This is a genomic window from Pseudomonas lyxosi, from assembly GCF_047758685.1.
GTDB classification, from domain to species: domain Bacteria; phylum Pseudomonadota; class Gammaproteobacteria; order Pseudomonadales; family Pseudomonadaceae; genus Aquipseudomonas; species Aquipseudomonas lyxosi.
Genome location: NZ_CP180481.1, coordinates 1,590,003 through 1,820,688 on the forward strand (window position 1 = coordinate 1,590,003; position 230,686 = coordinate 1,820,688).

Below are 230,686 nucleotides of genomic sequence, written 5' to 3' on the forward strand. Positions count from 1 at the left end.
AACGGTGTATTCACTCAGCGCCCGGACGCGAAGATGCCTGACGGTTACGATCCGCGTCAGCGTCCCTGGTACAAACAGGCCGTGGCTGCCGACAAGACCATGCTGACCCCGCCTTACATGGCCGCCGTCGGTGGCTTGGTGGTGACCATCGCCCTGCCGGTGAAAAAGAACGGCGAGTTGCTCGGCGTCGTCGGTGGTGACCTGAGCCTGGAAACCCTGGTGAAGATCATCAACTCGGTGGACTTCGGTGGCATCGGTCACGCATTCCTGGTCAGCGCCGACGGTCAGGTGATCGTCAGCCCGGACAAGGACCAGGTGATGAAAAACCTGAAGGACATCTACCCGAACGCCGGCGTGCGCATCGAGAAGGGCAATCAGGAAGTCACCCTGAACAAGCAGGACCGTATCCTTTCGTTCACGCCGGTCAGTGGTTTGCCGAATGCCGAGTGGTACATCGGTCTGTCGATCGACAAGGACAAGGCCTACGCACCACTCAGCCAGTTCCGCACTTCTGCGCTGATCGCGATGTTCATCGCAGTGACGGCCATTGCAGTGCTGCTGAGCCTGCTGATCAATGTGCTGATGCGTCCGCTGACCACCATGGGCCGTGCGATGCAGGACATCGCTCAAGGTGAGGGCGATCTGACTCGACGTCTGGCCGTGGAAAGCAAAGATGAATTCGGCGAACTGGGCGGCTCTTTCAATCAGTTCGTGGAGCGAATTCACGCGTCGATTTCCGAAGTGTCGTCGGCAACCCGCCAGGTTCACGACCTTTCGCAACGGGTGATGGCTTCGTCCAACGCTTCGATCGTCGGTTCCGACGAGCAAAGCGCCCGCACCAACAGTGTGGCCGCGGCGATCAACCAGTTGGGCGCCGCCACCCAGGAAATCGCCCGCAACGCCGCTGATGCTTCCCAGCACGCCAGCGGCGCGAGCGAGCAGGCTGATGATGGTCGTCAGGTGGTGGAAAAAACCATTCTGGCGATGACCGAGTTGTCGCAGAAAATCAGCCTGTCCTGCACGCAGATCGAAACCCTGAACGCCAGCACCGACAACATCGGGCACATTCTGGATGTGATCAAAGGCATCTCCCAGCAGACCAACTTGCTCGCGCTCAACGCGGCCATCGAAGCGGCCCGTGCCGGTGAAGCCGGTCGTGGTTTTGCGGTGGTGGCGGACGAAGTGCGTAACCTCGCTCACCGTACTCAGGAATCGGCGGAGGAGATCCACAAGATGATCACCTCGCTGCAGATCGGTTCTCGCGAAGCGGTAGCCACGATGAACACCAGTCAGGTCTCCAGCGAACAGAGCGTCGAAGTGGCGAACCAGGCCGGTCTGCGACTGGTCAGCGTGACCCAGCGCATCGGCGAAATCGACGGCATGAACCAGTCGGTGGCCGCGGCTACCGAAGAGCAGACGGCGGTCGTGGAAACCCTCAACGTCGACGTTAACCAGATCAACCTGCTGAACCAGCAGAGCGTGGCCAACCTCAATGAAACGTTGAAGGATTGCGATGCGTTGTCCCTGCAGGCGAACCGGTTGAAGCAGTTGGTCGACAGCTTCAAAATCTGATCAAACGATGTAAAAGAAGCCCGCTGTGGAGTGATCCACAGTGGGCTTTTTCATGCCTTACGCAAACAGCTTCAACACATTGTTCATCGAGTCATCGGCAAAGCCCTGCACGAAATCCGTGAACCCCGGCAACGCCTCGGCGCCGCCCTGTGCGGGTTCGGCGATGATGGTCCAGGTCGCTCGGGATTTGCCCGCGCCCAACGGTTCGACACTCATCGCCGCCCACAAATTGGCCACGCCCAAGGTGTTGTAAATCGTGGTCCAGGTCATGTTCAGCGCCTGGTCATCCCGGGAGTTGAGTTGCTCGACCACCAGGTTGCCGTCCTTGAAGAATTTCTTGCGCAGGGACGACACGCCTTCACCGGTCATCTCGATGTGCGACAACGCCGGAATGAATTGATCGAAGCCGGCAAAGTTGCCGACCACCGCCCAGACCTTCTTGGCATCGGCCGGCACTTCCACCGAGGACACCACGTGGCAGCCTTGAGGGTTTTTGATCAGGGTATCGGGTTGTAGGGTTTTCATGGTTTTGCTCCGGTTGAGTGAGTCAGATGAAGTTGATTTCTTTGAGGTAGTCGCAGCCACGACGCAGCAGCGCCGGGGATTTTTCCGGGTAATGCGCGCCCATCTGCCGCACGCCCGCCTGGGCGTTGGCGTGGCCGATCATTGAGATGTCGCCGATGTCTTCCTCGAAGCCGTTGAGGTAGAAACCGAGCACGCCGAACAACGCGTTGTCGCTGTCGACCCGATCCAATTGCTGCTGCCAGTCGGCGACGCTGACCATGGAAAACTCCCGACCCGCCTCACGGAATGACGCGACGTAGGCGTCCCAGCTCAGAGGCTCGGGGTTGTGCAGGTTGAACACGGCTTTTTCGGATGAATAACGGCTGGCATGGAAGGCGATGAACCGTGCGAGAAAATCCACAGGCATCAGGTCGAAATTCAGCGCGAACTCCGGCACCTGACCTAGCTGGATCGAGCCTTTGAGCATCAGCATCAAGCGGTTCTTGTGCGGCTGGCAGACACCGGTGAGGCTGTTGAAACTGATGTTGCCGGGGCGATAAAGATTGACCCGTACGCCGCGTTCGCGAGCGCGTTCGAGGATCCGCTCACCGACCCATTTGGACAGGTTGTAGCCGTTCTTGATGTAGATCGGCGGGGTTTGCGCGGCGGGCAATTCCAGCACCCGGCCATCGGCGGCAATCGTGCTGGAGGCCGAGAGCGTCGAGACGAAATTGAAGATCTTTTTGCTGCGCCCTTCGCACAACCGAAGGCACTCGAAAATCGGCTCGACGTTGTCCCGAGCCAGCGACTCGTAATCGAGTACGTGATTGACGTTGGCGGCGTTATGCACCAACGCGCCGAACTGCCGATCCAGCCGCTCGTAAACATCCGCTTCGAGCCCCAATGACGGACGCGTGATGTCCGCTGCATAAACCCGCACCCGACTCAGGTCCAGATGCTCCAGACGGTTTTCTCGCAGCGCATGGGCAAACCGCTCGGCCGCCGATTGCCCACCGCCATCGCGCACCAGGCAGGCGACTTCGCTGGCACCCCAGGCGAGCAACGCTTCGACGATGTGCACGCCGACAAAGCTGTTGGCGCCGGTAACGATCACCTTGTGCACATCGCCCATGCGGTTGATTGGCAACGGTTGGATATCCAGTTCGCGGAAGGCATCGGCCAAGGCTTTTTCACTCAACACTTCTTCGGTACCGGAGCCGCGCACCAAGGTCGCCAACTTGGCGATGGTCGGCAATTCGATGAAGCGGTTGATCGAGATGCTACGACCGAATTCCTCACGCAGACGCAACAGCATGCGTGACAGCAGGATCGAGTGGCCGCCCAGATTGAAGAAGCTTTCATCGGTGGAAATATCGCTGGCCGGCAGCTCCAGCAGCTCGGCCCAGATCTCCAACAACAGCGCCTCATCGGCACTGGCGGGCAAGCGCCGCAGCGTGTTTTCGGAGACATTCACGGGCATTGCCAGCAGCGCCTTGCGGTCGACCTTGCCGTTGCTGGCGAACGGCATGCTCGGCAGTTCGGTCCACGCTGTGGGCTGCATGTAATCCGGCAGAAACTGTGTCGCGTGGGCTTTCAGTGCTTCGCGAGCGGTGCCGGGTTGATCCTCCTGAGGCTGCGCGAGGAACGCCAGAATCCGTCGCTGGCTGTCGATGACCACCGCCACCTGACGGTACAACTGACTGTCACGCAGGCAGCGTTCGATCTCTTCCGGCTCGACCCGAAAGCCGCGAATCTTCACCTGATTGTCCCTCCGTCCGCACAGCTCGATGCCGTCGCGGGTCCACTTCGCCATGTCGCCGGTGCGGTAGGCGCGCAGGCTCTGGCCATTCGGCAGGCTCAGGTTCAGATAGCGTTCGGCGGTCTGCTGCGGGTTGTTCAGATACCCCAGGCATACACCCGGCCCGACGATGTACAACTCACCGACAGTCTGCTCGGCCACCGGTTGAAAATCCTCATCGAGAATCAGCACCTGACTGTTAGCGATAGGCGCGCCGAGGGTGCGATTGCTGTCGCCGGTGCGCAGTTGCCGCGCGGTAATCAACACCGTCGCTTCGGTAGGGCCATAGAGGTTGTAGAGGTTGCCCTGACGGGTGAGCTGTTCGATGACGTAGGGTTCGCAGACATCGCCGCCGGTCATCACATGATCCAGGCATTGCAATTGATCCAGCGGCAGGATGCTCAACAACGCCGGCGGCAAAAAGGCGTGGCTCAGATGCTTATGGCGGATCAGCTCGACCAATTGCAACGGATCGCGGCGCTGATCGTCGCCGGGCACAATCAGTTCGGCGCCCTGGAGCAGTGTCGGGAAGATATCGATCAGCGACGAGTCGAAACTCAACGACGAAAACTGCAGCACCCGACTCCGCTCGCTCAGTTGCACGTACTCGGCGTACCACGCGGTGAAGTGCGCGAGGTTGGCCTGGCTGAGCAACACGCCTTTGGGATGGCCGGTGGTGCCCGAGGTGTAGAGCGCCATGCACGGCGCGCCTGGATCGGGTCGCTGGAGCATCAAGGGTTGATCGAGATCCACGTCATCGATGTCGATGCGGCTGATGTCGAGCCCCTGCATTTGCGCCGCAAGCGGATGCTCACCGTCATGCAGCAGCAAGACTGCCCCGGCGTTTTCCAGAATGTACTGCTGACGTTGCAGGGGATGGCTCGGCTCCAGCGGCAGGTACACCGCGCCACTGCCAAGAATCGCGAGAATCCCCGCATACAACGCGCTGCATTTTGGCAGGCAGATCCCGATCACCAACGGCCCGTGATGCTGCGCGAGCAACGGCTGCAGACGCTGCTGGATGGCGCGGCTGTGAGCGTGCAAATGCCAATAGCTCAGGGACGTGCCGGCAATGTTCAGCGCGGGTCGTTCGGCACACTGGATGAAGCGTTGCTCAAGGCGCTCGATCATCGGGATTTGGCTGAGCGCCAGCAGCGCGGGTGCCGCCGTGAGGTTGAGTCGATGGAAAAACGCCAGATTCTCCAAATAGAGCAGGTTTTCCACGTGCTCGAAGTGAGCGGGAGCAACAGGCTCAGCCAGCAGAAAATAGTCGGCATCGCGAGAGAAGCGGCTGACCAGCAGCGCCACGTGATCGACCAGTTCTGCCACCGCCCGCAGGCGCAATGCCTGGCCATTGCCCGAAGGTTCGTCGGTGATCGGCACGCGAGTGAACAGCGTCGAACCGTAGGTGCACAGCACATCCAGCGGCGGCAGGCCAGAAACCCCAGGCACACCGATACCCAGTTGCAGCGTCAGTCGCGGCACATCGCCGACGTCTTGAACAGGCAGGCTGGCGTCGTCGATCAGCAAATCAACGTTACCCAACGGCTGCTCGTCGACGGCTGTCAGGCGCACCAGAGAATGACCGTGTTGTTCAAGTTCCAGCGCCAGGTCGGTCAGGGCCTGGCTGTGTCCAATGAGCAGAATGTCGAGACGTCTCATGATGGGCTCCTCGTTAAACCAGGTAATCGCTGAGGGCGTCTTGCACGCACGGCGAATCGAGCAGCGAACTGCTGCGGAAAAACCGCACGATGTTGGCCACCAGCGGGTGATGGCGATTGATCGGGAAGGCCAGCCCCGACACTTCGCTCTTCAGTGCGTGGCGTGCGCCATCGCTGATCTGCAAGGATTCGATCAGCCGAAAGTCGAATGACTTCTGGATGTCGTTGGTCAGGTAATGGCCGATGAACACCGGCAGGATGTGCGCGATGCAGCGGCGGTCGTCTTCGCCCGCGGTGTGCCAGTAGATGCGCACCAGCCGCGCCCAGAACCCGGAGTGGCGACCTTCATCGAGCAAGTGGTCGGCCATCAGGCCCTTGATCGACTGCTTGACCGTGTCGTCCTTGGCGAACGCGGCGACATCGCCGGTCACGGTGTTCTCGGCGATGGCCACGCAGATCAATTCCACGGCGCTGCGCAAGTGTTCCGGCGCAAGCGCCACGGCCGCTGGAATGGCTCGGCTGAGTTCGATTTCATCCGGCAGGTCGATGGGTGTGATGCCGGTCATGGCGACGGTTTGTTGCATGAAATCCATTGCCACCAGCGCGTGGTAATCCTCGTCCACCACCACGGTCATGGCGTCGTAACGGCAGGCGAACGGGAAGGCCACGGCGAAGCGATTCTTGGCGATGCTGCGGGCGGTCTTGTCGACGATTTCGGTTTCGAAAATCACCACGTCGTTGATGAATTTGTAGAGCGTCTGCACCAGCGCAAAGTCGCGCTGCTCCGGGCATTCGCGCAGGAAGGTTTCGCTCAGCACCAACGGTTGGCGGCTCAACGGGTAGATCAGCTTGTCGTCGTTCTCCAGCACACGCCGGGGGCGGGTACGGATGGTCGCGCGGCTTTCCCAGGCGTCGGCGAAGGATTGGTAGTCGGCGGCGTTCATGCGTTCACCTCGGCAACCGGTTCGCTCATGCTCAGGCGCAGGCCGTCCCACAGGGCGATGCGGCTTTCCACGGCGGCGATGGCGCTGGCGTAGACGTCTTCTTCGCGTTGTGGATCGCCATCGACCAGCCGGGCGAGGAGCCTTTCCGCTGCCGGGCCGTGGTCTTCGGAATCGACTTCGATGTGGCGCTCAAGGTAGTAGCGAAAGGTCGGCGCTTGATCCAGACCAATGCCCCAGTCATCGAGGATCCGCTGGAACATCTGCGGGATGACACTTTCCCGGCCATGCAGGAACACCGCCGCGACGCTATGGCCAGGCGCATGCAGCGCGGTGTGCAAGGTATGGCGCACAAACTGTGCGGCGGCCGGGTCGACGTCCACGCTTTGCAGCGCCACGTCATAGCTCACCCCCTCCTTTTGCAGCGTCACGAAGCGCTCGACCGCGACCGTGCTGGCACCGACCTCGCGCATCGCATCCAGGTACAACTCGAAATGGCTGTAGTGACCATGAGCCGGACGATCATCGGACTCTTCACCCAGCACGATCTCGTTGATCAAACGCGCCGCCTGCGGATCTCGCGGTGGCAGCCAGGGCAGCTGGACGCAGGTCAGTTCCTGTTGCAGGCGTTTGGTCAGTGACATGAAATCCCATACCGCAAACACATGGGACTCCATGAAACGTTGCAATACCGACAGTGAGTTGATTTCAGAAAAGATCGGATGAGCGCTAAGTTCTGCTTTCTTCTGGGTGAGACGGTCTTTAGTCGATTTCATGGGCGAGCCTATAAGTGAGCTGAAAATACCGTTGAGGTGTTTGATAAGTAAGTGATCGTTAGTTAAGACTTTCTGTTGGCGAACGGAGGCCTCAAACGAATTGATATGGGTAAGTTGAAATGCGTCGTTAAGTGACGGCCTGGCGCCAGTATTCAAGGCGGCGGAGAAAAACTAATACATGAATAAAGTGTCGAGCAAGTTATTTTTATATTAATTGAAAGTTTAACTTTCTCGTGCGCGACAAGTTCCAATAAAACTTTTCATTTGAGTTTTATTTGGATGTAGTTACTCCTTCCGGCTTATATAAGTCAGAATTAAAATGAAGAGTGAATGCCTCACTCGAAGCAACTTTCTAACTGAGTCGTTGGAATGAAATAGGGGGGCGGAAGTTGACTGGGATCAACGCCGGTTCTTCCTTTCCCGTGGCAAGACTCCTTCCGTAGGTTCTTGGTGCGGGGACTGCTCCGCTTGTGCAGTGCGTCGCCCGTTCATTATTTGTTGGCAGCCCAAGAGTGAGCGTAAATCACGACAGCCGCTATCACCGGCGCGTCATCGACTCGGAGTCATTGTGGGTCTTGAGAGGGGTAAATCGAGGGCAGGGCTTTGGAGAGGGGCGTAGCGCAGCGCGGCAAGCGAGAGCGTGCAGTTCGATCTGCTCGCTCAGGCTTGCCGGCGCGGTTTACTTGGAGGTTTTCTTGTTCAGCGCGTCAGGGCTGTTGAGGTAGCGCGTGATGACCTCGACGCCCCGGTTGAGGTGTTGTGCGAGCAACTTCACCGCGCGCTCGACGTCCCGGTCTTCGACGGCCAGCAACAGCGCCCGGTGATCTTCCTGGGACAGTTTACCCAGGCCCATGGCTTCCAGGTTGAAGCGCAGGAAGCGCTCCTCTTCGTTCAATCCGTCTTCCACCAGCCTCAACAGCCGTTGGTTCGGCGCCTTGCAGTACAGCGCCATGTGGAAGAGCCGATTGAGCCTGCCGATTTCGGTGTAGTTGTTTTCCGTTTCCATGTCGTCGATATGACGGGCGGCCTGCTCGAGATCCTCCTTCTCGAGCAACGGGATCGACAGGCGCAGGGCTTCGGATTCCAGCAGGATCCGCAGCGCATAGGTTTCCACGGCATCGCCCTGAACCAGTGGCGCGACGACCGCGCCTTTATGAGCGATCACGTTGAGCAGCGCCTGGGCTTCGAGCTGGCGCAAGGCTTCGCGCACCGGCATGCGGCTGACACCGAAAAGATCGGCCAAATCTTGCTGACGCAGGGCGGTGCCGCAGGGAATGCGACCGTCGAGAATGGCCGAACGCAGGGTTTCTTCGATGACCGAGCGCGCCAGGTGAGCGGGAATCGGCCCGTTGACCTTGATGCTGTTCAGAGGATTGGGCTTCTGTGTCACAACTACGCACCCTGTTTGACTGAAGTAAATTTGGATCCAAGGGGACACTAGTGACTGCCTGACAGGTTGTCAAACGGACAAAAGGTCGCCCTGACGTGGCCGCGATGTCTTTTATGGCACCTGCCATACAAAGTTTAGCGCGCCAGCAGTGATCTCACCGTGCCATTGTCTTTTACCGGGCTAACCTGCACCATCGACCGATTTCCACCTGCCTGACCTGGATGCCTCGCATTGGCGGTACGTTTCGCGATCCCTCGGACTTTGCGCTGGCTGTGCTGCGCGTTGCTGCTGGCCGGCGTTATGCTGGGCGGGCTGCATGCCGATTGGGATTTTTCGCTGATCAGCCGTCGCGCGCAGGCATTGTACGGGCCATTGGGCGAAGGGCAGCCACGCATTGATGCCTGGCAGCACTTATTGGTCACGCAAAAGCAGGTCGGCGAGCTCGAACAGCTTAAAGTGGTCAACCAGTTCTTCAACAAACAGATGCGTTACGAGGAAGACATCGACCTGTGGCACGAAGTCGATTATTGGGAAACACCCATCGAGGCCCTTTGGAAGGGCGCCGGCGATTGCGAGGATTACGCGATCGCCAAGTATTTCAGCCTGCGCCATCTCGGCGTTGCCAGTGACAAGCTGCGCATCACTTACGTCAAGGCCTTGCGCCTGAATCGGGCGCACATGGTGTTGACCTACTACTCAAGCCCCGAGGCCATGCCGCTGGTACTCGACAGCCTGATCGATGCGATCAAGCCGGCCAGCCAACGAACCGATTTGCTGCCGGTCTACTCTTTTAATGCCGAAGGGTTGTGGTTGCCGGGCGCCAAGGGCAACAAGAAAGTCGGTGACACCAAACGCCTGTCTCGTTGGCAGGATGTGTTGAAGAAAATGCAGGCCGAAGGTTTCCCGGTCGAGACGACTAACTAGGAGCACGCGCTCAGATGTCCTTGTTCAAACAGCTGTTGATCGCTATCTGTCTGTTCCTGGTGATCGCCTTCACCGGTAGCTTCGTGGTCAGCCTGGAAAGCTCGCGCACCCAATACGTCAACCAGTTGCGCTCCCACGCTCAGGACGCCGCGACGGCATTGGCACTGTCCCTTACACCGAACATCGACGATCCGGCGATGGTCGAGTTGCTGGTCAGTTCGATCTTCGACAGCGGTTATTACGCGAGCATCCGCGTGGTCGACCTCAAGACCGATCAGACCATCGTCGAGCGCAACGGCATTCCAGCGGTGAACAACGTGCCGGACTGGTTCGTCAAAATGATCGGGCTGGAAGCGGCCGGTGGTGATGCCCTCGTCAGCCGTGGCTGGGAGCAGGCGGCGCGGGTCGAGGTGGTCAGCCATCCGATGTTCGCGTTGGCCAAACTCTGGCAGAGCGCGCTGGGCAGTCTTGGCTGGTTGCTGATCTGCGGTGCGGTGAGCGCGGTGCTGGGCGCGCTGTTGTTGCGCCGGCAACTGAAGCCGCTGGATTACATGGTCAAGCAATCCCACGCCATCGCTCGCCGCGAATTCCTCAGCCTGCCGCAACTGCCGCGCACGCCGGAACTGCGGCGAGTCGTGCAGGCCATGAACCAGATGGTCGAGAAGCTTAAAGCGCTGTTCCAGGAACAGGCCGAGCGCAGTGAAAAGCTGCGGGCCGAGTCCTATCAGGACAACCTGACGGGGCTGGCAAACCGTCGTTATTTCGAGATGCAATTGAACGCCCGAGTGAGCAATCCGGAGCAGGCGAGTTCCGGTTATTTGCTGCTATTACGGGTCAGGGACCTGGCCGGGTTGAACCAGCGGTTGGGCGGTCAACGCACTGACCAGTTGTTGAAAGCGGTGGGCGAGCAGTTGTCCCGAGAGTGCGCCAAATACCCGGAAACCCTGAACCTCGTGACGCGGATTCGCGGCGGTGAGTTCGCCGTGCTGGCGCCGGGGCTGGTGCGTGAAGAAGCGCTGCAACTGGCGCAGAACCTCGACAGTGCCTTGGCGAGCCTGCACGCGACGGGCGCCACCGACGTGGCCTCGGTGGCCTCGATCGGGCTGGCACCGTTTGTTTTTGGCGACTCCCCGCAAGCGGTGCTCGGGCTGGGCGATCAGGCGTTGGCTCAGGCGGAAGGCCGGGGCGATTCGAGCTGGGTTTGCCTGGATCACAGTGCGTCGGCCAGCGTCGGCGACGACCATCATGCCTGGCACAACTTATTGGAAAAGGCGTTGAACCAGCAGCGTTTCGAGCTGTATTTCCAGCCGGTGGTGGCCGCCCAGGACACGCAGTTGGTGCTGCACTACAAGGTGCTGTCGCGTTTGATCGACGACGAGGGCCAGACCATTCCCGCCGGGCGCTTCCTGCCGTGGCTCGAGCGCTTTGGCTGGACCGCGCGGCTTGATCGGCTGATGTTGGAGCTGGTACTTGAGCAGATGGCCGAACATAAAGAGTCGCTGGCGCTGAACCTGTCTTCAGCGACGCTGGCTGATCCGCAGGCATTGAATAAAGTCTTCGAGACCCTGCGTCAGCATTCGGATCTCGGGGAGCGATTGACCCTGGAAATCGGTGAGGAGCAGTTGCCGGAGCAAGCCATGCTGGAAGAGCTGACGCGACGTCTGCGCGAACTCGGGTTCTCCCTGAGCCTGCAACGCTTTGGCGGGCGCTTCAGCATGATCGGCAACCTGGCGCGGCTTGGGTTGGCGTATCTGAAGATCGACGGCAGTTACATCCGGGCGATTGATCAGGAGAGCGACAAGCGCCTGTTCATCGAGGCGATTCAGCGGGCGGCGCACAGCATCGATTTGCCGTTGATTGCCGAGCGGGTCGAGACGGAAGGGGAGTTGATGGTGATTCGTGAGATGGGGTTGTATGGGGTTCAGGGGCAGTTGTTTGGTGAGCCGAAGCCTTGGCAGTAACCCACTGATCGGTGCCGGACGCAACGTCGGCGGCGAGGCTGGAACGCGGAGCGTCCCTTGAGGCATTCCCACGCAGAGCGTGGGAACGATCAGCGTCAGGAGCTAGATCAACCCCGTCTCATCATCATCGATCAATTGACTCAACCCACCCAACGCCTCACGGGCCTGGGTCCGGTCCATGAGTTTGGCCTGGGCGGCGGCCGGCAGGTCGGTGACGCGGATCACCCCCTTGCTGGTCAACACCTGGATCAAGTCGTCGAGAACCCGGATCATTTCCAGGTCGCTCTGCTTAAGCTGTTTGAGGCTGGTTTCCACTACTTCATTGGCATACCAGGCCTGGATTTCATGGTGGTCGGCCGGCAGTGTCTCCGTGGCCTCGGCGTAGGCCGCGGCTTCCACGCGCACTAACTGACCTTGCGCATCGCGTTGCACGTAGAACATTGAACATCCCTCGGAAATGGACCAGCGTCATGCTGTCTGCAGCATAGGCCAACTGGACGCGAGTATGCGGTGCGGCGACGAAATCGTCACCGGGGTGTTGTGCGCAAACGTGACGGCCGCCCCTTAAGGGCGGCCGTTTTTCGTTGGATCAGGTGTTGTTGTGATCGATTTTGATGGTCGGGTCACTGCCGGCAATCAACGAGTTGATGCTGGCGCTGGACCAGTTGTTGCCTTCCAGCTTGATCGTCACATCCGGTGCTGCCGCTGCGGCATCGGCGCCGTTGAACTTGCCGGCGGAGCTGACTTGCAGGGACGAAACGCCATCCACGGTGGTGATCTTCAGGAAGTTGTCGATGGTGCTGCCGGTTTCACCCTGCAGCAGATCGCGCAAGTCGATGCGATCACCCTCGCTGGCCTTGAAGTCCTTGATCACGTCGTTGCCAGTGTCGCCAGCCTTCCAGGCGAAGGTGTCGGCACCTGAACCACCGATCAGAATATCGTTACCCTGACCGCCCATCAGCGAGTCGTTACCGCTGCCACCGAGCAGGATGTCATTGCCCTTGCCGGCGTCGAGCAGGTCGTTGCCACCCTGGCCGAAGAGAATGTCATTGCCGGCACCGCCCAACAGCGAGTCATTACCGTCATGCGCCCCGGACACATCGAACGCAGTGTAGTGCTCGGTGATGAACTGGTGCACGTTGCTGGTGGTGACTTTGCTGACGTCCACGCCGGTTTGCTGGGCGACGAATGCCTGCATCGCCTGATAACCCTCACCGGCAACGCCGTTGAAGCTCACCAGGTCGCCGAACAGGATGTCATTGCCTTCGCCGCCATTGACCGTGTCGGCGCCAGGCATCGTCGCTTCGGTGTGACCGATGATCGAGTTGGCCAAGTTACTCGGATCAATGTTGGTTTGCGGCGTATGGTCCGAGTCGTACGGTCTCAGGTCGGCAAGGGTGACGCCCTTGTTCAGACCAATGGCTTCAACGTTGGACACATTGCTCAGCAGCGCGAAGCTGGAGGTGGAGTTGTCGACGATGGTCTGTGTACTGCCGCTGTCCGTCAGGGACAACTCGTAAGTACCATCGCCCTGCGCGTGAACGGTACCCACGTCACTGGCTTTCCAGCTCTTGGAGCCGTTTAAGGTGTACAGCGTCGCATTCCCGTCACTGTCGATGGTCAGTTTGTGAGTACTGTCGATTGTCGTGGAGAAGGTATCTCCCGGCTTGTAATTGCTGGTTTTCACCACGTCATCGAGCTTCACGTTGCCGTACAGCGTCGGGTTGGTCTGTTCGCCACTCTGGTAGTAGTTCGGCTGGCCGTCGGTGATGAAGTACGTGAGGTTCTTCGCCCCGGTGTTGGCCACGGCGTCAGCGCTCTGGAACCAATTGGCCGTGGTTTTGAATACATCTTCGTAGTTGGTCACACCGCCGGACGACATCGAGTCCAGTACCGATTTGAGCGCGGTCAGGGCGTTCGGATCGTTCAGGTTGACCGATACCGACTTGTTGACCTGGGTATCGAAGTCCACCAGGAAGATGTTCACGGTGCCCGAGTTGCCGCCCATGCTCTGCTTGAGGGTGTTGAACACCGAGGTCAGCGAGTCCTTGGCTGAGTTGATCGACGACGCGCTCATACTGCCCGAACTGTCGACCATGAACGCAATGTTGTAGTTGGTGCCCGGCACCACGGTTAGTCCGCCAATGTCGGCGACCATGATGTCGTTGCCGTCGGTGCCGGTGATGGTGTCGTTGGCCGCTGTGGCGGTGACAGCGTTGTAGACCGCCGGGTAAACCGTGACCGGGATCGTCGCGGTGCTTTGCGCCGAACCGCCGAGCGATTCGGTGGAGGTCGAGGTCACGGTCAGGTTGAACTGGCCGTTGTAGTACGGCGGCGGAGTGACGGTCAGGGAGCCGAGGTTCCAGCCCGTGACGTTAGCTTCGCCGGACGTCGCGCTGGCGGTGAACGTGTGGCCGGCGCCATCGGTCAGTACCGAGCCCGCCGGAATCCCGCTGATCTTCACGCTCAGGCTTTCGGAGCCGTCGATATCAGTCAGGGCCGTCTTGATCGCGGACAGATGAACGCTGGTCCCTTCCGCGGCTTCATTGAGTTTGTAGCCTTCGTAGTAGCCTTCGCCGCTGGTGCCGTGCAAATCGGACACTGTCACGCCGGAAGCGGCGAGATCCGCCACGCCGGTGTACAGCGGCACGCCGGCGCTGCTCAGGTCGATCGCGGCACTGCCGTTGACCGACAGGTTGACGTCATAGCTACCCGGGCCGCTCTGGTTGTGGTGGTAGATGTCCAGCGTGTAGTAACCGCTGGTGGTCGGGGTGAACGAACCGTTCAGTTTGCCGCCCGCGCCCCACGTCGTGGCCGCCACGTTTTTACCGCCGATGGTCACCAACAGGCTGTCATCGCCGGTGCCGCTGAAGGTGTAAGTCTTGCCGGCTTCGAGGTAGATCAGCCCGGAGGTTTTCGAAGCCGTACCAGCCGCTACGCTGCCGTCGGACTGCACGTTGGTCACCGTACCACTGGAGTTCGGTTTGCCCGCGCCGTCGATGACACTTTTCAGGGTGCCGGTAGCTGCGCCGCTGCCATCGGTGCCGAGCGGCAGGCCGGTCCAGACTTCCTTGATCAGACCGGTGGATTTGACGCTGTTGTCGGCAACGCTCAGGGACGGAGCGTCGGCCACTGGCGTGATGTCGATTTTGATCGTGCCGGTGTTGCCCAGCAGCGAGCCGTCGGTTGGCTGGAATTGGATCTGTGCATAGTCGGCCTTGATGTTGCCCAGGCCGGGGTTGTAGCCGTCGCTGCCGGACTCATTGGTATCCGGCAGGAAGCGCAACTTGCCAGCGTCGATGTCAGCCTTGGTGAACGTCTGGTTGTTCGCGACATCGGTCCAGGTCTTGCCGTCAGTGGCCAGGAATTGCAATTTGCCTTCGCCCGGCAGCTGGGTGATTTTCACGCCCAGGTTAGCGGCGGCGCTGTCGACATCACTGACGCCGAAGGTCGACCAGCCGAGGATCAGCGGCGTGTCTTCGGTGCCGGTGACGTTAACCGGTGCGGCGGTCGGTGCATCGTTCACGCCAACCACGTTGACGGTGGTGGTCGCGGTGTTGGAGTAGTTGCTGCCATCAGTGACCGTCACGGTGATGATCCGCGGCACGCTGCTCGGGTCCTCACTGTTGTTGGTGAAGCTGATGTTCTTGATCTGTTGCATGTAGTCGGCCAGCGTCGCGCTGCCGGACAGTGTCAGCGTGACCGTGCCATTCGTGCTGTTGGCATTGATGGTGATGCCGTTGACGCTGTTGCCCAGGTTCAGCGCGTCGCCCGGTTGACGGTTGGTCAGCACGATGGTCGCGCCGGTCAGCAAGGTGCTGTCCGGGTCGGTGATTTTCAGATCGGTGTCGCCGATCGATACGCCCTGGCCGGTGGTGCCTTCGGTGAAGGTCACGTTGTAGTTGGCACCCGTGGCGCCGCTGGAGTTGTTGGTGTCCAGGTCGAGGGCCGGTGGCGCATCGTTGTCGATGATCGTGGTGCTGACGCTGCCGTTGGACGCGCTGATCGCCAGGTTCTCGAAGTTGCCTCCGGTAGCCGAGTCGATCTTGACCACGAAGTTTTCAGTGCCTTCGGTGAACCTGTCGTCCTGGGTCGCGACGTTGAAGCTCGCAGTGCTGCCGCCCGCCGGGATCGTCACGGTGTACACACCGGTGAAGTCAGAACCGTCGGCGGCGGTGCCGCTGTAGACGATTTTCAGGGTGACATCCGTCTGCGCCGGGTTAGTCAGGCTGACGGTGTAGCTGGCGGTCTGGCCTTCGGTTACCGAGGTGCTGCCGGTGATGCTGACTTCGGTCTTGTCGAAGGTGTCGGTGACGTTGGTCTCTGCTGGAGCCGTGCTCGGGACCAGGTTCTCGAAGTTGCCGCCAGTGGCGCTGGTGATCGTGGCGCTGACTTTGCCGGCGTCGATGTAGGCGTCGTCTTTCGGCGCATCGACGGTGACAGAACCGCTGGTAGCGTTGGCGGCGATGGTGATCACCTTGCCGTTGCTCAACGTGACGGTTACTGGCGTGTCGGCAGCGTGGGTCAGGGTGGCGGTGTAGACGATCGAGCCGCCTTCAGCGACCGAGTTGCTGGCGCTCAGCGTCAGGTTGGTCGTGTCGGCGGTGTCAGTCACGGTGGTGCTGACCGGCGTTTTGTCGGCCACCAGGTTTTCGTAGTTGCCGCCGCTGACGTTGGTGATCGAGTTGGTCAGTGGTGCGTGACCGGTCAACGCATCGTTGGGTGCGAGGGTGCTCACGGTACCGGTGGTTTGCCCGACGGCGATAGTGATGGACTGGCCGTTGGCCAAAGACACAGTCACTGGCGAACCGGTTACCGGCGCGCCGACGGTCGCGGTGTAAGTGACGGTGCCACCTTCAGCGGCCGACTCGGTGGCTTTCAGGGTCACGGTCGAAGTGTCGATGGTGTCGGTGACGTTGGTCTCTGCCGGAACAGTGCTCGGGACCAGGTTCTCGAAGTTGCCACCGGTGGCGGTGGTGATCGTGGCACTGACCTTGCCGGCGTCGATGTAGGCATCGTCTTTCGGTGCGTCAACGCTGACCTGGCCGGACACCGCATCCTTGAGGATGGTGATGGTCGCGCCGTTGCTCAGTTTTACCGTCATGTCGCTACCAGCGGCCTGGGACAGGGTCGCGGTGTAGACGATCTGCCCACCTTCCTGAACTGAACCGGTAGCGCTCAAGGTCAGGCTGGTGGTGTCAGCGGTGTCGGTCACTTGGGTGACGACGGCCGAGCGATCGGTATCCAGTTTTTCGAAGTTGCCGCCAACACTGTCCGCGATCGCTGCCCTGACGGGCGAGGCGCCGGTGTAGACATCATTTGGCACTGTGTACGGCGCCGAACCGCTGGACTCGCCGGCCTTGATGTTGATTACCAGGCCGTTGTTCAGGGTCACGGTCATCGCCGTATCGGCCGGGTGGCTAAGCGTGGCGGTGTAGACGATCTGGCCACCTTCGTCGACGGTGTTCACATCGGCACTGAGCTTCAGCGTAGTGGTGTCGGTGGTGTCATTGACGGTGGTGGTGTGGGTGGTATTGCTGACGTCGAGTTTCTCGAAGTTGCCACCGTCGGTGCTGGCGATGCCAACGGTGATCTTGCTGCCGTCCTTGTAGACGTCATCGGCCGGTGCGGGAACGATAATGGAGCCCGACTTGTCGCCGGCCTTGATCACCACGCTCTCGCCATTGCTCAGCTTGACCGTCATGTCAGTACCGGCGGCGTTGCTGAGGTTGACGGTGTAAGTGATCGTGCCGCCCTCGACCACGTAATCGCTGGCGGTCATGGTCACTTTGGTGGTGTCCACGGTATCGCTGACAGCGGTGTCCGCCGGTTTGCTGTCGATGCTCAGTTTTTCGAAGTTACCGCCCTTCGCATCGTCAATCTTGACGCTCAAGGCGCCGCCGCCAGCCAGGGCATCGTTTGGCGCGGTGAAGTTCACGCTCGCGCTGCTCGAACCGACCGGAATGGTGATGGTCTGGCCGTTGGACAAGGTCACGACTACCGGCGAACCGGTGACCTCAGCAGACACCGAGGCGGTGTAAACCACGGTGCCGCCTTCGGCCACAGTGCCGTTGGCGGTCAGGCTGACCGTCGAAATGTTGATTGTGTCGGTCACTTCGGTCACTGCCGGGACAGTGCTCGGGACCAGGTTCTCGAAGTTACCGCCGGTGGCGGTGCTGATCGTGGTGCTGACCTTGCCGGCGTCGATGTAGGCATCGTCCTCCGGCGCATCGACGGTGACGGAACCGCTGGTGGCATTGGCGGCGATGGTGATCACCGCGCCGTTGCTCAACGTCACGGTTACCGGTGTGCCGGCCGTATGGGTCAGGTTCGCGGTGTAGACAATCGAACCACCTTCAGCCACCGACTCAGTCGCGCTGAGGCTGACCGTCGTGGTGTCAGTCGTATCGGTAATTGAGGTATCTGCGGGTTTGCCGTTAACTTCCAGCTTCTCGTAGTTACCGCCCTTCGCATCATCAATCTTGACGCTCAGCGAACCGCCGCCAGCCAATGCATCGTTTGGCGCGATGAAGTTCACGCTCGCGCTGCTCGATCCAACCGGAATGGTGATGGTCTGGCCGTTAGACAAGGTCACGACGACCGGCGAACCGGTGACTTCAGCAGACACAGACGCGGTGTAAACCACGGTACCGCCTTCGGCCACAGTGCCGTTGGCGGTCAGACTGACCGTCGAGGTGTTGATGGTGTCAGTCACCTCGGTCACTGCCGGGACAGTGCTCGGGACCAGGTTCTCGAAGTTGCCGCCGGTGGCGGTGCTGATCGTGGCGCTGACCTTGCCGGCGTCGATGTAGGCATCGTCTTTCGGTGCGTCAACGCTGACCTGGCCGGACACCGCATCCTTGAGGATAGTGATGGTCGCGCCGTTGCTCAGCTTCACGGTCATGTTGCTGCCGGCGGCCTGGGACAGGGTCGCGGTGTAGACGACCTGGCCGCCTTCCTGCACCGAGCCGCTAGCGCTCAAGGTCAGGTTGGTGGTGTCAGCAGTGTCGGTGACTTTGGTGACGACGGCCGAGTGATCTGTGTCCAGTTTTTCGAAGTTGCCGCCGGTGGTTTCCTTGATCGAGGCAAGGACATCCGCTGCGCCGGTGTAGACGTTGTTCGGTACGGTGAAAGACGCAGAGCCGCTGGACTCGCCAGCCTTGATGTTGATCACCAGACCATTGTTCAGGGTCACGCTCATCGCCGTGTCCGCTGGGTGGTTCAGGGTCGCGGTGTAGTTGATCTGACCACCTTCGCCGACGGTGCCCACATCGGCGCTGAGTTTCAGCGTGGTGGTGTCGATCGTATCTTTGACGGTCGTGATGTGCGCGGCTTTGTTGACGTCGAGCTTCTCGAAGTCGCCGCCGCTGGTGCTGTCGATGCGGACAGTGATTTTGCTGCCGTCCTTGTAGACGTCATCGGCCGGTGCAGGAACGGTAATGGAGCCCGACTTGTCGCCGGCCTTGATCACGATGCTTTCGCCGTTGCTCAACTTGACCGTCATGTCGCTGCCGGCCGCATTCGTCAGGTTGGCGGTATAGGTGATGTTGCCGCCTTCAAGCACCTGACCGGTGGCGGTCATGGTCACTTTGGTGGTGTCCAGAGTGTCGCTGATGGCGGTCGAGGTCGGAGTCTTGTCGGCGACCAGATTCTCGTAATTGCCGCCGGTTACATCCTTGATGGCATTGGTCAGCGGCTCGTGGCCAACCAATGCGTCATTCGGGGCTTTAACGGTGATCGAGGCCGTGCTTTCACCGACCGGGATGGTGATTTTTTCACCGTTGGCCAGGGTGACGACCACGTCCTTGCCGGTGACCTTCGAGGTCACGGAAGCGGTGTACACCACATTGCCGCCTTCGGCTGCGGTGGGCGTTGCCTTCAGGCTGACCGTCGACGTATTGAGGGTGTCAGTCACTTCCGTGACCGCAGCTGCGGGGCTGGTGACCAGGTTTTCGAAGTTGCCGCCGCTGGCGCCTTTGATGGTCGCTTCGACTTTGCCCGCGTCTTTATAGACGTCATCGGCAGGTGCCTTGACGATAACGGAGCCGCTGGTAGCGTTGGCCGCAATGGTGATCACCGCGCCGTTGCTCAGGGTGACGGTCACTGGTGTGCCGGCAGCGTGGGTCAGGTTCGCGGTATAAACGATGGAGCCGCCTTCAGCCACCGACTCAGTCGCGCTGAGGCTAACCGTCGTGGTGTCAGTCGTATCGGTAATCGAGGTGTTCGCCGGCTTGCCGTTAACTTCCAGCTTCTCGTAATTACCACCCTTGGCGTCGTCGATCTTGACGCTCAGCGAACCACCACCGGCGAGGGCATCGTTCGGCGCAGTGAAGTTCACGCTGGCACTGCTGGCGCCAACCGGAATGGTGATGGTCTGACCGTTCGACAGGGTCACTACAACGGGCGAATCAGTCACCGGCGCGGTGACGGACGCGGTGTAAACCACGGTTCCGCCTTCAGCCACAGTGCCGTTGGCCGTCAGGCTGACCGTCGACGTATTGATGGTGTCAGTCACCGCAGTGACTGCCGCCGCCGGGCTGGTCACCAGGTTTTCGAAGTTGCCGCCACTGGCGCCTTTGATGGTCGCTTCGACTTTGCCCGCGTCTTTATAGACGTCATCGGCAGGTGCCTTGACGATTACGGAGCCGCTGGTAGCGTTGGCCGCAATGGTGATCACCGCGCCGTTGCTCAGGGTGACGGTCACTGGTGTGCCGGCAGCGTGGGTCAGGTTCGCGGTATAAACGATGGAGCCGCCTTCAGCCACCGACTCAGTCGCGCTGAGGCTAACCGTCGTGGTGTCAGTCGTATCGGTAATCGAGGTGTTCGCCGGCTTGCCGTTAACTTCCAGCTTCTCGTAATTACCACCCTTGGCGTCGTCGATCTTGACGCTCAGCGAGCCACCACCGGCGAGGGCATCGTTCGGCGCAGTGAAGTTCACGCTGGCACTGCTGGCGCCAACCGGAATGGTGATGGTCTGACCGTTCGACAGGGTCACTACAACGGGCGAATCAGTCACCGGCGCGGTGACGGACGCGGTGTAAACCACGGTGCCGCCTTCGACCACAGTGCCGTTGGCCGTCAGACTGACCGTCGACGTATTGATGGTGTCAGTCACCGCAGTGACTGCCGCCGCCGGGCTGGTCACCAGGTTTTCGAAGTTGCCGCCACTGGCGTCCTTGATGGTCGCTTCAACTTTGCCGGCATCTTTGTAGACGTCATCGTCAGGAGCCTTGACGGTCACGGAACCGACAGTCGCGCCAGCCGCGATGGTGATCACTGCGCCGTTCGACAGGTTCACGGTGACCGGCGTGCCGGCAGCGTGAGTCAGCGTCGCGGTGTAGATGATAGAACCGCCTTCCGCCACCGAATCCGTAGCGCCCAGACTCAGGGTGGTGGTGTCTTTAACATCGGTCACCGACGTGACTGCCGGGGTTTGATTCGCCACCAGGTTTTCGTAGTTGCCACCGGTGGTGCCGTCGATTTTCACGCTCAGCGAACCGCCACCAGCCAGTGCGTCGTTCGGTGCGGTGTATTTCACGCTGGCGCTGCTGGCGCCGACAGGAATGGTAATGCTCTGGCCGTTGGACAAGGTCACGACAACCGGCGAACCGGTCACTGGCGCGTTGACCGACGCGGTGTACACCACGGTGCCGCCTTCAGCCACAGTGCTGTTGGCCGTCAGACTGACTGTCGACGTATTGAGGGTGTCGGTCACGTCGGTAACCGCTGGCGTCTTGTCGGCCACCAGGTTCTCGAAGTTGCCGCCGGCGGTCTTGGTGATGCTGGCTTCGACTTTGCCGGCGTCTTTGTAGACGTCATCCTTCGGCGCGGCGAAATTCACCGAACCGGTGGTGGCGCCCTTGGCGATGTGGATCACCGCGCCGTTGTTCAACGTCACGGTCATCGCGGAGCCAGCGGCATTGGTCAGGGTCGCGGTGTAGACGATCGAACCGCCCTCGGCGACCGAACCGGTGGCGCTCAGGCTCAGGCCGGTGGTATCTGCAGAATCGGTGACGGTGGTAACCGCCGGCGAATGGTCGGTGACGACTTTTTCGAAATTACCGCCGCTCTGGCTGGCAATCGTAGTCTGGACTTTGCCGCCATCGATGTACGGGGTGTTGGCCGGCGCGGCGAAATTCACCGAACCGGTGGTGGCGCCGGCGGCGATGTTGATCACGGCGCCGTTGCTCAACTTCACGGTCATGGCCGTGTCTGTCGGGTTGCTCAGGGTCGCGGTGTAGGTGATCTGGCCACCTTCGCTGACGGTATTGCTGGCCGACAGCGACAGGGACGTGGTGTCGACCGTGTCTTTGACGGTGGTGGTCACTGACGCTTTGCTGATGTCGAGGTTTTCGAAGTTGCCGCCGCTGGCATCCGTCATGGTCACGGTGAGCTTGCCGGCATCCTTGTAGACGTCGTCGCTTGGCGCCGCGATGGTGACCGAACCGGTGGTTTTGCCGGCTTCGATGGTGATGGTCTCGCCGTTGCTCAGCTTGACGGTTACAGGCGTTTGCGCGGCGTTGGTGAGGGTCGCGGTGTAGGTGATGTGCGAGCCTTCGAGTACCGACTTTTCAGCGCTGAGGGTCAGGTGTGTGATGTTGGTGGTGTCCGCCACGTTGGTCACGGCCGGGGTCGGGCTGGTGACCAGGTTTTCAAAGTTGCCGCCAGCGGCGTCCTTGATGGTGACTTCCAGTTTGCCGGCGTCCTTGTAGACGTCGTCTTTCGGCGCATCGACTTTCACGGTGCCGGTGGTTTTACCGGCATCGATGGTGATGGTCGCGCCGTTGCTCAACGTCACGGTCACCGGGCTGCCGGCGGCATGGGTCAGGGTGGCGGTATAGGTGATCTGGCCGCCTTCTTTGACGTTGCCGGTGGCGCTCAGCGACAGGGTGGTGGTGTCGATGGTGTCGGTCACGCTGGTGCTGACCGGGGTTTTATCGGCGACCAGGTTTTCGTAGTTGCCACCGCTGACTTTGGTGATCGAGTTGGTCAATGGCGCGTGGCCGCTGAGCACATCGTTCGAGACCACGGCATTGACTGTGCCGCTGCTTTGGCCAATGCCAATGGTGATGGTCTGACCGTTGGACAAGGTCACCACCACCGGAGAACCGGTGACCGGTGCGCCGACCGAGGCGGTGTAAACCACGGTGCCGCCCTCGGCCACGCTGCTGGTGGCGGTCAGGGTGACGGTCGAGGTGTCGAGGGTGTCGGTGACGGTGGTGACGGCTGCAGCCGGGCTTTTGACCAGGTCTTCAAAGTTGCCGCCGGTAGCATCCGTCATGGTCACGGTGAGCTTGCCGGCATCTTTGTAGACGTCGTCGCTTGGCGCCTCGATGGTGACCGAGCCGGTGGTTTTGCCGGCTTCGATGGTGATGGTCTCGCCGTTGCTCAGCTTGACGGTCACTGGCGTTTGCGCGGCGTTGGTGAGGGTCGCGGTGTAGGTGATGTGCGAGCCTTCGAGTACCGACTTTTCAGCGCTGAGGGTCAGGTGTGTGGTGTTGATGGTGTCCGCCACGTTGGTCACGGCCGGGGTCGGGCTGGTGACCAGGTTTTCAAAGTTGCCGCCAGCGGCGTCCTTGATGGTGACTTCCAGTTTGCCGGCGTCCTTGTAGACGTCGTCTTTCGGTGCATCGACTTTCACGGTGCCGGTGGTTTTACCGGCATCGATGGTGATGGTCGCGCCGTTGCTCAACGTCACGGTCACTGGGCTGCCGGCGGCATGGGTCAGGGTGGCGGTGTAGGTGATCTGGCCACCTTCTTTGACGTTGCCGGTGGCGCTCAGCGACAGGGTGGTGGTGTCGATGGTGTCGGTCACGCTGGTGCTGACCGGGGTTTTATCGGCGACCAGGTTTTCGTAGTTGCCACCGCTGACTTTGGTGATCGAGTTGGTCAATGGCGCGTGGCCGCTGAGCACATCGTTCGAGACCACGGCATTGACTGTGCCGCTGCTTTGGCCAATGCCAATGGTGATGGTCTGACCGTTGGACAAGGTCACCACCACCGGAGAACCGGTGACCGGTGCGCCGACCGAGGCGGTGTAAACCACGGTGCCGCCCTCGGCCACGCTGCTGGTGGCGGTCAGGGTGACGGTCGAGGTGTCGAGGGTGTCGGTGACGGTGGTGACGGCTGCAGCCGGGCTTTTGACCAGGTCTTCAAAGTTGCCGCCGGTAGCGGTGGTGATCGTGGCGCTGACTTTGCCGGCGTCGATGTAAGCATCGTCTTTTGGCGCATCGACGGTGACGGAACCGCTGGTGGCATTGGCGGCGATGGTGATGACTGCGCCGTTACTCAACGTCACGGTCACTGGCGTGCCGGCCGCATGGGTCAGGTTCGCGGTGTAAACGATGGAGCCGCCTTCGGCAACCGAGTCGGTCGCGCTGAGGCTGATCGTTGTGGTGTCAGCCTTATCAGTAACCGAGGTGTCCGCAGGCTTGCCGTCGACTTCCAGCTTTTCGAAGTTGCCGCCCTTGGCGTCATCAATCTTGACGCTTAGCGAGCCACCACCGGCGAGGGCATCGTTTGGTGCCGTGAAGTTCACGCTGGCACTGCTCGAACCGACCGGAATGGTGATGGTCTGGCCGTTGGACAAGGTCACAACCACCGGTGTATCGGTCACTGGCGCGGTGACGGATGCGGTGTAAACCACGGTCCCGCCTTCGGTCACAGAGCCGTTGGCCGTCAGACTGACCGTCGAGGTATTGATCGTGTCGGTCACTTCGGTCACTGCCGGAACCGTGCTCGGCACCAGGTTCTCGAAGTTACCGCCGGTGGCAGTGCTGATCGTGGCGCTGACCTTGCCGGCGTCAATGTAGGCATCGTCTTTCGGCGCGTCGACGGTGACGGAACCGCTGGTGGCGTTGGCGGCGATGGTGATCACCGCGCCGTTGCTCAGGGTGACAGTGACCGGAGTACCGGCCGCGTTAGTCAGGGTGGCGGTGTAAACGATCGAACCACCCTCGGCCACTACGGTGGACGCCGACAGGCTCAGGCCGGTGTCATCCTTGGAATCAGTGATAGTGGTCAGCGCCGGCTCGGTGCTCGGGGTCAGTTGCTCGAAATTACCGCCGGTGGTCCCGGTGATGGTGGTGCTGACGGTGCTGCCATTGTTGTAGACGTCATTGGCTGCGGTATCGACGGTCACGCTGCCGGTGGTCTTGCCCGCTTCGATGGTGATGACCGAGCCATTGCTCAAAGTCACGGTCATCGGCGTGCCGGCCGGGTTGGTCAAAGTGGCGGTGTAAGTGATCTGACCGCCTTCGACGACGGTGCCGGTGGCGGTGAGGCTCAGGCCGGTGTTGTCTTTCGAGTCGGTAATGGTGGTCAGCGCCGGCTCGGTGCTCGGGGTCAGCTGCTCGAAATTGCCGCCGGTGGTTCCCGTGATGGTGGTGCTGACGGTGCTGCCATTGTTGTAGACGTCATTGGCTGCGGTATCGACAGTCACGCTGCCAGTGGTCTTGCCCGCTTCGATGGTGATGACCGAGCCATTGCTCAAGGTCACGGTCATCGGCGTGCCGGCCGGGTTGGTCAGGGTGGCGGTGTAGGTGATCTGCCCGCCTTCGACGACGGTTCCAGTGGCGGTGAGGCTCAGGCCGGTATTGTCGGCCGAGTCGATAATGGTGGTGACCGCTGGTGTGGTGCTCGGCACCAGGTTCTCGAAGTTGCCACCGGTAACGCCAGTGATCGTGGTGCTGACGGTGCTGCCGTTCTGATAAACGTCATTGGCCGGGGTGTCGACGTTCACGGAACCTGTGGTTTTGCCGGCGTCGATGGTGATGGTCGAGCCGTTGGACAGGGTGACAGTGACCGGCGTTTGAGCAGGATTGGTCAGGGTCGCGGTGTAGGTGATCTGGCCGCCTTCGGTGACTGTAGATCCCGCCGTCAGTGTGACGGTGGTGGTGTCCGGTGAGTCGGTAATGGTGGTCACGGCCGGAGCCGGGTTTGGCACCAGGTTCTCGAAGTTGCCGCCGGTGGCGCCAGTGATCGTGGTGCTGACGGTGCTGCCGTTCTGATAAACGTCATTGACCGGGGTGTCGACGTTCACGCTACCGGTCGTGTTGCCGGCATCGATGGTGATGATCGAGCCGTTGGACAGTGTGATGGTGACCGGCGTCTGCGCCGGGTTGGTCAATGTCGCGGTGTAGGTGATCTGACCGCCTTCGGTAACGTTGGCACCAGCGGTCAAGGTGACCGTGGTGGTATCGACGGTGTCAGTGACCTGGGTCACGGCCGGGGTTGTCGGCGGAGTGACGATGATGCCGCTACCGCCCGTAGTGCCGGTGACGGTTACGTTGATCTGGGTCGGGTCGTTATAGACAGTGTCGTTCGGCGCGAGCGGGACGTTGAGGGTACCGGTCAACTGGCCTGCCTGGATCACGATCACCGAGCCATTGGACAGGGTAATGCTCAGGTCGGTCAGCGGAGCCTGGGTCAACGTAGCGGTGTAAACCAATACGCCGCCGGCCTCGGTGATGGTCGGCGTGGCGCTCAAGGTCAGGGTCGATTCGCGCTGCACGTTGGCGCTGGTATCGGCAGTCTGGCCGCCGATGGTGTTCTGTGCAGCCAACGCGGCAGTGCCGATGCCCGCAGTCGGGAAACCAATGGTCGGGTCCACCCGGCCAGCAGTTGCATCCAGCATCACGAAGCTGTGGCCGCCACCGGCCGCGCCGCCTGTGCCGGCAGCTGTCGGGCCGGCCGCGGTGGCTTCAAGATCGGTGGTCGGGTCGGCGCCGGCAACGATGGCTTGTTGCAGTTCTTCAACCGATGGCGCGGCTTGTGCAGTGGCTTGTGCCAGGTCAGTGCTGGAATCCGGGTCGCTGCCGCTCCACTGAGTGTCGCGGCCCAGGTCCAGGGTCCGGCCGTCAGCCAGTTCAAGCGTGACGGCGCCTGCCGCGCCGGTGTCTACCTGATCGCCGACAAACAACCGATCGCCTTCAACGAGTACGCGGCGCACGCCCTCTGGGGACACAGCGAAAACCTGACCGACAATGCTTTTGACGATGGCCACAACACTGCTCATTGAAGACTCTCCGGGTGTCGCATTCAATTGACTTCCATGAACCTGGCGGCGTGTTTGCCAACAGTCTGGACGTTCTTTCAAGGTATTAGAGGCACAACTTTGACGCGGTTATTCGTCAACAAATTGGCTATATTTTTTCGCTATAAACTTTATGCCAAACTATTGACCTTCTGCCTGTCATCCTAAACACTCGCCTCTGTAATGTCACATTGATATTTCGGTGCCGACCTGCCCCGTCGAGTGTGACGCAGTTCCAAAATCAAACTTTCCGACAAACGGTCACTTCGGTTGTCATCATCCAATGCAGCGGCACGCTCTGCAGTGATTCAAGACAAGCAATCCCGGGAAATTCCAATAATGCGTTTGCACCTGCTTACGGCTTTACCCTTCGCCCTTGCCGCCAGTTTTGTTCAGGCGCAGTCCCTTCCGGAAGCCATGCAACAGGCACTGGATGTCCATCCGGAAATTCAGGCAGGCGTTAACAGTCGATTGGCCGCGGATTATCAGTTAAAGGCAGCAAAAGGTGGATACCTCCCACGGGTCGATCTGCTGGGCGGTTATGGTCGCGAAGGCACTGACAACGTCACCACGCGTGCCGCCGGCAACAACAATCACTGGGAAAACCTGAATCGCAGCGAGTCCAGCGTGCGGTTGTCGCAAATGGTTTTTGACGGGTTTGCGACGTCGAGTGAAGTGGGGCGTCAACAAGCCACTGTTAATTCCCGCGCCTACTCTTTGCTGGGCACGTCCGAACGCACCGCGCTCACCGTCGCTCAGGTGTATCTCGACGTACTGACCCGCCGCGAATTCGTACGCCTGGCAACCGAGAACCTGAAGAGCCACGAACGGATTTTCGACCAGATCAAACTGCGCACCCAGCGTGGCGTGGGCAGCGGTGCCGACCTCGATCAGGCCGAAGCGCGTATGGCTCAAGCCCGCAACAACCTGATCACCGAGCAGACCAACCTGGCTGACGCCGAGACCAACTTCCTCAGCGCCGTCGGCCAGATGCCCGATCAGTTGGAGCGTCCTTCCGATTTCATGGCGCTGTTGCCGGCCAACCTGAATGAAGCCAGGGCGCAGATGCTGGAAAACAGCCCGATCCTGCGTTCCGCCGAATCCGATATCGCCGCTGCCGAGAAACAGTACGAAGCCGCCAAGTCGTCCTTCTACCCGCGCTTCGATGCCGAATTGGGTCGCACCGCCGACAACGACCTCGACGGCCAGAACGGTCACAGCAATGAATGGCAGGCCATGTTGCGCATGCGCTTCAATCTGTATGCCGGCGGCAGCAACAAGGCTGATCTGGAATCCAAGTCCTACCAGTCCAACCAGGCACTGGATATTCGCAACAACGCCTTGCGCGTGTTGAACGAAGAGCTGGGCCTGGCCTGGAATGCCTTGAACAACGCCAATGCCCAAGTTCCGATCGCCCAGCAATATGTCGATCACAGCACCAGCGTGCGCACCGCTTATCAGAAGCAGTTCGGTCTCGGCGAGCGCACCTTGCTCGACCTGCTCGACAGTGAAAACGAGCTGTTCTCGGCTTCTCGTCGCCTGGCGGAGATCAAGAACATTCAGTTATTTACTCAGTACCGAATCAAGGCGACCATGGGCGAGTTGCTCAAGAGCCAGGGAGTGGTCGCACCGTTGGCATCCGTTGTGCAAAACGACGTGAAGCCCAAGGTTCAACTGCCCGGTATGAATTGAGCAGAACCTTCATTGTTCAATTGTTAGCCAAGAGTGTGCCGAGCGTGGAATCAGAAGTCAGTCGAGTTCAACTCATTCATGATCCACGCGCGCTGCACGACGATCCGCTACTGGACGGCTTGCTGGCTCTTTGCACCCTGCATCAGAAACCGGCCAGCGCCGCGATGTTGACCACCGGCCTGCCGTTGCCCAAGCAGCGCCTGAGCGTTGAATTGCTGCCCCGCGCGGCCGCTCGCGCCGGCCTGCAAGGGCGGGTGCTGGTACGCAAACTGGAGCAGATCCCGGCGATTGCCATGCCGGCGCTGTTGCTGCTCAAGGATGGTCGCAGTGCCGTTCTGCTCGGCTGGCTCGGTGAAGACCAGGCACGGCTGCTGATCAGTGAAAGCGATGGCGGCGAAAGTGTTGTCAGCCGCGAATTGCTGGCCGATGACTACATCGGCAAAGTGTTCTTCGCTCAACCCCAGCACAAATTCGACGTCAATCACGGCACGCTGATCCCGCGCGCGCGCTCGTGGTTCCGCGACACCCTCAAGCGTTCGCGCTGGCTGTACGCCGACGCCATCGCCGCCAGTTTCCTGATCAACATCATTGCCATGGCCGCGCCGCTGTTCGTGATGAACGTCTACGACCGCGTCGTGCCGAACCAGGCTGAATCGACCTTGTGGGTATTGGCCATCGGCATCACCGGGGCGTACCTGTTCGACCTGATCCTCAAGAGCCTGCGCAGCCTCTGTCTGGACCTGGCCGGGAAGAAAACCGACCTGATCATCTCGGCCACCTTGTTCGAGCGCATCGTCGGCATGGCCATGAAGTACCGCCCGGCACGGGTTGGCAGCTTCGCCCAGAACATCCATGAGTTTCAGAGCCTGCGGGACTTCCTTGCCTCGCTGACCCTCACCAGTTTGATTGACCTGCCGTTTACGCTGCTGATCTTCATGGTCATCGCGATTCTCGGCGGGCATCTGGTGTGGATTCCGGTGCTGGCGTTCCCGATTGCCCTGCTGATCGGCTATGCGCTGCAGAAGCCACTGGTGGCGACCATGGAACGAACCATGGCGCTGGGTGCCGAGCGTCAGTCGAGCCTGATCGAAACCCTCGCCGGCCTCGATGCAGTGAAGGTCAACAACGCCGAAAGCGAGCGCCAATATCAGTGGGAGCAGACCATCGGCACCCTCAGCCGCCTCGAGCTGCGAGTGAAAATGCTCTCCGGTCTGGCGATGAACATCACCTTGCTGATCCAGCAATTGGCCGGGGTGATCATGATCGTCTTCGGCGTGTACCAGATCATCGACGGTCACCTGAGCATGGGCGGTTTGATCGCCTGCTACATGCTCAGCGGCCGCGCGCTCAGCCCGCTGGCTTCGCTGTCCGGCCTGCTGACGCGTTACCAGCAAGCGCGGGTGACCATGACCTCGGTCGATCAGATGATGGAGCTGCCGCAAGAGCGCAACTTCGAGGAACGCCCACTGAGCCGCAAGGTGCTGCAAGGCGCCATCGAATGCCGGCAGATGAACTTCACCTACCCGAACCAACAGAACGCGGCGCTGAAGAACATCAACCTGATCATCAAGCCTGGCGAGAAGATCGGCATCATCGGGCGCAGCGGCTCGGGGAAAAGCTCCCTGGCCAAACTGCTCGTAGGCCTCTACCAGCCGGACGACGGCGCCCTGCTGGTGGATGGCGTCGATATCCGTCAGATCGACGTCAGCGAATTGCGCCACAACATTGGCTACGTGGCTCAGGACATCCAATTGCTCGCCGGGACCCTGCGCGACAACCTGGTGTCGGGCGCGCGCTACGTAGAAGACGAAATGGTGCTGCAAGCTGCCGAACTGGCCGGCGTCCACGAATTCGCGCGTCTTCATCCGCAAGGTTATGAGCTGCAAGTTGGCGAGCGTGGACAGAACCTGTCTGGCGGTCAGCGCCAGAACGTCGCCCTGGCCCGTGCGTTGCTGCTCAATCCGCCGATCCTGCTGCTCGACGAACCGACCAGCGCCATGGACAACACCGGTGAAGAACGCCTCAAGCAACGCCTCGCGGCGGTGGTTGAAAACAAAACCGTGGTGCTGGTGACGCACCGGGCTTCGTTGTTGTCGCTGGTGGATCGTCTGATCGTCATCGACCGCGGGCAGATTCTCGCCGACGGCCCGAAAGCCGCGGTGATGGAAGCGTTGAAGAAGGGGCAGATCAGTGTTGCTTAAGTCGGGTTTCAAGAATTCGATCGGCCGTTATTTCAAAGGCTCCGATTCGCTGCATGGCCAGCCACTTCCCGAGGTCAACAAAGCGCTGATCGAGGACGCCCCACGCGTGGTGCGGCTGACCATCTGGGCGATCATCGGCTTCTTCGTGTTCCTGATGCTCTGGGCCAACTTCGCCGTGATCGACGAAGTCACAAAGGGCGACGGCAAGGCGATTCCCTCGTCCAAGATCCAGAAAATCCAGAACCTTGAGGGCGGTATCGTCTCCGAGTTGTTCGTGACCGAGGGGCAGATCGTCGAAGCTGGCGCGCCGCTGATTCGCCTGGACGACACGCGGTTTGCGTCCAACGTCGGCGAAACCGAAGCCGATCGGCTATCGATGCTGCTGCGAGTCGAACGCTTGAGCGCGGAAGTCGATGACCGTCCGCTGAACTTCCCCGCTGATGTGCTGAAGGCCGTACCCGGTCAGGCGGCCAGCGAAGAGTCTCTGTACATCAGCCGCCGTCAGCAGTTGCACGATGAAATTGGCGGCTTGGAGGAGCAGTTGATCCAGCGTCAGCAAGAGCTGCGCGAGTTCACCTCCAAGCAGTCGCAGTACCGCAACGGTCTCGCGTTGCAACGCCAGGAAATCAACATGTCCGAGCCGTTGGTGGCCCAGGGCGCGGTATCGCCGGTTGAAGTGCTGCGACTCAAGCGCGCCGAGGTTGAAACCCGCGGGCAACTGGACGCGACCACCCTGGCCATTCCTCGCGCCCAATCGGCGATCAAGGAAGTGCAGCGCAAGATCGACGAGACTCGCGGCAAATTCCGCAGCGAAGCACTGACTCAACTCAATGAGGCGCGCACTGACCTGAACAAGGCGCAGGCCACCGGCAAGGCGCTGGAAGACCGGGTCAGCCGGACGCTGGTGACATCGCCGGTGCGCGGCATCGTCAACAAGTTGCTGGTGAACACCATTGGCGGCGTGATCCAGCCGGGCAGCGACCTGGTGGAAATCGTGCCGCTGGACGACACCTTGCTGGTTGAGGCGAAAGTTCGCCCGCAAGACATTGCGTTCCTGCATCCGGGGCAGGAAGCGACGGTGAAGTTCACGGCGTACGACTACACCATTTATGGTGGGCTGAAGGCCAAGCTTGAACAGATCGGTGCTGACACCATCACCGACGAAGACAAGAAAACCACTTACTACATCATCAAGCTGCGCACTGACCGCAGCCACTTGGGGACAGATGAAAAGCCATTGCTGATCATCCCGGGGATGGTGGCTTCGGTGGATATCATTACGGGCAAGAAGACCGTTCTCAGCTACCTGCTCAAGCCGATTATTCGCGCGCGTGCCGAGGCGTTGCACGAGCGTTAGGTCTCTGCCTGGGCTGAGGGCCTCATCGCGAGCAAGCTCGGCTCCTACAGGAGATCGTGTGGCCGACTACATCCCTGTAGGAGCCGAGCTTGCTCGCGATGGCGGCCTCAAAGGCGTCCACCTCAAAAGCCATATCGTTATTCGCTAACGGTATTTAAATTTCAGTTCTTATATCTATAAAGTCATTCTCCTGCGTGCCTGCCGACCAATCGGCGCGCCGCACGACACGAACCAACACGGGACCTCCGTGAGTTTCTTGATCGACGCGCGCGCCCTTGAGCGTGCCGTGCGTGGGAGTGATTTATGTCTGCAGCAACGGCTTCCCCAAGCGCCGCGAACATCGCGTCGCAAACCTTCGACATCCGCCCGTTCAGTGGCGCTGTCGGTGCCGAAATCATCGGCCTCGACCTGTCCCGCCCGATCAATGATCAGGACTTCGCCCGTATCCACCGCGCGCACCTGGATCATCACGTCGTGGTGTTCCGCGACCAGCGTATTACCCCCGAGCAGCACATCGCCTTCAGCCGCCGTTTCGGCGTGTTGCAGATCCACGTGCTCAAGCAATTCCTGCTGGCCGGGCATCCGGAAATTCTCATCGTTTCCAACATCATCGAAAACCGCCAATCCATCGGCCTCGGTGACGCTGGCAAGTTTTGGCATTCCGATCTTTCCTATAAAGAACTGCCAAGCCTGGGCTCGATGCTGCACGCCCAGGAGCTGCCGTCCGAGGGCGGCGACACGCTGTTCGCCGACATGCACAAAGCCTGGGACAACCTGCCCGAAGCGCTGCGAAAAGCCGTCGAAGGCCGCTCGGCCGCGCACTCCTACACCGCGCGTTACAGCGAGACCAAATTCGAAGGCAACTGGCGCCCGACGTTGACGCCCGAGCAACTCGCTCAGGTCGCCGAAGTGGTTCATCCAATCGTCCGCACTCACCCGGAAAACGGCCGCAAGGCATTGTTCGTCAGTGAGGGTTTCACCACCCGCATCGTTGGTTTGCCGGAAGACGAAAGCAAGCAACTGCTCGATGAGCTCTACGCCCATAGCGTGCTGCCGCAAAACATCTACCGCCATCAATGGCAGAGCCACGACCTGGTGTTCTGGGACAACCGTTCGCTGATTCATCTCGCCGCCGGATGCCCAAGCTACCTGCGCCGCAAGTTGTATCGCACCACCATCCAGGGCGACGCGCCTTTCTGATTTGTCGGAGAAACTCTCATGTCCAAACGTCTTCCATTTGCACCGCTGGCCGCGGCCATTGGCCTGGGTTTCAGCCTGATCGCCGGCAGCCTGGTGGCGCCGACCGTGGCCCACGCCGAAGGTGAAATTCGCATCGCCGAGCAGTTCGGCATTGTTTATCTATTGCTCAATGTGGTGCGCGATCAAAACCTGATCGAGAAATACGGCAAGCAGGAAGGCATCGACATCAAGGTCGACTGGACTCAGCTCTCCGGTGGTGCGGCGGTCAACGATGCGTTGCTCTCCGGTTCCATCGACATTGCCGGTGCGGGCGTCGGTCCGCTGCTGACCATCTGGGACCGCACTCACGGCAAGCAGAACGTCAAAGCCGTCGCCTCCCTCGGCAACTTCCCGTACTACCTGGTGAGCAATAATCCCAAGGTCAAAACCATCGCCGACTTCACTGAGAAGGACCGCATCGCGGTGCCGGCGGTCGGGGTGTCGGTGCAGTCGCGCATCCTGCAATACGCGGCCGCGAAGCAGTGGGGCGACAAGGAGTTCAATCGCCTCGACAAGTACACCATCGCCGTTCCGCACCCCGACGCCACGGCGGCGCTGATTGCCGGCGGCACCGAGTTGACCGGGCACTTTTCCAACCCGCCGTTCCAGGACCAGGAGCTGGCCAACCCTAACGTCCACGTTGTGCTGAATTCCAATGACGTGCTCGGCCCGAACTCGCCGACGGTGCTGTTCGCCACCGAAAAATTCCGCGACGAGAACCCTAAAACTTACAAGGCGTTCGTCCAGGCGCTGACTGAGGCAGCCGAGTTTGCCCAGAACGATAAAGGCGCGGCGGCTGACACTTACATCCGCGTCACCAAGGCAAAAATCGACCGCGCTGCGCTGCTGAAAATCATCGATAACCCGCAGTTCGAATTCAGCGTCACGCCGAAAAACACTTACCCGCTGGCCGAATTCCTCTACCGCGTCGGCGCGATCAAAAACAAACCGGATTCGTGGAAGGACTACTTCTTCCAGGACGCCAAACCGCTGCAAGGGAGCTGACCGAGATGAACGCCCCTTTGCAAGGCCACACGGTCAGCAAACCGATCGTGGTAGCCCAAGCGCTGCTGTCGGTCGACAACGTCAGCCTGGAATACCGCACGCCTCAGCGGGTGGTTCGTGCGACGCATCAGGTCAGTTTTGAAATCGATCCGGCGGACCGCTTTGTGCTGCTCGGTCCGTCCGGTTGCGGCAAATCAACGTTGCTCAAGGCGGTCGCCGGGTTCATCCAGCCGTGTGAAGGCGAGATTCGTCTTCAGGGGCAAACCGTTCATGCCCCGGGGCCGGACCGGATCGTGGTGTTCCAGGAATTCGATCAACTGCCGCCGTGGAAAACCGTCAAACAGAACGTGATGTTTCCGCTGCTTGCCTCGAAAACCCTCAAGCGCAAAGAGGCCGAGGAACGAGCACTGCACTACCTGGACAAGGTCGGTTTGGCGGCGTTTGCCGATGCCTACCCGCATACCTTGTCCGGCGGCATGAAAGCGCGTGTGGCGATTGCTCGTGCACTGGCCATGCAGCCGAAAATCCTCTTGATGGACGAACCCTTCGCAGCCCTCGACGCACTGACTCGCCGCAAGATGCAGGAAGAATTGCTGCTGCTCTGGGAAGAGGTGCGCTTCACGCTGCTGTTCGTCACGCACTCCATTGAAGAAGCGTTGGTGGTGGGCAATCGAATCCTGCTGCTGTCGCCGCATCCGGGGCGGGTGCGGGCGGAAGTCCACAGTCATCAATACGACTTGCACAGCCTCGGCGGCGTGGCCTTTCAGGAGTCGGCGCGGCGCATTCATCGGTTGTTGTTCGATGAAGGTCAATCCCCGGAAACCGAGCGTGAGCTGGACTTCTCCGACATCCGCATCGCTTATTGAGCCATTGAGAGGAGTGCCCGATGAGCCTTTTATCATCCCCGCGTGAAGAATTTGAAACGGTGTTGCAGCCGCTGACGAGCGTGCCGCTGGAACGTGAATTACCGCTCGGTCAGCGCCTGTGGCAACAAGGCTGGTTACGTAAAAGTCTGATCCTGATTTTGCTCGCGGTCCTGTGGGAGGTGGTTGCCCGCGTACAGAACAACGACCTGCTGCTGCCGAGTTTTCTGCAAACCGGGAGCGCGCTGTACGACGGTTTGCTCAGTGGCGAGTTGCTGGGCAAGGTGTGGATTTCCCTGGTGGTGTTGCTCAAGGGTTACCTGATCGGCATCGTGCTGGCGTTTGCCCTGACCACCCTGGCGGTCTCGACGCAGTTCGGTCGCGATCTATTGAGTACGTTGACCTCGATGTTCAACCCGCTGCCGGCGATTGCGCTGTTGCCGTTGGCGCTGCTGTGGTTTGGCCTGGGGCAGAACAGTCTGATTTTCGTGTTGGTGCATTCGGTGCTCTGGGCGCTGGCGTTGAACACTTATGCCGGGTTCCTCGGTGTCTCGGAAACACTGCGCATGGCCGGGCGCAATTACGGCCTCAAAGGCATGCGCTTCGTGCTGTTCATTCTGATCCCGGCAGCACTGCCATCGATTCTCGCCGGGCTGAAAATCGGCTGGGCCTTTGCCTGGCGCACACTGATCGCTGCCGAATTGGTGTTCGGCGCCACCAGTGGCAAGGGCGGTTTGGGGTGGTACATCTTCCAGAACCGCAATGAGCTGTACACCGACAAGGTGTTTGCCGGGTTGGCAGTCGTGATCCTGATCGGCTTGCTGGTGGAAAACCTGGTGTTCAGCACGCTGGAGCGGGTTACGGTGAAGCGTTGGGGGATGCAGCGTTGATCGATCTTTGATCTGCTAGCATTGCGTCTGAATCATTCAAGATCAGACATGAGTGCTCAGCATGCAACTCCCGGATATGAACTTGTTGGTCGCCCTCGACGCCTTGCTCGACGAGGGCAGTGTGGTGGGCGCCGCGCGGCGGATGAATCTCAGCCCGGCGGCGATGAGTCGGACGCTGACGCGCATTCGCGAGGCCATCGGCGATCCGATCCTGGTGCGCGCCGGTCGTGGTTTGGTGCCGACGCCCAAGGCGCTGGCGTTACGCGAGCAGGTGCGTGACGTGGTGGAGCAGGCCGCGCTGTTGTTTCGCTCGGCCGATGCGGTGGAGCTGGGCACGTTGCGCCGTCGGTTCAGCATTCGCGCCAATGACTTTTTCGTTGGCGTTTACGGCGGGAAACTGTTCGACACCCTGGATCGTCAGGCGCCGCACTGCGAACTGCGTTTTGTGCCGGAAGGCGATGGCGATGATGAGGCGCTACGCGAAGGGCGGATCGACCTGAGCATCAGCAATACCCGGCCGTTGACTCCGGAAGTGAAGATTCAGAACCTGTTCTCTACTCATTTCGTCGGCCTGGTTCGCGAAGACCATCCGCTGTTCGACGAAGAGATCACGCCCGAACGGTTCGCCGGGTTCTCCCATATCAGCATGTCCCGTCGCGGCATCGCCCGTGGCCCGATCGATAACGCGCTCAACGCCTTGGGGCTGGAGCGGCGGGTGGCGGTGATTGCGCCGAGTTTCCATGCGGCGATGTTTGCCTTGCCTGATTCCGATTTGATTTTGCCGGTGCCCAAGGAAGCACTGCTGAGTGTCCAGCGCCTGGGCCTGAAGCTGCGTTCCTTCACGCTGCCGATCCCGCTGCCGACCATTATGCTGACCCAGTCCTGGCACCCACGTTTCGACAAAGACCCAGCGCACCGCTGGCTGCGCGAGACCCTCAAAACCTGCTGCGACGATACGTGGCTGGCCGCACAGCCGACCTCAAGTTGATCACTCACTGATCGTTCCCACGCTCCGCGTGGGAATGCCTCTAGGGACGCTCCGCGTTCCAGCTCGCGAAAGGGACGCGGAGCGTCCCGGGCTGCATTCCCACGCAAAGCGTGAGGAACGATCGAATTGCTGCATCAGACGCACTTATAAGCTTCCGATAAGTCAATTTTCGTAAGGTCCCGCGCTTCTTAAAATGCTTCGGTATTCAAACCCCGGAGCTTGCAGTCATGACTTCCCTCACGGTCACGGCACCTCTCGCCGCGGCCAGCCCGGCTGCCGTCACGCCACCGGTCTTTGGTCCGCGAATCATCATCGGCCTGGTGGGCGTGTTGTTGGCGGTGCTGGTGTCGGGCCTGAACGAGATGGTGACCAAGGTCGCCCTCGCCGACATCCGCGGCGCATTGGCCATCGGCTACGACGAAGGCACCTGGCTGGTCGCCAGTTACACCGCAACCTCGGTGGCGGCCATGGCTTTTGCGCCGTGGTGCTCGGTGACGTTCTCACTGCGACGTTTCACCCTCTGCGCCATTAGCGCATTCACCCTGTTGGGCGTGTTGTGCCCGTTCGCTCCAAACTATGAAAGCCTGCTGGTCATGCGCACCTTGCAAGGCCTGGCCGGCGGCGCGTTACCGCCGATGCTGATGACCGTCGCGCTGCGTTTTTTGCCGGCCAACGTGAAGCTTTATGGTCTGGCCGGTTATGCCCTGACCGCGACGTTCGGCCCGGGGCTCGGCACTCCGCTGGCCGGGTTGTGGACCGAACACGTCGGATGGCAGTGGACCTTCTGGCAAATCATCGCACCGTGTCTCATCGCTATGGCGGCGGTGGCTTATGGTTTGCCTCAGGACCCGTTGCGCCTGGAACGCTTCAAACAATTCAACTGGCGCGGTTTGCTGCTGGGATTTCCGGCGATCTGCATGCTGGTGATCGGCATTTTGCAGGGCAATCGGCTGGACTGGTTTGAGTCGAGCCTGATCTGTGGATTGCTTGGGGGCGGGTTGTTGTTGCTGGTGCTGTTCCTGATCAACGAATGGTCGCAGCCGACGCCGTTTTTCAAGATGCAGATGCTCGGCATCCGCAACCTGTCGTTCGCCTTGCTGACCCTGGCCGGGGTGCTGGTGGTGTTGCTGGCGGTGATCATCATTCCGTCCAGCTACCTGGCTCAGGTCCAGGGTTATCGCCCGGTTCAGACCGCGCCGATCATGTTGCTGGCAGCGTTGCCGCAGTTGATCGCGCTGCCGTTGGTGGCGGCGTTGTGCAACCTGCGCTGGGTCGATTGCCGCTGGGTGCTGGGGATCGGCCTGAGCATGCTGACGCTGTCCTGCATCGGTGGGTCGCAGCTGACGTCGGTGTGGATTCGCGACGACTTCTATGGGCTGCAACTGCTGCAAATCTTCGGTCAGCCAATGGCGGTGCTTCCGCTGTTGATGCTCTCGACCGGCAGCATCAGCCCGATGGAAGGGCCCTTCGCTTCGGCCTGGTTCAACACCGTAAAAGGCCTGGCGGCGGTGATCGCCACCGGCGTACTGGAGGCGTTGACCACCTCAAGGCTGCATTTCCACTCGGTGATGCTGGTGGACAACCTTGGTAACTCACCCCTGGTCGACAGCGACAGCGCGGGCCTTGCCCACCGGCTGCATGAGCAGGCCGTGGTGCTGACGGCATCGGATCTTTATCTGTGCATGGCCGGCGTCGCACTGGCGCTGATCCTGCTGAATTTCTGGCTGCCGACGCGGATCTATCCGCCGCGCGCGCCGACTTGAATGCTTCACTGAAACAGAAGGTTTTTATGACGACTCAATCAAAGCAAAAAGTGGCCGTCGGCGTCGCCGCGGTGGTGGCGCTCGGTGTGCTGGTTTATTTGCTGGCGCCCGGCCTCTTCGGCAAGCGCACGCAACAAAACACCAATGATGCCTTTGTCTCGGCGGACTTTACGCTGGTGGTGCCGCGCGTGGCCGGGTTCATCAAGGAAGTGCTGGTGGAGGACAACCAGCAGGTCAAGGCCGGGCAATTGCTGGCGCTGATTGATGACCGGGATTTGCGTGCCGCCGCTCAAGCGGCAGACGCCGAAACGCTGGTGGCGAGGGCGCAACTGCAAAATGCCCGTGCGACCCTTGAGCGTCAGGCTTCGGTGATCGCTCAGGCCCAGGCCACAGTCGTGTCGGCCAAGGCTGAAATGGCCTTCGCCGAGCATGAATTGAATCGCTACAACCATCTCGCCGGAGTGGGCGCTGGCACGGTGCAGAACGCCCAACAAGCGCGGACTCGCATCGATCAGGCCACCGCGCGGCTGGCTAACGTGACGGCGGTGCTGGCGGCGGAGCGCAAGCAGGTGGAAATCCTCACCGCCCAGCGTGACGCGGCGGAAGGAGGATTGAAACGGGCGCAAGCGGCGCTGGAAATGGCCAGCTACGAGCTGTCCTACACACGCATCGTTGCACCTCAGGACGGCATGGTCGGCGAGCGCGCCGTTCGGGTCGGCGCCTATGTCACGCCGGGGAGCAAAATCCTCGCGGTGGTGCCGCTTGCGCAGGCCTATGTGGTCGCCAATTTTCAGGAGACCCAACTGACCGACGTGCAACCGGGGCAGGACGTGCAAGTGCGTGTGGACAGCCTCGGCGGCCAGGCCTTGAACGGTCGCGTCGAGAGCATCGCACCGGCCACGGGTGTGACGTTCGCCTCGGTCAAACCGGACAACGCCACCGGTAACTTCACCAAGGTGGTGCAGCGGATTCCGGTGAAAATCGTCCTCGATCCAGGTCAGCCATTGGCGGAGCGATTGCGCGTGGGGATGTCGGTTGAGGCGAGTATTGATACTGCCAGTGCCAGCGAGCATGAGGTTGCTCAACGATGAAGACTTTCGTTGCCGGGGCTGACGTCATCGCGAGCAAGCTCGCTCCCACAAGGGACCGCATTTCAATGTGGGAGCGAGCTTGCTCGCGAAGAGGCCGTCAGCCTCAACTCAGCTTTTGCGCCTTGCTGATCATGAGCCTCTCAGCCTGCACTGTCGGTCCGGACTTTCAAAAGCCTCAGGCACCGCAAATCGCCGAGTGGTCGAAACCATCCAGGTCCGCCGCCAGCCAAGCCATCGCAGAAACCATGGACGAACGCTGGTGGGAGGTGTTCCACGACCCGAAACTCTCGGCCCTGACTCAACGTGCCTTGACCGATAACCTCGACCTGAAACTCGCCAGCAGCCGCTTGCAACAAAGCCGCGCTGTGCGTCAGGTGATCACTGCCGACCGTTACCCGAATACCGCCGCCACTGGCAGCTACGGGCGTAAACGCAACAGCGGCGAAGGCTTGAACGATCCGTCGGGACACAACGGTGACTCGGCTTACAACCTGTGGGACGCAGGCTTCTCCGCGTCCTGGGAACTGGATTTCTGGGGCCGTGTGCGTCGCGAAACCGAAGCCGCCGATGCCACCCTGGAAGTCGCGGAAAACGACCGACGCGGCGTGCTGCTGTCAGTGCTCGCCGAAACCGCTCAGGATTACATTCAGCTGCGCGGTGTGCAAAGTACGCGAGCCGTCACCGAGGAGAACCTCGACGTCGCCCGCCACAGCCTGAAACTCTCGCAGCTGCGCCTGGCCGACGGTGTCGCCACCGACCTGGATGTCGCCGAAGCCGCCGCCCAGGTAGCGGCTATCGAATCGCGTCTTCCCGCGCTGGAGCAGCGCCAGTCGCAACTGATCAACGCCTTGAGTCTGTTGATGGGCGAGCCGCCGCAAGCGCTGTCTGCCGAGTTATCCACAGACGCCCCGGTGCCGCAAACCCCGCGTCAGGTTGCTATCGGCCTGCCGTCGCAACTGGCCGAACGCCGTCCGGACATCCGCCAGGCCGAAGCCCGCCTGCATGCCGCGACCGCGAGCATCGGTGTGGCCAAGGGCGATTTCTATCCGCGGATCACCCTGTCGGGCAATATCGGATGGCAAGCCATGCAGCTCAGCGATTTCGGCTCTTGGGGCTCGCGCTCCTTCGGTATCGGCCCGCAATTCAGCCTGCCGCTGTTTGACGGCGGTCGCCTGCGCGGCGTGCTGCACTTGCGCGAAGCCCAACAACAGGAAGCCGCCATCGCCTACCAGCAAACCGTGCTGCGCGCCTGGCATGAAATCGACGATCAACTGACGGCCTACAACGCCAGCCAACTGCGTCGCGACAGCCTCGCCGAAGCCGTGCGCCAGAACCAAATCGCCCTGCGGACTGCGCAACAGCAATACGTGGAAGGGGTGGTGGATTTCGTCAACGTGCTGACGGTGCAGGGCGCGCTGTTGGCGACTCAGGAGCAGTTTGTGGAGAGCTCGACCGGGGTGTCGCTGGCGATGGTCGGGTTGTACAAAGCGTTGGGTGGGGGATGGGAGTCGGTGTATCCGGTGGCAAATGTCGTTACCAATAATCCGGTTTGATGGCCGGCGTCTTACGGGTAGGCACGCGTTCCGGGAACTGGTGTGACTGCAACTCTTCTGCAGAGATGACTCGACGCATCCAATGGGAATGTTCCTTTAGCGAACCTGGTGAAGGACTGTTCAATTCAGCTCGATGAGGAAGAATGACCCCGATAGTTATGTCAGGAAAATCTTCGCGAATAGCTTTAAGGGCTGGAGTCATGTCTGTGTCGCTGGAAACCAGTACGAGTTGTTCAATACGGTCATGCACTTCAAGAGCGGCTTGCTTGGTAGCAGTGCGGTACATGCTGATCGCGATGTGAACATCCGTTTCTTTTTCTTCAAGCTTCCAAATGTCGACCTTGTCTTGACGTGAAGCACCTGTTTTCCTGTCTATGAAGCGCGGAGCTTTCGCCGGTTCGAGCGAGTGCCGGCCATAGTGCACTGCTACTTTGGTCGCTTTCAGTGCTCGCACATAGGAGTCTTGAGCCTCTTTCGAGATTCTGCCCCGAGTGGCGAGTATCGGTTTGACGGAAGAAGTGAAGTAATCAACGGAGATGATTGAGCTTTGCGGGTTTTCGATATGTGCGACATGGGCCAGCAGGCCTTTGAGGTTGAGCCACTTATAGGGAGTGCCCGCGAGCAACCCGTAAAACAGATTGTAGCCATCAACAAAAAAAGCGGTGCGCACTAACTTAATCCTCAAAAACGAAAAAACCGGCCTAGGCCGGTTTCTTCACCCCAACTGCCAGAGAACTGAATCTCTGCGTACGGGGTTGAGTTGGAGCAATCCTAAGTCGTGCTCGCCACGCACGTCAACCACCGATTGACCAGGAGCTACACGACGGCATGCACTCCAGCGCCGGCGAGTCAGTTTTGATCACCGGCCTAGGTGATGGTCAAGGCGTTGTTGGCCTGATCTATTAGTGATTGCTACAGGAAGAGTGTCGAGGTGCTGCATTTCGATAAAAGTTTGAAGTGTCCACCGCTGCTCTCCGTATCGATTGAATGTATGTTCCCAATTTGATGTGGGATTTATTTCAGAGAGGTACTGAAGGAAAGCCCAGGTCTGTGCTGAGAAATTTGTCTATTTTGAAACAGCACATTTCTACCCAATGACGCCCATCCGCTTGACGCCCACCCACGCTGTCATAGACTCCGCTCATCCGTCAGGGAGATACGGTTATGCGACTTGTTCGTGTGTGGGTTATTGGATTGACCTTTGTAACATGCGTTGTACAGGCGCAAACGCCTGCGCCAGATGATCCGCTGCTGGACAGCAGCGGCAGTGCAAATGCTAGCAGTGAGGCCCGTGGTGTGTTGCGTGCCCGGGATCAGGCGGTGCTCGCCAGTGAGTTGTCCGGGCGTATTGTCGAGTTGCCGTTCAGTGAGGGCGAGTCGTTCAAGAAGGGCGACACCCTGGCGCGTTTTGACTGTTCGGCTTATCAGGCCCAGCTCAATGCGGCCCAGGCTGCCAGCCGTGGTGCCGGTGAAGAGCTGTCCCACAACAAGCAGCTGGCGGCGTTGAATTCGGTCGGGCGTTTTGAAGTGGCGCGGGCCGAGGCCAAGGTCAGCGAAACTCAGGCGCAATCCCAGGTCTATCAGGTTCAGGTCAAACGCTGCAGCGTGCTGGCGCCGTTCGATGGCCAGGTCGTCGAGCGAAAGGTCAAACGTTATGAAAGCGTCGCCGCCGGCACGCCGTTACTGGACGTGGTCGACAACCGCACCCTGGAAATTCATCTGCTGGTGCCGTCACGCTGGATGGCCCGGCTCAAGCCTGGCCAGACCTTCAGTTTTGTTCCCGATGAAACCGGTCAGCCACTGGATGCCACGGTCAAACGCCTCGGCGCACGGATTGACGAAGGCAGTCAGACCTTGCTGCTGGTGGCGACGCTTCCCAACGCCAATGGTTTGCTGGCCGGCATGAGTGGCACCGCACGTTTCGCGGAGCTTAAATGAACGCGCCCGTTGCGGGTGGCGCCGAACAGGTGTTCGCAAGGTTTCTGGATCTCGAACGCCAGACCCGCGCCGCTCGCACGCCTGCGCAATTGGCCTACAGCCTGGTCAATGACGGTCAGGCGCTGTTCGGTTTTCGCCACGCGGCGCTGTTGATTGCCGGCAAAGTGCAGGCCGTGACGGGCGTCAGTGCGGTGGAGCCGAATGCGCCGTTTGTGGCGTTTGTCGAGGAGGCCGTGGCGCAGTTGTTCAAGCTCGAGGTGCTGAAACAGGCGCGGGTGATCCCGGCGAATGTTCTCGGCGAATCGATTCAGGTGGACTGGCAAAGTCTTTCCGCTGCTCAGGTGTTCTGGCTGCCACTGATCGATCACCAAGGTGAAGTGTTTGGCGGTCTGTGGCTGGCGCGGGATCTGCCGTGGAATCCTTCCGAGCAAGTGTTGCTGTCGCAATTGGGTGACACCTACAGCCATGCCTGGTTGGCGCTGCAGCCGCGCAAACCGTGGCGACTGCGCTGGACGCGAAAACGTCAGCTGGTGTTGGTCGCGGTGGTGTTGCTCGGGCTGCTCATTCCGGTGCGTCAATCGGTGCTGGCTCCGGCCGAGGTTGTTCCGCTGGGCGGCCGAGTCGTTGCGGCGCCGCTGGACGGGGTGATTGCCGAGTTCCTGGTCAAACCCAATCAGACGGTGAAAGCCGGCGACCTGTTGTTGCGCTTTGAAAGCACCACGCTCAAGGCCCAGGCCGACGTGGCCGAGCGCGCCTTGGGCGTTGCTGAAGCTGAGTTGAAGGCCAACTCCCAACGCTCGTTCGCCGACGCCGAATCGAGCTCGAAAATCGATCTGCTCGCCGCGCGAGTCGAGCAAAAACGTGCTGAACGGGATTACGCCCGCGAACTGCTCAAGCGCAGTGAAGTGCGCGCCGAGCGGGACGGTATTGCGGTGTTCGCCGACGCGGAGCGCTGGACCGGTAAACCGGTGCAGACCGGCGAGCGGCTGATGGAAATCGCCGACCCGACCCAGGCTGAGTTGCGCATCGAACTGGCGGTGGGCGATGCGATTGCGCTGGAGCCGGGCGCGCAGGTCGCGCTGTTTCTCGACAGCGATCCATTGCAACGGCATCTGGCCCGGCTCGAACGCGCGGCTTACGAAGCACAACCCACGGCTGGCGGACAGCTGGCGTATCGGCTCGACGCCAGTTTCCAGCAAGCGCCACCGCGTATCGGGTTGCGGGGGACGGCGAAAGTCTTCGGTGACCGTGCGCCGCTGGCGCTGTACCTGTTACGCAAACCCCTGGCCGGTTTGCGCCAGAGCGTGGGGCTTTAGATGAGCCTGCCGAACCTGCGGGCAGATTTGCAGCTGACGCCTGCATCACCGGCGCTTGATGGCTCGCCGCGCTGGACCCTGGCCGATCCGGTGCGCGGTCGCTATTTCAAACTCGGCGTGGCGGCGATGCGCCTGCTGCGTCACTGGTCCTTGGGTGATCCTGAACAGGTGCTGCGTGCAGCCAACCGCGAGCCAGGTTTGCCACTGGATGGCGCGGAGCTTGAGCAATTGCTGGGATTTTTGCGCAGCCACGACCTGATCACCGCCCTTGATCCGCAACAGCGCGCCAGTTACAGCCTCAAAGCGGCCGCTCAACGGCAATCGATATGGCAGATCTTGCTGCACCAATACCTGTTTTTCCGCATTCCGCTGTGGCGTCCGGACGCTTTTCTCAATCGCGCCTGGCCATGGCTGGAGCGCTTCGGCCCGCGCGCGTTGCGCTACGGATTGCCGGCAACCCTGGGGCTCGGCGTGTTTCTGGTGTCCCGGGACTGGCAACGCTTCATCGCGACCTTCCCGCATTTGTTCAGCCTCGGCGGCGCGCTGGCGTTTGGCGTGGCGCTGTTCTTCGCCAAGCTCTGCCACGAGTTCGGTCACGCCTTCATGGCCAAGCGCGCCGGTTGTCGGGTGCAGAGCATGGGCGTGGCGTTCATGGTGTTGCTGCCGATGTTTTACACCGATGTCAGCGACGCCTGGCGGGTCAATGATCGCCGCGCGCGGTTGCTGATTGGCGCCGGCGGCGTGCTGGCGGAATTGCTTTTGGCGAGCATCGCGCTGCTCGCCTGGTCGCTGTTGCCAGACGGTCCCGGACGCGCGGCGGCCTTCCTGCTCGCCAGCGCCACCTGGATGACCACGCTGGTGATCAACCTCAACCCGTTCATGCGCTTTGATGGTTATTTTTTGCTCAGCGACTATTGGCAAGTCGACAACCTTCAAGGGCGTGCGTTTGCCCTTTGTCGCTGGCGCTTGCGTGAGTTTTTATTCGGTTACGGTGCGCCGGCGCCGGAGCCATGGTCGCCGAAGATGCAACGGCGTTTGCTGATCTGGGGTTACGGCTCGTGGCTGTGGCGTGCGGCGTTGTTTTTCGGGATTGCGCTGGCGGTCTACCACCTGTTCTTCAAGGTGTTGGGGATTTTCCTGATGCTGGTGGAGCTGGCGTGGTTCATCTTCCTGCCGATCATGAGTGAGTGGCGGCAATGGTGGACTCGCCGCGAACAGGCGCATGCGCCTCGGGTGCTGCTCAGTGGCCTGGCCTTGTTTGGGCTGTTGCTGATGCTGGTCGTGCCGTGGCGCAGCGCCGTGGAGTTGCCGACCATGCTGGAGGCTGGCCGTGCCAGTGCCTTGCACGCACCAGTCGCGGCGCGGGTCAAAACGGTGAATGTTCACGATGGTGAAGCGGTTGCCCAAGGCCAGGTTTTGATTGAGCTGGAATCCCCGGACCTGGATTCGCGTCAGGCCATCGTCCGTCGCGAAATCCAGATCCAGCAGTTGCAGATGCGCCGCCAGGCCAGTCGCAGTGAAACCGCCGCAGATGCCGGTATCGTCGAACAGCGACTGGCCGAAGCGGTGGCGGAATACCGAGGCCTGGTCGCCCAGCGTGAGCGCTTGCTGCTGCGGGCGCCCCACGCCGGTAAGGTGCGCGATCTGTTGCCGCAGTTGGCGGTCGGTCGCTGGTTGTCGAGCAAAGATACGCTGGCGCGGGTGGTCGAAGACGGCGCGCGGGTGCGCGGTTATCTGGCCGAGGTTGAACTCTGGCGTGTTGCCACGGGTGCCAGCGGACGCTTCATCGCCGACGATCCGATGCACCCGGCGATCGCCGTGCAACTGAGCGAAATCGACACCAACGGCGCGGAATTTGTCGATCAGGAAGCGTTGACCTCTGATCACCATGGGCCCATTGCCGTGCGCCGGGATCAGCATCAAAGAGCGGAGCCGGTACAGGCTCAATATGGAGCGCGGTTGAGCGTCCTCGAGGAGGTACCGACGCCGGTGCAACCCTTGCGCGGCATTGTGGTGTTGCAGGGGCGCGGCGAGTCGTTGCTGGGTGTCGCCTGGCGGCGGTTGGCAGCGCTGGGCGTAAGGGAAAGCGGTTTTTAAGGAGCGTAGCGATGGCGAATACCGATTCAGTGGCGGCCGAAGGATTAGTGGTGCGGCCTTCACGGGCCAGTGATGGGGCTTTTTTGCACAGCCTCTATCAGTCGGCGCGGCCGGATCTGCAATGGATTGATGATGAGCAGGAGGTGGTTGAACAGGTGGTGGCCCAGCAATTTCAAGTGCAAGAGCAAGGTCTGGGGGAGCGTTTTCCCAACGCGATGCATTACGTGATCGAGAAGCTCGACACGGCCATCGGTGCGCTGACCACCGATTTTGGCCCGAATGAAATTCGTGTGCTGTACCTGGCGTTCATTCCCCAGGCTCGCGGCCAGGGCTATGGCCGCAAGGTGCTGCAAGGTGTACAGAAAGCCGCGCAACAGGTTCGTTGCCCGGTAGCGACGGTGGTCTGGGCTAATAATCCCCATGCGCGCCAGCATTACCTGGCGCTGGGGTTTCAGGTCGAAGAGCGCAACCCGGCGGCGGAGCGGTTGGTGTGGTATCCCGCTTAGGCCTTCGGCCTCCGTTCAATTGAACGCGATGTAGAAATACCCCACGCCCGGGTCACGCCCCATGGCCGGTACCCGGGAGACAAAGATGTTTTCCACCTGACCCAGTTCCGGCAACTCCAGCGTACATAACCCATCGACAAACTCTGTGGGCCGCAGGCTGTTGAACTCGACACTGAACGGCATGCGCTCGTTGTTGGGCATCCGCGCTCGGGGTGTTTCTTCAAGGCTGTCGATATGGATTGGTAATTCACTTCCATCCGGCAGTCGCAGAGTCCCCGTCTTGCCCAGCAGCGCCTGAAAGTGATGGCTTTGAACCTGTTGCAGCATGGCGTCACTCCAAATTGAAAGTGGCCGGGGGAGTTGAATCCCCCGGCGGCTCCTCAGTTGCGCGAAGGGAACAGCCCATTCAAGGCGATGCTGAAGTTGAGCACCAGGAACGGGTTCATCGTTTCCATGGGCAGGCCGTTACCGGCGGACGAGATTTCTCCCGTGACCGTGGTGGCTGCGCCTTTAAGTGGCACGGCAGCAGCGCCTTGCGCGTCGGAGTAGATGCTCGCCGAACCCGGACCGCCGCCCGAAGCACCGATGTACGAGTTGGTCGCGGTCGGGTTGGTGACCGGGTTGCTCGCCGGGCTGGCCAGTTGCAGCGTGGTGGTGGCCGTGAGCCCGGACAAGGCGTGCGTGTGGTTGGGCAGGTTGGTGATGGTCGCGGTGACGTTCTCGGTTCCGGAGAATTCGCCGATGACGCGTGGGGTCAGGCCCAGGCCGTTGCCCTGTGCCATCGGCAGACGGCCTTGCAGGTTGGGTAGCATGAAATTGGTGGTGCCATTGCCTCCATAGTAGGTTCCCAACAGTGAGAAAAGCGCCTGGTATTGCGAGATCCCCAGCGTCTGGCCGTTGCACAGGGCCCAGCCGTTGGGGGCAAAGTTAAAGGCGAAAGACTGAACAGTGCCCATGAATACTTCCATAGTTCCTCATCCCTCTGTTTAGTTGTCTGGCGCGCGACAAGGGTGGCCCGGGCATCCGGGCACATCGTTGCAATCAGCCGACTCCATTCATCTCCCTGGCTGGGTCACGCCACGCCAGAGCGTAGTTGATCCGCATAACGGCCGAATGTCGTTGGTCGCAAAGCCAGCATCGACGACGGCGCTGTCGCTGTCCTACAGTGATTACAAGCTTCAAGGTTTTTCACCGGCAGTCTCGAGGGGAGGCAATGGAGGCGCGCAGAGAAACGCCGCTTGACGGCACCCAAGGCCCCCACGCGGCACCCGGCGCCTGGGCGAGTGTTCAGCGCTTGCTTCGATGGGTGCGCGAACATTGGCTGCTGCCGATCCTGGCATTGGCCGCGCTGGTGCGTTTTTATGACCTGACCGCGGCGGCGGTCTGGGGTGATGAAGGGTCCAGTCTGTTGCTGAGCCAGTATTCGCTGGCCGGGATCTGGGTGCATGCCGCCCATGACGTGCATCCGCCGCTGTATTTCATGCTGCTGCATGGCTGGATCGAGCTGTTCGGCAATGGCATTTTTTCGATTCGAAGCCTGAGCGCGCTACCGGGGATTGCCACCGTGGCGCTTAGCGTCTGGCTGGTGGACTTGCTCGCCACTCGCCGCGCCGCGTTGTTGGCCGGCGTCCTGTTGGCGTTGCTACCGACCGCCGTGCGTTACAGCCAGGAAGTGCGCATGTATTCGTGGCTGGGGCTGTGGCTGATCGGTGCCACGATTGCCCTGGTTTACTGGATCAAACGCCCCGGACGTAAACGCTATCTGGTGATGTACGCACTGCTGATGAGCGCGGCGTTCTACACCCATTACTTCACCGCCCTGTGCGTGCTGTGTCACTGGCTGTATCTGGGGCTGATCCGCGTACAGCCTGGCTATCGATTGCGGCATATCCAGCAGCCCGGCTGGTGGGTGGCGAACATGGCGATCGTGTTGGTGTACTTGCCGTGGGTGCCCAACCTGATCGATCTGATTCAACACATGGATCAACTCAAAGCCAATGGCGATGTGGGGTGGGAGGCACCGGTCACGTTCGGCTCGTTGCCTTCGATGATCTGGTCGTTCCTGATCCAGGACGATGGCGAGACCCTGACTACACCGGTTTTCATCACGTTGCCCTTGGCATTGCTAGCCTTGGTGTGGGTGGCGTTGGCGCGGGATCGCAGTGTCATTCGTGGCAGTGCATTGGTGGTGATCTACACCGTTTTGCCGTTGCTGCTGGTGTTTTCGGTGTCGTTCATCTCGCCAGTGTTCATCGAGCGTTACCTCACCGCGTATGCCCTCGGCTTGCCGATGATTGCTGCTCTGGCCATTGATCGCTTGTACGCGGTCTTTCGGGTGCTGGCCGTGACGGTGCTGGTGTTGTTTGTCGGCGTTGAACTGGTGGGGTTGAACAACAACGCCACGGTGGATACCAACGATCAAATCAGCGTCATGGTCGACTACGTGAACCAGCACTTCGTTGCCGGTGACCGGATCGTCACCAGCGACATGCTCTGGTACCTCAGTTACGTCTATTACAACCGCACCGACGCCAAACCGCTGCTGTACACCCCGCCGTCGGCCAAGGGTGTTTCGAGCCGGCCGAATGCCTATGGTTTCGGCACGCTGGTCACCCAGGATATTTACCTCGATAGCCTCGGTGATTTGCCAAAAGGCACTGGCCGAGTGTGGTTGATCGGCACCGTCGATGTGCCGGACGAATTCGCGCCGTTGCCCGCAGGCTGGCAGCGCGTTGGTGAAACGCAGGCGGGAGGCGCCAACGCGCGCTTGTTCGTGTTGCATTGAGCCTGTAACCAAAATCGCGTTTTTCAGACGATTTAGTTTCGATTTGATATCAAAACACCATTACCCGTAAGGCGGTTCATGGTCTAGTCTCCGTCGTACATAAAGGATTTATGACCAGGGTGAAGGGATTGCCACAGTTCCATTTTATTTCCGGCTTGCCGCGTTCAGGCTCGACCCTGCTTTCTGCCATTCTTTTGCAGAACCCGCGCTTTCATGCCGGCATGACCAGCCCCGTTGGCGCCCTGTTTTCCGGTGTTCTGGAGCAGTGCAGCGCCGGCAGCGAGTTCGGTGCGGTGATCGATACCGATCTGCGCCGCCGTTTGCTTCGCGGACTATTCGACTCCTTCTACGCCGACAAGGCCGACAAACCGGTGGTGTTCGACACCAATCGGTTATGGAGTTCGCGCCTGCCGGCCATCAGCGATCTGTTCCCTCAAGCCAAGGTGATTGCCTGCGTGCGCAATGTCGCCTGGGTCATGGACAGCATCGAGCGTTTGTATCGCGTCAACCCCTTTGAAAACACCAAGCTGTTCGGCGACGCGGTCGAGCGCAATACGGTCTACAGCCGTTGCGAAACTCTGGCGCAGCGTAATCGTCTGGTGGGTTTTGCCTGGGCAGCACTCAAGGAAGCCTATTACGGCGAACACGCCGATTCGTTGCTGATTGTCGATTACGACTTGCTGACCCAGGCGCCTGATCGGGTGATGCGGCTGGTCTACGACTTCATCGGCGAACCCTGGTTCGAGCATGACTTTGACAACCTCGCCTACGACGCGCCGGAGTTCGATCTAGCCCTCGGTGTATCCGGTTTGCATAAAGTAAAACCCAAGGTCGAGCGGCAATCGCGGCGCACGATCCTGCCTCCGGATTTGTTCAAGCAATACGCAGAATTGTCCTTTTGGCTCGATGGCTCAGCCAGCGCTGCCAATGTCATTCGTATGAAGGCCGACGCCGCGATTAGTTGATCGCGGCGTTTTCATTGACGCGTCAAGCAAAAGTTCGAGTTCGGGTGAGCAGCATGTGGTGGAGCAACGGCAAGTCGCGAGTTACCAAAGGCGCACGGGCGCTGGCCTCTCCCATGATCATGTCCCTGGAGCCGCGCATGCTGTTCGACGGCGCGGTGGCGGCCACGGTGGTCGACGCGGCCCAGCCTGACAGTCATACCACGGCTGAAGCGGCCAAGGCGCAGACGACCGACCAATCGGTCGCCAGCAAGGACACCCATGGCCAGGCCGATGCCACACCAGCACCCGCTGCGGTGGTGGGGCAGAGCGTGATATTCGTCGATTCGCGGGTCAAGGATGCCGACAGCCTGCTCAAGGGCGTGGCGCCTGGTACTCAAGTGGTTCAGCTGGATGCGACCAGGGACGGATTGCAGCAGATTGCCGACTATCTGGACACCCATCAGGGCATCAGTTCAGTGCAGATCATCGCCCATGGCAACGCGGGCGATCTGTGGCTGGGCGATAGTTATCTGTCCGCCGACAACGTCGCGGCCCGCAGCGCCGTGCTGGCGGAAATCGGCAAGGACATGAACGTCGGCGGCGACATCATGATCTACGGCTGCTACACCGCCGAAGGCCAGCGCGGCTTGAGTTTCGTCGATTCCCTGGCGCAATTGACCGGCCGGGATGTGGCCGCGTCCAGCAATCGCACTGGTGTCGGTGGCGACTGGGATCTGGAAATCGCCACCGGCAACATCGAAAGCGCCAACGTCCTCTCGACCACGGCCATGAGCGACTATCAGTGGGGCCTGGCCACCTGGACCGCCACCAACAACGCCAACACGGGCGTCGGCTCGTTGCGTGCCGCCCTCGCCTCGGCGCAGAACGGCGATATCGTCACCTTCAGCAGCAGCATGACGGTGCAGCTGACCTCTGAACTGCTGATCAACAAGAACATCACCGTTGATGGCGACTTGAACAACGACGGCGCGGCTGACGTGATTCTCGATGGTCAGTACAGGACTCGAGTGATTGAAGTGAGCTCAGGCAGTATCGTGACGCTCGATGGCCTGGTGATCACCCGTGGCCTGGTGTCGGGCACGGGCGGTAACGGTGGCTACGGTGCCACGGGCGCGATGGCCGGGGGCATTTTCAACGCAGGGCTTCTGACCCTGAACAACGTTACCGTGACCTCCAACGGTGCTTCCGGTGGCGGTGGCGGCGGCGGGGTCACGGGTGCTTTTTACGGCGGTGGCGGTGGTGGCGGCGGCGGTCTGGGCGGCCAGGGCGGCGGGCATGGCGGTTCGGCAGGTCCGGGTACCGGCACATTGGGCGGCCAGGCGGGCAGCGGCGGTGTCGGCGGTTACGGCGGCGGTTATGACGCCACCCACATGGGCGGTCGCGGCGGTACCACCACTGGCGGGGCTGGCGGGCTGGGCGTTTCCTATTACAGCAACGGCGGTAACGGTGCGACGGCCACCAATGGCACGATTTCCATTGGTGGCGGTGGCGGCGGGGCCGGGTGGGACAAGGTCGGTGGCGCCGGCGGCAACGCGGTGGGCGGGATCTACAACGCCAGCAGCGGCACCCTCACCATCGTCGGCACGTCGACTATCAGCAACAACATCGGCGCCGGTGGCGGCGGTGGCGGTGGCGGTGGCCAGGGCAGCAATGCCAGCAATGGCGGCATCGGCGGTCGGGGCGTCGGCGCGATCTGGAACAAAGGCACGCTGCTGATGACGGCCGCCAACTTCGCCGCCCTGGCCGGTAATGCCGCGGCCAGTGGTGCAGGCGGTACCGCGCAGGGCGGAGGTACAACCGGCACCTCGCCGACCTCCGTCGCGACCATCTACAACGACGGCGGTGTACTCAACACCGCGTATGCGCCGCCACCGACCGCGACCATTGTGGTTGCTGACACCACACTGGGCATCGGCGAAACGTCCTTGGTGACGATCACTTTCTCCGAGGCCGTGACCGGTTTCACCAATGCCGACCTGACCATCGCCAACGGTACGTTGACGGCAGTGAGCAGCAGCGATGGCGGCATCACCTGGACGGCAACGTTCACCCCGACTGCCAGTATTTCCGATACGACCAACGTCATTACCCTGGACAACACCGGGGTGATAAACGGGCTGGGCACCGCCGGCGTCGGCACTACCAATTCCAATAACTACACGGTCGATACCGTACGCCCGACCGCGACCATCGTGGTGGCGGACAATGCGCTGAGAGTCGGCGAAACCTCGCTAGTGACCATCACCTTCAACGAAGCGGTCACCGGTTTCACCAATGCGGACCTGACGATTGCCAACGGCACCTTGAGCGCGGTGAGCAGCAGCGATGGCGGCATCACCTGGACGGGGACCTTCACCCCAACCGCCAGCATCACCGACGCAACCAACCTGATCACCCTGGACAACACCGGGGTCAGCGACTCGGCGGGCAACGCCGGCAGCGGCACCACCGACTCCAACAACTACGCCATCGATACCGTGCGGCCGACCGCGACCATTGTGGTGACGGACACCGCGCTGAAAATTGGCGAAACCTCTCTGGTGACCATCACCTTCTCCGAAGCAGTGAGCGGTTTCACCAACGCCGATCTGACGATTGCCAACGGCACGTTGACCTCGGTGAGCAGCAGCGACGGTGGCATCACCTGGACCGCCACGTTCACCCCGAACGCGAGCATCAATGACACGACCAACCTGATCACCCTGAACAACACTGGGATCAGCGACTTGGCGGGCAACGCCGGGAGCGGCACCACCGATTCCAACAACTACGCCATCGATACACTCCGCCCAACCGCAACCATCGTGGTGGCGGACAATGCGCTGAGAATCGGCGAAACCTCACTGGTGACCATCACCTTCTCCGAGGCTGTGAGTGGTTTTGCCAACGCAGACCTGACCATCGCCAACGGCACGTTGACCGCGGTGAGCAGTAGTGACGGCGGCATCACCTGGACGGCGACCTTCACCCCGACCGCGAGCATCAACGACACCACCAACCTGATCACCCTGGACAACACCGGGGTCAGTGATCTGTCGGGTAATGCCGGCAGCGGCACCACCGACTCCAACAACTATGCCATCGACACCGTGCGCCCGACGGCCACCATTGTGGTCGCGGACACGGCGCTGAGAATCGGCGAAACCTCTCTGGTGACGATCACCTTCAGTGAAGCGGTCAGCGGTTTTACCAACGCGGATTTGACCATCGCCAACGGCACCTTGACGGCGGTGAGCAGCAGCGACGGCGGCATTACCTGGACGGCGACGTTTACCCCAAGCGCCAGCATCAACGACACAACCAACTTGATCACTCTGAACAACACGGGCGTGGCCGATCTGTCGGGCAACGCCGGCAGCGGCACTACCGATTCCAACAACTACGCCATCGACACGCAACGCCCGACCGCCACGATTGTGCTGGCCGATACGGCGCTGACAGCGGGCGAAACTTCGCTGGTGACCATCACCTTCTCCGAGGCGGTGACCGGTTTCACCAACGCGGACCTGAGCATCGCCAACGGCACCTTGACGGCGGTGAGCAGCAGTGACGGCGGCATCACTTGGACTGCCACGTTTACCCCGACAGCAGGCATCGTCAGTGCGACCAACGTCATCAGCCTGGCTAACACCGGCGCGGCCGATCTGGCGGGCAATACCGGCAGCGGGATCAGTTCCTCAGGCAACTACGCCATCGACACAGCCCCACCGACCGCGACGATCGTGGTGGCCGACAACGCCCTGAAAATCGGTGAAACGTCACTGGTGACCATCACCTTCAACCAGGCAGTGACCGGTTTCACCAACGCCGACCTGACGATTGCCAACGGCACATTGACCGCGGTGAGCAGCAGTGACGGCGGCATCACCTGGACCGCAACCTTCACCCCGACTGCCAGCATCACCGATACGACCAACCTGATCACATTGGACAACACCGGCGTACAGGCTGCCGCCACCGGCAACGTGGGCAGCGGCACTACCAATTCCAATAACTACGCCATCGACACCGTGCGCCCGACGGCCACGGTCGTGGTGGCGGACACGGCACTGAGAATCGGCGAAACCTCGCTGGTGACCATCACCTTCAGTGAAGCAGTCAGCGGTTTCACCAACGCAGATTTGACGATCGCCAACGGCACGTTGACCTCGGTGAGCAGCAGCGACGGCGGGATCACCTGGACCGCCACGTTCACGCCTTCCGCGAGCATCAACGACACCACCAACCTGATCACCCTGGACAACACGGGCGTGGCCGACCTGTCAGGCAACGCCGGTAGCGGCACCACCGATTCCAACAACTATGCCATCGACACGCTGCGCCCGACCGCGACCATCGTTCTGGCCGACGCTACCCTGAGTGCCGGCGAAACCTCGCTGGTCACCATTACCTTCAGCGAAGCGGTGACCGGTTTCACCAATGCCGACCTGTCCATCGCCAATGGCACCTTGACCGCGGTGAGCAGCAGCGACGGTGGCATCATCTGGACCGCGACTTTCACACCAACCGTTGGCGTGAATGACTCGAGCAATGTCATTACCCTGGCCAATACCGGTGTCACCGATATGGCCGGAAACACCGGCAGCGGCACGACTAACTCTGGTAACTACACCATCGATACGGTGCTGCCGACGGCCACTATCGTCGTCGCCGATAACGCGCTGAAAGTCGGCGAAACCTCGCTGGTAACCATCACGTTCTCCGAAGCAGTGACCGGTTTCAGCAACGCCGACCTGACGATTGCCAATGGCACGTTGACGGCGGTGAGCAGCAGCGATGGCGGCATTACCTGGACAGCGACGTTCACGCCGACGGTCAGCATTACCGACGCGACCAACCTGATCAGCCTGGACAACAGCGGCGTGCAAAATGCCTCGGGCAACGCCGGCAGCGGCACTACCGATTCCAACAACTACGCCATCGACACCGTGCGTCCAACCGCAACCATCGTGGTGGCGGACACCACGCTGGCGCTTGGCCAAACCTCGGTAGTGACCATCACCTTCTCCGAGGCGGTGACCGGTTTCACCACCGCCGACCTCACGGTCGCCAACGGCACCCTGAGCAACCTGAGCACCAACGATAACATCACCTACACTGCGACTTTCACGCCGGCGGCGAGCATCAATGATGCGACCAATCTCATCACGCTGGACAACACCGGCATTGCGGACGCGGCCGGCAACACTGGCGTTGGCACCACCGATTCCAACAACTACGTGATCGACAGTCTGCGTCCGACCGCCACGATCGTGATCGCCGACAGCACGCTCAGCGCTGGCGAAACCTCGCTGGTAACCATCACCTTCAGCGAGGCAGTCAGCGGTTTCGACAACAGCGACTTGAGCATCCCTAACGGCACCTTGAGCGCGGTGAGCAGCAGCGATGGCGGCATCACCTGGACGGCGACCTTCACGCCGACAGTTGGCGTCAGGGACACCTCTAACCTGATCAGCCTGAACAACAGCGGCGTGGCCGACATTGCCGGCAACGCAGGCAGCGGCATCACCAATTCGGCCAACTTCACCATCGACACCGTGCTGCCGACGGCCACCATTGTGGTTGCCGACAACGCGCTGAACATCGGCGAAACCTCGCTGGTGACCATCACCTTCTCCGAGGCGGTGAGCGGTTTCAGCAACGCCGACCTGACCATCGCCAACGGCACGTTGACGGCGGTAACCAGCGGCGATGGCGGCATCACCTGGACGGCGACATTCACCCCGACCAGCGCAATCACCGACACCAGCAACCTGATCACCCTGGACAACACGGGTGTGCAAAACGCCTCGGGCAACACCGGTAGCGGCACCACCGATTCGAACAACTATGCCATCGACACCGAGCGTCCAACCGCGACCATCGTAGTGGCGGACTCGGCGTTGGGCGTTGGCCAAACCTCGTTGGTGACCATCACCTTCAGCGAGGCAGTAAGCGGTTTCGATAACAGCGACCTGACCATTGATAACGCAACCCTGAGCAATGTCAGCAGCAGCGACGGCGGACTTACCTGGACCGCCACATTGACGCCTGTGGCCGGCATCACCGACACCAGCAACATCGTCCGCCTGGATAACACCGGCGTTCAGGACCTGTCGGGCAACGCCGACAGCGGCACCACCGACTCCAACAATTACGCCATCGACAGCCAGCGCCCGACCGCGACCATTGTGTTGAGCGATACAACCCTGAAGCCGGGCGAAACCGCGCTGGTGACCATCACCTTCAGCGAAGCGGTGAGCGGTTTCGACAACAGCGATTTGAGCGTCGCCAACGGTACGTTGAGCAATGTCAGCAGCAGCGACGGCGGCATCACCTGGACTGGGACGTTCACTCCTGCCATCGGTGTGACCGACGCCACCAATCTCATCACCCTGAACAACACTGGCGTCTCGGACCTGGCCGGCAACTCGGGCTCGGGCACGACAAACTCCGCCAACTATGTGGTGGAGACCCAGGTGCCGACCGCAACCATCGTGGTCGCCGACAACACCCTCAAGGCCGGTGAAACCTCTGGGGTGACCATCACCTTCAGCGAAGCGGTCAGCGGTTTCACCAATGCGGACCTGACGATCGCCAACGGCACGCTGAGCAACGTGTCGTCCAGCGACGGCGGCATTACCTGGACCGCCACCTTCACGCCCACCATCAATGTGACCGATACCACCAACCTGATCAGCCTCGACAACAGCGGTGTGACCAACGCTTCGGGCAACAGTGGCGTGGGCGTGACCGATTCCAACAACTACGCCATCGACACGACGCGGCCGACGGCGACCATTGTGGTGGCGGATAACCGCTTGGGCATCGGCGAGACGACCACGGTCACCATCACCTTCACCGAGACGGTTTCAGGTTTCGACCTGTCGGACCTCAGCGTCGCCAATGGCACCTTGTCCAACCTGCTCAGCAGCGATGGCGGCAAGACCTGGACCGCCACACTGACCCCGACCGCCAACATCGACGACACCACCAACCTGATCCTGCTCGACAGCAGCAATGTGGCGGACGCCGCGGGCAACGCCGGTGCCGGGATCGCGATCTCCAACAACTACGCGCTCGATGCGACTCGGCCGACCGCCACAATCGTCGTTGCCAACCCGAACCTGAGCATCGGCCAAACCACGCTCGTGACCTTCACGTTTAGCGAAGCGGTGAGCAACTTCGACCTGTCGGATTTAAGCGTGACCAACGGCGAGCTGACCAACCTGACCAGCAGCGACGGCGGCAAGACCTGGACCGCGACCTTCACGCCGACCGCGAGCATCACCGACCCGAGCAATTTCATCGCGTTGGACACCAGCAACGTCAGCGACGGTTCCGGCAATACCGGCACTGATGTGGCGGTGTCCAATAACTACACCATCGACACCGTGCCGGTGCAGACGCCTGCCGTGGTGGTGACACCTGATCCGCTGGCCCGGATCCCACCACCGGTGACCGTATCCGATCAGCCCAACGTGCCACTGCAACCGATCATTTTCACTCCCCCGACCGGCGATCTCGGCTCACCGCTGACCTTTGCCCCGTTGTTCGAAAACCGCGTGATCGGCAATGGCATCCGGCCGCTGGGCGACATCTTCATGAACCACGGCGCGCTGGCGCCCAGCTTCATCGCCCAGGTGTTCAGCAGCAGTGACGCCGGTGGCGATGGCTCGGGCAACGGCTTCCTCGGCTTTGGCGGTGGCGATGGCGGGGTGTTCAGCACCAGCACGTTGTCGAGTCTGTTCAATCAGGACTCCGGCAACGAACGGGACTCGCTGAGTTCATTCGGCAGTCGTTCGATCAAGGCCGGGGATGTTTCACAGGGGCTGCGCGGCGTGTTTGGTGCGCCGAGTCTCGTCCAGCAATTGCAACAGCTCAAAGACACCGAGCAACGGCAGGTCGACAGCCTGGCCGCGGCTTTGCGACAGGTCGGCATCAGCGAAATGCAGGCCTGAAAATAATACTTAAAACGGTGCGTCACCCAGGGGCAGTCAAGGATGAAGAAAAGTCAGAAGTTGTTCGGCGCCAGCCTGCTGGCGCTTGCGATCAGCGGATGTGCAGTCACCAGTGAACCGATCGAACGCAGCGTCAGCCAGCAGCGTGCCAGGAGCGACCTGCAAAACATGTACAAGGATCAGGAGCCCCTCAGCGGTCCGCTGACCCTGCATCAAGCCATGGCCCGCGCGGTGAAGTACAACCTCGAAGGCCGGCTCAAGATCATGGAAGAGGCCCTGGCCAAGCGCCAACTCGACCTCGCCAGTTTCGACATGCTGCCGCGCATGGCGCTGGACGCCGGGTACGTCGGTCGCAACAACGTCAACGCCTCCAGCAGCCAGAGCGTACGGACCGGAACCCAGTCTTTGGAGCCATCGACCTCTCAGGACCGCGACCGTGAAGTCGCCGACCTGACCATGGTCTGGAACGTGCTCGATTTTGGTGTCAGCTACATCAGCGCCAAGCAACAGGGCGACCAGCGGATGATCGTTCAGGAGCGCCGGCGCAAGGTAATCAACACCATCGTTCAGGACGTGCGTTCGGCCTATTGGCGGGCCATGGCCGCCGAGCGTTTGCTCAAGCAGATCGACAGCCTCATGGCCCGGGTCGACACCGCGCGCGGCAACAGCCAAAGCATGAGCCAGCAGCGAATCGGCGATCCGATTCAGGCCTTGGGTTATCAGCGCTCGCTGATCGAAGCCACTCGCCAATTGGAAGAACAGCGTCGCGCGCTGTCGCTGGCGAAAACCGAACTGGCGACCCTGATCAATCTGCCGCTGGGCACCGAACTGACCCTGGCGACCCAGGACGACTATGTCATTCCGGAATTGAAAGTTGACCTCGCCAGCCTGGAACAGGAAGCCCTGACCAGTCGTCCCGAGCTGCGCGAACAGGATTACCAAAGCCGCATCAGCGCGGCCGAAACCCGCAAAGCCATGTTGCGGCTGCTGCCGGGCCTGGAGTTTTCGGCCGGCGGGCATTACGACAGCAACTCGTTCCTGGTGGAGCAGGGCTGGGCCGACTACGGCGTGAAAGTGACGTGGAACCTGTTCAACGTGATCTCCGCACCGGCGGCGATCAACGTCGCCAAGGCTGGCGAAGAAGTCGCCGCGGCGCGCCGCCAGGCCATGTCGATCGCGGTGTTGGCGCAGCTTTATGTGGCCAACGCCAACTACCGCGAGGCGTTGCGGCAGTTCAAGACCAATCAGCAACTGTCGGACATCGACGGACAGATCGTTGGCCAGCTGCGCAACCGTTATCAGGCGGCCAGTCTGGGTGAATTGGACTTGATCCAGGGCGAACTGAACACCTTGCAGGCCGATTTGCGTCGCGACCTGTCGTACGCCGATCTGCGTAACGCTTACGGCCAGATCTTCGCCAGTGCGGGGCTCGATCCGCTGCCGGATCAGGTGCAATCCACCGAAGTGCAATCCATTGCCACCGCGTTGGCCACCCGCGAAGCGGCGTGGGCGGACGGTAATATCACGATGCCGGTGGCCCATGCCCAGGCCCAATAACCTGCTGGCGCCGACGGCGAGCATCAGCCGCGCACAACGGGAGGTACGCAACGGCCATCGCGGCACGGCGATTCTGTTGACCGGTTTGCCGGCGGCGGGCAAATCGACCCTGGCCCAAGCGCTGCATGCAGAGCTTTTCGAGCGCGGCGTGCAGAGCATCGTGCTCGATGGCGACGGGCTGCGGGTCGGGCTCAATCGCGATCTCGGTTTTGCCGACAGTGATCGTCTGGAGAACATCCGTCGCGCCAGCGAAGTCGCGGCGCTGCTGGTGGAGAACGGGCAGATCGTCATCCTCGCGATGATTGCGCCGCTGGTGGAGTTGCGTGAGGTGTTTGCCCGGCGACTGGGCGAGGATTACCGCGAAGTCTGGTGCAGCGCTTCCCTGTCGGTGTGCGAGCAGCGCGACCCGAAAGGTCATTACGCCCGAGCCCGTCGCGGTGAACTGGCGGGCTTCACGGGAGTGTCTGCGCCTTACGAACCGCCGCCGTCTGCCTCGCTTGTGCTCGACACCGGCGTGCAGTCGATTGAGGCCTGTCTCGATCACTTGCTGACCTGGCTCGGCGAATGCGCGGTGTTGCCGAAACGATGAGCCGAGCGGCGTTTGCCGAGTAATGTATCGACGGCACTGACGCCTTCGCGAGCAAGCTCGCTCCCACAGTTGATCTTCGGTGAGCACAACCTCTGTGTACGACTGAGATCCAATGTGGGAGCGAGCTTGCTCGCGAAGGCGGTGGTCAATTCAACACAAACCTACCCGGCTAAACCTTGACCCGAGCCTGCATGATCTCCGACTCCTCCCAATGATCCAGCGCTCGCTCTACAAGCAACTGCACGCCATCGGCCATGCGGCTGAGCGCCAGGGCTACCGAGCGCCGTGTCCCGTCCACATCGTCCGCCAGATTGGCAGCGATGGCGCTGATGGACAGCAGGTCTTCGGAGGCGTTGGCCAGAAGGGTTTCGGTGTTGACCTCGGGGGCGACGGTGAAGAGGTTGCCTTTGCGGTGCCTGGGTGGTTTTTCGGCGGTCGGGGGGAAGTAGTGGGCGAAGGCGCGGTCGGCGGCTTCTTTGAGTTTTTCGTCTTCGAGTGATTCTTGGGAATCGGTTCCAGAGTTCTCTGGAGGATTCGGGGTAATTTTGTGCATATAAAACATCCTAAACAGTAAGTTGGAGCCGTCACCGTTCGCTTGCACGCGAATTGGGTGGCGGCCGTGCGCAGGTGTGCAAGACCGGGACTGTTTAGGACACCCAGCAGATCCGAGGATCTCCTGCGCGCAGCCGCCATAAAGCAATGAGCCATGGCAATTGCGACCTAAACAGTTTCGTCGGACTTGCACGTCCGTGTCACCGTTTTTTCAGTGACAAGGCCAGACTAGACCTGGGTTCGGACCGGAACAAGTTCACCAACACCGCTACAACTTGAAGGAAATCTCCGATGGGATTACCGGACGTTGGTGTCTGTAGGAAAGGTCAGGGTTTGGACGACAAATCCGCCATCCCCTTGAGCAACTCGATCGGCAGCGGAAAGACAATGGTCGAACTCTTGTCCCCGGCAATCGAACTCAATGTCTGCATATACCGCAGCTGCATGGCCCCAGGCTGGCGCCCGAGCATTTCGGCGGCCTGCATGAGTTTTTCCGAAGCCTGTAATTCGCCTTCGGCGTGGATCACCTTGGCCCGGCGTTCTCGTTCGGCTTCGGCCTGTTTGGCGATGGCGCGGATCATCGATTCGTTGAGGTCCACGTGCTTGATCTCGACATTGGCGACCTTGATGCCCCAGGCGTCGGTCTGGGCGTCGAGCACTTGCTGGATGTCGACGTTCAACCGTTCACGCTCGGCGAGCAGTTCATCGAGCTCATGTTTCCCGAGCACCGCCCGCAAAGTGGTCTGAGCCAATTGGCTGGTGGCCATGAGAAAGTCTTCAACCTGAATAATCGCCTTCTGCGGATCGAGGACGCGGAAATACAGCACCGCGTTGACCTTGACCGAAACGTTGTCGCGGGTGATCACGTCTTGTGGCGGTACGTCGAGGACCACGGTACGTAGGTCGACACGAACCATTTGCTGCACCACCGGAATCAGCAGGATCAGGCCAGGGCCTTTGACCTGCCAGAAGCGCCCGAGCTGGAAGACCACCCCGCGCTCGTATTCGCGCAGGATGCGGAAGGTCGACCCCGCCAGTGCAATCACCAGTAACAGCAGCGCGGCAAAACCCAGTTGCAAGCCCATGGTTATTCTCCACCCGGCGCCGCGTCAGCCGCGGCCACTTCCAGCAATAATCCCTTGCGTGCCACCACCCGGACCCGTTGCCCGGGTTGCAGCGGAGTGGCACTGAGTACTTGCCACTTTTCTCCTTGCAGGTGCACCCAACCGTTGTAGGCATTGCCGGCCAGCGACATCACCGGGGTCACGCTGCCAACCAGTCCTGCATCGCCACTGACGTTTTCGCGCGGTCGGGTTTTCAACGCGTGGATCAGCAGGAAAATCAGCAACAGGGCACTGATCAGTCCCAGGCCGATCATCAACGGAACCGGCACCTCGGTGTTGGTCAGAATCACCGCACCGATCACGAACATCACAATGCCGCCCAGACCGATCACGCCGTAATTGGGCAGGGCCGCCTCGGCGATCAAAAACGCGATGCCGAACGTGATCAGCCAAATCCCGATAGGGTTGGGCACCAGAAGGACGACGGTGTCCGCTGCGAAAACCGATCCGCTCAAGGCCAACAGCAGCGCAACTGCACAACAACGAGTGTTCACGTGACCCTCCGGGAGAGTCATTGATGGTTCTTTATACAGTCTAGCTGAGCTCTGAATTGTACGAATTTTGATCAGTTGTTGACGTTATTCCGGCGGGCAGATTTCCCGCGCGATTGCGCCAGCGGGCCTAGACTTTTAGTGGAGAGAAAAGGTTTAACCATCGTCCGCGAAACGTTGTTGCGGACTCCGAGGTGCATCATGCGTATGGCAAGAACTGTGCAGGACAGCCTTAACAAGGCTCACTGCGAATTTGACATCGTCACCCATCCGCACTCGGCCAGCAGCCTTGAAACGGCGCGGGTCGCGGGCATTCCTGCCGAACGGGTGGCCAAATCGGTGATCCTCGACGACAACCACGGTCATTTCCTGATGGCTGTGCTGCCGGCGAGTCGTCACCTGGACCTGAGCAAGGTACGCGGCAGTGGCGAATGGCAGATCACCCGGGAAAGCACCCTGGCGCATCTGTTCCAGGATTGCGAACGCGGCGCGGTGCCTGCGTTGGGCGAATCCTATGGCATGGACATGGTCATCGACCCACTGCTGACCCGGCAAAAAGACATCTATCTGGAGGCTGGTAACCACAACAACCTGGTGCACATGAGCGTGCCGGAATTCCTGAAAATGGTGCCGCATGCTGAAGTGTGCGAGTTGAGTCAGTAGTTTTTTGCGGCGTCAGTTATGACGCCTTCGCGAGCAAGCCCGCTCCCACATGGAAACGCGGTCAACTGTGGGAGCGGGCTTGCTCGCGAATGGCCGCGCCGCGGTCACCTATCCAATACGCGATTACAAAGGAGCCCACCATGGAATCCCCAACCCACAGCCTCCCCTCCCTGTTCAAACAACTCGGCCTGCCTGATGACGCCGAAAGCATCGACAAATTCATCGCCACTCATTCACCGCTCAAACCCGAATTGCACCTGGCGGATGCGTTCTTCTGGAGCGAGAGCCAAGCGCAGTTTTTGCGTGACGATATTCTGGATGACGCGGATTGGGCGGAAGTGGTGGATCAATTGGATGTGCTGTTGCGGAAGGGGCGGGGGGTGTGAAAATCACCTTTCTGGTGGCCACTGTCGGGATGTATGGACTAGCGCGAGTATCCAAATTGCATCCGATCCTGGCTGATAAACCACGCGATAACTTTGATGGGGGATCATCTCGCGAGTACCTGCAATGATTCCGACAGGGCCGCTTTCAGGAAACTGGGAAATACGAGATATCGCATCAATGAAGCGGTTGTCCATTTCCAGGGCGGCTATCGGGTTGACGGAATGCAGGTAATCCCAGATGTCTGCACGATCCTGTGCTGCTGCGGGCGTCCAGATTATCTTCATCCTTTCTTGGTTACCTGCGCACGCCTGGCAGCGAATTGTGCTTCAACTTCCTCATTGGTCAAGCCTTCACCAGCTCGCATGGAAACACGCGCACTGTCGACTTTGCGTTGCAAGAACGCTTCGTACTCGCGCGACTCTCGTTGTGTTTGAACGAACTGACGCATCATTTCCCTGACGATTTGAGATGCGGGGCGATGAGAAGCTTCAGCTTCGGCCATGAACTCTTCTCGCAGTTCTGGTTCAAGTTTCATCGTGAAAACAGCTTGTTTAGACATTTTCATATCCTCGATTCGAATACTGACGAAGTATATACGTCTTCAGTACCGGCGTTCATTCAGGCCGCCGCCTCGCGACGGATGGCAGCCAATTTGTTTCAAAACTTGACCAACTTTCCCCTCAAATGCCATATTGATAGTTAGCAAACTAACAGTGTGTGTTTCCCCTCGTGCCGAAGAACCTCGACGCTCTCCAGATGAACATCAGCAGCTCCATGGTGGTGGCCGCCAGGCATTGGCGCAGGATCTGCCAGACCACGCTGGCCAACTATGGAATCTCCGAAGCCTGCGCCGTTCCGTTGTTGATGATCGGGCGTTTGGGCGAGGGTGTGCGGCAGGTGACAGTGGCGCAGGCGGCCGGGATGGAGAGCCCATCCCTGGTGCGCCTGCTGGATCAGCTGTGTCATGCCGGCTACGTCTGCCGTACCGAAGACGCCCATGACCGGCGCGCCAAATGCCTGAGCCTGACCGAGACGGGGCGTGAGTTGGTGCAAGCCGTCGAAATCGAGCTGGTGCGCTTGCGCCATGAAGTGCTCGAAGGAATCGATCAGCGTGATCTGGAAGCGGCGTTGCGGGTGCTGAGGGCTTTTGAATCGGCCAATCATCTGCCGGTGATTAACCCTTGAGCGGATTTTTTACCGGCATGCCCCCGGCGCGGGACTGGTTCTACGGTGTGCGAACGTTCGCAGCATCGATGATCGCGTTGTACATCGCCATGCTCATGCAAATGCCCCGGCCTTATTGGGCGATGGCCACGGTCTACATCGTTTCCAGTCCGTTTGTCGGCCCTACCAGTTCCAAGGCGTTGTACCGCGCAGTCGGCACCCTTCTCGGTGCCGCCGCCGCGGTTGTTTTCGTGCCGATGTTTGTCCAGAGCCCCTATGTGCTGGTGGTGGTCGTCGCGCTGTGGACCGGGATTCTGCTGTTTCTGTCGCTGCACCTGCGCACCGCCAACAATTACGCGCTGATGCTCGCCGGGTACACCTTGCCGCTGATTGCCCTGCCGGTGGTGAATAACCCCTTGGCGGTGTGGGACATCGCCGAAGCACGGACCGAAGAAATCTTCCTCGGCATCGCCGTGGCAGCGGTGGTCGGCGCCATGTTCTGGCCCCGGCGGCTGGCGCCGGTGTTCAACGATTCGGTGAACAAATGGTTTGCCGATGCTTCGACTTATAGCCTGCGTTTCCTCAGCCGCAACGTGCAGCCGGACGAAGTCAGCGCGCTGCGTTCCTCGATGGTCGCGACATTCAACACGCTGGAATTGATGATCGGCCAGCTCCCCCACGAAGGCGCGCGGCCGCAAACGGTGCGCAACACCAAGGAACTGCGCGGTCGCATGATTCACCTGCTGCCAGTGATCGACGCCCTCGACGATGCGTTGTACGCCCTCGAACGTCGCACCCCCGAGCTTGTGGATAAGTTCGCGCCGCTGCTGGCCGCGACCACCGAATGGCTCGACCACAAAGACGCCGACCTCGAGCGCTGGCAAGCGCTGAAAGATCAACTCGAAGCGCTGCAACCGTCCGCCGAGGCGCTGGATGATCGCAAGCAGCTGCTGTTCTCCAACGCCCTGTATCGCCTCGGCGAGTGGATCGATGTGTGGCAAGACTGTCGCAGCCTGCAGTACGCCATCCAGTGCGAAAGCCAGGACAGCTGGCGCGCGGTGTATCGGCACTGGCGGCTTGGTCGGCTGTCGCCATTTCTCGACCGTGGGCTGATGCTCTATTCGGCGGCGTCCACGGTCACCGCCATCATTGTCGCTTCGGTGCTGTGGATTCTGCTTGGCTGGACCGACGGTGGCGCCGCGGTGATTCTGGCGGCGGTGGCGTGCAGCTTTTTCGCTTCGATGGACGACCCGGCGCCGCAGATCTTCCGATTCTTTTTCTGGACGGCGATGTCGGTGTTATTCGCCAGTCTCTATCTGTTTCTGGTCCTGCCCAACCTGCATGACTTCCCGATGCTGGTGCTGGCGTTTGCCGTGCCGTTCATTTGCATCGGCACCCTGACGGTCAAGCCGCAGTTCTATCTGGGCATGCTGCTGACCCTCGTCAACACCTCGTCTTTCATCAGTATTCAGGGCGCCTACGACGCGGATTTCCTCAGTTTCGCCAACTCCAACCTGGCCGGCCCCGTGGGCTTGTTGTTCGCCTTCGTCTGGACCCTGATCGCCCGGCCGTTCGGCGCCGAACTGGCGGCCAAGCGCCTGACCCGTTTCAGCTGGCACGACATTGTCAGCCTCACCGAACCGGCGACGTTGTCTGAACATAGGCACTTGGGTGTGCAGATGCTCGATCGCCTGATGCAACATTTGCCGCGCCTGGCCATGACCGGTCAGGACACCGGCATCGCCCTGCGGGAAGTGCGCGTGGCGCTGAACCTGCTGGATTTGCTCGCCTATACACCGCGAGTACTCGGCGCACCGCAAGCGCTGCTGCACCAAGTGGTGGCCGAGGTCGGTGAGTATTTCAAAGCCTGCCTCAAGGCTGGCGAACGTTTGCCGGCACCAAGTCCGTTGCTGATGACCCTGGATCGCACCCGCCGCGCCCTCAGCACGGAATGCGATGAAGGCGCCCGTTTGCATTTGCTGCACGCCTTGAGCGGTCTGCGTCTGTCGCTGCTGCCAGGGGTGGAATTCGTCGGCGCCGGCGAGCTCGAAGAACCACTTCCCCATGGTATCGATGGAGCGCCTTTATGATCGGTGACCTGGATATCAGCGGGGTGTTTCTGCCCACGCTGCTGGTGCTGATGGGCATTACGTACGTGTTGTTCCTGTTGGTGCACGGGTTGCTCACGCGACTGCACTTTTACCGTCTGGTCTGGCACCGGGCATTGTTTAACGTGGCTCTCTACGCTGTGCTGCTCGGCGCCGTGGACTCACTCAGTCGATACCTGATGACATGAAAAAACCTTTTTTGACCATCGGTCGCGTGGTGCTGACCCTGCTGATCGTGAGCTTTGCCGTTGTCGTGGTCTGGCGCATGGTGATGTATTACATGTTCGCGCCCTGGACCCGGGACGGCCACATCCGTGCCGACATCGTGCAGATCGCGCCGGACGTGTCCGGATTGATCCAGCGAGTCGACGTGCGCGACAACCAATTAGTGAAACGTGGCCAAGTACTGTTCAGCATTGATCAGGACCGTTTCAAATTGGCCCTGCGTCAGGCCAAGGCGGCGGTCGCCGATCGTCAGGAAACCCTGGCTCAGGCGCAACGCGAAGCCAAGCGTAACCGTGGCCTCGGCAACCTGGTGCCGGGTGAGCAACTGGAAGAGAGCCAGTCCCGGGTGGCCCGCGCCGAAGTGGCGCTGATGGAAGCCCAGGTGGCGGTGGACAGCGCCCAGCTCAACCTCGACCGCTCGACCATCCGCAGCCCGGTGGACGGCTACGTCAACGACCGTGCGCCGCGCAACCAGGAATTCGTCACCGCCGGGCGTCCGGTGTTGTCAGTGGTGGACAGCAATTCGTTCCACATCGACGGCTATTTCGAAGAGACCAAGCTGGACGGCATTCATGTCGGCCAGAGCGTCGATATTCGGGTGATCGGCGACCGGGCTCGCCTGCGCGGACACGTGGAAAGCATCGTCGCCGGCATCGAAGACCGCGACCGCAGCAGCGGCAGCAACTTGCTGCCCAACGTCAACCCGGCGTTCAGTTGGGTGCGGCTGGCCCAGCGGATTCCGGTGCGGATCGCCTTTGACGACGTGCCGGAAGATTTCCGCATGATCGCCGGTCGCACGGCGACGGTTTCTATTATGGATGACCACCAGCAGGAGCCCGCGAAATGAGCAGGGCCTCGGGTTTGGCTATCGCCGGATTAGGCCTGTTGTTGTCGGCCTGCCAAGTGGTCGGGCCGGACTATCACTTGCCGGACGAGGCCGCCGTACACCGTGAAGACTTGCAGGGCGACTTGGCGGTGAACGGCAAAAATGTCGTCTCGGCACCGGTGCCCAGCGATTGGTGGCGCTTGTATCAGGATCCGCGCCTCGATCAATTGGTCCAGCAGGCCATGGCCTCCAACACTGATTTACGCGTGGCGGCGGCCAACCTTTCCCGAGCGCGCGCGCAGGTCGATGAAGCTCAAGCGGCAGGTGGCTGGAGCGGCGGGGTGAAGATGGGCGCCCAGCGTTTGCAGGAGTCCGGCGAAGCGTTTTTGCTGCCGGAGAAAGTGCCGGTGGCCAACGTCGGCGACATTGGCATTACCACCTCGTATCAGTTCGATTTGTTCGGCACTTTGCAGCGCGGCATTGAGGCGGCCAAGGCCAATGCTGATGCGACTCAAGCTGCGGCCGATACCGCACGAATCACTCTGGTGGCCGACGTCGTTCGGGCCTACACCCAAGTCTGCGCAGCCAACGAAGAGCAGGAAATCGCCCAGCATTCCCTCGACCTGCAATCCCAGAGCACCACGTTGATCCAGCGCTTGCGCGACGCCGGGCGTGGCGATGAAACCCAGGTCACCCGCTCGCAAACCCAATTCAAATCCCTGCGCGCCGACATGCCGCGTTATGAGGAGGCGCGTCAGGCCGGGTTGTTCCGCTTGTCGATGCTGCTGGCTAAACCGCTGGACCAACTGCCCGCCGGCACCGACCGCTGCGCCGAACTGCCGAAGATTGCACAATTGTTGCCGGTCGGTGACGGCGCCACCTTGCTCAAGCGCCGTCCCGATGTGCGGCAGGCCGAGCGTCGATTGGCTGCGTCGACCGCCGGCATCGGCATCGCCACCGGCGAGTTGTACCCGGACATCAGCATCGGCGCGACCGTGGGTACCGTCGGCCTCCTGGAAAACCTCGGCAAACCGGCGACCAATCGCTGGGGGTTCGGGCCGTTGCTGACCTGGACCGTGCCGTCCAACGGCTCCCGGGCGCGAATCCGCGAGGCCGAAGCAACGACCCAAGGCGCGCTGGCACATTTCGATGGCGTGGTGCTCAACGCCATTCGCGAAACCCAAACCGGCCTGGCCCAGTACTCCGCGTTGCTGCAGCGTCGCGACGCGCTGGCCGACGCCGAGCAATCGGCCCAGCTGGCGGCAGACCAGACTCACCGCTTCTTCCAGGCCGGCCGCGCGTCGTTCCTGGCGGACTTGCAAGCGACCCGCACCTACACCGACGTGCGGGCGCAACTGGCTTCCGCCAGCACGCAGGTTGCCATGAGCCAGATCGATTTGTTCCTGGCCTTGGGTGGCGGCTGGGAAAGCGGACGAACGCAAGGCACTAACTCCGGCAAACCCTGAGGCCGTTGCTATGCTTTGATTTGATGAGGTCGCGCGTCGAACTCATCAATCAAGGCTCGCGTTGGTCATGGGGATTCCAATAATGAAAAACCCTTATGCTCCCGGCTTCTGGTGCGCTATAGCGGCATTGGTGTTGCTGTCGGCCACTTATTTCTACGGCATCATGCTGGCCCACCAGATCGACAAGGCGCTGGTGTTCCTCGACAGCGCCGCGGCATTGATTGCCGTGATGGCAATCGTGGTGGTGGCCTGGGCTTCGGTCCAGGGTCAGCGCATCAAAAAAAGACAGCTCGAACAAGGCAAGACCCTGGTGCTGATCTGGGACACCAAGGTCGCGCTGCGCCGTGTCGAAACGGTGTTCGATCGGTATTTCTGGGGCAGTTACTGGCAACCGGGGCGTACGTTCCAGGAAGTCATGGGTGAACTCACCGGTACGCCGCTGGAAAAAAGCCTCGAAACCCTGAAAAAACAATGCCAGGCACTGGACAAGCAAGTGTCCGAGGAAGGCTGGCACTGGCTCAATAACGCCCGTGAACTCTCCGATGTCGCCACCGCCATGGCGCGCGAACGTTATCAACTGGACTTCTGCGACCCACGCTCGGAATCCCCAAGCGGCACGGCGGTGATCAATCGCGACTTCGAAGTGCTGGTCTATACATGGACCGCACGGCTCAAGAGCTTTGATCATCAGCTTGATGAGATCGAAACGCAGTATTCGTGATTTTGTGTTTGCAGGACTGACGCCATCGCGAGCAAGCTCGCTCCCACAGGTTTAGCGCAATTCCTGTGGGAGCCGAGCTTGCTCGCGATGGCGATTTCATATCCGCCGAAACTCTCAACCCTTGCGTACGGTCCATAGACACTCTTTAACCTTTAATCATTGGGTCGCCCCGTGCGCCTAATGCTAATCTCCATCGCACTTTTAGCGCAGTCGTGACCGTAACCCGTCATGGGTTCAGGGAAGACGACCACACCTTCAACAACGGACATTGATCGGGTAATTCATGAATAAATCAGCAGGCGTGCTTCTTGGAATCGTCGTTGCCATCGGTGCAATCAGCGCCGGCGGTGCCTGGTACACCGGCACCAAACTCGACGGTGTGCTGAACACCTCGATCGCCGACGCCAACAAAGAGCTGCAAGCCGCGCTGGTCGGTTCCAACGGCACCGCGTCGCTGGAGCTGGTATCGCTGGAGCGCCATGTGTTCAGCAGCACCGCGCACTACCGCCTCAAGGGCGAAGGCGAGATGTTCGGTGAAGCTCCGGTGGAGTTGCTGTTCGTCGATCGCATCGAACACGGTCCGCTGCCGTTTTCGCGCCTGATGTCGTTGAAGTGGCTGCCGGTCCTGGCCACCAGTCACTACGAACTGAAAAGAACGCCGACCACCGAGAAGTGGTTCGCTGCCGCCAAGGACAAATCGCCACTCACGGGCGTGGTCAACATCGGTTACGACAATGCCACCAACGGCACCCTGCAATTGCTGCCGCTGGACGTGGCGCTGGACGACAAGTCCAACCTGAAATTTTCTGGGCTGAACCTCGATGTCGCCGCCAGCGCTCAAGCGCAGAAGGTCAAGGCCGACGGCTACATGGACAGCCTGACACTGAACACCGTGGCTGAAGATCAGACGCCGGTGAAGGTCGAACTGAACGGCCTGACCCTGGCCAGCAACCTGACAAAGAGTACCTACGGCTACTACACCGGCGAGAACACCGTCGAGCTGACCGACAGCAAAACCACCTTCGGCGCCAAGCAGTCGGTCTTGGGTTTCAAGAAGTTTGAAATGAAGAACCAGACCGAGGAATCGGGCACCAGCGCTTCGGGGCGTGCCGATTACAAGGTGGGTGAAGTGTCTTTGAACGGCAAGGCTGTCGGTTCTGCGCAGATGGCCATGAGCCTGAAGAACCTCGACATCCCGGCAACAATGTCGTTGATGCAGATTTACCAGACCAAACTGCAACCGTACGAGAGGGCCGCCGCTGAGGCCGTGGCGGCGGGCGAACCGGCGCCAGAGCTGGTCCTGACCCCGGCCGAAGAGGCGCAGGTCAAAACCGGCCTGGAGAAACTGCTGGCCGCCGGCCCGCAGGTCGCCCTGGAGAATCTGTCGTTCAATACCCCGAATGGCGAAAGCCGCGCCAACCTGGTGCTTGACCTGACCAAACCACAATCCATGGACCTGCCGCCGGATCAGCTGACCCAACAACTGATCGCGCTGCTGGACGTCAACGTGAAAGTGTCCAAGCCAATGCTCGTTGACCTGCTGAGCGTGCAGTCGCAAATCGACGGTCAGACCGACGCCAAACTCATCGCCGATCAGGCCACCGCCACCGCTGACATGTTTGGCAGCATGGCCGTCGGTACGCAGTTGGCAAAACTGGAAGACAACAACATCGTCGCCAAACTGCACTACGCCAATAATCAGGTGGATTTCAACGGCCAGAAGATGACCGTCGAAGAGTTTGTCGGGTTTGTCATGAGCAAATTCGGCGGTAATGTCGCCGTCGAGTAAAACCAGGGTTTACAGACCGACGCCCGGCCTCTGCGCAAAGCAGACGCCGGGCGTTTTGCTGTCTGGCGTTTGAAGCGGGGGAACAGCTGTTAATTCAGGTCCCGAATCAACCGCCACGCCTCATCCACCGGCAGCGGCTGTTTCATCCGTTCGGCGAGCATCGCTATCGCACGTTCTTCATCGCATGCCACCGCGGCGACCACCAATCCCTCCTTGCCGAACAGGCCGATAAAGGGTGGATGGTCAGGGTCGCCTTTGAACTCGACCTCATCCCAGGTCGAGGCGTGTCCAAGGTAGTCGTAGTTTTTGCCGAAGTGCCAGGTCCAGAAATAAGGCACGTCGAGGTAGTGCTCGTCGCCGCCGAGCATGTTCATCGCCGCGATCCGTGCCTGTTGCTGTGCCAGGCGCCAATGTTCGATTCGTTGGGGCTGGCCGTTGAGCGGGAAGGTCGCGATATCGCCGGCGGCCCAAAGCCCATCGGTCACGCGCATCCCGCCGTCGACCTTCAGTGACTGGTCTTTTTCCAGGGGAAGGCCGGTAAATGCACCGGTTGCCGGGCTGACGCCAATACCGACCAACACCAAGTCCGCCGGCAAACGTTGACCATTGTCCAAGCGCACCGCTTCGACTTTGGCGGTTCCTTCGATGTGCGTTGCGTTGCCATCCGTATGAAACACCACGCCGTTGGCCTCGTGCAGGGCACGAATCGATTTGCCGACGGCATCGCCAAACTGTTTGGCAAAAGGCACTGCGTGGCGGGCCAGAAGGGTGACGTCCAGGCCGTATTGGCGCAGGGAGGACGCGGATTCCATGGCAATAAAACTGTCACCGATGATCACCGCTCGTTGGCCTGGTTTTGCCGAGCCCAGAATCCGCTGCGCCTGATCCTTCGAACGCAACACGAATACCTGCGGCAGATCGGCGCCAGGCAGCGTAAGCGGATTGGGTGTGCCACCGGTGGCGAGCAGGGCAGCGTCGTAACTCAGCGATTGACCATCAGCCAGGCGCAACGTCTTGTTCGCGGCGTCCAGGCTTGTCACTTCAGCGTTTATTCGCTCAATGCGCTGCTCTTGGTAAAAGTGTTCATCACGCAGCGGCGGGACTTCTTCCGGCGGCATCTCCCCGGCAATCACGAATTTGCTTAATACCGTGCGGTCGTACCCGGCGTCGGTTTCACGGTCGATCAATAGCACCCGTCCACCGAAGCCCTTTTCGCGCAACGCCGCCGCGCACGCTGTGCCTGCCGCACCGGCACCGATGATCACAAACGTTCGCTCGTCGTCCGCCGGAGGGGTGTGAGCGTCGGACATCGGCTGATCGTCGACCCAGACCTCGTCATCGCGCACTTCCAGTGGATAGCGCTTGAGGCTGTCCAGGGCCGGCGGTTCGCACAGCGCACCGTCTTCGATCCGATACGCAGCCTTGTGCCACGGGCAGATCAAACGTCCGTGGCACAGAGCGCCGTCGGCCAGCGGCGCCCCGGCATGGGGGCATTCGCCCTGAAAGGCGCGTAGTTGATCGCCCACCCGCAGCAGGACAATTTTCGTGTCCGCGATCTGGACTTCAAGGCCCCGGTTTTCGGACACATCGGCGAAACGGGCGACGCGATGCAGTGCCATGATCACTCTCCAGGCAAACGTTTCACTTAAGAGTTTGGCGCTTATCTGGAGGTTCAGCCAATTCCCGCTGCCACCGAATGAACGGTCCGGCTATAGTTTGCACGCCGACGACGGCCCCACCCGCACAAGGTGCTCCGGTATGACCCGATTGACCTCTCTGAACCCTTGGCTGGCGGCCGTTGCAGTCGCCCTTTGCGTGCAATTTCCGGCGCAGGCCCAGGAGCGTTTCACCCTGAACATCCCAGGTGTCACCGACGATCGACTGTTCACCTCGGCTGCCGCCAGCGATGCGCCCAATTGTGGTGGGCACAACCAGTCACCGGCCTTGAATTGGAACGCCGGCCCGGCGGGCACCCTCAGTTATGCCATTGTCATGCACGATCCTGACGGCCAAAAAGGCCAAGGCGTCGATCACTGGGTGCATTACGGCATCAAAGCCACGACTCATCAGATTGCCGCCGGCGTCGGCGCAAAATCCGCCCTTGAAGGTGTCGGCGGCACCAACAGCAAAGGCACCACCGGTTATGTCGGTCCTTGCCCGCCGGTTGGCGACAGCGCGCACCACTACATCATCCAGCTCTATGCCCTGGACCTGGCGCCGGAAGCTTTGCCCGCCGGCCTGACGCGCGCGCAGCTATTGGAAAAAATCAAAGGCCATGTGCTGAAAAACAGCAGTGTGGTGCGGCGTTATCACCGCTGAAATTAATTTCGGCCGGTTTAACCCGAACCTGAAGAGGGGCTCGTCTCAGAGGATGAATGGATCAATTTCCTCCTGAGGTCAGCCCCCATGTCCCTCCCTCTGCATTTCCTCCGCCCGGCCGCCCAGGGTTTCGCCGCCGGGTTGCTGCTGGCCATTGCCGGTTGCGGCGTTTCATCCAAGCCTGATTCCGCCTCGGTTGCGCCACCGGCTCAAGGTGCGCTGCCGGCTGAAGTCGTGGTGCGCAGCGAGGCTGTCATGGCGGACACCTCGATGGCCAAGCGCAGCGTGCGTCCGGCACCGAGCTATGCGCCGATGCCGGCGGGTGAGGCATCTGCGCAGGGCTATCGGGATGAGCAGCGGGAGCAGTATCAAGCGCTGGCGGATAATCCGATTCACAGCGTGGCCGAAGCGCCCGTCTCGACCTTCAGCGCCGACGTCGACACCGGTGCTTACGCCAACGTCCGCCGCTTGCTCAATCAAGGGCGCCTGCCACCGGAAGGTGCAGTACGACTGGAGGAGATGGTCAATTACTTCCCCTACGATTACGCATTGCCCACCGATGGCTCGCCCTTCGGCGTGACCACAGAGTTGGCGCCGTCGCCGTGGAACCCGCATACCCAATTGTTGCGCATCGGCATCAAGGCCTCGGACCGCGCGGTCGCGGAACTGGCCCCGGCGAACCTGGTGTTTCTGGTGGACGTGTCCGGCTCGATGGACCGACGCGAGGGTTTGCCGCTGGTCAAAAGCACCCTTAAATTGCTGGTCGATCAATTGCGCGAGCAGGACCGGGTTTCATTGGTCGTCTATGCCGGCGAATCGCGGGTGGTGCTGGAGCCAACGTCCGGACGCGACAAAGCGAAAATTCGTACAGCCATCGATCAATTAACCGCCGGCGGCTCCACCGCGGGGGCGTCAGGCATTGAACTGGCTTATCAGATGGCGCAGCAGGCATTTATCCCCAAGGGCATCAACCGCATCCTGCTGGCCACCGACGGCGACTTCAACGTCGGCATCAGCGACTTCGACAGCCTCAAGCAAATGGCTGTGGATAAACGCAAGACCGGCGTTTCCCTGACCACATTGGGTTTTGGTGTGGATAACTACAATGAACACCTGATGGAACAGTTGGCCGATGCCGGCGACGGCAACTATGCCTACATCGACAACCTGCGCGAGGCGCGCAAGGTGCTGGTGGATCAGCTCGGTTCGACCCTCGCGGTCGTGGCGAAAAACGTGAAGCTGCAAGTGGAGTTCAACCCGGCGCAGGTCAGCGAATATCGGCTGTTGGGGTATGAAAATCGTGCGTTGAAGCGTGAGGATTTCAGTAACGACAAAGTTGATGCCGGTGAAGTGGGTGCAGGGCATACGGTGACGGCGTTGTACGAAATTGTGCCCAAGGGCGAGAAGGGCTGGCTGGAGCCGCTGCGGTATGGCAACTCCGGGGCAGGTGCTTCCGGGAAATCTGGTGAAATGGCCATACTGCGCGTGCGATATCAGTTGCCCGAAGGTGGGAACAGTCGCTTGATCGAGCGGCCGATCACTGACAGTGCTGCGCCAGCCAGTGAAGACCTGCGATTTGCAGCGGCCGTCGCGGCGTTTTCCCAGCAGCTCAAGGATGGGCGCTATACCGGGGATTTCAGCCTGAAGGATACCGAGGCTTTGGCTCGCGGTGCGCGGGGCGAGGATCGATTTGGTCTGCGGGCAGAGTTCGTGCAGTTAGTGGAGTTGACGCAAAGTCTGCGAACCACGACCGCATCGAACAGTGAGCCGCTTAAAGGAGGCTACAACTGAAATGTCTGCTCCTGAATCGAGCGACGAATCGCTGCTGGCCCGTTATCGCGCAGGCGACGGGCCGGCGTTCGAGATTCTGTACGCCCGTCATCGCCAAGGGCTCTACCGATTCCTGCTCGGCCTGAGCGGCAAGTCCGAGCTGGCCGAAGAGGTTTACCAGGACACCTGGTTGAGCCTGATCCGCAGCACCAGTCAGCCACAAGGCCGGGCGAATTTTCGTACCTGGCTCTACCAGATTGCCCGCAACCGCCTGATCGATCACTGGCGCAAACACGGAATCCACAACCCCTTGCACGACAGCTATGACGAACAAATCCACGCGCTCAGCGATGACGCTGCTGATCCCGAACAACTGCTGAGCCTGAGCCGCGACAACCAGCGCCTCGAAGCGGCCCTGCAAAACCTGCCCGCTGACCAGCGCGAAGTGTTCCTGCTGCGCGCCCACGGCGATCTCGACCTGCCGCAGATCGCCACCCTCACCGAAACACCGCTGGAAACCGTCAAAAGCCGCTTGCGCTACGCCCAGCAAAAACTGCGTCGGCTGCTGGCCGAGGAGGTACTGACATGACTGACGCCCGTCCTACGCCAGAAGACGAAGTGTTGAAGCACTATCGTGACCACGCGATCGACGAACCACCGGCCCATCTCGACGCGTTCCTCCTGGCTGCCGCACACCGCGAAGTCCCGGTGCAGAAGCCAGGTCTGTGGAAACGCTGGGTTCAGGCCTGCCAGAAACCCCGTTGGCAGGTCGCATTTGCCAGCCTCGTCGGTGTGGCCCTGATGCTGGCGCTGGTGCAACGCACGGAGGAGCAACCGCCGAGTTACGACTTCGCGCCTGCACCCAAAGCGTCTGCACCGGTCGCCAAAAAAGAAGCACCGTCATCGGTTGCGCGTTCACTGGCTGCCCCAGCCGGCGCCATGTCCGCGCCAGAGCTTGCAGCCCCAATGGCCGATCTTGCTGCCCCAGCGCAGAGCGAATCGATCAACGCTGAAATGGCTGACGAAGCGAAGGCCAGCAAACGCCCGGCGATAGCTCCGGCAAAGTTTATCGACGATCAATTAAGGGAAGTGATCCGCCTGCAAAAGGCTGGTCAGGCTCAAGCAGCCGCTGACCTGATGGCAACATTGCACAAACGCTTTCCCAAGGAAAATCTCACGGCCAGACTCAAGGAATTGCAGAAAAACTGAGAGGCAGAGCGGTCAGTCATTTGGCATCGACACCCGAAAGCGCGCACTATCGACCCATAGCCGATGCGTTGGAGGTAGCCATGGCGAAAAAAATCGACCGCATCGCCCAAATGCTCAACTGCCCGGAGAAGGGTCAGGAATTACGGCGAGCAGTGACTGAGAGTCGTAAGGAGTTTCTGCTGGCGAAGCAGGCGGAAGAAGCGTTTGAGGAAGACGTTCTTGATGAAGAAGAGGTTGAGGACGAAGAGGATGATGAATACGACGAGTTCGATTGGACGACTGAGTGAAAAAACCGCTTCGGCGGTTTTTTTATCAGCAGTGCCCGTATTTCTGGACTCGATGACTTCCGATCACATTGCTGATGGTTATATGAAGAGCCACACATTCAATAATGCAGTCGAAACCTATTCTCATGCGTAAGTAGCAACCCGTCTTCAACGGTGTCGACGACGCACTTATCGGGCCATCAAATTTACTACCGCGCACTTCTATTTCACTGATACCCGTGACCGAGATATCAAGTTCACAGTAGGTAAAAGCCGTGCTAGGTGGCCAATGGGAAGGGCGAAAAATCAGACTGTTTAAATAGCCTTCGGCGCTTAACGCCAGGTGTTCGTCTAGTCGAACGGGGCCCTTGGTTTTAAGGTCGAAGGGGGTAACCGCGAGATTGAAAACGTCTTTCCAGGCCTGAGAGTTGTCCACTCTGAACAGCCAATCTGAGGATCCAAGGTCACGCTCAGGTATTTCTCTACAACTCTGTAGAGTAGGCAGACTGGAACGCTGCAGATCTACATGCCACACCTCTTTGGCAATATCCCTAATGGCCTGAAATAAACCTCGAGCGTCGTCGATTTCTGGCCAGTCAGATGGCCACTCCCACGAGTAGAAATCATCTTCATCTTCTTCCCAGATGGAAGCGAAATCGAAATTCGGATCGGCGAGTGCTTCCTCGAGCAAATCAAATTGAGCCCTGCGATGTCGAAAATTCTCATCGGGATACGACTTCAGACAATACTTCCGGATAAACAAGTCACGATCCACTGGATCATTGGGGTCGTACTTACCTAGCTCCTCATTCATTACTTCCGATCTATGACACACATCGAAGCAGCCGATGAAGTAGGCAAGGCTAGGTTGGTAAGGTTGAAGGTGAAATCGGTCAAGCAACATGGGACCTCCCGTCCAATTGAAGGCATGCATCAAAGCTTTAATTGGAGCGGAAGTGGTAGGTCAAAAATGTATCGACATTTTTTTGCCGCTTGAAATGACATCCACAAAAAAGCCCCAGACCCTAAGATCTGAGGCTTTCTCGTTTCTACGTTTGGTGCACCAGGCGGGATTCGAACCCACGACCACTGCCTTCGGAGGGCAGTACTCTATCCAGCTGAGCTACTGGTGCAATGCGGGCGCCATGATACTCATATGCACTGCGGGCGTCCATGCTGCTGAATCGCCTGCGGTTTTCCAAAGCGTAACCTGTGTTTGCTACGTTGATCAGAAAAATTAGGCAAATGCGGCGTTTTCGTTCTTTTTTTCGAACAGGCTATTGTCCTTTACCCCCTTTGATCCTAGGATTCGTTTGAGATTTCAAACGCTCTTGTCTGGGTGCTGAACCGCACGAGTTTCAATCAGTGCGCTATTTATGTGCTTCAGCCCGGTGAATGATTTCCCTGACGGCAGCCTATAAGGCGCCTTTCTACAATCATAATTCGCTCCGCGCTTGCCGCGGTGCTGTTAAGGAAAGCCGACATGCAGCTTAAAGACACCCAGTTGTTCCGCCAGCAAGCCTTTATCGATGGCGCTTGGGTTGATGCGGACAATGGTCAGACGATCAACGTCAACAACCCGGCAACGGGCGAAATTCTGGGCACCGTGCCGAAAATGGGCGCTGCCGAAACCCGCCGTGCAATCGAAGCCGCTGACAAAGCGCTGCCGGCCTGGCGTGCACTGACCGCCAAGGACCGTGCGAACAAGCTGCGTCGCTGGTTCGAACTGATCATCGAGAACCAGGACGACTTGGCTCGCCTGATGACCCTCGAACAAGGCAAGCCATTGGCCGAAGCCAAGGGCGAAATCGTTTACGCCGCTTCCTTTATCGAGTGGTTCGCTGAAGAAGCCAAGCGCGTCTACGGTGACGTGATTCCGGGTCACCAGCCAGACAAGCGCCTGATCGTGATCAAGCAGCCAATCGGCGTGACCGCTGCAATCACTCCGTGGAACTTCCCGGCCGCGATGATCACCCGTAAAGCCGGCCCGGCCCTGGCCGCCGGTTGCACCATGGTGCTCAAGCCTGCTTCGCAAACTCCGTTCTCGGCATTCGCTTTGGCTGAACTGGCCCAGCGTGCCGGCATTCCAAACGGTGTGTTCAGTGTGGTTTCCGGCAGCGCCGGCGACATCGGCAGCGAGCTGACCAGCAACCCGATCGTGCGCAAACTGTCCTTCACCGGCTCGACCGAAATCGGTCGTCAGCTGATGGCTGAATGCGCCAAGGACATCAAGAAAGTCTCCCTTGAATTAGGCGGCAACGCGCCGTTCATCGTGTTCGACGACGCGGACCTGGATAAGGCCGTCGAAGGCGCGATCATTTCCAAGTACCGCAACAACGGCCAGACCTGCGTCTGCGCCAACCGTCTGTACATTCAGGATTCGGTCTACGACGCGTTCGCCGAGAAGCTGAAAGTGGCCGTGGCCAAACTCAAGATCGGTAACGGTCTGGAAGAAGGCACCACCACTGGGCCGCTGATCGACGAAAAAGCCGTGGCCAAGGTTCAAGAGCACATTGCTGATGCGATCAGCAAAGGCGCAACCGTTCTCGCCGGTGGCAAGGTCATGGAAGGCAACTTCTTCGAGCCGACCATTCTGACCAACGTGCCGAAAAACGCTGCCGTGGCCAAGGAAGAAACCTTCGGCCCATTGGCGCCGCTGTTCCGCTTCAAAGACGAAGCCGAAGTGATCGCGATGTCCAACGACACCGAGTTCGGTCTGGCTTCGTACTTCTATGCTCGCGACCTGGGTCGTGTGTTCCGTGTGGCTGAAGCCCTGGAATACGGCATGGTCGGCGTCAACACCGGGTTGATCTCCAACGAAGTCGCGCCGTTCGGCGGCATCAAGGCGTCGGGCCTGGGCCGTGAAGGCTCCAAGTACGGCATCGAAGATTACCTGGAAATCAAATACCTCTGCCTGGGCATCTAAGCTCGAAGGGAAAAGCCCGGCAAGGCATTGCTTCAAACGCAAAGGGCACGAGAGCGCTGTCCCTTTGCGTGCAACAAACGGAATTTTCTCTGTGGCCGGGAACGCTGTGGCAGTCGATCATCGCATGCTGCCGTAGTTGCCTCCCCGCCGCATTTTCCTTGAACCACGCCGCCCGATGAGCGGTGAATGAGGACTTTATGAGCAAGACTAACGCATCCCTGATGAAACGCCGCGAAGCCGCTGTACCACGCGGTGTTGGCCAGATTCACCCGATCTTCGCCGAGTCCGCGAAGAACGCCACCGTGACTGACGTTGAAGGTCGCGAGTTCATCGACTTCGCCGGCGGTATCGCCGTGCTGAACACCGGCCACGTGCACCCGAAAATCATCGCCGCCGTGACCGAACAGCTGAATAAGCTGACCCACACGTGCTTCCAGGTACTGGCTTACGAACCGTACGTAGAAGTGTGCGAAAAAATCAACGCCAAGGTGCCAGGTGATTTCGCCAAGAAAACCCTGCTGGTGACCACCGGCTCCGAAGCCGTGGAAAACTCCATCAAGATCGCGCGTGCCGCCACTGGCCGTGCCGGCGTGATCGCGTTCACCGGCGCTTACCACGGCCGCACCATGATGACCCTGGGCCTGACCGGTAAAGTCGTGCCTTACTCGGCCGGCATGGGCCTGATGCCAGGCGGCATCTTCCGCGCGCTGTACCCGAACGAACTGCACGGTGTGAGCATCGACGATTCGATCGCCAGCATCGAACGCATCTTCAAGAACGACGCCGAGCCGCGTGACATCGCTGCAATCATCATTGAGCCGGTTCAGGGCGAAGGTGGTTTCTACGTTGCACCTAAAGAGTTCATGAAGCGTCTGCGCGCCCTGTGCGACCAGCACGGCATCCTGCTGATCGCTGACGAAGTACAAACTGGCGCTGGTCGTACCGGCACCTTCTTCGCCATGGAACAGATGGGCGTTGCTGCCGACCTGACCACCTTCGCCAAATCCATCGCTGGCGGCTTCCCGTTGGCCGGTGTGTGCGGCAAGGCCGAATACATGGACGCCATTGCTCCAGGCGGCCTGGGCGGTACTTACGCCGGTAGCCCGATCGCTTGCGCCGCGGCTCTGGCCGTAATGGAAGTGTTCGAAGAAGAGCACCTGCTGGACCGCTGCAAGGCTGTCGGCGAGCGTCTGGTCACTGGCCTGAAAGCCATTCAGGCTAAATACCCGGTGATCGGCGAAGTCCGTGCCCTGGGCGCGATGATCGCGGTCGAGCTGTTCGTTGATGGCGACAGCCACAAGCCGAACGCTCCAGCGGTAGCCGCCGTTGTGGCCAAGGCTCGCGACAAGGGTCTGATCCTGCTGTCCTGCGGCACTTACGGCAACGTTCTGCGCGTCCTGGTACCGCTGACTTCTCCGGACGAGCAACTGGACAAAGGTCTGGCGATCATCGAAGAGTGCTTCTCCGAGCTGTGATCTCCAGGCTCTGATCGATTTGTGAACTGATCGACAAAAAAACCCGCTTCGGCGGGTTTTTTTGTGTCCCGGGAACCCATCGATGGCAAATGCGCTGTATCGAATGGCCAGCATTGACTAAGGTGCAGGCACTACTTTGGAGTGTGTAAATGACTGCTGTGGTGTTACCCGCTGCACCGCGTGTGCTGATTGCCGAGGCCGACCCCTGGTCTCGCGACCTGCTCAAGCAAGTGTTGTTGAATGTGCGCTGCGACGCACGGCTGGATCTGTGTGCCGATGGTCAGGAAGCGCTGCACCTGTTGGCGGAAAATCCTTACGACCTGGTGATCGTCGACTGGGAATTGCCCGGCGTCGATGGTTTGAATGTCTTGCGCAATGTCCGCCAACGTAAACGCAATCCACCCCTGCCGTTCATTCTGATGAGCAGCCGCAACGACAGCGCCAGTGTGCGCGAAGTCTTGCCCCTGGCGCCGGCGGCGTACCTGACCAAGCCTCTGAGCATGGAAAATCTGACCCAGCGCCTGCAGGAGTTGCTGCTGAACGCCGGTGAAGAGGTGTCTTGCGAGATGCCTTCATTGGCGCCGGGCATCACCTTGTCGGCGTACCTGGAGCGTCGTCGTGAGTCTGCGGACGGTGCGCCGCTGATGACTGACGTGCAGTTGGCGGTCAAACGCAGCCTCAATCCCAACGGCCTCGATTTGACCGTGCTGCATGACGAGATTCGCACCGATCCGCAAATCACCGCTGTGCTGATCGCCGCCGCCAACAGCGCGGCCCAGCACCATGGCGCCGCCGTACAAACCCTGTCCCAGGCGCTGCACCGCCTCGGCACCGGGCAAAGCATGAACCTGATTCTGGGGCTGGCCCTCAAGCGCAGTGCCCGCCTCAGCGACCCATTTCTGGCCGACTATGCCGAGCGCTATTGGGAGCTGTCGCTGCGCACTGCCGAGTATGGCCGGACCCTGGCGCGCTTGCTGGATCTGGATCAGGAGCGGTGTTATTGCGCCGGTATGCTGCATCGCCTCGGCGACCTTGCGCTGTTGCGTTGTTTGCAGGAGTGGAAGCAGGCGGGTGGTGAGCTGGATGAATGGGAGGAGGTTGGCGAGGCGCTGGCCGAATTCGGCGCGGCCTATGGTTCGGCGCTTCGCACTCGCTGGCGCCTGCCGCTGGAGCTGCGAGAGCTGATTGCAGCTGTCTTCCAGTTCGGTGGCGGGGTTTACTCCCGCGAAGCGCTGGTGATGAACATGGCTGCACAACTGGCGCGACTGACCGAGCATGAGGGCATTGAGGAACTGGCGAAGAGCCGGACGGCGCGGTTGCTCAAGATCGGGTTGCCGGAATTGATGCGCCTGCGCAAAAAATAACGCCGGTAGATCGTTCCCACGCTCTGCGTGGGAATGCCGCCCCGGACGCTCCGCGTCCCTTAGCAAGTCGTGACGCAGAGCGTCACAAGATGCATTCCCACGCAGAGCATGGGAACGATCCAAAAACCTAGCCGCAGACGATGCGGTTCTTGCCCTGGTGTTTGGCTTGGTACATTGCCGCATCCGCGCGGGCAAACAGGCTGTCGACGCTTTCGTCCTCGGCGGTGAGGCTGGTCAGGCCCTGGCTGACGGTGATGCCGAACGTCTGGTCGCCATGGTTGAAACTTAAGCGCTGAATCTCCCGTTGCAGGCGCTCGGCCACTTGCATGGCCATGTCTGGCGCACAGCCGGGAAACACTGCTGCGAATTCCTCACCGCCCACTCGCCCGAACACATCACCTCGACGCAACGTCGCGCGACCGCTCTCGGCGATTCGTTGCAGCACGTTGTCGCCTTCCTGGTGGCCGTAGGTATCGTTGATCACTTTGAAGTCATCGATGTCCAGCAGCAGGAATGCCAGCGGCGTGCCTTGGTGCCGTGCCTGTTCGAATTCACGGTGGGCGCATTCGAAGAAGTGTCGGCGGTTGCTGCTCTGGGTCAGCACGTCGGTGGTGGCCAAGCGTTGCAACTCGGTTTCCATCTGCTTCTTGTCAGTAATGTCTTCGGCAATGCCGACAATGATCACCGGTTGCCCCGGCTCTGCCTGACGGTTGATGAAGCACTTGTCACTGAGCCAGCGGACCTGGCCGTCGGCGGCAATGATTCGGTATTCGCGGTCTTCATCGGCGCCTTTGACCAGTACTTCGGCCAGGCTGCGTTCGGCATAGTCCAGATCGTCGGGGTAAATGCTGTCGCGCCATTGGTTGTAGTCGGACAGCAACAAGCCTGCGGAGCGGCCGAAAATCCGTTCATACGCAGGGCTGACATAGAGCACCCGACGGGATTCCCAGTCGAAGGCCCAAAGTACCGCGTTGACGCTCACCAGCAGAGCGCTGAACAGTTGTTCGCGTTCGCTCAGGCGCGCCACTTCGCCTTGTGCATGCATCAGCGCCAGCAAGGTTTGCGCGGCCTCGGGCCACTGCGGGAGGGATGAGTCTTGTAGGCTTTTATTGACCATCGACACAAAATCTCAAAGGGCGTGTGCCGCTCGAGGTTCGAAAGCGACCAATACCAAGGCCCGCCTGGATGGCGAAGTGTCTTTGAGATAGGGGATTTGGAGCTAAGTTCCGAAGGGTGCGCCCACGAACGGGGCGCACCGATCAACGGCGTCAGACGGCGGCGGGGCGCAGGGAGTAGGTTTTCAACTGATCGGCGAAGTCGCGCAGGGATTGAATCCCGCTGGCTTCGGCTTCGTGTACCCAATCCTTGATGGCGGCCAGCATGTCGTGACCATTTGAGCTGGTCTTGACCCAGATCTGCTGCAAGGCTAGGCGTTTCTCGTAAATTACCTTCAGCGCCTGACTGTGCTCGAGCATGGTCTGGATGCGAATGTGGTGTTTGTCATCCAGCAGGCTGGTTTCCCGCGAGAGCAGGCGCTTGGCACGGTGGAACTGGTGACGGACCGAGTGATCGACCTTTTCCAGCTCTTGTTTGACCAGCGGTGCGATCACCAATTTGCGGTACTGGGCCATGATCTGGAAGCGGTTGTTGAGAATCGCCATGGCGGTGTCCATGTCCAGGTTGCCTTTGCCTTCGACCCGGTGGGCGATGGGCGCGACCCGCTGAACCTTGGCCAGACGCAGGAAGCTGAAGACCTGGATCCAGGCCCAGCCGAGATCGAATTCCCACTTCTTCACCGACAGTTTTGCCGAATTAGGGTAGGTGTGATGGTTGTTATGCAGTTCTTCGCCGCCGATCAGGATGCCCCAAGGCACCAGATTGGTCGCCGCATCGCGGCATTCGAAGTTGCGGTAGCCGATGGCATGACCGAGGCCATTGACCACGCCGGCGGCCCAGACCGGGATCCACATCATCTGGATCGCCCAGATGGTGATGCCGATGGTGCCGAACAGCAACAGGTCGATGACACCCATGATCGCCACGCCCAGCAGCGGGAAACGGCTGTACAGGTTGCGTTCGATCCAGTCTTCGGGGCAGTTCTTGCCGTAGATGCGCAGGGTCTCGGGGTTTTCCGCCTCGGCACGGTACAACTCGGCGCCTTTGCGCAGAACGGTGGACAGGCCCTTGATGACCGGGCTGTGCGGGTCATCGACGGTTTCGCATTTGGCGTGGTGCTTGCGGTGGATAGCGGTCCACTCGCGGGTGTTCTGTGCCGTGGTCAGCCACAGCCAGAAGCGGAAGAAATGTTTCAGGCCAGCATTGAGCTCAAGCGAGCGATGGGCTGAATAACGATGCAGATAGACCGTGACGCCGATGATCGTCACGTGGGTCATCAGCAGGGTGACTGCCACCAGTGACCAGGGCGACAAGCCGAGAAAACCTTCGTACCACATAGGCTATTGGGCCCTCGATAAAGAAATAAACAGCCGTTGCATTATCACTTAGCTCACAGATAAAACCAGTCGCCCTTTCAGATAAGAGTGGCTGGATGTTTCTTTAAACTATAATTCCATCCACTTTGAAGGGACATGGACAGCCGAATGTCTGCCACCTATCGCGATGCTTTGCGTGCAGCGCTGCTTTACCTTCTGGTTTCTGTAGGTTGGCTGCTATTTAGCGGTTATTTATTGAACAGTTTCTTCGATAGCTCCGCTGAGCTAATGCGATGGCAACTGATCAACGGTTACGCCTGGGTGGTATTCAGCGCCGGTTTGATTTTTCTCGCCCGGGCGCGATTGTTTCGTTGCCTGGGGATCGGCGCAAAATTGCGTGAGCGCACTGAAGACCACGAGCGTCTGCGTCAGGCGGCCGCGGTGTTCGATTGCACGCGTGAAGGGGTGCTGGTCACCGACAACAAAGGGTTGATCGTCCATGTAAACCGGGCCTTCATGGCAATCACCGGTTATCAGAGCGAGGAGGTGCTCGGCCAGCGCCCCAGTCTGTTCAAGTCCGGCCATCACCCGCCGGGCTTTTACCAGGCGATGTTCGCGACACTCAACAGCACCGGCGAGTGGAGCGGAGAAATCTGGAACCGCCGCAAAAGCGGCGAGATCTACCCGCAATGGCAGACCATCCGCGTCATTGACGACGAGAGGGGGCGGCGCAGCCATTACGTGGCTGTGTTTTCCGACATTAGTGCAATCAAGAACTCCGAGCATGAACTGACGCATCTGGCTCACTACGATCCGCTGACCGATCTGCCCAACCGCTTGCTGTTCACCGACCGCACCGAGCAGGCCCTGGCTTCGGCGCAGATCCACAAGCGCGGCTGCGCGTTACTGATGATCGATCTTGATCACTTCAAGATGATCAACGACAGCCTCGGGCATAGCATTGGGGACCAGCTGCTCAAGGGTGTGGCCGAGCGTTTGAAAGCGATGGTCGGTCCGGGAATCACCCTGGCACGCCTTGGCGGTGACGAGTTCGCCGTGCTGGCTGAAAGCTGTCCGCAAATGGTGCACGCGGCGGCGCTGGCTCAGCGGATCATCGATGGCCTCAAAGAGCCGTTCCAGATCGACGGGCATCAGTTGTTCGTCAATATCAGCGTCGGCATCAGCCTGTTCCCCGGCGACGCCTTGAGTGCCGAGCAGCTGTTGCGCAACTCCGACTCGGCGCTGTTCAAGGCCAAGGGTGCCGGCCGCAATGGCTACGCCCTCTATACCGAAGAATTGACCGCGCATGCCCAGCAACGGGTCGAGACGGCATTCGAATTGCGCCGTGCGCTGGAGCAGCAGGAGTTGCGGGTTTATTACCAGCCGGTTCATGACCTCAAGACCAGCCGCCTGATCGGCGTCGAGGCATTGGTGCGCTGGGAGCATCCGCAGCGAGGGTTGGTGTCGCCGGCAGAATTCATTCCCGTTGCCGAGCGCACCGGTCTGATCGCCGAAATTGATGCCTGGATGATGCGTCAGGCATGTGAGCAGATGTGCCAGTGGCAGCAGGCCGGGGTGGTGTTGTCGTTTGTCGCGGTGAATGTTTCTTCTCGATTGTTCGCCCGCCGCGAGCTGTTTGGGCAGGTGGCGAAGGTGCTGCACGAAACCGGGCTGGATCCTGCCTGTCTGGAGCTGGAAGTCACCGAGAGCGCTGTGATGGATGACCCGGAAGTTGCGCTGGAGCAGATGCACAGGTTGCGTGAATTAGGAGTTCGGCTGGCCATCGATGATTTCGGTACAGGCTATTCGTCGTTGCTGCGCCTCAAGCGAATGCCGGTACAGAAACTCAAGATCGATCAGGGCTTCGTTGCCGGGTTGCCGTGGGATGAGGATGACGCGGCGATTGTGCGGGTGATCATTGCGCTGGCCCAGAGCATGGGGATGCAGGTTCATGCCGAGGGCATCGAGCAGGTCGAGCAGGCGGGTTTCCTGCTCGAGCACGCCTGCGATCTGGGGCAGGGCTACTGGTTTGGGCGGCCGGTGCCGGCCGGGCAGCTGGATTGGAAGCGTGCTCCCTTGATTCTTCAGCACTGATCGGTCTTTTGGTTATATTAAAATTCTTAAATAGTCTTTTTAAGAATATCCGCGCTTATCTACTATTGGCCTCACGCCGCAAGCAGTCTCGCCACTGCCAGGCAACCTCTAGTTGAAGGAGCAGCACCATGAGCGCATCCCTACGTAGCGTTGACGGCCAGGACGAAGCAACCATTTTGCGTGAGATCCAGAGCGCCTTGCGCGATCTGCGTTTTGGCGCAGTGGAAATCACCGTGCACAACGCCCAGGTGGTCCAGATCGAACGCAAAGAGAAATTCCGGTTGCAGAACCCAAGCAACAAACCGAGTTAAAAACCGGCAACCCGATACCAGCACACCATAAGAAAAAGCCAACACAATCAGAATCCCAGGAGCTTTCACCATGTCGTCGATTCGTCATTTCGCTTTGGCCGCCCTGGCCAGTGCCCTTTTTGCTGGTTCCGCGGTTGCCAAGGATTACGAACTGCTTAACGTGTCGTACGACCCGACTCGCGAACTGTATCAGGACTACAACGCCGAATTCGTCAAGTTCTGGCAGAAAGACCACGCCGGCGACAGCGTGAAAATCCAGCAGTCCCACGGTGGTTCGGGCAAGCAGGGCCGGGCAGTGATCGACGGTCTGCGTGCCGACGTGGTGACCCTGGCCCTGGCCGGTGACATCGACGAAATCGCCAAACTCGGCAAGACCCTGCCAGCGGATTGGCAGAAGCGTCTGCCGGAAGCGAGCACGCCTTACACCTCGACCATCGTGTTCCTTGTGCGCAAGGGCAACCCTAAAGGCATCAAGGACTGGGGCGACCTGACCAAGAACGGCGTGGAAGTCATCACCCCGAACCCGAAAACCTCCGGCGGCGCACGCTGGAACTTCCTCGCGGCGTGGGCCTATGGCCTGAAAGCCAATGGCGGTAACGAAGCGAAAGCCAAGGAATACGTGCAAACCCTGTTCAAACACGTTCCTGTGCTGGACACCGGTGCTCGCGGTTCGACCATCACCTTCGTCAACAACGGTCAGGGCGACGTGTTGCTGGCCTGGGAAAACGAAGCCTTCCTGGCCCTGAAAGAAGACGGCGGCGCTGACAAGTTCGACATTGTCGTGCCTTCGCTGTCGATCCTCGCCGAACCTCCCGTAGCCGTGGTCGACAAGAACGCCGAGAAAAAGGGCAACACCGAGATCGCCGAAGCGTACCTCAAGCACCTGTACAGCCCGGCCGGCCAGGAAATCGCGGCAAAAAACTTCTATCGTCCACGTGACAAGGATGTTGCCGCCAAGTACGCCAAACAGTTCCCGACACTGGACCTGGTGACCATCGACAAGGATTTCGGCGGCTGGAAAACCGCTCAACCGAAATTCTTCAACGACGGTGGCGTGTTCGACCAGATTTATCAGGCGCAATAACCTGAAATAAGCCATAAACGAGCCCCGGATTTACGTTCGGGGCTTTGCGCGTTCTCAACCAAGGACTTTTATGTCGCGTCGTATCTCCCCCGTCATACCCGGCTTCGGGCTGACGCTGGGCTACACCTTGGTGTACCTCAGCCTGATTGTGCTCATTCCACTGGCGGCGATGTTCGTGCATGCCGCTCAACTCACCTGGGACCAGTTCTGGGCGATTATCTCGGCGCCACGGGTGCTGGCGGCGTTGAAGCTGAGCTTCGGCACTGCGCTCTATGCCGCGATCATCAACGGCATCATCGGCACGCTGCTGGCCTGGGTGCTGGTGCGCTATACCTTCCCGGGACGCAAAGTCATCGACGCGATGATCGACTTGCCCTTCGCGTTGCCCACTGCGGTGGCCGGTATCGCACTGACTGCGTTGTACACCCCCACCGGTTTGGTGGGTCAGTTCGCAGCGGACCTGGGTTTCAAGATCGCGTACACCCCTCTTGGCATCACCCTTGCCCTCACTTTTGTGACACTTCCATTCGTAGTACGTACCGTACAGCCAGTATTGGCTGATATCCCGCGTGAAGTGGAAGAAGCGGCGGCATGCCTGGGAGCAAAACCGTTGCAGGTTTTCCGCCATATTCTGGTGCCCGCGCTGCTGCCAGCCTGGCTGACCGGTTTCGCGCTGGCCTTTGCCCGCGGGGTCGGCGAGTACGGTTCGGTGATTTTCATCGCCGGCAACATGCCGATGAAAACCGAGATCCTGCCGCTGCTGATCATGGTCAAACTCGACCAGTACGATTACACCGGCGCTACGTCCATTGGTGTACTGATGCTGGTGGTTTCTTTCGTCTTGTTGCTGCTGATCAACTTGCTGCAGCGGCGCATCGAAACCCCATAAGGAGGCGCGAAAATGTCCCAATCGTCTATTAGCGCCGCTTCCTCGGCCAACGCTGCCCGCCGTGGCAGTGCCACTTCGCGGCGAATCCTGATCAGCCTTGGCTGGCTGATTTTTGCGCTGTTTCTGTTGCTGCCATTGTTCATCGTGGTGTCCCAGGGCCTGAAAAATGGCCTCGGCGCGTTCTTCACCGCGATCTTCGAACCCGACGCTTTGTCGGCCCTGAAACTCACGGTGATCGCCGTGCTGATTTCAGTGCCGCTGAACCTGGTGTTCGGCGTCAGCGCCGCGTGGTGCGTGAGTAAATACTCGTTCCGCGGCAAGAGCATGCTGGTGACCCTGATCGACTTGCCGTTCTCGGTGTCGCCGGTGATCGCCGGTCTGGTCTACGTGCTGATGTTCGGCGCCCAGGGCCTGTTCGGGCCGTGGCTGCAGGACCACGACATCCAGATCGTCTTCGCCTTGCCGGGCATCGTGCTGGCGACGATCTTCGTCACCGTGCCGTTCGTGGCACGTGAGCTGATCCCGCTGATGCAGGAACAAGGCACGCAGGAAGAAGAGGCCGCGCGTTTGCTCGGGGCCAATGGCTGGCAGATGTTCTGGCACGTCACCGTTCCCAACATCAAATGGGGCCTGATCTACGGCGTGGTGCTGTGTACGGCGCGGGCCATGGGTGAGTTCGGTGCGGTGTCGGTGGTTTCCGGGCACATTCGCGGGGTGACCAACACCCTGCCGCTGCACGTCGAGATCCTCTACAACGAATACAACCACGTGGCCGCGTTCGCCGTGGCGAGCCTGTTGCTGATCCTGGCGCTCTTCATCCTGCTGCTCAAGCAGTGGAGCGAAAACCGTATTAACCGCCTGCGCGCCAGCGCCGCGGAGGAATAAGTCATGTCGATCGAAGTGCGTAACGTCAGCAAGAACTTTCACGCGTTCAAGGCGCTGGACAACATCAGCCTGGACATTCAAAGCGGCGAACTCGTGGCGCTGCTCGGCCCGTCCGGCTGCGGCAAGACCACCCTGCTGCGGATCATCGCCGGTCTGGAAACCCCGGATAAGGGCAACATCGTGTTCCACGGTGAAGACGTCTCCGGTCACGATGTGCGTGATCGCAACGTCGGTTTCGTGTTCCAGCACTACGCGCTGTTCCGCCACATGACCGTGTTCGACAACGTCGCGTTCGGTCTTCGCATGAAGCCGAAAAATCAGCGCCCGAGCGAAAGCCAGATCGCGGTGAAAGTCCACGAGCTGCTGAACATGGTGCAACTGGATTGGCTGTCGGATCGCTACCCGGAACAACTCTCCGGTGGCCAGCGTCAGCGTATTGCCTTGGCTCGCGCGCTGGCGGTTGAACCGAAAGTCCTGCTGCTCGATGAACCCTTCGGCGCCCTCGACGCCAAGGTCCGTAAAGAACTGCGTCGCTGGCTCGCACGCCTGCACGAAGACATCAACCTGACCTCGGTGTTCGTGACTCACGACCAGGAAGAAGCGATGGAAGTCGCCGACCGCATCGTGGTGATGAACAAGGGCGTGATCGAGCAGATCGGCTCACCGGGCGACGTCTACGAAAACCCGGCCAGCGATTTCGTTTATCACTTCCTGGGTGACTCGAACCGGCTGCATCTGGGTGAAGACAACCATGTGCTGTTCCGTCCGCACGAAGTGTCGCTGTCGCGTCACGAGTTGGAGGATCACCACGCGGCCGAGGTGCGGGATATTCGTCCGTTGGGCGCGACGACACGGGTGACGCTGAAGGTCGAAGGCCAGAGCGAATTGATCGAAGCTGAAGTGGTGAAAGATCACGACAGCCTGATCGGACTGGCGAAGGGTGAAACCTTGTTCTTCAAGCCCAAGGTCTGGCAAAAACTCGCCAACATCTAAAGCATCGTCGGAGCGCCCCCCGGAGCAAGCTCGCTCCCACAGTGATTTGCGTCGTTCACAAATCCCCTGTGGGAGCGAGCTTGCTCGCGATGGCGTCTTATGCTGCAGCGCGATTCGGATTGATTCGCACACCCCCAGCCCGCGCCTCGATCTGCACTTTCAGGTCATGCCGCAACCCCAACAAAAATGCCAACTCAACCACCACAAACAACGGCCCGACAATCAACCCCGTCACATCATCGACGAACGCCGGTTTGCGTCCTTCGTAGTGATGACCGACAAACTGAATCGCCCAACCCACCACAAACATCCCGATGCCGCTCGCCAGCCAGACCAGCGTGCTTTGCTGTGCGAGCACATGACCCAGCCAGATGCAAAGGCCCAGCAACACCGTCATCAGCACACCCAGCCGTAACTCCAATCGCAGATAAAACCACGCCGAAGCCAGCGCCAAAAGTACTGCCGGTGACACCCAAACCCCGGCCAGCGACCACTCGGGCCGTGACAGCAGCACCGCAACGGCGACAACGATCAGCGGAATACCGATAAAGTGGGTGGCAATATTGCGCGGGTCACGGTGGTAGGCGGCGTATTGACTGAGATGGTCGACGAGGCTTTTCATTGTTGTTCCTCCTGTTGGGTGATGGATCATGCCCCGGGTCCACATTTTGCTCTGTCAGGCAGGCGACAATCTCCAGGAGTTTTCATGGACATGCAGGTTTGGCGTTCGCGGCTGGATAAAGGGCAGTGGTTCAGCCATTTACCTGTTCCTTTACAGGATAGTCTGCTGGCCGCCGCCAGGGTGCGGCGGTTGTCGTCAGGCCAGCGGCTGTTCAAGCGCGGCGATCCACCGTGCGGGCTGTACGCGGTGCTCGAAGGTTCGGTGCGGATCGGCGCAGTGAGCGAGCAGGGCAAGGAGGCGCTGTTGAGCCTGGTGGAGTCGCCCCACTGGTTCGGCGAAATCTGCCTGTTTGATGGTCAGCCGCGCACTCATGATGCGTTCGGTCTGGGTCATTGCGTCCTGTTGCACATCTCGCAAACCGTGCTGCTGACGTTGCTTGATCAACAACCGGCGTACTGGCGGCAACTGGCATTGCTGATGAGCCAGAAACTGCGCCTGACCTTCATTAATCTCGAACAACTGAGCCTCATGCCGTCCGCCGCTCGACTGGCTCATCGCTTGCTGATGATCGCCGAGGGTTACGGCGAAATCGACCCGCCGCGACGGGTGTTGCAACTGCCCCAGGAACAATTGGCGTCGATGCTTTCGCTGTCGCGCCAGACCACCAACCAGATTCTCAAGGACTTGCAGGGGCAGGGGATTCTTGGTCTGAGTTATGGCGAGATCGAGATTCTGGATTTGGGGAAGTTACGGGCTACCTGTCAAATGTGACAGTAGAAAGGAGAATGTCAGGAGGTGTACAAGAAGATTGTCGAAGAAGACAACCAAAGGAGTTGGACCTATGAACGATAAGAGCAAATACAAAGGTGTCAAGGGTGTTGATACGCCGGCACCGGATGCTGTCGCTGCACCTGTGGTGAACTCACCGGCGCCTGATGGCAACGTCGAAAACCCTGTGGAATTCTCGGGCACTGGTGAAGAGGGCTGGTTAGTCCTGGTTTACTCCGTACCCACCAATGGCCAACCTATCGCCTCTGCTTATGTTAAAAACGGTAAGTGGTCGACATCTGTGAACCTGGATGTACGCCGCTATTCGGCGTTTGCACTGCAACAAGATAACCGTGAGTCATCTGAGTGGACGGCTATATTTGATTTCAACGTCACTGGCTGATCAGTGCATTGTTAAACCTATCATTCTGCCGCACGCGGTGTGTGCGGCTTCAGTCTAATTGTCGAACGCCTTGGTTCTATCAACAAAACCACACTCGACAGAACCCCTCAGCCGGAAAACCAAGTTTGTCATGGGCAACTCACTCGAAGGGGCTTAGCCTGTAAAGCTGAACAATCGAGGTGTGCCATGCGTGTGCTGTTAGTGGAAGACGAACCTGAGACCGCCAAACTCCTGGCTAAAGGTCTGAGCGAGGCAAGTTACTCAGTCGATGTGGCGGTCAATGGTATGGACGGCCGTCGTTTCATCGAGACTGGCGAATACGAGTTGATCATCCTCGACGTGATGCTGCCGGGGCTCAATGGCTGGCAGTTGCTGCAGCAGATCCGCAAGCTCGGTGATACGCCGGTGCTGTTCCTGACCACCAAGGACGGCATCGAGGATCGCCTGCGCGATCTGGAGTTGCATGAGGATGATTACCTGCTCAAGCCGTTTGCCGTGAGTGAACTGGTGAAGCGGGTGCGTAAATTGTTGCGGCGGGATCGGGGGCGCTGAGGCGTTCCGACGATGAGGCCGGACGAGGCAACACACCTCCCGGATCTGTCACCGCAACCCATCCCGAAACTGCCCAGGTGTCATCCCGGTCCAGCGCTTGAATGCGCGGCTGAAGCTGCTCGTGTCCGCAAATCCCAGCAGATAGCTGATCTCGCTCAACGAGCATTGCGGATCGCGCAGGTGCAGCAGCGCCAGATTCTCGCGGCTTTCGTTGAGCAGCGTATCGAACCGACAACCCTCGTCCGCCAAGTGCCGTTGCAGGCTGCGCAAACTCAGGTGCAGGGCCTGGGCGATGTGTTCGGCGCTGGGCTCGCCTTCCGGCAATTGCTCCTCAATGGCGTCGCGAACCTTGCGTTCCCAGGTCAGGGGTTTGAGTTGGGCGAGGGTGCGTTTGAGCACGGCTTCGTTGTGCTCGGCCAGTTCCGGATTGGCGTCGTCCAGGTGGCTGTCGAAGTCCACGACGGCGAATTCCAGTCGGTCTTCATCGGCGGCGAAGTACACGGGTGAGCGGAAGACTTTGTGCCATTGATGCGGGTCCGCCGGTTCCGGGCGGCGTAGGTACACCGCCAGCGGGGCGTAATCGCGGCCCAGGCGATTGCGGCAGGTGCGTACGTAAATCGCCGTGAAGGCGTCGATGGCTTCGAAGGCCGGGGCCGGATTGCCAGGCGGGATTTTCAGGCGGAAGCGGTAGCGGTCCTCGGCGCGAGTCAGTTCCAGGTCCAGCGCATCGCTGACCACTTGGTGATAACGCACGATGCGCTCGAACACTTCTCGCAGACTGCCGCTGGCCACCAGCGCATAACCGAGTGCGTGAAACGTGGTGGGGCTGACGAAGCGCGATACCCGCAAACCAATCGCCGGATCACCGCTGACCTGCACCGCGATTTCCCACAGACGCGTGGTGCCCGACAACGGGTAACGGGCGTTCGGGTCGTCCATCAGTTGCGGGTCGAGCCCCGCCTGTTGGCACAGGGCGGTGCTGTCGAGGCCCAGGGCATCGAGTTGCTTGCGCAGGGCGCGGGTCCAGCTGGCGAGGGAGGTCGGTTCAGTCATGCTGATTGGCGCTTCCGGTCAACAGGTTGGCGTTCACGGCTACCGCTCTGGCAGGGTACTCAGGGCAGGATGCGAACATCAATAACCAGAGGATGGAAGCATGCACGGTACTTCTGCAAGTCCCCAGCGACTGAATGCAGCACAACGATCAGCGCATATTCGTGAAGTGGTGCTGACCAAGGGCATTGAACTGCGTCAGCGCTACCCGATTCTCAACCATCAGGACGCCTTGGGCGCGGGCATTCTGGCCTTCGCCCTGGTCGGGATGATTGGCTCGGCAACGCTCTACATGACCGGGCACATGGCGTGGTGGGTATGCCTGTTGCTCAACGCTTTTTTTGCCTCGCTGACCCACGAACTGGAACACGACCTGATTCATAGCATGTACTTCCGCAAACAGCGCGTGCCGCACAACCTGATGATGGGACTGGTGTGGCTGGCGCGGCCGAGCACGATCAATCCGTGGATTCGTCGGCATCTGCACCTCAATCACCACAAAGTCTCCGGCACGGAATCCGACATGGAAGAGCGCGCCATCACCAACGGCGAGCCTTGGGGTTTCGCGCGGCTGTTGATGGTCGGCGACAACGTGATGTCAGCGTTCATTCGTATGCTGCGGGCCAAGACCTGGGCTCACAAGATCAGCATCATCAAGCGTGCGCTGAAGGTCTACGCGCCACTGGCGTTGGTGCATTGGGGCGCCTGGTACATGTTCCTGGGCTTCCATGCAGCCAATGGCATCGCCTATCTGATGGGGACGTCGATCGAGTGGTCGGCGACCACTCTGTTGGTGATGCAGGTGATCGACATCGCTGCCGTGGTGATCATCGGGCCGAACGTGTTGCGTACCTTTTGCCTGCACTTTGTCAGCTCGAACATGCATTACTACGGTGACGTGGAGCCGGGCAACGTGATCCAGCAGACCCAGGTGCTGAACCCTTGGTGGATGTGGCCGTTGCAGGCGTTCTGCTTCAACTTTGGCAGCAGTCACGGCATCCATCACTTTGTGGTCAAGGAACCGTTTTACATCCGCCAGATGACCGTGCCGGTGGCGCATAAGGTGATGCGCGAGATGGGTGTGCGGTTCAATGATTTCGGGACGTTTGGGCGGGCGAACCGATTTGTGCGCAAGGAAGCAACAGAGGCGCAGGAGGTTCGTGCCGCTCAGGCTTGATCGATGCTCTCGGAAATTCAAAACGGCAAAGGCGCCCGTCATCAATCTGACCCAAAGAGGCGATACGTTATGACCCAAGCAGGATGGCTTGGTAGTAGCTGTATCGCTGATTGATATATGCGTTCTGGATCTAATAAAGTAATTAAATATTCCTTTATTGGATAACCGTTTCAGTCAATCATCGCATCCAGTGATGTTATTCGCGCCAGCAGATTTTGAGTTTCCGGGGCCGTCTCCTTGGCAGGGTGCGGTCCCTTTTTTTGTCTATTCAAAACTGCTACATATTCTTTATAGATCTTAATAAATATCTTCTTATTCCTTAACGAATATAACTCTCCTCCCTATACTTGCTCAGGAACAGACACGCAGCAGGAGAGCTCCCCCATGCGCAACGAATCAATTCGCTATCTGATTGTGCCGGGCTGGCAAGGATCGCCAGAAGATCATTGGCAAAGCCATTGGCAGAACAGCCTGCCGAACAGCGCGCGGGTGGAGCAGGCCGACTGGCTGACACCGCGTCGCGAAGACTGGGTCGCGGTACTGGCTGAGGCGATTGCCGCCGACAGCACGCCGGTGATCCTGATCGCCCATAGCCTGGGTTGCATCACTGTCGCGCATTGGGCTGCCACCGCGCCCGTGCAGTTTTTACGTCAGGTTCGCGGCGCCTTGCTAGTCGCCCCCGCGGACGTCGAGCGTCCGGCCTGCGCACCGGCCCTGCGCAATTTCGCACCGATTCCAACCCACCTGCTGCCGTTCCCGAGTCAGGTTGTCAGCTCCGACAACGACAGCGCCGTGAGCACGCCGCGTGCATTGGAACTGGCTCGTAACTGGGGCGCCGAGGCTGGGATTTTGTCGGGTGCCGGACATATCAACGTGAAGTCCGGTCACCAACGCTGGGAGCAGGGTTTTGCCTATCTCTATCGCCTGCAAAACCGAATGGAACACCACGCCCTGCGACGTGCTTGAACCTTTTCTTTTTCTTTAAAATCGCCCCCCGTCTCCCGGCGGTTTAGGGCGGGAGTCTGCCATGAGTTTTGAAGCCTTCGGTCAGCCGCTGCTGACCTTCCCCGATGCAGAAAAAAGCCCCCTGAGTATTCGCGCCAAGGCGCTGGTGTTTGTCGATCCGCGTTCCCGTCAGCTACGTCAGGAGCTGGAGCTATTGGCTCCGCGCTCGATCTCGGTGTTGATCCGTGGCGAAACCGGCAGCGGCAAGGAGTTGCTCGCGCGGCACATCCATCGCGCAAGTGATCGTGGCGGGTTGTTCGTCTCGGTTAATTGCGGCGCGATCAGCCCGACTTACGCCGACGCTGAATTGTTCGGTTATGCCGCTGGCAGTTACAGCGGTTCGGCCAGCAGTCGCGCGGGTTGGTTCGGTTCTGCCAACGGCGGGACGCTCTACCTGGATGAGATCGGCGACCTGCCCCTACCGATCCAGATCAAATTGCTCGCGGCGCTGGAAAACCACGAAGTCACTCGTGTCGGCGCTCACCAACCGAGCCCTGTGGACGTGCGCCTGGTCGCTGCTACCAGCATCGACCTGGCCCAAGCGGTGGCCGCCGGAAAATTCAATGAGCGGCTCTACCACTACCTCAGCGAAGGCCAGCTCGAACTGCCGGCCTTGCGTGAACGAGTGGGCGATATTCTGTCGCTGTCCGAATATTTCCTCGGCATCTATAGCCAGCGCCTGGACCTGCCGGTGCCGCTGATCAGCGAAGCCGCGCAGCATTTGTTAGAGCAACACAGTTGGCCGGGCAACACCCGGGAGCTGGAAAACGTCATTCACTTTGCGTTGTTGGTCAGCACCGGCGATGAGATTTTGCCGGAGCATTTGAATCTGCCCGAGGCGCCGCTGTCATTGGTGCAGATCGAGCAACAAGCTGCTCAGCTGATTAAAAACGGCACGGCTGCCGAGCGATCTGCACTCAAGCATTTGCTCGAAAGCCTGATGCAGACGCTGTAGCGATCTGTATGAACAAAATGGAATATGAAAGTGAATAAAAGATATTGTTCGGGAATAAAAAATCCCGGTATTGTCCGCATCACGCCAGCGATAGCACTTCACTGGCACTCGTACTAAACAAGCCGTCGTCGATGACGACCGTGATTTTCGATAAGGACACTGCATGAAAAAGGTTCTGTTGTTCACCGCATTGGCGGCTGCCCTGACCGCGGGCCTGGCCCAGGCTGGCGAGAAACTGGTGGTTGCGGCGACCCCGGTTCCACACGCCGAGATACTGGAACTGATCAAACCAACCCTCGCCAAAGAAGGCGTGGACCTGGAAATCAAAGTCTTCACCGACTACGTTCAGCCGAACGTACAGGTCGACCAGAAGCGTCTGGATGCCAACTACTTCCAGACCCTGCCGTACCTGAAGAGCTTCAATGAAGGCAAAGGCACCAACCTGGTGACCGTGATTGGCGTACACGTCGAACCTTTCGGCGGCTACTCGAAGAAAGTCAAAACCCTGGCTGAGCTGAAAGACGGCGCAACCATCGCTATCCCGAACGAAGGCAGCAACAGCGGCCGCGCCCTGATCCTGCTGCAGAAGGCTGGCCTGATCGAGTTGAAAGACCCGAAAAACGCTCTGGCCACCCCGAAAGACATCGCCAAGAACCCGCACAACTTCAAGTTCAAGGAACTGGAATCGGCCATGTTGCCGCGTGTTCTGGACCAGGTCGACCTGGACATGATCAACACCAACTACGCGCTGGAAGCCGGTCTGAACCCGGCTAAAGACGCGCTGGTGATCGAAGGTGCAGATTCGCCTTACGTGAACTTCCTCGTGGCTCGTCCGGACAACAAGGACAGCGTTGCTATCCAGAAACTGGCCAAGGCGTTGACCAGTCCTGAAGTGAAAGCATTCATCGCCAAGAAGTACAGCGGCGCGGTACTGCCGGCGTTCTGATTCGCGAGGTAAACCCCTTCAAGGTTTCAAACGCCGACGGCTGGTAATAGCGTCGGCGTTTTTTATTGCGCCAGGATCAAAAGATCGCAGCCTCGTTTGCTTTAAGGTTTTAGGCCACCCCGGCCTTCAAAGCCCTGCGCAACGCCATCAACAACTTCACGATGTCCTGCGGATCCAGCCGCTGTGGCACTTTTACGTCAGCCATTTTCTCTTCCTTGTGATGGTTCGGCCGGGGGAGTCTGGCCAAAAGCGGTCCGTGCTTGGAGGGGTATTTTGAAAAAAAGATCCTTCCTACAGCGCAAAGAAAAATAGTCGTCTTCCGCTGCCGCAGCAAATTCGGAGGATAGTTTTTTGCGTGATATCAATATGCTTTAACGGTATTTAAATTCTTCTTTTTATACCTTTAAAGTCGGTGCCTGCCGGGTAGTTATCCACTGCCCATGGACTGCACCACCGTCGCTTACCCTGCGGCGTCCAGGATGTTCAATGAACTTCGATTACGCATTTATCCTCAGCACCTTGCCGGCGTTTCTCAAGGCCGTGGGCGTGACGCTGCAGGTTGGCTTCATCGCTATCGGCACGTCGTTGCTGGTGGCGCTGATCAACGCGACGATTCTGGTGTTCCGCACGCCTTACTTGCAGCGCCTGGTCGGGCTGTATGTGGAGCTGGCGCGCAACACCCCGCTGTTGATTCAACTGTTCTTTGTCTACTTCGCCTTGCCGGCGCTGGGCATCAAGGTCTCGGGCTTTGCGGCGGCGATCATCACCATGACCTTCCTCGGCGGCGCCTACCTCACCGAAGTGCTGCGTGCCGGCGTCGACGCGGTGCCTCAGGCGCAGCTCGAGTCCGGGCGCTCCATCGGCCTGTCCCACGGGCAATTGCTGCGCTACGTGATCCTGCCGCAAGCCGGCATCCTCAGCCTGCCGTCGCTGTTTGCCAATTTCATTTTCCTGCTCAAGGAAACCACCGTGGTCTCAGCGGTGGCGGTGCCGGAGATTCTCTACACCACCAAAAGCTACATCGCGCTCTACTACAAAACCTACGAAATGCTCGCCGTGCTGACGCTGATTTGCGTGCTGCTGTTTTTGCCGCTGTCGCTGCTGCTCAGCCGTCTGGAAAGGAGGCTCCAGCATGGCCAGTTCGGGTCTTGAGTTGCTCTGGGTGTCGTTGCCGCAACTGAGCAAGGGCGCCGCACAAACCTTGTCGATCTCTTTCCTGAGCATCGCCATCAGCACCGTTGGCGGCGTGCTTTACGGTGTGCTGCGCACGCTGAATTCGAAGTGGCTGAACGCGATCCTGCGCGTTTATCTGGAATTGTTCCGCGCAATTCCGGTACTGGTCTGGCTCTATTTGCTGTTCTTCGGTCTGCCGATTTTCTTCGGCCTGAGCATTCCGAGCTTCTGGTGCGCAGTGCTGGTGTTGTCGCTGTGGGGCGCCAGCGAAGTCGGCGAAGTGGTGCGCGGTGCGTTGCACTCGTTGCCGCGCGGGCAGCGTGAGGCAGGGTTGTCGATTGGCCTGGACGGCCCGCAACTCTACGGCTACGTGCTGCTGCCACAAGCGCTGAAACGCATGACGCCGCCGACTATCAACGTCTACACACGCATCATCAAAACCAGCTCGCTGGCGGTGCTGATCGGCGTGGTCGATGTGATCAAGGTCGGTCAGCAGATCATCGAACGCACTTACGAATCAGTGCTGATCTACGGCGCACTGTTCCTGTTTTTCTTTTTCATCTGCTACCCGCTCTCGGCCGCCTCGCGCGTGCTGGAGCGGCGCTGGACGCAAGCATGAGCGCATTGATCGAGTTCAAGGGTTTCAACAAGTTTTTCGGCGAGCAGCAGGTGCTCAAAGAGATCGACCTGCAAGTGAAGTCAGGTGAAGTGATCGTCATCCTCGGCCCCAGCGGCTGCGGTAAAAGCACCTTGCTGCGTTGCCTCAACGGTCTTGAAGTCGCCCACAGCGGCAGCTTGAATTTTGCCGGTCGCGAGTTGCTGGACAAGGGCACCGACTGGCGCGAAGTGCGGCAGCAGATCGGCATGGTGTTCCAGAGTTATCACCTGTTTCCGCACATGAGCGTGCTCGACAACCTGCTGCTCGGCCCGGTCAAAGTGCAGAAGCGCGACCGCCGCGAGGCGCGCGCCCAGGCCGAAGCCTTGCTCGAACGCGTGGGCCTATTGGACAAGCGCGACGCCTTCCCGCGTCAGCTCTCTGGTGGCCAGCAGCAACGCATCGCCATCGTCCGTTCGCTGTGCATGAACCCGAAAGTCATGTTGTTCGACGAAGTCACCGCCGCCCTCGATCCGGAAATGGTCAAGGAAGTGCTGGAAGTTATCCAAGGCCTGGCCCGCGAGGGCATGACCCTGTTGATTGTCACCCACGAAATGGCGTTTGCCCGCGCCGTGGCTGACCGAATTGTGTTCATGGATGCCGGGCGAATCCTTGAGCAAAACCCTCCCGAGATTTTCTTTACGAACCCGCAAACCGCACGAGCGCAGCAGTTCCTGGAGAAGTTCTCCTACGTCGCCGCACTACCCAAAACGACTCAAACAAAGGAACTGGAACTGCTATGAAAACTGCCAAGACTTCACTGCTGCTACTCTCGCTGCTCGGCCTCGCGTTGCTGGCCGGTTGCAACAAAACCGAAGAACCCGCCAAACCGGCGGCCACCAGTGCCAGCTATCTGGAAAAAATCAAAGCCCGGGACAAGCTGATCGTCGGTGTCTTCACCGATAAACCGCCGTTTGGTTTCGTCAATGAAGCCGGGCGTTATGTCGGTTTCGATACCGACATCGGCCGTCAATTCGCCAAGGATCTGTTGGGCGATGAGAACAAGGTCGAGTTCGTCGCGGTAGAACCGGCGAGCCGGATTCCGTTCCTGCAAAGCGACAAGGTCGATTTGATTCTGGCCAACATGACCGTTACCCCGGAGCGTAAGGAAGCGGTGGAATTCACCAACCCGAACCTCAAGGTTGCCGTGCAGGCGTTGGTGCCGCAGGCCAGTTCGGTGAAGAACCTTGATGACCTGGCGACCCGCACCACCATCGTCACCACTGGCACTACGGCCGATATCTGGCTGACCAAGAACCACCCGGACTGGAAATTGCTGAAGTTCGAGAAAAACTCTGAATCTCTGCAAGCGCTGGCCAATGGGCGCGGCGATGCTTACGCGCAGGACAACCTGGTGTTGTTCAGCTGGGCGAAACAGAACCCTGGCTACCGCGTTTTGACCCAGACGTTGGGCGCTGAAGCACCGATTGCGCCGGCGGTGAAGAAGGGCAATATCGAACTGCGTGATTGGGTGAATGTCGAGTTGGCGAAACTGGGTGAAGAGAAGTTTTTGCTCAAGCTGTATGACCAATATGTGCGTAAAGAACTGAGCGATGACACCAAGCCTGAGAGCGTGATTGTCGAGGGTGGGAAGTGGCAGGGGTGATTTGCTGATTGATCGTTCCCACGCTCCGCGTGGTAATGCCTCTAGGGACGCTCCGCGTCCAGTGACGCGGAGCGTCACGGGCTGCATTCCCAGGCAGAGCGTGGGGAACGATCTGTGTACCTCAATCCGGCCAATACCACGCCGGCTCATCCAGCATCCGCTGCCCGACAATCCCGGTCTGGCCAAGACTCTTCTCCAGCACAATGCAATTGCACGCCGGATCCTCCTGCAACGCCGAAATCAACCGCCGTGCATGTGAAACCACCCACACCTGACACTGCTCCGACGCCCGGATAATCAACCGTGCCAACGCCGGCAACAGGTCCGGGTGCAGACTGGTTTCCGGCTCGTTCAGCACCATCAGCGTCGGCGGCCGAGGCGTTAGCAGCGCCGCGACCAGCAGCAAATAGCGCAACGTTCCGTCCGACAGCTCGGCCGCCGACAAGGGCCGCAACAAGCCTTCCTGGTAAAACTCGATCGCAAACCGACCACCCTGAAGCGGCGCGATGTTCAATCGCGCGCCAGGGAAGGCGTCGCTGACGGCGGCTTGCAAGGCCTCGGGGTCGCCGATTTCGCGGATCGTCTGTAACGCGGCCGCCAGATCCCGACCGTCGTGATGCAACACCGGCGTGCGGGTGCCCAATTGCGGTTGGCGCACCGGTGCGTCGGCATCGCTGCGAAAGTGATCATAGAACCGCCAGCGGCGGATGAATTCACGCAGCTGCAGGACTTCCGGCGAGGTGCGAAAGCTGCCGACCTGATCGAACAGGCTGTCGAAATTCGGCGTGTGTTGGGCCAGCACCTCCCAACCACGACCATCGCGGGCGCGGATCATCGGGCCGTTGCGATCCACCAGCAGACTGGCCGGGCGGTAAAACGGGCCGGACCAGATGCATTCCTTCTTGATTTCCGGGTCCAGAGAAAACTCGGAAAGGCTCGGCTCCGGCAGACCCAACGCGATCGAGTAGCTGAAGTCTTCCCCGGCAAACCCCAGGCGCAGGCGTTTGGCGCCGTGCCGTACGCTCGCCTCGATCGGGACTTCGCCATTACGCATCCGTCGGCTGATGTTTTCCGGGCCGGCCCAGAAGGTCGAATCCAGTCCACCCTCGCGGGCCAACGCATTGATCACGCCGCCCTGAGCGGTTTCCGCCAGCAGGCGCAACGCGCGGTAGAGGTTGGATTTACCGCTGCCGTTGGGGCCGGTGATCAGGTTCAACCGACCCAGCGGAATCACCAATTTATTGATCGAGCGGTAATTGGCCACCGCGAGGGTTTCGAGCATGGGAAGCTTCCTGCTGCATGGTTCGCCAGTTTGCCTTATTGTCGGAAGCACCGTGCCCCTGTAGCAGCTGGCGAAGCCTGCGTTCGGCTGCGCAGCAGTCGTAAAACCAGAACTCGCGGTGCATCAGGCAGACCGTGCAAGCCGGATTTACGACTGCTACGCAGCCGAACGCAGGCTTCGCCAGCTGCTACAAGGATCGCTTTATTTGAAGCCGTCAGGTGCACCCTTGGAACCCTGTTCTAAGCTCACAGTCGTATCGCCATTGGCACGTTCGTGCAACGCAAGGAGTCTGCATGGTGGGTCCCGGATTGAAAACAGTGGTTGGCCTGAGCCTCCTTGTCCTGCTGAGCGCCTGTGGCGATAAAAAACCGGTCGAAAAGGACCGTCCGCGGGTATTCGTGCAAGAGGTAAAACCTGCGGATTACGCGGCGACGGTGACCCTGACCGGTGATGTTCAGGCGCGGGTCCAGACCGACCTGTCGTTCCGCGTTGCCGGCAAGATCATCCAGCGTACAGTCGATGTCGGTGATCGGGTTTCGGCTAAACAAGTGCTGGCCAAGCTCGATCCCAAGGACCTGCAAACCAGCGTCGACTCGGCTCAGGCGCAGGTTGTTGCCGAACAGGCCCGAGTCAAACAGACCGCCGCCGCATTCGTTCGCCAGCAAAAACTTCTGCCCAAGGGCTACACCAGCCAAAGCGAATACGATTCCGCTCAGGCCGCATTGCGCAGCAGCCAAAGCGCCCTGACGGCTGCTCAGGCGCAACTGGCCAACGCCCGTGAACAACTGAGCTACACCGCGTTGGTCGCCGACGCGCCGGGGGTGATTACCGCACGCCAGGCCGAGGTCGGCCAGGTGGTGCAGGCCACCGTGCCGATTTTCAGCCTGGCCCGGGACGGTGAGCGCGATGCGGTGTTCAACGTCTACGAATCGCTGCTGACAGAGCCGCCAGAGGGTAAAACAGTGGTCGTCAGCCTGCTCGACAAACCTGAGATCAAAACCACCGGCACCGTTCGGGAAATCACCCCGGCCGTCTCCGCGCAGACCGGCACGGTGCAGGTCAAAGTCACTCTCAACGGACTACCGGAAGGCATGCAGCTCGGTTCGGTGGTGAGTGCCACGGCCAAGACGCCGGGCAAGTCGGCGGTCGAACTGCCCTGGTCGGCACTGACGAAAAATCTCAGCGACCCGGCCGTGTGGCTGGTGGACGATGAGGGCAAGGCACAGCTGCACACCGTCACCGTCGGCCGCTACCTGACCGGCAAAGTGATCATCAGCGCTGGTCTGAAGGGTGGCGAAAAAGTTGTCATCGCCGGCGGCCAGTTGCTGCACCCCGGCGTGAAGGTGGAGATCGCTGAAAACACCTATAAGGATTTAGCCGCAGGAGCCCAGCCATGAAGCGTCTGTTACTGGTTTGCGCCGGTGTGATGCTGGTGGCCTGCTCGAAAAAAGAACCGCCGCCGGAGCCAGTGCGCCCGGTGTTGTCCATCAAGGTCCAGTCCCTGGACGAAGAAAGCCTGGGCCGCTTCGCCGGCAGTATCCAGGCCCGGTATGAAAGCAATGTCGGCTTCCGGGTGCCAGGACGCATTGCCAGCCGTAATGTCGATGTCGGTGCCGAAGTCGATAAGGGCGCGTTGCTCGCCACGCTCGACCCCACCGATCAGCAGAACCAGTTGCGTTCCGCTCAGGGTGATCTGGCCAGCGTCCAGGCGCAACTCATCAACGCCCAGGCCAACGCCCGGCGTCAGCAAGAGTTGTTCGATCGTGGCGTGGGCGCGCAGGCGCAACTCGACATCGCCCAGACCGACCTCAAAACCACCCAGGCCTCCCTCGATCAAGCGAAGGCTGCGGTCGATCAGGCCAAGGACCAGCTCAACTACGTCGAACTGCGCGCCGACCACAAAGCTGTGGTCACCGCGTGGAATGCCGAAGCCGGGCAAGTCGTCAGCGCCGGTCAGCAAGTGGTGACCCTGGCGCAGCCGGACATCAAGGAAGCGGTGATCGACTTGCCGGACACCCTGGTCGATCAGTTGCCGGAAGACGTGGTGTTTCAGGTTGCCGTCCAACTCGACCCGAGCATCACCACCACTGCCATCATTCGCGAAATCGAACCCCAGGCGCAAAGCGCCACCCGTACCCGTCGCGCCCGCCTGACACTGACCGACACGCCACCGGGTTTTCGCCTGGGCACGGCCATCAGCGTGACCCTCAGCTCCGCAATCAAACCGCGTATCGAACTGCCCCTGACCGCGCTCCAGGAGGTCGATGGCAAATCGCGCATCTGGGTCATCGACCCGCAGACCCAAACCGTTTCCCCGCGAGATGTCAGCCTGATCAGCCGCACTGACTCAACGATGGTCCTGGCCAACGGTGTGAAGTCCGGCGAGCGAGTGGTCAGTGCCGGCGTGAATAGCCTGAAACCGGGGCAGAAAGTAAAAATCGATGAGGGCAGCCCGCAATGAAAGGGAGTTTCAACTTATCCGAATGGGCCCTCAAACATCAGTCGTTTGTCTGGTATTTGATGTTCGTCGCGCTGCTGATGGGCGTGTTCTCGTACATGAACCTGGGCCGCGAGGAAGACCCGTCGTTCACCATCAAAACCATGGTGATCCAGACCCGCTGGCCGGGCGCGACCCAGGAGGAAACCCTCAAGCAGGTCACTGACCGGATCGAGAAAAAACTCGAAGAGCTCGACTCGCTCGACTACGTGAAAAGCTACACCCGCCCCGGCGAGTCGACGGTCTTCGTTAACTTGCGTGATACCACCAGCGCCAAGGACATTCCGGAAATCTGGTACCAGGTGCGTAAGAAGATCAACGACATTCGCGGCGACTTCCCCCAAGGCCTGCAAGGGCCTGGGTTCAACGACGAATTCGGTGATGTGTTCGGCTCGGTGTACGCCTTTACCGCTGACGGTTTATCGATGCGCCAGTTGCGCGATTACGTCGAGCAAGTCCGCGCCGAGATCCGCGAAGTGCCGGGGCTGGGCAAGGTCGAGATGGTCGGCGAGCAGGACGAAGTCCTCTACCTGAACTTCTCCACCCGCAAACTGGCGGCGCTGGGCATCGATCAGCGTCAGGTGGTGCAGAGCCTGCAATCGCAGAACGCGGTGACACCGGCCGGGGTGATCGAGGCCGGCCCCGAGCGGATTTCCGTGCGGACTTCGGGGCAGTTTGCCTCCGAGAAAGACCTGGAAAACGTCAACCTGCGACTCAATGATCGTTTCTACCGCCTCGCCGATGTCGCCGAAATCAGCCGTGGTTACGTTGACCCGGCGACGCCGGAATTCCGCTTTAACGGCCATCCTGCCATCGGCCTCGCCATTGCGATGAAGAAGGGCGGCAACATCCAGGAGTTCGGCAAGGCGTTGCACCAGCGCATGACCGACCTGACCGCGGACTTGCCGGTGGGCATCGGAGTGCACACGGTTTCCGACCAGGCCGAAGTGGTGGAAAAAGCCGTCGGCGGCTTCACCAGCGCGTTGTTCGAAGCGGTGGTGATCGTGCTGATCGTCAGCTTCGTCAGCCTCGGCGTGCGCGCCGGGCTGGTGGTGGCGTGCTCGATTCCGCTGGTGCTGGCGATGGTCTTCGTCTTCATGGAATACAGCGGCATCACCATGCAGCGGATTTCCCTCGGCGCGCTGATCATTGCGCTCGGGCTGCTGGTGGACGATGCGATGATCACCGTCGAGATGATGGTCACGCGCCTGGAAATGGGCGAGACCAAGGAGCAAGCAGCCACGTTCGCTTATACCTCGACCGCGTTCCCGATGCTCACCGGTACGCTGGTGACGGTGGCCGGTTTCGTGCCCATCGGCTTGAACGCGAGTTCGGCCGGCGAGTACACCTTCACGCTGTTCGCGGTGATCGCGGTGGCCATGATCATGTCGTGGATTGTCGCGGTGCTGTTCGCCCCGGTGATTGGCGTGCACATCCTCAGCGCCAACGTGAAACCTCACGAAGCAGAACCGGGACGCATCGGCCGCACGTTCAATCACGGCATGCTCTGGGCCATGCGCAATCGCTGGTGGGCAATCGGCATCACCGTTGCACTGTTTGTGGCGTCGGTGTTTTCCATGCAGTTCGTGCAGAACCAGTTCTTCCCGTCCTCGGACCGCCCGGAAATCCTCGTCGACCTCAACCTGCCGCAAAACGCCTCGATCGCCGAAACCCGCAAGGCGGTGGACAAGCTCGAAGCGACGCTCAAGGACGATCCGGACATCGTGCGCTGGAGCACCTACATTGGCGAAGGTGCGATCCGTTTCTACCTGCCCCTCGACCAGCAATTGCAGAACCCGTACTACGCGCAACTGGTGATCGTCAGCAAAGGGCTGGAATCGCGTAACGCGCTAAGCCAGCGCTTGAGCGAGCGGCTACGCAAGGATTTTGTCGGTATCGGCAGCTACGTCCAGGCGCTGGAAATGGGCCCGCCGGTAGGGCGACCGATTCAGTACCGGGTCAGCGGCAAGGACATCGATGAGGTGCGCAAGCACGCCATCGCCCTGGCCACCGAACTGGATAAAAACTCGCACATCGGCGAGATCATTTACGACTGGAACGAACCGGGCAAAGTCCTGCGCATCGACATCGCGCAGGACAAGGCACGGCAATTGGGGCTGTCGTCGGAGGACGTGGCCAATCTGATGAACAGCATTGTGGTCGGTGCGCCAGTGACTCAGGTCGATGACGATATCTACCTGATCAACGTGGTGGGGCGTGCGGTAGACGCCGAACGCGGCACCCCGGAAACCCTGCAGAATTTGCAGATCGTCACGCCGGGCGGCACGTCGATTCCGCTGCTGGCTTTCGCTTCCGTGCGTTATGAACTTGAGCAACCGCTGGTCTGGCGCCGCGATCGGAAACCGACCATCACCATCAAGGCTGCGGTACGCGACGAAATTCAGCCGACCGATCTGGTGAAACAACTCCAACCCGACATCGACAAGTTCTCCGCCAGTTTGCCGGTGGGCTACAAGGTCGCCACCGGCGGCACCGTCGAGGAAAGCGGCAAGGCCCAGGGGCCAATTGCCAAGGTTGTGCCGTTGATGCTGTTTTTGATGGCGACCTTCCTGATGATCCAGTTGCACAGCGTGCAGAAGCTGTTCCTGGTGGCCAGCGTCGCGCCGCTCGGGCTGATTGGCGTGGTGATAGCGCTGATCCCGACGGGCACGCCGATGGGCTTCGTGGCGATCCTCGGGATTCTGGCGCTGATCGGCATCATCATCCGCAACTCGGTGATTCTGGTGACGCAGATCGATGCCTTGGAGAAGGCGGGTCATGCACCGTGGGATGCGGTGGTGCAAGCCACGGAGCATCGTCGCCGGCCGATTCTGCTGACGGCTGCGGCGGCGAGCCTGGGGATGATCCCGATCGCCCGGGAAGTGTTCTGGGGGCCGATGGCCTACGCGATGATTGGCGGGATTATTATTGCGACGTTGCTGACGTTGCTGTTTTTGCCGGCGCTGTATGTGGCCTGGTACAAAATCCGCGAACCGAAGAAAGAGTCTGCCTAGTGATCGTTCCCATGCTCCGCGTGGGAATGCCTCTAGGGACGCTCCGCGTCCAGTGACGCGGAGCGTCACGGGCTGCATTCCCACGCAGGAGCGTGGGAATGATCAGTCTGCGCGACGCCAAACACTCGCCAACCAAGGCTGCTGCTCGCGCGGCAGTCCCGCCGGTCGGTAGTAATGCTCCAACTCCACAAACCCCGCCGCCGTCAGCAATTGCTGCCACGTCTCAAGATCGTGGTACGCCCCATAACGCGGCCCATTCCACCCCTCCTGATTCTCGCCTCGCGGATTGGAACTGAACAACACCCCACCCGGCTTCAAAGCCCCGCGCAATTCCTTCAACACCCGAGGCAATTCCTGACGCGGAATATGAAACAACACTGCATTGGCGAAGATCCCGTCAAAGCGCTCAGCCGGCAAATCCAGCTTCAGAAAATCTTGCTGCCAGACCTCACAGCCGCTGTCTTCGCGCGCCATCTGCGCAAACTTCTCCGAGCCATCTAGACCGACAGCGGTGTGGCCCATGCGCGTAAAGGTTTGCAAATCACGACCCGGCCCGCAGCCAAAATCGAGAATGTCGAACGGTGCCTCACCCTGAATATGCCGCAGCAGCGCAGCAATGTTCTGGCTGACATCATGATCGCGAGTCCCTTCGCGAAAACTTTCAGCCACCGAGTTGTAATGGCTCAGGGTGGTGGAGGTGATCTGCTCGAGGTCGGTGGGGGTCTGTTTCATGGTCGGCTGCGCAGGCAATGTGAGTTCGCCGAATATACGCCATGAGACAGATAGCGATATCACTGACGACCAATGACTTGAGCCAGACTCAACGCTTGTTCAACCCTCGAGCCAACCGATCCCCGCCCAATTGAATCGCCGCCACCAACACCACCAGCAACACAATCACCGTCAACATGATCTGGCTATCAAACCGCTGATACCCGTACCGATAGGCGATGTCCCCCAGTCCACCCGCACCAATCGCCCCCGCCATGGCCGATGAGTTGATCATAGTCACCAGGGTGATGGTGAAACCGCCAACAATCCCCGGCAGCGACTCAGGCAACAATACATGCCAAACGATGTGCCAGCGCCGGCAACCCATCGCCTGCGCCGCTTCGATCAACCCGTGATCAACCTCACGCAAACTGACTTCGGCGATGCGCGCAAAGAACGGCGTGGCAGCGATAGTCAGTGGCACCACGGCCGCCCAAACGCCGTACGTGGTGCCGACGATCAGCCGGGTGAACGGAATCAGCGCCACCATCAAAATCAGAAACGGAATCGAGCGGAACAGGTTCACGAACGCGCCCAACGCACGGTTCAGCGTCGGCGCTTCATAGATCCCGCCCTTGGAACTGGTGACCAGAATCACCGCCAGCGGAATGCCCGCCAGCAGCGCGATCAATGACGACACGCCGACCATCAGGAAGGTGTCGATGAAGCCTTGCAGCAAGCGATCAAACCACATAACCCAGCACCTCCACCTGTTGCGCCCAATTGCCGGCGCGTTGACGCAATTCCTCTGCGCCGACGGACGAACCGGTCACCGCCAACAGCAATTGCCCGAGGGCATGCCCCTGAATCCGTTCCACACCACCTTGCAGCAAGCGCACGCGACCACCGAGGGCACTGAACAACGCGGCCAGGTCGGGCTCGTCGCTGGCGCTGCCGGTGAACTGCAAGCGCAGCACAACAGCGGCGTCCGAGGACTGTGGATTTGCCTGCAAGCGGCTTTGCAGTTCTTCCGGCAAACCGTGTTGCAACGGCGCCAGCAAGGTTTTGCTGACCTCGTGCTGCGGGTTGCCGAAGACTTCCCAGACCGGCCCTTGTTCGACGATTCGCCCGTGTTCCAGCACCACGACTCGGTCGCAGATATCGCGAATCACCGCCATCTCGTGGGTGATCAGCACGATGGTCAGGCCCAGGCGTTGATTGATCTCGCGCAGCAGGCCGAGGATCGATTGCGTGGTTTCCGGGTCCAGCGCGGAAGTGGCTTCGTCGCACAGCAGAATCGCCGGGTCATGCACCAAGGCGCGGGCGATGCCGACGCGCTGTTTCTGCCCGCCGGAAAGCTGCGCCGGGTAGGCCTTGTGTTTCTCTTGCAGGCCCACCAGTTCCAGCAATTCGCGGACTTTCTGCTCGCGTTTTTCCTTGGGCACACCGGCGACTTTCAGCGGCAACTCGACGTTCTGCCAAACCGTCTTGGCCGACATCAGGTTGAAGTGCTGGAAGATCATGCCGATGCGCCGACGCAGCGCCACCAGGCGGTCTTCATCGAACTCGCCGATGTCGACCTGATCGATCAACACCCGCCCCGTGCTCGGTTGTTCCAGACGGTTGATCGTGCGAATCAGCGACGACTTGCCAGCGCCGCTGCGACCGATGATGCCGAACACTTCACCGCGCTGGATCGCCAGGTCGATGCCGTGCAGTGCCGCTACTGGACCTTGCTGGCCGTTGTAGGTTTTGCCCAGGCCGATGAAGCGCACGTGGGCGCGGTTGAGCTGCGGATGCAGTTCGGTCTGTTCGACTTTGTGGGGCGCTGGAATCTCCAGTCGCAGTTGAGTGGCTGCCGTCATCCTCAGCTTTCCCAACCGGCTTGGTAGAGCTTGCCGTGGGCTTTATCCAGCGCTGCACGAACGGCCGGCGAATGCTGGTAGATGTCGACGAATTTGATCAGGCGCGGGTCGGTTTTGCTTTTCGGCTGGATCACGAACTGGATCACGTATTCCTTGTGATCGAGGCCGTCGAACAGCAGGGCGGAGCCGGCATCGAAGGTCTTCGACAAGCGGATGTAGGCCGGGTAACCCTGGACCAGATCGGCGTCGTCGTAGGCGCGTACCAGTTGCACGGCTTCGACCTGCAGGATTTTGATTTTTTTCGGATTGGCGATGATGTCTTCTTCGGTGGCCTTGTAGCCGACGCCCGGTTTGAGCGTGATCAGCCCGGCCTTGGCCAGCAGTTGCAAGCCACGACCGCTGTTGATCGGGTCGTTGGCGATCGCCACGCTGGCACCTTCCGGCAGCTCGTCGAAGCTTTTGTATTTCTTCGAGTACAGGCCGACGTTGTTGATGATCCCCGGCGCGAACGGCACCAGGTCAAAACCGGCGGCGGCCTTGGCGTTTTCCAGGAACGGGACGTGCTGGAAGTAGTTCACGTCGATGTCACCGGCAGCGAGGCTGACGTTGGGTGCGATCCAGTCGCTGAATTCCACCAGGTCGACTTGCAAGCCTTGTTTTTTGGCTTCTTCGACGGCGGCTTCCAGGGGAATGGCGAAAGCGGCAGTGGTGCCGACCTTCAGCGGCGCATCGGCGGCGAAGGTGATGGAGCTGAAAAGGCCGAGGGCCAGGGCCAGTGCTTTGACTGGGTGAGAGAGAAGTTTCTTGGTCATGATGAGTTTTCCAGTCAGTGCATAGATGTGTGGTGTTTGGTCGCGCCTCATCGCGAGCAAGCTCGCTCCCACATTGGATCTCGGGTGTTCACACAATCCCTGTGGGAGCGAGCTTGCTCGCGATGCTTTTAGCGTCGAAACGCTGATCCGGTGTGTTGCTCAGGCAAATGCGCCTCGCCGTGAAACAGTTTTTCCCGCAGGCTGCCGCTGTCGTAAGCGGTCTTGTACGATCCGCGTCGTTGCAACTCCGGAATCACCAAATCGATGAAATCCACATAGCTTTCCGGCGTGACAATCCGAGTCAGATTGAAGCCATCCAGCCCGGTTTCCGCGATCCACGATTCCAGCTCATCAGCCACTTGCTCAGGCGAACCCACCACGGTGATGTAGCGACCACCGAGGGCGTGTTGCTCGAGTAATTTGCGGCGGGTCCAGTCGTTGTTTTGCAGGTTTTTGGTGGCGGACTGGATCGCGTTGCTCTTCACGTACTGGATCGGCTCGTCGATTTCGTATTCGGAGAAATCGATCCCGGTGGAGGCCGAGAAATGCGCCACGCCGGCCTCGGCACTGGCGTAGCTCAAGTACTCGGCGTGCTTGGCCCAGGCCAGCTCTTCGGTGGCGCCGACAATCACGTTCAGCCCCATGAACACCTTGATGTCCTCAGGATTGCGCCCGGCCTCGACGGCGCTGGCGCGCACTTTGTCCACTTGAACCTTGGTCGACGGTTTGTTCTGGCCGCTGATGAACACGCACTCGGCATGTCGCCCGGCGAACAGCAAACCGCGATCCGAACTGCCGGCCTGGAACAGCACGGGTGTACGTTGAGGCGAGGGTTCGCAGAGGTGATAACCCTCGACCTGATAGAACTCGCCCTTGTGCTCGACCTTGTGCACTTTCTCGGGCTGCGCGTAGATCCGCTGCTGCGGATCGTTAAGCACCGCGCCGTTTTCCCAGCTGCCTTCCCAGAGTTTGTAGAGCACTTGCAGGTATTCATCGGCCTGGTCGTAACGACGGTCGTGTTCCACTTGTTCGCTCAAGCCCATGGCCTTGGCGGCGCTGTCGAGGTAGCCGGTGACGATGTTCCAGCCGACCCGGCCGCGACTCAGGTGATCGAGCGTGGACATGCGTCGGGCGAACAGATACGGCGGTTCGTAAGTCAGGTTGGCGGTGAGGCCGAAGCCAATGTTTTTTGTCACTGCGGCCATGGCCGAAACCAGCAGTAGCGGATCGTTGACCGGCAACTGAATTGACTCTTTGAGCGGCACATCCACCGAGTTTTGATAGACGTCGTACACGCCGACGATGTCAGCGATGAACAGACCGTCGAACAGTCCGCGCTCCAGCAATTGCGCCAGTTCGGTCCAGTATTCGATGGTTTTGTACTGAGTGGAGTTATCCCGAGGATGCGTCCATAGACCATGGTTGATGTGCCCAATGCAGTTCATGTTGAACGCGTTGAGCAGGATCTTTTTCTTGCTCATTTAGATGGTCCCCCGCAGTGGCGGGTTTTCATCGTTGAGGTAGTAATTGCCGACCGCGTGATACTTCCAGCGCACCGGGTCGTGCAGCGTGTGTACCCGAGCGTTGCGCCAGTGACGGTCCAGACCATGTTCGATCAGGGTTGCCTGGCTGCCGGCCAGTTCAAACAGCGTGCTGCCAGCGGCGAGGGAAATCTCGGTGCTGATGGCGCGGGCTTCGGCGACGGCAATCGACGCGGCGGCGACGGTCTCGGCGTTGGTCGTGGCCTGAGCCTTGTCGAGGAATTCGCCGGAGCGTTCCAGCAAGGCTTCGGCGGCGTGCAAACGAATGCTCAAGTGGCCGAAGCTCTTGATGGTCAGCGGGTCTTCGGTGGCTTTGTCGTTGCCGGAATCGATCCACGGCCGGGTCTTGGTGCGCACGAAGTGCAGCGCATCTTCATAGGCGGCGCGGGCGATGCCGGTGTCGATGGCGGCATGAAGAATCTGCGCCAGCGGGCCGACGGTGGTCGGGCGCTCGAACGCGCTCTGAAACGGGATCACGTCTTCGGCAGCGACATATACGTCTTCAAACACCACCGAACCGCTGCCGGTGGTGCGCTGGCCGAAGCCGCTCCAGTCATCGATCACGGTCAGGCCCTTGGCGTTACGAGGGACGAAAGCGAGTTGCTGAACGCCGTGTTCATCCACGACCGACGTCGGAATGCGTTGGGCATAAATCGCGCCCGTGGCGTAAAACTTACGGCCGTTGATGCGGTAACCGTCACCGTCGCGGGTCAGGCTGGTGACGCGGTCATGGGCGGTTTTGGTGCCGAGTTCCGCGAGGGCATTGCCGAAGCGCTGGCCGGCTAACACTTCCGCGTACAGGCGTTTTTTCTGCTCTTCGCTGCCATTCACCCGCAGCACTTCAAGGGCGTAAAAATGGTTCTGCGGGATCTGGCCGAGGGAACCATCAGCCTGGGCGATCAGCGCGATCACCTTGGCTAGCGTGACGTTGGAAACGCCAGCGCCGCCGTATTCTTTTGGCACGCTGATGCCCCAAAGACCCGAGCGGGAAAACACTTCCAGTTCCGGGTGTGGCAAACGGCGTTCGCGGTCGCGCAGGGCGCTGTCGCGTTTGAAATCTTCGGCAAGGTCGCTGGCGACGATCAGGGCTTGCTCATCGCTGGTTATGACCGCGACGTGGTGAGAAATGGTCATGTGTTTCTCCAGATGTCTGGTCGTTAAATCCAGGAGTGGCGAGCGGGCAAAGTGCCGTTCAGGTGATAGGTGCCGACGGCGTGATATTTCCAGCGCACCGGGTCGTGCAGCGTGTGCACGCGGGCGTTGCGCCAGTGGCGGTCGAGGTTGAATTCGGCGAGGGTGGCGCGGCTGCCGGCCAGTTCGAAAAGCTTTTCGCTGGCCAGCAGCGAGATCTCGGTGGTCAGCACTTTGGCTTCGGCCACGGCAATCGAGGCGCGGGCGGCGGACTCGGCGGTGAGCGGCGCGGCGTTGACTTGATCGAGCACTTGCCCGGCCTTGCGCAGCAGCGCTTCGGCGGCGTGCAGTTCGATTTTCAGTTTGCCAATGTCGGCGATCACATAAAGGTCGTCGCTGGCCCGTTCGACCTTGGCGTCGATCCACGGCCGTGCACGGGTTTTCACGAACGCGATGGCGTCGTCGATGGCGCCCCGGGCGATGCCGGCGTCAATGGCTGCTTGAATCAGCTGCGACACGGCACCCTGAATGTTCGGGCTGTCATTGATCTTCCAGTTGTCCACCACCAGCTCGGCGTCGACCTGCACGTTGTTGAGCAAAATGGTGCCGCTGGCGGTGGTGCGCTGGCCGAAGCCCGACCAGTCATCCACGATACGCAGGCCCGGTGTACCGCGGCGGACGAAGGCCAGAACCTGCTTGCCATCGTCGTTCAGCGCCTTGACGGCGACCCAGTGAGCGAACAGGGCGCCGGTGGAATAGAACTTCTGCCCGTTTAGGACGAAGCCGTCGCCGCTGGCGGTGATTCTTGCCTTGAGTTCAAGGGTGTTTTTGGTGCCGCGCTCAGGTCCCGCGTTACCGATCCGCCAGCCGTCGAGCACGCTTTTGAACAGCTGCTTTTTTTGCGATTCGGTGGCGCTGCCGAGCACCAGATTGAGAATGCCGAACTGGTTCTGCGGGATCTGTCCCAATGCCGGGTCGGCCGCGGAAATGATCGCGAATACGTCGGCGAGGGTGACGAACGAAACCTGTGGGCCACCGTACTCGCGCGGGATAGCAATGCTGCCCAGGCCGCTGCGGGTGAACTGTTCGATTTCCGACCACGGCAGCTTGCGCTGCTGGTCGCGTTTGGCTGCTTGCAGGCGGGCGACTTGCGCCAGCTCATGGGCGGCCTTGATGGCTTGTGCGTCGTTACGCAAGACCTGCGCGGGCAACAACAACGGGGCGATGTCCAGATCACTCTGGACGATTGCATCTGCCAGACTGGACATCAGTGCCGCTCCTTGGCTGCACGCAATGCCCTGGCGATCTGCACTGGGGTGATTGTGTTCCGGACCATACCTACCTCACATCTCATGGAAACGCCGCGATGGTTGCGACGAACGAAAACAAGAATGTCCGGTGGTCCGGTGCATATACCCTAAGCGTGTATAAAAAATTAATAAACTAACTTTTAGGAATATGTATATAAGACGGTGCCACAGATTCATGTAGCAGCTGGCGAAGCCTGCGTTCGGCTGCGCAGCAGTCGTCAAACCTGAGCTCGCAGTTTAACTGGATGACCGCAGTGTCTGATTTCACGACTGCTGCGCAGCCGAACGCAGGCTTCGCCAGCTGCTACAAGGGATCTCAGTGTTTGCGGGGTTCGGCGGCCATGAGCATTTCTTTCGGTCGGGCCTGCAGATACGGATTGGCGCAACCGATCTTCAGCCTGCGCGGTGGTGCCCAGCGGGAGTTGTTACCCACCCGGTCGAGGATGCAGTAAGTCACTTCCAGCCGCAGGTCTTCGCCGGCTTCGAGAATGATCGCCGGCGGCACCCAGACCTGGATCGGCTGGCCCACATCGCCGGCCTTGAGTCGTGGCAGATCCATGCGCACATCGCCCCAGCGCAGGGTGATTTCGTCGTCGGCGGCCATGTTCAGGTAGGGCTCGATGGTCAACGGAACGCCGCGCTTGATCTGGTTCGGATTGACTCCCTGACGGCGAATGGTCTCGGGGATATTCACGGGCTCCAGACTCTGGTTTTCATCACCGCACAGCACCGACGGTTGGCCGCCGGGGCAGTCGAGTTTGATCTGCACCCGTCTGGCGGCTGAAAGGGTTGGCCCTTGCCCGATCTGCATGATCCGGTAGTGAACGTGTGAGGTGCCATTGGCGATGAAGCTCTCGGGCACACGCAGTTGGACCGGTTGGCCGACATCGTCGGCCGTCAGCACTCTGGAGGCCACGTAGCAGTTATCCCAGAACAGTTCGATCAGGTCGCCTTCGTCCATGCCGGAGTAGGGCGCCACATCGATCAGCAGGTGCGCCGCCGAGGTGATGTTGATGCAGGTCTTGTGAGATTGCGCCAGGGTCGGGGCCGCAAGTTCGGGTTTGTTCGAAGTGCTTGTCATAGGGGTTCTCCTTGAAGACTTGCAGCGAAAGTCCGTTTCTGAAAGTTCGAAAGGCGTGAATTACCGAGCAACAAAGTCATTCACTATTTGTGAGGTTAAATAATAAATGAGTGTGAGGTTCAACGCCTGTTGGAGAATAGATAAGAGTGCGCTTGAATAGGTGTCAATAGAGTTGGCTAGTTAAGTCTGGGATCTAGTGTTATTCAGAAAAATCCTACGCATTAAAGTTAATAAGCTGCACCGATCTGTCGAACTTGACCTTGTTTTATGGGCTTCCAGTGCGTTACTGACGGCGAAGGGCTGTTCGGCGAGGGCGCTGGGTTTGGCGAATTTTAGGCGAGGTTATTCTGTTGCAGGACATATATATGTACCGCACGCAGCAATAAAAAATTATCTATTGTTCGGATGGATGAATAAGAGAAGAGAATACATCGAGAGGTTTTGTTAGTAGGGGTGGTTGTCACTTCCATCCATGGAAGTTGACAAGTAGCGAGGCGATGTTTCAGTGGTGAGCATTGTTCAGGAACTTGCTGAGAAACTGCTTCGTCCGCTCTTCTTTCGGATTGGCAAACAGCGCTTTGGCTTCGCCTTGTTCGACGATCACACCTTTGTCGAAAAACACTACGCGATTCGCCACGTCCCGGGCAAAGCCCATTTCGTGGGTGACGATGACCATGGTGCGTCGCTCTTCGGCGAGGCTGCGGATGGTCGCCAGCACTTCACCCACCAGCTCCGGGTCGAGGGCTGAGGTGGGTTCGTCGAACAGAATCACTTCCGGCTCCATCGCCAGCGCGCGGGCAATCGCCACACGCTGTTGTTGACCACCGGAAAGGCGTCGCGGGTAAGCATCTTCCTTGCCCGCCAGACCAACCCTGGCCATCAGCTTTTTACCCAGGGCAACGGCTTCGGCGTGCGGGATCTTCTTTACGATGATCGGGCCTTCGATAACGTTTTCCAGGGCAGTGCGATGAGGGAACAGGTTGAAGTTCTGGAACACGAAACCCACGTGCTGGCGCAAACGTCGCACCAGGCCTTGCTGCTGGTTCAACGGACGACTGCCATCGATCTCGATGTCACCGACCTTGATCCGGCCGCTGGTGGGTTCTTCCAGGAAATTCAGGCAACGCAGGAACGTGGTTTTACCCGAGCCGCTAGGCCCGATGATCGCCACCACCTCGCCTTCCTTCACTTCCAGATCGATGCCGTTGAGCACCACTTGACCCTTGAACTGCTTTGTCAGTTTTTCCACGACAATCATTGGGTCAGGACTCCAGGTCGTGCCGATTGACCCGTGCTTCCAACTGGTTCTGCAGGTGCGAAAGCACCGTGGCCAGAACCCAGTAGATCAGCGCGGCGGCAAGGTACATGGTGAAAATTTCAAAGGTACGGGCGGTAATCAGCTGCGCCTGACGGAACAGTTCCGGCACCTGAATAGTGGCTGCCAGCGCGGTGTCCTTCACAAGCGAAATGAAGCTGTTGCCCAGCGGTGGCAGAGCCGTGCGCATTGCTTGCGGCAGGATGGCCCGGCGCAGGGTCTGCGCGCGGGTCATGCCGATACTCGCGGCGGCTTCCCACTGACCGCGCTCGATGGAGCTGATCGCAGCACGCAGGATTTCGCAGGCATAGGCCGCCATGTTCAGCGAGAAGCCGATCAGGGCTGCCGGTAGCGGATCAAGTTCGATGCCCAATTGCGGCAAGCCGTAATAGATCACGAACAGTTGCACCAACAACGGCGTGCCGCGAAAGAACGACACGTAGATGCGCGCGATCCAGCTCACCAGTTTGAAGCGCGACAGGCGCATCAATGCCAGGCCGAAGCCCATCACCAGGCCGAAGAACATCCCGCCCAGGCTCAAGATCACCGTGTAGTACGCGCCCTTCAGCAGAAAGGGCGCGGAATCCAGCGCGAGTTGGAAAGCTTCTTCCATTATTTAGTGACGTCAGCGCTGAAGTATTTTTCCGAAAGCTTTTTCAGCGTACCGTCGGCACGCAGCTTGTCGATGGCCTTGTTCACTGCTGCCAGCAACTCAGGCTCGCCTTTGCGCAGGGCGATACCGGCTTCCTGGCGGGAGAACGCTTCGCCGGCGGCGGCAGTGTCCTTGGCCTTCTTGGCGTATTCCAGTGCGGCGAGGCGGTCGATCAGAATGGCGTCGATGCGGCCGACGCGCAGATCCTGGAACTTGGTCGGGTCATCTTCGTAGGTGCGGATATCAGCCTTAGGCACATTCTCTTTCACCCACTGCTCGTAGTTGGTGCCCAGACCTACGCCTACTTTCTTGCCGGCCAGATCGGCGGCGGTCTTGATGGTGTCTTTGTTCTTGGTCAGGGTCAGCGCCTGAATCCCGGAAACGGTGTACGGCTCGGAGAAGTCATACTTCTTCTTGCGCTCTTCGGAGATGGTCACCTGATTGATCACCGCGTCCAGACGCTTGGATTCCAGCGCCGCGAGGATGCCGTCCCATTTGGTCGGCTGCAGTTTGACCTTCACGCCCAGCTCTTTGGCCAGGGCTTCGGAAAACTCGACTTCGAAGCCGGCCAGTTTGCCGTCTGCGTCGACGAAACTGAACGGTGGGTAAGTGCCTTCCAGGCCAACGTTGATCACGCCAGCGTCTTTGATTTTTTGCAGCTGCTCACCGGCAACCGCTTGCCCCAGCAGACCGGCGCTCAGCGCCAGGCCCAGCGAACCTACCAGCAGATTTCGTCGTAGTGCGGAAAAATTCATGACAAGCCCCTGTGTTTTCTTATGAAGACGCTTTTAGGAATGTTGGCAAATTCGGGATTTGAACGACTGCAATATCCTGCCCTAAAGCATCGTATGCGTCTCGCTGCAAATTCGCCTGCGGCGTGACTATATGATGGCGCTTTTAGATAGGAAAATAATAAATATTAGGTTTGTTATTCTTTTTAGATATATGTGGTGTTTGATGAAAAGATCGCAGCCTTCGGCAGCTCCTACAGGGGAATCGGCGTACACCAGTAGGAGCTGCCGAAGGCTGCGATCTTTTGATCTTCGTTTGACCGTTTACAGAAAATCTTTATAGGCAAACAACGCCGGCGCCCCACCGGTGTGCAGGAAGATGATAGGGCCGTCGTTGAAACGCTGACGACCGATGCCATCGAGCAACCCGGCCATGGCCTTGCCAGTGTAGACCGGGTCCAGCAACAGCCCTTCCTGACTCGCCACCAGCTTCACTGCCGACAACGTCCCTGCATTCGGTTCGCCGTAGCGCGGGCCGAAATACTCGTCCCACAACTCGACCTTGAAACTCGCTGGCAGGCTCACGCCCAGCAGCTCGGCAGTTCGCTCAGCCAGGCCTTGGACTTTCGGGCGCTGGTCTTCGTCGCTGCGAGAAACCGTGACGCCAATCACTGGCAAATCCGGTAGTGCTTCGCTCAACGCCAACGCCAGACCGCTATGGGTCCCGGCGCTGCCCGAAGCCAGAACCACGGCCGCGAATGTCAGCCCGGTATCCTTGATCTGCTCGGCCAATTCCAGCCCGGCACGCACATAACCCAAAGCGCCCAATGCATTCGAACCACCAATCGGCACCAGATACGGCTTCTTGCCGTTGTTGCGTAGACGGTCGGCCAGCGCCTGCAATTGCTCGTCGGCGTTGTCGAGGTTTTCCACCAGCTCGACCTTGGTGTCGAACAGATCCAGCAACAGCCGATTGCCGTTGCCGACATAGTTGGCGTCGTCGGTGCCGAGAGGGTTTTCCAGCAACGCAACGCAGCTCAGACCAAGCTTGGCCGCAATGGCGGCAGTCTGGCGCACGTGGTTGGACTGAAGTGCACCAGCGGTAATCAAGGTGTCGGCGCCTTGTGCCAGCGCATCGGCCGCCAGGTATTCGAGCTTGCGCAGCTTGTTGCCGCCCATTGCCAGTGGCGTCAGGTCATCACGCTTGACGTACACATCGCGGCCCAACCAGGCCGACAGGCGTTCGAGTTTTTCCAGGGCAGTAGGATGACCGAGCAGGTCGAGGCGGTTAAAGCGGGCAAGCTGTTGTTTGATCATGGGGTCCGTACTGGCGGAGGGAGATGACAGGACTATAGGCACGCCTATTTATCGGGGCAACTGCCAATCGGCCTTATGCCAAAAAGTGCTGAGCACAGCACAATCGGTTCTTAATTCGGCTTCCAGACCATGCCGTAAAGTAATCGCGGTTAACGCGGCCAGACAGTCCGGCCGCCCGTGAGGAGTTTTTACCGTGAGCGAGCGTTCCAGTCATTGGCAACTGCAGACCATCGTCAGCCAACTGCGCACGGCGCGTGATCAGTGGCGGGTACAAAATGGCCGCGCCAGCACTGAACAGGGCGGTCGCGAGTTGCCTTCCCGAGCGGCCATGGCAGAGATTCTCGAAGCCCTCTGTGGCGCGTTGTTCCCGATGCGCCTGGGGCCGGTGGATTTGCGTGAGGAGAGTGAAGACTTCTACGTCGGCCACACGCTGGACGTTGCGTTGAACGCGTTGCTGGCTCAGGCGCGACTCGAATTGCGCTACGCCGCTCGCCACAGTGCCCAGGCCGACACTGAAGTCGAGGCCAAGACGATTCAGATCATTCAGGACTTCGCCCTCGCATTGCCGGGGCTGCGCAGTTTGCTCGACACCGACGTGCTGGCGGCCTATCACGGTGATCCGGCGGCTCGCAGTGTCGATGAAGTGCTGCTGTGCTATCCGGGGATTCTGGCGGTGATTCACCATCGCCTGGCCCATCATTTGTACAGGGCCGGTTTGCCGCTGCTGGCACGGATCAGCGCGGAGATCGCCCACTCGGCTACCGGCATCGACATTCACCCTGGCGCGCAGATTGGTCGCAGCTTCTTCATCGATCACGGGACGGGTGTGGTGATCGGCGAGACCGCCATCATCGGCGAGCGTGTGCGGATTTATCAGGCCGTGACGTTGGGCGCCAAGCGCTTCCCGGCGGATGAAGACGGTCAGTTGCAGAAGGGGCAACCGCGACATCCGATTGTCGAGGATGACGTGGTGATCTATGCCGGTGCGACGATTCTTGGGCGGATCACCATCGGCAAGGGCTCGACCATTGGCGGCAATGTCTGGCTGACCCGCAGCGTGCCGGCGGGGAGCAACCTGACTCAGGCGAATCTGCAGCATGATGACGGGACGCAGAAGTAAGGCCTGGAATCTTCGCTGACTGATCCGACCTCTTCGCGAGCCTGCTCGCGAATGGTTTCAAGCCGCGCCGGGACATTGGCATTTAGCTAATTTTCCACTGAACGAATCCCCCCAACCCCGCGTCATACCCATCCTTGAACTAGCGTAAGGACACAAGATTTTGTGGCGAGGGAGCTTGCTCCCGCTCGGGTGCGAAGCAGCCGTACCTTTGCAAAAAACCAGGTGCCGCTGCGCGGCACAACGGGAGCAAGCTCCCTCGCCACAGGGTACCGCCGAGCCTTGCGATTAGTCCTTAGCACCCTATTCATGTTTAACTTGAACGCTCATTCAAGTTAAACCGCCGGTTTGCTGCCCGCTCACAACAGGAGGCTTGCCTTTGCCGAGTCCGTTATTGATTGCCCCGTTTCACCCCCTTGAGGTGCACCTTTCATGAGTGCATCGCCCACCCCCGCCAGCGGTCAGGTCCGCATGAATCCGCCGGTGTTTTACTTCTCGGCGACGTTCATTTTGCTGTTCGGCATCATCGTCATCGCCATGCCTGAACAAGCCGGCGCCTGGCTTCTGGCAGCGCAAAACTGGGCGGCCAACACGGTCGGCTGGTACTACATGCTCGCGATGACCCTGTATCTGGTCTTCGTGGTGGTCACCGCCTTGTCCGGCTACGGCAAGATCAAGCTCGGTGCCGACCACGACGAGCCCGAATTCAGTTACCTGTCCTGGGCCGGCATGCTGTTCGCCGCCGGGATCAGCATCACGCTGTTCTTCTTTTGCGTGTCCGAACCGCTGACCCATTTGGCGCAACCGCCGCAAGGCGAAGCCGGCACGGCGGATGCGGCGCGTCAGGCGATGCAGATTCTGTTTCTGCACTGGGGCCTGCACGGCTGGGGTGTGTTCGCTTTCGTCGGCATGGCGCTGGCCTACTTCGCTTATCGGCATAACCTGCCGCTGGCCCTGCGTTCAGCGCTCTATCCGCTGATCGGCAAGCGCATCAACGGCCCGATCGGTTACGCGGTGGACGGTTTCGGCATCATCGCCACGGTGTTCGGCCTCGGTGCCGACATGGGCTTTGGCGTGTTGCACCTCAACTCGGGTCTGGACTACCTGTTCGGCATCGCTCACACCCAGTGGATTCAGGTCGGCCTGATCACGCTGATGATGGGCGCGGCGATCATCGTTGCGGTGTCTGGCGTCGATAAAGGCGTGCGCGTGATGTCCGACATCAACATGCTGCTGGCCTGCGCGCTGCTGCTGTTCGTGTTGTTCGCCGGCCCGACCCAGCACCTGCTCAACACCCTGATCCAGAACATCGGCGACTACCTCGGCGCCTTGCCGATGAAGAGTTTCGACCTGTACGCCTACGACAAACCCAGTGACTGGCTGGGCGGCTGGACGGTGTTCTACTGGGCCTGGTGGATTGCATGGTCGCCGTTCGTGGGGCTGTTCATCGCACGGATTTCCCGTGGCCGCACCATCCGCGAATTCGTCTTCGGCGTGCTGTTGATTCCGCTCGGCTTCACCCTCGCGTGGATGTCGATCTTCGGCAACAGCGCCATCGATCAAGTCCTCAATCACGGCATGAGCGCGCTCGGTATGTCGGCCATCGATAACCCATCGATGACCCTTTACCTGCTGCTGGAAACCTACCCGTGGAGCAAAACCGTCATCGCGGTCACGGTGTTCATCAGTTTCGTGTTCTTCGTGACGTCTGCCGACTCCGGCACTGTGGTGCTGTCGACACTGTCCGCCAAGGGCGGTAACCCGGATGAAGACGGACCGAAATGGCTCCGAGTGTTCTGGGGCGCAATGACCGCGCTGGTGACCAGTGCGCTGCTGTTCTCCGGCAGCATCGATGCGCTGAAGTCAGCGGTGGTGCTGACCTCGTTGCCGTTCTCGATGATCTTGCTGCTGATGATGTGGGGGCTGCACAAGGCGTTCTACCTGGAGTCGCAGAAGCAGATCGCGCAACTGCATTCCCTGGCGCCGGTGTCCGGATCGCGGCGTGGCGGCTGGCGTCAACGCCTGAGTCAGGCCGTGCATTTCCCGTCACGGGATGAGGTCTATCGCTTCCTCGATACGACGGTGCGTCCGGCAATTGAAGAAGTCTCGGCGGTGTTCGTCGAGAAGGGCTTGAACGTGGTCACTCAGCCGGACCCGACCAACGACAACGTCAGCCTGGAAATCGGTCATGGCGAGGAGCATCCGTTTATCTATCAGGTGCAGATGCGCGGCTACTTCACGCCGTCCTTCGCCCGTGGCGGCATGGGTTCCAAGGAACTCAATAACCGTCGTTATTACCGGGCCGAAGTGCATTTGAGTGAGGGCAGTCAGGATTACGATCTGGTGGGTTACACCAAGGAGCAGATCATCAACGACATCCTTGATCAGTACGAGCGGCACCTGCAGTTCTTGCATTTGGTGCGTTGATCAAGAACCAACGGCGCCGGGCCTTTTCAGGTCTCGGCGCTCAACACCATGAACAGCACCATTGCCGCCACCGGCACGCCGAATACGGCGCTGCCGACCACCAGCTCCGTGCTGAAGGGCTGCCCTGCGTTGACCATACCGACTGCACCGTTGATCAACGTCAGCGCGAACCACAGCACGACAAAGCTATAGGCCAGGGTCTGGCGGCTGAAACCGATTTTCTCGCCGATGAACAGCATCAGCGCCAACAGGATCAGGCCGAAGGTGATGATGATCGTGGTGTGCATGGCGTGTACTCCTGAGATTGCGGCGTCAGTGTGAGCATAGTTAAACCAGCCCGCCATTGACCCGCAGGATTTGCCCGTTGACCCAAGTCGAATCCGGACCAACCAGGAAAGACACAACGCGAGCGATGTCTTCTGGCTGAGCCAGACGTTCCAGCGGTGCCATCTTGGCGAAGGTCTGAATCTGCTCTTCGCTCTTGCCGTGCAGGAACAGATCGGTGGCGACCGGGCCTGGCGCGACGGCGTTGACGGTGATGTTGCGACCACGCATTTCCTTGGCGAACACCTGGGTCAGGGATTCCACTGCCGCTTTGCTGGCGATGTACACCGCGTAACCCGGCAGGTTCATGCCGACGGTGCTGCTGGAGAAGTTGATGATCCGCCCGCCAGTGTTCAGGCGAGTGGCAGCTTCACGCAGGGTGTTGAACGTGCCGCGAGCGTGAATGTTGAAGTTCTGGTCGAACAGTTCATCCGTGTGTTGCGCCAGCGGCAGGACTTTGAGGATGCCGGCGTTGTTCACCAGCACATCGACTTTGCCCAGTTGCGTTTCGGTCTCGTCGAACATCCGGCGTACGTCGTCGGCGTTCGCTACATCAGCCTTGATCGCTATGGCCTGATGCCCGGCCTGACGCAATTCGACCACCAGTTTTGAAGCTTCGGTGGCGCTGCTGGCGTAGTTGATGGCGACGGCGAAACCTTGTTTGGCCAGTTGTTTGGCGATCACCGCGCCGATGCCGCGGGAGGCGCCGGTCACGATGGCAACTTTTGAAGTTTGGTTAGTCATGGCGGTGATTCCTTTGAAGTTGATGGCTAGGGGGTGAAGCCAGATTCACATGTTTACTCAAGCTGATAAATGCACGAGAGTTGCCCTGACTGTTCAATAATCGCCAACAATCGACCGCCAGGAGACCCGCGTGGATCAAGTCAAAGCGATGAAGGTTTTCGTGCGGATCTACGAGCGCAGCAGCTTCACGCTGGCTGCCGACGACCTGAACCTGCCGCGGGCGACGCTGACCCACACGCTGAATCAATTCGAAGCCTGGCTCGGTACGCGTTTACTGGAGCGAAGCACTCGAAAGGTGCGTCCTACGCTGGATGGCGAGGCGTACTACCTGCGTTGCGTGCAGCTGCTGGCGGAACTGGAAGAAGCCGAACTGGCGTTTCGCAGCGTTGCGCCGAAGGGCCGGTTGCGCGTGGATTTGCACGGCACGCTGGCCAAGCACTTTGTCATCCCGGCATTGCCGCAGTTCATGGCGCGCTACCCGGACATCGAACTGTCCATCAGCGAGGCCGACCGCTTTGTCGATCTGATCGCTGAAGGCGTCGACTGCGTGCTACGCGCCGGCACCTTGGGCGACTCCGCGCTGATCGGCCGCCGCGTCGCCAACCTGCGCCAAATCACCTGCGCCAGTCCCGCGTACCTGCGCAAATACGGTGAACCGAAAAGCCTCGACGACCTCAAACATCATCGTGCCGTGAACTACGTCTCGCGCACGACTGCCAAGTTATTTCCCTTCGAATTCATGGTTGATGGCGAGCTGAAAGAAGTGGCTATCGATGGCGCGCTTTCAGTTTTCGGCGCGGAAATTTATGCGGCGTCGGCGATTGCCGGGCTGGGCCTGATCCAGTGCCCGCATTACCGAATGGAAACGCAGATTTCCCAGGGATTGGTGCAGGAAGTCCTCATCGACACGCCGCCACCACCGATGCCGGTTTCGGTGTTGTATCCGCACAACCGACACATGTCGCCACGGGTTCGGGTGTTTGTGGATTGGTTGGGGGAAGTGTTTGCGGGGGCACAGTAGCCGCGGTTCCAAAGATCGTTCCCACGCTCTGCGTGGGAATGCCGCCAGGGACGCTCCGCGTTCCGCTTCTGGATGTGACGCAGAGCGTCACGGGATGCATTCCCACGCAGAGCGTGGGAACGATCAGTTTCAGAATGTGTGTTGTGGGTATTGGTGCTGCGTTTTTGCCTATAGTTCGCCGCATCAACTTGCTGGAAGAGGGATTCGCCGAAATGAAATTCCCGGTCGTTCTGCACAAGGATGCCGACTCAGAATACGGAGTAATTATCCCGGACGTGCCGGGTTGCTTCTCCGCAGGCGGTACCGTGGCGCAGGCATTTGAAAACGTGAAGGAAGCACTGTAGTTGCACTACGAAGGCTTGGTGGCCGATGGCGATCCACTGCCGCAGGTGCATGAGATCGACGCTCATCTTGATAACCCTGATTACGCGGGCGGCGTGTGGGGGGTGGTCGAATTTGATATCACGCCTTACTTCGGAAAGTCGGTGCGCTTCAATGCCACACTGCCTGAGCAGTTGCTTGAGCGTATCGATCAAACAGTCAGACGGGATCAGCGGTACAGTTCAATGTCTGGCTTTTTGGCTGCCGCCGCCCTGCGTGAGTTGTCGGCGTAAATGTTGATCGCTCCCACGTAGAGCGTGGGAGCGATCAATTGGCGGCAAAGATGAAATATGTGAAACGATTCAGCATTTTCTCGAGTCCGAGGTTTATCGGCGTTTGTCTGGGCGTATGCTGGGCAACTTGCGAAGTAGTCGATACCAACTTCAAGACAGACAAGAGAGGATTCGATGACCTACACCGCTGCCGAAAACCGCTACGACTCCATCCCTTATCGCCGCGTGGGGCGCAGCGGGCTGGTGCTGCCGGCACTGTCTCTGGGCCTGTGGCACAACTTTGGCGACAGCACGCCGATCGACACCCAGCGCTCGTTGCTGCGTACCGCGTTTGATCTTGGCATCAACCATTTCGACCTGGCCAACAACTACGGCCCTCCGTACGGCAGCGCCGAGATCAATTTCGGTCGTTTGCTGCGTGAAGACTTCAAGCAGTATCGCGACGAACTGATTATCTCCAGCAAGGCCGGTTGGGACATGTGGGCCGGCCCTTATGGCCAGGGCGGCGGTTCGCGCAAATACGTGCTGGCCAGCCTCGATCAGAGCCTGCAGCGCCTGGGCCTGGACTACGTAGATATCTTCTATTCCCACCGCTTCGACCCGGATACCCCGCTGGAGGAAACCGCCAGTGCACTGGCCACCGCGGTGCAACAGGGCAAGGCGTTGTACATCGGTATCTCTTCGTACTCGGGGGTTAAAACCCGTGAAATGGCCGCGCTGCTGAAAGAGTGGAAAGTCCCGCTGCTGATTCATCAGCCGGCTTACAACCTGCTCAATCGTTGGGTGGAAAAAGACCTGCTGGATACGACGGACGAACTCGGTACGGGCGTAATTGCGTTTACGCCGCTGGCTCAGGGGTTGTTGACCGACAAGTACCTCAATGGTGTGCCGGCGGACGCGCGGGTCAATCGTCCGGGGGGTGGTTCGTTGCAGGCGGCGCACCTGTCCGAAGCCAACATCGCTCATGTACGTGCACTGAATGAGATCGCCAAGCGTCGCGGTCAGAGTCTGGCGCAGCTGGCATTGGCGTGGACGTTACGCGATCCGCGCGTGACGTCGGCGCTGATCGGTGCGAGCCGGCCGGAGCAGATTATCGAGAACGTCGGGGCGTTGAAGAACTTGAGCTTTAGCGCGGAAGAGCTGGCGGAGATTGATCGGTTTGCCCAGGAGGGCGGGGTCAATCTTTGGGAGAAGCCTTCGACGGCGGAATGACCTCTAACTGATCATTCCCACGCTCTGCGTGGGAATGCCTCAACGGACGCTCCGCGTTCGGCTTTGGATGGGACGCGGAGCGTCCCGGGCTGCATTCCCACGCAGAGCGTGGGAACGATCTGGTGATCGGGTTACCGGAAAAACGGCACATCCCCCAACACCGTCGCCCGCTGCATCACCCGCCGCGCCGGCCGGTAATCATCCACGGCGTAATGCTGTGTCACGCGGTTATCCCAAAACGCCACGTCGTCCTTCTGCCAGCGCCAGCGGATCGTAAATTCCGGCCGTGTCGCGTGGGCAAACAGAAACTTGAGAATCACCTCGCTTTCGGTTTCCGACAGCTCATTGATCTTCGACGTAAAGCCTTCATTGACGAACAACGACCGGCGTCCGCTCACCGGGTGCGTGCGAATCACCGGGTGTGACAGCGGTGGGTTTTTCCTGCGCGCTTCTTCCCACTGGGCCAAGGCTTCCGGCGTGTTGCCATAGCGCTCCAGCGGGAACGAACGAGTGAAATCGTGGGTGGCCGTCAGCCCTTCGAGCAAGTTTTTCATCGGCGCCGAAAGCGCTTCATACGCCGCAATACCGCTGGCCCACAGCGTGTCGCCACCAAACTCCGGCAGCAACTTGGCGCTGAGTACCGCGCCCAGGGCCGGCGTCGGCAGGAAGGTTACGTCGGTGTGCCAGATCGCGTTGTCGCGCACGTCGGTGACGGCGGTGTCGAGGATCAGCACCTCCGGTTGTTCCGGCACATTCGGGTAGATCGGGTGAATGTGCAGGTCGCCGAAATTGGCGGCGAAACGTGCCTGCTGCTGCGGTGTGATCGGCTGATCGCGGAAGAACAACACTTGATGTTTGAGCAGCGCCTGCTCGATGGCGTCGCGCTGTTCCAGGTTCAGCGGTTGGCTGATGTCGACACCGCTGATTTGCGCGCCGAGGGCGTAGCTTAAGGGGGCGATGGTCAAGTTGCTCATGGTCTTTCTCTTCAATCCGGGGCGCCGAGTTGTCGGCGTAGTCAGTGCGATCAAAACGTCTTAGTGAGCCTGGCCATGCCACGGCACCAGTTTGCGTTGCAGGGCGCGCAAGCCCATTTCCATGGCAAAGGCGATCAGTGCGATCACCAGAATCCCCAGCACCACCACATCGGTGACCAGGAACTGCGCGGCCGATTGCACCATGAAGCCCAAACCGCTGGTGGCGGCGATCAGTTCGGCGGCAACCAGCGTCGACCAACCCACACCCAAGCCAATGCGCACACCGGTCAAAATGTCCGGCAACGCGCTCGGCAGAATCACATGGCGAATCAACTGCGCCCGGGTCGCGCCCAAGGACTGCGCCGCGCGCAATTTGGCCGGGTCGACGGTACGCACGCCGGTCGCGGTAGCGATGGCGATCGGGGCGAAGATCGCGAGGTAGATCAGCAAGACTTTCGACAGCTCACCGATGCCGCACCAAATCACGATCAGCGGCAGATAAGCCAGCGGTGGAATGGGGCGGTAGAACTCGATCAGTGGATCGAGAATGCCGCGAGCTATGCGGTTGTGGCCGATGGCGATGCCGACCGGGACGGCAGTCAACACCGCGAAGCCCAGGCCCAGACCGATTCGGCTGAGACTCGCGCCAAGGTGCTGCCACAACGTTGAATCCATGTAGCCGGTGGTCACCAGCAGCCAGCTTTTTTGCAGTACGGCGGAGGGTGGTGGCAGGAACAGTGGTTCGATCATTCCAGTGGCGGTGACGGCCCACCAAATGACCACGAGTGCGACGAGTGTCAGCAAACTGATCCAGCGAGTACTGAGGCTGCGTCGAACAGGAATCACCGTCGAGTGCGGTTTGACCGTGACGGCCGGAATCTCATAGCTGCTCATACGGTCTCCTGCCGCAGGGCGGCACTGCGTTGGGAGAACACTTTGGCGAGCACGTGTTCGCGGGTTTCGATAAAGCGCGGGTCGGACTTGATCGATCGAGCCGACTCCCCGGCGGCGTAACGCTGACCGAAATCCAGGCTCAGGCGTTCGACGATTTGCCCAGGATTCGGCGCCAGCAGAATCAGATCCGTGGCGAGAAACACCGCTTCTTCGATGTCATGGGTAATCAGAAATACCGGTTTTGCGGTGCGCTGCCAGACTTGCAGCAACAGCTCCTGCATCTGTTCGCGGGTGAAGGCATCGAGGGCGCCGAAGGGTTCGTCCATCAGCAAAACGCGCGGATCAGCAGCGAGGGCGCGGGCCAGGCCGACACGTTGCTTCTGGCCGCCCGAAAGCTGCCAGATTCGACGGTTTTCGAAACCGGAAAGGTCCACCAAAGCGAGCATTTCCCGAGCGCGGATTTCGCGTTTGTCTCGGGATACGCCGGCCAGTTCCAGACCGAAACCGACATTGGCCAGCACGTCCTGCCAGGGCAGCAGGGCATCGTCCTGGAACACCACGCCGCGTTCGGCGCTCGGGCCTTTGACCGGCACGCCGTCAAGGGTGATGCGCCCGGCGCTGGGCTCGACGAAACCGGCAATCAGGTTCAACAGCGAAGTCTTGCCACTGCCGGACGGGCCGAGGGCGACCAGCAATTGCTGGGGCCCAAGACTCAGGGAAATATCCGCCAGTACCGGTTCGGCGGCGCCGGGGTACTGTGCGCTGATGCGCTCCAGCTGAAGCAAAGCCATTGCGGTTAACTCCGATCAGTTGGTGATGTACTTGGCGCTGACATACGGGGCGTAATCCGGCAGCACGGCTTCAACCTTGCCTTGTTCTTTCAGGAACGCGGCGGTGTCGGTGATGGCCTTGGTGGTCGGCGCGCCGAGGGTGATCACCTGATCAGCCGCCAGCGGGAAGACGTTGCCTTGCAGCAGCAATGGAATGTCGCTGGCCTTGGCGCCGGATAGTTTCACCAGCTTGTCGACGTTGCTTTGGTTGGCGAGCCAGGCTTTCGGGTCTTTGCGGTAATCGGCGTAGGCATCGAGGGTCACTTTGGCGAACGCGGTGACGATTTCCGGGTGCTTCTCGGCGAAGTCTTTACGCACGATCCACGCATCGAAGGTCGGCGCGCCGAACTTGGCCAGTTCACCGGAGGTGATCAGCACTTTGCCGTTTTCCTTGGCAACACCGAGGGCTGGGTCCCACACGTAAGTGGCGTCGATATCACCGCGTTTCCACGCAGCAATGATGGCTGGCGGGGCCAGGTTGAGGACCGTGACTTTCGATGGATCGATGTTCCAGTGCTTCAGCGCGGCCAGCAGGCTGTAGTGGCCAGTGGAAACGAACGGCACGGCGATTTTCTTGCCGATCAGGTCTTGTGGGGTTTTGATCCCGGAACCGTCGCGAGCCACCAGGGCTTCAGCGGCGCCGATCTGCGTGGCGATGAGGAACGTTTCTACCGGGACTTTGCGAGTGATTGCCGCTGTCAGGGGGCTGGAACCGAGGTAACCGATCTGCACGTCGCCGGAAGCGATGGCGGCGATGATGTCGGCGCCGTTGTCGAATTTGCGCCAGTCGATTTTGGCGTTGGTGGCTTTTTCGTACGCGCCGTCGGCTTGGGCGACTTTCGCCGGGTCTACGGTGGTCTGGTAGGCGACGGTGACGTCAGCCGCCTGGGCAAAGAAACTCACCGCAGCCAGAGACGCGGCCGCCAGGAGGCGAAGGGGGAAAGTCAGTTTCATTGAAAAGCTCCTTGTCAGGCGACCGAGAGTCGGCGTGAAAAGGAGACTAAATGATATAAGAATCCGAAAATAAATAACTTTTTCGAATGAGCTTATGAGCGGAAAATTCTAAGCAGGTACCCTGATCATTCCCACGCTCCCGCGTGGGAATGCAGCCGGTGACGCTCCGCGTCACCTGGACGCGGAGCGTCCCTTGAGGCGTTCCCACGCAGAGCGTGGGAACGATCAGTGCCAAGGAGATTAGTTGCTAATGGCCAGAATGCTCGCCTGATACGACCCGACAAACACATCGAAATCGCCGACTTCGTTCTGCTCCAGCTCAATTTGCTCGGCCAGCGACGAACGCGCCCGGTCTTCAAATTTCGTCTGGTCTTCACTTGAAAGCGGCTCGCTGCGGAAAAACTCCGCATGTGCCTGGCTCTGACGCAGGGAGAACTGAGCAAAGCTCTCTTTGTGCTCAGCCATCGCCGCCAGCACTTGGGCCGATGGTGTCAGGGACGGATCCTTGACCTTGGCCAGCTGCGCATCCAGTGCCTTGCTATGTGCATCGCCGCCATGACTCTGATCCAGCATCGCCGCCAGTGGTGCAATCTTCTCCAGCAACTCGCCGGCCCACTCTTTCAGGTCCACCGGATGACCGTCGCGTTGCAGTTGCAGGCCCGGACGGCGACCTTCCTTGACCACGCTGAGGAAGTTCGAGGTGGCGTTGCCGCACGAGGTATTGGTCAGCAGCGGGCTGTCGTTCAGCGCGCAGTACAACAGGAATGCGTCGAGGAACCGCGACTCCGGCAGATCGATGCCCATTGGCAGGAACGGGTTGATGTCCAGGCAACGCACTTCTACGTACTGAATGCCACGGGCCACCAGCGCCTGGATCGGCCGTTCGCCGGTGTAGGTCACGCGTTTCGGGCGGATGTTGGAGTAGTACTCGTTTTCGATCTGCAGGATGTTGGTGTTGAGCTGAACCCACTCACCATCCTGATGGGTGCCGATTTCGACGTACGGCGCATACGGCGTGGCGACCGCTTTGCGCAGGCTGTCGGTGTAGCTGGCCAGATCGTTGTAGCAAGGCGTCAGACCGGCCTGGGCGTTGCTCTGGTAACCCAGGTCACTCATGCGCAGGCTGGTGGCATACGGCAGGTACAAGGTGTCCGGGTCCAGTTGTTCCAACTGGTGCGAGCGGCCACGCAGGAAACCGGCGTCCAGCGCAGGCGAAGCACCGAACAGGTACATCAGTAGCCAGCTGTAGCGACGGAAGTTACGGATCAGCGCGATATAGGCCGACGACTGATAGTCGCGGTCGGTGCCGACAAAGCCTTCAGCCTCTTTAAGCAGCGGCCAGAGCTTTTCCGGCAGGGAAAAGTTGTAGTGAATCCCGGCGATGCACTGCATGGTCTTGCCGTAGCGCAGGGCCAGGCCCTTGCGGTAGACGTATTTGAGCTGACCGATGTTGGAGGTGCCGTAATAGGCGATCGGGATGTCTTCCTCGGCCGGCAACGGGCACGGCATCGATGGACTCCACAGGTACTCGTTGCCAAGCTTGCTGTAGGCAAAACGGTGGATCTTGTCCAGGCTCGCCAGGGTGTCCGCCGGGTCGGGCAGGGCGGGCGTGATGAACTCCAGCAGCGACTCGGAATAGTCGGTGGTGATTTGTTCGTTGGTCAGCGCGGAACCCAATTCTTCCGGGTGCGGCGTTTGCGCCAGGCGACCTTCGCCGGTCACGCGCAGGCATTCACGTTCGATGCCGTGAAGGCACTGTTCGAGCAGAGAGAGGTTAGCGCGCTCGCCGAGCAGAGCCAGGCGGCGGTTGAGAAGTTCGCTCAAGTTGGATTCCTTCACGCGTCAGTCGCCCCAATATGGGGGTGGGCAAGACGGTCTACAAGGGTGAAGTTGAAACTGGCGTTTTCGCCTGGTTTTTGAGCAGCACAGGCCAATGTCAGTCAGCCAAGTCGCCACAATCCCTGTGGGAGCGGGCTTGCCCGCGATGAGGGAGTGTCAGTCACCATTTATGTCGCCTGGCACACCGCCATCGCGAGCAATCGAGCGTCGACCGGCTGCTCCCACAAGTTGCATTGCGCCGAAATTAACTCAAATTGATGGCATTCATCTATAGGACAGCGAAGGTGCCTTGTGCTTTTGCGACGAGTTTGTCGCCTTGCATCACGTCGGCTTCGACCACCAGCGTGCGCCGGCCCGGGTGGATCACCCGCGCCGTGCACATCACTTCACCGTCTGCGACGGCGCGAATGTAGTTGATCTTGCACTCGATGGTCGCGCTCTGCTGGTCAAAACCATGGGTGCTGGAACAGGCCAGCCCCATGGCAATGTCCACCAGACTGAACAAGGCCCCGCCGTGCAGCTTGCCGCCGCGATTGCGCAGCTCTGGTGCAAGCCCGAGGGCGACTTGCGCCACCCCGGTCTCCAGACTGTGCAAGCGACACCCCAGCAACTTGAAAAAAGCGCTTTCGGTCAGCCCGGCCGGGATGTCCATCAGCGTTTCTTCAACTGCTTGGCGTTGGCGAACAGCGAAGCCATGGCGTTGTTGGCCGGAGCCGCCGCCGTGGTTTCTTTACGTGGTGCGGTGTTCTGGGACTGGCGTGGCGCCGACCCCGGACGTGCACCACGGGCACCATCGATTTTCTCGCCCGGGGTGTCGCTCATGCGCATCGACAGACCCACGCGTTTGCGCGGGATGTCGACTTCCATGACCTTCACTTTCACCACGTCACCGGCCTTCACCGCTTCACGCGGATCCTTGATGAACTTCTCCGAAAGCGCAGAGATGTGCACCAAACCGTCCTGATGCACGCCGATGTCGACGAACGCGCCGAAGTTGGTCACGTTGGTCACCACGCCTTCGAGGATCATGCCCAGTTGCAGGTCCTTGAGGTCTTCGACGCCTTCCTGGAACTCGGCGGTCTTGAACTCGGGACGTGGATCGCGGCCAGGTTTTTCCAGTTCTTGCAGAATGTCGGTGACCGTTGGCAGACCGAAGGTTTCGTCGGTGTACTTTTTCGGATCAAGACGCTTGAGGAAGCTGGCGTCGCCGATCAGCGAGCGGATGTCGCGGTCGGTCTCAGCGGCAATGCGCTGGACCAGCGGATAGGCTTCCGGGTGAACCGCGGACGAATCCAGCGGGTTGTCACCGTTCATGACGCGCAGGAAGCCAGCGGCCTGTTCGAAGGTTTTCTCGCCCAGACGAGCGACTTTCTTCAACGCCGCACGGGTTTTGAACGCGCCGTGCTCGTCGCGGTGGCTGACGATGTTCTGCGCCAGGGTCGCGTTGAGGCCGGAGATGCGGGCCAGCAGCGCCACGGAGGCGGTGTTCACGTCGACGCCCACGGCGTTCACGCAGTCTTCGACCACAGCGTCCAGGCCACGCGCCAGTTTCAACTGCGACACGTCGTGCTGGTACTGGCCGACGCCGATGGATTTCGGATCGATCTTCACCAGCTCAGCCAGTGGATCTTGCAGGCGACGGGCAATCGACACCGCGCCACGGATCGACACGTCGAGGTCCGGGAATTCCTTGGAAGCCAGTTCCGACGCCGAATAAACCGATGCGCCTGCCTCGGAGACCATGACTTTGGTCATCTTCATGGCTGGGTATTTTTTGATCAGTTCAGCGGCCAGCTTGTCGGTTTCACGGCTGGCGGTGCCGTTGCCGATGGCGATCAGGTCCACTGCATGCTTGGCGCACAGGGCAGCCAGAATCGCGATGGTCTGGTCCCATTTGTTGTGCGGCACGTGCGGGTAAACCGTGGCGTGATCCAGCAGTTTGCCGGTGGAATCGACCACGGCGACTTTGCAACCGGTGCGCAGACCCGGGTCGAGGCCCAATGTGGCACGCGGGCCAGCCGGCGCCGACAGCAGCAAGTCATGCAGGTTATGGGCGAACACGTTGATCGCTTCGGTTTCTGCGCCATCGCGCAGTTCGCCCAGCAGGTCGGTTTCGAGGTGGGTGTAGAGCTTGACCTTCCAGGTCCAGCGCACCACTTCGCCCAGCCATTTGTCGGCGGCGCGGTTCTGGTTCTGGATGCCGAATTGCTGGCCAATCATGCCTTCGCACGGGTGCATGGTGCCCGGCAGTTCATCGCCGACTTTCAGCGCCGAACTCAGAATGCCTTCGTTGCGGCCACGGAAAATCGCCAGCGCGCGGTGCGACGGCATGCTTTTCAGCGGTTCATCGTGTTCGAAGTAGTCGCGGAATTTGGAGCCTTCCTCTTCCTTGCCAGCGATGACGCGGGCGCTCAGAGTGGCTTCCTGCTTGAGGTAGCTGCGCAGCTTGTCCAGCAAGCCGGCGTCTTCGGCGAAGCGTTCCATCAGGATGTATTTGGCGCCTTCGAGGGCAGCCTTCACATCGGCGACGCCTTTTTCGGCATCGACGAAGCGCGCGGCTTCAGCGTCTGGCGTCAGGGTCGGGTCGTTGAACAGGCCGTCGGCCAGCTCGCCGAGGCCGGCTTCCAGGGCGATCTGGCCCTTGGTGCGGCGCTTCTGCTTGTACGGCAGGTACAAGTCTTCGAGGCGGGTTTTGGTGTCGGCGAGTTTGATGTCGCGTTCAAGTTGCGGGGTCAGCTTGCCTTGTTCCTGGATGCTGGCAAGGATGCTGATACGCCGTTCGTCGAGTTCTCGCAGGTAGCGCAGACGCTCTTCCAGATGACGCAACTGGATGTCATCGAGGCTGCCGGTCACTTCTTTCCGGTAACGGGCGATGAAGGGCACCGTGGAGCCTTCATCGAGTAGCGCGACGGCCGCTTCGACCTGTTGTGGGCGTACACCGAGTTCCTCGGCGATGCGGCTGTTGATGCTGTCCATAAAACCACCTGACAAATTGTGAAAGCAGGCTCGCAGGCGCAGAGATAAGGGCTCGGCGAGTCTGGTTGAGCGGCCTGGCCTGCGCCGCTACCTGGATCAACAGGTATCCCGTTGACCCGTGAAATCGAACAATTACTGCCAGCGCCATGAAAATAAAAAACGGCCACCTACAGTAATGATCAGACGTTGCCTGACACAAAAGGCCGCGCATTATAACCAGCGTTCTGTCATTCGGGGGCATCACAGGCTGTAGGCAGAAAGGCCTGATTTCTGGCGATCAAGGAAAAATCTGCTAACAATGCACACGGTGCGTATAACGGCAGCTACGCCATAATGCGCGCCGAGATCAAAGGAGCATCTAATGAGCAGCACTGCAAACATTGCTGAAGGCGAAAAAATTCTTATTGTTGACGACGATCCAGGGCTGAGCAGCCTGCTGGAACGTTTTTTCGTCAGCAAGGGCTACCGTGCCCGCGCCGTCCCGAACACTGAACAAATGGATCGCCTGTTGGCGCGTGAAGTGTTCAACCTGGTCGTCCTCGACCTGATGCTGCCCGGCGAAGACGGCTTGACCGCTTGCCGCCGCCTGCGCACCGCGAACAATCAGATCCCTATCATCATGCTGACCGCCAAGGGCGATGAGCTGAGCCGCATCAAGGGCCTCGAACTGGGCGCCGACGATTATCTGGCCAAGCCGTTCAACCCGGACGAGCTGATGGCTCGCGTCAAAGCGGTCCTGCGTCGTCAGTCGGCTCCAGTGCCGGGCGCTCCGGGCAGCGAAGACGAAAGCGTGACCTTCGGTGACTACGAACTGTCCCTGGCGACCCGCGAGCTCAAGCGCGGTGACGAAGTGCACATGCTCACCACCGGTGAGTTTGCGGTGCTCAAGGCGTTGGTCATGAACGCCCGTCAGCCACTGACCCGCGACAAGCTGATGAACCTGGCCCGTGGCCGCGAGTGGGACGCCCTGGAGCGCTCCATCGACGTACAGATTTCCCGTCTGCGCCGGATGATCGAGCCCGATCCGTCCAAACCGCGTTACATCCAGACAGTCTGGGGCGTGGGTTATGTGTTCGTTCCGGATGGCGCCGCCACCAAGTGATCGGTGATTTGTAGGAGCGGGTCTTGCGGGCAACGGGTCAGTTGATCTTGCTCGCAGACTCGCGATCCGCAATATGCGAGCATCGCTCGCTCCTGCAAGTGTGTAGCGGTTATCCATGAAAACCCCCGTTTGGTTCCCCCAGAGTTTCTTCTCCCGCACCCTTTGGCTGGTGCTTATCGTCGTCCTGTTCTCCAAGGCGCTGACCCTGGTTTATCTGTTGATGAACGAAGACGTGCTGGTGGACCGCCAATACAGCCACGGCGTCGCCCTGACGCTACGCGCCTATTGGGCGGCCGATGAAGAAAACCGTACAAAGATTGCCGATGCCGCGACCCTGATCCGGGTAGTGGGCGCTGGCGTGCCGGAAGGTGAGCAACACTGGCCTTACAGCGAGATCTATCAGCGGCAAATGCAGGCGGAGCTGGGTGCCGACACCGAAGTCCGATTGCGAATGCATTCGCCGCCAGCCCTGTGGGTTCGGGCGCCAAGCCTGGGTGATGGCTGGCTGAAAGTGCCGCTTTACCCGCATCCGTTGCGCGGCCAGAAAATCTGGAACGTGCTCGGCTGGTTCCTCGCTATCGGTCTGCTGTCCACCGCCTCGGCGTGGATCTTTGTCAGCCAGCTCAATCAACCATTGAAACGTCTGGTCTATGCCGCGAGGCAACTCGGCCAGGGCCGCAGTGTGCGTCTGCCGATCAGCGACACGCCGAGTGAAATGACCGAGGTTTACCGTGCCTTCAACCAGATGGCTGAGGACGTCGAACAGGCGGGGCGTGAGCGCGAGTTGATGCTGGCCGGGGTGTCTCATGACTTGCGCACGCCGCTGACCCGTTTGCGGCTATCTCTGGAGCTCATGGGCGCCCACAGCGACCTGACGGACGACATGATCCGTGACATCGAAGACATGGACGCGATTCTCGACCAGTTTCTGGCGTTCATTCGCGATGGTCGCGACGAGTCGGTGGAAGAGGTGGACCTGAGCGATCTGGTGCGCGAAGTCGCCGCACCGTACAACCAGAACGAAGAGAAAGTGCGTCTGCGCCTGGAGCCGATTCAGCCGTTTCCGTTGCGTCGGGTGTCGATGAAGCGGCTGCTGAACAACCTGATTGGCAACGCCTTGCATCACGCCGGCAGTGGGGTTGAGGTGGCGGCTTATGTGTCCGGTGATACCAGCGCGCCGTATGTGGTGCTGAGTGTAATGGACCGTGGGGCGGGGATTGATCCGTCGGAGCTGGAGGCGATCTTCAATCCGTTTACTCGGGGTGATCGAGCTCGGGGCGGGAAGGGGACCGGGTTGGGCTTGGCGATCGTGAAGCGGATCGCTTCGATGCATGGGGGGAATGTTGAGCTGCGTAACCGTTCTGGTGGCGGGCTGGAAGCGCGAGTGCGGTTACCGCTTGGGCTTATGCTGCCGCGGGATGCCGTCTAACCCGATCGTTCCCACGCTCTGCGTGGGAATGCAGCCCGGGACGCTCCGCGTCCCCTTCAGAGTCGAACGCGGAGCGTCCATTGAGGCATTCCCACGCAGAGCGTGGGAACGATCAGTGTGTTAACCCTTGCCTTTGGTGCGCGTCATATTCGGCCCACCATTCTTCTCCAGATGCTCAATGATGATCCCCGCCACGTTTTTGCTGGTGGTGGTTTCAATCCCTTCCAACCCCGGCGACGAGTTCACTTCCATCACCAGCGGCCCGTGATTGGAGCGCAGGATATCCACACCCGCCACCGACAACCCCATGACCTTCGCCGCGCGCAACGCCGTCATGCGTTCTTCCGGTGTGATCTTGATCAGGCTGGCACTGCCGCCGCGATGCAGGTTGGAGCGAAACTCCCCCGGCTTCGCCTGGCGTTTCATCGCCGCGATCACCTTGTCGCCCACCACGAAGCAGCGAATGTCCGCCCCGCCGGCTTCCTTGATGTATTCCTGAACCATGATGTTTTGCTTGAGGCCCATGAACGCCTCGATCACCGACTCCGCCGCCGTCGCCGTTTCACACAGCACGACGCCGATGCCCTGAGTGCCTTCCAGCACCTTGATCACCAGCGGCGCACCGTTGACCATCTCGATCAAGTCGGGAATGTCATCCGGGGAGTGCGCAAAACCGGTGACTGGCAAACCGATTCCCCGGCGCGACAGCAATTGCAGGGACCGCAATTTGTCCCGCGAGCGGGCGATGGCCACCGATTCGTTGAGTGGGAAAACGCCCATCATTTCAAACTGACGCAACACCGCGCAGCCATAAAACGTCACCGAGGCGCCGATCCGCGGGATCACCGCATCGAAACCCTCCAGCGGCTTGCCGCGGTAGTGGATCTGCGGCTTGTGGCTGGCGATGTTCATGTAGGCGCGCAGGGTATCGATCACCACCATTTCATGGCCACGCTCGGTACCGGCTTCGACCAGACGACGAGTGGAATACAGACGCGGGTTCCGCGACAGCACAGCGATCTTCATGCAACACCTGTGGAGGAGGTAGATACCGGGAACACCGGCTTGTCTTGTACGTACTTAATGCCCGGATTGACCACCAACTGGCCGTCGATCAAGGCTTTGGAACCGAGTAACAGGCGATAACGCATGGACTTGCGGCAGGCGAGAGTGAATTCGACCCGCCAGACCCGATCACCGAGGGCCAGGGTGGTGCTGACCACGTAACGCTTCTGCGCGTGGCCGTTGGAGCTTTTAATGGTTTTCATCGTCACCAGCAGTGCTTCGCAGCGCCGGTGACGCAGTTGCACCACCGTGCCCAAGTGAGCAGTAAAGCGCACCCACTGCTCCCCGTCGCGCTCGAACGGTTCGATGTCGGTGGCATGCAGGCTGGAGGTGCTGGCACCGGTATCGATTTTTGCGCGCAGGCCCGCGACTCCCAAATCCGGGAGCGCCACCCACTCGCGCAGACCGACAACGGTCAAATGGTCAAATGTCTTCAAAGGTGCTCAACCGGTAGAAACCGCTCAGGCCGCACGCGGCCGAATTCGCGGTATTCACGCAGAATAATGGGTAAAAGGCGACAGATATCTACGGCCCGGATTTCCAGCCCTCAAGGGAGGCGCTGGAACGTGTGCATTGTAATCCGAGACGGCGTAATTCATGGCACGACAGAAACGGTAGTACAGTTCAGCAATATTTCAGAATGAGGAAATTCCATGGCACAAAAAAGCGAAGAGGACGACAAAGTCCGTCTCGATAAGTGGTTGTGGGCCGCGCGTTTTTATAAAACACGTGCCTTGGCCAAGGCGGCGATTGAAAGCGGCAAGGTGCATTGCCGGGGCGAGCGCTGCAAACCGGGCAAGGAACCGAGGATCGGCGACGAGTTTCAGATTCGCGCAGGGTTCGAGGAGCGCACGGTGGTGGTTCAGGCGCTGTCGATCGTACGCCGTGGCGCGCCAGAGGCTCAGGCGCTCTACGCCGAAACCGACGCCAGCATCGCCAAGCGCGAGGCGGCTGCGGCCATGCGCAAGGCCGGTTCGCTGGGCGTGAGCACCGATGGCAAGCCGAGCAAGAAGCAGCGACGGGATTTGTTCAAGTTTCGTGGAAGCAGTAACGACGAGTAGGCAGATTCTTCTGTGTTGTTAGTCGCCAGCGCGGCGCGTTGAGTGGGTAAAACAGCCACTCGTCGAAAATCACACACAGCTTCTGACCCGTAGGCCATAACCAGAAGGCCAGCAGTGTCAGAGGCAAAAAATTGCATAAGCCAACCCGCGTACGTTCCACCTTGCTTGGAACAAACCCGGATTGTTCATAAAATGCCTCTCATGGCTGAACATCGCGCACCAAAATGGTGCCGCAGAGGCGCAATTTCTCACTGTTTGAAATCATTTTGTCATTACTTCAGATACCCAGACCTATGACCGATTTACCGGATACCGACTACACCCAACGCTTCATCTTCGATGACAGTGACACCCGCGGCGAACTGGTCGGGTTGGAGCGTAGCTACGCCGAAGTCCTCGCCAAACACCCGTATCCGGAGCCAGTTGCACAACTGCTCGGCGAGTTGATGGCGGCGGCATCGTTGTTGGTCGGCACCTTGAAGTTCGATGGCTTGCTGATTCTCCAGGCCCGTTCCGAAGGCCCGATCCCGCTGCTGATGATCGAATGCTCCAGCGAGCGCGAAATCCGTGGCCTGGCCCGATACGAGGCCGAGCAGATCGCGCCGGATGCGACCCTCGCCGACCTGATGCCCAACGGCGTATTGGCGCTGACCGTCGATCCGACCCAGGGCCAGCGTTACCAGGGCATCGTCGACCTCGATGGCGAAACCCTGTCGGAGTGCTTCACTAATTACTTCGTGATGTCCCAACAAGTCGGTACGCGTTTCTGGTTGTACGCCGATGGTCGTCGCGCCCGTGGCCTGTTGCTGCAGCAACTGCCTGCTGATCGATTGAAAGACGAAGAAGAACGCGCCGCCAGCTGGCAGCACATTACCGCGCTGGGCAGCACCCTGACCGCCGATGAATTGCTGAGCCTGGACAACGAAACCATCCTCCATCGTCTCTACCACGAAGAGCAGGTTCGTCTGTTCGATGTGCAGAAACTACGCTTCCGTTGCAGCTGCTCCCGCGAACGTTCTGCCAATGCGCTGGTCAGTTTGGGTCTGGAAGATGCCCAGTCGCTCGTGATCGAACATGGCGGCAACATTGAGATTGATTGCCAGTTCTGCAACGAGCGCTACCTGTTCGACGCCGCCGATATCGCTCAATTATTCGCCGGCGCGGGTGTTGATACGCCGTCAGATACCCGTCACTAAAACGGTTCAGCGCAGGTAAATTCACTGGTTTGTGCCGGAATAACGCCGTTACGACGGGAGGGCCCTACTATTTTTGGGCTTTTCTGGCATAATCCGGCCCACTTTTTTCGCGGTAGTAGTGCACGACTTTCTACTACAAAACGTTTGGAGCACACTCGGCCAATGGCCGACGGGGAACCTTATGACGCAAGCCAATAACGCCGTGTACACCGATCTGAGTGTTGATGATCTGGTTAAAGAAGCCCTGAGTCGCGGTGAAGGCGAGCTTGCCGATACTGGCGCGCTGGTTGTTCGCACCGGTCACCGCACTGGCCGCTCGCCAGTCGATCGTTTCATCGTTGACGAGCCATCCACTTCGGCCTCCATCGCCTGGGGCCCGATCAACCGCAAGTTCCCGGCCGACAAGTTCGATGCCCTGTGGGCTCGCGTCGAGGCGTTCAACAACGCGCAAGAGCATTTCGTTTCCCACGTGCATGTAGGTGCGTCTGAAGACCACTACCTGGCCGTGAAGATGACCACCCAGACTGCCTGGCAGAATCTGTTCGGTCGTTGCCTGTTCATCAACCCGCAAAAGTACAACCCGGCTGGCCGTGATGAGTGGCAAGTGCTCAACGTTGCCAACTTCGAGTGCGTGCCAGAGCGTGACGGCACCAACTCCGACGGTTGCGTGATCCTCAACTTCGCTCAGAAGAAAGTGCTGATCGCCGGCATGCGTTACGCCGGTGAAATGAAGAAAGCCATGTTCTCGGTGCAGAACTTCCTGCTGCCGGCTGCCGACGTGCTGCCAATGCACTGCGCCGCCAACATCGGCGAAGCGGGCGACGTGACCCTGTTCTTCGGTCTGTCCGGCACCGGCAAGACCACCCTGTCCGCCGATGAAAGCCGTTACCTGATCGGTGACGACGAGCACGGCTGGGGTGAAGGCGTTGTCTTCAACATCGAAGGCGGCTGCTACGCCAAATGCATCGACCTGTCCGAGAAGAACGAGCCGGTCATCTGGAAAGCCATCAAGCACGGCGCAGTCCTGGAAAACGTCGTTATCGATGACGCCAAGCACGCCGATTACGCTGATGTCAGCCTGACCCAGAACAGCCGCGCCGCCTACCCGCTGGAGCACGTTGCCAAGCGTTCCGAGAAAAACCTCGGTGGCGAGCCAAACGCTGTGATCTTCCTGACCTGCGACCTGACCGGCGTACTGCCGCCAGTGTCGATCCTCAGCGAAGAACAAGCGGCCTACCACTTCCTGTCCGGCTACACCGCACTGGTGGGCTCGACCGAAATGGGTTCCGGCAGCGGCATCAAGTCGACCTTCTCCACCTGCTTCGGCGCACCGTTCTTCCCGCGTCCGGCCGGCGAATACGCAGAACTGCTGATCAAGCGCATCCGCGGCTTCGGCTCCAAGGTCTACCTGGTCAACACCGGCTGGACCGGCGGCGGCTACGGCGTCGGCAAACGCTTCAACATCCCGACCACTCGCGGCGTGATCGCAGCGATCCAGAGCGGTGCGTTGATCGGTGCTGAAACCGAACACCTCGACACCATCAACCTCGACGTGCCATTGGCCGTACCGGGCGTTGAGACTGGCCTGTTGAACCCACGTAACACCTGGGCTGACAAGGCTGCTTACGATGAAGCGGCTAAAGCGCTGGCTGGGTTGTTTGTTGAGAACTTCAAGAAGTTTGAAGTGAGCGACGCGATCAAGGCTGCTGGGCCGAAGTTGTAAGTGTTGGTTTGATTGAATGAGAAAGCCGCCTCTAGGGGCGGCTTTTTTGTGGGCGCAATTCAGGCTGCCAGGGAAACCGTAACTGCCATTATTCCAGCTGAAAAGGCGCTAAACGACCAGAATAATGGCACTTACGCATTCGGCTAGATGCCTTCCAATTCCTGTGTATCCCACCGTTGCAACTTGATCGCTTGGTAAATCATTCCGATAGTCAGCGGGACTTTGTCACCGCGCCCCTTCGCCCGGCGCTTCTGAAACACATCAAACCCTTCCGGTTGGAAGTAGCGATAGGCGTCGTAATCGATGAAGTCGATGGCGAACTGTTCTTCCAGCGTCTCCATCAGGTGACGCGCATCGGCCCCGTCGCAGCCAAGGTCGAAGTTGATCGAGGTGGTGAGGCTGATGGTTTTACGTTCGGGCAGGCCGAGTTCTTCGTGCAACAGCTGCATGAGCAGGTGCATGGTGTGGTCGTCGGGGAAGTTGGGAGCGAGGTTCATTGCGGGGGTGTCCGGTTGGGCTTGGACGGATCTTATTGGTCGTTAGGTTTGGGGGGAAGGGCAGGATCAAATGGTGGCGGCTTGTCTCGTCGATATTTGGCGAGCGCTTCTTCTCGCGTAGGAAGTGGTTTGTAGAGGTCTGCTGGTGATGTGTCGAATCCTGCGAGGCGCAGGCTCGCCAAGTAGTTTGAGCGGCGGACTTTTTCGTAGTGCGCTTGTTTTTGTTTAAAGGGTAATTCACTCATCACGATATTGATCGTTCCCACGCGCAGCAAAGGAATGTAGCCCGAGACGCTCCGCGTCCCTATCGAGAGCTGGAACGCGGAGCGTCCCTTGAGGCATTCCCACGCAGAGCGTGGGAACGATCTTCGCTCGGCGTCAGGTTGGTGCTTTCCAGCCCATCATGCGTTGTTGGGCGACTTTCAGTAGGTCGCAGCCGTCCTGAGTCAACAGGTAGATGGCGTGGGTGATATGCGGGATGTCTTCCACGTCACCGTTTTTGAAGCATTGGCAATGTAGGGTTTTGAGTAGGTCGCCGGAGGCTCGGATGCGCTGGAGGGCGGCTTCGAGGATGTCTTGCGGATTGGCCTCTGTGTCGATGATCAGGGGCGGGGAATCGGTGAGGTTGGTTTGGAGGGGGCGGTAGCGATCGGTGAATGGGTTCAACTTATTCATTGGTTTTAGCCTCAAATGCATCAGAAGTAACCGCCACCATCGTGACCAAGCGATGGGAGGCGGACTGTGTTCGGGTTGGTCAACCGATGAGGCTCTCATCCCGGCACGCCCGAGGGCGTCCCAAACACAGCCGCCATATAGCGTGCAGGCACTTGAAGTGCCGGCAGCATACAACGGACGCGTAGATATGAGCCATTCGGGTGACCAAGCCCGAGTCGCTGATTTGGCAGCGACAGTCAGGACTATAGAAACAAGTCGCTGGCCGGCGATAGGCGACAAGGTGCCTTCGGTTGTAGGACCGGGATGAAGCTTTGATAGGGCGTTGCCTACGGACTTATCCCCAGCCGAAAACTCTCTCGTTTGATTGCTGTCAGGTGCACCGCGTTATCGTTCATCGCGGGCAAGCCCGGCTCCCACAAGGATTTTCGTTCGGGCATTAAACAGCTGTAGTTCTCGGCAGCCGTTGCCGGGCGATATCGAGCAGTTCATTACCATCCTGAGTCAGCAGGTACAGCGCATTGACGATGTTGGGAATATCGCTCGCATCCGCCTGTTTGAAGCACAGGCAATACAGCGTTTCGAGCAACTCGCTGGCGGCGCGGATGCGTTGGCGGGCGGCGTCGAGGATTTCGTGAGGGTCGGCTTCCGTATCGATGACCAGCACGGGGGTGTCGCTGTAGCGGGATTTGAGCGGGCGATAGCGTTCTGTAAACATCGAGGTTCGTCCTGTGCGAAATCGGGAGGTGGCTCCCGGCAGGCCGAGACACTGTTTTCAGCCGCGCCGCAGACTATAGAAGGGCACGGCGCCGAGCGGCAATACAGCTTCGATGGACAGGTTTTGTAGGGGGTTTACCTGTCTTTTCGGACCGAACCTACACGTTTCCCGAGGTTTTTTACGCCTAAACCCTTAGGCGGCAAATTTCCTACGGGTTTGTCAGGCGCAACGCATCAAACCTCTGTATGGTGCGCGCCAGAATCAGTAGGACGTTTCGATACGTCCGTCCAACGCTTAAAGGGAATTAAGTATGCAATGGCTACGTATGGCCTCGATTTTGTTGCTGTGGGCCGGGATTTGTCGCGCAGCAGATGCTGCGGACGCCGGTAATTCGATGGTTCAGGCCAATATGGAACGCACCGGTTGGCCGGATGCGCTGACTAGCCAGGCAAACATGGACACCGCTTTCCGTGCTGAAGTGCTGATGTTCGGCAAGGCATTGCTGGCCAGCGAAGCGCTGGACGAACAGAGCCTGAAACAACGGCTAGGCGTGCAGGATGTGAAGTTCAAGTCGGTCAGGCAGGTGCGTGACGGGCTGTGGGACCGACTACTGATCACCTACCGCAGTGCCAGCCAGAACTGCGACGGCGAACCCTTCTGCCCTCGCGTGCGCAGCGTCGCTGATTTGCGTCAGTTGGCGGCGGCGTTCACTGGCGAAATCAGTCCGGCTCATGCTGTGTGGGCGAGCAAGAGCCGGGTGTTTCAGGAGCAGGCGTTGAACGAGCAGCTGCGGGTGGCCGTGATGGCGCCGTAGCCATCTACCCCGCGGTCGTCAGGATGTTCGCCAAGCCTGTTGGGCTGAACACTCCAGGGAGTCGCATGTAGCGAGCAACGGTGGCACTCCGGGAAGCCCATCGCAGCCACTCAGCAGCGAGGATGTCAGGATCAGGGCGATTGCATAAAACAGTTTGTGAGGCATGGTCGTTCCTTGTTCAGTGCCGCGCTCATCAGGCGTCCTGCCGTGATGTGAAGTGCGCGGACGGTGGTTGTGCGAGGAGACCTTAGCGTCAGATTGAGCGGCTCCGCGAGGAACAAAGTGTTTCGTTTGTTTCATCCTGTGGCAAAGGACCTTGGGTCGAGGCTGTATCATCCCGTATCGTTTTGGTCCCCGACCTTTTCTCGACTCGCTGCGGTTGCCGGCTAGGCTTTGGGCTTCGCAGCGGTCAACGGAGTGACAGCTTATGCACAACACCCTGGAACAGGTTTTCGGTTATCCACAGTTTCGGCCAGGCCAGGAAGCGGCGGTCAGCGCGGTGTTGGCCGGGCGTTCGGCGGCGGCGATTTTCCCCACCGGTTCGGGCAAGTCCCTTTGTTATCAATTGCCAGCCTTGCTGCTGCCGCACCTGACGCTGGTGGTCTCGCCGCTGCTGGCGTTGATGCAGGATCAACTGGCGTTCCTGCAGCGCCACGGCATTGCGGCGGGCAGTATCGATTCGGCCCAGAGCCGCGATGACGCCAGCGATGTGATGGCTCGGGCCAAGTCTGGCGAACTGAAGATTTTGATGATCTCCGTGGAACGCCTGAAGAACGAGCGCTTCCGCAATTTCTTGCAGCAGGTGCCGATCTCGTTGCTGGTGGTGGACGAGGCGCACTGCATCTCGGAGTGGGGCCACAACTTCCGTCCTGACTACCTCAAGCTTCCCGACTATCAGCGCCAGTTCAACATCCCGCAGGCGCTGCTGCTGACCGCCACCGCGACACCCAAGGTGATCGCTGACATGGAGGCCAAGTTCGCCATCGCCCCCGACGATGTGGTGACCACCGGTTTCTATCGGCCGAACCTCAATCTGTTGGTCGAGCCGGTGCGCGGGCAGGACAAACGCCGACGCCTTGTCGAATGGATGAGCCAGCGTCCCGACCAGCCGAGCATTGTCTACGTCACCCTGCAGAAAACCGCCGAGCACATTGCCGAACATCTGGTCCGCAACGGCATTCAGGCCGAGGCCTATCACGCCGGTCTGCCCCACGAACAACGCGAAGCCATCCAGCGCCGGTTCATGGGCGGGCAATCCAATTGCATCGTTGCCACCATCGCGTTCGGCATGGGCATCGACAAAAGCGACATCCGCAATGTGGTGCATTTCGACCTGCCCAAATCCATCGAAAACTACAGCCAGGAAATCGGCCGCGCCGGGCGTGACGGGCAGCCGTCCGACTGCCTGGTATTGGCCAACCGCGACAGCCTCAACGTGCTGGAAAACTTCGTCTACGGCGACACGCCAGAGCTGGATGGCATCCGTTATGTGCTCGACGAGTTGCAAGCCGCCGCGCCCGAGGGGCAGTGGGAGTTTCTGTTGGGGCCACTGGCGGACCAAAGCAACATCCGCCAATTGCCGCTCAAGACCTTGCTGGTGCAGTTGGAACTGCGCGGAATCATTGCGCCGCGTTACGCCTATTACGCCGAATACCGCTTCAAATACTTGCAGGAACCCGAGGCCTTGCTGGCCCGTTTCGAGGGTGAGCGCAAGGACTTCGTTGCGGCGATCATCCAGACCTCCAGTCGTGCACGGACCTGGGCCACGGTGAATTTCGACGCGCTGTATGAGCAGCATCAGGCCGAGCGTAATCGCGTGGTGAAGGCGTTGGATTATTTCCAGGAAAAGGGCTGGGTCGAGCTCGAAAGCAAGCAAATGACCGAGGTCTACAGTCTGCTGCAAACGGACTTCAACAGCCAGGTCCTGAGCGCCGAGCTACACGCCTACTTCACCCGGCACGAGCGCACCGAGATCACGCGGATTCACGCCATGCTGGATCTGTTCGCGACGGACCATTGCCTGGGTTATCGCCTGGCCGAGTACTTCGGCGATGAAAATGCGCCGCAGCAGTGCGGGCATTGTTCGGTGTGTCACGGGGATGTGGCGCGATTGCCGACGCCACCGGAATTACCGGCGCTTGTGGATAAAAACTTCGAGGCGTTGTGCGGTGATTTTATCCACAGGCATGAGCAGCACACCGGCAACGTTCCGTCGGCGGAACGCGTGACGCGGTTTTTATGCGGTATCGGCGTGCCGCTGTTCACCAAGCTCAAGGCACGGTCGATTCCCGGGTTTGCGGCACTGGAGGATTATCCGTATGCCGAAGTCCGGACGTGGGCCGAGGCGCATTTGCTTAGTTAGATCGTTCCCACGCTCCGCGTGGGAACGCCTCAAGGGACGCTCTGCGTTCCAATGGGACGCGGAGCGTCCCGGGCTGCATTCCCACGCAGAGCGTGGGAACGATCAGTTGAGGGGCGCATCCATCCGCTGAATGTTGCTCATCACAGGAATAAATTTCAAAAATGCGCGTTGGCTGACTATGGTGAAGGCTGTCTTTGGATCGCCAACAAGAGAACAACTATGAGCCAGACAACGTTCAATATTCAGCGCGCCGCCGTCATTGGCGCAGGCACCATGGGCCGTGGCATTGTCATGTGTCTGGCCAACGCCGGCGTCCCGGTGCAGTGGGTCGATAACAATCCACAGATGCTTGAGCAGGCGCTGGCTACCGTGGCGGACACCTACGCCCACAACGTGCGTCAGGGACGGATCGATCAGGCCGAGGCGGACGCTCGCATTGCGCGGGTAATGGCGGCTGCTGACTACGCGGCAATCCGCGATGTCGATCTGGTCATCGAAGCGGTGTACGAAAACCTCGAACTCAAGCAGAAAATCTTCCGTGAACTGGACGATCTGCTCAAACCTGAAGCGATCTTGGCCAGCAATACCTCGGCGCTGGATATTGATGCCATCGCCGCGGCTACTCGCCGTCCGCAACAGGTCCTGGGCCTGCACTTCTTCAGCCCGGCGCACATCATGAGGCTGCTGGAAATCGTTCGCGGTGCGCAGACTTCCCCGGCGGCGCTTGAGGCCGCCCTGGCACTGGGCAAGCGCATGGACAAAGTCAGTGTGGTGTCGGGCAACTGCCACGGTTTCATCGGCAACCGAATGCTGCATCCGTATGCGCTCGAAGCGCGCAAGATGCTGCTCGAAGGCGCTTATCCCTATCAGGTCGATGCGGCACTGCAAGGTTTTGGCTTCGCCATGGGGCCGTTCCGCATGTACGACGTGGTCGGCATCGATCTGGAGTGGCGCGCTCGGCAGTTGGCCGGTAAAGGGCAGGATGCGCCTGAGGTTCAGGTGGACAATCGTCTGTGCGAATTGGGTCGTTTCGGCCAGAAGAGTGGCAATGGCTATTACCACTATGAGCCGGGCAGTCGCCAGGCTGAGCACGATGTTGAAGTCGATGCGCTGGTGCTGAAGGTTAGCGAAGGGTTGGGCTTCCAGCGTCGCGAGATCGGGCCTGAGGAGATACTTGAGCGCTGCTTGCTGGCACTGGTCAACGAGGGAGCGAAGATTCTTCAGGAAGGGATTGCCGAATCGGCGCACGACATCGATCTGGTGTACCTCAACGGTTATGGCTTCCCGGCGGACAAGGGTGGGCCGATGGCTTGGGCGGATCAACAGGGATTGGCGGATATTCATCTGAGATTGTTGCAGCTGGAAACCAAGCAGGGTGATCAGTGGAAACCGGCTCGATTGATTGGGGAGCTGGCGGCGGTGGGTAAAGGGTTTGCGGATCGGTAGACTCTACGGCTTTCGAAACGGGAAGCTCCCATGAATCAACGCACCGACTACCCGCACTTCCAACCCATCACCACCCGCTGGCACGACAACGACGCCTATGGTCACGTCAACAACGTCACCTACTACAGCTTCTTCGACACGGCAGTGAACACCTACCTGATCGAAGTCGGCGGTCTGGATATCCATGACGGCGAAGTAGTTGGCTTTGTGGTGAGTTCGGCCTGCGATTACTTCGCTTCCATTGCCTTCCCTGACCGGATAGAAATCGGTTTGCGGGTGGGCAAGTTGGGCAACAGTTCGGTGCAATACGAGCTGGCGGTGTTCAAGGCCGGGGAGGACGAAGCCTGCGCGGCAGGGAGCTTTGTGCATGTGTTTGTGGATCGGGCCTCTAATCAGCCGGTGGCGATTCCTGCCGGGGTGCGCGGGGCGCTGCAGCGGCTGGTGGTTTGACGGGCAAAAAAAATCGCAGCCCTTGGGCTGCGATTTTTTTGATCTACCGGTAAACGAGGTGATTCAACCTCAGTCGCGATAGCGATGTTTGTGCTTGCGATGCCCGTAATGGTGGCCGCGATCATGACGGCCTCCACGGTAGTAGCGACGATCATCATGGCCACCACGATAGGAACGACGATCATCATCATCGTCATCGCTCTTGTTGCCCATGTAGTTACCCAACGCGCCGCCGGCGCCGCCGCCTGCTGCGGAGCCGATCAGGCTGCCGGTGGTGCCGCCCATGCTGCGACCGACCACGTTACCGCCTGCTGCGCCCAACGCACCGCCAATGGCTGCTTCGCCACGGCTGCGTTTGTCTGCGCCAACAGCACTACCACCCGCGCCGCCCAGGGCCGCGCCAATGGTGGAACCTGTACTGCCGCCTAGTGACTGACCGACGACCGAGCCCAGAACCCCGCCCAATGCGCCGCCCACACCTGCTTCGGTGGTGCCGCCGGCAGAAGCGAAGCCACTGACCAGGCCAAGGGACAACAAGAGAATCGAGGAGAACTTCATAGAGGAACCTCAAGGGGATGACGGCGCGATCCTGAGGCTGTGTCATGGGTCGTGACAATCGAAATCCGACGAGTAACACGACTTGAGCACATTTCTATAAGTTACTGTTTTTTAGCTGGAACTTAAGTGTTTTTCGCCGGTCTTTAGCTACTTCGGATAGGCCGTTTTCATGCAAAACGGCCTTTTTTGTGCGAAAGGAAAAGTAGTCAATTCGGAAATTTGTTGAATGTTCCACCGCTATCGCGAGCAAGCTCGCGATGGGGCCAGTATTGTCGCCGCGTTAAGCAGACTTTGCCAAAATCAACCCGGTTTCACTCGCCGCTTCCACCCGTATCGCCACAAACTTCGATGTCGGCGTATGGCTGCCATCCCCGATGCTTTCCAGCGGCACCAGCGGATTCACTTCCGGGTAGTAAGCCGCCGCTTGCCCGGCAGGGATATCAAACGCCAGCAGCGTAAAGCCCTTCACCCGACGCTCACGGCCATCATCCCAGATCGAAACGATGTCAGCCTTCTGCCCTGGTTTGAACCCCAAGCGAATGATGTCGGCTTCATTGACGAACAACACATCACGCTGACCTTTCACGCCGCGATAGCGGTCATCAAGCCCATAAATTGTGGTGTTGTACTGATCGTGAGAGCGCATCGACTGCATGATCAGGTCCGGCAATACGCCGGTGGCGCGAGTGCGTTCGTGCACCAGATCTTTAGGCAGGACGTTCGGACGGAAATTGGCGCGCCCCGACGCGGTATTCCAGCGGCGAGCACCGGCGCTGTTGCCGAGGTAGAACCCGCCCGGGTTCTGGATCTTCTCGTTGAAGTCCTTGAAACCCGCAATGGTGTCGGCGATCAGGTCGCGGATGCGCCGGTAATCGGCCACCAACCAGTTCCAGTCCACCGGTTTGCTGCCCAGGGTCGCGGCGGCGATGCCGGCAATGATCGACGGCTCAGAGCGCATCTGATTCGACAGCGGCTGCAACTGGCCGTTGGAGGCGTGAACCATGCTGAACGAGTCTTCGACGGTCACCGCTTGCGGGCCTTCGGTCTGGATGTCGATGTCGGTGCGGCCCAGGCACGGCAGGATCAACGCGTCTTTACCGTGCGCCAAATGGCTGCGGTTGAGCTTGGTGCTGATTTGCACGGTCAGGTCGCAGTTGCTCAGGGCCTGGAAGGTCCGTGAGCTGTCCGGGGTGGCTTGGGCGAAGTTACCACCCAGACCGATAAAGACTTTCGCGCGGCCGTCGGCCATGGCATGGATTGCCTCGACCACGTTGTGACCGTTTTCACGCGGCACCTTGAACTTGAAGCGACGCTCCAGGGAGTCGAGGAACGCCACCGGCGGACGCTCGTTGATGCCCATGGTCCGGTCGCCCTGCACGTTACTGTGGCCGCGCACCGGGCACAGACCGGCGCCGGGTCGGCCGATGTTGCCGCGCAGCAACATCAGGTTGGCGATTTCCTGGATGGTCGCCACCGAATGGCGATGCTGTGTGATGCCCATCGCCCAGCACATGATCACGTTCTTGCCTTTGGCGTACATCCGCGCCGCTTGCTCGATTTCAACCAGCGTCAGTCCGGATTGTTCGACGATCTGCTCCCACGAGGTGTCGTCGACGATGCCCAGGTATTCCAGCACGTTGACACTGTGCTCATTGAGGAAGTCGTGGTCGAATACGGCAGGCTCACCCGCCTTCTGTGCGTCACGCTCCCACTGCAGCAGGAACTTGGCCATGCCGCGCATGATCGCCATGTCGCCGCCCAATGCCGGACGGAAATACGCGGTGTTGGTCGGCTTGTCGCCGTTGGTGAGCATTTCGATCGGGTGTTGCGGGTGCTGGAAGCGTTCCAGGCCGCGCTCCTTCAAAGGGTTGATGCATACCACCTGAGCGCCGCGTTTCACCGCTTCGCGCAACGGTTCGAGCATCCGTGGGTGGTTGGTGCCAGGGTTCTGACCCCAGACAAAAATCGCGTCGGCGTGTTCGAAGTCGTCGAAGGTGACGGTGCCTTTGCCGACGCCGACACTTTGCGACATGGCCACACCGCTGGCCTCGTGGCACATGTTCGAGCAATCGGGGAAGTTATTGGTGCCGTAGGCACGCACGAACAATTGATACAGGTACGCCGCTTCGTTGCTGGCGCGACCCGAGGTGTAGAACTCGGCCTGATCCGGGCTCGACAGGCCTTGCAAATGTTTGGCGATCAAGGAGAACGCAGCTTCCCAACTGATCGGCTTGTAGCGATCGGTTTCGGCGTCATAGCTTAATGGCTCGGTCAGACGACCCTGATATTCCAGCCAATAGTCACTTTGTTTCAGCAACGAACTGACGCTGTGCTTGGCAAAGAACGCACCGTCGACACGGCGTTTGGTCGCTTCCCAGTTCACTGCTTTGGCGCCGTTCTCGCAGAACGCCACCATGCCGGCTTCGTTGGAGTCGCCCCAGGCGCAACCGGGGCAGTCGAACCCGCCGTTCTTGTTGGTCTTGAGCATCATGCGCAGGTTTTTCAGCGCGTTGTCGCTGGTCAACCAGGCACGGGCAACGCTGGCCAGCGCGCCCCAGCCACCGGCCGGGCCTTTGTAGGGCTTATAACGCGGAACGGGTTTCTGGTCGGCTTGACGATGTTGACTCACGCTTGGTTCTCCGTCGCAGGGCTGTAGACCCGCGGCGCACTTTTCTGCGGCAGGTGGATGAGATTGAGGTTGTGGCGTCGGGCCCATTGCACGGCAAGGCCCGTGGGCGACGACAGGCTGACCAGGGTCTGGATACCTGCGCGCAGCACTTTCTGGATCAATTCGAGACTGCAACGGCTGGTGACGATCGCCAGCCCGCCGGTGGTCGGGATCTTCTGGCGAATCAGCCCGCCAATCAGCTTGTCGAGTGCGTTGTGTCGGCCGATGTCTTCGCGGCCCATCAGCAATTGACCCTGATTGTTCATAAACACGGCCGCGTGCACCGCGCCGGAGTACTGGCCAAGAGGCTGGAACGCACCGATGCGCTGACGCAAACCATCGAGCCATTCGGCGGGCGGCAAGGGTGCGCCGGGCAGGATCTTGAGGTCTGGCAATGCCTGCTCCACCGCTTCCACACCGCAGAGTCCGCAACCGCTGGTGCCAGCCATTTGCCGACGTTGTTGCTTGAGGTTCCAGAAGGCGCGGTTGGCGATGGTCACTTGTGCGTATTGCGCTGATCCCGAGCCGCTGAGTTGCAGGTCATAAATGTCTGAAGCGTCTTCGATGATGCCGCTGCCGAGGCTGAAGCCGACGATGAAGTCTTCAAGGTCCGTCGGCGTCACCAACATGACCGCCTGACTGATGCCGTTATAAGCGATCGCCAACGCGACTTCCTCGGCCAGCGCGGTGCTGGCTGATTCGGTGTCTTGAAGGTCGCAGTAACTGTACGTCTGGCTTGCGGCGGGCGCTGGCGTTTCAAGGGCTGGCGCCGCGCAGACAGGGTGCTTGGCGTTCATGAGGCATCACCGACGGTTTAGGCTGCTTTAAGCCTAGGCGCGTCAACTTGTCGCGTCTAATCGCTAATACTGATCTACCGATAGATGGCGTCGATCAAGAGCTTGGTAGCGATTGCTGAAGAATCGCGAAACAGGCTTCCGCGAGCGCCGAACGCGGGGCGCTGCGACGCATGATCAGCCCTAGCCGGGCAAGGGTTTGAGCGTTTTCGATGGGTTGCAGGCGCAAATGATCGGTGAGTTTTTCCAGGCCTCCGTCCAGCGGCATCACGGCGCAGCAGAATCCGCCGTGCACCGCTTGTAACAATTGGTGGACGGCATCGGTTTGCAGCAACGGCTGCGGGGTGAGGCCGCGACTGTGGAAGTTGTGGTCGATGGACTGCCGAAAATGCATGCCGCTGGTGAGCATGCCCAGCGGCAGTTCGATCAAGGACTCCCAACTCAGCGGCGCCTCGCCGAAACTGAAGAAGCGCTGATCGTAGAGCAGGCCCATGCGGGTTTCGCTGAACGCCAGGGAATCGAAGCGTTCGCCGTCCAGTCGCTCCAGGTACGAAACGCCGAGGTCCAGGCGATTGTTTGCCAGTTGTTCGAGGATTTGTTCAGAACTCAGGGCTGAGAGCTCGAAGCGCAGGTTCGGGTGTTCGGCGTGCAGCCGTTGCATCAGCGGCAGCGGATCGAAGCTCGACAGCGGCACTACGCCCAGACGCAACGTACCGACCAGATTGCCGCGACAGGCAGCCGCCTCGGCTTGCAAGCCGTCGTAGGCCGCCAGCACGGTGCGCGCCCACGCCAGCACCCGTTCACCCGGTGCGGTGAAACCTTCGAAGCGCTGCCCGCGATTGACCAGCGGCAACTCGAGTTCTTCTTCGAGGCTGCGCAAGCGCATGGACAGGGTCGGCTGGGTGATGTGACAACGCGCGGCGGCCTGGCCGAAATGCCGGGTTTCGTCGAGGGCGATGAGGAATTTCAGTTGCTTGATGTCCATCTTCGCTCCAGGGCGCGGGAAGGTTCGGATTCTAGCGCTTGGGGGGAAGCGGCGTCATTGGTCGGGTTGGAACCGCAAGTGACAGCCTTGGTCTAGGCTTTTGCGTCTGGAACCCAAAACCCAAGGAGAGCGCACCATGAGTATTTTTAGCTTTGTGAAAGAAGCAGGCGAAAAACTTATCGATCTGCTGACGCCAGGTAACGCCAATGCCAGCGAGCAGTTGAAGGAACATATCAGCAAGGTCGGCCTGGGTAACCCGAATGTGCAGGCGACGGTGGATGGCGACAAAGTCACCGTGACCGGCGAAGTCGGCAGTCAGGAAGAGAAGGAAAAAATCCTGCTGGCGGTGGGCAATATTGCCGGTGTTGGTAGTGTGGATGACCAGATCACCGTGACCGGGCCGGTGGTGAAGGCTGCGACATTTGTCACGGTTGTGAAGGGCGACACCCTCAGCGCGATTTCCTTGCGCGTGTATGGTGATGCCAACAAGTATCAAAAGATCTTCGAGGCCAACAAGCCGATGCTCAAGGACGTGAACAAGATCTATCCGGGGCAGTCGTTGCGGATTCCCGAGTAAGCCTCAAGACCGTGTGATGGCCATCGCGGGCAAGCCACGCTCCCACAGGTTTTGTGTCGTTCACGTAGTGTGCATTCGACGCAAAACCTGTGGGAGCGGGCTTGCCCGCGATGCAGGCGATAAGGTCTAAAGCCCTTCGATCAGTTCCCGATAATCCCTCACCGCCGCAAACTCGGCCGTGTCCTTCGGACCTTTACGGCTGTCCGGCTCACTCACGGCCAACAGATGCGCCACCCCAAAATTCCGCGCGCTGCGCAGGATCGGCAACGTATCGTCGATAAACAGACTGCGCGCCGGGTCGAAACCGATGTCCGCCTGCAAGGCATCCCAGAACTGCGGGTTTTCCTTGGCGAACCCGTAATCGTGGGAACTGATCAATCGCTCGAAGTACGGCGCCAGTTCGATTCTTTCCAGTTTCAATGACAGCGAATCGCGGTGTGCATTGGTGATCAGCACCACGCGTTTGCCGGCCTGTTTGATGGCGGCCAGAAAGGTGTCCGCGTCCGGTCGCAAGGCGATCAGGTGCGCGGTTTCCAGTTTCAGTTCGCGCACCGGCAGTTTGAGTTCGGCGCTCCAGAAGTCCAGGCAATACCACTGCAACTGGCCGGCGTTGCGTTCGAACAACGGCTGCAATTCCATCTCGGCCATGGCCCGGCTCACCCCGTGCAATTCGGCGTAACGCTGGGGCAGGTGCTCCATCCAGAAATGGTTGTCGTAATGCAGGTCCAGCAGCGTGCCGTCCATATCCAGCAGAACGGTGTCGATGTCGTGCCAGGGCAGCAGGGGCATAAAAAACTTCTCCAGCGGTAAAAAGGATATCCGAGGTAAACAATCAGGATAGGCCGGGTAAAGGCTGGTTTGAAAGCGTCGCGAGCGAAGGGAGTGCAAGGAAAAAACAGGCGAGGACGGGGAGTTTACGAGCTGTAAATGACCCGTCCGAGCCTGTTTTTGACGCAGCAATCCCGAGCGCAGCAGCTTTCAATCAGCCTGTATAGTAACGCGTTCACGCCAAGGAGCTTCTTATGCGCCAGAAACCCACCATCCTCGCCCGCGAGATCGTCGCCACCAGCCGTTTGTTCTGCGTCGAAGAGCTGAAGTTGCGCTTTTCCAATGGCGTGGAGCGCACGTATGAGCGACTGGTGGGCAAGGGCGCCGGTTATGGCGCGGTGATGATCGTGGCGATGCTGGATGCGGACCACGCGGTGCTGGTTGAAGAGTATTGCGGCGGCACCGATGAATACGAGCTGTCCTTGCCTAAAGGCTTGATCGAGCCGGGCGAGGATGTGCTGGCGGCGGCCGAGCGGGAGCTCAAGGAAGAGGCCGGGTACGGCGCGCGGCAACTGGAGCATCTGACTGAGTTGTCGTTGTCGCCCGGTTACATGAGCCAGAAGATCCAGGTGGTGTTGGCCACTGATCTGTACGAAGAAAGCCTTGAAGGCGATGAGCCCGAGCCGATGGGCGTGGACAAAATCAACCTGCGTGAGTTGTCGTCCCTGGCCCAGGACCCGCGATTCACTGAGGGCCGTGCATTGGCAGCACTGTATCTGGCCCGTGATCTACTGACTCAGCGTGGAGTGTTCCAGCCATGATTTTCCCCCATCCGTTGATGGCGCCGGTTATTGAGCTGGCGCTGAAAGCCGGTGAAGCGATTCTGCCGTTTTGGCGTGCCAACGTCGCCGTAACTGCAAAATCCGATGATTCTCCGGTGACGGTCGCCGACATGGCCGCTCACCATGTGATCCTGGCCGGGCTGACGGCGCTGGACCCGAGCATCCCGGTGCTGTCCGAAGAAGATGCCAACATTCCCCAGAGCGTGCGCGCCGGGTGGCAGCGTTGGTGGCTGGTGGACCCGCTGGACGGAACCAAGGAATTCATTTCCGGTAGCGAAGAATTTACCGTCAACATCGCGCTGATCGAGCAGGGGCGTGTGGTGTTTGGCGTGGTGTCGATGCCGACCAACGGGCGCTTCTACGTCGGTGGTGCGGGTCTGGGCGCGTGGCGTGGCGATAAAGACGCGGCGCCTTTGCCGATTCAGGTTCGCGAGGTTCCTGCTGAGGGTGAAGCGTTTACCGTGGTTGCCAGTCGTCGGCATTCAAGTCCTGAGCAGGAGCGCCTGCTGGCCGGGTTGAGCGACAGTCTGGGTGAATTGCAATTGGCCAATATCGGCAGCTCGCTGAAGTTTTGTTTGTTGGCGGAGGGGGCGGCGGATTGTTATCCGCGGTTGGCGCCGACTTCGCAGTGGGACACGGCGGCGGCGCAAGGCGTGCTGGAAGGGGCGGGCGGTGAAGTGCTGGATTTGAGCGGTGCGCCGTTTTGTTATCCGGCGCGGGAGTCGTTGTTGAATGCATTTTTCCTGGCGCTGCCGGCGAAGGCTGCCTGGCGCGAAAAACTGCTGGAACTCGCGCGGGGCTAAGATCGTTCCCACGCTCTGCGTGGTAACGCCTCTAGGGACGCTCCGCGTCCAGTGACGCGGAGCGTCACGGGCTGCATTCCCACGCGGAGCGTGGGAACGATCACCGGTGGAGTACGTACTGCCCGGTAAACTTCACGGCATCGTCATTACTGTCCGTATTGACGATCCGCGAATGCAACGTCAACCGCGCCCGTCCATACCGCTTATACATCGCCAAAAACTTCTTCCACACCGCCGCACTCGGCGCATGGCAAATCGCTGTCGCGTCCATGGTCACCGGCAGCGGATAGCTGATCTGTCCTTCCTGAATCACGATGTGCCCGCCTTCAACCCCTTCTTCACGCAAACGCAGATGCAGCCAGCCCCAACCGGCCAGCACCGCGCCGCAATACAGGCTGCCGCCGAACATGGTGCTTTTATGATTGACGTTGGCCTCCAGCGGCAAGTGCAGGCGCAGTTGCTGGTCGTGCCAGTCGAGCACTTTGAGGCCCATGTCCCGTGTAAGGGGAATGTCGCGATGGAGGACTGATTCCAGATGACGGCTGTCGCGGCTCATGCACGGATCTCTTTTTTGAAGATGATGGTTTGACGGTAGCTCAATCGGATTCGTCGGTGTGGCTGCTGCCACTGTCGGCGAAGTTCAGCCCGTGCTTGCGCAGCTTGTCGTGCAAGGTCTTGCGTGGGATGCCAAGGGCTTCGGCGAGGCTGCGCACCGAGCTGTGAGAACGCGCCAGTTCGGCGGCGATCAAGCTCTTCTCGAAGTTTTCCACTTGTTCGCTGAGACCGCCGCTGACCACGTCGACCGTCATGCCGACAGCGCCATCCGCTGCGCTGTTGTCCAAGGCCAGTTCCAGGCCCAGGGCAAAGCGTTCGGCAGCGTTCTGCAATTCCCGCACGTTACCCGGCCAGGTGTGGCGCAGCAGCAGGGCGCGTTGTCCCGGTTGCAACTCGTGGGGTGGCAGACCGTGACGAGCGCTGGCTTCGTCGGCGAAATGCTGGAACAGCATCAGCGCATCTTCGCCACGCTCACGCAGCGGCGGAATACGCAGCGGTGCGACGTTCAGCCGGTAATACAAGTCGGCACGGAAGCGGCCCTGATCGGCGGATTGACGCAGGTCTTCCTTGGTCGCAGCGATGATGCGGATGTCCAACGGGATCAGCTGATTACCGCCCAAGCGCTCGACGACCCGCTCTTGCAGCAAACGCAGCAATTTCACCTGTACATCCAGGCTCATGCTTTCGATTTCATCGAGGAACAACGTGCCGCCATTGGCGAATTCGAACTTGCCGATGCGACGCTTTTGCGCGCCGGTAAAGGCGCCTGGCTCGTGACCGAACAGCTCGCTTTCGACTACCGACTCGGCCAGGGCGCCGGCATTGATCGCTACGAACGGACCGTTACGACGGCTCGACAGATCGTGCAATGCACGTGCGACAACTTCTTTACCGGCGCCGGTTTCGCCAAGGATCAGTACATCGGCCTTGGTCGCCGCCAATGCACCGATCTGCTCGCGCAGGCGCAGCATCGGCGCCGATTGCCCGACCAGTCGAGTGCTCAGCTCATTGCGATCGCTCAGGGCCAGACGCAGGCTGCGGTTGTCCAGCACCAGCCGGCGCAGGGCCAGGGCGCGGCGCACGCTGTCGAGCAAGGCGTCGCTGGCAAAGGGTTTTTCCAGAAAGTCATAAGCCCCGGCACGCATGGCTTGCACGGCGAGTGGCACATCGCCGTGACCGGTGATCAGCAGCACTGGCAGTTCCGGGTCCTGGGCATGCAGTTCAGTCAGCAATTCGAGACCGTCCATGCCCGGCATGCGGATGTCACTGACCACCACGCCGGGCCAGTCACGCTCCAGTTGCGCGGCCAGGCCTTTGGCTTCAGCGAGCGGCAGGATTTTCAGGCCGGCGAGGTCCAGGGTCTGGCTCAGGGCTTGTCGCAGGTGCGGATCGTCGTCGATCAGCACGACCTGGATGCGGTTGTCGATGGTCATGCACTTCGGTCCTCGGACGGTTGCAGGCTCACACCCGGTGCGCCTGCACGCAGCTTCAGGGTAATCAGGGCGCCACCTTCCTTGTGGTTGGAGAACGACAGTTCACCACCGAAGGCGCGCATCAGGGTTTCGCAAATCGCCAGCCCTAACCCAAGTCCCTGAGTGCGAGTCTTGGTGGTGTAGAAGGGCTCGCTGGCGCGGCCAAGTGCCTCCAGGCAGAACCCGGGGCCATTGTCGCGAATGTACAGATTGACGCCGTCGGCAGTGGATTGGGCACTCAACCAGAGCTTACGCGGCGGGCCTTTTTCCGTCAGGGCGTCCAGGGCGTTAGCCAGCAGATTGCCGAGCACCTGACGCAGACGGGTTTCCCCGGCCTCGACCCACAGGGTGGCGGCCGGCAAGTCGCGGATCAGCTCGACTTCCATGCTGCGTCGACGCTTGGCCAGCAGCGCCAGCGCATCGTCCAGCGCCGGTTGCAGGGCGACGCTTTCCGGGGCGTGGCGATCGCGCCGGGCGAAGGCGCGCAGGTGGGCGATGATCGAGGCCATTCGCCCGGTCAGTTCGCTGATCAGCTTGAGGTTGCCGCGCGCATCGTCGGTGCGCTGATGATCAAGCAGCACCTCGGCGTTTTCTGCGTAGCTGCGGATCGCCGCCAGCGGCTGATTCAATTCGTGGCTGATGCTCGCCGACATGGTGCCGAGGGCTGACAGTTTGCCGGCCTGCACCAGATCATCCTGAGCGCGAACCAGCTCTTGCTGGGCCTGTTCGCGTTCCAGCACTTCCTGTTTCAACCGACGGTTGAGGCCTTCGAGGTCGCTGGTCCGCTCGGCTACCCGGCCTTCCAGCTCGCGACGGGCCTTGGCTTCGAAGGCGATTCGTTCGAGGTAATGCCGACGGCGCTGCATCATCAGACCCAGCAGCAACATCAAGACCAACAATGTCGCGCCGCCGATGGCGACGACCGTGCGTACCGGGCGATCGATCAAAGTGCGTGGGGCGAGGATGCTGACGTTCCAACCGGTTTCTGCGATTGGCTGGGTTTGTGTCAGCCAGGCGTTGGGGTTGAGCCGCAATGGTTTGGGATCACGGGTCGGATAAGGTTGAATCGCGGTGATTGCCTTTCTTTCGTCTTCGCTCAACGGGCGGGTCGAGCGGAATCGCCACTCGGGCCGCGACGTGAGAATGACCACGCCGTTATGGTCGGTCAGCAGCAGTTGTTCCGGGGTTTTGCCCCAGAGGCTTTCGGTGTGGTCCAGGTCGACCTTGACCACCAGCACACCGATGATCTTTTCGCCGTTACGCACGGCGGCGGCGAAGAAATAGCCGCGCTTGGCCGATGTCGTGCCCAAACCGAAAAAGCGCCCGAGCCGCCCGGCCATGGCTTCGCTGAAATACGGCCGGAAGGAAAAATTACGCCCGACGAAACTGTCGTGTTTGTCCCAATTGGACGCGGCCAGGGTCTTGCCCGTGGTGTCCATCAGGTACATGACTTCGGCGCCGGTCTGGGCGCTGATGTTTTTCAATAAGCGATTGGCGTTGCCCTGGGTGACGCCATCGTCGGGCGCGCCGAGGACGGCTCGCAGGGCCGGCAGATCGCCGAGGATCTGCGGCAACACTTCATAACGGTGCAGGGTACCCAGCAGGTTGGCGACATAAAGGTCAAGGGTCTGACGGTTCTGCCCGGCCAGTTCGCTGCGGTAGTAACGCTCGGCCAGATGCTCCAGCGGCCACAGCAACGGCGCTAGGCACAGCGCGAGCAGGGCCAGGCTGCGCCAGCGGGGTCTGCGGGGGAGGGTTGGAGTCATGAGCATCGGGCGCCTGTGGGTACAGACGCATTATGCCTAGGCTTGCGGGCGCAGTCTGCGCGCCTTGGGTCAGGCACGTTTGCGCGGTGAAGATTCAGACGGTGTTTCAAGAAAAGACGTCAGCGTCCTTGAAGAGCGCGGCAGCCTGATCTTTATGGGACAGTTTCGGTGCTTCATCCAGTTGCCAATCGATGGCCAGGTCCGGATCGTTCCAGCGAATGCTGCGCTCGGCGGACGGGGTGTAGTAGTCGGTGGTTTTGTAGAGGAATTCGGCGAACTCGCTCAGCACCACGAAACCGTGGGCGAAACCCTCCGGGACCCACATTTGACGATGGTTCTCGGCGGACAGACGCACGGCCACCCATTTGCCGAAATGTGGCGAGCTGCGGCGAATGTCCACAGCCACGTCGAGAACTTCGCCGACTGTGACGCGAACCAGTTTGCCCTGAATGTTTTCCAGTTGGTAATGCAGGCCGCGCAGTACACCTTTTTGCGAGCGGGAATGGTTGTCTTGAACGAAATTCGTCTCCAGGCCAGTCGCTTCTTTGAAAGCCTTGGCATTGAAGCTTTCATAGAAGAAACCGCGCTCGTCACCAAATACCTTGGGTTCGATGATCAGAACACCGGGAAGGTCGGTGGTGACTACTTTCATGGTCTTTCTCCAGCAATAGGTGTTGATGGGAGTCATTCTTGCGCAAAGTGGCGGCCGGTGCGAGGGGTGCGGTTGTTCAGGCGATAAAATCCTCGAAGTCGCGGTGGTTGATCAATAAATGGGCTAGCGATCTCCAGTCTGTTAATCAACCTCACCGAAATACCACTGTTCAGCCTCATAGGATTGACCGTCAGAATCTTCAGAGGTATAGCGCAATCCTCTTTCCTTCATTCCGTTTGGAAGCGTCAGGCCCCATTCTACCGCCAGGCTTTTGTCAGTTAGGCAGTGCTCACTGCCGAGCGACGGGATATGCCCTCTGTGATATTCCAGATCGGTGTAAATGCAGATTTCGCTGATGAACATTTCAGGCAGGCAAATGACCGCGACTACCCGACAGTCGATGGCATTTTCTGGTCTTGCCTGAAGCATGTGGTTTGCAGCGTTGATCATCTGCTGGGCGCATTCTTTGCGTATGGCAGCAGTAGCTTGTTTGCCCTCTACCAGTGTCGTGATAACCGGAATCTTCCAGTTGCTGTATTTCTGATCGAGAGTGAGGTCGTCAGGAAAATACCCCTCGAAGCGACAACTCCAGGCCGCAAGCGCTTTCAGTCGACGTGGGATGTTGCGGATTTTTTTGTTTGAGAGTGCAAGGCGCCGCATTGTCATGGTGTTCGTTTCTACCTTGAAAGGTTCGTGTATCCGTACAAGTCATAGGATGGGGTCAAGGTCCGCCCGAAGGCAATCCGAGATTGGCGTAGGAAAGTTCACCTGAGAGGTTGCTGGCTTGTAGGGGGTTGCGTATCGCTCAAAGCAGTGGCGATATAAGCGCCTAATAAAATTTCAGGGGTCGTTGTATGCCACTCGCCACGTTGATTCATCGCGCCAGTTTGCCCAGCCCGCAAGTGTCTGCGGAGCAAGCGCTTGAGCTGCTGAAGGGACATTACGGGCTGAGTGGAAGGTTGCAGGCCCTTGGCAGCCAGCAGGATCTTAACTATCGGGTCGACAGCGACCAGGGGCGTTTTGTCCTGAAAATCTGCCGTGGCGATTACTCGGCGCTGGAGCTGCACGCCCAGCACGCCGGGCTTAGGCATTTGGGTGAACACCCTGATGTGCATGTGCCACGAGTGATTCCCGCCAAAAACGGTGCAGACCTTCTCTCCCTGGAAATCGGCGGCCAACCGGTGCACGTGCGCCTGCTCGATTACATCGAAGGCCAGTCGCTCACTCACCTGGATCATCTACCCGGTTCAGTGGTGGCCGGTTTCGGTCGGCTCTGCGGTGAAATGGACTTGGCCCTGGCCGGTTTCGATCATCCGGGCCTCGAACGCACCCTTCAATGGGATGCCCGTCACGCCAACGCGCTGATCGCGCATTTGCTGCCGGTCATCAACGACGACCAGCAACGCCGGCTGATCGCCGATGCGGCTGAACAGGCCGAGCGTCATTTGCAGCCGCTTGTGGATAAGCTGCCGGTGCAGGCGATTCACATGGACATCACTGACGACAACGTGGTGTGGCGGCGAGATTCACAACGCCAGTGGCAATTGCAGGGCGTGATCGATTTCGGCGACCTGGTTCGTACCTGGCGCATTACTGATTTGTCGGTGACCTGCGCGGCGCTTCTGCACCACGTTGATGGCGATCCGTTCTACATTTTGCCGGCAGTGCAGGCCTATCACGCTGTCAATCCGCTCACGCATGAAGAGCTACTGGCGCTCTGGCCGTTGATCGTCGCCCGAGCGGCGGTGTTGGTGCTCAGTGGCGAGCAGCAGGTCAACATTGATCCGGGCAACGAATACAGCCGCGACAATCTCACCCACGAGTGGGAGATTTTCCGCGTCGCTACATCGGTGCCGTTGGCGCTGATGGAAGCGGCGATCCTGACCTCGGTCGGCCAGAACCTGCCGAGCATCGGCAGCGAAGGCTTCGCGCCGCTACTACCGAGTCTGGTCGGGCGTGAGTTTGCGTTGATCGATCTGGGCGTGCTCAGTCCGCATTTCGAGGCCGGCAACTGGGAACAGGAGGGGATCGATCAACGTCTGTTGACCGAAGCCGCCGCGGCTCATGGTCTGGCGGCCAGTCGTTATGGGCAATATCGCTTGTCCCGCACCCGGCCGGACAGCGCCACTGAACCGGACACTTGCCCATTGCACGTCGAATTGCGAGTGCCCCACGGCACGACGGTCGAGTCACCGTTTGCCGGGGTGGTGCATCAGCCCGAGGCGGGTGTGCTGCAACTGGACGGCCCACAACTGAGCGTGCGGTTGTGGGGCGTGACGCCGTCGCTGCACACGGGCGCAGCGCTGGTCAAAGGCCAGGTGCTGGGTTCGGTCAGCGGGCCGTTGGTGGTGCAGTTGTGCCGAGGCGCTTCGTTCACGGCGCCGTTGTTTTGCACGCCGTCTCGCGCGGCGGCCTGGCAAGCGTTGTGCCCGTCACCGGCGGTGCTGCTGGGACTGGCCTGTGACGCCGAAGAGGAACTCGATTCGCAGACGTTGCTGGCACGCCGTGACGCCAGTTTCGCCCGTACCCAGAAGCACTATTACGTCGATCCACCGCGCATCGAACGCGGCTGGCGCAATCACCTGATCGACATGCAGGGCCGTTCCTACCTCGACATGCTCAACAACGTCGCGGTGCTTGGCCACGGTCATCCGCGCATGGCCGCGGTCGCCAGTCGTCAGTGGTCACTGCTCAACACCAACTCGCGTTTTAACTACGCGGCGATTGCCGAGTTCTCCGAACGTTTGCTGAAACTGTCGCCGGATTCCATGGACCGGGTGTTCTTGGTCAACAGCGGCAGCGAGGCCAATGACCTCGCGATCCGTTTGGCTTGGGCCTACAGCGGCGGTCGCGACATGCTCAGCGTGCTAGAGGCTTATCACGGCTGGACAGTGGGCGCGGACGCGGTCTCGACCTCGATTGCCGACAACCCGAAGGCTTTGAGCAGCCGTCCGGACTGGGTGCATCCGGTTACTGCGCCGAATACTTATCGCGGCGAATTCCGTGGGCCAGGCAGCGCGCCGGACTACGTGCGAAGCGTCGAGCACAACCTGGCGAAAATTGCTGAGCAGAAGCGTCAGCTGGCCGGTTTCATCTGCGAGCCGGTGTACGGCAATGCCGGCGGTATCTCGTTGCCTCCGGGGTATTTGAAGCAGGTTTACGCGATGGTTCGTGCCCAGGGCGGTGTCTGTATCGCTGACGAAGTGCAGGTCGGTTACGGCCGCATGGGCAACTTTTTCTGGGGTTTCGAAGAGCAGGGCGTGGTGCCGGACATCATCACCATGGCCAAAGGCATGGGCAACGGCCAGCCGTTGGGCGCGGTGATTACCCGTCGGGAAATCGCCGAAGCGCTGGAGGCTGAGGGCTATTTCTTCTCGTCGGCCGGCGGCAGCCCGGTCAGTTGTCAGATCGGCATGGCAGTGCTGGATGTGATGGAGGAAGAAAAGCTCTGGGAAAACGCTCAGGTCGTGGGCGGGTATTTCAAGGAACGGCTTGAAGCGCTGATCGATATTCATCCGCTGGTGGGCGCGGTGCATGGTTCCGGCTTCTATCTGGGTGTCGAGTTGATCCGCAATCGCGAAACCCTGGAACCGGCGACCGAAGAAACCACGGCGCTGTGTGATCGGTTGCGCGAACTGGGGATCTTCATGCAGCCGACTGGCGATTACCTGAATATCCTCAAGATCAAACCGCCGATGGTGACCTCGCGTCAGAGCGTGGATTTCTTCGTGGATATGCTGTCGAAGGTGCTCGCAGAGGGTCTGTAAATACCTATCCCCTGTGGGAGCGAGCTTGCTCCGGGCGGCGTTCCGACGATAGCGGTCCACATTGAACATCAATGTTGGCTGGTCTGGCCTCATCGCGAGCAAGCTCGCTCCCACAGGTATAGCGTCAAAGTCAGATTTTTATCTGGGTTAATTGAACAAATTCCGACAGAGAGACGGTTTATAGCTTTTAAAGCCGATTTATATCGGCTATAAAGTCACCGCTGCCCCGGTGCGGACTCACCACGCCCGGTGCTTCCCATTTCTGTCATTGGTCGATGCCACACTCGGCCCTCAAGCAATTCCCCGGAGATGATTCATGAGCCGTATCGTTACCGTCGCCGCCACCCAGATGGCCTGTTCCTGGGACCTTGAAGCCAACATCGAGACCGCTGAGCGGCTGGTCCGTGAGGCCGCGGCGAAAGGCGCGCAGATCATCCTGATCCAGGAACTGTTCGAGGCTCCGTACTTCTGCCAGAAGCCGAACCCGGATTACCTGCAGTTGGCCACGACCGTTGAAGACAACGTCGCCATCAAGCACTTCCAGAAAGTTGCCAAAGAACTGCAAGTCGTTTTGCCGATCAGCTTCTACGAACTGGCGGGCCGCGCGCGTTTCAACAGCATCGCGATTATCGATGCCGACGGCAGCAACCTCGGGATTTATCGTAAAAGCCATATCCCGGACGGCCCTGGCTACCACGAAAAGTACTACTTCAATCCGGGCGATACCGGCTTCAAAGTCTGGAACACCCGTTACGCGAAAATCGGCGTGGGTATCTGCTGGGACCAGTGGTTCCCGGAATGCGCTCGCAGCATGGCGTTGCTCGGTGCGGAAATCCTGTTCTACCCGACCGCGATCGGCAGCGAGCCACACGACAAGACCATTTCCTCCCGCGATCACTGGCAGCGCGTGCAACAAGGCCATGCCGGCGCCAACCTGATGCCGCTGATCGCCAGCAACCGTATCGGCAACGAAGAGCAGGACGGTTACGACATCACCTTTTACGGCTCATCGTTCATCGCCAACCAGTTCGGAGAGAAGGTTCAGGAGCTCGACAAGACCGAAGAAGGCGTGCTGGTTCAAAGCTTCGACCTCGATGAGCTGGAGCACATCCGCAGCGCGTGGGGTTCGTTCCGTGATCGTCGCCCGAACCTGTATGGCACACTAAAGACCCTCGACGGTTCCCTGGAGTCCTGATCGCTATGACCACTTTGAACAGCACCCCTCGCGCTGATGGCTTTTACATGCCAGCCGAATGGGCGCCGCAAACCCAGACCTGGATGATCTGGCCCGAGCGTCCGGACAACTGGCGCCTGGGTGGCAAACCGGCGCAGGCCGCGCACGTTGCGGTGGCCAAAGCCATTGCCCGTTTCGAACCGGTGACCGTGGCGGTTTCCGCCGGCCAATACGAAAACGCCCGTGCCCGTCTGGACGTGCCGAATATTCGTGTGGTGGAAATGTCCAGCGACGACGCCTGGGTTCGCGACACTGGTCCGACGTTTGTCATCAATAACAGTGGCGAAGTCCGTGGTGTGAATTGGGACTTCAACGCGTGGGGCGGTTTCGACGGTGGTCTGTATTCGCCGTGGAATCGCGACTCGCAGGTCGGCGGCAAGATCCTCGAGATCGAACGCAGCCAGCGCTACCGCACCGAGGGCTTCGTGCTCGAAGGCGGTTCGATCCACGTCGATGGCGAAGGTACGCTGATCACCACCGAAGAATGCCTGCTCAACCGCAATCGCAATCCGCACATGAACCGTGCAGAGATCGAAGCGGTGCTCAGTGCGAATCTGGCTGTGGATAAAATCATTTGGCTGCCGGACGGTTTGTTCAACGACGAAACCGACGGCCATGTGGATAACTTCTGCTGCTACGTGCGTCCGGGCGAAGTGTTGCTGGCCTGGACCGATGATCCGCAGGACCCGAACTACCCGCGTTGCCAGGCGGCAATGAAAGTGCTGGAAAGCAGCACCGACGCCAAGGGTCGCCCATTCACGGTGCACAAGATGCCGATTCCGGGGCCGCTGTATGCGACCGAAGAAGAGTGCGCTGGTGTTGATCCGGTGGACGGGACTCAGGAACGTAACCCGACCGTGCGTCTGGCCGGTTCCTACGTGAATTTTCTGATCGTTAACGGCGGCATCATCGCGCCGAGCTTTGACGACCCGTTGGATGGCCCGGCAAAAGAGATTTTGCAGGCACTGTTCCCGCAGCACGAAGTGGTGATGGTGCCCGGCCGCGAACTGTTACTGGGAGGCGGTAACATCCACTGCCTTACCCAACAACAGCCAGCACCGCACAAGGAGTGAGTGAGGTTGTAACAGCTTGAGTTGATTGCAGAATCGGTTCGGCAAGCGTTTTGCCTTCCCGCCTTGTAGAGAGCCCGCGGTCCTTCAGGACCGCGGGCTTTTTTGTATCCGCTTGTCGACAGTTAGGAAACCTTGGCACAGCTCTTGTATCTCTCATGGTGCAAAACAGGGAGGGGGAGAACTGCGATGTTCTGTCATAAACCTTGGATAAGTTAGCCGCTCACAAACCAGGAGAGAGCGCGGAAATGAACGCCGAAATGAATGTGGTGAGCGAGCGGGCGTTGCATCCCCTGGCAGTAAACAGCGAATCGCTCCAGGTCCTGGCACACTGGTTAAAGTCCAATGGAACGCGTCAGATCAGAGAACCTGATCCGCGCCGGATGATGATCGAACGCTACCCCGCTGGTTTATTCAGCGAAGCGGAGCTGGAAGCGTTGTGGGATGTGATGGAAGGATAAGAAGAAAAACAACGGATTGGTAAAAGCGCTGCCGGGATGGCGGCGCTTTTTTATGGGCGAAGGTTTTTTGCCCCTTGATGATCGTTCCCACGCTCTGCGTGGGAATGCAGCCCGGGACGCTCCGCGTCCCAAGAGCGGACGCAGAGCGTCCGGTGAGGCATTCCCACGCGGAGCATGGGAACGATCAGTAGGTGGCGGGTGTTTAGAAGCTGTAGGTCCCGGTCACAACCAGGCTGCGCGGTTCACCCGGCTGAATCTGCGCCGCACTGGTGGCCGACGAGTAATAGGTCTTGTCGCTGATGTTATTCAGCGCCGCACGCAAATCCCAATCCTTCTGCCGGAACCCTGCTAATGCATCCCAACGCCCATAACCCGGCAGGACGGTGGTGTTGAGGTTGTCGGCATAACGCTGGCCCACCAGGGTCAGACCGGTTTCGGCGTACCAGCCCATTTCCGGTTTCCAGGTCAGGAACAGGCTGCCGTTATGCTTGGCCACGTTGCTGGTGCGTTTGCCTTCAAAGCCGTTGTTGTCCTTCTCGACCGTCGCGTCCTGCACACCCACGCCACCGCGCACATACCAGTTGCCAGCGATCTTGCCGGTGCCGGTCAACTCGACCCCGCGGGAACGTTGCACGCCGGTCATCAAGGTAACGGTCGGATCGTTGGGATCGCTGGTACGGCGGTTGTAGAGTTCCAGTTCGTAGATCGCCAACGTGGTACTCAGGCGGTCATCGAGCCAGTCGCTCTTCACGCCGATTTCCTTTTGCTTGGTCAGCTCGGGACTCAGGTCGTTGCTGTTGCCGGCGGCGCCTGGGGTGATGCCGATCAAACCACCGCCGACCGGGGAAAACGTCTTGGTCCAGGAGGCATAGAAGGAATGATTCTGCAGCGGCGTCCACACCAGTCCTACACGCGGGCTGGTGCTATGGCTGTCGCGATCTTCGGAAATGTCCCGCAGCTTGTTGGTCGACTCGATGTCGAAGGTGTCGTAACGCAAGCCGGCCAGCAGTTGCCATTGATCGTTCAGACGCAGTTGGTCCTGCACGTACACCGCACGGCTTTCGACTTCTGTGTGAGTGCTGCTGGACACTTGCATCCGCCCGGTATGGCGCAAATTGCGGTCGGGGTTGTACAGGTCCAGTGCCGGCACCGGCTGAGTCCCGCGCCCGGTGGCCGCGTTGTACAACGTAGGGTCGCGCCGCTGGCTGCCGATTTCGATACCGGTCAGCAAGCGATGCTCAAGGCCGAACGTGTCGAAACCGCCTTCCAGTTCGACGTTGCTGTACACGTTGCGGGTGGTCAGGTCCTGTTGCCAGTGCTGGCGCGTGACCTTGTTGGTCGCCGGGGTATAACCCGTCAGGTAGGTGTTGTCGAAATCGCTGTTGAGCTTGAACACGCCCAGGGTGTGGCGCAGCTGCCAGTTGTCGCTGAGCTCATAACTGAGTTTCGAGCGCAGGGATTGCGACTTGTCGTCGATGAAATCGTGTTCGCTACCGTAGGTCGTATCCCGTCCTACGTCCGCCGGGCGTCCGTTTACACCGGGAATACCGCGATCCGGCGTACGGTTGTAGCGGCTGTATTCGTACTGCACCAGCCAGTTCAGGTCCGGCGTCAGTTGCCAGCTCATCGACGGAGCGAACAGTTGGCGATTGCCGCTTACGCCGTCGCGGAAGCTGTTTTGATCCATGTTGCCCATGTTCAGGCGCAGGCTGATGTTCTCGCTCGGGTCGGCGCTGAGGTCGGCGTAAAGGCTGCGCAAATCATCGCTGCCGCCCTGGGCCTCGATGGTCGAGCGGCGACCGAATTCAGGCAGTTTGCTGACCCGATTGACGATCCCGCCCTGACTGCCACGGCCATACAAAACAGCGGCCGGGCCTTTGAGCACTTCGATGCGTTCGATGTTGTGCAAATCGCGCACGTATTGGCTGTCGTCACGGATGCCGTCGAGGTAGAAGTCGTTGCTGGCGTCGAAACCGCGGATGCGCAGGCTGTCGAAGCGCGTGTCGGCGCCGCTGCTGACGTTGGGGATGCCGCTCAGCGCGGTGCCCAGATCGTTGGTGCCGTAATCCATGACGTTCGCGGATTTGATCGAGTCGATGGCTTGCGGAACGTAGCGCACCGGCGTGGCAGTGCGGGTCGCGGTGCTGGTTTCCTTCACACGCGGGTCATCGGCTTCAGCTTCGGCGCTGATCGACGTTTCGGGTAAAACGGTGGTGGCGGCGCAGGCAAAACCGGCAGAGAGAAATGCAGAAAGCCCAAGGGTGACGGGCGTCAGGCGAAAGGGGGCAGGCATCTGAAGCGCATCCGAAAAGGTGGAGTAATCCGAGGGCGCGAATGGTAATGCTTGCTATTTGCTTCCGTTAATTATTCTTGAAAGGTTTCACTGTTTGATTATTTCGAATTGTGTCGAGATGGCTACAGTGGGGCCGTGATGCCATTCGACCGATTCATGAAACAGACTGAAAGCCATTCCAGCGTTTTTCAGAAGCGGGCGGAGGACTAATCTGCCGGCATCTCGTTTTCCTACGCTTTTGCCGGAGTTTTCCATGATTCTTCACTACATTTACGACCCGTTGTGCGGCTGGTGCTATGGCGCAAAACCGCTGGTGCAAGCCGCTCAGGCTGTGTTGCCAGTGATCGCCCACGGCGGCGGCATGATGACCGGCGCCAACCGCCAGACCGTCTCGCCACAACTGCGTAATTACGTGATGCCCCACGACCGGCGCATTGCCGAGTACACCGGCCAGCCCTTCGGCGAAGCGTATTTCGAAGGTTTGCTGCGCGATGAGACAGCAGTGTTCGATTCCGCACCGCCGATTGCCGCGGTGCTGGCAGCCGAGCAGATCGCCGGCCGTGGACTGGAGTTGCTGGGGCGTTTGCAGAGTGCTCACTACGAGGAAGGTCGACGCATTGCCGATGAAGCTGTGTTGTCAGAACTCGCGAAAGACATCGGTCTGGAACCTCAAGCGTTCCAGGCTGCTTTCAAAGCAGCTGAAACCGATCGCCACATCAAGGACAGTCGAGCACGCTTGGCCGAAGTCGGCGGCCAGGGTTTCCCGACTTTCGCCCTGGAACACAACGGCCAATTCACCCTGATCGATATCGGCCCGTGGCTCGGCAAGCCGCAAGCCTTTGCGGCATGGCTGAGTCAGTCGCTTCCCACACAAGCGTCGTCATCGGAGCTTCAAGCCTGTGGCCTGAACGGCTGCGCCGATTGACGTCGACAAGTGATTTCTTAGACGTTTTTCGCCTATTTACAGACGATTCATGAAATTGACACATCGTTAAGGGCGCGGCTAGGATTCGCCCCACGCCTGTGGCTAACCGCCATGACTCATAAAATAACAAAAAGGCCCGCCACGATTTCTTCGTGCGCGGGCCTTTTTGTTTGGGGTGAAAAAAGAGTGCGATAGCGCCGTTTCAGCCGTTCGACACAGCGCGTATCAACCGATCATAAGGAAAAGAACAAAATGTTGAACAAGCGAATCAGCCTGATCGCTCTGGGGATGTTGAGTGCTACACAGGTCATGGCTAACGACCAGGCCGAATCCAAGGGTTTTGTTGAAGACAGCAGCCTCAAAGTACTGCTGCGCAATGCCTACATCAATCGCGACAAAAAAGACGGTAACGACGACCAGCGTGAATGGGGTCAGGCTGCCATCGGCACCTACACCTCGGGCTTCACCCAAGGTACCGTCGGCGTAGGCGTTGATGCCTTCGGTCTGTACGGCTTGCGTCTGGACCGTGGTAGCCACAGCGGCGGCCAAGGCATCGACTTCTTTAAGGAAGGCGATAGCGGTAACCCGGCCGGCGACCTGGCCAAAGCCGGTGGTGCGGTAAAATTCCGCGTATCCAGCACCGTTCTGACTTACGGCGACCAGATGCCTGTCCTGCCGGTGTTGAGCTACGACAACGGGCGTCTGCTGCCGGAAAGCTACACCGGCACCCTGATCACCTCCAAGGAGATCAAAGGCCTGGAGCTGAACGCCGGTCGCTTCACCGCCGAATCGCGCAAAAGCGCTGAAGGCCATGACAGCGGCGGCCTGAAGTCGATCAACGTGTTGGGCGGTAGTTACCAGTTCACCGAACAGTTCAAGGCTGCGCTGTACGCCTCCGACGTCGAAGACGTGCTGAAGAAGCAATACGTGAACGCCAACTACGTATTCCCGATCGACAAGGATCAGTCCCTGACCCTGGACTTCAACGGCTACCGCACCAAGCTGGACGATTCCTACGTCCGCGACAGCGGTGCCACCGGTGACGACAACAAGATCTGGAGCCTGGCCGCCACATTCGCCACCGGCGCGCACTCGTTCACGCTCGCCCACCAGCGCAGCACTGGCGACAGCAACCTGGGCTACCCGTACGGCGGCTACCAGAAAGACCAAGGTCGCGTCGGCGATGGTGGCAACACTATCTACCTGGCGAACTCCTACTGGTCCGACTTCAACGCCGAAGACGAACGCAGCTGGCAGTTGGGCTACGGCCTCGACTTCAGCACCTTCGGAATTCCAGGCCTGAGCTACAACTTCGCCTACGTACGTGGCGACAACATCACCACCTCCACCAGCGAAGGCGGTACCGAGCGCGAAATCTTCAACCAGTTCAAGTACGTCGTGCAAAGCGGCCCGGCCAAAGACCTGAGTGTGAAACTGCGCAGCTCGATCCTGCGTGTCTCGCAGAAATCGAGTGAGTACAACTCCAGCGGTAACGAAGTGCGTGTGTTCGTGGATTACCCGATCAACATTTTCTGATGATCGGTTGCGCCATCGAGGCCTGATGCAAGGCTGAGAAAGAAAAAGCCCCGACTGGTTCGGGGCTTTTTTGTGGGCGCGAATTAGAGCTCAACGCTCTCAGCTATTTCCTGCATTGAACCGGGACGGTTCTCGAGTAGGAAAGGGGTCAGGCTGATATTCATCGCGTGCTCAAACGGTTGAAATGCTGGGCGAGAAAATCCGGCTGATTTTGGTTACTACCATGGGCATATTGCTGAAAACTACAGTGCGTTGCCGCATTGATGAGAATTTGAAGGCGCAGGCTACTGAGATCTTGAGCGCTTGTGGCCTGAGCATCAGTGATGCCATGCGTCTTTTTCTTCGTCAGGTTGTAGCGACTCAGGGCCTCCCGTTTGAGGTACGCGTCCCCTCGGAGAAAACGGCCCGCGCCATGATGGAAGCACGAGATATTCGCCAGCGGTTCGAATCAATAGACGACATGCTGAGGGACGCTGATGGCGAAACCGGAGAAAAAGCAAAAGCGCGCTGAACTGCCCAAACAGTGTGCGCAAACATCGCAATTCAAGAAGTCGTGGGAACGTTACAAGCGAGCCGGACGAGGCGCTTGCGCCGTTTCATGCGATCAAGCAAATCACTGTGGAAACCGTGATTGTCGAAAAAGCTTAGTAAATCCGCAAACGAACAAAAATTTAAAAAATGTTCGGATTTGTACTACTCTGAAGGCACATCCCTTTGCCCGAAGGAGTCCTTCCAATGGCCATTTCATCCCCCGTCCGTACGGCTCCCCAAGAGCTCGACACCCCGGAAGCCGGCCGTGTGGCGCTCAAGTTCTTCTTCAACCTGATGGAGCGTTGGGGCTGCACTGCCGAAGAACAGCGCACGCTGTTGGGCAAGGTCGGCAACACCACCTTCTATAAATACAAACACCTGCCGCCCAATGTGCGTCTCCCTCACGACACCCTGGAGCGCATCTCTTACCTGATGGGCATCCACAAAGCCCTGAGCATCATCTTCAGCAACAACCGCGACCGCGCCTACAAATGGGTCAGTAGTCCGAACACTGCCGCCCCGTTCAATGGTCAATCCGCATTGAGCTATATGCTCGCCGGCCGGGTGGTGGACATCGCTGACGTGCGTCGCTACCTCGATGGCGTCCGCGGTTGATGGCCCCGGAAGTAACGCTCCCCGAGTGGAACCGGGCTTACCGGATGATCAACAGTGCGTTCCCCCCAATCACCCTGTTTGAAGACGTGCTCGACCCCGAAGACCTGCAAACCGCCTACGCCCTGGAAGCCCTGACCAACGACCGGTTGGTGCAAGAAGCCGGCGTGCTTTCCCGCGTGCTGCCCGAAGACCGAATCTCCGGCCCCGGCTCATCACCGGTCATGGCCGCGTTCACCCACATCGGCAAAACCAGCCGCTTCACCGACGGCTCCTACGGCGTCTACTACGCCGCCAGCAGCCAGGCCGCCGCCATCGCCGAAACGAGCTATCACCAGGAACGCTTCCTCGCCGCGACCAACGAGCCCGACATCGAGTTGACCCTGCGCACCTACGTCAACAAAGTCGTTAAACCGATGCACGACATCCGCCAACACTACCCCGAGCTGCACAACCCGGATCCTGACGCTTATGGGCCCTCACAGGCGTTTGCCCGGCAACTGCGTGAAACCTTGTCGTGGGGGCTGCTTTACAACAGCGTTCGGTTGCCAGGGCATGAATGTGTCGCTGCGTTTCGTCCGCCGGCTGTCTCGATTCCGAAGCAGGGCAAGCACATTCGTTATGTGTGGAGTGCGAGCAGCCGGAAGATTTCGTTTGTGTTTGAAGTCAGCGAAGTGTGAGCCGGAATGCAAAAAGCCCCGATTGATTCGGGGCTTTTTCTTGTGTGCGATTTGTTTATGGCGCGACGTTACTGGCTCGGTTGTTACCTGGTGCATCGAGCACCTTCGCTACGTCATCGATGATCGCCTTACTCATATCCTGCAAAAAATGCGACGCCCAGGCATGCCGGTCGGTGTCACGAACCATGGCGGCGTCAGATGCGAGAAGTTTGGCGATGTGGAGCAGATCGGAAGCGTGGGAGAGGGCCTGGATGACCGGGACGCCGGCATTGATGCGAAACAGCGGTTGGTTGGCGTGGTAGGAGAAAGGGGTGAGGCCGATGGTTTTCAGGTCTTGGGGGTTGGTCATTGGGCACCTCCGGTTTTTGGGCGGTGGTGGATGATGACCATTGAAGCAGTAGCGCAAATTTTGGACGGATCGATAGCGGGCATTAGCAAAAACTCCTGAATCAAAGTTAGAGCTACCACGTTCGTTCTCAGGCGAATGGGTGGCAGCTATGCGCGGGCTGAGAAACCGGAGATACAGGAACCCGGCAGACCCGAAGGTCTCCCACGCACAGCCGCCATTACACGGAAATGCTGGCACAAAAAAACGCCGACAATCGTGATTTGGGGCGCTTGTGCGCCTGTATCTTACTTGGGTTCTCAGGCCCGGTCGCCGAATTGGCAGCGACGGTTTGAAGGTAGCTGGAGGGAGGTGGACGCGCAATCGTGGCTAGGTGGTGGCGCCAATTAAAAAAGCGACATGTAACAAAACGGACTACTTCAAAAGAGGCTGAGTCCTACTGCGAAAAGAGCCAGCGATGACTACTAAACAGCAACCCATCAATCGTCTACTGAGGCGTTCGGAGGGCATTGACTGTTCCAGGTAGGAATCAATCTTTTGAAGAGATTTGCTTTTGTAAATGAAGCTGCAACACGTGAATACAGGGACTTACCGGGCTGGGTACAGGATGAGTTCGGGAAAGACTTGATGCGTGTGCAGTACAGCGGGAATCCAGAGCTGGCAATAAAGCAGCTGAGTTCAGTTGGGGCGGGCGCTATTGAGTTGATTATCAATGGTAGTCCTGCATACCGATGCATCTACATTGCGAAGTATGCGGACACCATTTTCGTCCTTCATTCGTTCGTGAAAACGACGAATCGAACAGATCGTCACGCAATGGCAGTTGCGCAAGATCGGTTGAAGGAGCTGAAAAGGGAGCTTCGGAAAATGGGATGCAACGTCTAGCAGGCGTGAGCTTGTGAAATGACGATTTGAGGCAAGGCGCCGGCATCGTTGGACGGCAAGGTAAAAGTGGTGCGAAAGCCGAGTTTATCGAGCATGTCCATCATTGCATCGATCGTAAATTTCTCGATCTTGCCTGTGGTCAGCTCTGAAACGCGCGACTGGGTCACGTTCAATCTGGCTGCGGCCTCACTCTGTTTGAGGCCCAGTTTTTTGATGCAGTCAGTGATGAATATCGATAGCTCCATTTTCAAAGCCATTTTGCTGGCGACCTCCTCGTCATGCGTAACATGGAACGGGCTGTCGAAGAATTGAATTGCCATTGGCCCTAACCTCTTTTGCGGTTATCTAAAATTTACGATAAACGAAGATTAGTCGATTGATCATATTTGATCCAATCGTTTTTTCTGTCTGTTGTCCCAGTACTCATTACGCCACGTAACTAATGATGTTCCCGCCCCCACCTTTATCCCCTCCAGTTAACTCCCTACATTGAGCTCCAACGCCGACCCATTCATTCCGAAGGGAAGGTCACTTGGAGATTCCTCATGCCTTTCGTAAGCGTACGCATCACCCGCGATGGCGTTACCTCTGAGCAGAAAGCTCAGGTGATCGCCGAAATCACTGAAACCCTGGAACGCGTCCTGAAGAAGGATCCGCACCTGACCCACATCGTGATCGAAGAAGTCGACACCGATAACTGGGGCTACGCCGGGATCACCACCACCCAGTACCGCAAGCAACTGGCTGAGGCGGAGGGCAAGTCATGACCGCGTCCGTCTCCATCGATTTCATCTCCGACGTGGTGTGCCCGTGGTGCGCCTTGGGTGCGACGGCGCTGGAGCAGGCGATCGAGAACGTGGCGGGTGAGGTCTCGGTGGAGCTGATCTACAAGCCCTTCGAGTTGAACCCGGACATGCCGGCGGTCGGCGAGAAAGCGGTCGAGCATTTGATGCGCAAATATGGACGAACCGCCGAAGACGTCGCCGCCGGCAAAGCGATGCAGATCGAACGTGGCGCGGCCATTGGCTTCAAGTTCGATCTGGAGAAGCGTACCCACTTCTACAACACGTTTGATGCGCATCGGTTGCTGTTGTGGGCGTTGCAGGAAGGGCGGCAGGTCGCCCTCAAGAAAATCCTGTTGCGCGCTTACTTCACCGACGGCCAGAACCCGAGCGATCGCGAGACGCTGGTTGGTCTGGCTGTTGAAGCGGGACTGGATGCGGCGGCTGCTCAAGAGGTGCTGGCGTCCGGAGCGTTCGCCAAAGAAGTGCGTGAGCTTGAAGAGTTTTACCGCCAGCGCGGCATCAACTCGGTTCCGGCCATGGTGCTTAACGGTCGTCACCTGGTGTCCGGTTCGCAGTCGGTCGAGTACTACGAACAGATGTTGAGACAAATGGCGAAGGCCCCCGCCGAAGCCTGATTACTTACTTTTTCAAACCATCATTTATTAGTTGAGGTTCATCATGAGCAATTCGAAGAAAGTCATCGTTATTACTGGCGCCTCCCAAGGTCTCGGCGCAGGCATGGTCAAGGCGTTCCGTGATCTGGATTACAAGGTTGTCGCCACTTCGCGTTCGATCCAGCCGTCCACCGACCCGGACATCCTCACCGTGGCGGGCGACATCGGCAATCCGGAAGTCGCACAGCAAGTCATCCGTGAAGCCATCGCACGTTTTGGTCGCATCGACACCCTGGTCAACAACGCCGGGATCTTCATCGCCAAGCCGTTCACCGCGTACACCGCGGAAGACTACGCCAACGTGCTGTCGGTGAACCTGAACGGCTTCTTCTACATCACCCAACTCGCGATCAACGAGATGGAAAAACAAGGCAAAGGCCACGTCGTCAACATCACCACCAGCCTGACAGACCACGCGATTGACGGTGTGCCGTCGGTACTGGCTTCGCTGACCAAAGGTGGTTTGAACGCTGCGACCAAGTCCCTGGCGATTGAGTACGCCAAGCGCGGGATTCGGGTGAACGCCGTTTCCCCAGGCATCATCAAGACCCCGATGCACGGCGAAGAAACCCATGAAGCGCTGGGCAATCTGCACCCGGTCGGCCACATGGGCGAAATCAGCGATATCGCTCAGGCGGTTGTGTATCTGGACAACGCCAACTTTGTCACCGGCGAAATCCTGCACGTCGATGGTGGTCAGAGCGCGGGTCACTAAGACCTGAGTTGACTTGTCCGCAACGCCGTCGACCAATGTCGACGGCGTTTTCATTGGAGAGCGCACCATGACCATCCATGTTCACAAGGTTTTCCTGATCACTGGGGTCAGTTCAGGCTTCGGCCTGGCTTTTTCGCAAGCAGCGCTGGCGGCGGGGCACACGGTGGTGGGTACGGTGCGGCGCGAATCCGAGCGTGCTGCGTTCGAAGCGCTGGATGCCCATCGCGCCAAAGCATTCGTGCTCGATGTCACCGATTTTTCGGCGATCGAGCCGCTGGTGGCCGATATTCTGCGCGAGGTGGGCCAGATCGACGTGTTGGTGAACAACGCCGGTTATGGTCATGAGGGCATTCTAGAGGAGTCGCCGCTGACCGAGCTGCAGCGTCAGTTCGACGTTAATGTGTTTGGCGCGGTGGCAATGATCAAGGCGGTTCTGCCCGGTATGCGTGAGCGGCGCAGCGGGCATATCGTCAACATCACCTCCATGGCCGGCTTCATCACCTTGCCGGGCATCGCCTATTACAGCGGCAGCAAATTCGCCCTCGAAGGCGTCAGTGAAGCGCTGGCCAAAGAAGTGGAAAGTCTGGGCATCCACGTGACCGCCATGGCGCCGGGCTCATTTCGTACCGAATGGGCAGGCCGCTCGATGATCCGTTCGGGTCGCACATTGAGTGAGTACGACGCGGTGTTCGATCCGGTCCGCAAGGCGCGTGAAGAAAAAAGTGGCAAGCAGGCCGGCGATCCGCACAAGGCGGCGCAGGCATTGTTGACCCTGGTGGCTGCTGAAAAGCCGCCGGTTCACCTGTTACTGGGTAAGGATGCAGTGAGGCTGGTGCGCGAAAAGATTGCGAACCTTCAGGCGGAAATCGACGCTTGGGAGCACCTTTCGGAATCGACGGAATTCGACTGATCGAAACCCTCGGGGCATAGAAACTCAAACCCCGGAAACAACAAAGCCCTCGTATTTCTACGAGGGCTTTGTTTTGTAGGGTGCCGGCACCAGACGGAATAATAGATCCGTCCCCTTTTTACTCCGGGCATGGCCGCCAGCGAACTAAACTATTTGTATCTGCGTAGCAGATGTCTCTATAGAGGTAAGGAGGTGTCAAATGGCTATTCATGATACCTATCGGGAAATTGAACAGACCTTGGGTCAGGTGCCGGAGTGGATTAAGCAGATGCCGGAAGGCGGAGCGATCGGATTCTGGGGCGTGGCCCGGGATTTCTGGCTGGCGGACACCAAGATTCCTAATAAGTACAAGGAGTTGATAGGTCTGGCGGTGTCTGGGGCGACCCGTTGTAAGTATTGCGCCCTGTTCCATACCGAAGCGGCGCGCTTGTTTGGCGCGAGCGACGAGGAAATTTCCGAAGCCAGCTTTATGGGCGCGCTGACCATGATGGGCAGCACCTTTATTAACGCCCAGCAGATCGACTACGAGCAGTTCCGGCAGGAGACGCTGAGTATCGTCCGATATGTCAAAGATCACTCGCAACCCAAAGCCGCTTAAGCCGTTGCGGGAACCAGTCCTTCGCCAGCTGACGAAGGATAAGTTAATTGCAATCACCAGCGATGGTCCTAGGACCACCGCTCGGTGGCAAGCGGCTGTGCTGCGAGCCATCGGCGAACTAATGCAATGCAGCGATACCGCCCGCGAAGAAAGCCAAGACCTGCGCATTCCCTTCGCCAAAGCACTCCATGACCTCTATGCGGGACAGAAGTCCGACGCCGAGTTGACGGAAATGGTGTTGCTGATACTGGAAGTGGAAACCGCCCCCTTGCTCGGCAAAGGGCCCTAGGCCGGAGCGGCATCTGGGAGCAACGGGGGGGCTATCAAGGTCGGGTAGAAGCAGATTCTCCAACCCCGGAAACAACAAAGCCCTCGTATTTCTACGAGGGCTTTGTTTTGTATGGTGCCGGCACCAGGAGTCGAACCCGGGACCTACTGATTACAAGTCAGTTGCTCTACCAACTGAGCTATACCGGCGTGTTAGGGCGACGATTATAGCGATTGGGTTGGTTCTGTAAACCCCTGAATTCAGACTATTTTTGCGCAAGCGTCAGACCAGCCTCGCGGACGCTTCTGCGAGGCTGGTCTGTGCAGCATTACACGCCGTTTTTGACTGCTTGAATCAGGTCCTGACTCAGCACTTGCGCAGGTGCCACTTGCACGCTTTGCGTGTAGAACGGCGGCAGGTTTTGGGCCAGTGTCGACAGCGCTTGTGCGGTGGTGTTGCCCGGCAGCAGCACGTATTGGAGGTTGGACGGATAGCTCTGGGGCACGGGGCCTTCCATGGTCGAACCGTACGCGCCGAAGGTCATCACGGCCTGCGGGGTGGTGGGGTCGGGGGCGTAGAGGAAGACGAAGGTGCCGTACTTCGGATGCGTCAGGTATTGCTCGGCTTGGGCGCGAACCGCCGGGTCGGGGTCGTTCATCAGGGTCCAGCGCATGACCGCGTAGTTGCGGGTAGTTTCCATGAACGCTGTACGAATCGGCGACTGGTTCTCGACGCCTCCCAGGCACACCAGCAGGTTGCCGAACGGATCGATGAGGGCCACCGAGTTGAACACCGGGCTGTGTTGTGCGGTTTGTAACAGTGGCGGGGCGAGTTCTGCGCCGGGATCGCGTGGGTTGGCCGATTGCACGGTCAGCGCAAACGGGCTGAGCGCAGTCAGTGCCTGGCGGACTTTGCTGTTGGCCGGGAGGTTTGCCGGGTTTTGCAGTTGGTCCGGTGGCAAACCGCTGTTGTTGCTGGCCTCGCGTACGGTGTTGACGCTGGCGGAGAAGATCGAGCTGGTGAGAAAGTAAGCCGCCGAGTCGATGGTCTGGCCGCCGAATACCGGGCTGGTCGAACCCTGATAGGCCCGGCTGACAGGCGCCGCAATCGCGTAATAACCCCAGGTGTCCTGCGCCTGTGGGCGGATCTGCGGCGGCAGCGACGGAAAGGTGAACTGACTGTTGTAGTTGATGCCTGCATAGTCATCGATCGCACTGACGGCGACGTTAAATCCTGCAGTCAGCAGCGAACCGGCGCACATGGCGCATGGGTCCAGGGTGGTGACGACGGTCAACTGATTGGGCGGTGGCAAGTTCAATGGCGCGACGTTTTCGTAGTACCAGTCCACCAATTGCCGCTCGCCGTGTGCGGTCGGGTCATGAGGTAGAAAGTACGTGGTGCCACTGCCGGGGAAAGTCATCAGCACGTTGTTGTGCAGCGCGGCGATGACCTCGCCCGTTGCGTTGTTGATGATTGGCGCCACCCACCGCGAAGGTTTGCTGCAGTGCAGCATCAATGGCTTGGTTGGCGACGGTATCGACGGCTTCCTGTGCACTGTTCAATGTGCTCATGTTTTTCCCAGCTCCTTGCTGTTTGAACGCCAGGCAATTCTGGCGTTTGGCAAAGATAGTTGAGGTTTCGCAGGTCGTTTATGTTGTTTTGGCTGAATGCTTATGCACAACGGGATCTGTACCGCACCTGCTTAGAGGCAAATTTGTGGAGCCGTTCTCATTTGATCGCAAATGCCTGTTTTTCCGATTTTTTTACAGGTGTACGAAAATTGAACAGTTGTGTTTCAGCCCCGAAACAGCCGTATATATTGGATCCACGATAATTTCATCCCCAGAGTTATCCACAGGCTGAGGTGATTTAAGGGCGTTCAGCCAGGATCAGGAAATTACGCGGTGTAAGTGGAGTCTCGCAGAAGGTTCCGAGGCGAACCGCAAACCCTTGCTCGGAGAGGAAAAGGGCTCGATCGAGTACCAGCCACAGCTCCAACGGGCGTCGGAAAAGACCGCGCAACAGCTCCAGATTGCGTACTTCGGCCAATCGCTGCCAACCAGCGGCTTCAAATGCTGACCAATCCTGCGGGCCGATTGTGGATAACTCTTTAAGCGCGGCCAAATGATGGCAGTAATCAGCGAAGGATTTATCCAGCCAGGCACTGGGGAGGGAAGGGGTGGGCAGGTATTCGTCAATGCCGCGCAGTTGCCGCTGCAGCAGGTCGAAGGCCAGGCGTCGGGCCATGGAGGTGTCACGCTGACGTCGGACGCGAGCGCCAGCGGTGACGGTTTCGCTCATCGGTAGCGAAAGATCATCGAGGGATAGCTGTAGGTCGGAGCGCTTGGCCGATGAGGAAAGCGGCTGATACTCGCTCAGACTGATCCGGTTATAGCAACAAGGCGCGATGGCCAGTTGTTTGCAGCCAGCGACACTGGCGAGCTGGATCAGCCGCACATGCAGATCACCGCAGGCGTGCAGCGCTACCGGGGTGTGGTCAGCCTTCAAGAAAGAGGCGGCGTCTGCAGCGAGTACATCTTGCTCGACATGCAGTGCGTGCAATTGATGACGCTGGCTGAGTGCCTGACCGCTGGCGACCAGTGCCGGGTCGTATTCCAGGCAGGTCAGCTGTTGTCCGGTTTGCAGCAGACGTCGACCCAAGTGGCCTTTGCCCGAACACCAGTCCAGCCAATGGCTCGGCGCATCAGCAAACTGCAAACGACTGGCGAAGGCTTCGATCTGCTGCCACTTGCGCCCCGGCACATCGACATTCAGTCGATGACCCGCCGTTTCAAGCGCATACGCGGGCAACTCATCCACCGCGCTCAACTCAAGGGACATCGCCGCCAAAGAGGCAAAAGGCTCCCGTGCGTCCAAAAGAGCTGGGTTGTTGTGAGCGTGTTCCGCGTCCTCCAGCGATCGCGTGCGTAGCCAGGACGCCAACTCGGGGTAGGACGCTTCCCAGGGAAGCTCCAGATGAGTAAACGGCCGAGGCTTCCACAGCGCCTGATGCTCGATCAGAAAAGCATCCAGCGCCGCGAAACGGGTGAGTAAGGCCTCACCCGTCAGCACGCAGGAATCAACGCCCCTGGCAGGCATCGACGCGCAGCCAGCGCTCCAGCAGCTTGAAGCCGCGAACCAGCACATAAGCCATCAGCAGATAGAACATGCCCGCCGCGAAGAAGATCTCCACCGGCAGGTAGGTCCGGGCAATGATGGTGCGGGCCATGCCGGTCAGTTCCAGCAGGGTCACGGTGCTGGCCAGGGCGCTGGCCTTGAGCATCAGGATCACTTCGTTGCTGTAGGCCGGCAGACCAATGCGCGCGGCACGAGGCAGGATGATGTAGACCAGCGCCTTGGCCCGGGACATGCCCAGCGCTCGCGCCGCTTCGATCTCACCCGGCGGAATCGCCTGGATCGCACCTCGCAGGATCTCGGCGATGTAGGCCGCGGTGTGCAACGTCATGGTTGCGGTGGCGCACCAGAACGGATTGCGCAGGTACGGCCACATCGAGCTGTTACGGATCGAGTCGAACTGCGCCAGGCCGTAGTAGACCAGGAACAGCTGAACCAGCAACGGCGTGCCGCGGAAAAAGAAGATGTAGCCGTAGGGAAATGCCCGCACGTACCAGAGTCGCGACGAGCGCGCGATGCCCAGCGGAATCGCCAGTAGCAAGCCCGCGATCACGGCGATGGCCACCAGTTCCAGAGTCAATGTTGCGCCCTGAGCCAGTTTCGGCAGCCACTTGATGATGACTTCCCAATTCATTGGGTGCTCCTCGCGAAGCCGCGAGCGGCGCGTTTTTCCATGAAGTGCATGCCGGTCATGGCGAGAACCGTCAGGCCCAGGTACATGAACGCGGCCACCATATAAAAGGTGAACGGCTGCTTGGATATGGTCACGCCGATTTGCGCGTGACGCATGATTTCTTCCAGGCCGATGACCGATACCAGCGCAGTGTCTTTCATCAGGATCATGAACAGATTGCCCAGGCCGGGCAGGGCGATGCGCCACATCTGCGGCATGATCAGTTTGGTGAAGATACGGAATTTCGACAGACCCAACGCCACACCCGCTTCGCGGTGACCTTTGGGGATCGCCAAAATTGCACCACGAAACACTTCCGTGGCGTAGGCGCCGAAGCACAGTCCCAGCGCAATCACGCCAGCGGCGAAGGCATTGAGTTCGAGGTCGGGGTTGCCGAAAAACTCGCCCAGGGCACGCATCAGGTTGACCGTGCCAAAGTAGATCAACAGCACCCAGAGCAATTCCGGGATGCCGCGAACCAGGGTCGAATAAGTGCCGCCAAGCCATTGCAGCGGCTTGTACGGGGAAGTCTTGGCCAAGGCGCCGAGCAGACCGAGCACCAGGCCCAGGCACAAGGCCGAGAGTGCCAGTTTCACAGTCATCAGCGCGCCAGCGGCGAGCGCCGGGCCGAATCCGTAGAGATCGATAGTCATGGATTTCTTTTCAAATCGCGGCAGGCAATGCCAAGGACTGGCGCCGTCAGCGAACGGCGCCAGTCAGGCAGGTCAGAATCAATAGATGCTGAACGGGAAGTACTTGTCGTTGATCTTTTTGTAGGTGCCATCAGCGACGATTTCTTTCAGTGCGGTGTTCAGCTTCGTACGAATCTCATCGCCTTTACGTACAGCGATACCGATCTTGTCGCTTTCTTCCACCGGGTCGCCTTTGAACTCATAAGAACGGCCGGCGTCGCTTTTCAGCCACTCGTAGTTGACGTACTTGTCGGCCAGGATGCCGTCCAGACGACCGGAGGTCAGGTCGAGGTAGGCGTTTTCCTGGGTGTCGTAGAGTTTGACTTCAACGCCTTCCATGTTGTCTTCCAGCCAGGTGCCAGCGAGGGTCGCACGTTGTGCACCGATCACTTTGCCTTGCAGGGAGTCCTTGTCGGTTTTGAAATCGACGTTTTTCGGCGCGATGAATTGCAGCTTGTTGGAGTAGTACGGGTCGGTGAAGTCCACCGCTTGCTTGCGCTCGTCGGTGATCGACATCGAGGAGATCAGGAAGTCGAATTTCTTGGCGTTCAGGGCCGGAATGATGCCGTCCCAGTCAGACGTGACCACGGTGCATTCGACTTTCATCTTGGCGCACAGGGCGTCGCCGATTTCTTTGTCGAAGCCGACGACATTGCCACTGGCATCTTTGTTGTTGAACGGCGGGTAGGCCGCTTCGATGCCCATCTTCAAGGTCTCGGCGGCAGCACCGGCGCTGAAGGCCAGGGTGACGGCAGCCGCCAGGAAGATTTTTTTGTAGTTCTGCATGTGGGTAGCTCCGTTAGCGGTTGCTGGACATGAATTGTTTGCAGCGCGCCGAAAGCGGGTTTTCGAACACCTGCTGTGGCGATCCTTGCTCTTCTACCAGGCCCTGGTGGAGGAACACCACCTCGCTGGACACCTGACGGGCGAAACCCATTTCATGGGTGACCAGCAGCATGGTGCGGCCTTCTTCGGCCAATGCGCGGATGACATTAAGTACTTCCTGGACCATTTCCGGGTCAAGGGCGGAGGTCGGCTCGTCGAACAGGATCACCTTGGGCTGCATGGCCAGCGTGCGGGCAATGGCCGCGCGTTGTTGCTGACCGCCGGAGAGTTGCGCCGGGTAGGCGTGGCGCTTGTCAGCAATGCCGACCTTGGCCAGCAAGGCTTCGGCGACTTCGATGGCTTCCGCTTTGCTCTGACCGAGCACGCGGCGCGGCGCTTCGATGATGTTGTCGAGCACGCTCATGTGCGGCCAGAGATTAAAGTTTTGAAATACAAAACCGATCTCGCTGCGCAGGCGATTGATCTGCTTGCCGTCGGCAGCGACCAGTTCGCCGTTCTTGGCGGCTTTGAGCTTGAGTTCTTCGCCGGCCACCAGGATCTGGCCCTGATGCGGGTTTTCCAACAGGTTGATGCAACGAAGGAAGGTGGACTTGCCGGAACCGGAAGAACCCAGGATCGAGATCACGTCGCCGTCGCGTGCGGTCAGCGAGATGCCTTTGAGCACCTCAAGCTGTCCGTAGCGTTTGTGCAAGTTGCGGATTTCAAGCGCGGGCGTGGCCTCAGCCATGTGCGTTCCTCATAAGTATTTCGCTCCTGCTGTTGGCGGCCTTCCTGGCGAGGCGGCCAAGCTAGCATAGCGTCTGAATGGCAGCCAACAGCGCTACGGGCGGTAAACGGGTGGCCTGTGGCAGGTTGTCGCATCGGTACAGCAGACTGTCGCGCTGCTATCAACCGAACAGCCGTTTGAACCCTGCCTGTCGTTAAAAAAGCGCGGGGCTGTCCCAAAAAAGGGCGCGATGTTGCCAGCTTTGGCTGGGGGTTGGAAGCGCTAACCGGCCAAACGTTCCTGATCTGCACTTTTATTGTGCATCGCGCATTTTCCGGGTGTGTTTCCAGTGCGCGAATTCGTTCTCCAAGTGAGTCGCAGGGTAACGCTTTGGCAAAGTGCCATTATTTTCAATGGCTTGCGATGACTGTCCGGTCTGGATGAGATCGCCGTGGTAGAGGGATTTGAAACATTTTGGCGCAATTATTGCGTGCAGAATCCGGAACGCCCCGTTGGTTTCTTTTTACGAGAAAGAAATTCAGGCGGGATGCACGCATTCGCTTTTCCTTACAAAGGTAGTTTCAATGAGCAGTACCCCAAGCTCCAATGGCCTCGAACAGGGGCTCAAACCGCGTCATGTGACCATGCTGTCGATCGCCGGGGTTATCGGCGCCGGCCTGTTCGTCGGCTCCGGCCACGCCATCGCCGCCGCAGGCCCAGCCGTGCTGTTGGCCTACGCCGCCGCCGGTATGCTGGTGGTGCTGGTGATGCGCATGCTCGGCGAGATGGCCGTCGCTTCGCCGGACACTGGCTCCTTCTCGACGTATGCGGATCGCGCGATCGGTCACTGGGCCGGTTTCACCATCGGCTGGCTCTACTGGTGGTTCTGGGTATTGGTTATCCCGCTGGAAGCCAACGCCGCCGCGACCATCCTGCACGCCTGGTTCCCGAATGTGGCGATCTGGGCCTTCACCTTGGTCATCACCTTGCTGCTGACGGTGACGAACCTGTTCAGCGTGAAGAACTACGGTGAATTCGAATTCTGGTTCGCCCTGGTCAAAGTCATCGCGATCATCGGTTTCATCGGCCTTGGCATCATGGCGATCTTCGGCTTCCTGCCGAACAGTCAGGTCAGCGGCGTTTCGCATCTGTTTGACACTCAAGGCTTCCTGCCAAACGGCATGGGCGCAGTGTTGGGCGCGATCCTGACCACCATGTTTTCCTTCATGGGCACCGAGATCGTGACCATCGCGGCCGCGGAATCGAAGAACCCTGGCCAGCAAATCTCCAAGGCCACCAACTCGGTGATCTGGCGGATTGGCTTGTTCTACCTCGTATCGATCTTCATCGTTGTGGCCCTGGTGCCTTGGAACGACCCGGTGCTGGCAGCTGTCGGCTCCTACCAGACTGTGCTTGAGCGCATGGGCATCCCGAATGCCAAGCTGATCGTCGACATCGTGGTGCTGGTTGCTGTGACCAGCTGCCTGAACTCGGCGCTGTACACCGCCTCACGCATGATGTTCTCCCTGGGCAAGCGCGGTGATGCACCGACCGTTTCCCAGCGCACCAACAAGAGCGGCACGCCGTACTGGGCCGTCATGTTGTCCACCGGTGCTGCGTTCATCGCGGTTTTCGCCAACTACGTGGCCCCGGCCGCCGTGTTCGAATTCCTGCTGGCCAGCTCCGGCGCTATCGCGCTGCTGGTGTACCTGGTGATCGCGATTTCGCAACTGCGTATGCGCAAGCAGCGCATGGCTCGCGGTGAAAAAATCGCCTTCAGCATGTGGCTGTTCCCGGCCCTGACCTACGCGGTGATCATCTTCATCGTTGCGGCCCTGACCATCATGCTGTTCCAGGAAGCTCATCGCGTGGAGATCCTCGCGACCGGTCTGCTGAGTTTGCTGGTGGTGGCTGCCGGTTTGTTTGTGGCCCGTCGTCGCAAGCTGCAGAAGATGGGTGCGGTGGTGCTGAACTGATTCGTACCGCATAACGCAAAACGGCCGCTGTCAGTGATGACAAGCGGCCGTTTTTGTTTCTGAAGCGAGTGTTTACTCGGCCTTTTCTTCCTGCGCATCCAGCGACTCGCGATAGCTGTCGAGCGCCGCGCCGAAGTCAGTGATGAACTGCGGATCTGTCAGCCAGGCCTGGGCGGTGTCGCGGTCCATGCCGTCGGCCCACATGCGGTAGTCGATCAACATGTCGGCGGCCAGGTGAGTGGCGGCCATGGCTTCGTTGTCGGCGTTTTCCATGTCCAGCAGTTCTGGATGGTCGCTGATGATGCCGGCGAGGTTCGACAGCAAGGTCAGCAGCATGTCGTTGCGGCTGGTGGCTTCTGCGTCGCGCATTTTGCTGAACATCGCCAGGGTGTATTCCGGGATCGGCTCGCCGATTTCGCCCAGGTCATCGTCCAGTGCGGCGGGTTTTCTGCCGTGGATGTTGATTTGTTTGGCTTTGATCTTGGCGCGTTTGGCGCGTTTCTGTTGCTTGTTCAGGGATGCCATGGGAACTCAGTTTGCTTTCGGTTGTGTTTGGGCCGCGATGGCGTCGGACGCCGCCACGTAGTCAGCCTGGAAGGCCGGTGATTCGATCCACGCCAAGGCGCCGGCTTCGTCGACTTCGGTGGACCATTGGCGATATTCGATCAGCGCGGCGAGGATGAAGTCCATCGCGCCTTCTTCGCCTTCCTGCTCGTACACCAGCTCCAGCAGCGGGTCTTCCAGGAAGGCGGCGCACATGGCTTGCTGGCTGGTTTTTTCAGCGTCGATCATTTTCTTGAACAGCTCGGTCAGGTCCACCGATTCGAAGTCGATGCGATCGTCGTTCGGGTCCAGCTCGACGGGCGCGGCGGCCCGTTGGGTGCGGTTCTGCTTGGCCTTGGCTTTGGCGCGTGTGGCGCGTTTGTTCTGCTTGTTGGCGGATGCCATGGGCGTCGTTCCGTATTTCGTTGAGAGGGCGCATCAGTCAGTTGCGTGGCACTAGCCGCCCGGGTGTGTCGGGGGTCAGTTCGCCGGTCTGCAACCAGGACAGTGCAATGGGCCATAGTGTGGCTTGGTATGCGCTACGAAAAAAGGCGAAATGTCCGACTTCTTGTTCACCGATGTCTTCGGGGGCAATTCGCAAGTGGGCGTTCGTGCTGTTGGTGAAGTAACCCAGCAGTCGTTCGATGGCTGGAATCGTGCCGTAAGGATCGTCGCTGATGCTGATGGCCAGGTTTTGTGCGGTGACGGATGAGAAGGGCAGCCGCCCGGATTTTGCGTGAAGGACGCGACCGCTGGGACGTTTCTCGTAGTGCGCGGTGGGCATGCTCCAGTCGCGAACCACGCCAGCGGGGGTGTCCTCTAGCCAGCCGAGACGTTTGCCGGGGAAGTAGCCGCAAAGCAATGTCATCAACGGCATCAGCAGATGCCACTTGCCGAACATCCGCCAGCGATGGGCGGGCGCGTAATCGCGCCAGTAGGCGAATTGCGCGCCGACGGTCACCAAGCGTCGAATCATATGCCCGGAAGCTCCCAGGCCCGCTGCACAGCCTCCAAAGCTGTGGCCTACAACATCGATGGGTTGCCCGGGAAACTCACGCTGAGCGCGCTTGAGCATCGCCTCAAAGTCCAGCGCGCCCCAATCTGACCATGAAGCCCGAAGCCCTTTCAGCGACGCGGGGCGCGATTCGCCGATGCCGCGGTAGTCGTAAGTGATCACTTCGAAGCCGTTGGCGTACAGGTAATCGGCAAAGCGCGAGTAGTGGCGGCAGCGGACCGATGTTGCGGCGTTGATGATCACCACAGGACGGGTCGAGTCTTGATGCGCATGTCGCCAGGTGAAGCCGCCAAGGATGAAACCGTCGGCAGCGGGTTCCTCGAAAGAGTCACCAAGTGTGCCGGTGGGTAACGGCAATTCAAGTTGCGTCGGGGCCAGTGAGGGCATGTCCTGCAAATTCATCGGCTTTGAACCTTTGCGGTTAGCCAGTCACCATAGTCTTCACGCCGTATATGAACAATCCACCCGTGCTTGTCGGGGTCTTTGCTTGAGTAACCGCTCCTCAAGCACCGCCCACTCCCGATCCAGTTCTGTGCGAAGTTCCTCCTCGCTCGGCAGTACCAGTCTGTAGGTACTGGCGAACAATTGTTCGTTGCCTTGCAGGACTGAATAGCGCACCACCGATTCATCTTTTTGCGCGCAGAGAATGAGGCCGACGGTGGGGCCATCCTCCGGTCCGCGCTTGAGGTCGTCGTACATGCGCACGTACATGTCCATCTGGCCGACATCCTGGTGGGTCAGTACGCCGCGCTTGAGGTCGAAGATGACGAAGCACTTGAGCAGGTAGTTGTAGAACACCAGATCGATGTAGAAGTCTTTGCTCTCGGTACTGATGCGTTGCTGGCGAGCGATGAAAGCGAAGCCTTTGCCCAACTCGAGCAGGAAGCCCAGGAGTTGATTGATCAATGCTTGTTCAAGTTCACTTTCCTGGATCAAGCCCGCATTGGGCAGGCCGAGAAACTCCAGTAGCACCGGGTCCCGGATGAAATCCCGAGGGCTGGCGTTCATTTGCTGGATGTTGGTGGCGGCTTCCTGTTTGACGGCACAGCGGTCTCGGCTTGCCAGCAGGCGTTCGTAGTAGAGCGTGTTGATCTGGCGTTCCAATGCGCGGCTTGACCAGTTCTGCAGGGCTGATTCGTTCATGTACCAGTGGCGAGCGTTGTCGTTGTCGACTCGTAGCAGTCTGCGGTAGTGGGTCCAGCTCAATTCGGAACGCACTGCGTTCCAAATTGGAAAGGTCTGATAAAAGTCCCGCATGTATCGCAGGTTGCGTTCGTCAAAACCCTTCCCAAACTCCGCCGTCAGTACTTTCGCCAGTGTCGATAGCAGCTGCTTGCCATAACCCGCTCGCCGGGCCCCCTCCTGCTCGAACTCCACAATATGCCGTCCAATCTGCCAACAGGTTTGCACCTGTACGGTATCGACCGCTCGCAGCACCTTCTGACGCGCTTCGCGAATCAATTCGCCAAGATTGCCGAGCAGTGAAGTGATCTGTGGATCTTGAGTGTTACCGGGTTTGAGGGAGCTCATGACATTTTCCGCAACTGAAGGAAACAGGCGGAAGAGGATGGCAAGAGAGTGATAGCCCGCGATGCCGGGCGTTGCTGGCAAATCGGAAGGAAAGTCCGACTGGTTTTGCGGGATCACGCCGACGGAAATCCGCGCTTGAGGAATACAACGTGTAGTCCAATTCGCAGTGACCCCAAGTACTAATCAATCTAAAACTTGAGCATTCAGCGAGAAATCTAAAAGGAGTAACGGTAGGGCTCTGTGGAGCCCGGGAGTCGCCATCATGAAGTACGTCCATTCACTCATGTTGCCCATCGCCGCAGTCGGCATGTTGATGTTTCCAGCCATTTCACCGGCCGCCAGCCTGGAGCCTATCGACAGCTCAGGTGTGCAAGTCCAGAGACAAGAGCAAAACGGCATCGCTTACTTGTCCGGCGGTGTTGGCGAGGATGAGTCGAAGGCCATCCAGCAAACCACTGGGTACAACCTGCACATGACCTTCTCCACCGGACCGAAGGACGAATATGTTCCGGATGTGAATCTGATCATTCAGAAAACCCCAGGGCAGCCCGTGCTGACGCTAAGTGAGGCCGGCCCGTTGGTTTACGTACAACTGCCCCCTGGCAAGTACACCGTCATCGCGACACGCAATGGAGAGGAACGGCGTGATACGGCGGATGTAGGCAGCGGCGCCGCTCGCAACCTGGTTTTCCATTGGGGGACTGAGAACTAGCGACGACTGCGAAACGTCATCAACTAAATCGCAGACATAAAAAAACCCTGAATCTTGCGATTCAGGGTTTCGGTATTTGGTGCCCAGAGACGGAATCGAACCGCCGACACGGGGATTTTCAATCCCCTGCTCTACCGACTGAGCTATCTGGGCAACGGGGCGCATTAAACTGGTTTTTCAGGGGGTCGTCAAGAAAGTTTTCAAAAAAATTTTAATTATTACCGTCGCTTACGTTCCGACCCTCGAAAAAGCGGGATTATTCGGCCGGCGGAACGTAGCCGTCAGCCTTGGCGTATTCCTCGCCGGAAAAGAACTTGTCCATCTCGCCCTGAAGATATTTGCGGTCTTCGGCGTTCATCATGTTCAGGCGTTTTTCGTTGATCAGCAGGGTCTGGTGTTTCTGCCAATCTGCCCAGGCTTTGGCCGAGACGTGGTCAAAAATGTCCTGACCTTTTGCGCCTGGAAATGGAGCGCGCTCCAGGGCGGGCAATTCTTCTTTGTACTTGCGGCACATGATGGTGCGGGTCATGACGACTCTCCTGCGTTCAATACGGCGGCCGCGCGTTCGAGCAAGGTTTTGACCGGGGCGGCAAGGCCCAGGCGCGGCGGGGTGGCGAGGTTATACCAGAGCCAGTCGGCCTCGGCCACGTGATGGCCGGCCTCCTGGACCTGAACCAGCCAGGGTTCGATGGACAACTGAAAATGACTGAAGGTGTGTACCAGGCTCGGCAGCGCCTGTTGGCTGCCAAGTTCCAGCGAATGCTGCGAAGCCAGATGTTGCAGGTCGTTGAGGTCGTCGAGTTCCGGCAGGCTCCATAAACCGCCCCACAAGCCCGTGGAAGGGCGACGGTAAAGCAGAATCGCGCCTTCGCCGTTGGCGAGCATCGGCATCAGCGTGCGCTTCTGAGGCACGGCTTTACGCGGTTTGGGGATCGGGTAGCGAGTCTCCAGGCCGAGCATGTGCGCTTCGCAGCCCTTTTCGAGAGGGCAGAGCAGGCAACTCGGCTTGCTACGGGTGCAAAGCGTCGCGCCCAGATCCATCATCGCCTGGGTGTAGGCGTTGACCCGATCATGCGGCGTAAAGCGCTCAGCGTTCGCCCACAGCTGTTTGGCGACCTTTGGCTCGCCCGGATAACCCTCTTGCGCGGTAAAGCGCGCCAGCACCCGTTTGACGTTGCCGTCGAGGATCGGCGCCCGCAGGCCCATGCTCAGGCTGGCGATGGCGCCCGCCGTGGACAGGCCGATGCCCGGTAGATCAACCAGCTTTTCCACATCGCGGGGAAACTCGCCACCGAACTGCTCGACAACAATCTTCGCGGTCTTCTGCAAATTGCGCGCACGGGTGTAGTAACCCAGGCCTGTCCACAGGTGCAGGACTTCGTCTTCCGGCGCGGCGGCCAGGGCTTCGACCGTCGGCAACGAGGCCATGAAGCGGTCGAAGTAGTTCAGCACCGTGCTGACCTGGGTCTGCTGCAACATGATTTCCGAGACCCACACCCGATACGGGGTGATGTCTTGTTGCCAAGGCAAGTCGTGGCGGCCGTGGCGGTCGTACCAGTCCAGCACCGCCGATGAAAACTGCTCGGCTCTCATCGCTTGAACAGCCCCTTCAAAGCGTTTTTCAGTTCAGGGCTGACCTTGTCGCCAAGCTTCTCGTCGATTTTTTCGCTGATCCGTTCGCCTGCCAATTTGCTCGCGACCTGGCCCATGCGTTCGTTATCGAGGCGGCAAGCCTTGGCGCCCAGTTCCAGCGGGCCACGGCAGCGCAGCGGCCACTCGATGCCGACGAACTTCTCGCCGACCTGGCAGGCCGGGTCCGGCATGTCGCTCTTGTCGCCTTCGACGATAACGCCCACGCGGTAGTCCATGCCCAACACCCGAAGATCGACATCGCCGTCGCCGTTGACGGTCATGCCCGGGATGCGCACTTTCAGGTCCGGATTGCTGGCCACGCCGTTACGGAAGGTCAGGTTGCCCTTGAGCTCCTGGAACGGAGTGTCTTTACCCCGTGGCTCGCCGCTGAGGGATTTACGGTTCAGGGTGGCGATGCCTTTGCACAGCTGTTGTTCGAGGTTGGCATTGAGCAGCACGCCGTTGTTGATGACGAAACTGGCGTTGCCATTGAGGGTCTCGATCAGCGCTTTCTGGCTGTTGCCGCTGCCGGTCAGGTTGCTGTTGAGTGTCACCAGACCTTTGACCGGTGGATTTTTACCCTGGCTTTCAAGGATTTTTTCCACTGGTACTTTGCTGATGCTCGTCTGCATGTTCAGCGCTGGCACCTGTTGGCGCACGTCGAGCGTACCTTTGGCGTCGAAGTTGCCGTCGTACAGGTCGCCGCGAAGGCTTTCCAGTGTCAGCAGGCCGCCTTGACCTGTGGCTTTGAGCGCAGCGTTCTGGATCGGCAATTTATCGAGGGTAAGCTGGCCGAAGGTGAGGTCAGCCTCCACGTCGAGTTTGCTCAGGCGTTCCACCGGTAGCAGGCGCTCGTTGCTCCACGCGTCTTTGGTCGGTGCTTGCGGTAGCGGCGTGCTGCCCGGACCAGCCAAGGCATCGGCTTCGGTGCTGGCCACTTCGGCCTGACGCACCTGCGTCGCGCTACTGGCTTCGGCGGATTTTGGCGGCAGGTAACGGTCGACGTTGAAGGTGTCGGCCTTGAGGGTCGCCCGCAGCGATTGTTTGGCGAAGTCCTCGACGGCGATGCGGCCACTGAAGGTGCTGTCGTCGACTTTCAGGTTGATGTTGTCGAGCACCACGCTGGTTGGCGTGCCGGCAAGGCGGCTGACCAGTTCAACTTTGCTCAGGCTGCCTTCAGCCATCGCTGGAAGCTTCTGGCCGATGCTGTCGACGAATTTCGCCAGGTCGAACTGGGCGATCGACAGGCCGCCGCTGATTTGCGGGGTTTTATCGAGGTCGTTGACCTTCAGTTCACCCAGCGCGCGCAGTTGGTTGGCAGAGATCTTGATGCCAGTCCATTCGGCGACGTTCGCGGCTTTATCCAGCAGTAACTGGCCCTGGGCGGCGAAGGTCATGGTTTTGCCTTGCAACGGATCGCCAGCCACTTCGCCAGAGAGTTTCATGTCTTCGAGTTTGTAGCGCTGCAGTGCGCGCTCGAAACGCAACTCGCCGTTGAGCTCGGTACGGACACGCAAGACCGGCTGGTTGGTGCCCAGGAACGCGGTAAGTTTGACCGGGATGTTCGTGGAGTCATGCACCGGGCCGGTACTCAGCTGGATGCTTTCGGCGCTGAATTGCTTGCCGGTTTTCTCGTCGCTGTACTCAACGCGGGCGTTGTTGACGGTCAGGCTGTCGATGTCCAGTCGGGTCGGCTGGGCCGGTTTTTCCGCTTGGGCGGTGGTCTCGGTCGCGGGTTCGCCAGTGGTCGCGGGCGGGGTGGTCGGCGCCGGTTCCTTGCCGATGTCTTGCCAGTTGCCGTGGCCGTCCTTGTCGCGGGTCAGGCGCAGGTTCAGGCCTTCGACGCGTACATCGCTCATCTGCACTTCACGGCGCAGCAGCGGCAGCACACGGACCGACAAGCCAAGCATCTGCAAGTCAGCGAACGGCTCGGTGGGCTTGGCCAGGGTCGCGACGCTGGCTTCGTGCAATTCCAGGCCCAGCCACGGGAACAGGCTCCAACCGATATCGCCATTGAGCGTCAGCTCGATGTGGGCCTTGTCGCGGGCTATCTGGCGAATCTCGTCTTTATAGTCGTTGGGATCAAAGAGGTGGGTCAGGGCAAAGCCCAGCGCCACAATGATCAGCAACAGCCCGAGAAGTACCAGACCCAGGATTTTGCCGAACGCTTTCATGGGCGAGTCCTTGTAGTTAGTCGAATTCGAAATTTAGCCGGGGAGTATAGCGCTCCGCAGCGGACGACCGGTCAGCGATCACGTCGGCAACTCATCCAGCGGTATTTTCAGTTTGGCCGCCAGCGCTTGCGCCTCCAGATGCCCGGCAGGCGCCAGCAAGCGCAATGTCGCGCCCGATTGTGACGCCATTTTCTGCGCTTCATTCACCAGGCGCTCGGCCACGCCACGACGACGGGTAATTTTTCGTACGCATAGTTGGGACAGATGCCAGACATCCGAGTGCCGTTGCAGACGTGCCGCGCCCAAAAGCCGATCGTTGAAGCGGCCGGCGATCAGCGAGCCGTCCAGCAGGCAGGCTTCGATCAACTGCACATCTCCGGTAAACGGGGCAAACAGCCAGTCCGGTGCATCGCGGTAGATCTTCTGCAGATCTTGCTGATCTTGATAAGTGGCTTCGTTTAGCGGCTCGACAATGATCGGCATGAGGGCTCCTTCAGTGGTACGAGAACTGATGACATACAAAAGGTGATATCACTTTGGTTTTTCTGTCACGTACAGATGGTAACCTCTGCCGGTTCGTCCGTCCTTCTGCGGCGTGATGTCGCACCAAAATGGAGCTTCACCTCAAAAACAGTCATGCGTGCGCATAAAGGCTGGGGGTGAGGAGCGCTGACGAACCACTCTAATAATTGGGGGATACACAATGACCACGAGCATCACGGCGGACGGCCTCAAAGCCGATCAGCCCGCGTTCCTGTCCAAGGAACGCATCATCGCCAAGCCCGGTTTCAACCGTTGGCTGGTACCTCCGGCCGCCTTGGCCATCCACCTGTGCATCGGCATGGCCTATGGCTTTTCGGTGTTCTGGTTGCCACTGTCCAAAGCCTTGGGCGTGACCAAGGCCGTGGCCTGCGCGCCGGACATGAGCTTCATCTCGCAAGTCTTCTCGTCCCAATGCGACTGGCCGATCTCGATGCTCGGCTGGATCTACACCCTGTTCTTCATCTTCCTCGGTTGCTCGGCCGCCATCTGGGGCGGCTGGCTGGAACATGCCGGGCCACGCAAGGCTGGCGTTGTATCGGCGCTGTGCTGGTGTGGCGGTCTGCTGATTTCAGCGCTGGGGGTCTATACCCATCAGATATGGCTGATGTGGATCGGCTCCGGGGTCATTGGCGGTATCGGCCTGGGCCTGGGTTACATCTCGCCGGTCTCGACTCTGATCAAGTGGTTCCCGGACAAGCGCGGTATGGCGACCGGCATGGCGATCATGGGTTTCGGTGGTGGCGCGATGGTCGGTGCTCCGTTGGCCGCAGCCTTGATGGGCCACTTCGCTTCGCCAACCAGCGTCGGCGTATGGCAGAGCTTCCTGGTGATGGCCGCGATCTACTTCGTGTTCATGATCGGTGGCGCACTGTCCTACCGCGTTCCGCCAACCGGCTGGAAGCCTGAAGGCTGGACCGCTCCGGCGAAGAAAGCTTCCAACGCGATGATCACCCACCGTCACGTCCACGTGAATGTGGCGTGGAAAACCCCGCAATTCCGTCTGGTGTGGCTGGTGCTGTGCCTGAACGTTTCGGCGGGTATCGGCATCCTCGGCATGGCTTCGCCACTGTTGCAGGAAGTGTTTGCTGGCACGTTGTTGGGTAACGGCCTGACATTTGGTCAGCTGGATGCCTCGCAGTTGGCCTCGATTGCTGCGATCGCTGCCGGTTTCACCGGTTTGCTGAGCCTGTTCAACATCGGTGGCCGCTTCTTCTGGGCCTCGTTCTCGGATTACCTGGGCCGCAAAAACACTTATTTCGTGTTCTTCGCTCTTGGTTTTGCGCTGTACGCGTTGATCCCGAACCTTGGTCACCTGGGCAACGTTGCGCTGTTCGTAGCGGCCTTCTGCATCATTCTGTCGATGTACGGCGGTGGTTTTGCGACGGTGCCGGCTTACCTGGCGGACCTGTTCGGTACGCAAATGGTCGGTGCGATCCACGGTCGTCTGCTGACGGCTTGGGCAGCGGCAGGCGTGTTGGGTCCGGTGTTGGTGAATTACCTGCGTGAGTATCAACTGAGCATCGGCGTTGAACGCGCAGCGGCTTACGACATCACCCTGTACATCCTCGCGGGCCTGCTGGTGCTGGGTTTCATCTGCAATCTGCTGGTGCGTCCGGTGGCTGACAAGTACTTCATGACCGACGCTGAACTGGCCGCCGAACAGGCGCTGGGCCACGACAAGGGGGCTGACAGCAGCACCGTGTTGGAGTGGAAAGCGGATGCGGGCACCAAGCCTTTGGCAGTGGCTGCGTGGCTGGTGGTGGGTATTCCGTTGGCGTGGGGTGTTTGGGTGACCCTGCAAAAGACGGCTGTCCTGTTCCACTAATAACCGTTTAGCGCATTACCCCTGTGGGAGCGGGCTTGCTCGCGAAGAGGGAGTGTCAGTCGACATAAATGTTGGCTGACACTCCGCATTCGCGAGCAAGCCCGCTCCCACATTTGTTTTGTGTTCCATCCAATTGGCTTGTATGGACATGTCTATCCCCGACAACACGGGATTCACTCCGTCAGTGATATCACCTCCCGTGTTTCTGTTTGGCGCCCGCGCCCCTATAATGGTTGCCTTTTTCGCCCAATGATTTTGCGGAGCTGGTGATGGCCGAACGTAAGGCGTCAGTCGAGCGCGACACTCTGGAAACCCAGATCAAAGCCTCGATCAACCTGGATGGCACCGGAAAGGCCCGATTTGATATCGGTGTTCCTTTTCTTGAGCACATGCTGGACCAGATCGCCCGTCACGGGCTGATCGACCTGGATATTGTCAGCAAGGGCGACCTGCATATCGACGACCACCACACGGTGGAAGACGTCGGTATCACCCTGGGTCAGGCCTTCGCCAAAGCCATCGGCGACAAGAAAGGCATCCGTCGCTACGGCCACGCCTACGTGCCGCTCGATGAAGCGCTGTCGCGCGTGGTGATCGACTTCTCCGGCCGTCCTGGCCTGCAGATGCATGTTCCTTATACCCGCGCCACCGTCGGCGGTTTCGACGTTGACCTGTTCCAGGAATTCTTCCAGGGCTTCGTCAATCACGCCCTCGTCAGCCTGCACATCGACAACCTGCGTGGCACCAACACCCACCACCAGATCGAAACCGTGTTCAAGGCTTTCGGCCGCGCACTGCGCATGGCGGTAGAGCTGGATGACCGCATGGCCGGTCAGATGCCGTCGACCAAAGGCGTTCTGTAATGCAGACGGTCGCGGTTATCGATTACGGCATGGGCAACCTGCACTCGGTGGCCAAGGCCCTCGAGCACGTCGGTGCCGGCAAGGTCCTGATCACCAGCGATGCCGACGTGATTCGCGAAGCCGACCGGGTGGTATTTCCCGGCGTCGGCGCGATTCGCGATTGCATGGCGGAGATCCGTCGTCTGGGTTTCGATTCGCTGGTGCGCGAAGTCAGCCAGGACCGCCCGTTCCTCGGCATCTGCGTCGGCATGCAAGCCTTGCTCGACAGCAGTGAAGAGAACGACGGTGTCGACTGCATCGGCCTGTTTCCGGGCGCAGTGAAATTCTTTGGCAAAGACCTGCACGAAGACGGCGAGCACTTGAAAGTCCCGCACATGGGCTGGAACGAAGTGAAGCAGACGGTCACACATCCGCTGTGGCACAACATTCCGGACCTGGCGCGTTTCTACTTCGTGCACAGCTACTACATCGCTGCCGGCAACCCGCGGCAAGTGGTGGGTGGCGGTCACTACGGTGTCGATTTCGCCGCCGCGCTGGCTGATGGCTCGCGTTTCGCCGTGCAGTTCCACCCGGAGAAGAGCCATGCCCATGGCCTGCAATTGCTGCAGAACTTCGCCGCGTGGGATGGTCGCTGGTAAATGGCCGCCAAGAAGAAGCCGCCGATCCTGACCCTCACTCCCGAACAGGAGAACGAGGCCAATCACAAGATCAAACGCTTTATGGAAGATCGCTTCGAACTGGACCTGGGTTCGTTCGAAGCGGCTGAAATTCTTGAGCTGTTTACCCGTGAAATTGCGCCGCACTATTACAACAGGGCGATTTTCGATGTGCAGACGCACCTCAAAGAGAGGTTCGAAAGCATCGAAAGCGACCTGTGGGCGCTCGAGAAAAACTGATTTTCGAGCGAAGCTGAACAATCGAATTTGAAGGTTTGCCAGATGCTGATTATTCCCGCTATCGATCTTAAAGACGGTGCTTGTGTTCGTCTGCGCCAGGGCCGCATGGAAGATTCCACGGTGTTCTCCGATGACCCGGTGAGCATGGCTGCCAAGTGGGTGGAGGGCGGTTGCCGTCGCCTGCATCTGGTCGACCTGAACGGCGCCTTCGAAGGCCAGCCGGTCAACGGCGAAGTGGTCACTGCGATCGCCAAGCGCTACCCGAACCTGCCGATCCAGATCGGCGGCGGTATCCGTTCTCTGGAAACCATCGAACACTACGTCAAAGCGGGCGTGAGCTACGTGATCATCGGCACCAAAGCCGTGAAAGATCCGGCCTTCGTCGCTGAAGCCTGCCGCGCGTTCCCGGGCAAAGTGATTGTCGGTCTGGATGCCAAAGACGGTTTCGTTGCGACCGATGGCTGGGCTGAGATCAGCACCATTCAGGTGATCGACCTGGCCAAGCAATTCGAAGCCGACGGCGTGTCCGCGATCGTTTATACCGACATCGCCAAAGACGGCATGATGCAGGGCTGCAACGTACCGTTCACCGCTGCGCTGGCCGCCGCGACGAAGATTCCGGTCATTGCTTCCGGTGGCATCCACAATTTGGGTGACATCAAGTCGCTGCTCGACGCCAAGGCGCCAGGCATCATCGGCGCCATCACTGGCCGGGCGATCTACGAAGGCACTCTCGATGTCGCTGAAGCGCAAGCTTTCTGCGATTCGTACAAAGGCTGAGGACTGACCATGGCGCTGGCCAAACGCATCATCCCTTGCCTGGACGTGGATAACGGCCGGGTGGTCAAGGGCGTCAAGTTCGAGAACATCCGTGATGCCGGCGACCCGGTGGAAATCGCCCGTCGCTACGACGAGCAGGGTGCCGACGAGATTACTTTTCTCGACATCACCGCCAGCGTCGATGGTCGCGACACCACGCTGCATACCGTCGAGCGCATGGCCAGCCAGGTGTTCATCCCGCTGACCGTGGGTGGCGGCGTACGTACCGTGCAGGACATTCGCAACCTGCTGAATGCTGGCGCGGACAAGGTTTCGATCAACACCGCTGCGGTGTTCAACCCCGAATTCGTCGGCGAAGCGGCTCAGCATTTCGGCTCGCAGTGCATTGTCGTTGCCATCGACGCCAAGAAGGTTTCCGGCCCGGGTGAGACCCCGCGCTGGGAAATCTTCACCCACGGCGGTCGCAAGCCAACCGGTCTCGACGCCGTTGAGTGGGCGAAGAAGATGGAAGGCCTCGGTGCCGGCGAAATCCTGCTGACCAGCATGGACCAGGACGGCATGAAAAACGGCTTCGACCTGGGTGTCACCCGCGCCATCAGCGATGCATTGGGTATCCCGGTGATCGCCTCCGGCGGCGTCGGCAACCTGCAGCATTTGGCCGACGGCATTATCGAAGGCCACGCCAGCGCCGTATTGGCGGCGAGTATTTTCCACTTTGGCGAATACACCGTGCAGGAAGCCAAGGCCTACATGGCCCATCGCGGCATTGTGATGCGATAAATGTCAGCGGCCCGGAAAAAAGCTCCGGGCCGATGTTATCGATTCGATGGCTGTGCCTGATGAATCCCTGTCACGGGGCTGAGTAAGTCGATCCTCGGTTCGGACGCTTGTCCCGACTTGTCATACGCAATGACGCAAAGCTTTCCCGGAAGTTTATCGCTCGGGATCCAGAAATCCATTTCTACGTCGTCAATGTATTTATCGGATCGATGACAGTCCGTTGTTTCTGCGGGACCAAACTTGATGGAGTAGGTTCGATACGGCTCTTCTACTTTCGCCAGGGTCACATTGACGCCGCTCCCGATCGACAGATTGGGTGGCGTGGTTGGCGTGTTATCCAGTATCTCGACCGGCAGGGACAGGGCGTTTTTAAAGAGGCCCGGTTCGGGTCTTTGCGCTGCAGAGTCAACTCCGAGAATGCATAGAAAATAGAACCCGGGTTCTGTACCTATCTCGGAATCGATAAAAGCGTTGGTGGAACTTACGGCTTCGCTGTAGTGGTGAGGACTTTCGCAGTTCATTGCCGTACGAACGGTTTTATGACGAAAAAAAGCGGTGCTGATTGAAAACCGATAGTTCCAGGTCGGGATGACCATCGAACCGTCATGCTGCTGTTTGACCCGTCTGTATCTTTCCTGCGTATCTGCACCCGTGTCGATGGTGAACGCCGGGTAGAGCTGGCAAGACGACGGCGGGTTTTTAGCAATACGGCCTTGTAAGAAGCACCCGTTGAGAAATGCGGTTGGGTTGCCGTACACATTTCCAGGTACTGCCGTATAGACAAGTCCTACAGGCGTGCAAGGTGCATGAACGCGGCATGGAATGATGTTGTTATCAAAATTTACTGTTCCAATAACGCCTACGATCTCATTGGAATAACGATCCAGTAAGGGGCTTCCGGAACTGCCTCCCCGGATATCCTGACAGCGAGTCATAAAGGTGTTTCGCCACACCCATGGGCCTTCAACAATCTCCATGGCGGGCTGTAAAGTGCAGGCAGCCATGCGCAATGTGACTTCGTCAAAGCCTTGTGGGGCGCCCACGATCAACACATCGGTGCCGCTCGCCGGTGTGTCCCGCGCCAGTTTCAACGGCTGTATGTCTTCTTCCATGAGCTTTTGAAGACTGACATCCAGTTCAACGATCGCCATGTCCACGCCTTGCATGCTCCTCCATGTCACCGCTTTCAGTGGATAGGATTTGAACGTTGGACTGTCAGCAAAGTAATTGAACTGCATGGTTCCGCTAACCGGCCTGTCCGTCACGACGTTTCCATTGGTCAATTCGATGCAGTGCCCTGCGGTCAGCACGTAAGCGGGAGTCGGTCCGGATGCAGGTTCCTCTCGCGTGTCCAGAAGCGTTGCGGTACAGGAGCCCTCGTTGATTTTCAGGCGTCCGATACCCTGCCAGTGGTCGTGCGAGCCATCGAGGTTTTCAAGGACTCTTGAGGTCGTGAAATTTTGAATGCTTTCGCCATAGTCTCTGCTTTGCGCAACACACGGCGGACCTGAACACATAACACCGATAAAAAATAAAAGAATCGACTTCATTGAAGAATGCCTTTGATTAAATGTGGATGAAAACCGACGGTTGTCGGTGATCACCAATTAATCAGGAGTGGCTGTAGGGCTGGTGGTAACTAATTACCTCACCAGCAATAACGCTCCTCATTATTCTGAAGCGTCGGCACGATAGTTATCAAAAGGCCAGTAGACAGCATGCCGGGCTCAAGGCACTCTTGGGGACGCCATGGATCTCGGTAGCCAGACATGCTTAAACGCCTTCTTCTTGTCCTCGCCAGCGCTTCTCTATTACTCGTCAATGGAGCGCATGCCGCAGAAAATCCCGACACCGGCCTGGTATTGCTGACTGAAAATTTCCCGCCGTACAACATGGCGAAGAACGGCAAGAACTTCGCTCAGGACGAGAACATCAACGGCATCGCCGTGGACATCGTCCGCGAGATGTTCAAACGTGCCGAAGTCACCTACAGCCTGACGTTGCGTTTTCCTTGGGAGCGAATCTACAAGCTCGCTCTGGAGAAGCCCGGTTACGGCGTATTTGTGATGGCACGGTTGCCGGATCGCGAAAACCTGTTCAAGTGGGTTGGCCCGATCGGGCCGGATGACTGGATCATGCTGGCCAACGCCGATAGCAAGATCACCCTTGAGTCGCTGGAGCAGGCGCGCAAGTACAAGATTGGCGCCTACAAGGGCGACGCGATTGCCGAGACGCTGGCCAAGCAGGGGCTGAAGCCGATTGTGGTGCTGCGGGATCAGGACAATGCGAAAAAACTGGTTAACGGTCAGATTGACCTGTGGGCCACCGGCGATCCGGCCGGGCGTTACCTGGCGCGCCAGGACGGGGTGACAGGGCTCAAGACTGTGCTGCGCTTCAACAGTGCCGAGTTGTATTTGGCGCTGAACAAGGACGTGCCGGACGAAACTGTCGCCAAGCTGCAAGCCGCGCTGGATCAGCTGCGCAAGGAAGGCGTGGTGGACGACATCATGGCGAAGTATCTGTAACCATCACTTCGATACAGCCTGAGACGGAGCCGGCGTCGCGCTCAAGTACACGGCACTGGTAAACACGTTATTCAACATCGCCCTTGTCAGCTGCAGTTCCCCTGAGGCGACGCCGATAATGCACAGTGCATGTGCGCCGCTTTGTGGCCCGATTTCAGTATTGATGTACGCCTCTTCAGCACTGATGGTGGCGCTGTAATTGTCGGAAGCTTTGCAGTCCCTGGCGTTATGGACCGTTTTGTAGCGATAGAAGGGCGCCTCGAGGGAGAATCTGAAGTCCCACGTAGGCAATACGATCTGCTCATCCGCGTTTTGCGTTCTATGAACGTATGACTTGAGCTTCCAGGGCTCCGTGACAGTCAGCTCGACCGGCTCCAACGAACAGTCCGCCCCATCGCTGGTGAAGACACCGTCAATAAAGCACTTGTGCAGAAAGTTGGCCGAGTAGCTGTAGTTGAAACGGGCAGCCGTGCAAGACGTCGAGTGCTCACAAGCAGGTGGCGCTGGGGTATTGCGCGAGATCACGACTTTACTGACGATGCCGGTGATTTCATTGGTGCGGCGGTTCAGCATCGGGCTACCGGAGCTGCCAGCGTGAAGGTCGCAGCTGTTTTTCATGGCCAAAGGGAACACCCCGGGGTGATCGATGAACGTTCCGGCGGTTTGTTCAGCGCAGGCACTCAATCGAAGCCCTTGTTCGGTAAAGCCGCTCGGCGCGCCAATGTTAAGCACATCATGACTCTCGTTGGTTTGATGGGACGCCAGCTTGAGCGGGTTGACCCCGGCCTGTATCAGCGACGCCAATGTTGCGTCGATCTCCAGTACTGCAAGATCGGTCCCGACCAGACTGCTCCATCGGGCAGTCCGGATGGCGTATTGGCGCTTACGCTGTGGCATGTCATGAAAGTAGTGGAAGGTGACGCTGGCGTTAAAAGGCAGATTGGTCCGCGCCGAACCGTACTGAAACAACACGCAATGACCGCTGGTTAGCAGGTAAGCAGGGCCGGTGGCTCGGCCTTGCCCGTTTCGCGTATCCAGTAGAACGGCGCTGCAGGTCAAGCCCGATTGGAGACTGAGTCGTCCCACGCCGCTCCAGAGTTCATAAAAATGTTCGCTGTTTTGCAGTGCCCTTGACGGTGAGTCGTTGACGGCGCCTTCGCCCAGATCGCGGGCCTGCACTGCGGAAATAGCCAGCAGGCCAATCAGGCCTGCGAAGCAAAAGAAGCTACGGTATTTCATGTCCATTCCTTGGTGATGAAATTCAGGGTGAGCGCTATCGTGGCACGCGGCGGTGTACCGGCAGGTATAAATAGTTATCGCGAAATGGAGTGGGCTGCGAGGAATTATCGGGCGGTCGGGAGGCGGTACTGGCCATCCTTGCCGTGCGCTGCCGTTGCACGATTGCCGCGCACGCTGATCATCTGTTTGATGTCGATCCAGTCAATGCCCTGACCCTTGAGCTTGGGCAACTCACGCTCCAGTACCGCCAGCGTCTGTGGATACGGATGTCCGATCATCACCGCCGAGCCCTGCTTGCGCGCCAGGCTGATTGCAGTCTGTAGCTGAGTAAAGATCGCCGCCTCAGTGGGTTCATCATCCAGGAACACATCCCGCGAAACGCTCGCCAAACCGATCTTCTGCGCCTCGGCGGCGGCCACGGTTTGCGCACTGGTGCGGCTGTCGACGAAGAACTTGTGTCGGCGCTGCAAGTCCGCCATCAGCCAGGCCATGGCCGGTTGCTGAACGGTCATGCGGCTGCCCATGTGGTTGTTGATGCCAGCGGTATAGGGCACGACCTTGAGCGCCGCGTTCAGGCGTTTCTCGAGTTCGTCGATGGGCAAGTCGGGTTGCCAGGCGAACGGGCCGGTGGCCGGGTCCATGGGCATGTGCAGGATGACAATCTTGCCGGCGCGATGGGCCTCGCGGGCGAATTCGGTGGCGTGAGGCGTGTCGGGCATGATTGCCGTGGTGACCGGGCCGGGCAGGGCCAGCACGCGACGATCCCGGGGCAGGTTCTGCCCCAGGTCATCGATGATCAGGCTTAGATAGGCCTTTTGAGGCGTCGTCGCGACGGGCGTTGCGTGAGCAACACCCGCCAGACAGCACAGCAAGCCGAGGATGAACCGCAGGCGCATCTCAGCGGCCGGAGGTGATGCTCAGCCCTTTGAGCAGGCTCAGGGCCTGGGCCAACTGGTAGTCGTCATCCTGCGGCATTGCCTTGGCTTTGCTGCTGGAAGTCGGTTTGTCGGCGCCGCCGTTGCCATTGCCCAGGTGACCTTGCAGATCGGCTTCCTTGAAGTATTCGCCGTCCTGCTCGCTGGTGATCTTGGCCTTGCGCACTTCGATGTCCGGGACGATGCCCTGAGCCTGGATCGAGCGGCCGTTCGGCGTGTAATACAGCGCCGTGGTGATCTTCAGTGCGCGTTCGTTGTTCAGCGGCAGCACGGTTTGTACCGAGCCTTTGCCGAAACTGGTGGTGCCCATGACCACCGCGCGTTTCTGATCCTGCAAGGCACCGGCGACAATTTCCGAGGCCGAGGCGCTGCCGCCGTTGATCAGTGCGACCATTGGCACGGCTTCGCTTTCGTCCTTGCCGGTGGCGGAGAAACGCAGTTCGGAGTTGGCGATACGGCCCTTGGTGTAAACGATCAGGCCCTTGGTGATGAAGTGGTCGACCACTTCCACCGCTGCTTGCAGCACGCCGCCCGGGTTGTTACGCAGGTCGAGGATGATGCCTTTGAGCTTCTTGCCGTTGTCCTTGCGTAGCTTGGCCAGGGCCTTGGAGACTTCGTCACCGGTCTTGACCTGGAACTGGGTGATGCGGATGTAGCCGTAGCCGGACTCCAGCAGCTGGCTCTTCACGCTCTTCACTTGAATGATGGCGCGGGCCAGGGTCACGTCGAACGGCGTACCGCCATCGCGCACCAGGGTCAGGGTGATTTTCTGGCCGATCTTGCCGCGCATCTTGTCCACGGCTTCGGTCATGCTCTGGCCGCGGGTCGGCTGGCCGTTGATCTTGACGATGAAGTCGCCGGCCTGAATGCCAGCCTTGGAAGCCGGGGTGTCATCGATCGGCGAAACCACTTTGATGAAACCGTCTTCGGCGCCAACTTCGATGCCCAGGCCGCCGAATTCGCCGCTGGTGCTTTCCTGCAATTCAGCGAAGTCTTCCGGGCCCAGGTAGGCGGAGTGCGGGTCGAGGTTGCTGAGCATGCCCTTGATCGCGTTTTCCAGCAGGGTCTTGTCGTCCACCGGCTCGACATAGGCAGCCTTGATCCGATCCATGACCTCGGCAAAGGTGCGCAACTCTTCCAGAGGCAACGGCGCCTTGGTGGTCGCAGCAGTGCCCGCAGGCGCGACAGCCGGGGCCGGTTGAGCGGCAAACGCCAGAGGCGCGCCGATCACCAGGGCGATCGTCAGGGCCAGCGAGGTAAGGCGGGACAGATGCAGCATGTCGAACGAACTCCTGAATTAGGTCGCGTGCTTATCCTTGCGCGCGACACCATTGCGCTGGATCACTCGGGTGACCCTGCTGACGAATAGCGAAATACAGCGCTGGTGTGTCCTGCCCGCCACTGCTACCTACAGTGGAGATGGACTCACCGGCTTTTACCACGTCACCCGCAGACTTGAGCAGCGTCTGGTTGTGACCATAAAGACTCAAAAAACCGTTGCCGTGGTCGAGAATCACCAGCAGCCCGGCGCCTCGCAACCAGTCGGCAAACACCACGCGACCGCCATGCACGGCGTGCACCTGGCTGCCGGCGGAGGCGCTGATCATCACGCCGTCCCACTTGGTGCGGGCGTCGTCGCCACGGGTTTCGCCAAAGCGTGCAAGCAGTCGACCATCGACGGGCCACGGAAGTTTTCCCCGGCTTGAAGCAAAGGGGCCACCAAAGGTCTCGCCTGAACTTGAAACCAGTGCGCCGGGTGTCGATTTAACGGGTTTGCGTGGGGCGTCAGTGGTGTCTGCATCTGCTGCAGCCTGAGCCTCACGTAAACGCTTTTTTTCGGCTTCCTGCTGGGCGATCAGCGCTTTTTGCCGCGCTTCCTCTGCCTCACGGGCCTGACGGGCCAGGGTTTCTTCAATGGTTTTAAGGACTTTAGACAGGTCTGCCTGATCCTGCTCGCGGGCTGCCAGCTTCTGATCGCGGGCCTTCACGTCGTCGCTGAGCTTGGCCAGGACTTGCTGGCGCTCCTTGCGGACTTTGTCGAGTTCATCACGCTGGCTGTCGAGGCTGCTTTTCTGCACCAGCAATTGCGCCTGTTGCATGGCGATGTCTTTTTCGACATTGGCCAGTTGGCGCAGGGTTTCGTTGAAATTCTTCAGCTGCTCCAGGCGGGCCTGGCTCAGGTAGTCGTAATAAGTGAGGGTGCGGGCAAATTTTTCCGGGTTCTGCTGGTTGAGCAGCAGCTTCAAGTACTCCTGACGGCCGTTCTGATAGGCCGCGCGGGCCTGAATGGCGATCAGTCGCTGCTGTTCAATGCGCGCGCTCTGGAGTTTTTTTTTCTCGGTATCGAGTCGCTGCAGCTCGGATTCGCTTTTCTTCAGCTCTTTTTGCAGGGCTTCGACCTGCTTCTCGAGCTTGCCCATCTCGGTCTCGGTGCCTTTGAGGTCTTTCTGCACACCGGTTTTTTCTTCCTGGAGCTTGCCTAGCAGTTTTTTCAGCTCGGCAATGTCCTGACGCGTGGCGTCCAACTGTTGTTGGGTTTGCGCGCGCTCGTCAGCAAAGGCCGGTTGGAGCAGGCATGTCAGAGCAAGGGCTATCAGGACGCGAAGCATAGAGGCGGGCGACACCAGGGAAAGGGACGGCCTAGTATGCCCGCCAAGCGCTGCAAAAAAAACGCCCAATTGGGGCTGTGTGATGACTGGAAGAAGGGACAGTAGGTTTTAGTCCTCAAAAACCCCACAAACCACTGTGGGAGCGAGCTTGCTCGCGATGGCGTCTTAACATTCAACATGGTTGTTGGCTGTCAGATTGCTATCGCGAGCAAGCCCGCTCCCACAGGGTTTTGGCGGTGTTTGATGGGGCGGGTTACACCAGAATCGAGGTCCCGGTCATTTCCGCCGGTTTTTCCAGACCCATCAACATCAGCATGGTCGGCGCCACATCCGCCAGCACGCCGCCGTCGCGAACCTTGAAGTCACGCTTGCCGACATAGATGAACGGCACCGGTTCGGTGGTGTGAGCAGTATGCGCCTGGCCGGTGGACTCGTCGGACATTTGCTCGACGTTGCCGTGGTCGGCAGTGATCAGCGCTTCACCGCCGACTTTTTCCAGCGCATCGACGATGCGGCCGACACACAGGTCGAGGCATTCAACGGCTTTTACGGCCGCGTCGAACACACCGCTGTGACCGACCATGTCGCCGTTGGCATAGTTGACCACGATCACGTCGTAACGCTGGTTTTCGATGGCATCGACGATGCGGTCGGTGACTTCCGGGGCGCTCATCTCGGGCTGCAAGTCATAGGTGGCGACTTTTGGCGACGGGATCAGGATGCGTTCTTCGCCCGGGAACGGTTCTTCGCGACCGCCGGAGAAGAAGAAGGTCACATGGGCGTATTTCTCGGTTTCAGCGATGCGCAGCTGGGTCTTGCCGTTTTTCGACAGGTAGTCGCCCAGCACGTTATCCAGGCTGCCTGCGGCGAAGGCCGATGGTGCAGGAATGCTGGCGGCGTATTGGGTCAGCATGACGAAGCCGGCCAGTTTCGGCTGGCGGGCACGTTCGAATTCCTTGAAATCGTCTTCGACGAACACGCGGGTCAGTTCGCGGGCGCGGTCGGCGCGGAAGTTCATGAACACCACGGCGTCGCCGTCTTCGACTTTCACCGGTTCGCCAATGGAGGTGGCTTTGACGAATTCGTCGCTCTCGCCACGTTCGTACGCCGCTTGCAGACCTTCCTGTGCGGTGGCGGCGTTGAATTCGCCGTTGCCATCGACAATCAGGTTGTAAGCCTGGGACACGCGGTCCCAACGGTTGTCGCGGTCCATGGCGAAGTAACGGCCAACAATGCTGGCGATCCGGCCTTTGCCGAGGGCCTGGAAGGCCGCATCCAGCAGTTCGATGGACGACTGAGCGCTTTTCGGCGGCGTGTCGCGGCCGTCGAGGAAGGCGTGCAGATAGATTTTTTCAGCGCCACGTTTGTAGGCCAGTTCGGCCATGGCTACCAGGTGATCCTGATGGCTGTGAACGCCGCCCTCGGACAGCAGGCCCATGAAGTGCACGGCTTTGCCGGCAGCGACGGCTTTATCGACAGCGGCGCAGATGGTCGGGTTCTCGAAGAACTCGCCGTCGCGGATCGATTTGGTCACGCGGGTGAAGTCCTGATACACCACGCGGCCGGCGCCGAGGTTCATGTGGCCGACTTCGGAGTTGCCCATCTGGCCATCCGGCAAGCCGACGTCCATGCCGCTGCCCGAGATCAGGCCGTTCGGCACGGTGGCCCACAGACGGTCCAGCACGGGCTTCTTCGCCGCAAAGATGGCGTTGGATTCAGGGCTCTCACTGTGACCGAAGCCGTCGAGAATAATCAGGACCAAAGGTTTAGGCGTGGTAGTCATGGATTCCACTCGTGGCTGAGTTAATAGAGGGCGATGGAAAAGGGAGTGGCAGTTTAAAGCTAAGTTCCGACGGCGTCACCGCCGGACGGGGTTTGGCCCACCATAGTGGCTGTGTATACTGGCCGACATTTTAACGCCCTGGAACCTCCTTCGATGGTTGCTCACCTGATTGAATTTGCCACTAACCACTATCTGCTCGTCGGTATCTTCGTCGTACTGCTGGCGTTGCTGATCGCTTATCAGATGCAAGGCGGCGGCCGCAGCCTGAGCACCGGTGAATTGACCGGGCTGGTCAACAAGGACGCGGGCGTTGTGATCGACATTCGTTCGACCAAGGATTTCGCCGCCGGTCACATTGTTGGCGCAGTGAACATTCCTCACGACAAACTGACCGCTCGCGTCGGCGAACTGGAAAAGCACAAGGCCAAGACCATCATCCTGGTCGATGCCATGGGCCAGACTGCCGGCACGCATGCCCGCGAGCTGATGAAGTCCGGCTTCACCGCCGCCAAGCTCTCCGGCGGTATTTCCAGCTGGAAAGGCGACAACCTGCCGCTGGTGAAGTGATATGAGCAACGTCGTCTATTCCAGCGATTACTGCCCTTACTGTTCGCGAGCCAAGTACCTGCTCGAGAACAAAGGCGTGGCCTTCGAAGAGATCAAGGTCGATGGCAAGCCGCAGGTGCGTGCCGCCATGGCTCAGAAGGCCGGACGTACGTCCGTGCCGCAGATCTGGATCGGCAGCACCCACGTGGGTGGTTGTGATGATTTGTTCGCCCTTGAGCGCGCCGGCAAGCTCGACGCGATGCTCAAGGCCTGAATGCCTTCCCTATAAGACCCCAAGATCAGAAAGGATCTGAGATGACTGACCAACAGAACACTGCAGCTAGCGAAGAAGAAACCGCACCGCAATTCTCCTTGCAGCGCATCTACGTACGTGACTTGTCCTTCGAAGCCCCGAAAAGCCCGGCCATCTTCCGCCAGCAGTGGGAACCGAGCGTCGGTCTGGATCTGAACACCCGTCAAAAGGCGCTGGAAGGCGACTTCCATGAAGTCGTGCTGACTTTGTCCGTTACCGTGAAAAACGGCGACGAAGTGGCGTTCATTGCTGAAGTGCAACAGGCCGGGATCTTCCTGATCAAGAACCTCGACGACGCTTCGATGAGCCACACCCTCGGCGCGTTCTGCCCGAACATCCTGTTCCCATACGCTCGCGAGACCCTGGACAGCCTGGTCACCCGCGGTTCGTTCCCGGCCCTGATGCTGGCCCCGGTGAACTTCGACGCGCTGTACGCACAAGAACTGCAACGCATGCAGGCCGCGGGCGAAACCCCGACTGTTCAGTAAACGTTCGATGCAGTAACGAAAAAAGCGCCGTAACAGGCGCTTTTTTCTTGGGCGGGAGATGATCGTTCCCACGCTCTGCGTGGGAATGCAGCCCGTGACGCTCCGCGTCACTGGACGCGGAGCGTCCCTTGAGGCATTCCCACGCGGAGCATGGGAACGATCAGCGGTCAGCGGTGCGGACTGGCTCGCGAGGTTACTTGAACCCGAGCTGGCGCCAGCCTTCGTACACGGCGACCGCCACGGTGTTCGACAGGTTCAGGCTGCGGCAGCCTTCACGCATCGGCAGGCGCAGGCGCTGTTCGCCGGGCAGGGCATCGAGCACTTCCGCCGGCAAACCACGGCTTTCCGGGCCGAACAGGAACGCATCGCCCTCGGCGAAGCTGGCATCGTGGAACGGCCGCGAGCCCTTGGTGGTGAAGGCGAACAGCCGAGGATGACCGAGGCTTTCCAGACAGCTGGCGAGGTCTGCGTGGCGCTGCAGGGTGGCATACTCGTGGTAATCGAGGCCGGCCCGGCGCAGACGCTTGTCGTCCATCTCGAAGCCCAGCGGTTCGATCAAATGCAGGTGGCAGCCACTGTTGGCGCACAGCCTGATAACGTTGCCGGTATTCGGCGGAATTTCTGGTTGGAAAAGGATGACGTGAAACATGCACGGCTCCGAAGGTAAAGATGAGCGGCATTCTACGCCTGAAGCGGACCCGCGTTCGAAGCTATTCCCGCGAGTGATGGCTTCGCTGGCGATTGTCGGGGTGATGGTGGGGCTGATGATCGGTCGCCTGACCACGCCCGACCCCAGCGAATTGCAGCAGGTCGAGGTCACGAACGACGGGTTGGTGGTGTGGTTCAACAACGAACCCAAGGCTCACGGCGAGTTCGTCGACGGTAGCCTCGCGTTGCTGTTTGAGGCTGAAGGCAAGGCGCAAAAAGGTCAGCTCAAAATCAACGACAAGAGCGTGAACTGGCGTGTGCGTTTGAGTGATGGGGGGTTGTTGCTGACGGTGGTGGCGGCCCGGCCACTGCAGGGCGAGTGGGCCGGTAGCGAGGTCGATGACCGCTGGCGGCTGGAGATCCATCTCCGAGAGCAATAAAAGAGGGAATCCCCGGCCTGCCTGTACCAAGGTCCCCAAAACGGCAGGGCTCGCGCATTGCGTCGTGAGCCCGGTGTAAAGAAGGAACCCCTGACCTGCCTGTATCAAGGGCCCCAAAACTGTGTGGGCTCGTCGCTTGTGCGGTGCGAGCCCGATGTAAAGAGGGGAATCCCCGGCCTGCCTGTACCAAGGTCCCCGAAACCGGGTAGTGAACCGAATCACTGAATGGACTATTGCAGGGGGCGTGCCAGGTTTTAACAAGTTGAAACAGAATGTCGCGCGGAAACGTCGAAAGCCCCGTATTCCGGGGCTTTCGTGTTTTTTCGATAGGGGTTCGATTGCGAACGCAGGCGGGATTTCGGAACTGTTGCCGTGCGCGATTGCGGTTCACGGTGCATTGCGGCGGTGCACAAAGGGCTATTTGATCGTTCCCACGCTCTGCGTGGGAATGCCTCAATGGACGCTCTGCGTCCGCTTCGGCAGGGACGCGGAGCGTCCCGGGCTGCATTCCCACGCAGAGCGTGGGAACGATCGGGTTAAAAGTTAACCCTCTTCCCCTTCATCATCATCCCCACCATCAACCTTCATCCCCAATTCCTTGATCTTGCGCGTCAGGGTATTACGCCCCCAGCCCAGCAAGACGGCGGCATCGCGGCGGCGGCCGGCGGTGTGTTTGAGGGCGGTTTCGATCATGATCCGCTCGAACGCCGGTACAGCGCTGTCGAGCAGGCTCGACTGGCCACGAGCCAGCGCCTGATCGGCCCACTGGCGCAGCGCTTGCTCCCAGTTGGTCACCGGCGCCGAATCCTGCGGCAGGTTCAGCAGCTCCGGCGGCAGGTCGCTGATGTGCACTTCGCGACCCGAAGCCATTACCGTGATCCAGCGGCAGGTGTTCTCCAGCTGACGCACGTTGCCGCCCCACGGCAGGTTCTTCAGGTATTCCTCGGTTTCGCTTTTCAGCAGCTTCGGCTCCACCGCCAGTTCTTGCGCGGCGCGGCTGAGGAAGTGTTTGGCCAGGGTCGGGATGTCTTCGCGACGGTCCGACAACCGTGGAATGTGGATGCGGATCACGTTGAGGCGGTGAAACAAGTCCTCACGGAATTTCCCGGCGTGCACCAGGGTTTCCAGATTCTGGTGAGTCGCGGCGATGATTCGCACATCGACCTTCACCGGCACATGGCCGCCGACGCGGTAGAACTCGCCGTCCGCCAACACCCGCAGCAAACGAGTCTGGGTGTCTGCCGGCATGTCGCCGATTTCATCGAGGAACAACGTGCCGCCGTCAGCCTGCTCAAAGCGCCCGCGACGCAGGTTGGCCGCGCCGGTGAACGCGCCTTTCTCATGGCCGAACAGCTCGGATTCCATCAGGTCTTTCGGGATCGCCGCCATGTTCAGCGCAATGAACGGCGAAGCCGCACGCGGACTGTGACGGTGTAGCGCGTGCGCCACCAGTTCTTTACCGGTACCGGATTCGCCGTTGATCAGCACGGTGATGTTGGAGTGGCTCAAGCGCCCGATGGCGCGAAACACTTCCTGCATCGCCGGCGCTTCACCGATGATTTCTGGCGTACGCGTCAGGGCGACCGGGACTTCCAGGCCTTGTTGTTCCTGAGCGTGCTGGTTGGCGCGCTTGACCAGGGACACCGCTTCGTCAACGTCGAACGGTTTTGGCAGGTATTCAAACGCGCCGCCCTGATAGGACGCGACAGCGCTGTCCAGATCGGAGTGAGCGGTCATGATGATGACCGGCAGCCGTGGATGTTGTTCGCGTATCCGCGCCAGAAGGTCCAGACCGCTGGCACCCGGCATGCGGATGTCAGAGATGATCACGTCCGGCTGCTGGCGCGCCAGGCGGCTCATCACGCCATCGGCGCTGTCGAAGCTTTGCGTGGTCATGCCTTCTTGCTGCAAGGCTTTTTCCAGGACCCAACGGATAGAACGGTCGTCATCGACGATCCACACGGTTTCACTACGGCTCATGTCGATGTGGCTCCTTGTTCCAGTGGCAGAAAGATCGAGAAGGTGGTGTGGCCTGGATGGCTGTCACATTCGATCAGGCCCTGGTGCTGGCTGATGATGTTCTGGGTTATGGCCAGGCCCAGCCCGGTACCGTCCGGACGGCCGCTGACCATGGGAAAGAAGATGGTTTCCTGCAACTCCGCGGGAATGCCCGGGCCGTTGTCGATGATTTCGATCTTGGTCACCAGGCGATGACGCACGTGGCCGATAGTGAACTGGCGCATGGCGCGAGTACGCAGGCTGATGCGGCCAAGGCGCAGCTCGTTCTGGCTGCTGATGGCCTGCATCGCATTGCGCACGATGTTCAGCACGGCTTGAATCATTTGTTCGCGGTCGATCAACACGTCGGGAATGCTTGGGTCGTAGTCGCGCACCAACGTGATGCAGCCCTGGCTTTCGGCCTCCACAAGATGACAAACGCGTTCCAGAACTTCGTGGACGTTGCACATCGCCAGCGACGGCAGTTTGTTGGAGCCAAGCATGCGATCGACCAGATTGCGCAGGCGGTCGGCCTCTTCAATGATCACGTTGGTATAGTCGCGCAGGCTTTCTTCCGGCAGCTCGCGGGCAAGCAATTGCGCCGCGCCGCGAATCCCGCCGAGAGGGTTCTTGATTTCGTGAGCGAGGCCGCGCACCAGCATCTTGCTGGTTTCCTGCTTCGACAGCTGCGCCTCTTCCTTGGTGATCCGCAGCAAGCGGTCGCGCGGGTGGACTTCCAGCAGCAGCATCGTGGCGCCGTTGGCCAGGATCGGTGTTACCGCGTAGTCGACGGTCAGGGTCTGGCCGGTGAGGGCCGTGAGCATCGCTTCGCGCTTGGTGAACGGGTGCGCCTGCTGGACCGCCTGACGCAGGGAGTTCAGCGCCTCGGTGGATTCGGTGAACAACTCACTGATGAACTGCCCATGGCTACGCTGACCGCTGATGGCCAGGAGCATCTCCGCTGCCGGGTTCATGTACTCGAGGCGCAGTTCGGCGTCGAGGAGAATGGTGGCGGTGGTCAGGTTGTCGAGTAGCAATCGATGCAGTGCGTCGCTAATGGTCATCAGGACCTCTTTTGGAGCAGGGCATGCGCATGAATAACGCGCCGATACGAGGAAAATGCAAAAACCAAACCAAGGCTCCGAAAAGAAGCGTTAAAGGCCTGAAACGGGCGTTTGACGCTCGTTTGCGTGGCGTTCTGCCAGCTTTGGCGGGTACTTTCGAACCAAAATGGGTTGGGATGTGGGTACGGTGCAATCAATTGCACCAATATAGTGCGCAAAGCTGAACGGCATTAGAAGAAGCGCAGGAAGGGATTTTTTTCTTCTACGGGTTTGTCTTTGAGCGGACATTCCGGCCGTTGGCCGTAATCGGGGAGGGCGCAGGGTTTGACCTGGCGCTTCTGCGCGAGGGAGATGCGCAGCATGTGGAACGGCTGGTTGGCGGTGCGCTCGACCGTGCGGCCCTGCTCGTCAAGGATTTCCACGGAGAGGTTATGGCTGCCGCGATCGATATTGCTCAGGGCAAATACCGGGCTCAGGCCGGGCGCTGCGGTGGGTTGGCCGTCGAGTAGCAGTTGGTAGCGATGACCCCGTTGCAGGCCGGGTTCGTTGGTGACGCTGACGATAATCTCGCCAGCGCTGCTGCGCACCGTGGCGTCTGGCTCCGGCACCAGGATTCTCAGCATGTCGTAGTGGAAAAGCGCTTTGGCTTCGGTTTTCTTCGGGGCTGTCATTGGCGCAGCACCGATCGGGTTGGCGGACATGCGATTACTCGGCGCCATCGGCACGCGCTTGGCGTTGCCGGAGCCTGGCTGGTCGGTGTAGACCCGATTGCCCTGAGCGTCGACGTAGGTGAACACCTCGGCCGTCACTGGCAGGGCGATCAAGCAGGTGATCAGCAGCCACCACAGCCTCACGGCTTATGCACCCGCTGGACGGTAAACGTCACGGAGGGGCTTTGTTGAACGATGTTTTCCCCGTCGATCACCTGTACAGCAAGGCTGTGTGTGCCGCGGTCAATATTGACCAGTTGCAGGATCGGCACGTTGCTCGGCTGGCCGTAAGGCTGATCGTCCAGCAACAGCCTGAATAAATGAGGGCCTTGCAGGCGGGGTTTGATCAGCACGTTGACGGTGAAGGTGCCGTTGTTGGCACGCAGCGCTTCGGTAGTGGGTAAGTTGGTCAACTCCAGCACCTCGTAAGCGCTGCGCGGCTGTTCGCGGCTGGTGGCTTCGACAGGTGGCGCAGAAGGGGCTTGGGGCTCAACCCTGTTAAGCGGTGGCAACTCGACAGGTTGAGCCTTCACGCCATCGGGCGGTTGATTGCTGTAGGCGGTGTTGCCGTCGGCGTCGGTGTACTTATAGATCTGCGCGGCGGCGGGCAGGGCGATCAGCAGCAGGATGAATAGAAAACCACGACCCATAAAATCGACCAAAAACGAAGGCGTTGGCTTGCAGCATAGGCGAGGGTCGCCGGTTAACCCAACTCCTCAACATTCGCTCACACAAACGCCCTCGTTCACCTGGCCAGCAATCAACTGCTGAAATTAAGCATGCGTTGCTTCTTCTCGGGTGCCGCTGGTGGCTTTGGGCAGCCCTCGGGACCGGGGAATGTCTGCTGCCCGGTTTCGTCGTAAAGCACCGTGCAGCCAACCGGACCTTTGTCATAAAAAGCCCGGCTCTTGACCACGCCGTTGCGGTGATAACACAGCTGTTCACCGGTCAAGTCGCCGCCCCACTCGTAGTTCTTGAATTTCTGTTGGTTGACGGTCATCCAGCTGAAGCCTACCGAGTTCTTCTGGCACTCGATCTGCCCGTTGTCGTAGTAGGTGCGGTCGGTAATCTGGTCGTTGTCGCCGATGATTCTCTCGCGAGTCTTGCGACCGGTTTCGTAGTTGTATTCAACGGAAGCCTGTCTATCTCCGTAGAGGAAGTTGGTCTCCCATGACAACTTTCCGTGAGTAAAGTAGCGAGATATGCCGCAGCGGCCGATGGTAGGACCGTCCTTGTCGAAACGGCACCAGTTGGATTCTTCATAGAGCACTTCGTTTTCGTCGTAGCCCTTCATCAGGCCGACAAATCGCCCCAGTTCGACACGTCCGACGGTGGCCGGTGTGCCATCGCGAAGGAAGGTCAGGTACGGGCCTTCGTGCTCGTCGTTGTGCCAGGAAATATCGTTGAGCAGTACCTTGCCGTCTTCGCTGTAGCCCAGTGAACGGCCTTCCAGCTTGCCGTTTTCGTATTGCTGCGAGTATTGCAGTTGGCCGTTGGGGCCGTAGCCTTCGCGAGTGCCGGACAACACATCAGCCTTGTAGTGCTCGATCTTGCTGAGTACGCCGTTGGCATCGGTATCGCGCAGTTCGCCTTCTTTTTTGTCGGCGACGAAGTTCACATTTTGGGTATGACCTTTGTCAGCCTTGAGCTTCCATGGACCACTTTTCAGGCCATCTTCGTAGTTGCCTGTGCCGGCTTCAGTAACCCATGGGCCTTCTCGTTTATCGTCGCGGTAGTTGCCGCGTTCAATCGTGCCATTTGTACGCTGCTCACTCGGGCCGTTGAGTTTGTCGTGGATGTAAGTGGAAAAACCGCTGACATCCGACTCGCCTTCCTCGCTCGACAGCACCCAGCGACCTTCGCGCAAGTCATTCTGAAATTCGCCGGTATGGGTTTGCCCGTCAATCGTTTCAATCCATTGACCCTGGCGTTTGCCGTCGACATAGGTCCCGCCGGACGAATACTGCAAGCCTTTGGCGAACGACCAGATGCCCGTGCGTGCGCCGTGGCTGTAGGCGCCTTGGTTGGTAATGGCGCCGAAGTCATAAGTGACGGAGGCGCCGTCTTCGCTGCCGCTGAAAATCGCCGGATCGGTTTCCCAGGCCATGCGGCTGACCTGATAGTTGTACAGCGTGCGACTGCCATCATTGATTGAGGTGTCGATGCCACGCCAGAAGGTGACGGTCAAAAAGCGTCCGTCTTTTTCCTGAAAGGTCTTTTTGTAGTAGTTCTGCCCGTTGCCGGGGGAAGGGGTGTTGAGAGGTTGGGTGCGCTCGTCGAAATAGCCCACCAGTGTTCCCTGAGTGAGGTCGAGTTGGTCGAACTCAGGTATGCCTGACTCTTCGTAGAAGAAGCGGTAATTGAGTGGCGTGAGCTTGGCCAGTTCCTTCTTGATCGCCAGGGCGTCGAGGTTTTTCTGGCCTGTGGTCATGCGGTCGAGGGCCTTTTGCAAGCCGTTGACTCGACTGTAGAGATGATCGTTGGCGTCGTATTTGTAGGCATGGACCTTGTACTGCGCCTGTTGCCTGAACAGCACGAACCGGGTCGGGGCTTCGCTGTCCAGTGGCATCAGGAATACCGACTCGATCGATGCTGCGCCGAAATCATCCAGCAGTTGTGGTTGTTCATCGTCGCTATCGCAAATGCAGTAATAACCTTTAACGCCACCTGCCTCCTTGATGAACGCAAGGGTGGCCGAGCTCTCCTGAAGGCCCTGAATCAGCGGATGGGCCAAGGACTTGCCGTCATAAAACGGCGCCGCGTTGACGGTCGTGCAGCCAAAGCCAGCCATCAGGGCGAGTAACCACAACCACTTCATACGAATCCTTTCGTCAAGGCGCCGGGCAGGGCGCGAGAGCGGCGGATTATCCATGGATGTGTGTCCGGGGGAAACGAGCGCCCACAAAAAAGGCCTCCCGAAGGAGGCCTCTTTTTTGTCACGCCGCTTGCGCAGGCGCTACCGGATCAGCAGCTGTAGTACAGCTCGTATTCCAGTGGGTGTACGAAGGTACGTACTTTGATTTCTTCTTCGCTTTTCAGGGCGATGTAAGCGTCGATGAAGTCGTCGCTGAATACGCCGCCTTTGGTCAGGAACGCACGACCTTTGTCCAGCTCTTCCAGGGCTTCTTTCAGGCTGCCGCAAACTTGTGGGATCTCTTTCGCCTCTTCAGGCGGCAGGTCATACAGGTTTTTGTCAGCAGCATCGCCAGGGTGGATCTTGTTCTGGATACCGTCCAGACCGGCCATTACCAGGGCAGCGAAGGCCAGGTACGGGTTGGCTGCTGGATCCGGGAAGCGAGCTTCGATACGGCGAGCGCGAGGGCTGGACACGTAAGGAATACGGATCGAAGCGGAACGGTTGCGAGCCGAGTAGGCCAGCATTACCGGAGCTTCGAAACCTGGGACCAGACGCTTGTAGGAGTTGGTCGACGGGTTGGTGAAGCCGTTCAGTGCTTTACCGTGCTTGATGATGCCGCCGATGAAGTACAGAGCGGTGTCGGACAGGCCGGCATAGCCTTCGCCAGCGAAGGTGTTCTTGCCATCTTTGGCGATGGACAGGTGAACGTGCATACCCGAACCGTTGTCGCCGTACAGAGGCTTAGGCATGAAGGTCGCGGTACGGCCGTATGCATCAGCAACGTTGTGTACGCAGTACTTCAGGGTCTGAACTTCGTCAGCCTTGGCCACCAGGGTGTTGAACTTCACACCGATTTCGTTCTGGCCAGCAGTTGCCACTTCGTGGTGGTGAACTTCGATGACCAGGCCCATTTCTTCCATGGCGTTGCACATGGAGGTACGGATTTCGTGGTCGTGGTCGAACGGCGGAACCGGGAAGTAGCCGCCTTTGACGCCTGGACGGTGGCCTTTGTTGCCGCCTTCCACGTCCTGGTCGGACATCCACGAACCTTGTTCGGAGTGGATTTTGAACATCGAACCGGAGATGTCAGACTTGAACTTCACTTCGTCGAAGATGAAGAACTCAGGCTCTGGACCAACAAATACGGTGTCGCCGATACCGGTCGACTTCAGGTATTCCTCGGCACGCTTGGCGATCGCACGTGGGTCACGGTCGTAGCCTTGCATGGTCGAAGGCTCGATCACGTCGCAAACCAGGATCAGGGTTGGCTCTTCGGTGAACGGGTCGAGAACGGCAGTGCTGTCGTCCGGCATCAGGATCATGTCGGAAGCTTCGATGCCTTTCCAGCCAGCGATGGAGGAACCGTCGAACATTTTGCCTTCTTCGAAGAAAGCTTCATCCAGCGCGTCGCGAGCCGGCATGGTCACGTGGTGCTGAGTGCCTTTGGTGTCAGTGAAGCGCAGATCAATCCACTTGACGTCATGATCTTTGATGAGTTGAACCGACTTCGACATAGTGTCCTCCGGGTGGCTTCGGGCTTAGTAGTGGATGCCCTTAGAATGTGGGTGATGCCGGCGCGAATACTCTGCCAAGGCAACCTGCCTCACAAGGGAGCAAATTGCATGCCAGTGCCCCACCATGGGTTTTTTGCCCCAATTTCACGCTTATAAAGGTGCAAAGCGGAGCAAAGCTGGAAATAGCGCCCCCTAATGTAGCGTCAAATCCAACAAATGACCCGTTTTGGTGCGTGCAAAACCTTCTGCACATTAACTGGTTAAACCTTGAGCAATTTCCGCTATAATCCGCGCCCCCCTTTTTCGGCTGGCCCAGCGCGCGCTGTTTTCATGAAACTAATCGTAAAAGTCTTCCCCGAGATCACCATCAAGAGCCGCCCGGTACGGATGCGTTTCATCCGCCAGTTGGCCAAAAACATCCGTACCGTGCTCCGCGACCTGGACCCGGCTGTGGTGGTGAACGGTGTGTGGGACAATCTCGAGCTGGAAACCCGCGTCAGCGAGCCCAAAGCCCTGAAGGAGATGACCGAGCGCCTGAGCTGCATGCCGGGCATCGCGCATTTCCTGCAGGTCGACGAATACCCGTTGGGCGACTTCGACGACATCGTCGCCAAGTGCAAGCAGCACTTCGGTGATGCGTTGGCCGGGAAGATTTTTTCGGTGCGCTGCAAGCGTGCCGGCAAACATGAATTCAGCTCGATGGACGTCGAGAAATACGTCGGCAGCCAACTGCGTCGTCAGTGCGGCGCCGCCGGAATCTCGCTGAAAGAGCCGGAAATCGAAGTTCGCCTCGAAATTCGCGACAAACGGTTGTTCGTGATCCACGGCCAGCACAACAGCATCGGCGGTTATCCGCTGGGTGCCCTGGAACAGACACTTGTGCTGATGTCCGGCGGCTTCGATTCCACCGTCGCCGCTTACCAGATCATGCGCCGCGGGCTGATGAGCCATTTCTGCTTCTTCAATCTGGGCGGACGAGCCCATGAACTGGGCGTCATGGAAGTCGCGCACTTCATCTGGAAGAAGTACGGCAGCTCCCAACGCGTGTTATTTGTGAGTGTGCCGTTCGAGGAAGTACTGGGAGAAATTCTCGGGAAAGTCGATAACAGTCATATGGGCGTAGTTTTGAAGCGTATGATGTTGCGCGCTGCTTCCCGTATTGCCGATCGGCTGGAGATCGATGCGCTGGTCACCGGCGAAGCGATTTCCCAGGTGTCGAGCCAGACGCTGCCGAACCTGTCCGTGATCGACTGCGTGACCGACAAGCTGGTCTTGCGTCCGCTGATCGCCAGTCACAAGCAGGACATCATCGACCTGGCCAACGAAATCGGTACTGCCGACTTCGCCAAGCACATGCCGGAATACTGCGGGGTCATCTCGGTGAACCCCAAGACCCACGCCAAGCGTCCACGCGTGGAGTACGAAGAACAACAGTTCGACATGGCAGTACTTGAGCGTGCGCTCGAGAACGCCAAACTGGTGCCGATCGATCGCGTGATCGACGAATTGGGCCAGGACTTGCAGATCGAAGAAGTCAGTGAAGCGCTGGCTGGTCAGATCGTCATCGACATCCGTCATCCGGATGCCGCTGAAGATGACCCGCTGGGCCTCGCTGGCATTGAGGTACAAGCGATGCCGTTTTATGCATTGAACGCTCGTTTCAAGGAACTGGACCCTACTCGCCAGTACCTGCTGTATTGCGACAAAGGCGTGATGAGTCGCCTGCATGCCCACCATTTGCTCAGTGAGGGGCATGCCAATGTGCGCGTTTATCGACCGAGCTAAGTGCCCGGGGCTGTTTGCCTGTGGCCTGCGTCACCGGCCCCCCGACGCCGCCGTCAAGCTGTAACGGCTTTGCCGGACTCTACTGTTAATCGCTGCCAAGACTTGTCAGCACACCGAATCCTCTGATCGAGATACACAAGTGATCGAAAATCTACGCAACATCGCCATCATTGCTCACGTTGACCATGGTAAGACCACCCTGGTAGACAAACTCTTGCGTCAATCCGGCACCCTGGAGCGCAACGAGCTCAACGACGAGCGCGTGATGGACTCCAACGACCAGGAGAAAGAACGCGGTATTACCATTCTGGCGAAAAACACCGCCATCAACTGGAACGGCTTCCACATCAACATCGTGGACACCCCGGGCCACGCCGACTTCGGCGGCGAAGTTGAACGCGTAATGTCGATGGTTGACTCCGTTCTGCTGCTGGTTGACGCTCAAGACGGCCCTATGCCGCAAACCCGTTTCGTGACCAAGAAGGCTTTCGAAGCCGGCCTGCGTCCAATCGTGGTCATCAACAAGGTTGACCGTCCAGGCGCGCGTCCGGACTGGGTTCTGGACCAGATCTTCGACCTGTTCGACAACCTCGGTGCTACCGAAGAACAGCTGGACTTCAAAGTCGTCTACGCCTCGGCCCTGAACGGCATTGCCGGTCTGGAACACACCGACATGGCTGAAGACATGACCCCGCTGTACCAGTCGATCGTCGACAACGTACCTGCGCCGAAAGTCGACCGCGATGGTCCGTTCCAGATGCAAATCTCTGCTCTGGACTACAACAGCTTCCTGGGTGTTATCGGCGTTGGCCGTATCGCTCGTGGTCGCATCAAGCCGAACACTCCGGTTGTCGCTATCGACGCCGACGGCAAGAAGCGTACCGGTCGTATCCTGAAGTTGATGGGTCACCACGGTCTGCACCGTATCGACGTTGAAGAAGCAGCTGCCGGCGACATCGTCTGCATCAGCGGCTTCGACCAGCTGTTCATCTCCGACACTCTGTGCGACCCACTGAACGTCGAAGCGATGAAGCCGCTGACCGTTGACGAACCAACCGTTTCCATGACCTTCCAGGTAAACGACTCGCCTTTCTGCGGTAAAGAAGGCAAGTTCGTCACCAGCCGTAACATCAAGGAACGTCTGGACAAAGAACTGCTCTACAACGTTGCCCTGCGCGTTGAAGAAGGCGACACCGCCGACAAGTTCAAAGTCTCCGGCCGTGGTGAGCTGCACCTCTCGGTACTGATCGAAACCATGCGTCGCGAAGGCTTCGAAATGGGTGTTGGTCGTCCGGAAGTGATCATCCGCATGGTTGACGGCGTCAAGCACGAACCGTACGAAAACGTGACCATCGACCTGCCAGAAGAATCGCAAGGTTCGATCATGGAACAGATCGGTATCCGTAAAGGCGACCTGACCAACATGGTTCCGGATGGCAAGGGCCGTGTGCGCCTTGAGTACAACATCCCGGCTCGTGGCTTGATCGGTTTCCGTAACGAGTTCCTGACCCTGACCTCCGGTGCAGGCATCCTGACCTCGATCTTCGACCGTTACGACGTGATGAAGTCCGGCGACATGTCCGGCCGTCAGAACGGCGTGCTGGTTTCGGTTGCCACCGGTAAGGCTCTGACTTACTCGCTGGAAACCCTGCAAGCTCGCGGCAAACTGTTCCTGGGTCACGGTGAAGACGTGTACGAAGGTCAAATCGTCGGCATCAACAGCCGCGACAACGACCTGGGCGTCAACCCAACCAAAGGCAAGAAGCTCGACAACATGCGTGCCTCGGGTAAAGACGAAACCATCGCTCTGGTTCCGCCTATCCGTTTCACCCTGGAACAAGCTCTTGAGTTCGTGCAAGAAGACGAACTGTGCGAAGTCACTCCTAAGTCCATCCGTCTTCGTAAGAAGATCCTGGGCGAAAGCGAGCGTACCCGCGCTGCCAAGAAAGCCGGTAACTGAGTTTCGACTTAGTTAGCGCTTAAAAAAACGCCCCCGATCGCAAGGTCGGGGGCGTTTTTGTTTGTCTGGCTGTAGCAGCTGTAGCAGCTGTAGCAGCTGTCGAGCCTGCGAGGCTGCGTTCGGCTGCGCAGCAGTCGTGAAATCAAACGCTGCGGTGCATCATATAAATCGTATTTTCCGGCCTGCGACTGCTCCGCAGCCGAACGCAGCCTCGCTGGGGCTCGACAGCTGCTACGGGGAATCGAGGCGGCTTTAAAACTTCTCGAGGGTCCGACGGCTCTCGCTGGACTCGCGCGGGACTTCTTTCGGCTTATACGCGCAATACCCCGGCCGCGGCCCGATTTTCGGGTGGTTGCGGCAAGTATCCGGGCGCTTTTCATAAATAGTGCACAGACGGCTCTTACGATCCAGGTACAGGCAATCGTTGTTGCTCATGCGCTGGAGGGTGAAGATCTCGGACTTCTGGTTGTAACGCTCGACGATCCCTTCCTTCTGCAGACGCTTGGCGATGTTCTTCGGCGGCTCACCGCGCTCGAATTCATCAACGATGCCGATACGGATCAGATCCTTGATCTTGACCTCGACCGGCAGGGTGCAGCAGCTGGAAACGCACGAACCACACATCGGAGCGGAGTACTTGGCCCAGGTATCGAGGCGATCGATCTCCGCGGCGGCGATCAGGTTGGACTTCATCATCGGTTGTTACCAGCGTGCATCAGGGCGCGCGATCATACCGGGACTGGTGGATTTTTGAACAACCTTTCGCCAGATTTTTTCGTATTCCGCCCAATAACACCTGTAACCCGGCACGGCCCCTGCATTCTTTCCGGTGCGCGACAAGGTAATGTCGATCTATCTCACACTAACGGGAAAATCTGCCGAACCAGAGTTCCAACGGCCTGTCAGACCGTCTAGGCTCAACAACTCCACGCTCGCTCGAGGTCCTATCGATGACTCAAGAACCACTTGTTCGCGAAGCAGAGGTGGCCGCATTCCGCGACGCCGTCTTGACCAAACTCACCTACGCGGTGGGCAAAGACCCGGATCACGCCTTCGACCACGACTGGTTCGAAGCCATTGCCCTGGCGGCGCGCGATCACATGGTCGAGCACTGGATGGATCACACCCGGCAGATCTACCGCAAAGGTCAAAAGCGGGTTTATTACCTCTCCCTCGAATTTCTGATCGGCCGTCTGCTCTACGACAGCCTGAGCAACCTTGGCCTGCTGGACGTCGCCCGCGAGGCCCTGACTGAACTTGGCGTCGACCTTGAACGCATCCGCCTGCTGGAACCGGACGCAGCGCTGGGCAACGGCGGCCTCGGTCGTCTGGCCGCGTGCTTCATGGAAAGCATGTCGACCCTCGGCATTGCCGGCCACGGTTACGGCATCCGTTATGAACACGGCTTGTTCCGCCAGGCCATCGTCGACGGCTGGCAGCAGGAACAGACCGAACACTGGCTGGATTTCGGTAACCCTTGGGAGTTCGAACGACCAGAGGTCGTTTACCCGATCGGTTTCGGCGGCAGTGTCGAAACCGTCACCGACGAAGCGGGCAAGTCCAAGCAAGTCTGGACGCCAGCAGAAACCGTTCGTGCGATTGCGTATGACACGCCGGTCGTCGGCTGGCGCGGAGCAAGCGTCAACACGCTGCGCCTGTGGCGCGCCCGGGCCATGGAAGATTTGCACCTGGAACGCTTCAATGCCGGCGACCACTTGGGCGCCGTGGCAGAAGTGGCCCGGGCCGAAAGTATTTCCCGGGTGCTCTACCCGGCGGACAGCACCGAAGCCGGCCAGGAACTGCGCCTGCGTCAGGAGTATTTCTTCGTCGCCGCGTCCTTGCAGGACTTGCTGCGCCGCCATCGCAACATGCACACCTCGGTCCTGACCCTGGGCGATCATGCCGCGATCCAGCTCAACGACACCCACCCTTCGATTGCCGTCGCCGAGTTGATGCGGCAACTGGTCGATGTCTATGACGTCGCGTGGGATGCGGCGTGGCAAGTCACCGTCGATACGCTGTCCTACACCAACCACACGCTGCTGCCGGAAGCGCTGGAAACCTGGCCGGTCGGTTTGATGGAGCGGATGCTGCCGCGGCACATGCAGATCATTTACTTGATCAACGCCCAGCACATCGATTCGCTGCGGGCCAAGGGTA

The 230,686-nt window shown here is 59.5% G+C and carries 197 protein-coding genes, 3 tRNA genes and 3 pseudogenes (2 of these 203 only partly in view); 109 read left to right on the plus strand and 94 right to left on the minus strand.

Annotated elements, in window-relative coordinates; translation table 11 throughout:
- On the plus strand, window positions 1-1,572 hold the 3' portion of the coding sequence (locus ACMXYI_RS07580) for a methyl-accepting chemotaxis protein (RefSeq protein ID WP_415772548.1). It extends 309 nt beyond the left edge of the window; 1,572 of the gene's 1,881 nt are visible here — the last part of the coding sequence; its start codon lies beyond the left edge, outside the window; its stop codon occupies window positions 1,570-1,572.
- A 57-nt stretch (window positions 1,573-1,629) separates the two neighbouring features.
- On the opposite strand, the gene ACMXYI_RS07585 is transcribed toward ACMXYI_RS07580, so the two are convergent.
- From ACMXYI_RS07585 to ACMXYI_RS07605, 5 genes are all read right to left on the minus strand, one after another.
- Window positions 1,630-2,097, minus strand: a complete 468-nt coding sequence (locus tag ACMXYI_RS07585; protein WP_415772549.1) for an SRPBCC family protein — start codon at window positions 2,095-2,097, stop codon at window positions 1,630-1,632.
- Between the two features lie 22 nt (window positions 2,098-2,119).
- Complete coding sequence (locus ACMXYI_RS07590) at window positions 2,120-5,536, minus strand: amino acid adenylation domain-containing protein (RefSeq protein WP_415772550.1); 3,417 nt, start codon at window positions 5,534-5,536, stop codon at window positions 2,120-2,122.
- Window positions 5,537-5,549: 13 nt separating this feature from the next.
- On the minus strand, window positions 5,550-6,479 hold the full coding sequence (locus ACMXYI_RS07595) for a diiron oxygenase (RefSeq protein ID WP_415772552.1): 930 nt from the start codon (window positions 6,477-6,479) through the stop codon (window positions 5,550-5,552).
- Window positions 6,476-7,252 carry a DUF3050 domain-containing protein gene (locus ACMXYI_RS07600; RefSeq protein WP_415772554.1) on the minus strand — a complete coding sequence of 259 codons (777 nt, stop codon included), beginning with the start codon at window positions 7,250-7,252 and terminating at the stop codon, window positions 6,476-6,478. The genes ACMXYI_RS07595 and ACMXYI_RS07600 overlap by 4 nt, the downstream gene beginning before the upstream one ends.
- Before the next feature lie 679 nt (window positions 7,253-7,931).
- The gene (locus ACMXYI_RS07605; RefSeq protein ID WP_415772556.1) at window positions 7,932-8,642 is read right to left on the minus strand and encodes a GntR family transcriptional regulator; all 711 of its coding nucleotides are present in this window, start codon (window positions 8,640-8,642) and stop codon (window positions 7,932-7,934) included.
- A gap of 231 nt (window positions 8,643-8,873) precedes the next feature.
- Between ACMXYI_RS07605 and lapG the strand changes: the two genes are divergently transcribed.
- Both lapG and lapD read left to right on the plus strand, forming a co-directional pair.
- Window positions 8,874-9,566 carry a cysteine protease LapG gene (gene lapG / locus ACMXYI_RS07610; RefSeq protein WP_033056174.1) on the plus strand — a complete coding sequence of 231 codons (693 nt, stop codon included), beginning with the start codon at window positions 8,874-8,876 and terminating at the stop codon, window positions 9,564-9,566.
- Window positions 9,567-9,580: 14 nt separating this feature from the next.
- The gene (gene lapD, locus ACMXYI_RS07615; RefSeq protein WP_415772558.1) at window positions 9,581-11,527 is read left to right on the plus strand and encodes a cyclic di-GMP receptor LapD; all 1,947 of its coding nucleotides are present in this window, start codon (window positions 9,581-9,583) and stop codon (window positions 11,525-11,527) included.
- Window positions 11,528-11,629: 102 nt separating this feature from the next.
- Here the strand turns inward: lapD and ACMXYI_RS07620 are convergent, their stop codons facing one another.
- Both ACMXYI_RS07620 and ACMXYI_RS07625 read right to left on the minus strand, forming a co-directional pair.
- Entirely contained in the window at window positions 11,630-11,968 is a 339-nt protein-coding gene (locus ACMXYI_RS07620; RefSeq protein ID WP_415772560.1) for a tryptophan synthase subunit beta, read from the minus strand.
- A 148-nt stretch (window positions 11,969-12,116) separates the two neighbouring features.
- Window positions 12,117-26,543, minus strand: a complete 14,427-nt coding sequence (locus ACMXYI_RS07625) for a retention module-containing protein (protein ID WP_415772562.1) — start codon at window positions 26,541-26,543, stop codon at window positions 12,117-12,119.
- 357 nt (window positions 26,544-26,900) lie between these two features.
- Between ACMXYI_RS07625 and ACMXYI_RS07630 the strand changes: the two genes are divergently transcribed.
- From ACMXYI_RS07630 to ACMXYI_RS07680, 11 genes are all read left to right on the plus strand, one after another.
- Entirely contained in the window at window positions 26,901-28,253 is a 1,353-nt protein-coding gene (locus ACMXYI_RS07630; RefSeq protein ID WP_415772564.1) for a TolC family outer membrane protein, read from the plus strand.
- Window positions 28,254-28,297: 44 nt separating this feature from the next.
- Window positions 28,298-30,454: a type I secretion system permease/ATPase gene (locus ACMXYI_RS07635; protein ID WP_415772566.1), complete on the plus strand. Its 2,157-nt coding sequence runs from the start codon at window positions 28,298-28,300 to the stop codon at window positions 30,452-30,454.
- Window positions 30,444-31,811, plus strand: coding sequence for an HlyD family type I secretion periplasmic adaptor subunit (locus ACMXYI_RS07640; RefSeq protein ID WP_415772568.1), 1,368 nt, complete (start codon window positions 30,444-30,446; stop codon window positions 31,809-31,811). Before ACMXYI_RS07635 ends, ACMXYI_RS07640 begins: the two co-directional genes overlap by 11 nt.
- 303 nt (window positions 31,812-32,114) lie before the next feature.
- Entirely contained in the window at window positions 32,115-33,011 is an 897-nt protein-coding gene (locus ACMXYI_RS07645; RefSeq protein WP_415772570.1) for a TauD/TfdA dioxygenase family protein, read from the plus strand.
- A gap of 18 nt (window positions 33,012-33,029) precedes the next feature.
- Entirely contained in the window at window positions 33,030-34,055 is a 1,026-nt protein-coding gene (locus ACMXYI_RS07650) for an ABC transporter substrate-binding protein (RefSeq protein WP_046047244.1), read from the plus strand.
- A 5-nt stretch (window positions 34,056-34,060) separates the two neighbouring features.
- Entirely contained in the window at window positions 34,061-34,921 is an 861-nt protein-coding gene (locus ACMXYI_RS07655) for an ABC transporter ATP-binding protein (protein WP_415772572.1), read from the plus strand.
- Between the two features lie 20 nt (window positions 34,922-34,941).
- The gene (locus ACMXYI_RS07660; RefSeq protein WP_033058673.1) at window positions 34,942-35,808 is read left to right on the plus strand and encodes an ABC transporter permease; all 867 of its coding nucleotides are present in this window, start codon (window positions 34,942-34,944) and stop codon (window positions 35,806-35,808) included.
- 61 nt (window positions 35,809-35,869) lie between these two features.
- A complete protein-coding gene (locus tag ACMXYI_RS07665) occupies window positions 35,870-36,796 on the plus strand; it encodes a LysR family transcriptional regulator (RefSeq protein ID WP_415772574.1) in 927 nt (308 codons plus the stop codon).
- Window positions 36,797-37,023: 227 nt separating this feature from the next.
- Window positions 37,024-38,559: an MFS transporter gene (locus ACMXYI_RS07670; RefSeq protein ID WP_415772576.1), complete on the plus strand. Its 1,536-nt coding sequence runs from the start codon at window positions 37,024-37,026 to the stop codon at window positions 38,557-38,559.
- A gap of 26 nt (window positions 38,560-38,585) precedes the next feature.
- A complete protein-coding gene (locus ACMXYI_RS07675; RefSeq protein ID WP_415772578.1) occupies window positions 38,586-39,650 on the plus strand; it encodes an HlyD family secretion protein in 1,065 nt (354 codons plus the stop codon).
- Window positions 39,647-41,203, plus strand: a complete 1,557-nt coding sequence (locus ACMXYI_RS07680; protein ID WP_415772579.1) for an efflux transporter outer membrane subunit — start codon at window positions 39,647-39,649, stop codon at window positions 41,201-41,203. Before ACMXYI_RS07675 ends, ACMXYI_RS07680 begins: the two co-directional genes overlap by 4 nt.
- Here the strand turns inward: ACMXYI_RS07680 and ACMXYI_RS07685 are convergent.
- The gene (locus tag ACMXYI_RS07685; RefSeq protein WP_415772581.1) at window positions 41,184-41,873 is read right to left on the minus strand and encodes an NYN domain-containing protein; all 690 of its coding nucleotides are present in this window, start codon (window positions 41,871-41,873) and stop codon (window positions 41,184-41,186) included. The two genes, ACMXYI_RS07680 and ACMXYI_RS07685, sit on opposite strands and share 20 nt — an antisense overlap.
- Window positions 41,874-42,367: 494 nt before the next feature.
- Here ACMXYI_RS07685 and ACMXYI_RS07690 point away from each other — a divergent pair, with 494 nt between their 5' ends.
- From ACMXYI_RS07690 to ACMXYI_RS07705, 4 genes are read left to right on the plus strand one after another with little or no spacing between them, the layout of a single operon-like run.
- Window positions 42,368-43,141, plus strand: coding sequence for an efflux RND transporter periplasmic adaptor subunit (locus ACMXYI_RS07690; RefSeq protein ID WP_415772583.1), 774 nt, complete (start codon window positions 42,368-42,370; stop codon window positions 43,139-43,141).
- A complete protein-coding gene (locus ACMXYI_RS07695) occupies window positions 43,138-44,457 on the plus strand; it encodes an efflux RND transporter periplasmic adaptor subunit (RefSeq protein WP_415772585.1) in 1,320 nt (439 codons plus the stop codon). Before ACMXYI_RS07690 ends, ACMXYI_RS07695 begins: the two co-directional genes overlap by 4 nt.
- Complete coding sequence (locus ACMXYI_RS07700; protein WP_415772587.1) at window positions 44,458-46,554, plus strand: biotin/lipoyl-binding protein; 2,097 nt, start codon at window positions 44,458-44,460, stop codon at window positions 46,552-46,554.
- An 11-nt stretch (window positions 46,555-46,565) separates the two neighbouring features.
- Entirely contained in the window at window positions 46,566-47,060 is a 495-nt protein-coding gene (locus tag ACMXYI_RS07705; RefSeq protein WP_415772588.1) for a GNAT family N-acetyltransferase, read from the plus strand.
- A gap of 15 nt (window positions 47,061-47,075) precedes the next feature.
- Here the strand turns inward: ACMXYI_RS07705 and ACMXYI_RS07710 are convergent, their stop codons facing one another.
- Both ACMXYI_RS07710 and ACMXYI_RS07715 read right to left on the minus strand, forming a co-directional pair.
- The gene (locus ACMXYI_RS07710) at window positions 47,076-47,387 is read right to left on the minus strand and encodes a DUF6916 family protein (protein ID WP_415772590.1); all 312 of its coding nucleotides are present in this window, start codon (window positions 47,385-47,387) and stop codon (window positions 47,076-47,078) included.
- 53 nt (window positions 47,388-47,440) lie between these two features.
- Window positions 47,441-48,028, minus strand: a complete 588-nt coding sequence (locus ACMXYI_RS07715; RefSeq protein WP_415772592.1) for a phage tail protein — start codon at window positions 48,026-48,028, stop codon at window positions 47,441-47,443.
- 245 nt (window positions 48,029-48,273) lie between these two features.
- Here ACMXYI_RS07715 and ACMXYI_RS07720 point away from each other — a divergent pair, with 245 nt between their 5' ends.
- From ACMXYI_RS07720 to cysC, 5 genes are all read left to right on the plus strand, one after another.
- Entirely contained in the window at window positions 48,274-49,845 is a 1,572-nt protein-coding gene (locus ACMXYI_RS07720; protein ID WP_415772594.1) for a glycosyltransferase family 39 protein, read from the plus strand.
- A 110-nt stretch (window positions 49,846-49,955) separates the two neighbouring features.
- On the plus strand, window positions 49,956-50,810 hold the full coding sequence (locus ACMXYI_RS07725) for a sulfotransferase family protein (protein ID WP_415772596.1): 855 nt from the start codon (window positions 49,956-49,958) through the stop codon (window positions 50,808-50,810).
- A gap of 53 nt (window positions 50,811-50,863) precedes the next feature.
- Window positions 50,864-58,750 carry an Ig-like domain-containing protein gene (locus ACMXYI_RS07730; RefSeq protein WP_415772598.1) on the plus strand — a complete coding sequence of 2,629 codons (7,887 nt, stop codon included), beginning with the start codon at window positions 50,864-50,866 and terminating at the stop codon, window positions 58,748-58,750.
- 42 nt (window positions 58,751-58,792) lie between these two features.
- Window positions 58,793-60,307: a TolC family protein gene (locus ACMXYI_RS07735; RefSeq protein ID WP_415772600.1), complete on the plus strand. Its 1,515-nt coding sequence runs from the start codon at window positions 58,793-58,795 to the stop codon at window positions 60,305-60,307.
- Entirely contained in the window at window positions 60,291-60,896 is a 606-nt protein-coding gene (gene cysC / locus ACMXYI_RS07740) for an adenylyl-sulfate kinase (RefSeq protein WP_415772601.1), read from the plus strand. The genes ACMXYI_RS07735 and cysC overlap by 17 nt, the downstream gene beginning before the upstream one ends.
- A gap of 169 nt (window positions 60,897-61,065) precedes the next feature.
- Here the strand turns inward: cysC and ACMXYI_RS07745 are convergent, their stop codons facing one another.
- The 3 genes from ACMXYI_RS07745 to ACMXYI_RS07755 form a co-directional block, all read right to left on the minus strand.
- Window positions 61,066-61,449, minus strand: coding sequence for a DUF6124 family protein (locus ACMXYI_RS07745; protein WP_415772603.1), 384 nt, complete (start codon window positions 61,447-61,449; stop codon window positions 61,066-61,068).
- 325 nt (window positions 61,450-61,774) lie between these two features.
- On the minus strand, window positions 61,775-62,533 hold the full coding sequence (locus tag ACMXYI_RS07750) for a slipin family protein (protein WP_415772605.1): 759 nt from the start codon (window positions 62,531-62,533) through the stop codon (window positions 61,775-61,777).
- Window positions 62,534-62,535: 2 nt separating this feature from the next.
- Complete coding sequence (locus ACMXYI_RS07755; protein WP_149631092.1) at window positions 62,536-63,066, minus strand: NfeD family protein; 531 nt, start codon at window positions 63,064-63,066, stop codon at window positions 62,536-62,538.
- 198 nt (window positions 63,067-63,264) lie between these two features.
- Between ACMXYI_RS07755 and ACMXYI_RS07760 the strand changes: the two genes are divergently transcribed.
- Entirely contained in the window at window positions 63,265-63,726 is a 462-nt protein-coding gene (locus ACMXYI_RS07760; protein WP_415772607.1) for an aminoacyl-tRNA deacylase, read from the plus strand.
- Window positions 63,727-63,866: 140 nt separating this feature from the next.
- The gene (locus ACMXYI_RS07765) at window positions 63,867-64,112 is read left to right on the plus strand and encodes a DUF2789 domain-containing protein (protein WP_033058635.1); all 246 of its coding nucleotides are present in this window, start codon (window positions 63,867-63,869) and stop codon (window positions 64,110-64,112) included.
- Between the two features lie 3 nt (window positions 64,113-64,115).
- On the opposite strand, the gene ACMXYI_RS07770 is transcribed toward ACMXYI_RS07765, so the two are convergent.
- Together ACMXYI_RS07770 and ACMXYI_RS07775 are read right to left on the minus strand one after the other, a co-directional pair.
- Window positions 64,116-64,397, minus strand: coding sequence for a type II toxin-antitoxin system RelE/ParE family toxin (locus tag ACMXYI_RS07770; RefSeq protein ID WP_095127694.1), 282 nt, complete (start codon window positions 64,395-64,397; stop codon window positions 64,116-64,118).
- Entirely contained in the window at window positions 64,394-64,672 is a 279-nt protein-coding gene (locus ACMXYI_RS07775) for a CopG family ribbon-helix-helix protein (protein ID WP_415772609.1), read from the minus strand. The genes ACMXYI_RS07770 and ACMXYI_RS07775 overlap by 4 nt, the downstream gene beginning before the upstream one ends.
- A gap of 197 nt (window positions 64,673-64,869) precedes the next feature.
- Between ACMXYI_RS07775 and ACMXYI_RS07780 the strand changes: the two genes are divergently transcribed.
- The 7 genes from ACMXYI_RS07780 (at window position 64,870) to ACMXYI_RS07810 (ending at window position 72,412) form a co-directional block, all read left to right on the plus strand.
- Window positions 64,870-65,298: a MarR family winged helix-turn-helix transcriptional regulator gene (locus ACMXYI_RS07780; protein ID WP_415772611.1), complete on the plus strand. Its 429-nt coding sequence runs from the start codon at window positions 64,870-64,872 to the stop codon at window positions 65,296-65,298.
- Complete coding sequence (locus ACMXYI_RS07785; RefSeq protein WP_415772613.1) at window positions 65,295-67,367, plus strand: FUSC family protein; 2,073 nt, start codon at window positions 65,295-65,297, stop codon at window positions 67,365-67,367. The genes ACMXYI_RS07780 and ACMXYI_RS07785 overlap by 4 nt, the downstream gene beginning before the upstream one ends.
- Window positions 67,364-67,573, plus strand: a complete 210-nt coding sequence (locus ACMXYI_RS07790; RefSeq protein WP_033058629.1) for a DUF1656 domain-containing protein — start codon at window positions 67,364-67,366, stop codon at window positions 67,571-67,573. Before ACMXYI_RS07785 ends, ACMXYI_RS07790 begins: the two co-directional genes overlap by 4 nt.
- Entirely contained in the window at window positions 67,570-68,457 is an 888-nt protein-coding gene (locus ACMXYI_RS07795; protein WP_415772615.1) for an efflux RND transporter periplasmic adaptor subunit, read from the plus strand. Before ACMXYI_RS07790 ends, ACMXYI_RS07795 begins: the two co-directional genes overlap by 4 nt.
- The gene (locus ACMXYI_RS07800) at window positions 68,454-69,902 is read left to right on the plus strand and encodes an efflux transporter outer membrane subunit (protein WP_415772616.1); all 1,449 of its coding nucleotides are present in this window, start codon (window positions 68,454-68,456) and stop codon (window positions 69,900-69,902) included. The genes ACMXYI_RS07795 and ACMXYI_RS07800 overlap by 4 nt, the downstream gene beginning before the upstream one ends.
- Before the next feature lie 82 nt (window positions 69,903-69,984).
- Window positions 69,985-70,623: an NADH:ubiquinone oxidoreductase subunit N gene (locus ACMXYI_RS07805; protein ID WP_415772618.1), complete on the plus strand. Its 639-nt coding sequence runs from the start codon at window positions 69,985-69,987 to the stop codon at window positions 70,621-70,623.
- Between the two features lie 283 nt (window positions 70,624-70,906).
- Window positions 70,907-72,412, plus strand: coding sequence for a YdgA family protein (locus ACMXYI_RS07810; protein ID WP_415772620.1), 1,506 nt, complete (start codon window positions 70,907-70,909; stop codon window positions 72,410-72,412).
- Between the two features lie 89 nt (window positions 72,413-72,501).
- Here ACMXYI_RS07810 and ACMXYI_RS07815 read toward each other — a convergent pair whose 3' ends face one another.
- Window positions 72,502-74,031 (minus strand): FAD-dependent oxidoreductase, encoded by a 1,530-nt coding sequence (locus ACMXYI_RS07815; RefSeq protein WP_415772622.1) that lies wholly within the window; start codon window positions 74,029-74,031, stop codon window positions 72,502-72,504.
- A 139-nt stretch (window positions 74,032-74,170) separates the two neighbouring features.
- On the opposite strand from ACMXYI_RS07815, the gene ACMXYI_RS07820 reads away from it, so the two are divergent.
- From ACMXYI_RS07820 to ACMXYI_RS07840, 5 genes are all read left to right on the plus strand, one after another.
- The gene (locus ACMXYI_RS07820) at window positions 74,171-74,731 is read left to right on the plus strand and encodes a YbhB/YbcL family Raf kinase inhibitor-like protein (protein ID WP_129439513.1); all 561 of its coding nucleotides are present in this window, start codon (window positions 74,171-74,173) and stop codon (window positions 74,729-74,731) included.
- Window positions 74,732-74,818: 87 nt separating this feature from the next.
- Window positions 74,819-76,522, plus strand: a complete 1,704-nt coding sequence (locus ACMXYI_RS07825) for a vWA domain-containing protein (RefSeq protein ID WP_415772624.1) — start codon at window positions 74,819-74,821, stop codon at window positions 76,520-76,522.
- Window position 76,523: 1 nt separating this feature from the next.
- Window positions 76,524-77,090 (plus strand): RNA polymerase sigma factor, encoded by a 567-nt coding sequence (locus tag ACMXYI_RS07830; protein WP_056745690.1) that lies wholly within the window; start codon window positions 76,524-76,526, stop codon window positions 77,088-77,090.
- A complete protein-coding gene (locus tag ACMXYI_RS07835) occupies window positions 77,087-77,710 on the plus strand; it encodes a hypothetical protein (protein WP_415772626.1) in 624 nt (207 codons plus the stop codon). Before ACMXYI_RS07830 ends, ACMXYI_RS07835 begins: the two co-directional genes overlap by 4 nt.
- A 20-nt stretch (window positions 77,711-77,730) precedes the next feature.
- Complete coding sequence (locus ACMXYI_RS07840) at window positions 77,731-77,997, plus strand: hypothetical protein (protein ID WP_415772627.1); 267 nt, start codon at window positions 77,731-77,733, stop codon at window positions 77,995-77,997.
- 25 nt (window positions 77,998-78,022) lie between these two features.
- Here ACMXYI_RS07840 and ACMXYI_RS07845 read toward each other — a convergent pair whose 3' ends face one another.
- Window positions 78,023-78,880: a hypothetical protein gene (locus tag ACMXYI_RS07845; protein WP_415772628.1), complete on the minus strand. Its 858-nt coding sequence runs from the start codon at window positions 78,878-78,880 to the stop codon at window positions 78,023-78,025.
- A 152-nt stretch (window positions 78,881-79,032) separates the two neighbouring features.
- Window positions 79,033-79,109, minus strand: a tRNA-Arg gene (locus tag ACMXYI_RS07850).
- Window positions 79,110-79,459: 350 nt separating this feature from the next.
- Here ACMXYI_RS07850 and gabD point away from each other — a divergent pair.
- From gabD to ACMXYI_RS07865, 3 genes are all read left to right on the plus strand, one after another.
- Window positions 79,460-80,902 (plus strand): NADP-dependent succinate-semialdehyde dehydrogenase, encoded by a 1,443-nt coding sequence (gene gabD / locus ACMXYI_RS07855; protein WP_415772630.1) that lies wholly within the window; start codon window positions 79,460-79,462, stop codon window positions 80,900-80,902.
- A 197-nt stretch (window positions 80,903-81,099) separates the two neighbouring features.
- Window positions 81,100-82,377 carry a 4-aminobutyrate--2-oxoglutarate transaminase gene (gene gabT / locus ACMXYI_RS07860; RefSeq protein WP_033058568.1) on the plus strand — a complete coding sequence of 426 codons (1,278 nt, stop codon included), beginning with the start codon at window positions 81,100-81,102 and terminating at the stop codon, window positions 82,375-82,377.
- A gap of 149 nt (window positions 82,378-82,526) precedes the next feature.
- Window positions 82,527-83,741: an HDOD domain-containing protein gene (locus ACMXYI_RS07865; protein ID WP_415772633.1), complete on the plus strand. Its 1,215-nt coding sequence runs from the start codon at window positions 82,527-82,529 to the stop codon at window positions 83,739-83,741.
- A 127-nt stretch (window positions 83,742-83,868) separates the two neighbouring features.
- Here ACMXYI_RS07865 and ACMXYI_RS07870 read toward each other — a convergent pair whose 3' ends face one another.
- Together ACMXYI_RS07870 and desA are read right to left on the minus strand one after the other, a co-directional pair.
- Window positions 83,869-84,858 carry a GGDEF domain-containing protein gene (locus tag ACMXYI_RS07870; protein ID WP_415772635.1) on the minus strand — a complete coding sequence of 330 codons (990 nt, stop codon included), beginning with the start codon at window positions 84,856-84,858 and terminating at the stop codon, window positions 83,869-83,871.
- A 151-nt stretch (window positions 84,859-85,009) separates the two neighbouring features.
- The gene (desA, locus tag ACMXYI_RS07875; protein WP_056745676.1) at window positions 85,010-86,194 is read right to left on the minus strand and encodes a delta-9 fatty acid desaturase DesA; all 1,185 of its coding nucleotides are present in this window, start codon (window positions 86,192-86,194) and stop codon (window positions 85,010-85,012) included.
- 147 nt (window positions 86,195-86,341) lie between these two features.
- Here desA and dibA point away from each other — a divergent pair, with 147 nt between their 5' ends.
- The 6 genes from dibA to ACMXYI_RS07905 all read left to right on the plus strand — a co-directional run bounded on the left by dibA (window position 86,342) and on the right by ACMXYI_RS07905 (window position 92,429).
- Window positions 86,342-88,267: a phosphodiesterase DibA gene (gene dibA / locus ACMXYI_RS07880; protein WP_415772637.1), complete on the plus strand. Its 1,926-nt coding sequence runs from the start codon at window positions 86,342-86,344 to the stop codon at window positions 88,265-88,267.
- Between the two features lie 128 nt (window positions 88,268-88,395).
- On the plus strand, window positions 88,396-88,578 hold the full coding sequence (gene oscA, locus ACMXYI_RS07885; RefSeq protein ID WP_007945260.1) for a sulfur starvation response protein OscA: 183 nt from the start codon (window positions 88,396-88,398) through the stop codon (window positions 88,576-88,578).
- A 70-nt stretch (window positions 88,579-88,648) separates the two neighbouring features.
- Window positions 88,649-89,662 carry a sulfate ABC transporter substrate-binding protein gene (locus ACMXYI_RS07890; protein WP_129439495.1) on the plus strand — a complete coding sequence of 338 codons (1,014 nt, stop codon included), beginning with the start codon at window positions 88,649-88,651 and terminating at the stop codon, window positions 89,660-89,662.
- Between the two features lie 70 nt (window positions 89,663-89,732).
- Entirely contained in the window at window positions 89,733-90,551 is an 819-nt protein-coding gene (cysT, locus tag ACMXYI_RS07895) for a sulfate ABC transporter permease subunit CysT (RefSeq protein ID WP_033058556.1), read from the plus strand.
- A gap of 12 nt (window positions 90,552-90,563) precedes the next feature.
- Complete coding sequence (gene cysW / locus ACMXYI_RS07900; RefSeq protein WP_415772639.1) at window positions 90,564-91,436, plus strand: sulfate ABC transporter permease subunit CysW; 873 nt, start codon at window positions 90,564-90,566, stop codon at window positions 91,434-91,436.
- A 3-nt stretch (window positions 91,437-91,439) separates the two neighbouring features.
- A complete protein-coding gene (locus ACMXYI_RS07905) occupies window positions 91,440-92,429 on the plus strand; it encodes a sulfate/molybdate ABC transporter ATP-binding protein (protein WP_046047288.1) in 990 nt (329 codons plus the stop codon).
- Between the two features lie 97 nt (window positions 92,430-92,526).
- Here the strand turns inward: ACMXYI_RS07905 and ACMXYI_RS07910 are convergent, their stop codons facing one another.
- Window positions 92,527-93,051: a DUF962 domain-containing protein gene (locus ACMXYI_RS07910; protein ID WP_415772641.1), complete on the minus strand. Its 525-nt coding sequence runs from the start codon at window positions 93,049-93,051 to the stop codon at window positions 92,527-92,529.
- 84 nt (window positions 93,052-93,135) lie between these two features.
- Between ACMXYI_RS07910 and ACMXYI_RS07915 the strand changes: the two genes are divergently transcribed.
- From ACMXYI_RS07915 to ACMXYI_RS07925, 3 genes are all read left to right on the plus strand, one after another.
- On the plus strand, window positions 93,136-93,822 hold the full coding sequence (locus ACMXYI_RS07915; RefSeq protein ID WP_415772642.1) for a Crp/Fnr family transcriptional regulator: 687 nt from the start codon (window positions 93,136-93,138) through the stop codon (window positions 93,820-93,822).
- Between the two features lie 70 nt (window positions 93,823-93,892).
- Window positions 93,893-94,222: a hypothetical protein gene (locus ACMXYI_RS07920; protein ID WP_415772644.1), complete on the plus strand. Its 330-nt coding sequence runs from the start codon at window positions 93,893-93,895 to the stop codon at window positions 94,220-94,222.
- 186 nt (window positions 94,223-94,408) lie between these two features.
- On the plus strand, window positions 94,409-94,774 hold the full coding sequence (locus ACMXYI_RS07925) for a response regulator (protein WP_415772646.1): 366 nt from the start codon (window positions 94,409-94,411) through the stop codon (window positions 94,772-94,774).
- Window positions 94,775-94,822: 48 nt separating this feature from the next.
- On the opposite strand, the gene ACMXYI_RS07930 is transcribed toward ACMXYI_RS07925, so the two are convergent.
- Entirely contained in the window at window positions 94,823-95,827 is a 1,005-nt protein-coding gene (locus tag ACMXYI_RS07930; protein WP_033058545.1) for an AraC family transcriptional regulator, read from the minus strand.
- 100 nt (window positions 95,828-95,927) lie between these two features.
- Between ACMXYI_RS07930 and ACMXYI_RS07935 the strand changes: the two genes are divergently transcribed.
- The 8 genes from ACMXYI_RS07935 to ACMXYI_RS07970 all read left to right on the plus strand — a co-directional run bounded on the left by ACMXYI_RS07935 (window position 95,928) and on the right by ACMXYI_RS07970 (window position 103,341).
- Window positions 95,928-97,001, plus strand: a complete 1,074-nt coding sequence (locus ACMXYI_RS07935) for a fatty acid desaturase (protein ID WP_415772648.1) — start codon at window positions 95,928-95,930, stop codon at window positions 96,999-97,001.
- Between the two features lie 384 nt (window positions 97,002-97,385).
- Complete coding sequence (locus ACMXYI_RS07940; RefSeq protein WP_415772650.1) at window positions 97,386-97,967, plus strand: alpha/beta hydrolase; 582 nt, start codon at window positions 97,386-97,388, stop codon at window positions 97,965-97,967.
- 61 nt (window positions 97,968-98,028) lie between these two features.
- Window positions 98,029-98,961 (plus strand): sigma 54-interacting transcriptional regulator, encoded by a 933-nt coding sequence (locus ACMXYI_RS07945; protein WP_415772652.1) that lies wholly within the window; start codon window positions 98,029-98,031, stop codon window positions 98,959-98,961.
- Between the two features lie 163 nt (window positions 98,962-99,124).
- Window positions 99,125-99,907 carry a MetQ/NlpA family ABC transporter substrate-binding protein gene (locus ACMXYI_RS07950; RefSeq protein ID WP_046052269.1) on the plus strand — a complete coding sequence of 261 codons (783 nt, stop codon included), beginning with the start codon at window positions 99,125-99,127 and terminating at the stop codon, window positions 99,905-99,907.
- Between the two features lie 486 nt (window positions 99,908-100,393).
- Window positions 100,394-101,059: an amino acid ABC transporter permease gene (locus tag ACMXYI_RS07955; protein WP_008148239.1), complete on the plus strand. Its 666-nt coding sequence runs from the start codon at window positions 100,394-100,396 to the stop codon at window positions 101,057-101,059.
- Complete coding sequence (locus tag ACMXYI_RS07960) at window positions 101,040-101,699, plus strand: amino acid ABC transporter permease (protein ID WP_415772654.1); 660 nt, start codon at window positions 101,040-101,042, stop codon at window positions 101,697-101,699. The genes ACMXYI_RS07955 and ACMXYI_RS07960 overlap by 20 nt, the downstream gene beginning before the upstream one ends.
- Window positions 101,696-102,478, plus strand: coding sequence for an amino acid ABC transporter ATP-binding protein (locus tag ACMXYI_RS07965; RefSeq protein WP_415772655.1), 783 nt, complete (start codon window positions 101,696-101,698; stop codon window positions 102,476-102,478). Before ACMXYI_RS07960 ends, ACMXYI_RS07965 begins: the two co-directional genes overlap by 4 nt.
- Window positions 102,475-103,341, plus strand: coding sequence for a transporter substrate-binding domain-containing protein (locus ACMXYI_RS07970; RefSeq protein WP_415772657.1), 867 nt, complete (start codon window positions 102,475-102,477; stop codon window positions 103,339-103,341). Before ACMXYI_RS07965 ends, ACMXYI_RS07970 begins: the two co-directional genes overlap by 4 nt.
- Window positions 103,342-103,462: 121 nt before the next feature.
- Here ACMXYI_RS07970 and ACMXYI_RS07975 read toward each other — a convergent pair whose 3' ends face one another.
- Complete coding sequence (locus tag ACMXYI_RS07975) at window positions 103,463-104,623, minus strand: AAA family ATPase (RefSeq protein ID WP_415772659.1); 1,161 nt, start codon at window positions 104,621-104,623, stop codon at window positions 103,463-103,465.
- A gap of 293 nt (window positions 104,624-104,916) precedes the next feature.
- On the opposite strand from ACMXYI_RS07975, the gene ACMXYI_RS07980 reads away from it, so the two are divergent.
- From ACMXYI_RS07980 to ACMXYI_RS07990, 3 genes are read left to right on the plus strand one after another with little or no spacing between them, the layout of a single operon-like run.
- Window positions 104,917-106,020 carry an efflux RND transporter periplasmic adaptor subunit gene (locus ACMXYI_RS07980; protein WP_415772661.1) on the plus strand — a complete coding sequence of 368 codons (1,104 nt, stop codon included), beginning with the start codon at window positions 104,917-104,919 and terminating at the stop codon, window positions 106,018-106,020.
- Window positions 106,017-107,084: an efflux RND transporter periplasmic adaptor subunit gene (locus ACMXYI_RS07985; RefSeq protein ID WP_415772663.1), complete on the plus strand. Its 1,068-nt coding sequence runs from the start codon at window positions 106,017-106,019 to the stop codon at window positions 107,082-107,084. The genes ACMXYI_RS07980 and ACMXYI_RS07985 overlap by 4 nt, the downstream gene beginning before the upstream one ends.
- The gene (locus ACMXYI_RS07990) at window positions 107,081-110,134 is read left to right on the plus strand and encodes an efflux RND transporter permease subunit (protein ID WP_415772665.1); all 3,054 of its coding nucleotides are present in this window, start codon (window positions 107,081-107,083) and stop codon (window positions 110,132-110,134) included. Before ACMXYI_RS07985 ends, ACMXYI_RS07990 begins: the two co-directional genes overlap by 4 nt.
- Before the next feature lie 102 nt (window positions 110,135-110,236).
- Here ACMXYI_RS07990 and ACMXYI_RS07995 read toward each other — a convergent pair whose 3' ends face one another.
- The 12 genes from ACMXYI_RS07995 to ACMXYI_RS08050 form a co-directional block, all read right to left on the minus strand.
- Window positions 110,237-110,866, minus strand: a complete 630-nt coding sequence (locus ACMXYI_RS07995) for a class I SAM-dependent methyltransferase (RefSeq protein WP_415772667.1) — start codon at window positions 110,864-110,866, stop codon at window positions 110,237-110,239.
- A gap of 88 nt (window positions 110,867-110,954) precedes the next feature.
- Complete coding sequence (locus ACMXYI_RS08000) at window positions 110,955-111,599, minus strand: methionine ABC transporter permease (protein WP_415772669.1); 645 nt, start codon at window positions 111,597-111,599, stop codon at window positions 110,955-110,957.
- Window positions 111,589-112,710, minus strand: coding sequence for a methionine ABC transporter ATP-binding protein (locus ACMXYI_RS08005; RefSeq protein WP_415772671.1), 1,122 nt, complete (start codon window positions 112,708-112,710; stop codon window positions 111,589-111,591). Before ACMXYI_RS08005 ends, ACMXYI_RS08000 begins: the two co-directional genes overlap by 11 nt.
- 2 nt (window positions 112,711-112,712) lie before the next feature.
- A complete protein-coding gene (locus ACMXYI_RS08010) occupies window positions 112,713-113,522 on the minus strand; it encodes a MetQ/NlpA family ABC transporter substrate-binding protein (protein WP_415772673.1) in 810 nt (269 codons plus the stop codon).
- A 128-nt stretch (window positions 113,523-113,650) separates the two neighbouring features.
- Window positions 113,651-115,003, minus strand: coding sequence for an LLM class flavin-dependent oxidoreductase (locus ACMXYI_RS08015; protein WP_415772675.1), 1,353 nt, complete (start codon window positions 115,001-115,003; stop codon window positions 113,651-113,653).
- A complete protein-coding gene (locus tag ACMXYI_RS08020) occupies window positions 115,004-116,197 on the minus strand; it encodes an SfnB family sulfur acquisition oxidoreductase (RefSeq protein WP_415772677.1) in 1,194 nt (397 codons plus the stop codon). It abuts the gene before it with no gap.
- Between the two features lie 23 nt (window positions 116,198-116,220).
- Complete coding sequence (locus ACMXYI_RS08025) at window positions 116,221-117,462, minus strand: SfnB family sulfur acquisition oxidoreductase (protein ID WP_415772679.1); 1,242 nt, start codon at window positions 117,460-117,462, stop codon at window positions 116,221-116,223.
- Window positions 117,463-117,820: 358 nt separating this feature from the next.
- Entirely contained in the window at window positions 117,821-118,585 is a 765-nt protein-coding gene (locus tag ACMXYI_RS08030; RefSeq protein ID WP_415772681.1) for a hypothetical protein, read from the minus strand.
- 502 nt (window positions 118,586-119,087) lie between these two features.
- Window positions 119,088-119,843 carry an L-cystine ABC transporter ATP-binding protein TcyN gene (tcyN, locus tag ACMXYI_RS08035; RefSeq protein ID WP_056745630.1) on the minus strand — a complete coding sequence of 252 codons (756 nt, stop codon included), beginning with the start codon at window positions 119,841-119,843 and terminating at the stop codon, window positions 119,088-119,090.
- A 4-nt stretch (window positions 119,844-119,847) separates the two neighbouring features.
- Window positions 119,848-120,513, minus strand: coding sequence for a cystine ABC transporter permease (gene tcyL, locus ACMXYI_RS08040; protein ID WP_008148276.1), 666 nt, complete (start codon window positions 120,511-120,513; stop codon window positions 119,848-119,850).
- Window positions 120,513-121,307 (minus strand): cystine ABC transporter substrate-binding protein, encoded by a 795-nt coding sequence (gene tcyJ / locus ACMXYI_RS08045; RefSeq protein ID WP_095127630.1) that lies wholly within the window; start codon window positions 121,305-121,307, stop codon window positions 120,513-120,515. Before tcyJ ends, tcyL begins: the two co-directional genes overlap by 1 nt.
- A 300-nt stretch (window positions 121,308-121,607) precedes the next feature.
- Window positions 121,608-122,600, minus strand: a complete 993-nt coding sequence (locus ACMXYI_RS08050; protein WP_415772683.1) for a D-cysteine desulfhydrase — start codon at window positions 122,598-122,600, stop codon at window positions 121,608-121,610.
- Window positions 122,601-122,793: 193 nt separating this feature from the next.
- Between ACMXYI_RS08050 and epsC the strand changes: the two genes are divergently transcribed.
- Entirely contained in the window at window positions 122,794-123,720 is a 927-nt protein-coding gene (epsC, locus tag ACMXYI_RS08055) for a serine O-acetyltransferase EpsC (RefSeq protein ID WP_046045486.1), read from the plus strand.
- Between the two features lie 468 nt (window positions 123,721-124,188).
- On the plus strand, window positions 124,189-126,144 hold the full coding sequence (betT, locus tag ACMXYI_RS08060) for a choline transporter BetT (RefSeq protein ID WP_415773873.1): 1,956 nt from the start codon (window positions 124,189-124,191) through the stop codon (window positions 126,142-126,144).
- Window positions 126,145-126,170: 26 nt separating this feature from the next.
- Here betT and ACMXYI_RS08065 read toward each other — a convergent pair whose 3' ends face one another.
- Entirely contained in the window at window positions 126,171-126,431 is a 261-nt protein-coding gene (locus ACMXYI_RS08065) for a hypothetical protein (RefSeq protein ID WP_415772685.1), read from the minus strand.
- Window positions 126,432-126,471: 40 nt separating this feature from the next.
- Window positions 126,472-127,212: an SDR family oxidoreductase gene (locus ACMXYI_RS08070; RefSeq protein ID WP_415772687.1), complete on the minus strand. Its 741-nt coding sequence runs from the start codon at window positions 127,210-127,212 to the stop codon at window positions 126,472-126,474.
- A gap of 130 nt (window positions 127,213-127,342) precedes the next feature.
- Here ACMXYI_RS08070 and ACMXYI_RS08075 point away from each other — a divergent pair, with 130 nt between their 5' ends.
- The 3 genes and pseudogenes from ACMXYI_RS08075 (at window position 127,343) to mgrA (ending at window position 130,059) form a co-directional block, all read left to right on the plus strand.
- Window positions 127,343-128,233: a LysR family transcriptional regulator gene (locus ACMXYI_RS08075; protein WP_056745622.1), complete on the plus strand. Its 891-nt coding sequence runs from the start codon at window positions 127,343-127,345 to the stop codon at window positions 128,231-128,233.
- A gap of 212 nt (window positions 128,234-128,445) precedes the next feature.
- A pseudogene (locus ACMXYI_RS08080) lies at window positions 128,446-128,847 on the plus strand (type II toxin-antitoxin system HicB family antitoxin).
- A 174-nt stretch (window positions 128,848-129,021) separates the two neighbouring features.
- On the plus strand, window positions 129,022-130,059 hold the full coding sequence (gene mgrA, locus ACMXYI_RS08085; RefSeq protein WP_282483092.1) for an L-glyceraldehyde 3-phosphate reductase: 1,038 nt from the start codon (window positions 129,022-129,024) through the stop codon (window positions 130,057-130,059).
- A 131-nt stretch (window positions 130,060-130,190) separates the two neighbouring features.
- Here the strand turns inward: mgrA and tauD are convergent, their stop codons facing one another.
- From tauD to ACMXYI_RS08120, 7 genes are all read right to left on the minus strand, one after another.
- Window positions 130,191-131,033: a taurine dioxygenase gene (tauD, locus tag ACMXYI_RS08090; protein WP_415772688.1), complete on the minus strand. Its 843-nt coding sequence runs from the start codon at window positions 131,031-131,033 to the stop codon at window positions 130,191-130,193.
- A gap of 60 nt (window positions 131,034-131,093) precedes the next feature.
- Entirely contained in the window at window positions 131,094-131,927 is an 834-nt protein-coding gene (gene tauC / locus ACMXYI_RS08095) for a taurine ABC transporter permease TauC (protein WP_415772689.1), read from the minus strand.
- Window positions 131,924-132,718, minus strand: coding sequence for a taurine ABC transporter ATP-binding subunit (gene tauB / locus ACMXYI_RS08100; protein WP_415772691.1), 795 nt, complete (start codon window positions 132,716-132,718; stop codon window positions 131,924-131,926). Before tauB ends, tauC begins: the two co-directional genes overlap by 4 nt.
- A 15-nt stretch (window positions 132,719-132,733) precedes the next feature.
- Window positions 132,734-133,711 carry a taurine ABC transporter substrate-binding protein gene (gene tauA / locus ACMXYI_RS08105; protein ID WP_008149275.1) on the minus strand — a complete coding sequence of 326 codons (978 nt, stop codon included), beginning with the start codon at window positions 133,709-133,711 and terminating at the stop codon, window positions 132,734-132,736.
- 240 nt (window positions 133,712-133,951) lie between these two features.
- Window positions 133,952-135,535, minus strand: a complete 1,584-nt coding sequence (gshA, locus tag ACMXYI_RS08110) for a glutamate--cysteine ligase (protein WP_415772694.1) — start codon at window positions 135,533-135,535, stop codon at window positions 133,952-133,954.
- 283 nt (window positions 135,536-135,818) lie between these two features.
- A complete protein-coding gene (locus tag ACMXYI_RS08115; RefSeq protein WP_008149280.1) occupies window positions 135,819-136,202 on the minus strand; it encodes a PaaI family thioesterase in 384 nt (127 codons plus the stop codon).
- A complete protein-coding gene (locus ACMXYI_RS08120) occupies window positions 136,202-138,526 on the minus strand; it encodes a Tex family protein (protein WP_415772696.1) in 2,325 nt (774 codons plus the stop codon). The genes ACMXYI_RS08115 and ACMXYI_RS08120 overlap by 1 nt, the downstream gene beginning before the upstream one ends.
- A 361-nt stretch (window positions 138,527-138,887) precedes the next feature.
- Between ACMXYI_RS08120 and ompR the strand changes: the two genes are divergently transcribed.
- Window positions 138,888-139,628 carry an osmolarity response regulator transcription factor OmpR gene (ompR, locus tag ACMXYI_RS08125; protein ID WP_008149284.1) on the plus strand — a complete coding sequence of 247 codons (741 nt, stop codon included), beginning with the start codon at window positions 138,888-138,890 and terminating at the stop codon, window positions 139,626-139,628.
- 115 nt (window positions 139,629-139,743) lie between these two features.
- A complete protein-coding gene (locus ACMXYI_RS08130) occupies window positions 139,744-141,057 on the plus strand; it encodes an ATP-binding protein (protein ID WP_415772698.1) in 1,314 nt (437 codons plus the stop codon).
- Between the two features lie 120 nt (window positions 141,058-141,177).
- Here the strand turns inward: ACMXYI_RS08130 and rimK are convergent, their stop codons facing one another.
- The gene (rimK, locus tag ACMXYI_RS08135; protein WP_095127616.1) at window positions 141,178-142,083 is read right to left on the minus strand and encodes a 30S ribosomal protein S6--L-glutamate ligase; all 906 of its coding nucleotides are present in this window, start codon (window positions 142,081-142,083) and stop codon (window positions 141,178-141,180) included.
- Window positions 142,080-142,541 (minus strand): ATP-dependent zinc protease family protein, encoded by a 462-nt coding sequence (locus ACMXYI_RS08140; protein WP_197281751.1) that lies wholly within the window; start codon window positions 142,539-142,541, stop codon window positions 142,080-142,082. The genes rimK and ACMXYI_RS08140 overlap by 4 nt, the downstream gene beginning before the upstream one ends.
- Before the next feature lie 234 nt (window positions 142,542-142,775).
- On the opposite strand from ACMXYI_RS08140, the gene ACMXYI_RS08145 reads away from it, so the two are divergent.
- On the plus strand, window positions 142,776-143,183 hold the full coding sequence (locus ACMXYI_RS08145) for an RNA-binding S4 domain-containing protein (protein WP_415772700.1): 408 nt from the start codon (window positions 142,776-142,778) through the stop codon (window positions 143,181-143,183).
- 31 nt (window positions 143,184-143,214) lie between these two features.
- Here the strand turns inward: ACMXYI_RS08145 and ACMXYI_RS08150 are convergent.
- A pseudogene (locus tag ACMXYI_RS08150) lies at window positions 143,215-143,372 on the minus strand (phosphatase PAP2 family protein); the annotation flags it as partial.
- Between the two features lie 104 nt (window positions 143,373-143,476).
- On the opposite strand from ACMXYI_RS08150, the gene hslO reads away from it, so the two are divergent.
- On the plus strand, window positions 143,477-144,379 hold the full coding sequence (hslO, locus tag ACMXYI_RS08155) for an Hsp33 family molecular chaperone HslO (protein WP_283182507.1): 903 nt from the start codon (window positions 143,477-143,479) through the stop codon (window positions 144,377-144,379).
- Window positions 144,380-144,560: 181 nt separating this feature from the next.
- Window positions 144,561-146,102: a phosphoenolpyruvate carboxykinase gene (locus tag ACMXYI_RS08160; RefSeq protein ID WP_415772702.1), complete on the plus strand. Its 1,542-nt coding sequence runs from the start codon at window positions 144,561-144,563 to the stop codon at window positions 146,100-146,102.
- Window positions 146,103-146,245: 143 nt separating this feature from the next.
- Here the strand turns inward: ACMXYI_RS08160 and ACMXYI_RS08165 are convergent, their stop codons facing one another.
- The 4 genes and pseudogenes from ACMXYI_RS08165 to ACMXYI_RS08180 all read right to left on the minus strand — a co-directional run bounded on the left by ACMXYI_RS08165 (window position 146,246) and on the right by ACMXYI_RS08180 (window position 147,989).
- Window positions 146,246-146,599 carry a DUF1493 family protein gene (locus tag ACMXYI_RS08165; RefSeq protein WP_415772704.1) on the minus strand — a complete coding sequence of 118 codons (354 nt, stop codon included), beginning with the start codon at window positions 146,597-146,599 and terminating at the stop codon, window positions 146,246-146,248.
- A gap of 89 nt (window positions 146,600-146,688) precedes the next feature.
- Window positions 146,689-146,844: pseudogene (locus tag ACMXYI_RS08170) on the minus strand (YhfG family protein); the annotation flags it as partial.
- 133 nt (window positions 146,845-146,977) lie between these two features.
- Window positions 146,978-147,274, minus strand: coding sequence for a hypothetical protein (locus tag ACMXYI_RS08175; RefSeq protein WP_415772706.1), 297 nt, complete (start codon window positions 147,272-147,274; stop codon window positions 146,978-146,980).
- A 436-nt stretch (window positions 147,275-147,710) separates the two neighbouring features.
- Window positions 147,711-147,989, minus strand: coding sequence for a hypothetical protein (locus tag ACMXYI_RS08180; protein WP_415772708.1), 279 nt, complete (start codon window positions 147,987-147,989; stop codon window positions 147,711-147,713).
- 310 nt (window positions 147,990-148,299) lie between these two features.
- On the opposite strand from ACMXYI_RS08180, the gene ACMXYI_RS08185 reads away from it, so the two are divergent.
- The 4 genes from ACMXYI_RS08185 (at window position 148,300) to ACMXYI_RS08200 (ending at window position 153,061) form a co-directional block, all read left to right on the plus strand.
- Window positions 148,300-148,803, plus strand: coding sequence for a polysaccharide deacetylase (locus ACMXYI_RS08185; protein ID WP_415772709.1), 504 nt, complete (start codon window positions 148,300-148,302; stop codon window positions 148,801-148,803).
- A 427-nt stretch (window positions 148,804-149,230) separates the two neighbouring features.
- Window positions 149,231-151,165 (plus strand): RecQ family ATP-dependent DNA helicase, encoded by a 1,935-nt coding sequence (locus ACMXYI_RS08190; protein WP_415772710.1) that lies wholly within the window; start codon window positions 149,231-149,233, stop codon window positions 151,163-151,165.
- A gap of 219 nt (window positions 151,166-151,384) precedes the next feature.
- The gene (locus ACMXYI_RS08195; RefSeq protein ID WP_415772712.1) at window positions 151,385-152,611 is read left to right on the plus strand and encodes a 3-hydroxyacyl-CoA dehydrogenase; all 1,227 of its coding nucleotides are present in this window, start codon (window positions 151,385-151,387) and stop codon (window positions 152,609-152,611) included.
- 30 nt (window positions 152,612-152,641) lie between these two features.
- A complete protein-coding gene (locus ACMXYI_RS08200; protein ID WP_415772714.1) occupies window positions 152,642-153,061 on the plus strand; it encodes an acyl-CoA thioesterase in 420 nt (139 codons plus the stop codon).
- Window positions 153,062-153,130: 69 nt separating this feature from the next.
- Here the strand turns inward: ACMXYI_RS08200 and ACMXYI_RS08205 are convergent, their stop codons facing one another.
- The 4 genes from ACMXYI_RS08205 to ACMXYI_RS08220 form a co-directional block, all read right to left on the minus strand.
- Entirely contained in the window at window positions 153,131-153,619 is a 489-nt protein-coding gene (locus ACMXYI_RS08205; RefSeq protein WP_415772716.1) for a glycine zipper domain-containing protein, read from the minus strand.
- A 280-nt stretch (window positions 153,620-153,899) separates the two neighbouring features.
- Window positions 153,900-156,248, minus strand: a complete 2,349-nt coding sequence (locus ACMXYI_RS08210) for an FdhF/YdeP family oxidoreductase (protein WP_415772718.1) — start codon at window positions 156,246-156,248, stop codon at window positions 153,900-153,902.
- The gene (gene fdhD / locus ACMXYI_RS08215) at window positions 156,245-157,084 is read right to left on the minus strand and encodes a formate dehydrogenase accessory sulfurtransferase FdhD (protein WP_415772720.1); all 840 of its coding nucleotides are present in this window, start codon (window positions 157,082-157,084) and stop codon (window positions 156,245-156,247) included. The genes ACMXYI_RS08210 and fdhD overlap by 4 nt, the downstream gene beginning before the upstream one ends.
- Before the next feature lie 94 nt (window positions 157,085-157,178).
- A complete protein-coding gene (locus ACMXYI_RS08220) occupies window positions 157,179-158,066 on the minus strand; it encodes a LysR family transcriptional regulator (protein WP_283189635.1) in 888 nt (295 codons plus the stop codon).
- A gap of 136 nt (window positions 158,067-158,202) precedes the next feature.
- Between ACMXYI_RS08220 and lysM the strand changes: the two genes are divergently transcribed.
- On the plus strand, window positions 158,203-158,643 hold the full coding sequence (gene lysM, locus ACMXYI_RS08225; protein ID WP_017335932.1) for a peptidoglycan-binding protein LysM: 441 nt from the start codon (window positions 158,203-158,205) through the stop codon (window positions 158,641-158,643).
- Between the two features lie 126 nt (window positions 158,644-158,769).
- On the opposite strand, the gene yrfG is transcribed toward lysM, so the two are convergent.
- Window positions 158,770-159,432, minus strand: a complete 663-nt coding sequence (gene yrfG, locus ACMXYI_RS08230; RefSeq protein ID WP_415772722.1) for a GMP/IMP nucleotidase — start codon at window positions 159,430-159,432, stop codon at window positions 158,770-158,772.
- Window positions 159,433-159,665: 233 nt separating this feature from the next.
- Between yrfG and nudE the strand changes: the two genes are divergently transcribed.
- Entirely contained in the window at window positions 159,666-160,232 is a 567-nt protein-coding gene (gene nudE / locus ACMXYI_RS08235) for an ADP compounds hydrolase NudE (protein ID WP_415772724.1), read from the plus strand.
- A complete protein-coding gene (cysQ, locus tag ACMXYI_RS08240; RefSeq protein WP_415772726.1) occupies window positions 160,229-161,056 on the plus strand; it encodes a 3'(2'),5'-bisphosphate nucleotidase CysQ in 828 nt (275 codons plus the stop codon). The genes nudE and cysQ overlap by 4 nt, the downstream gene beginning before the upstream one ends.
- 100 nt (window positions 161,057-161,156) lie before the next feature.
- On the opposite strand, the gene ACMXYI_RS08245 is transcribed toward cysQ, so the two are convergent.
- The 5 genes from ACMXYI_RS08245 to ACMXYI_RS08265 all read right to left on the minus strand — a co-directional run bounded on the left by ACMXYI_RS08245 (window position 161,157) and on the right by ACMXYI_RS08265 (window position 166,167).
- Window positions 161,157-161,612 (minus strand): YiiD C-terminal domain-containing protein, encoded by a 456-nt coding sequence (locus ACMXYI_RS08245; RefSeq protein ID WP_046052222.1) that lies wholly within the window; start codon window positions 161,610-161,612, stop codon window positions 161,157-161,159.
- 40 nt (window positions 161,613-161,652) lie between these two features.
- A complete protein-coding gene (locus ACMXYI_RS08250) occupies window positions 161,653-163,044 on the minus strand; it encodes a sigma-54-dependent transcriptional regulator (protein ID WP_415772728.1) in 1,392 nt (463 codons plus the stop codon).
- Window positions 163,041-164,849, minus strand: coding sequence for a sensor histidine kinase (locus ACMXYI_RS08255; protein ID WP_415772730.1), 1,809 nt, complete (start codon window positions 164,847-164,849; stop codon window positions 163,041-163,043). The genes ACMXYI_RS08250 and ACMXYI_RS08255 overlap by 4 nt, the downstream gene beginning before the upstream one ends.
- Before the next feature lie 106 nt (window positions 164,850-164,955).
- Window positions 164,956-165,501, minus strand: coding sequence for a dTDP-4-dehydrorhamnose 3,5-epimerase (rfbC, locus tag ACMXYI_RS08260; protein WP_415772732.1), 546 nt, complete (start codon window positions 165,499-165,501; stop codon window positions 164,956-164,958).
- Between the two features lie 141 nt (window positions 165,502-165,642).
- Complete coding sequence (locus ACMXYI_RS08265; protein WP_415772734.1) at window positions 165,643-166,167, minus strand: DUF3916 domain-containing protein; 525 nt, start codon at window positions 166,165-166,167, stop codon at window positions 165,643-165,645.
- Window positions 166,168-166,355: 188 nt separating this feature from the next.
- Between ACMXYI_RS08265 and ACMXYI_RS08270 the strand changes: the two genes are divergently transcribed.
- The 4 genes from ACMXYI_RS08270 (at window position 166,356) to ACMXYI_RS08285 (ending at window position 172,033) form a co-directional block, all read left to right on the plus strand.
- Complete coding sequence (locus tag ACMXYI_RS08270) at window positions 166,356-169,268, plus strand: aminotransferase (protein WP_415772736.1); 2,913 nt, start codon at window positions 166,356-166,358, stop codon at window positions 169,266-169,268.
- Between the two features lie 316 nt (window positions 169,269-169,584).
- The gene (aguB, locus tag ACMXYI_RS08275; RefSeq protein ID WP_415772738.1) at window positions 169,585-170,463 is read left to right on the plus strand and encodes an N-carbamoylputrescine amidase; all 879 of its coding nucleotides are present in this window, start codon (window positions 169,585-169,587) and stop codon (window positions 170,461-170,463) included.
- A gap of 5 nt (window positions 170,464-170,468) precedes the next feature.
- Window positions 170,469-171,575, plus strand: coding sequence for an agmatine deiminase (aguA, locus tag ACMXYI_RS08280; protein WP_415772740.1), 1,107 nt, complete (start codon window positions 170,469-170,471; stop codon window positions 171,573-171,575).
- 245 nt (window positions 171,576-171,820) lie between these two features.
- The gene (locus ACMXYI_RS08285; protein ID WP_046045525.1) at window positions 171,821-172,033 is read left to right on the plus strand and encodes a hypothetical protein; all 213 of its coding nucleotides are present in this window, start codon (window positions 171,821-171,823) and stop codon (window positions 172,031-172,033) included.
- A 202-nt stretch (window positions 172,034-172,235) separates the two neighbouring features.
- Here the strand turns inward: ACMXYI_RS08285 and ACMXYI_RS08290 are convergent, their stop codons facing one another.
- A complete protein-coding gene (locus ACMXYI_RS08290; protein ID WP_415772741.1) occupies window positions 172,236-174,326 on the minus strand; it encodes a TonB-dependent receptor in 2,091 nt (696 codons plus the stop codon).
- A gap of 253 nt (window positions 174,327-174,579) precedes the next feature.
- On the opposite strand from ACMXYI_RS08290, the gene ACMXYI_RS08295 reads away from it, so the two are divergent.
- The 5 genes from ACMXYI_RS08295 to ACMXYI_RS08315 all read left to right on the plus strand — a co-directional run bounded on the left by ACMXYI_RS08295 (window position 174,580) and on the right by ACMXYI_RS08315 (window position 178,610).
- Window positions 174,580-175,251, plus strand: coding sequence for a DsbA family protein (locus ACMXYI_RS08295; protein WP_415772743.1), 672 nt, complete (start codon window positions 174,580-174,582; stop codon window positions 175,249-175,251).
- A gap of 252 nt (window positions 175,252-175,503) precedes the next feature.
- Complete coding sequence (locus ACMXYI_RS08300; RefSeq protein ID WP_415772744.1) at window positions 175,504-176,787, plus strand: OprD family porin; 1,284 nt, start codon at window positions 175,504-175,506, stop codon at window positions 176,785-176,787.
- A gap of 223 nt (window positions 176,788-177,010) precedes the next feature.
- Window positions 177,011-177,298 (plus strand): type II toxin-antitoxin system RelB/DinJ family antitoxin, encoded by a 288-nt coding sequence (locus ACMXYI_RS08305; protein ID WP_415773874.1) that lies wholly within the window; start codon window positions 177,011-177,013, stop codon window positions 177,296-177,298.
- A gap of 224 nt (window positions 177,299-177,522) precedes the next feature.
- Window positions 177,523-177,933: an MbcA/ParS/Xre antitoxin family protein gene (locus ACMXYI_RS08310; protein WP_415758331.1), complete on the plus strand. Its 411-nt coding sequence runs from the start codon at window positions 177,523-177,525 to the stop codon at window positions 177,931-177,933.
- Window positions 177,933-178,610: an RES family NAD+ phosphorylase gene (locus ACMXYI_RS08315; protein ID WP_415772745.1), complete on the plus strand. Its 678-nt coding sequence runs from the start codon at window positions 177,933-177,935 to the stop codon at window positions 178,608-178,610. The genes ACMXYI_RS08310 and ACMXYI_RS08315 overlap by 1 nt, the downstream gene beginning before the upstream one ends.
- Before the next feature lie 55 nt (window positions 178,611-178,665).
- Here ACMXYI_RS08315 and ACMXYI_RS08320 read toward each other — a convergent pair whose 3' ends face one another.
- Window positions 178,666-178,959, minus strand: a complete 294-nt coding sequence (locus ACMXYI_RS08320; protein WP_415772747.1) for a DUF3077 domain-containing protein — start codon at window positions 178,957-178,959, stop codon at window positions 178,666-178,668.
- Between the two features lie 534 nt (window positions 178,960-179,493).
- Between ACMXYI_RS08320 and ACMXYI_RS08325 the strand changes: the two genes are divergently transcribed.
- Complete coding sequence (locus ACMXYI_RS08325) at window positions 179,494-179,841, plus strand: type II toxin-antitoxin system RelE/ParE family toxin (RefSeq protein ID WP_415772749.1); 348 nt, start codon at window positions 179,494-179,496, stop codon at window positions 179,839-179,841.
- Here the strand turns inward: ACMXYI_RS08325 and ACMXYI_RS08330 are convergent.
- On the minus strand, window positions 179,838-180,161 hold the full coding sequence (locus ACMXYI_RS08330) for a helix-turn-helix domain-containing protein (RefSeq protein ID WP_149632207.1): 324 nt from the start codon (window positions 180,159-180,161) through the stop codon (window positions 179,838-179,840). The two genes, ACMXYI_RS08325 and ACMXYI_RS08330, sit on opposite strands and share 4 nt — an antisense overlap.
- A gap of 225 nt (window positions 180,162-180,386) precedes the next feature.
- Here ACMXYI_RS08330 and ACMXYI_RS08335 point away from each other — a divergent pair, with 225 nt between their 5' ends.
- From ACMXYI_RS08335 to ACMXYI_RS08360, 6 genes are all read left to right on the plus strand, one after another.
- Complete coding sequence (locus ACMXYI_RS08335; RefSeq protein ID WP_059406388.1) at window positions 180,387-180,608, plus strand: tautomerase family protein; 222 nt, start codon at window positions 180,387-180,389, stop codon at window positions 180,606-180,608.
- The gene (locus tag ACMXYI_RS08340; RefSeq protein ID WP_415772751.1) at window positions 180,605-181,261 is read left to right on the plus strand and encodes a DsbA family oxidoreductase; all 657 of its coding nucleotides are present in this window, start codon (window positions 180,605-180,607) and stop codon (window positions 181,259-181,261) included. Before ACMXYI_RS08335 ends, ACMXYI_RS08340 begins: the two co-directional genes overlap by 4 nt.
- 43 nt (window positions 181,262-181,304) lie before the next feature.
- Entirely contained in the window at window positions 181,305-182,015 is a 711-nt protein-coding gene (locus tag ACMXYI_RS08345) for an SDR family NAD(P)-dependent oxidoreductase (protein WP_415772753.1), read from the plus strand.
- Between the two features lie 67 nt (window positions 182,016-182,082).
- Window positions 182,083-182,925, plus strand: a complete 843-nt coding sequence (locus ACMXYI_RS08350) for an oxidoreductase (RefSeq protein WP_415772755.1) — start codon at window positions 182,083-182,085, stop codon at window positions 182,923-182,925.
- Between the two features lie 199 nt (window positions 182,926-183,124).
- On the plus strand, window positions 183,125-183,523 hold the full coding sequence (locus tag ACMXYI_RS08355) for a carboxymuconolactone decarboxylase family protein (RefSeq protein ID WP_008149373.1): 399 nt from the start codon (window positions 183,125-183,127) through the stop codon (window positions 183,521-183,523).
- Between the two features lie 121 nt (window positions 183,524-183,644).
- Window positions 183,645-183,812, plus strand: coding sequence for a hypothetical protein (locus ACMXYI_RS08360; RefSeq protein WP_415772757.1), 168 nt, complete (start codon window positions 183,645-183,647; stop codon window positions 183,810-183,812).
- Window positions 183,813-183,924: 112 nt separating this feature from the next.
- Here ACMXYI_RS08360 and ACMXYI_RS08365 read toward each other — a convergent pair.
- From ACMXYI_RS08365 to ACMXYI_RS08395, 7 genes are all read right to left on the minus strand, one after another.
- A tRNA-Thr gene (locus ACMXYI_RS08365) sits at window positions 183,925-184,000 on the minus strand.
- A 119-nt stretch (window positions 184,001-184,119) separates the two neighbouring features.
- The gene (locus ACMXYI_RS08370) at window positions 184,120-185,304 is read right to left on the minus strand and encodes a nucleoside deaminase (RefSeq protein ID WP_415772759.1); all 1,185 of its coding nucleotides are present in this window, start codon (window positions 185,302-185,304) and stop codon (window positions 184,120-184,122) included.
- 356 nt (window positions 185,305-185,660) lie between these two features.
- Complete coding sequence (locus tag ACMXYI_RS08375) at window positions 185,661-186,890, minus strand: methyltransferase (RefSeq protein ID WP_415772760.1); 1,230 nt, start codon at window positions 186,888-186,890, stop codon at window positions 185,661-185,663.
- Window positions 186,871-187,560: an ABC transporter permease gene (locus tag ACMXYI_RS08380; protein WP_415772762.1), complete on the minus strand. Its 690-nt coding sequence runs from the start codon at window positions 187,558-187,560 to the stop codon at window positions 186,871-186,873. The genes ACMXYI_RS08375 and ACMXYI_RS08380 overlap by 20 nt, the downstream gene beginning before the upstream one ends.
- Window positions 187,557-188,252: an ABC transporter permease gene (locus ACMXYI_RS08385; RefSeq protein ID WP_415772764.1), complete on the minus strand. Its 696-nt coding sequence runs from the start codon at window positions 188,250-188,252 to the stop codon at window positions 187,557-187,559. The genes ACMXYI_RS08380 and ACMXYI_RS08385 overlap by 4 nt, the downstream gene beginning before the upstream one ends.
- Window positions 188,253-188,330: 78 nt before the next feature.
- Window positions 188,331-189,077, minus strand: coding sequence for an ABC transporter substrate-binding protein (locus ACMXYI_RS08390; protein ID WP_046052200.1), 747 nt, complete (start codon window positions 189,075-189,077; stop codon window positions 188,331-188,333).
- 13 nt (window positions 189,078-189,090) lie between these two features.
- The gene (locus ACMXYI_RS08395; RefSeq protein WP_007897462.1) at window positions 189,091-189,864 is read right to left on the minus strand and encodes an ABC transporter ATP-binding protein; all 774 of its coding nucleotides are present in this window, start codon (window positions 189,862-189,864) and stop codon (window positions 189,091-189,093) included.
- A 563-nt stretch (window positions 189,865-190,427) separates the two neighbouring features.
- Between ACMXYI_RS08395 and gabP the strand changes: the two genes are divergently transcribed.
- Window positions 190,428-191,819, plus strand: coding sequence for a GABA permease (gene gabP, locus ACMXYI_RS08400; protein ID WP_415772766.1), 1,392 nt, complete (start codon window positions 190,428-190,430; stop codon window positions 191,817-191,819).
- A 72-nt stretch (window positions 191,820-191,891) separates the two neighbouring features.
- Here the strand turns inward: gabP and ACMXYI_RS08405 are convergent, their stop codons facing one another.
- Genes ACMXYI_RS08405 through ACMXYI_RS08420 form a run of 4 tightly spaced genes read right to left on the minus strand, consistent with a single transcriptional unit; the run spans window position 191,892 to window position 194,907 of the window.
- A complete protein-coding gene (locus ACMXYI_RS08405) occupies window positions 191,892-192,344 on the minus strand; it encodes a hypothetical protein (RefSeq protein WP_415772768.1) in 453 nt (150 codons plus the stop codon).
- 6 nt (window positions 192,345-192,350) lie between these two features.
- Window positions 192,351-192,767 (minus strand): hypothetical protein, encoded by a 417-nt coding sequence (locus ACMXYI_RS08410; RefSeq protein ID WP_415772770.1) that lies wholly within the window; start codon window positions 192,765-192,767, stop codon window positions 192,351-192,353.
- A 37-nt stretch (window positions 192,768-192,804) separates the two neighbouring features.
- Window positions 192,805-193,779, minus strand: a complete 975-nt coding sequence (locus ACMXYI_RS08415) for an alpha/beta hydrolase family protein (RefSeq protein ID WP_415772772.1) — start codon at window positions 193,777-193,779, stop codon at window positions 192,805-192,807.
- A 39-nt stretch (window positions 193,780-193,818) separates the two neighbouring features.
- Window positions 193,819-194,907: a PDDEXK nuclease domain-containing protein gene (locus ACMXYI_RS08420; RefSeq protein ID WP_415772773.1), complete on the minus strand. Its 1,089-nt coding sequence runs from the start codon at window positions 194,905-194,907 to the stop codon at window positions 193,819-193,821.
- 262 nt (window positions 194,908-195,169) lie between these two features.
- On the opposite strand from ACMXYI_RS08420, the gene ACMXYI_RS08425 reads away from it, so the two are divergent.
- The gene (locus ACMXYI_RS08425) at window positions 195,170-195,619 is read left to right on the plus strand and encodes a carboxypeptidase regulatory-like domain-containing protein (RefSeq protein ID WP_415772775.1); all 450 of its coding nucleotides are present in this window, start codon (window positions 195,170-195,172) and stop codon (window positions 195,617-195,619) included.
- A gap of 77 nt (window positions 195,620-195,696) precedes the next feature.
- Here ACMXYI_RS08425 and ACMXYI_RS08430 read toward each other — a convergent pair.
- The 5 genes from ACMXYI_RS08430 to ACMXYI_RS08450 form a co-directional block, all read right to left on the minus strand.
- Window positions 195,697-195,772: transfer RNA gene (locus ACMXYI_RS08430), tRNA-Phe, on the minus strand.
- A 103-nt stretch (window positions 195,773-195,875) separates the two neighbouring features.
- Window positions 195,876-196,148, minus strand: coding sequence for an oxidative damage protection protein (locus ACMXYI_RS08435; RefSeq protein ID WP_008149405.1), 273 nt, complete (start codon window positions 196,146-196,148; stop codon window positions 195,876-195,878).
- Window positions 196,145-197,212, minus strand: coding sequence for an A/G-specific adenine glycosylase (mutY, locus tag ACMXYI_RS08440; protein ID WP_415772776.1), 1,068 nt, complete (start codon window positions 197,210-197,212; stop codon window positions 196,145-196,147). The genes ACMXYI_RS08435 and mutY overlap by 4 nt, the downstream gene beginning before the upstream one ends.
- Window positions 197,209-199,425, minus strand: coding sequence for an AsmA family protein (locus ACMXYI_RS08445; RefSeq protein WP_415772777.1), 2,217 nt, complete (start codon window positions 199,423-199,425; stop codon window positions 197,209-197,211). The genes mutY and ACMXYI_RS08445 overlap by 4 nt, the downstream gene beginning before the upstream one ends.
- 78 nt (window positions 199,426-199,503) lie before the next feature.
- A complete protein-coding gene (locus ACMXYI_RS08450; RefSeq protein ID WP_415772778.1) occupies window positions 199,504-199,908 on the minus strand; it encodes an acetyl-CoA sensor PanZ family protein in 405 nt (134 codons plus the stop codon).
- Between the two features lie 220 nt (window positions 199,909-200,128).
- Between ACMXYI_RS08450 and ACMXYI_RS08455 the strand changes: the two genes are divergently transcribed.
- The 6 genes from ACMXYI_RS08455 (at window position 200,129) to hisF (ending at window position 205,112) form a co-directional block, all read left to right on the plus strand.
- Complete coding sequence (locus tag ACMXYI_RS08455; protein ID WP_008149415.1) at window positions 200,129-201,793, plus strand: OFA family MFS transporter; 1,665 nt, start codon at window positions 200,129-200,131, stop codon at window positions 201,791-201,793.
- Window positions 201,794-202,062: 269 nt separating this feature from the next.
- A complete protein-coding gene (hisB, locus tag ACMXYI_RS08460) occupies window positions 202,063-202,656 on the plus strand; it encodes an imidazoleglycerol-phosphate dehydratase HisB (protein WP_003218037.1) in 594 nt (197 codons plus the stop codon).
- Window positions 202,656-203,294 carry an imidazole glycerol phosphate synthase subunit HisH gene (gene hisH, locus ACMXYI_RS08465; protein WP_415772780.1) on the plus strand — a complete coding sequence of 213 codons (639 nt, stop codon included), beginning with the start codon at window positions 202,656-202,658 and terminating at the stop codon, window positions 203,292-203,294. The genes hisB and hisH overlap by 1 nt, the downstream gene beginning before the upstream one ends.
- Entirely contained in the window at window positions 203,295-203,552 is a 258-nt protein-coding gene (locus tag ACMXYI_RS08470; RefSeq protein ID WP_046045558.1) for a DUF2164 domain-containing protein, read from the plus strand.
- Window positions 203,553-203,594: 42 nt separating this feature from the next.
- The gene (gene hisA, locus ACMXYI_RS08475) at window positions 203,595-204,332 is read left to right on the plus strand and encodes a 1-(5-phosphoribosyl)-5-[(5-phosphoribosylamino)methylideneamino]imidazole-4-carboxamide isomerase (protein WP_033058290.1); all 738 of its coding nucleotides are present in this window, start codon (window positions 203,595-203,597) and stop codon (window positions 204,330-204,332) included.
- Window positions 204,333-204,341: 9 nt separating this feature from the next.
- Window positions 204,342-205,112, plus strand: coding sequence for an imidazole glycerol phosphate synthase subunit HisF (gene hisF, locus ACMXYI_RS08480; protein WP_007972752.1), 771 nt, complete (start codon window positions 204,342-204,344; stop codon window positions 205,110-205,112).
- A 35-nt stretch (window positions 205,113-205,147) separates the two neighbouring features.
- Here hisF and ACMXYI_RS08485 read toward each other — a convergent pair whose 3' ends face one another.
- Window positions 205,148-206,662, minus strand: coding sequence for a trypsin-like serine peptidase (locus ACMXYI_RS08485; RefSeq protein WP_415772782.1), 1,515 nt, complete (start codon window positions 206,660-206,662; stop codon window positions 205,148-205,150).
- Between the two features lie 219 nt (window positions 206,663-206,881).
- Between ACMXYI_RS08485 and ACMXYI_RS08490 the strand changes: the two genes are divergently transcribed.
- Window positions 206,882-207,637 (plus strand): substrate-binding periplasmic protein, encoded by a 756-nt coding sequence (locus ACMXYI_RS08490; RefSeq protein ID WP_415772783.1) that lies wholly within the window; start codon window positions 206,882-206,884, stop codon window positions 207,635-207,637.
- 3 nt (window positions 207,638-207,640) lie between these two features.
- Here ACMXYI_RS08490 and ACMXYI_RS08495 read toward each other — a convergent pair whose 3' ends face one another.
- The 5 genes from ACMXYI_RS08495 to gpmI all read right to left on the minus strand — a co-directional run bounded on the left by ACMXYI_RS08495 (window position 207,641) and on the right by gpmI (window position 214,203).
- Window positions 207,641-208,876 (minus strand): trypsin-like serine peptidase, encoded by a 1,236-nt coding sequence (locus tag ACMXYI_RS08495; RefSeq protein WP_415772784.1) that lies wholly within the window; start codon window positions 208,874-208,876, stop codon window positions 207,641-207,643.
- 104 nt (window positions 208,877-208,980) lie between these two features.
- Window positions 208,981-209,772 carry a divergent polysaccharide deacetylase family protein gene (locus ACMXYI_RS08500; protein WP_415772785.1) on the minus strand — a complete coding sequence of 264 codons (792 nt, stop codon included), beginning with the start codon at window positions 209,770-209,772 and terminating at the stop codon, window positions 208,981-208,983.
- A 1-nt stretch (window position 209,773) separates the two neighbouring features.
- Window positions 209,774-211,090 carry a S41 family peptidase gene (locus ACMXYI_RS08505; protein WP_415772787.1) on the minus strand — a complete coding sequence of 439 codons (1,317 nt, stop codon included), beginning with the start codon at window positions 211,088-211,090 and terminating at the stop codon, window positions 209,774-209,776.
- 31 nt (window positions 211,091-211,121) lie between these two features.
- Entirely contained in the window at window positions 211,122-212,420 is a 1,299-nt protein-coding gene (locus ACMXYI_RS08510; protein ID WP_415772789.1) for a murein hydrolase activator EnvC family protein, read from the minus strand.
- Window positions 212,421-212,673: 253 nt separating this feature from the next.
- Entirely contained in the window at window positions 212,674-214,203 is a 1,530-nt protein-coding gene (gene gpmI / locus ACMXYI_RS08515) for a 2,3-bisphosphoglycerate-independent phosphoglycerate mutase (RefSeq protein ID WP_415772790.1), read from the minus strand.
- A gap of 153 nt (window positions 214,204-214,356) precedes the next feature.
- Between gpmI and ACMXYI_RS08520 the strand changes: the two genes are divergently transcribed.
- From ACMXYI_RS08520 to secB, 3 genes are read left to right on the plus strand one after another with little or no spacing between them, the layout of a single operon-like run.
- Window positions 214,357-214,770, plus strand: coding sequence for a rhodanese-like domain-containing protein (locus tag ACMXYI_RS08520; RefSeq protein WP_008149429.1), 414 nt, complete (start codon window positions 214,357-214,359; stop codon window positions 214,768-214,770).
- A gap of 1 nt (window position 214,771) precedes the next feature.
- Window positions 214,772-215,023, plus strand: a complete 252-nt coding sequence (gene grxC, locus ACMXYI_RS08525; RefSeq protein WP_415772791.1) for a glutaredoxin 3 — start codon at window positions 214,772-214,774, stop codon at window positions 215,021-215,023.
- 41 nt (window positions 215,024-215,064) lie between these two features.
- Window positions 215,065-215,550, plus strand: coding sequence for a protein-export chaperone SecB (gene secB, locus ACMXYI_RS08530; RefSeq protein ID WP_007949026.1), 486 nt, complete (start codon window positions 215,065-215,067; stop codon window positions 215,548-215,550).
- Between the two features lie 193 nt (window positions 215,551-215,743).
- Here the strand turns inward: secB and ACMXYI_RS08535 are convergent, their stop codons facing one another.
- Window positions 215,744-216,199 carry a tRNA (cytidine(34)-2'-O)-methyltransferase gene (locus ACMXYI_RS08535; RefSeq protein ID WP_007949025.1) on the minus strand — a complete coding sequence of 152 codons (456 nt, stop codon included), beginning with the start codon at window positions 216,197-216,199 and terminating at the stop codon, window positions 215,744-215,746.
- Here ACMXYI_RS08535 and ACMXYI_RS08540 point away from each other — a divergent pair.
- Complete coding sequence (locus tag ACMXYI_RS08540) at window positions 216,198-216,638, plus strand: hypothetical protein (RefSeq protein WP_046052179.1); 441 nt, start codon at window positions 216,198-216,200, stop codon at window positions 216,636-216,638. The genes ACMXYI_RS08535 and ACMXYI_RS08540 overlap by 2 nt on opposite strands.
- Before the next feature lie 543 nt (window positions 216,639-217,181).
- Here the strand turns inward: ACMXYI_RS08540 and ntrC are convergent.
- The 6 genes from ntrC to glnA form a co-directional block, all read right to left on the minus strand.
- Entirely contained in the window at window positions 217,182-218,618 is a 1,437-nt protein-coding gene (ntrC, locus tag ACMXYI_RS08545; RefSeq protein ID WP_046052178.1) for a nitrogen regulation protein NR(I), read from the minus strand.
- On the minus strand, window positions 218,615-219,700 hold the full coding sequence (gene glnL / locus ACMXYI_RS08550; protein ID WP_008149435.1) for a nitrogen regulation protein NR(II): 1,086 nt from the start codon (window positions 219,698-219,700) through the stop codon (window positions 218,615-218,617). Before glnL ends, ntrC begins: the two co-directional genes overlap by 4 nt.
- Before the next feature lie 230 nt (window positions 219,701-219,930).
- On the minus strand, window positions 219,931-220,554 hold the full coding sequence (locus tag ACMXYI_RS08555) for a DUF4124 domain-containing protein (protein ID WP_415772793.1): 624 nt from the start codon (window positions 220,552-220,554) through the stop codon (window positions 219,931-219,933).
- Entirely contained in the window at window positions 220,551-221,060 is a 510-nt protein-coding gene (locus ACMXYI_RS08560) for a DUF4124 domain-containing protein (RefSeq protein WP_415772794.1), read from the minus strand. Before ACMXYI_RS08560 ends, ACMXYI_RS08555 begins: the two co-directional genes overlap by 4 nt.
- Before the next feature lie 110 nt (window positions 221,061-221,170).
- Window positions 221,171-223,228, minus strand: a complete 2,058-nt coding sequence (locus ACMXYI_RS08565; protein WP_415772796.1) for a hypothetical protein — start codon at window positions 223,226-223,228, stop codon at window positions 221,171-221,173.
- A gap of 146 nt (window positions 223,229-223,374) precedes the next feature.
- Entirely contained in the window at window positions 223,375-224,781 is a 1,407-nt protein-coding gene (gene glnA / locus ACMXYI_RS08570; RefSeq protein WP_415772798.1) for a glutamate--ammonia ligase, read from the minus strand.
- Between the two features lie 330 nt (window positions 224,782-225,111).
- Here glnA and thiI point away from each other — a divergent pair, with 330 nt between their 5' ends.
- Window positions 225,112-226,566: a tRNA uracil 4-sulfurtransferase ThiI gene (gene thiI / locus ACMXYI_RS08575; protein ID WP_415772800.1), complete on the plus strand. Its 1,455-nt coding sequence runs from the start codon at window positions 225,112-225,114 to the stop codon at window positions 226,564-226,566.
- Between the two features lie 139 nt (window positions 226,567-226,705).
- Window positions 226,706-228,526: a translational GTPase TypA gene (typA, locus tag ACMXYI_RS08580; protein WP_048396057.1), complete on the plus strand. Its 1,821-nt coding sequence runs from the start codon at window positions 226,706-226,708 to the stop codon at window positions 228,524-228,526.
- A 252-nt stretch (window positions 228,527-228,778) separates the two neighbouring features.
- On the opposite strand, the gene ACMXYI_RS08585 is transcribed toward typA, so the two are convergent.
- Window positions 228,779-229,222: a YkgJ family cysteine cluster protein gene (locus tag ACMXYI_RS08585; RefSeq protein WP_033055294.1), complete on the minus strand. Its 444-nt coding sequence runs from the start codon at window positions 229,220-229,222 to the stop codon at window positions 228,779-228,781.
- A 254-nt stretch (window positions 229,223-229,476) separates the two neighbouring features.
- On the opposite strand from ACMXYI_RS08585, the gene ACMXYI_RS08590 reads away from it, so the two are divergent.
- Window positions 229,477-230,686: the beginning of a glycogen/starch/alpha-glucan phosphorylase gene (locus tag ACMXYI_RS08590; RefSeq protein ID WP_415772803.1), read on the plus strand. Its footprint extends 1,241 nt past the window's final position; 1,210 of the gene's 2,451 nt are visible here — the first part of the coding sequence; the start codon lies at window positions 229,477-229,479; the stop codon falls past the right edge of the window.

Bases quoted from the DNA above. Each gene is read 5' to 3' on its own strand.
- ACMXYI_RS07920 (WP_415772644.1), top strand. From the start codon at position 93,893: ATGAACGATAAGAGCAAATACAAAGGTGTCAAGGGTGTTGATACGCCG.
- ACMXYI_RS07655 (WP_415772572.1), top strand. From the start codon at position 34,061: ATGAACGCCCCTTTGCAAGGCCACACGGTCAGCAAACCGATCGTGGTA.
- ACMXYI_RS08355 (WP_008149373.1), top strand. From the start codon at position 183,125: ATGGCTATTCATGATACCTATCGGGAAATTGAACAGACCTTGGGTCAG.
- ACMXYI_RS08065 (WP_415772685.1), bottom strand. From the start codon at position 126,431: ATGCACACCACGATCATCATCACCTTCGGCCTGATCCTGTTGGCGCTG.
- mgrA (WP_282483092.1), top strand. From the start codon at position 129,022: ATGACCTACACCGCTGCCGAAAACCGCTACGACTCCATCCCTTATCGC.
- ACMXYI_RS08565 (WP_415772796.1), bottom strand. From the start codon at position 223,228: ATGAAGTGGTTGTGGTTACTCGCCCTGATGGCTGGCTTTGGCTGCACG.
- ACMXYI_RS08115 (WP_008149280.1), bottom strand. From the start codon at position 136,202: ATGGACATCCCGGCCGGGCTGACCGAAAGCGCTTTTTTCAAGTTGCTG.
- rimK (WP_095127616.1), bottom strand. From the start codon at position 142,083: ATGAAGATCGCTGTGCTGTCGCGGAACCCGCGTCTGTATTCCACTCGT.
- ACMXYI_RS08220 (WP_283189635.1), bottom strand. From the start codon at position 158,066: ATGGACATCAAGCAACTGAAATTCCTCATCGCCCTCGACGAAACCCGG.
- tcyJ (WP_095127630.1), bottom strand. From the start codon at position 121,307: ATGAATTTTTCCGCACTACGACGAAATCTGCTGGTAGGTTCGCTGGGC.
- ACMXYI_RS07680 (WP_415772579.1), top strand. From the start codon at position 39,647: ATGAAGACTTTCGTTGCCGGGGCTGACGTCATCGCGAGCAAGCTCGCT.
- desA (WP_056745676.1), bottom strand. From the start codon at position 86,194: ATGTGGTACGAAGGTTTTCTCGGCTTGTCGCCCTGGTCACTGGTGGCA.
- ACMXYI_RS08070 (WP_415772687.1), bottom strand. From the start codon at position 127,212: ATGACTAACCAAACTTCAAAAGTTGCCATCGTGACCGGCGCCTCCCGC.
- ACMXYI_RS08585 (WP_033055294.1), bottom strand. From the start codon at position 229,222: ATGATGAAGTCCAACCTGATCGCCGCCGCGGAGATCGATCGCCTCGAT.
- ACMXYI_RS08390 (WP_046052200.1), bottom strand. From the start codon at position 189,077: ATGCAGAACTACAAAAAAATCTTCCTGGCGGCTGCCGTCACCCTGGCC.
- ACMXYI_RS07595 (WP_415772552.1), bottom strand. From the start codon at position 6,479: ATGAACGCCGCCGACTACCAATCCTTCGCCGACGCCTGGGAAAGCCGC.
- ACMXYI_RS07970 (WP_415772657.1), top strand. From the start codon at position 102,475: ATGAAAACTGCCAAGACTTCACTGCTGCTACTCTCGCTGCTCGGCCTC.
- ACMXYI_RS07770 (WP_095127694.1), bottom strand. From the start codon at position 64,397: ATGAAGATAATCTGGACGCCCGCAGCAGCACAGGATCGTGCAGACATC.
- ACMXYI_RS08485 (WP_415772782.1), bottom strand. From the start codon at position 206,662: ATGAAGTCGATTCTTTTATTTTTTATCGGTGTTATGTGTTCAGGTCCG.
- ACMXYI_RS08290 (WP_415772741.1), bottom strand. From the start codon at position 174,326: ATGCCTGCCCCCTTTCGCCTGACGCCCGTCACCCTTGGGCTTTCTGCA.
- fdhD (WP_415772720.1), bottom strand. From the start codon at position 157,084: ATGAACGCCAAGCACCCTGTCTGCGCGGCGCCAGCCCTTGAAACGCCA.
- ACMXYI_RS08490 (WP_415772783.1), top strand. From the start codon at position 206,882: ATGCTTAAACGCCTTCTTCTTGTCCTCGCCAGCGCTTCTCTATTACTC.
- ACMXYI_RS07935 (WP_415772648.1), top strand. From the start codon at position 95,928: ATGCACGGTACTTCTGCAAGTCCCCAGCGACTGAATGCAGCACAACGA.
- aguB (WP_415772738.1), top strand. From the start codon at position 169,585: ATGAGCCGTATCGTTACCGTCGCCGCCACCCAGATGGCCTGTTCCTGG.
- ACMXYI_RS08255 (WP_415772730.1), bottom strand. From the start codon at position 164,849: ATGACTCCAACCCTCCCCCGCAGACCCCGCTGGCGCAGCCTGGCCCTG.
- ACMXYI_RS07980 (WP_415772661.1), top strand. From the start codon at position 104,917: ATGGTGGGTCCCGGATTGAAAACAGTGGTTGGCCTGAGCCTCCTTGTC.
- glnA (WP_415772798.1), bottom strand. From the start codon at position 224,781: ATGTCGAAGTCGGTTCAACTCATCAAAGATCATGACGTCAAGTGGATT.
- ACMXYI_RS08010 (WP_415772673.1), bottom strand. From the start codon at position 113,522: ATGACCAAGAAACTTCTCTCTCACCCAGTCAAAGCACTGGCCCTGGCC.
- ACMXYI_RS07925 (WP_415772646.1), top strand. From the start codon at position 94,409: ATGCGTGTGCTGTTAGTGGAAGACGAACCTGAGACCGCCAAACTCCTG.
- ACMXYI_RS08415 (WP_415772772.1), bottom strand. From the start codon at position 193,779: ATGAATTTGCAGGACATGCCCTCACTGGCCCCGACGCAACTTGAATTG.
- ACMXYI_RS07760 (WP_415772607.1), top strand. From the start codon at position 63,265: ATGCGTATGGCAAGAACTGTGCAGGACAGCCTTAACAAGGCTCACTGC.
- ACMXYI_RS08505 (WP_415772787.1), bottom strand. From the start codon at position 211,090: ATGCTGCATCTGTCCCGCCTTACCTCGCTGGCCCTGACGATCGCCCTG.
- tauC (WP_415772689.1), bottom strand. From the start codon at position 131,927: ATGAGCAGCTATGAGATTCCGGCCGTCACGGTCAAACCGCACTCGACG.
- ACMXYI_RS07800 (WP_415772616.1), top strand. From the start codon at position 68,454: ATGAGCAGGGCCTCGGGTTTGGCTATCGCCGGATTAGGCCTGTTGTTG.
- ACMXYI_RS07620 (WP_415772560.1), bottom strand. From the start codon at position 11,968: ATGTTCTACGTGCAACGCGATGCGCAAGGTCAGTTAGTGCGCGTGGAA.
- ACMXYI_RS08025 (WP_415772679.1), bottom strand. From the start codon at position 117,462: ATGTCCAGTCTGGCAGATGCAATCGTCCAGAGTGATCTGGACATCGCC.
- ACMXYI_RS07960 (WP_415772654.1), top strand. From the start codon at position 101,040: ATGGCCAGTTCGGGTCTTGAGTTGCTCTGGGTGTCGTTGCCGCAACTG.
- cysQ (WP_415772726.1), top strand. From the start codon at position 160,229: ATGATTTTCCCCCATCCGTTGATGGCGCCGGTTATTGAGCTGGCGCTG.
- ACMXYI_RS07975 (WP_415772659.1), bottom strand. From the start codon at position 104,623: ATGCTCGAAACCCTCGCGGTGGCCAATTACCGCTCGATCAATAAATTG.
- cysC (WP_415772601.1), top strand. From the start codon at position 60,291: ATGCCCAGGCCCAATAACCTGCTGGCGCCGACGGCGAGCATCAGCCGC.
- ACMXYI_RS07825 (WP_415772624.1), top strand. From the start codon at position 74,819: ATGTCCCTCCCTCTGCATTTCCTCCGCCCGGCCGCCCAGGGTTTCGCC.
- nudE (WP_415772724.1), top strand. From the start codon at position 159,666: ATGCGCCAGAAACCCACCATCCTCGCCCGCGAGATCGTCGCCACCAGC.
- ACMXYI_RS08425 (WP_415772775.1), top strand. From the start codon at position 195,170: ATGAAGTACGTCCATTCACTCATGTTGCCCATCGCCGCAGTCGGCATG.
- ACMXYI_RS08190 (WP_415772710.1), top strand. From the start codon at position 149,231: ATGCACAACACCCTGGAACAGGTTTTCGGTTATCCACAGTTTCGGCCA.
- ACMXYI_RS08015 (WP_415772675.1), bottom strand. From the start codon at position 115,003: ATGAGCAAGAAAAAGATCCTGCTCAACGCGTTCAACATGAACTGCATT.
- ACMXYI_RS07745 (WP_415772603.1), bottom strand. From the start codon at position 61,449: ATGCACAAAATTACCCCGAATCCTCCAGAGAACTCTGGAACCGATTCC.
- hisH (WP_415772780.1), top strand. From the start codon at position 202,656: ATGCAGACGGTCGCGGTTATCGATTACGGCATGGGCAACCTGCACTCG.
- ACMXYI_RS07720 (WP_415772594.1), top strand. From the start codon at position 48,274: ATGGAGGCGCGCAGAGAAACGCCGCTTGACGGCACCCAAGGCCCCCAC.
- ACMXYI_RS08250 (WP_415772728.1), bottom strand. From the start codon at position 163,044: ATGACCATCGACAACCGCATCCAGGTCGTGCTGATCGACGACGATCCG.
- ACMXYI_RS08385 (WP_415772764.1), bottom strand. From the start codon at position 188,252: ATGACTATCGATCTCTACGGATTCGGCCCGGCGCTCGCCGCTGGCGCG.
- ACMXYI_RS07965 (WP_415772655.1), top strand. From the start codon at position 101,696: ATGAGCGCATTGATCGAGTTCAAGGGTTTCAACAAGTTTTTCGGCGAG.
- ACMXYI_RS07845 (WP_415772628.1), bottom strand. From the start codon at position 78,880: ATGTTGCTTGACCGATTTCACCTTCAACCTTACCAACCTAGCCTTGCC.
- ACMXYI_RS07590 (WP_415772550.1), bottom strand. From the start codon at position 5,536: ATGAGACGTCTCGACATTCTGCTCATTGGACACAGCCAGGCCCTGACC.
- ACMXYI_RS07645 (WP_415772570.1), top strand. From the start codon at position 32,115: ATGTCTGCAGCAACGGCTTCCCCAAGCGCCGCGAACATCGCGTCGCAA.
- ACMXYI_RS08560 (WP_415772794.1), bottom strand. From the start codon at position 221,060: ATGGGTCGTGGTTTTCTATTCATCCTGCTGCTGATCGCCCTGCCCGCC.
- ACMXYI_RS08375 (WP_415772760.1), bottom strand. From the start codon at position 186,890: ATGCCTGCCAGGGGCGTTGATTCCTGCGTGCTGACGGGTGAGGCCTTA.
- ACMXYI_RS08305 (WP_415773874.1), top strand. From the start codon at position 177,011: ATGGGCATATTGCTGAAAACTACAGTGCGTTGCCGCATTGATGAGAAT.
- ACMXYI_RS07795 (WP_415772615.1), top strand. From the start codon at position 67,570: ATGAAAAAACCTTTTTTGACCATCGGTCGCGTGGTGCTGACCCTGCTG.
- ACMXYI_RS07735 (WP_415772600.1), top strand. From the start codon at position 58,793: ATGAAGAAAAGTCAGAAGTTGTTCGGCGCCAGCCTGCTGGCGCTTGCG.
- ACMXYI_RS08205 (WP_415772716.1), bottom strand. From the start codon at position 153,619: ATGAAGTTCTCCTCGATTCTCTTGTTGTCCCTTGGCCTGGTCAGTGGC.
- ACMXYI_RS07670 (WP_415772576.1), top strand. From the start codon at position 37,024: ATGACTTCCCTCACGGTCACGGCACCTCTCGCCGCGGCCAGCCCGGCT.
- ACMXYI_RS07650 (WP_046047244.1), top strand. From the start codon at position 33,030: ATGTCCAAACGTCTTCCATTTGCACCGCTGGCCGCGGCCATTGGCCTG.
- ACMXYI_RS07700 (WP_415772587.1), top strand. From the start codon at position 44,458: ATGAGCCTGCCGAACCTGCGGGCAGATTTGCAGCTGACGCCTGCATCA.
- ACMXYI_RS08030 (WP_415772681.1), bottom strand. From the start codon at position 118,585: ATGACAAGCACTTCGAACAAACCCGAACTTGCGGCCCCGACCCTGGCG.
- ACMXYI_RS07690 (WP_415772583.1), top strand. From the start codon at position 42,368: ATGCGACTTGTTCGTGTGTGGGTTATTGGATTGACCTTTGTAACATGC.
- hisA (WP_033058290.1), top strand. From the start codon at position 203,595: ATGCTGATTATTCCCGCTATCGATCTTAAAGACGGTGCTTGTGTTCGT.
- ACMXYI_RS08270 (WP_415772736.1), top strand. From the start codon at position 166,356: ATGCCACTCGCCACGTTGATTCATCGCGCCAGTTTGCCCAGCCCGCAA.
- ACMXYI_RS08350 (WP_415772755.1), top strand. From the start codon at position 182,083: ATGACCATCCATGTTCACAAGGTTTTCCTGATCACTGGGGTCAGTTCA.
- ACMXYI_RS07995 (WP_415772667.1), bottom strand. From the start codon at position 110,866: ATGAAACAGACCCCCACCGACCTCGAGCAGATCACCTCCACCACCCTG.
- mutY (WP_415772776.1), bottom strand. From the start codon at position 197,212: ATGAGAGCCGAGCAGTTTTCATCGGCGGTGCTGGACTGGTACGACCGC.
- ACMXYI_RS08455 (WP_008149415.1), top strand. From the start codon at position 200,129: ATGACCACGAGCATCACGGCGGACGGCCTCAAAGCCGATCAGCCCGCG.
- oscA (WP_007945260.1), top strand. From the start codon at position 88,396: ATGAGCGCATCCCTACGTAGCGTTGACGGCCAGGACGAAGCAACCATT.
- ACMXYI_RS07810 (WP_415772620.1), top strand. From the start codon at position 70,907: ATGAATAAATCAGCAGGCGTGCTTCTTGGAATCGTCGTTGCCATCGGT.
- ACMXYI_RS08145 (WP_415772700.1), top strand. From the start codon at position 142,776: ATGGCACAAAAAAGCGAAGAGGACGACAAAGTCCGTCTCGATAAGTGG.
- tauD (WP_415772688.1), bottom strand. From the start codon at position 131,033: ATGAGCAACTTGACCATCGCCCCCTTAAGCTACGCCCTCGGCGCGCAA.
- rfbC (WP_415772732.1), bottom strand. From the start codon at position 165,501: ATGAAAGTAGTCACCACCGACCTTCCCGGTGTTCTGATCATCGAACCC.
- ACMXYI_RS08300 (WP_415772744.1), top strand. From the start codon at position 175,504: ATGTTGAACAAGCGAATCAGCCTGATCGCTCTGGGGATGTTGAGTGCT.
- ACMXYI_RS07870 (WP_415772635.1), bottom strand. From the start codon at position 84,858: ATGGTCAATAAAAGCCTACAAGACTCATCCCTCCCGCAGTGGCCCGAG.
- ACMXYI_RS07775 (WP_415772609.1), bottom strand. From the start codon at position 64,672: ATGTCTAAACAAGCTGTTTTCACGATGAAACTTGAACCAGAACTGCGA.
- glnL (WP_008149435.1), bottom strand. From the start codon at position 219,700: ATGACCATTAGCGACGCACTGCATCGATTGCTACTCGACAACCTGACC.
- ACMXYI_RS08445 (WP_415772777.1), bottom strand. From the start codon at position 199,425: ATGAAAGCGTTCGGCAAAATCCTGGGTCTGGTACTTCTCGGGCTGTTG.
- ACMXYI_RS07990 (WP_415772665.1), top strand. From the start codon at position 107,081: ATGAAAGGGAGTTTCAACTTATCCGAATGGGCCCTCAAACATCAGTCG.
- ACMXYI_RS07820 (WP_129439513.1), top strand. From the start codon at position 74,171: ATGACCCGATTGACCTCTCTGAACCCTTGGCTGGCGGCCGTTGCAGTC.
- ACMXYI_RS07665 (WP_415772574.1), top strand. From the start codon at position 35,870: ATGCAACTCCCGGATATGAACTTGTTGGTCGCCCTCGACGCCTTGCTC.
- ACMXYI_RS07955 (WP_008148239.1), top strand. From the start codon at position 100,394: ATGAACTTCGATTACGCATTTATCCTCAGCACCTTGCCGGCGTTTCTC.
- gabP (WP_415772766.1), top strand. From the start codon at position 190,428: ATGAGCAGTACCCCAAGCTCCAATGGCCTCGAACAGGGGCTCAAACCG.
- ACMXYI_RS07890 (WP_129439495.1), top strand. From the start codon at position 88,649: ATGTCGTCGATTCGTCATTTCGCTTTGGCCGCCCTGGCCAGTGCCCTT.
- ACMXYI_RS08315 (WP_415772745.1), top strand. From the start codon at position 177,933: ATGGCCCCGGAAGTAACGCTCCCCGAGTGGAACCGGGCTTACCGGATG.
- tcyN (WP_056745630.1), bottom strand. From the start codon at position 119,843: ATGATTGTCGTGGAAAAACTGACAAAGCAGTTCAAGGGTCAAGTGGTG.
- ACMXYI_RS08405 (WP_415772768.1), bottom strand. From the start codon at position 192,344: ATGGCATCCCTGAACAAGCAACAGAAACGCGCCAAACGCGCCAAGATC.
- ACMXYI_RS07625 (WP_415772562.1), bottom strand. From the start codon at position 26,543: ATGAGCAGTGTTGTGGCCATCGTCAAAAGCATTGTCGGTCAGGTTTTC.
- tauB (WP_415772691.1), bottom strand. From the start codon at position 132,718: ATGGCTTTGCTTCAGCTGGAGCGCATCAGCGCACAGTACCCCGGCGCC.
- ACMXYI_RS08180 (WP_415772708.1), bottom strand. From the start codon at position 147,989: ATGTTTACAGAACGCTATCGCCCGCTCAAATCCCGCTACAGCGACACC.
- ACMXYI_RS07600 (WP_415772554.1), bottom strand. From the start codon at position 7,252: ATGAAATCGACTAAAGACCGTCTCACCCAGAAGAAAGCAGAACTTAGC.
- ACMXYI_RS08540 (WP_046052179.1), top strand. From the start codon at position 216,198: ATGCACGGCTCCGAAGGTAAAGATGAGCGGCATTCTACGCCTGAAGCG.
- ACMXYI_RS08370 (WP_415772759.1), bottom strand. From the start codon at position 185,304: ATGCTGCACTGCAGCAAACCTTCGCGGTGGGTGGCGCCAATCATCAAC.
- ACMXYI_RS08000 (WP_415772669.1), bottom strand. From the start codon at position 111,599: ATGTGGTTTGATCGCTTGCTGCAAGGCTTCATCGACACCTTCCTGATG.
- grxC (WP_415772791.1), top strand. From the start codon at position 214,772: ATGAGCAACGTCGTCTATTCCAGCGATTACTGCCCTTACTGTTCGCGA.
- ACMXYI_RS07730 (WP_415772598.1), top strand. From the start codon at position 50,864: ATGTGGTGGAGCAACGGCAAGTCGCGAGTTACCAAAGGCGCACGGGCG.
- yrfG (WP_415772722.1), bottom strand. From the start codon at position 159,432: ATGCCCCTGCTGCCCTGGCACGACATCGACACCGTTCTGCTGGATATG.
- ACMXYI_RS07835 (WP_415772626.1), top strand. From the start codon at position 77,087: ATGACTGACGCCCGTCCTACGCCAGAAGACGAAGTGTTGAAGCACTAT.
- ACMXYI_RS07765 (WP_033058635.1), top strand. From the start codon at position 63,867: ATGGAATCCCCAACCCACAGCCTCCCCTCCCTGTTCAAACAACTCGGC.
- ACMXYI_RS08310 (WP_415758331.1), top strand. From the start codon at position 177,523: ATGGCCATTTCATCCCCCGTCCGTACGGCTCCCCAAGAGCTCGACACC.
- ACMXYI_RS08345 (WP_415772753.1), top strand. From the start codon at position 181,305: ATGAGCAATTCGAAGAAAGTCATCGTTATTACTGGCGCCTCCCAAGGT.
- ACMXYI_RS07830 (WP_056745690.1), top strand. From the start codon at position 76,524: ATGTCTGCTCCTGAATCGAGCGACGAATCGCTGCTGGCCCGTTATCGC.
- lysM (WP_017335932.1), top strand. From the start codon at position 158,203: ATGAGTATTTTTAGCTTTGTGAAAGAAGCAGGCGAAAAACTTATCGAT.
- ACMXYI_RS07815 (WP_415772622.1), bottom strand. From the start codon at position 74,031: ATGGCACTGCATCGCGTCGCCCGTTTCGCCGATGTGTCCGAAAACCGG.
- ACMXYI_RS08495 (WP_415772784.1), bottom strand. From the start codon at position 208,876: ATGAAATACCGTAGCTTCTTTTGCTTCGCAGGCCTGATTGGCCTGCTG.
- ACMXYI_RS07695 (WP_415772585.1), top strand. From the start codon at position 43,138: ATGAACGCGCCCGTTGCGGGTGGCGCCGAACAGGTGTTCGCAAGGTTT.
- ACMXYI_RS08005 (WP_415772671.1), bottom strand. From the start codon at position 112,710: ATGACGGCAGCCACTCAACTGCGACTGGAGATTCCAGCGCCCCACAAA.
- ACMXYI_RS08050 (WP_415772683.1), bottom strand. From the start codon at position 122,600: ATGATCAAACAACAGCTTGCCCGCTTTAACCGCCTCGACCTGCTCGGT.
- ACMXYI_RS08175 (WP_415772706.1), bottom strand. From the start codon at position 147,274: ATGAATAAGTTGAACCCATTCACCGATCGCTACCGCCCCCTCCAAACC.
- ACMXYI_RS08435 (WP_008149405.1), bottom strand. From the start codon at position 196,148: ATGACCCGCACCATCATGTGCCGCAAGTACAAAGAAGAATTGCCCGCC.
- ACMXYI_RS07705 (WP_415772588.1), top strand. From the start codon at position 46,566: ATGGCGAATACCGATTCAGTGGCGGCCGAAGGATTAGTGGTGCGGCCT.
- ACMXYI_RS08200 (WP_415772714.1), top strand. From the start codon at position 152,642: ATGAATCAACGCACCGACTACCCGCACTTCCAACCCATCACCACCCGC.
- ACMXYI_RS07710 (WP_415772590.1), bottom strand. From the start codon at position 47,387: ATGCTGCAACAGGTTCAAAGCCATCACTTTCAGGCGCTGCTGGGCAAG.
- cysW (WP_415772639.1), top strand. From the start codon at position 90,564: ATGTCCCAATCGTCTATTAGCGCCGCTTCCTCGGCCAACGCTGCCCGC.
- ACMXYI_RS07910 (WP_415772641.1), bottom strand. From the start codon at position 93,051: ATGAAAAGCCTCGTCGACCATCTCAGTCAATACGCCGCCTACCACCGT.
- hslO (WP_283182507.1), top strand. From the start codon at position 143,477: ATGACCGATTTACCGGATACCGACTACACCCAACGCTTCATCTTCGAT.
- ACMXYI_RS07725 (WP_415772596.1), top strand. From the start codon at position 49,956: ATGACCAGGGTGAAGGGATTGCCACAGTTCCATTTTATTTCCGGCTTG.
- ACMXYI_RS07905 (WP_046047288.1), top strand. From the start codon at position 91,440: ATGTCGATCGAAGTGCGTAACGTCAGCAAGAACTTTCACGCGTTCAAG.
- ACMXYI_RS08395 (WP_007897462.1), bottom strand. From the start codon at position 189,864: ATGGCTGAGGCCACGCCCGCGCTTGAAATCCGCAACTTGCACAAACGC.
- betT (WP_415773873.1), top strand. From the start codon at position 124,189: ATGAATCCGCCGGTGTTTTACTTCTCGGCGACGTTCATTTTGCTGTTC.
- ntrC (WP_046052178.1), bottom strand. From the start codon at position 218,618: ATGAGCCGTAGTGAAACCGTGTGGATCGTCGATGACGACCGTTCTATC.
- gpmI (WP_415772790.1), bottom strand. From the start codon at position 214,203: ATGACTACCACGCCTAAACCTTTGGTCCTGATTATTCTCGACGGCTTC.
- lapD (WP_415772558.1), top strand. From the start codon at position 9,581: ATGTCCTTGTTCAAACAGCTGTTGATCGCTATCTGTCTGTTCCTGGTG.
- ACMXYI_RS08020 (WP_415772677.1), bottom strand. From the start codon at position 116,197: ATGACCATTTCTCACCACGTCGCGGTCATAACCAGCGATGAGCAAGCC.
- ACMXYI_RS08450 (WP_415772778.1), bottom strand. From the start codon at position 199,908: ATGCCGATCATTGTCGAGCCGCTAAACGAAGCCACTTATCAAGATCAG.
- ACMXYI_RS07950 (WP_046052269.1), top strand. From the start codon at position 99,125: ATGAAAAAGGTTCTGTTGTTCACCGCATTGGCGGCTGCCCTGACCGCG.
- cysT (WP_033058556.1), top strand. From the start codon at position 89,733: ATGTCGCGTCGTATCTCCCCCGTCATACCCGGCTTCGGGCTGACGCTG.
- hisF (WP_007972752.1), top strand. From the start codon at position 204,342: ATGGCGCTGGCCAAACGCATCATCCCTTGCCTGGACGTGGATAACGGC.
- ACMXYI_RS08500 (WP_415772785.1), bottom strand. From the start codon at position 209,772: ATGCGCCTGCGGTTCATCCTCGGCTTGCTGTGCTGTCTGGCGGGTGTT.
- ACMXYI_RS08165 (WP_415772704.1), bottom strand. From the start codon at position 146,599: ATGAACCTCGCTCCCAACTTCCCCGACGACCACACCATGCACCTGCTC.
- ACMXYI_RS07940 (WP_415772650.1), top strand. From the start codon at position 97,386: ATGCGCAACGAATCAATTCGCTATCTGATTGTGCCGGGCTGGCAAGGA.
- secB (WP_007949026.1), top strand. From the start codon at position 215,065: ATGACTGACCAACAGAACACTGCAGCTAGCGAAGAAGAAACCGCACCG.
- ACMXYI_RS08130 (WP_415772698.1), top strand. From the start codon at position 139,744: ATGAAAACCCCCGTTTGGTTCCCCCAGAGTTTCTTCTCCCGCACCCTT.
- ACMXYI_RS08470 (WP_046045558.1), top strand. From the start codon at position 203,295: ATGGCCGCCAAGAAGAAGCCGCCGATCCTGACCCTCACTCCCGAACAG.
- ACMXYI_RS07930 (WP_033058545.1), bottom strand. From the start codon at position 95,827: ATGACTGAACCGACCTCCCTCGCCAGCTGGACCCGCGCCCTGCGCAAG.
- ACMXYI_RS08160 (WP_415772702.1), top strand. From the start codon at position 144,561: ATGACGCAAGCCAATAACGCCGTGTACACCGATCTGAGTGTTGATGAT.
- ACMXYI_RS08360 (WP_415772757.1), top strand. From the start codon at position 183,645: ATGCAATGCAGCGATACCGCCCGCGAAGAAAGCCAAGACCTGCGCATT.
- ACMXYI_RS08185 (WP_415772709.1), top strand. From the start codon at position 148,300: ATGCAATGGCTACGTATGGCCTCGATTTTGTTGCTGTGGGCCGGGATT.
- ACMXYI_RS08120 (WP_415772696.1), bottom strand. From the start codon at position 138,526: ATGGACAGCATCAACAGCCGCATCGCCGAGGAACTCGGTGTACGCCCA.
- thiI (WP_415772800.1), top strand. From the start codon at position 225,112: ATGAAACTAATCGTAAAAGTCTTCCCCGAGATCACCATCAAGAGCCGC.
- gabT (WP_033058568.1), top strand. From the start codon at position 81,100: ATGAGCAAGACTAACGCATCCCTGATGAAACGCCGCGAAGCCGCTGTA.
- ACMXYI_RS07945 (WP_415772652.1), top strand. From the start codon at position 98,029: ATGAGTTTTGAAGCCTTCGGTCAGCCGCTGCTGACCTTCCCCGATGCA.
- tauA (WP_008149275.1), bottom strand. From the start codon at position 133,711: ATGAAACTGACTTTCCCCCTTCGCCTCCTGGCGGCCGCGTCTCTGGCT.
- ompR (WP_008149284.1), top strand. From the start codon at position 138,888: ATGAGCAGCACTGCAAACATTGCTGAAGGCGAAAAAATTCTTATTGTT.
- ACMXYI_RS07675 (WP_415772578.1), top strand. From the start codon at position 38,586: ATGACGACTCAATCAAAGCAAAAAGTGGCCGTCGGCGTCGCCGCGGTG.
- ACMXYI_RS07915 (WP_415772642.1), top strand. From the start codon at position 93,136: ATGGACATGCAGGTTTGGCGTTCGCGGCTGGATAAAGGGCAGTGGTTC.
- gabD (WP_415772630.1), top strand. From the start codon at position 79,460: ATGCAGCTTAAAGACACCCAGTTGTTCCGCCAGCAAGCCTTTATCGAT.
- ACMXYI_RS08535 (WP_007949025.1), bottom strand. From the start codon at position 216,199: ATGTTTCACGTCATCCTTTTCCAACCAGAAATTCCGCCGAATACCGGC.
- ACMXYI_RS08340 (WP_415772751.1), top strand. From the start codon at position 180,605: ATGACCGCGTCCGTCTCCATCGATTTCATCTCCGACGTGGTGTGCCCG.
- ACMXYI_RS07780 (WP_415772611.1), top strand. From the start codon at position 64,870: ATGAACATCAGCAGCTCCATGGTGGTGGCCGCCAGGCATTGGCGCAGG.
- ACMXYI_RS07805 (WP_415772618.1), top strand. From the start codon at position 69,985: ATGAAAAACCCTTATGCTCCCGGCTTCTGGTGCGCTATAGCGGCATTG.
- ACMXYI_RS08320 (WP_415772747.1), bottom strand. From the start codon at position 178,959: ATGACCAACCCCCAAGACCTGAAAACCATCGGCCTCACCCCTTTCTCC.
- ACMXYI_RS07715 (WP_415772592.1), bottom strand. From the start codon at position 48,028: ATGGAAGTATTCATGGGCACTGTTCAGTCTTTCGCCTTTAACTTTGCC.
- ACMXYI_RS08195 (WP_415772712.1), top strand. From the start codon at position 151,385: ATGAGCCAGACAACGTTCAATATTCAGCGCGCCGCCGTCATTGGCGCA.
- ACMXYI_RS07660 (WP_033058673.1), top strand. From the start codon at position 34,942: ATGAGCCTTTTATCATCCCCGCGTGAAGAATTTGAAACGGTGTTGCAG.
- ACMXYI_RS08245 (WP_046052222.1), bottom strand. From the start codon at position 161,612: ATGAGCCGCGACAGCCGTCATCTGGAATCAGTCCTCCATCGCGACATT.
- dibA (WP_415772637.1), top strand. From the start codon at position 86,342: ATGTCTGCCACCTATCGCGATGCTTTGCGTGCAGCGCTGCTTTACCTT.
- ACMXYI_RS08330 (WP_149632207.1), bottom strand. From the start codon at position 180,161: ATGGCAATTCAATTCTTCGACAGCCCGTTCCATGTTACGCATGACGAG.
- ACMXYI_RS08295 (WP_415772743.1), top strand. From the start codon at position 174,580: ATGATTCTTCACTACATTTACGACCCGTTGTGCGGCTGGTGCTATGGC.
- ACMXYI_RS07790 (WP_033058629.1), top strand. From the start codon at position 67,364: ATGATCGGTGACCTGGATATCAGCGGGGTGTTTCTGCCCACGCTGCTG.
- ACMXYI_RS08410 (WP_415772770.1), bottom strand. From the start codon at position 192,767: ATGGCATCCGCCAACAAGCAGAACAAACGCGCCACACGCGCCAAAGCC.
- ACMXYI_RS07630 (WP_415772564.1), top strand. From the start codon at position 26,901: ATGCGTTTGCACCTGCTTACGGCTTTACCCTTCGCCCTTGCCGCCAGT.
- aguA (WP_415772740.1), top strand. From the start codon at position 170,469: ATGACCACTTTGAACAGCACCCCTCGCGCTGATGGCTTTTACATGCCA.
- ACMXYI_RS08335 (WP_059406388.1), top strand. From the start codon at position 180,387: ATGCCTTTCGTAAGCGTACGCATCACCCGCGATGGCGTTACCTCTGAG.
- ACMXYI_RS08265 (WP_415772734.1), bottom strand. From the start codon at position 166,167: ATGACAATGCGGCGCCTTGCACTCTCAAACAAAAAAATCCGCAACATC.
- ACMXYI_RS07750 (WP_415772605.1), bottom strand. From the start codon at position 62,533: ATGGGCTTGCAACTGGGTTTTGCCGCGCTGCTGTTACTGGTGATTGCA.
- ACMXYI_RS08285 (WP_046045525.1), top strand. From the start codon at position 171,821: ATGAACGCCGAAATGAATGTGGTGAGCGAGCGGGCGTTGCATCCCCTG.
- ACMXYI_RS08420 (WP_415772773.1), bottom strand. From the start codon at position 194,907: ATGAGCTCCCTCAAACCCGGTAACACTCAAGATCCACAGATCACTTCA.
- hisB (WP_003218037.1), top strand. From the start codon at position 202,063: ATGGCCGAACGTAAGGCGTCAGTCGAGCGCGACACTCTGGAAACCCAG.
- ACMXYI_RS07985 (WP_415772663.1), top strand. From the start codon at position 106,017: ATGAAGCGTCTGTTACTGGTTTGCGCCGGTGTGATGCTGGTGGCCTGC.
- tcyL (WP_008148276.1), bottom strand. From the start codon at position 120,513: ATGGAAGAAGCTTTCCAACTCGCGCTGGATTCCGCGCCCTTTCTGCTG.
- ACMXYI_RS08510 (WP_415772789.1), bottom strand. From the start codon at position 212,420: ATGCTTCGCGTCCTGATAGCCCTTGCTCTGACATGCCTGCTCCAACCG.
- ACMXYI_RS07585 (WP_415772549.1), bottom strand. From the start codon at position 2,097: ATGAAAACCCTACAACCCGATACCCTGATCAAAAACCCTCAAGGCTGC.
- ACMXYI_RS07865 (WP_415772633.1), top strand. From the start codon at position 82,527: ATGACTGCTGTGGTGTTACCCGCTGCACCGCGTGTGCTGATTGCCGAG.
- ACMXYI_RS08380 (WP_415772762.1), bottom strand. From the start codon at position 187,560: ATGAATTGGGAAGTCATCATCAAGTGGCTGCCGAAACTGGCTCAGGGC.
- ACMXYI_RS08520 (WP_008149429.1), top strand. From the start codon at position 214,357: ATGGTTGCTCACCTGATTGAATTTGCCACTAACCACTATCTGCTCGTC.